Source organism: Arsukibacterium ikkense, assembly GCF_000987775.1.
GTDB classification, from domain to species: Bacteria; Pseudomonadota; Gammaproteobacteria; order Enterobacterales; family Alteromonadaceae; genus Alishewanella; species Alishewanella ikkense.
In genome coordinates, this window is the sequence record NZ_LAHO01000005.1 from 1 (window position 1) to 205127 (window position 205127).

188 protein-coding genes, 2 tRNA genes and 3 riboswitches are annotated in these 205127 nt (G+C 49.4%); of the genes, 84 read left to right on the forward strand and 106 right to left on the reverse strand.

The window, feature by feature from the left end; genetic code table 11:
• Positions 1–118 precede the first annotated feature (118 nt).
• The 10 genes from modC to WG68_RS06595 form a co-directional block, all read right to left on the reverse strand.
• On the reverse strand, positions 119–1312 hold the full coding sequence (modC, locus tag WG68_RS06550; protein ID WP_083981814.1) for a molybdenum ABC transporter ATP-binding protein: 1194 nt from the start codon (positions 1310–1312) through the stop codon (positions 119–121).
• A complete protein-coding gene (modB, locus tag WG68_RS06555) occupies positions 1309–2010 on the reverse strand; it encodes a molybdate ABC transporter permease subunit (protein ID WP_046556883.1) in 702 nt (233 codons plus the stop codon). The genes modC and modB overlap by 4 nt, the downstream gene beginning before the upstream one ends.
• A 4-nt stretch (positions 2011–2014) precedes the next feature.
• On the reverse strand, positions 2015–2785 hold the full coding sequence (gene modA, locus WG68_RS06560) for a molybdate ABC transporter substrate-binding protein (RefSeq protein ID WP_046556884.1): 771 nt from the start codon (positions 2783–2785) through the stop codon (positions 2015–2017).
• Between the two features lie 3 nt (positions 2786–2788).
• Positions 2789–3238 (reverse strand): molybdopterin synthase catalytic subunit MoaE, encoded by a 450-nt coding sequence (gene moaE, locus WG68_RS06565; protein WP_046556885.1) that lies wholly within the window; start codon positions 3236–3238, stop codon positions 2789–2791.
• Between the two features lies 1 nt (position 3239).
• Positions 3240–3491, reverse strand: a complete 252-nt coding sequence (locus WG68_RS06570) for a MoaD/ThiS family protein (RefSeq protein ID WP_046556886.1) — start codon at positions 3489–3491, stop codon at positions 3240–3242.
• Entirely contained in the window at positions 3488–3988 is a 501-nt protein-coding gene (moaC, locus tag WG68_RS06575; protein WP_046556887.1) for a cyclic pyranopterin monophosphate synthase MoaC, read from the reverse strand. Before moaC ends, WG68_RS06570 begins: the two co-directional genes overlap by 4 nt.
• A 1-nt stretch (position 3989) precedes the next feature.
• Positions 3990–4529: a molybdenum cofactor synthesis domain-containing protein gene (locus WG68_RS06580; RefSeq protein WP_046556888.1), complete on the reverse strand. Its 540-nt coding sequence runs from the start codon at positions 4527–4529 to the stop codon at positions 3990–3992.
• On the reverse strand, positions 4516–5097 hold the full coding sequence (gene mobA, locus WG68_RS06585; RefSeq protein WP_046556889.1) for a molybdenum cofactor guanylyltransferase: 582 nt from the start codon (positions 5095–5097) through the stop codon (positions 4516–4518). Before mobA ends, WG68_RS06580 begins: the two co-directional genes overlap by 14 nt.
• A gap of 3 nt (positions 5098–5100) precedes the next feature.
• The gene (gene moaA, locus WG68_RS06590) at positions 5101–6072 is read right to left on the reverse strand and encodes a GTP 3',8-cyclase MoaA (RefSeq protein WP_046556890.1); all 972 of its coding nucleotides are present in this window, start codon (positions 6070–6072) and stop codon (positions 5101–5103) included.
• Positions 6061–6205, reverse strand: a riboswitch (molybdenum cofactor riboswitch). It overlaps the preceding gene by 12 nt.
• Before the next feature lie 81 nt (positions 6206–6286).
• Positions 6287–7513: an Nramp family divalent metal transporter gene (locus WG68_RS06595; protein ID WP_046556891.1), complete on the reverse strand. Its 1227-nt coding sequence runs from the start codon at positions 7511–7513 to the stop codon at positions 6287–6289.
• A 187-nt stretch (positions 7514–7700) separates the two neighbouring features.
• Between WG68_RS06595 and WG68_RS06600 the strand changes: the two genes are divergently transcribed.
• The 5 genes from WG68_RS06600 (at position 7701) to WG68_RS06620 (ending at position 13433) form a co-directional block, all read left to right on the forward strand.
• A complete protein-coding gene (locus WG68_RS06600; RefSeq protein ID WP_046556892.1) occupies positions 7701–8048 on the forward strand; it encodes a hypothetical protein in 348 nt (115 codons plus the stop codon).
• Between the two features lie 78 nt (positions 8049–8126).
• Positions 8127–8717: a hypothetical protein gene (locus WG68_RS06605; RefSeq protein ID WP_235357690.1), complete on the forward strand. Its 591-nt coding sequence runs from the start codon at positions 8127–8129 to the stop codon at positions 8715–8717.
• Positions 8718–8725: 8 nt separating this feature from the next.
• On the forward strand, positions 8726–9868 hold the full coding sequence (locus WG68_RS06610) for an efflux RND transporter periplasmic adaptor subunit (RefSeq protein ID WP_046557045.1): 1143 nt from the start codon (positions 8726–8728) through the stop codon (positions 9866–9868).
• 12 nt (positions 9869–9880) lie between these two features.
• Complete coding sequence (locus WG68_RS06615; protein WP_046556894.1) at positions 9881–12988, forward strand: efflux RND transporter permease subunit; 3108 nt, start codon at positions 9881–9883, stop codon at positions 12986–12988.
• 64 nt (positions 12989–13052) lie between these two features.
• A complete protein-coding gene (locus WG68_RS06620) occupies positions 13053–13433 on the forward strand; it encodes a hypothetical protein (RefSeq protein ID WP_235357691.1) in 381 nt (126 codons plus the stop codon).
• 156 nt (positions 13434–13589) lie between these two features.
• Here WG68_RS06620 and WG68_RS06625 read toward each other — a convergent pair.
• Positions 13590–13666, reverse strand: a tRNA-Val gene (locus WG68_RS06625).
• 252 nt (positions 13667–13918) lie between these two features.
• Between WG68_RS06625 and WG68_RS06630 the strand changes: the two genes are divergently transcribed.
• Positions 13919–16795, forward strand: coding sequence for a S9 family peptidase (locus WG68_RS06630; RefSeq protein WP_046556895.1), 2877 nt, complete (start codon positions 13919–13921; stop codon positions 16793–16795).
• A 45-nt stretch (positions 16796–16840) separates the two neighbouring features.
• Here the strand turns inward: WG68_RS06630 and WG68_RS06635 are convergent, their stop codons facing one another.
• Both WG68_RS06635 and WG68_RS06640 read right to left on the reverse strand, forming a co-directional pair.
• Positions 16841–17866 (reverse strand): DUF3080 family protein, encoded by a 1026-nt coding sequence (locus WG68_RS06635; protein WP_052748991.1) that lies wholly within the window; start codon positions 17864–17866, stop codon positions 16841–16843.
• Positions 17817–19211, reverse strand: a complete 1395-nt coding sequence (locus WG68_RS06640; RefSeq protein ID WP_046556896.1) for an MATE family efflux transporter — start codon at positions 19209–19211, stop codon at positions 17817–17819. The genes WG68_RS06635 and WG68_RS06640 overlap by 50 nt, the downstream gene beginning before the upstream one ends.
• Before the next feature lie 56 nt (positions 19212–19267).
• Between WG68_RS06640 and WG68_RS06645 the strand changes: the two genes are divergently transcribed.
• A complete protein-coding gene (locus tag WG68_RS06645) occupies positions 19268–19891 on the forward strand; it encodes a riboflavin synthase (protein WP_046556897.1) in 624 nt (207 codons plus the stop codon).
• On the opposite strand, the gene WG68_RS06650 is transcribed toward WG68_RS06645, so the two are convergent.
• From WG68_RS06650 to WG68_RS06660, 3 genes are read right to left on the reverse strand one after another with little or no spacing between them, the layout of a single operon-like run.
• Positions 19888–20088 carry a CPXCG motif-containing cysteine-rich protein gene (locus tag WG68_RS06650; protein ID WP_046556898.1) on the reverse strand — a complete coding sequence of 67 codons (201 nt, stop codon included), beginning with the start codon at positions 20086–20088 and terminating at the stop codon, positions 19888–19890. The genes WG68_RS06645 and WG68_RS06650 overlap by 4 nt on opposite strands.
• Positions 20089–20103: 15 nt before the next feature.
• Entirely contained in the window at positions 20104–20856 is a 753-nt protein-coding gene (locus tag WG68_RS06655; RefSeq protein WP_046556899.1) for a pteridine reductase, read from the reverse strand.
• A 9-nt stretch (positions 20857–20865) separates the two neighbouring features.
• Complete coding sequence (locus WG68_RS06660; protein WP_046556900.1) at positions 20866–21726, reverse strand: fructosamine kinase family protein; 861 nt, start codon at positions 21724–21726, stop codon at positions 20866–20868.
• Positions 21727–21873: 147 nt separating this feature from the next.
• Between WG68_RS06660 and WG68_RS06665 the strand changes: the two genes are divergently transcribed.
• From WG68_RS06665 to rplT, 6 genes are all read left to right on the forward strand, one after another.
• The gene (locus WG68_RS06665) at positions 21874–23367 is read left to right on the forward strand and encodes a methyl-accepting chemotaxis protein (RefSeq protein ID WP_046556901.1); all 1494 of its coding nucleotides are present in this window, start codon (positions 21874–21876) and stop codon (positions 23365–23367) included.
• Positions 23368–23369: 2 nt separating this feature from the next.
• Positions 23370–23900, forward strand: a complete 531-nt coding sequence (locus WG68_RS06670) for a DUF6436 domain-containing protein (RefSeq protein ID WP_046556902.1) — start codon at positions 23370–23372, stop codon at positions 23898–23900.
• Between the two features lie 185 nt (positions 23901–24085).
• Positions 24086–25996 carry a threonine--tRNA ligase gene (gene thrS / locus WG68_RS06675; RefSeq protein WP_046556903.1) on the forward strand — a complete coding sequence of 637 codons (1911 nt, stop codon included), beginning with the start codon at positions 24086–24088 and terminating at the stop codon, positions 25994–25996.
• Positions 25997–26036: 40 nt separating this feature from the next.
• Positions 26037–26579, forward strand: coding sequence for a translation initiation factor IF-3 (gene infC / locus WG68_RS06680; RefSeq protein WP_046556904.1), 543 nt, complete (start codon positions 26037–26039; stop codon positions 26577–26579).
• Positions 26580–26670: 91 nt separating this feature from the next.
• A complete protein-coding gene (gene rpmI, locus WG68_RS19350) occupies positions 26671–26868 on the forward strand; it encodes a 50S ribosomal protein L35 (RefSeq protein WP_082122441.1) in 198 nt (65 codons plus the stop codon).
• Between the two features lie 16 nt (positions 26869–26884).
• Positions 26885–27241, forward strand: a complete 357-nt coding sequence (gene rplT / locus WG68_RS06685; RefSeq protein ID WP_019676566.1) for a 50S ribosomal protein L20 — start codon at positions 26885–26887, stop codon at positions 27239–27241.
• A 152-nt stretch (positions 27242–27393) separates the two neighbouring features.
• Here rplT and WG68_RS06690 read toward each other — a convergent pair whose 3' ends face one another.
• The 5 genes from WG68_RS06690 to WG68_RS06710 all read right to left on the reverse strand — a co-directional run bounded on the left by WG68_RS06690 (position 27394) and on the right by WG68_RS06710 (position 34184).
• Positions 27394–28497 carry an META domain-containing protein gene (locus tag WG68_RS06690; protein WP_046556905.1) on the reverse strand — a complete coding sequence of 368 codons (1104 nt, stop codon included), beginning with the start codon at positions 28495–28497 and terminating at the stop codon, positions 27394–27396.
• A gap of 64 nt (positions 28498–28561) precedes the next feature.
• Entirely contained in the window at positions 28562–29443 is an 882-nt protein-coding gene (locus WG68_RS06695; protein ID WP_046556906.1) for an alpha/beta fold hydrolase, read from the reverse strand.
• 63 nt (positions 29444–29506) lie between these two features.
• On the reverse strand, positions 29507–30133 hold the full coding sequence (gene upp, locus WG68_RS06700; protein WP_046556907.1) for a uracil phosphoribosyltransferase: 627 nt from the start codon (positions 30131–30133) through the stop codon (positions 29507–29509).
• A gap of 46 nt (positions 30134–30179) precedes the next feature.
• Positions 30180–31442, reverse strand: coding sequence for an HD-GYP domain-containing protein (locus tag WG68_RS06705; RefSeq protein ID WP_046556908.1), 1263 nt, complete (start codon positions 31440–31442; stop codon positions 30180–30182).
• 138 nt (positions 31443–31580) lie between these two features.
• The gene (locus tag WG68_RS06710; protein WP_052748992.1) at positions 31581–34184 is read right to left on the reverse strand and encodes a TonB-dependent receptor plug domain-containing protein; all 2604 of its coding nucleotides are present in this window, start codon (positions 34182–34184) and stop codon (positions 31581–31583) included.
• A gap of 424 nt (positions 34185–34608) precedes the next feature.
• Between WG68_RS06710 and WG68_RS06715 the strand changes: the two genes are divergently transcribed.
• Positions 34609–35283 (forward strand): TetR/AcrR family transcriptional regulator, encoded by a 675-nt coding sequence (locus WG68_RS06715; protein WP_046556909.1) that lies wholly within the window; start codon positions 34609–34611, stop codon positions 35281–35283.
• A 12-nt stretch (positions 35284–35295) separates the two neighbouring features.
• Complete coding sequence (locus WG68_RS06720; RefSeq protein WP_046556910.1) at positions 35296–37611, forward strand: acyl-CoA dehydrogenase; 2316 nt, start codon at positions 35296–35298, stop codon at positions 37609–37611.
• Positions 37612–37683: 72 nt separating this feature from the next.
• On the opposite strand, the gene WG68_RS06725 is transcribed toward WG68_RS06720, so the two are convergent.
• Entirely contained in the window at positions 37684–38727 is a 1044-nt protein-coding gene (locus tag WG68_RS06725; RefSeq protein ID WP_046556911.1) for a Leu/Phe/Val dehydrogenase, read from the reverse strand.
• A gap of 225 nt (positions 38728–38952) precedes the next feature.
• Here WG68_RS06725 and WG68_RS06730 point away from each other — a divergent pair, with 225 nt between their 5' ends.
• Positions 38953–39387 (forward strand): DUF4826 family protein, encoded by a 435-nt coding sequence (locus WG68_RS06730; protein ID WP_046556912.1) that lies wholly within the window; start codon positions 38953–38955, stop codon positions 39385–39387.
• 92 nt (positions 39388–39479) lie between these two features.
• Here WG68_RS06730 and WG68_RS06735 read toward each other — a convergent pair whose 3' ends face one another.
• The 5 genes from WG68_RS06735 to WG68_RS06755 all read right to left on the reverse strand — a co-directional run bounded on the left by WG68_RS06735 (position 39480) and on the right by WG68_RS06755 (position 44420).
• Positions 39480–40634 (reverse strand): ribosomal protein uL16 3-hydroxylase, encoded by a 1155-nt coding sequence (locus WG68_RS06735; RefSeq protein WP_046556913.1) that lies wholly within the window; start codon positions 40632–40634, stop codon positions 39480–39482.
• A gap of 4 nt (positions 40635–40638) precedes the next feature.
• The gene (gene purB, locus WG68_RS06740) at positions 40639–42012 is read right to left on the reverse strand and encodes an adenylosuccinate lyase (protein WP_046556914.1); all 1374 of its coding nucleotides are present in this window, start codon (positions 42010–42012) and stop codon (positions 40639–40641) included.
• A gap of 15 nt (positions 42013–42027) precedes the next feature.
• Positions 42028–42657 (reverse strand): high frequency lysogenization protein HflD, encoded by a 630-nt coding sequence (gene hflD / locus WG68_RS06745; protein ID WP_046556915.1) that lies wholly within the window; start codon positions 42655–42657, stop codon positions 42028–42030.
• A 2-nt stretch (positions 42658–42659) separates the two neighbouring features.
• Positions 42660–43763, reverse strand: coding sequence for a tRNA 2-thiouridine(34) synthase MnmA (gene mnmA / locus WG68_RS06750; protein WP_046556916.1), 1104 nt, complete (start codon positions 43761–43763; stop codon positions 42660–42662).
• 111 nt (positions 43764–43874) lie between these two features.
• Entirely contained in the window at positions 43875–44420 is a 546-nt protein-coding gene (locus tag WG68_RS06755) for a pseudouridine synthase (RefSeq protein ID WP_046557049.1), read from the reverse strand.
• 280 nt (positions 44421–44700) lie between these two features.
• On the opposite strand from WG68_RS06755, the gene WG68_RS06760 reads away from it, so the two are divergent.
• Positions 44701–46929, forward strand: a complete 2229-nt coding sequence (locus tag WG68_RS06760) for an NADP-dependent isocitrate dehydrogenase (protein ID WP_046556917.1) — start codon at positions 44701–44703, stop codon at positions 46927–46929.
• Between the two features lie 95 nt (positions 46930–47024).
• On the opposite strand, the gene cspD is transcribed toward WG68_RS06760, so the two are convergent.
• Positions 47025–47237 (reverse strand): cold shock domain-containing protein CspD, encoded by a 213-nt coding sequence (cspD, locus tag WG68_RS06765; protein ID WP_019676583.1) that lies wholly within the window; start codon positions 47235–47237, stop codon positions 47025–47027.
• 192 nt (positions 47238–47429) lie between these two features.
• On the opposite strand from cspD, the gene clpS reads away from it, so the two are divergent.
• Positions 47430–47750 carry an ATP-dependent Clp protease adapter ClpS gene (gene clpS, locus WG68_RS06770; protein WP_046556918.1) on the forward strand — a complete coding sequence of 107 codons (321 nt, stop codon included), beginning with the start codon at positions 47430–47432 and terminating at the stop codon, positions 47748–47750.
• Between the two features lie 52 nt (positions 47751–47802).
• Complete coding sequence (gene clpA, locus WG68_RS06775) at positions 47803–50070, forward strand: ATP-dependent Clp protease ATP-binding subunit ClpA (RefSeq protein WP_046556919.1); 2268 nt, start codon at positions 47803–47805, stop codon at positions 50068–50070.
• 70 nt (positions 50071–50140) lie between these two features.
• Here clpA and infA read toward each other — a convergent pair whose 3' ends face one another.
• The 4 genes from infA to trxB form a co-directional block, all read right to left on the reverse strand.
• Entirely contained in the window at positions 50141–50359 is a 219-nt protein-coding gene (infA, locus tag WG68_RS06780) for a translation initiation factor IF-1 (protein ID WP_019676586.1), read from the reverse strand.
• Positions 50360–50455: 96 nt separating this feature from the next.
• Positions 50456–51169 carry an arginyltransferase gene (locus WG68_RS06785; protein WP_046556920.1) on the reverse strand — a complete coding sequence of 238 codons (714 nt, stop codon included), beginning with the start codon at positions 51167–51169 and terminating at the stop codon, positions 50456–50458.
• Entirely contained in the window at positions 51162–51878 is a 717-nt protein-coding gene (aat, locus tag WG68_RS06790) for a leucyl/phenylalanyl-tRNA--protein transferase (protein WP_046556921.1), read from the reverse strand. Before aat ends, WG68_RS06785 begins: the two co-directional genes overlap by 8 nt.
• Positions 51879–51892: 14 nt before the next feature.
• A complete protein-coding gene (trxB, locus tag WG68_RS06795) occupies positions 51893–52849 on the reverse strand; it encodes a thioredoxin-disulfide reductase (protein ID WP_046556922.1) in 957 nt (318 codons plus the stop codon).
• 386 nt (positions 52850–53235) lie between these two features.
• Between trxB and WG68_RS06805 the strand changes: the two genes are divergently transcribed.
• Together WG68_RS06805 and WG68_RS06810 are read left to right on the forward strand one after the other, a co-directional pair.
• Entirely contained in the window at positions 53236–54774 is a 1539-nt protein-coding gene (locus WG68_RS06805; RefSeq protein WP_046556924.1) for a S8 family serine peptidase, read from the forward strand.
• Between the two features lie 277 nt (positions 54775–55051).
• Positions 55052–58339, forward strand: a complete 3288-nt coding sequence (locus WG68_RS06810; protein ID WP_046556925.1) for a sensor histidine kinase — start codon at positions 55052–55054, stop codon at positions 58337–58339.
• Here WG68_RS06810 and trhA read toward each other — a convergent pair.
• Positions 58314–58949 carry a PAQR family membrane homeostasis protein TrhA gene (trhA, locus tag WG68_RS06815; RefSeq protein ID WP_046556926.1) on the reverse strand — a complete coding sequence of 212 codons (636 nt, stop codon included), beginning with the start codon at positions 58947–58949 and terminating at the stop codon, positions 58314–58316. The two genes, WG68_RS06810 and trhA, sit on opposite strands and share 26 nt — an antisense overlap.
• A gap of 171 nt (positions 58950–59120) precedes the next feature.
• Between trhA and WG68_RS06820 the strand changes: the two genes are divergently transcribed.
• A complete protein-coding gene (locus WG68_RS06820) occupies positions 59121–60371 on the forward strand; it encodes a glycosyltransferase (protein ID WP_046556927.1) in 1251 nt (416 codons plus the stop codon).
• 28 nt (positions 60372–60399) lie between these two features.
• Here WG68_RS06820 and WG68_RS06825 read toward each other — a convergent pair whose 3' ends face one another.
• Positions 60400–60783 (reverse strand): hypothetical protein, encoded by a 384-nt coding sequence (locus tag WG68_RS06825; protein ID WP_046556928.1) that lies wholly within the window; start codon positions 60781–60783, stop codon positions 60400–60402.
• A 138-nt stretch (positions 60784–60921) separates the two neighbouring features.
• Here WG68_RS06825 and WG68_RS06830 point away from each other — a divergent pair, with 138 nt between their 5' ends.
• Together WG68_RS06830 and WG68_RS06835 are read left to right on the forward strand one after the other, a co-directional pair.
• Complete coding sequence (locus WG68_RS06830; protein WP_046556929.1) at positions 60922–61683, forward strand: Nif3-like dinuclear metal center hexameric protein; 762 nt, start codon at positions 60922–60924, stop codon at positions 61681–61683.
• Complete coding sequence (locus WG68_RS06835) at positions 61680–62468, forward strand: methyltransferase domain-containing protein (RefSeq protein ID WP_046556930.1); 789 nt, start codon at positions 61680–61682, stop codon at positions 62466–62468. The genes WG68_RS06830 and WG68_RS06835 overlap by 4 nt, the downstream gene beginning before the upstream one ends.
• Here the strand turns inward: WG68_RS06835 and tamB are convergent.
• The gene (gene tamB / locus WG68_RS06840) at positions 62465–66211 is read right to left on the reverse strand and encodes an autotransporter assembly complex protein TamB (RefSeq protein ID WP_046556931.1); all 3747 of its coding nucleotides are present in this window, start codon (positions 66209–66211) and stop codon (positions 62465–62467) included. The genes WG68_RS06835 and tamB overlap by 4 nt on opposite strands.
• Positions 66212–66235: 24 nt before the next feature.
• On the reverse strand, positions 66236–67957 hold the full coding sequence (gene tamA, locus WG68_RS06845) for an autotransporter assembly complex protein TamA (protein ID WP_046556932.1): 1722 nt from the start codon (positions 67955–67957) through the stop codon (positions 66236–66238).
• Positions 67958–68261: 304 nt separating this feature from the next.
• Between tamA and WG68_RS06850 the strand changes: the two genes are divergently transcribed.
• Positions 68262–69380 (forward strand): beta-ketoacyl-ACP synthase III, encoded by a 1119-nt coding sequence (locus WG68_RS06850; RefSeq protein WP_046556933.1) that lies wholly within the window; start codon positions 68262–68264, stop codon positions 69378–69380.
• Positions 69381–69452: 72 nt separating this feature from the next.
• Here WG68_RS06850 and WG68_RS06855 read toward each other — a convergent pair whose 3' ends face one another.
• The gene (locus WG68_RS06855) at positions 69453–69761 is read right to left on the reverse strand and encodes an isoamylase early set domain-containing protein (RefSeq protein WP_046556934.1); all 309 of its coding nucleotides are present in this window, start codon (positions 69759–69761) and stop codon (positions 69453–69455) included.
• 474 nt (positions 69762–70235) lie between these two features.
• Between WG68_RS06855 and WG68_RS06860 the strand changes: the two genes are divergently transcribed.
• From WG68_RS06860 to WG68_RS06875, 4 genes are read left to right on the forward strand one after another with little or no spacing between them, the layout of a single operon-like run.
• Positions 70236–71465 (forward strand): efflux RND transporter periplasmic adaptor subunit, encoded by a 1230-nt coding sequence (locus tag WG68_RS06860; protein WP_046556935.1) that lies wholly within the window; start codon positions 70236–70238, stop codon positions 71463–71465.
• A 1-nt stretch (position 71466) separates the two neighbouring features.
• Complete coding sequence (locus WG68_RS06865) at positions 71467–74949, forward strand: efflux RND transporter permease subunit (RefSeq protein ID WP_046557050.1); 3483 nt, start codon at positions 71467–71469, stop codon at positions 74947–74949.
• Positions 74949–76580: an L-lactate permease gene (locus WG68_RS06870; protein ID WP_046556936.1), complete on the forward strand. Its 1632-nt coding sequence runs from the start codon at positions 74949–74951 to the stop codon at positions 76578–76580. Before WG68_RS06865 ends, WG68_RS06870 begins: the two co-directional genes overlap by 1 nt.
• 52 nt (positions 76581–76632) lie before the next feature.
• Positions 76633–76890: a putative signal transducing protein gene (locus WG68_RS06875; RefSeq protein ID WP_046556937.1), complete on the forward strand. Its 258-nt coding sequence runs from the start codon at positions 76633–76635 to the stop codon at positions 76888–76890.
• On the opposite strand, the gene WG68_RS06880 is transcribed toward WG68_RS06875, so the two are convergent.
• The 3 genes from WG68_RS06880 to pabB all read right to left on the reverse strand — a co-directional run bounded on the left by WG68_RS06880 (position 76887) and on the right by pabB (position 80507).
• Entirely contained in the window at positions 76887–78269 is a 1383-nt protein-coding gene (locus tag WG68_RS06880) for an L-serine ammonia-lyase (protein ID WP_046556938.1), read from the reverse strand. The two genes, WG68_RS06875 and WG68_RS06880, sit on opposite strands and share 4 nt — an antisense overlap.
• 257 nt (positions 78270–78526) lie before the next feature.
• Positions 78527–79129, reverse strand: coding sequence for a CoA pyrophosphatase (locus WG68_RS06885; protein WP_052748994.1), 603 nt, complete (start codon positions 79127–79129; stop codon positions 78527–78529).
• Positions 79119–80507, reverse strand: a complete 1389-nt coding sequence (gene pabB / locus WG68_RS06890; protein ID WP_046556939.1) for an aminodeoxychorismate synthase component I — start codon at positions 80505–80507, stop codon at positions 79119–79121. The genes WG68_RS06885 and pabB overlap by 11 nt, the downstream gene beginning before the upstream one ends.
• Positions 80508–80605: 98 nt before the next feature.
• On the opposite strand from pabB, the gene WG68_RS06895 reads away from it, so the two are divergent.
• The 4 genes from WG68_RS06895 (at position 80606) to bktB (ending at position 86040) form a co-directional block, all read left to right on the forward strand.
• Positions 80606–82138, forward strand: coding sequence for a fumarate hydratase (locus WG68_RS06895; protein ID WP_046556940.1), 1533 nt, complete (start codon positions 80606–80608; stop codon positions 82136–82138).
• 70 nt (positions 82139–82208) lie between these two features.
• The gene (locus tag WG68_RS06900; RefSeq protein WP_046556941.1) at positions 82209–84248 is read left to right on the forward strand and encodes a dipeptidyl-peptidase 5; all 2040 of its coding nucleotides are present in this window, start codon (positions 82209–82211) and stop codon (positions 84246–84248) included.
• A 162-nt stretch (positions 84249–84410) separates the two neighbouring features.
• Complete coding sequence (locus WG68_RS06905) at positions 84411–84866, forward strand: MmcQ/YjbR family DNA-binding protein (RefSeq protein ID WP_083981815.1); 456 nt, start codon at positions 84411–84413, stop codon at positions 84864–84866.
• Positions 84853–86040, forward strand: coding sequence for a beta-ketothiolase BktB (gene bktB, locus WG68_RS06910; RefSeq protein WP_046556942.1), 1188 nt, complete (start codon positions 84853–84855; stop codon positions 86038–86040). Before WG68_RS06905 ends, bktB begins: the two co-directional genes overlap by 14 nt.
• Positions 86041–86059: 19 nt before the next feature.
• Here the strand turns inward: bktB and WG68_RS06915 are convergent, their stop codons facing one another.
• Together WG68_RS06915 and WG68_RS06920 are read right to left on the reverse strand one after the other, a co-directional pair.
• On the reverse strand, positions 86060–86704 hold the full coding sequence (locus WG68_RS06915) for a DsbA family oxidoreductase (RefSeq protein WP_046556943.1): 645 nt from the start codon (positions 86702–86704) through the stop codon (positions 86060–86062).
• Between the two features lie 97 nt (positions 86705–86801).
• A complete protein-coding gene (locus WG68_RS06920; protein WP_046556944.1) occupies positions 86802–87671 on the reverse strand; it encodes a LysR family transcriptional regulator in 870 nt (289 codons plus the stop codon).
• Between the two features lie 286 nt (positions 87672–87957).
• Here WG68_RS06920 and WG68_RS06925 point away from each other — a divergent pair, with 286 nt between their 5' ends.
• Both WG68_RS06925 and fghA read left to right on the forward strand, forming a co-directional pair.
• On the forward strand, positions 87958–89067 hold the full coding sequence (locus WG68_RS06925) for an S-(hydroxymethyl)glutathione dehydrogenase/class III alcohol dehydrogenase (protein WP_456059088.1): 1110 nt from the start codon (positions 87958–87960) through the stop codon (positions 89065–89067).
• A gap of 209 nt (positions 89068–89276) precedes the next feature.
• Entirely contained in the window at positions 89277–90128 is an 852-nt protein-coding gene (fghA, locus tag WG68_RS06935) for an S-formylglutathione hydrolase (protein WP_046556947.1), read from the forward strand.
• Here the strand turns inward: fghA and WG68_RS06940 are convergent.
• Positions 90125–90316 carry a hypothetical protein gene (locus tag WG68_RS06940; RefSeq protein ID WP_046556948.1) on the reverse strand — a complete coding sequence of 64 codons (192 nt, stop codon included), beginning with the start codon at positions 90314–90316 and terminating at the stop codon, positions 90125–90127. The two genes, fghA and WG68_RS06940, sit on opposite strands and share 4 nt — an antisense overlap.
• A 29-nt stretch (positions 90317–90345) precedes the next feature.
• Here WG68_RS06940 and WG68_RS06945 point away from each other — a divergent pair, with 29 nt between their 5' ends.
• Both WG68_RS06945 and WG68_RS06950 read left to right on the forward strand, forming a co-directional pair.
• Positions 90346–90759 (forward strand): HIT family protein, encoded by a 414-nt coding sequence (locus WG68_RS06945; protein WP_046556949.1) that lies wholly within the window; start codon positions 90346–90348, stop codon positions 90757–90759.
• Positions 90756–92753, forward strand: coding sequence for a bifunctional metallophosphatase/5'-nucleotidase (locus WG68_RS06950; protein ID WP_046556950.1), 1998 nt, complete (start codon positions 90756–90758; stop codon positions 92751–92753). Before WG68_RS06945 ends, WG68_RS06950 begins: the two co-directional genes overlap by 4 nt.
• A gap of 28 nt (positions 92754–92781) precedes the next feature.
• On the opposite strand, the gene chrA is transcribed toward WG68_RS06950, so the two are convergent.
• The 3 genes from chrA to WG68_RS06965 all read right to left on the reverse strand — a co-directional run bounded on the left by chrA (position 92782) and on the right by WG68_RS06965 (position 96599).
• Positions 92782–94164 (reverse strand): chromate efflux transporter, encoded by a 1383-nt coding sequence (gene chrA / locus WG68_RS06955; protein WP_046556951.1) that lies wholly within the window; start codon positions 94162–94164, stop codon positions 92782–92784.
• A 62-nt stretch (positions 94165–94226) separates the two neighbouring features.
• Entirely contained in the window at positions 94227–96065 is a 1839-nt protein-coding gene (locus tag WG68_RS06960) for an SLC13 family permease (RefSeq protein ID WP_046556952.1), read from the reverse strand.
• An 81-nt stretch (positions 96066–96146) separates the two neighbouring features.
• Positions 96147–96599 carry an Lrp/AsnC family transcriptional regulator gene (locus WG68_RS06965; protein WP_046557053.1) on the reverse strand — a complete coding sequence of 151 codons (453 nt, stop codon included), beginning with the start codon at positions 96597–96599 and terminating at the stop codon, positions 96147–96149.
• Between the two features lie 169 nt (positions 96600–96768).
• Between WG68_RS06965 and WG68_RS06970 the strand changes: the two genes are divergently transcribed.
• The 4 genes from WG68_RS06970 (at position 96769) to WG68_RS06985 (ending at position 101632) form a co-directional block, all read left to right on the forward strand.
• Positions 96769–97989, forward strand: a complete 1221-nt coding sequence (locus WG68_RS06970) for an aspartate aminotransferase family protein (RefSeq protein ID WP_046556953.1) — start codon at positions 96769–96771, stop codon at positions 97987–97989.
• Between the two features lie 3 nt (positions 97990–97992).
• Positions 97993–99024 carry an arginine N-succinyltransferase gene (gene astA, locus WG68_RS06975; protein WP_046556954.1) on the forward strand — a complete coding sequence of 344 codons (1032 nt, stop codon included), beginning with the start codon at positions 97993–97995 and terminating at the stop codon, positions 99022–99024.
• Positions 99025–99102: 78 nt separating this feature from the next.
• Positions 99103–99906, forward strand: a complete 804-nt coding sequence (locus WG68_RS06980) for a DUF1338 domain-containing protein (RefSeq protein ID WP_046556955.1) — start codon at positions 99103–99105, stop codon at positions 99904–99906.
• Positions 99907–100168: 262 nt separating this feature from the next.
• On the forward strand, positions 100169–101632 hold the full coding sequence (locus tag WG68_RS06985) for an FG-GAP repeat domain-containing protein (protein WP_046556956.1): 1464 nt from the start codon (positions 100169–100171) through the stop codon (positions 101630–101632).
• A gap of 31 nt (positions 101633–101663) precedes the next feature.
• Here the strand turns inward: WG68_RS06985 and WG68_RS06990 are convergent, their stop codons facing one another.
• The 3 genes from WG68_RS06990 to WG68_RS07000 are packed head-to-tail and all read right to left on the reverse strand — an operon-like array spanning position 101664 to position 103891.
• Positions 101664–102059, reverse strand: coding sequence for a CBS domain-containing protein (locus WG68_RS06990; protein ID WP_046556957.1), 396 nt, complete (start codon positions 102057–102059; stop codon positions 101664–101666).
• A gap of 9 nt (positions 102060–102068) precedes the next feature.
• Complete coding sequence (locus tag WG68_RS06995) at positions 102069–102419, reverse strand: P-II family nitrogen regulator (RefSeq protein ID WP_046556958.1); 351 nt, start codon at positions 102417–102419, stop codon at positions 102069–102071.
• Positions 102416–103891, reverse strand: a complete 1476-nt coding sequence (locus tag WG68_RS07000; RefSeq protein ID WP_046557054.1) for a DUF1538 domain-containing protein — start codon at positions 103889–103891, stop codon at positions 102416–102418. The genes WG68_RS06995 and WG68_RS07000 overlap by 4 nt, the downstream gene beginning before the upstream one ends.
• A gap of 197 nt (positions 103892–104088) precedes the next feature.
• Here WG68_RS07000 and crcB point away from each other — a divergent pair, with 197 nt between their 5' ends.
• The 4 genes from crcB to WG68_RS19915 all read left to right on the forward strand — a co-directional run bounded on the left by crcB (position 104089) and on the right by WG68_RS19915 (position 105700).
• Positions 104089–104484, forward strand: a complete 396-nt coding sequence (crcB, locus tag WG68_RS07005) for a fluoride efflux transporter CrcB (RefSeq protein WP_235357692.1) — start codon at positions 104089–104091, stop codon at positions 104482–104484.
• Complete coding sequence (locus WG68_RS07010; RefSeq protein ID WP_046556959.1) at positions 104478–104885, forward strand: CrcB family protein; 408 nt, start codon at positions 104478–104480, stop codon at positions 104883–104885. The genes crcB and WG68_RS07010 overlap by 7 nt, the downstream gene beginning before the upstream one ends.
• Positions 104882–105475 carry a hypothetical protein gene (locus WG68_RS07015; RefSeq protein ID WP_046556960.1) on the forward strand — a complete coding sequence of 198 codons (594 nt, stop codon included), beginning with the start codon at positions 104882–104884 and terminating at the stop codon, positions 105473–105475. Before WG68_RS07010 ends, WG68_RS07015 begins: the two co-directional genes overlap by 4 nt.
• A 102-nt stretch (positions 105476–105577) precedes the next feature.
• The gene (locus WG68_RS19915) at positions 105578–105700 is read left to right on the forward strand and encodes a hypothetical protein (protein ID WP_268753154.1); all 123 of its coding nucleotides are present in this window, start codon (positions 105578–105580) and stop codon (positions 105698–105700) included.
• A gap of 164 nt (positions 105701–105864) precedes the next feature.
• On the opposite strand, the gene WG68_RS07020 is transcribed toward WG68_RS19915, so the two are convergent.
• The 8 genes from WG68_RS07020 to WG68_RS07055 form a co-directional block, all read right to left on the reverse strand.
• The gene (locus WG68_RS07020) at positions 105865–106227 is read right to left on the reverse strand and encodes a hypothetical protein (protein ID WP_046556961.1); all 363 of its coding nucleotides are present in this window, start codon (positions 106225–106227) and stop codon (positions 105865–105867) included.
• 121 nt (positions 106228–106348) lie between these two features.
• Complete coding sequence (locus WG68_RS07025; protein ID WP_046556962.1) at positions 106349–106762, reverse strand: hypothetical protein; 414 nt, start codon at positions 106760–106762, stop codon at positions 106349–106351.
• Between the two features lie 166 nt (positions 106763–106928).
• Positions 106929–107432 carry a hypothetical protein gene (locus tag WG68_RS07030; RefSeq protein ID WP_152663050.1) on the reverse strand — a complete coding sequence of 168 codons (504 nt, stop codon included), beginning with the start codon at positions 107430–107432 and terminating at the stop codon, positions 106929–106931.
• A 182-nt stretch (positions 107433–107614) separates the two neighbouring features.
• Positions 107615–107821 (reverse strand): hypothetical protein, encoded by a 207-nt coding sequence (locus WG68_RS07035; protein ID WP_046556964.1) that lies wholly within the window; start codon positions 107819–107821, stop codon positions 107615–107617.
• 92 nt (positions 107822–107913) lie between these two features.
• Entirely contained in the window at positions 107914–108144 is a 231-nt protein-coding gene (locus WG68_RS07040; protein ID WP_046556965.1) for a hypothetical protein, read from the reverse strand.
• 47 nt (positions 108145–108191) lie between these two features.
• A complete protein-coding gene (locus WG68_RS07045) occupies positions 108192–109070 on the reverse strand; it encodes an alpha/beta hydrolase (protein ID WP_052748995.1) in 879 nt (292 codons plus the stop codon).
• 99 nt (positions 109071–109169) lie between these two features.
• Positions 109170–109613: a hypothetical protein gene (locus WG68_RS07050; protein WP_046556966.1), complete on the reverse strand. Its 444-nt coding sequence runs from the start codon at positions 109611–109613 to the stop codon at positions 109170–109172.
• Between the two features lie 57 nt (positions 109614–109670).
• Entirely contained in the window at positions 109671–110564 is an 894-nt protein-coding gene (locus WG68_RS07055) for an alpha/beta hydrolase (RefSeq protein WP_046556967.1), read from the reverse strand.
• 351 nt (positions 110565–110915) lie between these two features.
• Here WG68_RS07055 and WG68_RS07060 point away from each other — a divergent pair, with 351 nt between their 5' ends.
• Entirely contained in the window at positions 110916–111383 is a 468-nt protein-coding gene (locus WG68_RS07060; RefSeq protein WP_046556968.1) for a SirB2 family protein, read from the forward strand.
• 52 nt (positions 111384–111435) lie between these two features.
• Here the strand turns inward: WG68_RS07060 and WG68_RS07065 are convergent, their stop codons facing one another.
• Positions 111436–114609: an amidohydrolase family protein gene (locus tag WG68_RS07065; protein WP_046557057.1), complete on the reverse strand. Its 3174-nt coding sequence runs from the start codon at positions 114607–114609 to the stop codon at positions 111436–111438.
• Positions 114610–114740: 131 nt separating this feature from the next.
• Between WG68_RS07065 and WG68_RS07070 the strand changes: the two genes are divergently transcribed.
• The 3 genes from WG68_RS07070 to WG68_RS07080 all read left to right on the forward strand — a co-directional run bounded on the left by WG68_RS07070 (position 114741) and on the right by WG68_RS07080 (position 117193).
• Positions 114741–114998, forward strand: a complete 258-nt coding sequence (locus tag WG68_RS07070) for a DUF1289 domain-containing protein (protein ID WP_046556969.1) — start codon at positions 114741–114743, stop codon at positions 114996–114998.
• Positions 114999–115007: 9 nt separating this feature from the next.
• A complete protein-coding gene (locus tag WG68_RS07075; RefSeq protein WP_046556970.1) occupies positions 115008–115562 on the forward strand; it encodes an MgtC/SapB family protein in 555 nt (184 codons plus the stop codon).
• A gap of 80 nt (positions 115563–115642) precedes the next feature.
• Entirely contained in the window at positions 115643–117193 is a 1551-nt protein-coding gene (locus WG68_RS07080; RefSeq protein WP_046556971.1) for a cation:proton antiporter domain-containing protein, read from the forward strand.
• Between the two features lie 62 nt (positions 117194–117255).
• Here the strand turns inward: WG68_RS07080 and WG68_RS07085 are convergent, their stop codons facing one another.
• The 3 genes from WG68_RS07085 to glpK form a co-directional block, all read right to left on the reverse strand.
• Positions 117256–117627, reverse strand: a complete 372-nt coding sequence (locus tag WG68_RS07085) for a DUF3718 domain-containing protein (RefSeq protein WP_046556972.1) — start codon at positions 117625–117627, stop codon at positions 117256–117258.
• A 113-nt stretch (positions 117628–117740) separates the two neighbouring features.
• Positions 117741–117826, reverse strand: a riboswitch (cyclic di-GMP riboswitch).
• Between the two features lie 87 nt (positions 117827–117913).
• A complete protein-coding gene (gene pcp / locus WG68_RS07090) occupies positions 117914–118549 on the reverse strand; it encodes a pyroglutamyl-peptidase I (protein ID WP_046556973.1) in 636 nt (211 codons plus the stop codon).
• Between the two features lie 40 nt (positions 118550–118589).
• The gene (gene glpK / locus WG68_RS07095) at positions 118590–120077 is read right to left on the reverse strand and encodes a glycerol kinase GlpK (RefSeq protein ID WP_046556974.1); all 1488 of its coding nucleotides are present in this window, start codon (positions 120075–120077) and stop codon (positions 118590–118592) included.
• A gap of 62 nt (positions 120078–120139) precedes the next feature.
• On the opposite strand from glpK, the gene WG68_RS07100 reads away from it, so the two are divergent.
• Positions 120140–120469 carry a DUF1840 domain-containing protein gene (locus tag WG68_RS07100; RefSeq protein WP_046556975.1) on the forward strand — a complete coding sequence of 110 codons (330 nt, stop codon included), beginning with the start codon at positions 120140–120142 and terminating at the stop codon, positions 120467–120469.
• On the opposite strand, the gene WG68_RS07105 is transcribed toward WG68_RS07100, so the two are convergent.
• Genes WG68_RS07105 through WG68_RS07130 form a run of 6 tightly spaced genes read right to left on the reverse strand, consistent with a single transcriptional unit; the run spans position 120456 to position 127653 of the window.
• Positions 120456–121826 carry a sensor histidine kinase gene (locus WG68_RS07105; RefSeq protein WP_083981817.1) on the reverse strand — a complete coding sequence of 457 codons (1371 nt, stop codon included), beginning with the start codon at positions 121824–121826 and terminating at the stop codon, positions 120456–120458. The two genes, WG68_RS07100 and WG68_RS07105, sit on opposite strands and share 14 nt — an antisense overlap.
• Positions 121807–123132: a sigma-54-dependent transcriptional regulator gene (locus tag WG68_RS07110; protein WP_046556976.1), complete on the reverse strand. Its 1326-nt coding sequence runs from the start codon at positions 123130–123132 to the stop codon at positions 121807–121809. The genes WG68_RS07105 and WG68_RS07110 overlap by 20 nt, the downstream gene beginning before the upstream one ends.
• A 3-nt stretch (positions 123133–123135) precedes the next feature.
• Positions 123136–124329 carry an FtsX-like permease family protein gene (locus WG68_RS07115; protein WP_046556977.1) on the reverse strand — a complete coding sequence of 398 codons (1194 nt, stop codon included), beginning with the start codon at positions 124327–124329 and terminating at the stop codon, positions 123136–123138.
• 5 nt (positions 124330–124334) lie between these two features.
• Complete coding sequence (locus tag WG68_RS07120; protein ID WP_046556978.1) at positions 124335–125633, reverse strand: ABC transporter permease; 1299 nt, start codon at positions 125631–125633, stop codon at positions 124335–124337.
• 10 nt (positions 125634–125643) lie between these two features.
• The gene (locus WG68_RS07125; protein WP_046556979.1) at positions 125644–126342 is read right to left on the reverse strand and encodes an ABC transporter ATP-binding protein; all 699 of its coding nucleotides are present in this window, start codon (positions 126340–126342) and stop codon (positions 125644–125646) included.
• A 42-nt stretch (positions 126343–126384) separates the two neighbouring features.
• The gene (locus WG68_RS07130) at positions 126385–127653 is read right to left on the reverse strand and encodes an efflux RND transporter periplasmic adaptor subunit (RefSeq protein ID WP_046556980.1); all 1269 of its coding nucleotides are present in this window, start codon (positions 127651–127653) and stop codon (positions 126385–126387) included.
• A 234-nt stretch (positions 127654–127887) separates the two neighbouring features.
• On the opposite strand from WG68_RS07130, the gene WG68_RS07135 reads away from it, so the two are divergent.
• Positions 127888–128871, forward strand: a complete 984-nt coding sequence (locus WG68_RS07135; protein ID WP_152663051.1) for a DUF3667 domain-containing protein — start codon at positions 127888–127890, stop codon at positions 128869–128871.
• Here the strand turns inward: WG68_RS07135 and WG68_RS07140 are convergent.
• Complete coding sequence (locus WG68_RS07140; protein ID WP_046556982.1) at positions 128842–129201, reverse strand: hypothetical protein; 360 nt, start codon at positions 129199–129201, stop codon at positions 128842–128844. The two genes, WG68_RS07135 and WG68_RS07140, sit on opposite strands and share 30 nt — an antisense overlap.
• A gap of 49 nt (positions 129202–129250) precedes the next feature.
• The gene (locus WG68_RS07145; protein ID WP_046556983.1) at positions 129251–131077 is read right to left on the reverse strand and encodes a transcriptional regulator; all 1827 of its coding nucleotides are present in this window, start codon (positions 131075–131077) and stop codon (positions 129251–129253) included.
• A 382-nt stretch (positions 131078–131459) separates the two neighbouring features.
• Here WG68_RS07145 and WG68_RS07150 point away from each other — a divergent pair, with 382 nt between their 5' ends.
• Complete coding sequence (locus tag WG68_RS07150) at positions 131460–132092, forward strand: dioxygenase family protein (RefSeq protein ID WP_052748996.1); 633 nt, start codon at positions 131460–131462, stop codon at positions 132090–132092.
• A 300-nt stretch (positions 132093–132392) separates the two neighbouring features.
• The gene (locus WG68_RS19045) at positions 132393–134057 is read left to right on the forward strand and encodes an SUMF1/EgtB/PvdO family nonheme iron enzyme (RefSeq protein WP_052748997.1); all 1665 of its coding nucleotides are present in this window, start codon (positions 132393–132395) and stop codon (positions 134055–134057) included.
• A 35-nt stretch (positions 134058–134092) separates the two neighbouring features.
• Here the strand turns inward: WG68_RS19045 and WG68_RS07160 are convergent, their stop codons facing one another.
• From WG68_RS07160 to WG68_RS07170, 3 genes are all read right to left on the reverse strand, one after another.
• On the reverse strand, positions 134093–134410 hold the full coding sequence (locus WG68_RS07160) for a type II toxin-antitoxin system RelE/ParE family toxin (RefSeq protein ID WP_046556984.1): 318 nt from the start codon (positions 134408–134410) through the stop codon (positions 134093–134095).
• Positions 134398–134670, reverse strand: coding sequence for a CopG family ribbon-helix-helix protein (locus WG68_RS07165; RefSeq protein ID WP_046556985.1), 273 nt, complete (start codon positions 134668–134670; stop codon positions 134398–134400). The genes WG68_RS07160 and WG68_RS07165 overlap by 13 nt, the downstream gene beginning before the upstream one ends.
• Positions 134671–134861: 191 nt before the next feature.
• Positions 134862–136691: a winged helix-turn-helix domain-containing protein gene (locus tag WG68_RS07170; protein ID WP_046556986.1), complete on the reverse strand. Its 1830-nt coding sequence runs from the start codon at positions 136689–136691 to the stop codon at positions 134862–134864.
• Between the two features lie 293 nt (positions 136692–136984).
• On the opposite strand from WG68_RS07170, the gene WG68_RS19050 reads away from it, so the two are divergent.
• Positions 136985–138631, forward strand: a complete 1647-nt coding sequence (locus tag WG68_RS19050) for an SUMF1/EgtB/PvdO family nonheme iron enzyme (protein WP_052748998.1) — start codon at positions 136985–136987, stop codon at positions 138629–138631.
• Between the two features lie 54 nt (positions 138632–138685).
• On the opposite strand, the gene WG68_RS07180 is transcribed toward WG68_RS19050, so the two are convergent.
• From WG68_RS07180 to WG68_RS07215, 8 genes are all read right to left on the reverse strand, one after another.
• On the reverse strand, positions 138686–139690 hold the full coding sequence (locus WG68_RS07180; RefSeq protein ID WP_046556987.1) for an ArsA family ATPase: 1005 nt from the start codon (positions 139688–139690) through the stop codon (positions 138686–138688).
• Positions 139681–139953 carry a cory-CC-star protein gene (locus tag WG68_RS07185; protein WP_046556988.1) on the reverse strand — a complete coding sequence of 91 codons (273 nt, stop codon included), beginning with the start codon at positions 139951–139953 and terminating at the stop codon, positions 139681–139683. The genes WG68_RS07180 and WG68_RS07185 overlap by 10 nt, the downstream gene beginning before the upstream one ends.
• Positions 139950–141635: a carbon starvation CstA family protein gene (locus tag WG68_RS07190; protein WP_046556989.1), complete on the reverse strand. Its 1686-nt coding sequence runs from the start codon at positions 141633–141635 to the stop codon at positions 139950–139952. The genes WG68_RS07185 and WG68_RS07190 overlap by 4 nt, the downstream gene beginning before the upstream one ends.
• Before the next feature lie 127 nt (positions 141636–141762).
• Complete coding sequence (locus WG68_RS07195) at positions 141763–142119, reverse strand: YdbL family protein (RefSeq protein WP_046556990.1); 357 nt, start codon at positions 142117–142119, stop codon at positions 141763–141765.
• Between the two features lie 10 nt (positions 142120–142129).
• The gene (locus tag WG68_RS07200) at positions 142130–142318 is read right to left on the reverse strand and encodes a YnbE family lipoprotein (protein WP_046556991.1); all 189 of its coding nucleotides are present in this window, start codon (positions 142316–142318) and stop codon (positions 142130–142132) included.
• The gene (locus WG68_RS07205; protein ID WP_046556992.1) at positions 142315–145059 is read right to left on the reverse strand and encodes an intermembrane phospholipid transport protein YdbH family protein; all 2745 of its coding nucleotides are present in this window, start codon (positions 145057–145059) and stop codon (positions 142315–142317) included. Before WG68_RS07205 ends, WG68_RS07200 begins: the two co-directional genes overlap by 4 nt.
• Before the next feature lie 191 nt (positions 145060–145250).
• Positions 145251–146945 (reverse strand): M28 family metallopeptidase, encoded by a 1695-nt coding sequence (locus tag WG68_RS07210; protein WP_046556993.1) that lies wholly within the window; start codon positions 146943–146945, stop codon positions 145251–145253.
• A gap of 74 nt (positions 146946–147019) precedes the next feature.
• Positions 147020–147616 carry a hypothetical protein gene (locus tag WG68_RS07215; protein WP_046556994.1) on the reverse strand — a complete coding sequence of 199 codons (597 nt, stop codon included), beginning with the start codon at positions 147614–147616 and terminating at the stop codon, positions 147020–147022.
• A 112-nt stretch (positions 147617–147728) separates the two neighbouring features.
• On the opposite strand from WG68_RS07215, the gene WG68_RS07220 reads away from it, so the two are divergent.
• Together WG68_RS07220 and lysC are read left to right on the forward strand one after the other, a co-directional pair.
• Entirely contained in the window at positions 147729–148001 is a 273-nt protein-coding gene (locus WG68_RS07220; RefSeq protein WP_046556995.1) for a DUF3081 family protein, read from the forward strand.
• Positions 148002–148169: 168 nt separating this feature from the next.
• Positions 148170–148343: riboswitch (Lysine riboswitch) on the forward strand.
• Positions 148344–148436: 93 nt separating this feature from the next.
• A complete protein-coding gene (lysC, locus tag WG68_RS07225) occupies positions 148437–149786 on the forward strand; it encodes a lysine-sensitive aspartokinase 3 (RefSeq protein ID WP_046556996.1) in 1350 nt (449 codons plus the stop codon).
• A 49-nt stretch (positions 149787–149835) separates the two neighbouring features.
• On the opposite strand, the gene WG68_RS07230 is transcribed toward lysC, so the two are convergent.
• The 3 genes from WG68_RS07230 to queC all read right to left on the reverse strand — a co-directional run bounded on the left by WG68_RS07230 (position 149836) and on the right by queC (position 153788).
• Entirely contained in the window at positions 149836–151686 is a 1851-nt protein-coding gene (locus WG68_RS07230) for a DUF885 domain-containing protein (RefSeq protein WP_046556997.1), read from the reverse strand.
• Between the two features lie 113 nt (positions 151687–151799).
• Positions 151800–153023: a dicarboxylate/amino acid:cation symporter gene (locus WG68_RS07235; RefSeq protein WP_046556998.1), complete on the reverse strand. Its 1224-nt coding sequence runs from the start codon at positions 153021–153023 to the stop codon at positions 151800–151802.
• A gap of 108 nt (positions 153024–153131) precedes the next feature.
• Positions 153132–153788 (reverse strand): 7-cyano-7-deazaguanine synthase QueC, encoded by a 657-nt coding sequence (gene queC / locus WG68_RS07240; protein ID WP_046556999.1) that lies wholly within the window; start codon positions 153786–153788, stop codon positions 153132–153134.
• A gap of 96 nt (positions 153789–153884) precedes the next feature.
• Between queC and queE the strand changes: the two genes are divergently transcribed.
• Both queE and WG68_RS07250 read left to right on the forward strand, forming a co-directional pair.
• Positions 153885–154553 (forward strand): 7-carboxy-7-deazaguanine synthase QueE, encoded by a 669-nt coding sequence (queE, locus tag WG68_RS07245; protein ID WP_200897553.1) that lies wholly within the window; start codon positions 153885–153887, stop codon positions 154551–154553.
• Entirely contained in the window at positions 154553–154975 is a 423-nt protein-coding gene (locus WG68_RS07250) for a nuclear transport factor 2 family protein (RefSeq protein WP_046557000.1), read from the forward strand. The genes queE and WG68_RS07250 overlap by 1 nt, the downstream gene beginning before the upstream one ends.
• On the opposite strand, the gene WG68_RS07255 is transcribed toward WG68_RS07250, so the two are convergent.
• Positions 154946–155527, reverse strand: a complete 582-nt coding sequence (locus WG68_RS07255) for an LON peptidase substrate-binding domain-containing protein (RefSeq protein ID WP_046557001.1) — start codon at positions 155525–155527, stop codon at positions 154946–154948. The two genes, WG68_RS07250 and WG68_RS07255, sit on opposite strands and share 30 nt — an antisense overlap.
• A 183-nt stretch (positions 155528–155710) precedes the next feature.
• On the opposite strand from WG68_RS07255, the gene WG68_RS07260 reads away from it, so the two are divergent.
• Positions 155711–156472: a substrate-binding periplasmic protein gene (locus WG68_RS07260; protein ID WP_046557002.1), complete on the forward strand. Its 762-nt coding sequence runs from the start codon at positions 155711–155713 to the stop codon at positions 156470–156472.
• A 16-nt stretch (positions 156473–156488) separates the two neighbouring features.
• Here the strand turns inward: WG68_RS07260 and WG68_RS07265 are convergent, their stop codons facing one another.
• From WG68_RS07265 to bepA, 4 genes are read right to left on the reverse strand one after another with little or no spacing between them, the layout of a single operon-like run.
• Positions 156489–156929 (reverse strand): DUF2069 domain-containing protein, encoded by a 441-nt coding sequence (locus tag WG68_RS07265; RefSeq protein WP_046557003.1) that lies wholly within the window; start codon positions 156927–156929, stop codon positions 156489–156491.
• Entirely contained in the window at positions 156929–157513 is a 585-nt protein-coding gene (gene wrbA / locus WG68_RS07270; protein ID WP_046557004.1) for an NAD(P)H:quinone oxidoreductase, read from the reverse strand. Before wrbA ends, WG68_RS07265 begins: the two co-directional genes overlap by 1 nt.
• On the reverse strand, positions 157513–157860 hold the full coding sequence (arsC, locus tag WG68_RS07275; RefSeq protein WP_046557005.1) for an arsenate reductase (glutaredoxin): 348 nt from the start codon (positions 157858–157860) through the stop codon (positions 157513–157515). The genes wrbA and arsC overlap by 1 nt, the downstream gene beginning before the upstream one ends.
• A gap of 38 nt (positions 157861–157898) precedes the next feature.
• Positions 157899–159347 carry a beta-barrel assembly-enhancing protease gene (gene bepA / locus WG68_RS07280; RefSeq protein ID WP_046557006.1) on the reverse strand — a complete coding sequence of 483 codons (1449 nt, stop codon included), beginning with the start codon at positions 159345–159347 and terminating at the stop codon, positions 157899–157901.
• Positions 159348–159587: 240 nt separating this feature from the next.
• Between bepA and WG68_RS07285 the strand changes: the two genes are divergently transcribed.
• A complete protein-coding gene (locus WG68_RS07285; RefSeq protein WP_046557007.1) occupies positions 159588–160688 on the forward strand; it encodes an AI-2E family transporter in 1101 nt (366 codons plus the stop codon).
• A gap of 6 nt (positions 160689–160694) precedes the next feature.
• Here the strand turns inward: WG68_RS07285 and WG68_RS07290 are convergent, their stop codons facing one another.
• The 4 genes from WG68_RS07290 to WG68_RS07305 all read right to left on the reverse strand — a co-directional run bounded on the left by WG68_RS07290 (position 160695) and on the right by WG68_RS07305 (position 165000).
• On the reverse strand, positions 160695–162716 hold the full coding sequence (locus tag WG68_RS07290) for a TonB-dependent receptor family protein (RefSeq protein ID WP_235357693.1): 2022 nt from the start codon (positions 162714–162716) through the stop codon (positions 160695–160697).
• 13 nt (positions 162717–162729) lie between these two features.
• Positions 162730–163851: a PQQ-dependent sugar dehydrogenase gene (locus tag WG68_RS07295; protein WP_046557008.1), complete on the reverse strand. Its 1122-nt coding sequence runs from the start codon at positions 163849–163851 to the stop codon at positions 162730–162732.
• A gap of 107 nt (positions 163852–163958) precedes the next feature.
• On the reverse strand, positions 163959–164429 hold the full coding sequence (gene bcp, locus WG68_RS07300; RefSeq protein ID WP_046557009.1) for a thioredoxin-dependent thiol peroxidase: 471 nt from the start codon (positions 164427–164429) through the stop codon (positions 163959–163961).
• A gap of 49 nt (positions 164430–164478) precedes the next feature.
• The gene (locus WG68_RS07305) at positions 164479–165000 is read right to left on the reverse strand and encodes a glycine cleavage system protein R (RefSeq protein ID WP_046557010.1); all 522 of its coding nucleotides are present in this window, start codon (positions 164998–165000) and stop codon (positions 164479–164481) included.
• A 179-nt stretch (positions 165001–165179) separates the two neighbouring features.
• Between WG68_RS07305 and dapA the strand changes: the two genes are divergently transcribed.
• From dapA to WG68_RS07375, 14 genes are all read left to right on the forward strand, one after another.
• Entirely contained in the window at positions 165180–166061 is an 882-nt protein-coding gene (gene dapA / locus WG68_RS07310) for a 4-hydroxy-tetrahydrodipicolinate synthase (RefSeq protein ID WP_046557011.1), read from the forward strand.
• A gap of 58 nt (positions 166062–166119) precedes the next feature.
• Positions 166120–167184: an outer membrane protein assembly factor BamC gene (gene bamC / locus WG68_RS07315; protein WP_152663052.1), complete on the forward strand. Its 1065-nt coding sequence runs from the start codon at positions 166120–166122 to the stop codon at positions 167182–167184.
• 28 nt (positions 167185–167212) lie between these two features.
• The gene (locus WG68_RS07320) at positions 167213–168364 is read left to right on the forward strand and encodes a DUF2066 domain-containing protein (RefSeq protein ID WP_052748999.1); all 1152 of its coding nucleotides are present in this window, start codon (positions 167213–167215) and stop codon (positions 168362–168364) included.
• The gene (hda, locus tag WG68_RS07325; protein WP_046557012.1) at positions 168365–169060 is read left to right on the forward strand and encodes a DnaA regulatory inactivator Hda; all 696 of its coding nucleotides are present in this window, start codon (positions 168365–168367) and stop codon (positions 169058–169060) included. It abuts the gene before it with no gap.
• Positions 169061–169179: 119 nt separating this feature from the next.
• Positions 169180–170160, forward strand: coding sequence for a phenylalanine--tRNA ligase subunit alpha (gene pheS, locus WG68_RS07330; protein WP_046557013.1), 981 nt, complete (start codon positions 169180–169182; stop codon positions 170158–170160).
• A gap of 16 nt (positions 170161–170176) precedes the next feature.
• A complete protein-coding gene (pheT, locus tag WG68_RS07335; protein WP_046557014.1) occupies positions 170177–172564 on the forward strand; it encodes a phenylalanine--tRNA ligase subunit beta in 2388 nt (795 codons plus the stop codon).
• Positions 172565–172566: 2 nt separating this feature from the next.
• Complete coding sequence (gene ihfA / locus WG68_RS07340) at positions 172567–172863, forward strand: integration host factor subunit alpha (RefSeq protein ID WP_046557015.1); 297 nt, start codon at positions 172567–172569, stop codon at positions 172861–172863.
• A gap of 273 nt (positions 172864–173136) precedes the next feature.
• Positions 173137–174078 (forward strand): YbgA family protein, encoded by a 942-nt coding sequence (locus tag WG68_RS07345; RefSeq protein ID WP_046557016.1) that lies wholly within the window; start codon positions 173137–173139, stop codon positions 174076–174078.
• 1 nt (position 174079) lies between these two features.
• Entirely contained in the window at positions 174080–175528 is a 1449-nt protein-coding gene (gene phrB / locus WG68_RS07350) for a deoxyribodipyrimidine photo-lyase (protein ID WP_046557017.1), read from the forward strand.
• A complete protein-coding gene (locus WG68_RS07355; RefSeq protein WP_046557018.1) occupies positions 175521–175961 on the forward strand; it encodes a nuclear transport factor 2 family protein in 441 nt (146 codons plus the stop codon). The genes phrB and WG68_RS07355 overlap by 8 nt, the downstream gene beginning before the upstream one ends.
• 14 nt (positions 175962–175975) lie before the next feature.
• Complete coding sequence (locus WG68_RS07360; protein ID WP_046557019.1) at positions 175976–177232, forward strand: NAD(P)/FAD-dependent oxidoreductase; 1257 nt, start codon at positions 175976–175978, stop codon at positions 177230–177232.
• Positions 177232–177981, forward strand: a complete 750-nt coding sequence (locus WG68_RS07365; RefSeq protein ID WP_046557020.1) for a DUF1365 domain-containing protein — start codon at positions 177232–177234, stop codon at positions 177979–177981. The genes WG68_RS07360 and WG68_RS07365 overlap by 1 nt, the downstream gene beginning before the upstream one ends.
• Entirely contained in the window at positions 177978–179222 is a 1245-nt protein-coding gene (locus WG68_RS07370) for an SAM-dependent methyltransferase (RefSeq protein WP_046557021.1), read from the forward strand. The genes WG68_RS07365 and WG68_RS07370 overlap by 4 nt, the downstream gene beginning before the upstream one ends.
• Before the next feature lie 242 nt (positions 179223–179464).
• A complete protein-coding gene (locus tag WG68_RS07375; RefSeq protein WP_407637669.1) occupies positions 179465–179659 on the forward strand; it encodes a CsbD family protein in 195 nt (64 codons plus the stop codon).
• 70 nt (positions 179660–179729) lie between these two features.
• Here WG68_RS07375 and WG68_RS07380 read toward each other — a convergent pair whose 3' ends face one another.
• The 3 genes from WG68_RS07380 to WG68_RS07390 form a co-directional block, all read right to left on the reverse strand.
• A complete protein-coding gene (locus tag WG68_RS07380) occupies positions 179730–180908 on the reverse strand; it encodes a DUF5924 family protein (RefSeq protein WP_083981818.1) in 1179 nt (392 codons plus the stop codon).
• The gene (locus WG68_RS07385) at positions 180898–181731 is read right to left on the reverse strand and encodes a CvfB family protein (RefSeq protein ID WP_046557023.1); all 834 of its coding nucleotides are present in this window, start codon (positions 181729–181731) and stop codon (positions 180898–180900) included. The genes WG68_RS07380 and WG68_RS07385 overlap by 11 nt, the downstream gene beginning before the upstream one ends.
• Before the next feature lie 97 nt (positions 181732–181828).
• A complete protein-coding gene (locus WG68_RS07390; protein WP_046557024.1) occupies positions 181829–182050 on the reverse strand; it encodes a DUF2061 domain-containing protein in 222 nt (73 codons plus the stop codon).
• A gap of 149 nt (positions 182051–182199) precedes the next feature.
• Between WG68_RS07390 and WG68_RS07395 the strand changes: the two genes are divergently transcribed.
• Positions 182200–182490 (forward strand): hypothetical protein, encoded by a 291-nt coding sequence (locus tag WG68_RS07395; protein WP_046557025.1) that lies wholly within the window; start codon positions 182200–182202, stop codon positions 182488–182490.
• A gap of 10 nt (positions 182491–182500) precedes the next feature.
• On the opposite strand, the gene WG68_RS07400 is transcribed toward WG68_RS07395, so the two are convergent.
• Both WG68_RS07400 and WG68_RS07405 read right to left on the reverse strand, forming a co-directional pair.
• Positions 182501–184015 carry a DUF3413 domain-containing protein gene (locus tag WG68_RS07400; RefSeq protein WP_046557026.1) on the reverse strand — a complete coding sequence of 505 codons (1515 nt, stop codon included), beginning with the start codon at positions 184013–184015 and terminating at the stop codon, positions 182501–182503.
• A gap of 6 nt (positions 184016–184021) precedes the next feature.
• Positions 184022–184246, reverse strand: a complete 225-nt coding sequence (locus WG68_RS07405; RefSeq protein WP_046557027.1) for a YejL family protein — start codon at positions 184244–184246, stop codon at positions 184022–184024.
• Between the two features lie 70 nt (positions 184247–184316).
• On the opposite strand from WG68_RS07405, the gene yejK reads away from it, so the two are divergent.
• Positions 184317–185360 (forward strand): nucleoid-associated protein YejK, encoded by a 1044-nt coding sequence (gene yejK / locus WG68_RS07410; RefSeq protein WP_046557028.1) that lies wholly within the window; start codon positions 184317–184319, stop codon positions 185358–185360.
• On the opposite strand, the gene WG68_RS07415 is transcribed toward yejK, so the two are convergent.
• Genes WG68_RS07415 through WG68_RS07430 form a run of 4 tightly spaced genes read right to left on the reverse strand, consistent with a single transcriptional unit; the run spans position 185314 to position 187736 of the window.
• On the reverse strand, positions 185314–185511 hold the full coding sequence (locus tag WG68_RS07415; protein WP_046557029.1) for a hypothetical protein: 198 nt from the start codon (positions 185509–185511) through the stop codon (positions 185314–185316). The genes yejK and WG68_RS07415 overlap by 47 nt on opposite strands.
• Positions 185508–186230, reverse strand: coding sequence for a M15 family metallopeptidase (locus WG68_RS07420; RefSeq protein ID WP_046557030.1), 723 nt, complete (start codon positions 186228–186230; stop codon positions 185508–185510). The genes WG68_RS07415 and WG68_RS07420 overlap by 4 nt, the downstream gene beginning before the upstream one ends.
• Positions 186227–187387, reverse strand: a complete 1161-nt coding sequence (dapE, locus tag WG68_RS07425) for a succinyl-diaminopimelate desuccinylase (protein WP_046557031.1) — start codon at positions 187385–187387, stop codon at positions 186227–186229. The genes WG68_RS07420 and dapE overlap by 4 nt, the downstream gene beginning before the upstream one ends.
• Before the next feature lies 1 nt (position 187388).
• Entirely contained in the window at positions 187389–187736 is a 348-nt protein-coding gene (locus WG68_RS07430) for an ArsC family reductase (RefSeq protein WP_046557032.1), read from the reverse strand.
• A gap of 535 nt (positions 187737–188271) precedes the next feature.
• Here WG68_RS07430 and yfbV point away from each other — a divergent pair.
• Positions 188272–188712: a terminus macrodomain insulation protein YfbV gene (yfbV, locus tag WG68_RS07435; RefSeq protein WP_046557033.1), complete on the forward strand. Its 441-nt coding sequence runs from the start codon at positions 188272–188274 to the stop codon at positions 188710–188712.
• A gap of 28 nt (positions 188713–188740) precedes the next feature.
• On the opposite strand, the gene xthA is transcribed toward yfbV, so the two are convergent.
• On the reverse strand, positions 188741–189556 hold the full coding sequence (gene xthA, locus WG68_RS07440; protein WP_046557034.1) for an exodeoxyribonuclease III: 816 nt from the start codon (positions 189554–189556) through the stop codon (positions 188741–188743).
• 87 nt (positions 189557–189643) lie between these two features.
• Here xthA and WG68_RS19055 point away from each other — a divergent pair, with 87 nt between their 5' ends.
• Both WG68_RS19055 and deoC read left to right on the forward strand, forming a co-directional pair.
• Positions 189644–190330 carry a M48 family metallopeptidase gene (locus tag WG68_RS19055; RefSeq protein ID WP_052749000.1) on the forward strand — a complete coding sequence of 229 codons (687 nt, stop codon included), beginning with the start codon at positions 189644–189646 and terminating at the stop codon, positions 190328–190330.
• A gap of 268 nt (positions 190331–190598) precedes the next feature.
• Complete coding sequence (gene deoC / locus WG68_RS07450; protein ID WP_046557035.1) at positions 190599–191333, forward strand: deoxyribose-phosphate aldolase; 735 nt, start codon at positions 190599–190601, stop codon at positions 191331–191333.
• Positions 191334–191368: 35 nt separating this feature from the next.
• Here the strand turns inward: deoC and WG68_RS07455 are convergent, their stop codons facing one another.
• Positions 191369–193000 (reverse strand): tetratricopeptide repeat-containing response regulator, encoded by a 1632-nt coding sequence (locus WG68_RS07455; protein ID WP_046557036.1) that lies wholly within the window; start codon positions 192998–193000, stop codon positions 191369–191371.
• Between the two features lie 165 nt (positions 193001–193165).
• Positions 193166–193250 (reverse strand) — tRNA-Tyr (locus tag WG68_RS07460).
• Between the two features lie 105 nt (positions 193251–193355).
• On the opposite strand from WG68_RS07460, the gene WG68_RS07465 reads away from it, so the two are divergent.
• Positions 193356–193832: a VC2046/SO_2500 family protein gene (locus WG68_RS07465; protein WP_046557037.1), complete on the forward strand. Its 477-nt coding sequence runs from the start codon at positions 193356–193358 to the stop codon at positions 193830–193832.
• 15 nt (positions 193833–193847) lie between these two features.
• Here the strand turns inward: WG68_RS07465 and WG68_RS07470 are convergent, their stop codons facing one another.
• Positions 193848–194258 carry a YchJ family protein gene (locus tag WG68_RS07470; protein WP_235357694.1) on the reverse strand — a complete coding sequence of 137 codons (411 nt, stop codon included), beginning with the start codon at positions 194256–194258 and terminating at the stop codon, positions 193848–193850.
• Between the two features lie 166 nt (positions 194259–194424).
• Complete coding sequence (locus tag WG68_RS07475) at positions 194425–194898, reverse strand: hypothetical protein (protein WP_046557039.1); 474 nt, start codon at positions 194896–194898, stop codon at positions 194425–194427.
• Positions 194899–195101: 203 nt separating this feature from the next.
• Here WG68_RS07475 and WG68_RS07480 point away from each other — a divergent pair, with 203 nt between their 5' ends.
• From WG68_RS07480 to recD, 4 genes are all read left to right on the forward strand, one after another.
• Complete coding sequence (locus tag WG68_RS07480) at positions 195102–195812, forward strand: DUF3581 family protein (RefSeq protein WP_046557040.1); 711 nt, start codon at positions 195102–195104, stop codon at positions 195810–195812.
• 63 nt (positions 195813–195875) lie between these two features.
• A complete protein-coding gene (gene recC / locus WG68_RS07485) occupies positions 195876–199376 on the forward strand; it encodes an exodeoxyribonuclease V subunit gamma (protein ID WP_046557041.1) in 3501 nt (1166 codons plus the stop codon).
• Complete coding sequence (gene recB / locus WG68_RS07490; protein WP_046557042.1) at positions 199373–203065, forward strand: exodeoxyribonuclease V subunit beta; 3693 nt, start codon at positions 199373–199375, stop codon at positions 203063–203065. Before recC ends, recB begins: the two co-directional genes overlap by 4 nt.
• Positions 203055–205022, forward strand: a complete 1968-nt coding sequence (gene recD / locus WG68_RS07495; RefSeq protein WP_046557043.1) for an exodeoxyribonuclease V subunit alpha — start codon at positions 203055–203057, stop codon at positions 205020–205022. The genes recB and recD overlap by 11 nt, the downstream gene beginning before the upstream one ends.
• Positions 205023–205127 lie beyond the last annotated feature (105 nt).

A 205127-nucleotide genomic window follows, 5' to 3' on the forward strand; every position in this document is an offset into this window, starting at 1 on the left:
GAAGATTGTCATTAAGGAGTGTTGTTGTGTCTGTCCACGGTTTTCCGGTCCACGGTTTTCAAGAGGCAATAAGCTCGCACTTTTTGGAACACTGTTATTCCAAATAACAGTTAACCCTCTAATCCAACGCCACCGCCTTAACCTGCGCATAAACCAACTGCCCAACCTGCAACCCCAATCGCTCTACCGACTGTTTCGTCAGCAACGCCTGCAGCGGCTGGTCTTCAAGTGTTAGCTGCACCAGAGTTTCGGCCGGGTGTGGCGCGCTATTAAAGCCTGTGATGCAAACATGTAGCTGATTACTGACTGAGCTGTCGGCGAGCGGTTGCAGGCTTAGCGCCACATCGCGTGCCTGAATGCGCAGCCGGTATGCGCTTTGCGTAGCGCCAGTCGCGGGCAAGGGCGCCGGTAGTTGTAAATGTTGCTGGCCGATACTCAGCTGTAGCAAATGCTGTTTACTGCCAGTGCTATCGGCGTACAACAACGACATAGCGCCGCTGGCGGCGAGTTCGGGTAAGAGTAATTGTTGTTGCAGCGGGCCCTGGCTGTGAATTTTGCCATCTTGCAGTAGCACCAGCTGATCGGCCAGTTTGACGACCTCATCCAGTTGATGGCTGACCAATAACATCGGGATACCGGTGTGGCGGGCGATGCGCTGTAAAAAGGGTAAAATTTCAGTGCGGCTTTGCTGATCTAGTGACGCCAACGGCTCATCCAGTAACAACAATTGCGGCTGACTAAGCAGGGCGCGGCCCAGTGCCACCCGCTGGCGCTGGCCGCCGGAGAGCTGCCCGGGGGCTTGTTGCAGCAAGGGGGTAAGCTCCAGTAGCGCGATCACCTGTTGCGGCGGCAGCTGTATCACAGTATTTTTTGCCAGGCGCTTAAAGCCATACAACAGGTTTTGCTTAACCGATAAATGCGGCAGCAGGCTGCTTTCCTGAAATACCATGCCGATGCGGCGCTGATGCACAGGTACAAAGAGCTTGTCACGCTGCCAGGGCGTCTTACCAAAATGGATCTCGGCTTGTTGGTGGCGATCCAGCCCGGCGATGGCGCGCAATAAGCTGGTTTTGCCGCAGCCGGAGCGGCCAAATAACGCGGTAATGCCGTTAAGCGGCAGGGCGTCGTTTAGCTGCAGGCTGAAATTACCACGTTTAAGGGTACCGGCGATGCTGAGCTCTGTTGCTGCTGTGGGCTGTGTCGGCCTGCTTGTGCTGCTGGCTGTTCTGAGCAGATCCAAAGCAGAGCTCAGCTTGTGCCACCAGCGAAGTTTGTCGCATGAGTCTGGCGGGGTAACAGTACTGTCTGTCATGTCAGCTGTCCCCGCTCAAAGCGCTTGTTCAGGCCATAAACAATAAACAGCACCACAAAGGCGGCAATCAGCAAACCGAGCGACAGCTGATGCGCCTGGCTGTAGTTCATCGCTTCAGTATGATCATAAATCAGTACCGACAGCACCTGAGTTTCGCCCGGGATACTGCCGCCGAGCATTAAGATCACGCCAAACTCGCCCAGGGTATGGGCAAAGGTCAGGGTGGCCGCGATAATAAAACCACCCCGGCACAGCGGCAATATCACACTGAATAGCTGATCCAGCTTGCCTGCGCCCAGCGTTTTCGCCACTTCCAGCGGCCTTGGCCCCATACGGCGAAAGCTTTCCAGCAGCGGCTGCACGGTAAAGGGTAGCGAGTAAATCACCGAGCCAATTAAGATGCCTGTAAAACTAAACGCCAGGTGATTAAGCCCCAGCTGCTCTAAGGTACTGCCCACTGCACCATGTGGCCCCAGCAACAGCAGCAAGTAAAACCCCAGTACTGTGGGCGGTAATACCAACGGCAGCGCCACTATCGCCTGAATAGCGGTGCGCAGCTTGCTTTGGCTAAGGGATAACCACCAGGCCAGTGGTGTACCCAGCAGCAATAAAATGAGCGTGGTGTACAAACACAGCTTTAGCGTCAGTTGAATAGCCTGCCAGTCTTGGGGGCTAAGTGTCAGGAAAAGCTCTGGCATGGGGTTAGTCCTGCTCGCCTTGCGGTTGACTGGCTGGCAGTTCAAAACCATAGCCTTGCATAATAGCCAGCACCTGTTTGCTGGTCATAAAGGCAGTAAACTGCTGCGCGCTGTGGTTATGATCGCCATGACGGGTAATGACATAGGCTTGGGTAAGTGGCTGATGCAGCTCTGCCGGAATAAGTTGATAACCCTGTTTTGCTAATTCGGGAAACTTGGCCAGCGATAGCGCAATAATAGCCAGTTCTGCACCACCGCTTTGCGCCATTTGCGCGGTTTGCGCGATATTTTCGCCGTAAACTAACTTGGGTTCTACTGAGACCCAGACACCGGCAGCCTGCAAAGCTTCCTTGGCGCGCTGGCCATAAGGGGCATGGGCAGGCTGAGCGATAGCGAGGCGGCGAAAATTAAGCTTCGCCAGTTGCGACAGCTCAGTACCCGCCATATTCTGCATCGGGCTCCACAGTACTATGCGGCCCAGCGCATACAGTTGTGGTTTGGTTACCGCATGCCCTTCAGCATAAAGCTGCTCGGGAAATTGGATATCCGCTGAAAAAAATACATCAAAGGGCGCGCCATGGCGGATTTGAGTGTTAAGTTTGCCGCTGGAGCCATAAATAACCCGTACCTCGGCCGCTGGCTGCTGTTGCTTGAATAACTCGATAATATCGTCCAGCGCATAACGCAAGTCGGATGCCGCTGCGATAGTCAGCTTTTCGCTGGCATAAACAGGAAAGGCGCAACTTAGGCAAAATAGTAATAAGCCGCGGATCATAGGTTACTCCCAGCGCGCCAGTGCGTGCTGATCACTGGCTTTGGCTGCAACCCAGTAATCACCATTGGCGGTATGTTCTTTTTTCCAGAACGGTGCGCGGTTTTTCAGGTAATCCATAATAAATTCGCAGGCGGCAAAAGCTGCCGCGCGATGGGCGCTGGCAATGCCCACAAACACAATTTGCTCATTCGGTTTAAGCCTGCCCACCCGGTGAATAATGTGCACTGCGCCAAGCTGCCAGCGTTGTTGTGCTTGTTCGGCAATAGCTACAAGGGCTTGCTCAGTCATGCCTGGGTAGTGTTCCAGCGTCATACTGTGCAGGATGTTATCGCTAAGTTCGCGTACCAGGCCACTAAAGGTTACAACAGCGCCACATGTTGAATGGCGGCGTAGCTCGTCATATTCACTGGCCAGGCAAAAGTCATCGCTTTGTACTGCCACAAATACGCTCATATTAACCGCCAGTTACCGGGGGGAAAAATGCCAACTCATCGCCATCTTGCACAGTAGCACTGAGCGGCACCAGTTGCTGGTTTAAGGCACAGAGCAAATCGGCGCGCTCAAGCTCTTGTTGCCACAGGCTGCTGCGGCTTTTGAGTTGCCCTAACACAGCGGCCACATTCAGGGCGTTGCCCTCGCAGCTTAGCAGGTATTGCTCGCAATCCAGCCGCTCACGCAGCGCGGCAAAAAACAGGATGTTAATCATTGGTCCTCCAAAACATAATGTCCCGACTTACCGCCGGTTTTCTCCAGCAGCCGGATATCGCTGATGGTCATAGCCTTATCTACAGCCTTGCACATATCGTAAATGGTCAATGCCGCAACACTGGCGGCGGTTAAGGCTTCCATCTCCACCCCGGTGCTGCCGCTGACTAAACAGCTGGCTTCAATCTGGATCTGACCTTGCGCTGCTAACAGCTGAAAATCGACACTGACTTTGCTCAGCAATAGCGGGTGACACAGCGGAATAAGCTCACTGGTTTTTTTTGCTGCCATAATGCCGGCAATGCGGGCGGTGGCCAGCACATCGCCTTTTTTCAGCAGCGCTTGTTCTATTAAGCGGAGTACCTCAGGGGTGGTGTGCACCAGCGCACCAGCCCGGGCCAGCCGGCTGCTGGCTGGCTTTGCGCTAACATCGACCATAGCCGCTGCGCCGCTATCGTTTAAGTGAGTCAGGTTTAAATGCGTAAGCGTGTTTGTCATTTCAGGCTCCACAGCTGCTGGTTGGGCTGTTTTTCAAATGCGCGACAAAATTGCAGGGACCGGTATGGCCATCGAGCTGCGGTAAAATCAGCTGCTGCATGGCTAAGGTACAGGCGCCGGCGGAGCCGGGCATGGCAAATAGTAAGGTACCATTGGCCAGCCCGGCCAATGCGCCCGATTGCAGCGCCGCTGAGCCTAATTCGTTAAAGGATAACTGGCGGAACAGCTCGCCAAAGCCTGGTACTTCGTTATCGAACAAGGGCGTTAGCGCTTCAACCGTGCAGTTACCGGCGGCGAAGCCGGTGCCGCCATTAAGCAGTACCACCTGAATGTTATCGCTGGCAATCCACTGGCTTAAGGTAGCGCGTAGCTGGTATTTATTATTGGCGAGCAAAGCACGTGCAACGAGCTGATGGCCGGCACTTTGCACCAGCTGACACAGTAAGTCGCCACTGCTGTCATTGGCGCTGCTGCGGCTGTCCGATACCGTTAATACAGCGAGTTGCAGCGGATAAAACCGGCTTAAATCAGGCCTTGGCATAATGCTCTCCGTTATTAAATAAATTCAGGCACAGCTGCCAGTCTTGTGGGGTATTGGTATTTAGTAGCTCGGTCGCCGGCGCGGCCATCGCTATCGCATTAAGCCCGGCCAGCAATGCCTTAACCGAGCGCTGGCCCTGCTGCAGTTGCCGGGTAATTAACGCCTTTAGCTCAGCATTCACCGGCAACACACAAGGTAGCGGGCTCTGCTCAAAATGGGCGGCGTTATTGCAGGCCATCGCTTGCTGCAGCAGCCTTTGCAGGCTGATGCTACTGAGCAAGGGCGTGTCGATGGGCAGCACCAGTAACAATGGCGAGCTGCAATGATCAAGTGCGGCTAAGATGCCGGCTAAAGGCCCGGCCTGCGGAACGGTATCTTCAATATAGCCAGGCTGATTGCGGCTTAGCAGCAATTCACTGGCACCGGCAGCGCTGGCCAGTTGCTGCATATGCTGCAGTAAGCTCTGGCCATTGAGCAACAGCTGTGCTTTATCCTGGCCCATGCGGCTGGATTGGCCACCGGCTAAAATCAGCGCACTAAAGCGCGGCGTGCTGGTTATGTTATCCATCTGTTACCCCCCAATTTGTGCTAAATGGCGGGTGCTGCCGCTGTAGTCGGCTGCCAACTGGTGGCTAAAGGCTTTGCCTTGTACCGCCTGTTGTAAAAAGTGCATCAGCGGCGCGCTGTTATCGCTTTGCAGCAGGCGGCGCAAATCCTGATGGCTGTCGGTAAACAAACACAAATACAGCTGGCCCTTGCTTGATACTCTGAGCCGGTTACAGTCGGCACAAAAGTCTTTGCTGTAGGGCATGATCAGGCCAATCTGGCCCTGATAAGCCGGGTGCGAATACTCCAGCGCCGGGCCGTCGGTGTTGGCTTTAGTGTTAAGCTGCCAGCCCTGAGCCAGTAATTGCTGCTGAATACTGGCGCCGCTTAAATGCTGGCGCTGATAAAAGCCGGCATTATCACCGGTGCGCATCAGTTCAATAAAGCGCAGCGCTATAGCCTGCTGTTGCACAAATTTCAGAAAATCCGGCAGCGCCAGGGCGTTATGCTGCTTTAGCAGTACAGTATTGATTTTGACTTGTTTAATGCCAATGGCTTTGGCGTGGGTTATGCCGTCTAAAATATCGGCCAGTTTGTCCTGACCGGTCACCAGATGAAAAGTATCGGCATCCAGGCTGTCGACACTGACATTCACGGCATCCAGCCCGGCTTGCTGCCAGGCCAGGGCATCACGCTTTAAACGATAGCCGTTGGTGGTCAGCGCCACTTTTTCAATACCAGGTATGGCTTTGCAAGTGGCAATGATCTCGGTTAAATCTTTACGTAGCGAGGGCTCGCCGCCGGTAATGCGTACTTTACGGGTACCTAGTTTGGCAAAGGCAGTTACTAAGCGTTTAATTTCGCTTAGGGTTAATTCTCCGGCACGCGAGTCGCAGTCATTACCATCGGGCAGGCAGTAGCTGCAGCGAAAATTGCAGATTTCAGTGACAGACAGCCGCAAATAGCTAAAGCGGCGCGCATAGGCGTCAGTTAACATTATTCACCTTTCCAAGTGGGGAGGTAAGGCCGTTTCCCGCCGTACCCGGTGGCTTAATTGCCACGGCAAAGGCCTCATTGCAGTACTGTGTTGCAATATTGCTTTAGAGTGCCTTGCTCGGTGTTGTGTTAATGATACTTGTCTGGCAGCGGTTTAGTTATTGCCATGAAGAGAGGGGGGACTTACCTACTAATGGGTAACATTGCCTGTGAAATCAGCTAAAAGCCAGATACAAGCTGCGGCCACTGAGAATCAGGGTGGCGGCCAGTACCGCAGCGCCTAATATGTTCTGCAGTAAATTATTGCGATAGTTGGCCATTTGCGGTGAATTCACGGCAAAAAGCAGAAATAGCGTGATAATAGGTAGCAGGATGCCATTAGCCACCTGGGCAAACCAGATAATAGTTATTGGCCGCATATTAAAAGAAGACACCCCAATCCCAATCAGGATAATCAGCAGCCAGGTTGCCCGAAATTGCCCTGCGCTCAGCTTAAGTAAACCACGCAGGGCATAGGCTGCGGCAAGTGGCGCGGTAATGGCGGATGACAAGCCGGCGGCCAGTAAGCCAAAGGCCATTAAATAGGTGGCGCTGATGCCAAACAGCGGCTCGAGCGACAAAGCCAGATCGCCGGCATTGTTCATCGCCAAACCGCGGCCAAAGTAGGCTGTAGCGGCGGTGGATAGCACCGCCAGCGTGATGATGCCACCCAAGGGAATAGCGGTGCGAATATCGGCAGCGGATTGCTTGAGCGCCAGTGGGATACTGTGCTGGCCAGACCATTTTGTTGCCGCGCCAGCGGCATGTAAAAACAGTGAGTAGGGCACTACTGTGGTGCCAATCAGCGCAATAATGGTCAGGGTGGCGTTATCCGGAATACTGGGCCATAAACCAGCGCCAATGGCGCTGAAATCTGGCCGGGTTAACAACATGGTACTGACAAAAGCCAGGCTCATCAGCAGTACCAGTGCAATCAGCGCGCGTTCAATCAGCCGGTACTGGCCTCGCCATAAAACCAGCACTGCTATGGCGCCCAGCAATACCGCCCAGATATTCAGGCCTGTATGCTGCTTTAACGCTAGCAGCCATTGCTGTTCACCCCACAGCGCATCGGCACCCAGGCTGGCACCGGTCAGGTTGCCGCCCTGATAGGCGCTGTTACCTATCACCACGGCAGCGATCACCAGCGCAAACATCAGGCCTTTTAATAGTGGCTGTGTTACCAATAAACGTAAATTTTCACCCAGCCCCTGACCGGTAACAATACCGAGGCGCGCCGCCATTTCCTGCAACACCATAGTGGCAGTTACCGAAAATACTAAAGCCCAGACCAGTGCATAGCCAAAATTAGCGCCTGCCATCGAGGCGGTGACGATAGTACCCGGGCCAATAAAGGCTGCGGTGACTAAGGTAGCGGGGCCAAATCGTAAGCCAAAGCGCATAGCGGATGCTCATTTTCTTATATAGTGTGTTGATAATTTCAGAAAAACACCGTAATTACTATTGGCATGCAGATAAATTTGCTTGATTTAGCCTATTTTAATGGTAATGAAATGTTGAACAGAAAATATTGAATACCGGCTATTATTTCGTGGTAAGGTATTCGCCTTATCCGGGTAGAAGGTAATAATGGTTCGTAAAGTTTTATTACTTTTCGTTGTTTTTACTCTTAGCTTTCAATCGCTGAGCGTATCTTTATCGCCTGTAGAAACACCCCGCGCCCTCTCATTTGAACATGCGGCATTACATTTTTGGGGGCAGCCGCATACCCACGATGCTGATAACCCGGAACAGATACAACTGGAATTTTCTGCCGAAGCCCGTAACCATGTAGCCCATGATATTCATAGCACAGCGGCTTTAATGCAACACAACTTAATGAAAGACAGCCCGGTACACACCATGGCTGATAGCCGTTTTATGCAAACTTTGCCTGACCCCTTTTTACACCGTGTAACACCTCCCCCCAGAGCCTAATACAATCCGCTTTAACTAGTTAAATTCGCTGCATGCGTAGCGGTTTTTGTTGATTGTGCTTCATATTCTGGACTTTATATGACATTGCTTCCCTGCAAGCCATTTGCCATGGCTGGTTTTTTGCGTACGCTACTGCCGTACCTGATGATGTGTTTTGCGTTAAATACGCCTTTGCTGCATGCGGCACCCGGTGCACATGGCCCTGATGGTGAGCATCTCACCACTGATAGTCAGCAACAGCGGTCATTGCTGCCACGCTTTGAAGCCTTTAGTGAGCTATTTGAAGTGGTCGGTGAGTTACAGCCGCATGCGTTGGTGCTGCATCTGCATGATTATCAGAGCAACCGCCCGCTGGCTAATGCACAGATAGAACTTGAAACAGCTAACCTGAGCAGCAGTGCCCACTATATCGCGGATAAAAATCATTACCTTATTGACGATGTAGCCCTGCTGGACAGGTTGCAGCAACCCGGCACCCATGAAATGATCCTTACCATTATCAGCGACGATAATGCCGATTTACTCACCGCCAGCCTGGACTTTGCTGCAACAGATTATGCCGATACAGCGCACCATCATCATGGCCACTTTCCCTGGTGGAGCTTGCCTTTTGGTCTGCTGATGTTTGTTGCCGGCGTGCTGTTTGGCCGTCGGGGAGCTGCCAAATGATCAACTTTATGATTAGCACTATACGTTGTTTCACCAGCTTGTTAACGCTGGCTGGCTTAGTGTTTGCCAGCAGCTTAGTGGTTATCGCTGCGCCTGGTGCACATGGCCCAGATGGTGAGCATTTAACTGAGGCCAGGCCTACACAAGGCAATGCTATAGGCCGCCAGGCCGATGGCTCAGTACAGATGCCAATGGCAACCCAGCAGCAGCTGGGTATTGTAACGCAGTGGGTGCACAGCAGCATCACCGCAAAGTATGTGCAACTGGACGGCATAGTGCGGCATCATCCTTCTGGCCGGGCCGTGGTGCAACCCAGCAGTAACGGCAGGCTGGATAGCGGGCCCCATGGTTTGCCGGTTTCCGGGCAAGTGGTGCAGGCCGGTGATGTGCTGGGCTATATCCGTTATCAGGATAGCGCTTATGAACTGGCCAATCAAAACAGTGAGCTTATTGCCCTGCGTAGTGATGCTGAGCAGGTGCAAAGGGACATCCGGCGCTTAACCGCATTAGGCGATTTAGCGCCAACCCAACAGCTGGAGCAGTTGCAAACACAGTTGCAACGCTTAACACAGCAAGAACAGCTGTTGCAGCAGGGCTTAGAAAAACCTGAGGTGTTGCTGGCCCCGATGGCTGGCATTGTGCACAGTGACAATATCAGTCGCGGCCAGTGGGTCCAGGCGGGCACGACCTTGTTTGAAATTATTAACCCGGCGCAACTGATGATTGAAGCGGCCACAGTGGACGCCCATTTGCTGTCAGACATTGATATGGCGGTGCTTGAGCATGCACCTGACATTAGCCTGCGCTTTACCGGTTATGGTGCAAGATTAAAACAAGGCCAAATTCCGCTGTATTTTGAGCCGGTTATGCATGCTGGTGCAATCAAGGTACCGCTTATTCTTGAACAGCCGGTAAGGCTTCGCGCCAAACTCAGGCAACAACAGCAGGGCATTGTATTACCCGCGCAAGCGGTAGTGCGCAATAACGCCAATATGCCAGTGGTATGGATAAAGCTGTCAGCAGAGCGATTTTTACCACAGCAAGTACAATACATGGCATTAGATCCTGAGCGAGTTCTCATTTTGCAGGGCTTAGGCGACGATAATCGTGTGGTAATACACGGCGCCTCCTTACTTAATCAAGTGCGCTAAGGAGCCACTATTATGTTTACTGCTTTGGTTCGTGCCAGCCTGCGGCATAGGATATTTGTGATTGTCAGCGCGTTGCTGATGTTGTGCTACGGCCTCTGGCAAGCCCCACGGCTGCCGGTGGATGTGTTCCCTGATTTAAACAAACCCGTTATTACCGTGCTGACCGAAGCGGGCGGTCTGGCGCCGGAGGAGGTGGAGCAACTGGTGACCTTTCCTTTGGAAAACATGTTAAACGGGGTGACTGGGGTAACGCGAATTCGCTCGACCTCGGGCATTGGTTTGTCCATTTTATATGTGGAGTTTGACTGGGACACCGACATTTACCGCAACCGTCAGCTGGTGGCTGAACGGTTAAGTTTGGCCAATGCCCAGCTACCGCCTGGGGTGGTGCCCACCATGGGGCCGGTGTCTTCTATTATGGGCGAAATTATGTTGCTGGCACTGCCCTTGTCTGCCAATGGCGGGGCAACCCCAATGCAGGCCCGCGACTATGCCGATTTTGTATTAAGGCCACGTTTGCTGGCACTGCCCGGCGTGTCTCAGGTTATTGCCATTGGCGGGGAAGTGCGCCAATTGCGGGTAGAGCCAGATACGCTTAAATTACGCCAACTGGGGGTAAGCCTTCAGCAAGTACAGCAGACATTAACCGATTTTGCGGCCAATAAAGGCGGGGGTTTTATTGATCTTGGCAATCGGGAATACTTAATCCGCCACCTTGGCCGCACCCAAAGCCTGGATGATGTGCGTCAGCTGGCCGTGAGTTGGCAGGAGGGCGCACCGGTAAGGTTGGCACAAGTGGCTGAGGTGAGTTACGCCGCTGCAGTAAAGCGTGGCGATGCTGGCTTTAACGCTATGCCCGCGGTAATTCTTAATGTCCAAAAGCAACCCGGTGCCGATACGGTGCAGCTCACTGCAGCTGTAGAGCTAGCCCTTAGTGACATGAGCGCGGCGCTGCCACCGGGCTTAGCGCCACCACAAGTATTATTCCGCCAGGCAGACTTTATTACCGCTTCTGTGGATAACGTAACCGAAGCACTGCGTGATGGCAGCATTATGGTGGTGCTTATTCTGTTTATCTTTTTGTTATCTGTCAGAACAACACTGATTTCATTACTGGCGATACCGCTTTCGTTAGCGGTAACCATGTTAGTGTTTCAGTGGTTGGGGTTATCCATCAACGTGATGACGCTGGGCGGTTTGGCCATTGCTATTGGTGAGCTGGTTGATGATTCGGTGGTCGATGTCGAAAATATTTTGCGCCGCTTAAAGCAAAACCTGCACAGTGGCTTACCGCAACCGGTATTGCAGGTGATATGGCGCGCCAGTGTCGAGGTGCGCTCGGGCATAGTCTATGCCACTGCTATTGTGGTGCTGGTGTTTTTACCGCTGTTTGCCTTGCCGGGCATTGAGGGCAGGTTGTTTTCACCACTGGGCATTGCTTACATAGTGGCGATTCTCGCCTCCTTATTAGTCTCCATGACGCTGACGCCGGTGCTCTGTTACTACTTACTGCCGAAGATGAAACAACTGCAGCGAGGCGACAGTGCGTTACTGACGCAGCTTAAACGAGCGCAGCGGCACTGGCTTGGTTGGGCTTTGCCTAAAACAAAGCTGCTGATTGCTACCGCTTCGGCGTTAATGCTGCTGATAGCCGTAACAGTGGTGGCGTTACCAAGGGCCTTTTTACCGGCATTTAATGAGGGATCTTTGGTATTGGGGGTATTGTTTCAGCCTGGCACTTCCTTAGCGCAAGCTAACCAGATGGGGCAGTTGGCTGAGTCATTATTAATGACAGTACCAGAAGTGCATCAGGTTGGCCGGCGCACCGGCCGGGCAGAGCTGGACGAGCATGCTGAAGGGGTGCACTCCTCTGAACTCGATGTGGATTTACGGGCATCAGCACGTTCGCGCGATGAGGTGCTGGCCGACATCCGGCAGACATTATCGGTGCTACCGGCTCAGGTGGCGATTGGTCAGCCTATTTCTCACCGCTTGGATCATTTGTTGTCTGGCGTGCGGGCACAGTTAGCGGTAAAAGTGTTTGGTGATGATTTGGATAACCTGCGCATGAGTGCAGAGCTGTTGCGACAGCAACTGCTGCAGGTGCCAGGCCTGGTAGACGTTACCGTAGAGCAGCAGGTGCTTATTCCGCAGTTAACGGTGCGCTTAGAGCAGGCAAAATTGGCTCAATACGGTTTGACACCGGGGGAGGCGTTACGGCAACTGGCGATGCTGACCGACGGCGCCCATATCAGCGACATTATTGACGGTGTGAAACGCTATCCGCTGATTTTGCGCTTGCCAGAGCAGCGGCGAACCCCAGACGAACTGGCCAGGGTGTTATTAAACTCGCCAGCTGGCGCCATACCGGTGTCTGCCATTGCCCACATTGACATGCAAGATGGCCCCAATCAGATTATCCGCGAAAACGGGCTGCGGCGTATTGTCATTTACGCTAATAGCGATCATGCAGATGTGAGTGACCTACTGGCGGCAGTGCGGGCTATCGTTAATGACACGCCATTACCTCCAGACAGCTTTGTCAGCATTGAAGGCCAGTTTTTGGCGCAAGAGCAGGCCATGCAATTATTAGTGGTGTTGTCTGTACTGTCCTTCAGTCTGATTTTTCTGGTGTTGTATGTCCGTTACCAGTCGCTGATTTTCGCCGGTATTATTATGTGCAGTTTACCCATGGCATTAACCGGTGCCGTGCTGGCCATGTGGTTAACTAACACGCCACTGTCGGTGGCCTCGGTGGTTGGCTTTATTACCCTTACCGGTATTGCGGCGCGCAATGGTATTTTAAAAATCAGCCATTATCTTAATTTGTGCCGGCATGAAGCAGAAGTTTTTAGCAGCAACTTGGTGATACGAGGTGCACAGGAGCGTTTAGCGCCGGTATTAATGACCTCGATGGTGACTGCTTTTGCGCTGTTGCCACTGTTATGGGCTGCGGATCAGCCGGGTAAAGAAATTTTACACCCGGTAGCGGTGGTGATTTTTGCCGGGCTACTCAGCTCAACGCTACTGGATACCTTATTAACACCTTTGTTGTATTGGTTGTTTGGTAAGAAGCCAACACAACAATGGCTACAACAAGCCTCTGATGAGGTTATCTAACATTTTTCGAGGGGCATGTTGACAACGCCCTTAGCAAGTTTGTCATTTATAAACAGGGTGAGTGATGATGAAAAAACAGTTATTTATGGTATTGGCAATAATGAGCGTTTTGATATTGGTGTCACCGGCAGCATTGAGTCACAGTGATGCTAAGCCGCAACATGGTGGCGTATTGCACAGCAAATATGACCTGAATTTTGAACTGGTGCGTGAAGCTGACAGCATAAGCTTATATGTAGATGATCATGGTGAGCCAGTTGATACAACGGCATTAACCGGCCAGATCATGATACTGGCTGGGGGGACAAGATCAGAAGCCGCCTTAATTGCGGCCGGTGCAGGTAAACTTACCGCAACAGCTGTGCACATTCCGGATGGCGCCAGAGTAGTGGTTAGCTTAACTGACACAGATAAAAAAATGATGACAGTGCGTTATAGCTTTTAAGCGAGTTCAGGCAACAGTGATAAAGACAGTTGCTGTTTACATGTGGCCTGACTCCTAAATCAAAATCAGGGTTATTGTTATTTTTTTAATTCAGCAGCTTATAAACAAAAACGCCGCTCAGCTTTTAAAGCTGAGCGGCGTTTTGTTGGAATATCTTGGTGCGTCCTAGTGGACTCGAACCACCGACCCCTACCATGTCAAGGTAGTGCTCTAACCAGCTGAGCTAAGGACGCACACTTTGGTTGTTAGCGGTAGCTGACAACGGCGGCTATGTTATTGTGCCGCTGGGGCAATGGCAAGTGTTTTTCGTGTTTCGCTTCACGTTTGGCTGATTTTTAGGCGCTAATGGGTATTTAGCCGCAGCTATGCAGGCTTTGGTCGTTTCTATGGCGGCTGTGGTACCTGAACACCCCCCCTTTTATGCTGGCTTATGATAAGTTTGCTTCATATATAAAATTGTTCTTAAAGTAGTTCCTGAGGGTTTTATGTCAAATACCATACGCGGCGTTAGCCGCCTGGCCGGTTGCATGCTATTGGCGTTTGCCAGTGTTGCTTGTAGCCACTATGCCAGCACCACGCCAACTGCTGGTGTGCCAACTTCTGCCGTTATCCAGGCCAGTACTGTTGCTACCGAAGGCTTAAAGCCGCTGGCGCTAACTGACATTATGCAGTTTCGGGAAATTAAACAGCGTTCGCTTAGCGAAAGCCAGCAGGTCATGGTGTATACCGCTGAGCCGGATTGGGGCGATAGCGCCGGTTACGTGGTTAACTTGCTCACCGGCCAGCAATTTAGCGTGCCCCGGGCCGACAACGGCCAGTTAAATGCCGATGGCAGCTATGCCTTGTTTCGCCAGCGGGCAGCCTTGCTGGCGCGCGAACAGGCGCCAGATAAAAAAGCCCGTGATGCACTGGAACAAAATGCAGTGCTGCTAAACAGCCATAGTGGCGAGCAGCGGCTTATTGCTAATATTGACCGTTTTGCTTTTACTGGCGATGGCCACTTTGCGTTATTGCTGGTGCGTAAGGCCGACAGCAAAGACAGCACCCAAACCCTGCAAGCGCTGCATTTAGCCAGCGGCAATTTGCAAACGCTGGCGGAGGTGACCGATTTTGCTGTGGCAGCAAAAGGTGGTTTGGTGGCCTTTATCAGCCAGCAAACAGCAGAGCAAAAGCAAGAACAAGAGCAAAAAGATGCGCCAGTGCAGCAGCAGTTGCAGGTATGGGATAGCACCGCTGCAGCCAGTTATACGGTACTGGAATTTGCTGAGCATAAATTGCAGCAGCTGCAGTTTAATCCCGCTGGTAACCAGTTAGTGGTATTTGCCGGGCCCACTAAAGCGCAGTTAAGCGCAGCAAAGCAAGCCGAAGCCGCGCAGCAACTGTGGTTGTGGTCGGTCGGAGATACTGCCGCGCAGCAGCTGGATACCGCACGTAAAGGCTGGTTGCTGAGCGAGCACACTGCGCCGCGCTGGAGTAAAGATGGTAAGCGGCTGTTTATTGGCCAGCGGCCAGCTGGTGGCGATAAGCCCGTTAAGATTGAACCGCCACAAACTGCAGCGGATTTGTACGATGTAGCGCGGTTGGTGGCCGATAGGCGGTTGCAGGTATGGCATGGCGACGATGCGCGGATTAACAGCCAGCAAAAAGCTGAGTTTAAGCAGGCACAACAGCGCACTGCGCCTGCGGTCATTTGGCTGGACACCCTGAATATGGTGGTGTTAAGTGCCGATATTGAAGATCAGTTGCAATTTACTGAGCATAGCGAGGCGCAGCTGATCAGTAATGGCCGGCCTTATTTAAAGCAACAAAGCTGGGATGGCCGTTTGCATGATATCTGGCATGTTAATTTACGCAGCGGTCAGCGCCAGCAGGTGTTTAGTGCCAATCGCAGCCACGAGAGCGCCCATTTATCGCCTGATGGCCGCTATGTGGTGTATTTACAGGATGAGCAGTATCAGTTATTTGACAGCGTAACCGGCAATACGCTGCTGTTAGCTGCAAAAGCACCGGTATCTTGGGTAGATGAGCTTAACGACAGGCCGATGGCCGCAGCAAGCTATGGCGTAGCCGGCTGGTTGTCTGATAGCTCGGCCGTGTTGGTGTACGACCGGTTTGATATCTGGGCGCTGGGCCTGGATGGTGGCGCGCAAAAACTCAGCAACGGTCGGGCTGCCAGGCAGCAATACCGCTTACAGAAAACCGATGAGGCATTGGCGCTGGACCCGGTTGCGCCGCAACTGCTGCAGATGTATAACGAAGCAAATAAGCAGTATGGCTTTGCCCGGTTGCTGTTAAACAGGGATGTCGCCAGTGATTTTAGTAACAGCGAGCTGACTGTGCTGCTGCAGGGCGAAAAGCGCTATGATTTTGTCGAAGCACTCTCTTCACAACAAACTTCACAACAAAGCTATTTGTTTACAGAACAGAGTTTTCGCCAGTTCCCTGATCTGTGGCTGGCCAGCGAAGATTTCAGCCAGCGGCGTCAGCTTACTGAGCTTAACCCGCAGCAGGCTGAGTTTATCTGGGGTGACAGCCACTTAATTGAGTGGACAAGTAGCACCGGTGAGCCATTACAAGGCGTGTTGTTAACCCCGGATGGCTATGATGCCAGCAAACCATACCCGGTAGTGGTGTATTACTACGAAAAGTTCTCGCAGCGGTTGCACCACTATAACCAGATGAAAGTAAATCACCGGCCCAATTTTCCCTATTATCTGGGCCAGGGTTATCTGGTGTTTCTGCCGGATATTTATTTCAGGCCAGCCGCACCCGGGCCCAGTGCCACTGAGTCGTTAGTGCCTGGCCTGCAAAAGCTGATTGATATGGGGGTAGCGGATCCGCAAGCGATAGGCCTACATGGCCATAGCTGGTCGGGCTATCAGACGGCTTTTGTGGTAACACAAACCGATATGTTTGCTGCTGCAGTGTCGGGTGCGCCGGTCGCCAATATGACCAGTGCCTACAGCGGTATTCGCTGGCAAACCGGCCTGGCACGGCAATTTCAATATGAAACCGGCCAGAGCCGGATTGGCCAGTCGATGTATGAAAATTTGCAGCCCTATATCGATAATTCACCAGTGTTTTTTGCCGACAAAATTAATACGCCGATGTTAATTCAGTTTGGTGATGACGATGGCGCTGTGCCCTGGGAGCAGGGCATTGAGTATTATCTGGCGCTGCGCCGTTTGGGCAAAGAGGTGGTGATGTTGCATTATGAAGGTGAGCCACACCATTTACAGCGCTTTGCTAATAAACTGGATTACAGCATTAAAATGCTGGAATTTTTTGACCACTATTTAAAAGGTGCCCCGGCTCCCGCATGGTGGATTGACGGCGAGCCATATCGCCAATATGAGAAGTAACCAGCCATATCAGCAGGAACAAAATTCATTAGCCTTAGCCCGGCGTCAACTCTGTTGTTGGGTCAGATTAGCCGGGCACTGCTGATTTAATTGCTGCCACCACTGTACCTGCAACATTAACTGTTGTTGCAGTTGCGCTGCCGGTTGCTGATAGCGCTGCTGCAGCGCCGGGTAAAGTGCGGTATCTTGATACAACTGCTGTAGCAGTGGCCAGATTTCGTGCTGATAGCGGCTTAGCTCTGCCAGATGCGCCTGCACCTCGCCAATAAAAAACTTACTGAATACGGTCGTTAGTATTGTAAGTTGTTCCGTGCTGCGCCCGCCCGGGCACAAGCTTTCGGGGTTTAGTGCCAGCAGTTGCGGGTTAAGCTGGCTAAACCAGGCGGCACTGTAACGTAAGCTGCTTTGCAGTTTTGCCAGAAAATCGTGCTGGTACAACATGGCGAGGCTCTGCTCGATATCAACTGCTGCGGCTTGTTGCCACTGCTCTTGGCTGATTTGCTCAGTTAAATTAACCAGGTGATGCAGGGCGCCACGAGTGGCAGTAAAGCCGCTGCTATCCGCAGCAACTAATGGCGGCTTATTGCCCTGCCACTGCGAACGCAAAGTATCATCAGTAAGCAGCATATTACTAAGCGCTGGCGCAATCGCTTGTTGTTTCTGGCTAAGCCAGTTACCAAGTTGCTGCGCTAATGCCGGGCTGATGTCTTGTTGCAGACAGCGTTCGAGCTGAGCCAGTAACCGCAATTCGTAATGCAGTTGCTGGCTTGGCTGAAATACCCGGCCGAGGCTGCTGTTACGCTCGCCAATTAACTGATCCAGGCCGCATGCCCGGCTGGCCCAGGCGTCGGTTAACTCAAGCCGGATATCAGGCAGTGGTTGCCGAAGCTCGCTGGGCCTTGGCAGAGAGGCTAAAGGTTCAACTTGCACCTTAACCCGCTCAAGCTGCAGTACCCGGATCAGCCGCTGTTGATAATCATTTAAGGTGGCTTTGCTATCAGGTTTGCTGCAGCCACTCAGGCTAGCCAGCAGCACTCCCATTAATAGCAGCATCAGCATGCTCAATTTCATTATCTATTCTCTTAATGTGTTTGCGTAATATCAGCGCCAGCATAATGGCTGCGGTACTCAGGCCGATAATAATACCAATCCAGAAGCCGTGCGCACCCATCGGCTCAACCAGCCAGTCGGTTAACCCTAATACGGCGCCGAGGCCAAAACCGATTGGCCAGTAAGCAAACAGGGTAATATAAAACACCGGTTTGGTAATTTTCATGCCGCGCAGCGCACAGGCTGACACCACCTGAATGGCGTCGGATAACTGATAAAAACAGGCCAGAATTAACAGCGAGCTGGCCAGAGCAATCACTGCTGGATCGGTGGAATACAAGGATGCAACATAGCCGCGCATAAAAAAGGTAAAGCAGGCAATAAAGAACGACATAATGATCGCCATACACAGCGCGGTAATAATGGCTTTTTTCAGCTCTTTATTGTTTTGCTGGCCAACCAGATGGCCGACCCGGATGGTGGTGGCCAGACCAAAAGACAATGGCAGCATAAACACCAGCGCACTGTAGTTGTTGGCGACCTGATGGCCGGCCACCACGATTGGCCCTAAGTGGACAATGGCCAGCGGGATACAGGCAAACAGCGTTACCTCGAAGAAAATAGAAAAGGCAATGGGAGTGCCCAGGCAGACGATATACCAGATATCTTTCAGGTTGGCGCTTAACTGCTTCGGCCACTGCCGGTACGGCCGGGTGGTGCGGCTGAACCAGCCGTAAATCAGCATGGCCACAAACATGGCCAGAAACACCAGGCTGGTGGCGATACCACAGCCTGCGCCGCCGAGGGCCGGCATGCCCAATTTACCGTAAATGAAAATATAGTTGGCCGGAATATTTACCAGAATGCCGACAAAACTGATCCACATGCTGGCTTTGGTATTACCTATGCCTTCAAATAAATTACGAATAACAATATAGCCAGCGGCCGGAAATAAACCCCAGCTGACGTAATACAGGTATTGCAGGGTTTTATCGCGCAGCTCGTCTTGCATGTTCAGCATGCCAATTGGAATCTCGGCAAACAGCATTAAGCCAAAAAGGATAGCGGCCAGCAGCATTCCCAGATACAGGCTTTGCAGGGTAAAATGACTAACCGGTTCGGTTTGGCGGCTACCATAATATTGGGCAACAATAGGGGTTAAGGCTAACAGTAAACCTTGCAGGGTCAGCACCACCGGTAACCACAAACCGGAGGCTACCGCCAGGGCGGCCATATCGGTCGCACTAAAGCGGCCAGCCATCACGGTGTCGACAAAGTACATCATGGTCTGGGTTAGTTGCGCCAGCATAATAGGGCCGGTCAGTTTAAGCAGGGTTTTGGCTTCAAAGCGGGAAAAGGGTATCATGCGCCGTCTTTCGGGTTGGCCGTTAATGGCGCGCAATTTAGCACAATTGAGGTTTTATGTTTACCGGAATAGTTCAGACAACCGCGCAAGTGCGGGAAATTCGCGATGAAGGGCAGCTACGCCGCCTGACCTTAGCGGTACCACCAGCCAATTTACAAGCGCTGGAGCGCGGTGCCAGCGTTGCCATCAATGGCGTATGCTTAACGGCAACGGAGTTCGATGCGGCTGCAGGTTGGGTTAGCTTTGATGTGATTGCCGAAACGCTAAGCAAAACCAATTTAGGTAAGCTAACGGTGGGCAGTAAGGTCAACCTGGAGCGTTCGCTAACCTTTGGTAGCGAGCTTGGTGGTCATATTGTATCGGGCCATATTCAAACCACCGCCATATTAAGCAGCTTAGTGCGTGAACAGCACAAAGTCAGTATGCAGCTCAGCCTGGATAAACGCTTTTTGCCTTATATCCTGGATAAAGGTTTTATTGCGGTAGAAGGCTGTAGTTTAACCGTGGGTGAAGTGACGGAGCACGGCTTTAGTTTATATCTTATTCCGGAAACACTGGCGATTACCACCCTGGGTGATAAGCGCGAAGGCGATATTCTCAATATTGAGCTGGATCAGCAAACGCTGACCATAATTAAAACGGTAGAGCGGGTGATGGCCGAGCGCTTTAGCAACACTTAATAGTATTGCTCGTCTTCGGCATCAACAAAAATTTGCACACTATGATGCAAAATATCTTTGTGTACCTTTAAGTGAATAGGATTGCAGCAGTTGCTGCAATCTTCAATATAATCTTGATCTTCATCGGTAACTTCAATGTCCATATGCACCGGGTGGCCGCAAAACGGACAACTGATGGTTTTAGATAACATGCTCATACTGCCTCCTTTTACTCAGGCTTTTTGCGCGGCTCCTAAACTGCGGCCACCGTCAACGGCAATGATCTGGCCGCTAATGTAAGGCGAATGCAGTAAAAACAGCACAGTATTGGCGATATCCTCCGGTGTGCCAGTGCGTTGCAGCGGTATTTGCTGCAAAATAGCGGCCTTGTCGGTTTCCGCTAACTGCTGGCTGGGCCATAAAATAGCACCGGGTGCGATACCATTAACTCTTATTGTAGGCGCTAATTCGCGCGCCAGTGATTTTGTCATCATTAATAACGCCGCTTTTGCCATACAGTAAATACTGTGATCTGCCAGTGGCTGCTGCGCATGAATATCCACCATATTGATAATGCAGCCGTTATTCTCCGATAGTGCGGGTGCCAGTGCCTGGGCTAAAAAATACGGCGCTTTAACATTACTACCAAATAAATCATCCCAATTATCTAAAGTGGCACCGGCAAGTGGTGTAGGATAGAAACTGGAAGCATTGTTAACCAAAACATCCAGCCGCTGAAAGCACGCCAGGGCGTTACTGGCCAGTTGCGCCAATGCTTGACTGTCCAACAGGTTTGCTGGCAGGGTAGCGGCACTATTGGGCCGCTGCTGGTTCAGGCTGCCTGCCAGGCTATTGGCTTCTTTATGTGACTGATGGTAGTGAATAATTACCCGGTAACCGGCCTGGTGCAGGGTGCAAATAATTTGCCTGCCTAAGCGTTTGGCACTGCCGGTAACCAACGCCACCGGGCTGTCTGAACTCGACATAAACCTATCCTAGTAAAATTGCTGTTTAATCATCTCCTGAGCTTGTACCAGAAAAGTGCCACGAAACAAATAAGCATGATTAAGCACATGATATAAATTATAAAGATCTTTACGTTGCTCATAACCGTCGGGCAGTTTATTAAGTTGCTGGTAACTTTGGTAAAAGGTGTCGGGAAAGCGGCCAAACAGGCTGGTAAAGGCAACATCGGTTTCCTGATCGCCGTAATAGCAGGCTGGGTCGAAAATAACCGGTGAGCCAGCCAGAAAGCCAACATTACCCCGCCATAAATCACCGTGTAACAGGCTGGGAGCCGGTTGGTGATGCGCCAGACGCTGACGGCATTGCTCTACCAGGTAGTCGATGTTGCCAAAACCAAAGCCTTGCTCCAGTAACAATTGTAATTGCCAGCCAAGCCGTTGCTCTGAAAAAAAACTGCTCCAGTTGCTTTGCCATTTATTGGGCTGCGGGGTACGACCAATCGCATTATCCCAGTCAAAGCCAAACATTGCCTGTTCATGCTGTTGATGCAGCAGCGCCAGTTGCTGGCCGAGTTGCTGCCAGCCAGCACCGCTTTCTTTCACTAATGGCAGGTATTCCAGCACGAGAAAGGCTTTATCGATGGTTTGGCCATAGCAAATAACCTCTGGCACGCGAATGCAGTGATGTTGGCGCAAGGTTCTGAGGCTGAGTGCTTCCGTCGCAAATTGTTCCAGTTGTTCCCGCTGATTCAGTTTAACGAAAAAATCCCTGCCATTGCCGCTGATTTTAAACGCCAGATTAATATCACCACCGGTAAGCTGGCTTTTATCTGTAACTTTAAAGTCGGTATCCAACTCACTATTGATATGATCTGCAATCGCCTGCCACATCGGGTTTCTCCTTTTTCCGTAGTGGTTTTAGTATGGCTGATAAACCAGAAAGATCACTGATCTTAACCCGGCTTTAATGACGTAAAACAAAATTTATGATTAAGTAACTGCTACAGTTGTTTTGTCTGCCCTCTTCCTGGAGTTTACATGGCCATTATTATCCCCCGTTTTCGTGTGCAAGCTTACAGCATCATGAGTGTTGTCAATATAGGGTTGTTTATATTGGCATTGTTGTTGGCCAGTTGGCACAGTACCTGGCTGCCGGCGCTGTTAATAGGCTTGCCCAGTGCTGTATTGCCAATATTGTTTTATAGGCTACTGGGTGATCACTTACTGGTCAGGCTGAGCTTTGGTGTTAGTTTGATGTTTTTTGCCGCTTTACATATTCATCAGGCTGCCGGCATGCTGGAAATGCACTTTGGCATTTTTGTATTATTAGCGCTATTAATCGCTTTTCGTGATTATCGGGTCATCTTAGCTGCTGCTGTTACCATTGCCGTGCATCATCTGTTATTTATGTGGCTGCAAATGCAGGACGTTGGCGTATTCTTAGTGCCAGTACAAAGCTTATCGCTGGGCATTATTATGGTTCATGCTGCTTTTGTGGTGGTGGAGGCTGCGGTATTGATTGTTATTTCCAGGCACAGTTATCGTGAGGCCGAAGTAGGCCAAAGCTTATTTGATGCGACCGAGAAGTTATTGACCAGTGACGGTAAGGTAGAACTGACTCACCGCTGTGTTGATTTAAACTCCCGGGTGATTAATAATTTTAATGCAGTATTTGATACCTTACAAAAAACCCTGACAACTATTGAACAGCAATCTACGACGTTAAAAAAAGAGTCTGGTATTTTACGCGCTGAGGGCGATGCGCTGGCCGTAAGCATGCGCAATGAAATGACTGAAGTTGAGCGCATCGCTGCGGCCACTGAACAGATGTCACATAGTATTCAGGATGTGTTTAATTTGTCGCAACAGGTACTGCAATTTTCCAAAGCGGCTGAGCGGGCTGCCGATGAGGGTAAAACTTCCGTAAGTAATACCATTAGCTCGGTGCAGCAATTGGCAAACCAGTTAAGTGATACCGGCCGCACGGTAAATGATGTGGCCAATGCTACGGTTGATATTCGCAAGGTGCTGGATGTGATTCAGTCTATTGCTGAGCAAACCAATTTACTGGCACTTAATGCGGCGATAGAGGCGGCCAGAGCGGGTGAGCAAGGCCGTGGCTTTGCGGTGGTTGCTGATGAAGTGCGCACCCTGGCATCACGTACCCGTGGCTCAACCGATGAAATTAAGCAGATGATTGAACGGTTGGTAGACAATAGCGCGCAATCGGTTACGGTAGTGAAACGCAGCATTGAACAGCTGGAAGATACCCGGCAGCATGCCGAGCAAAGCGGTCAGCTATTGCAAACTATTCTGGACCAGGCCAGACAGGTTGCAGATTCCTCCGATACCATGGCAAACGCGTTACAACAACAAAGCGCATCCAGTAATGAAGTGGCGCAAAGCGTGCAACAGCTTAATCAGATGACCTCAGAGCAAAATGCACTGGGTATTAAAGTACTGCAAAGTGCTGATAGCCTCGAGCAAATTACCGTTGCGCTTAGTCAAGAGTCAGCTAAGTTCCGGGTTTAATTATGGCGAGGCAAGCCGAGCTGAAAACTATACTGCTAGGCGTTGTGTTTGGCATCTGGTTAATGCTTAGTAGTATTGGTTTATACTATTTTGGTAATCAGCACTACGGCCAATTTGCAGGCGAGACAAATTGGCAACTGCCGCCAGCGGCGGCGTTTAACCTCAGTGCTCTGGGTATCCTGCCAAAAACGGGTATTCAGGTAATACATGCTCAGCAGGATAACTGCATCTGCAATAACAGGGCAAAACAGCATATTGCATTGTTTACCACTGACTACGGTGTGCCAGCCCAGGCCCAATTGCACGTCAAGCCAGCACAGCTTATGCAAGCGGGTTTTGCTTTGCCAGCCAGCCCGGCAGTATTGATTTTTGACAGTGGTCAACTGATCTATGCCGGCCCTTATGCGACAGGCCCGCTGTGCTCTGTGGCAGATAGCATAATGGCGCCTGTTTTGCTGCAAAAGGTGCAATTGCCCGGGCTTTGGTTGAATGGCGAAGCAAAAGCTTGCCGATGTTTAATTAAACCAGAATAGTTAAGCCTGAGTAGTCAAGCCAGACGGCTGATGTTACTATAGCGCCGCTATTATTATTACCGGACCACAGGCTTTGACAAATGACTTTTGGTGTAAGCCATTAACTGTCGTTGCCGGCTCAGGTAATACCTCAATTATTAAACAAGTGACCCTTGGTGTGGGCCACCACTGTAAAAGGATAAATCATGCCAGTTATTACTCTGCCAGATGGCAGCCAGCGCGCGTTTGACTCTGCAGTTTCTGTGATGGATGTCGCCAAAGACATCGGCCCCGGCTTAGCCAAAGCTACCATCGCCGGTAAGGTGAATGGTCAGTTGGTTGATGCCTGCGACCCTATCACCACTGACGCCAGCTTAAGTATTATTACCAGCAAAGATCAGGACGGCCTGGAAATTATCCGCCATTCTTGTGCTCACTTGTTAGGCCATGCCATTAAGCAAATGTGGCCAAACGTGAAAATGGCCATTGGCCCGGTGATTGAAAACGGCTTCTACTACGACGTGGATTTAGAGCAGCCGATCAGCAGTGATGATTTAGCAGAGCTCGAAGCGCGCATGCTACAGCTTGCCAAAACTGAATACGACGTTGTTAAGCATAAAGTGAGCTGGCAAGAAGCCTTTGATACTTTTAAAGCCCGTGGTGAAAGTTACAAGATGGAAATTCTGGAGCAGAACGTAAGTAAAGACGATCAGCCAGGCTTGTATCATCACGAAGAATATATCGATATGTGTCGTGGCCCGCATGTGCCGAATATGCGCTTTTGCCAGCACTTTAAAATAATGAAAGTGGCCGGCGCTTACTGGCGTGGCGATTCGAAAAACAAAATGTTGCAGCGGGTGTATGGCACCGCCTGGGCCGATAAAAAGCAGTTAGCTTCTTATTTACTGCAGTTAGAAGAAGCCGAAAAGCGCGACCACCGTAAAATTGGTAAAGCACTGGGTTTATTTCACTGGCAGGAAGAAGCACCGGGCATGGTGTTCTGGCATAACGATGGCTGGACCATTTTCCGCGAGCTGGAAAGCTTTGTGCGTGAAAAGCTGGGCGAATACGACTACGACGAAGTAAAAGGTCCATTAATGATGGACCGGGTGTTGTGGGAAAAGTCAGGCCACTGGGAAAAGTATGCCGAAAACATGTTTACCACCCATTCTGAACACCGGGAATACGCCATTAAGCCGATGAACTGCCCGGGGCATGTGCAGATTTTTAACCAGGGTTTAAAATCGTACCGCGATTTACCGCTGAGAATGGCCGAGTTTGGCTGTTGTCATCGCAACGAGCCATCAGGTGGCTTGCATGGCTTAATGCGGGTACGTGGCTTTACCCAGGATGATGCGCATATCTTCTGTACTGAAGATCAGGTGCAGGCCGAAGTGACCAAATGTATTCAGATGGTGTTCGATGTATACAGTACCTTCGGCTTTAAAGAGGTGAAAGTAAAACTGTCTACCCGGCCAGCACAGCGTATTGGTTCTGATGAAAGCTGGGATAAAGCCGAGCAAGGCCTGATTGAAGCGCTGAAAAGTAATAATATTGACTACGATTTGCAGCCAGGTGAGGGCGCCTTTTACGGCCCGAAAATTGAATTCACCCTGCACGACTGTTTAAACCGGGCCTGGCAGTGCGGTACTATCCAACTTGATTTCGCCCTACCGGGCCGTTTAGGTGCCACTTATATTTCTGAAGGCGGCGAAAAACAGGTGCCGGTAATGATTCACCGTGCCATACTCGGCTCACTTGAGCGTTTTATCGGTATTTTAATCGAAGAATATGCGGGCCTGTTTCCAGCCTGGTTAGCCCCAACCCAGGTGGTGGTAATGAATATTACCGATAATCAGGCCGAATATGTGCAAAATTTAGTAAAAACTTTCAAATCTCACGGTATTAGAGCCATTAGTGACTTGAGAAATGAGAAGATAGGCTTTAAAATCCGCGAGCACACGCTTAAGCGTATTCCGTACCTTGTTGTCGTAGGCGACAAAGAGATGGAAGCGGGCGATATCGCCTTAAGAACGCGTAAAGGTGAAGACCTTGGTAAGATGTCAGTAGCAGCTTTTGTAGAGAAGCTTACTACTGAAATTAAAACCCGGGTGTAAAACACTAAGCGTATAAGAATAATTTTCGGAGGAACATACTATTAAAGTAGGAAAGAAAACATTACCTGCAAACCGTCCTAACAGGATCAACGAAGAAATTAATCTGCCAGAAGTGCGGTTAATTGGTGTCGAAGGTGAGCAACTGGGTGTAGTAAGTATTGCTGACGCGATTAAATTAGCCGAAGAAGGTGGCAACGATTTAGTTGAAATCAGCCCGACAGCCGAACCACCAGTTTGTAAGTTGATGGACTACGGTAAGTTCCTGTTCGAAAAGAGTAAAGCTCTTAAAGAGCAGAAGAAGAAGCAAAAACAGATCCAGATTAAGGAAATAAAATTCCGGCCTGGAACTGACGAAGGCGATTACCAGGTAAAACTACGCAACCTGCGTCGCTTCATTGAAGAGGGTGACAAAGCTAAAGTAACGCTACGCTATCGTGGTCGTGAAATGGCGCATCAGGAGATAGGCCTTGAAATGCTAACTCGGATTAAAGACGATTTAGCTGACATCGCGCTGTGCGAATCCTTCCCTTCACGGGTGGAAGGTCGTCAGATGATCATGATGCTGGCCCCAAATAAGAAGTAATAAGTGCCTTCAAGTTTATTAAGCTGCGGCTCGCCGCAGTTTTTTAACGCCTTATTATTCGTTGTAACTTAACAATGCGAGTTTAAATACTATGCCAAAGATGAAAACCAATAAAGGTGCCGCGAAGCGTTTCAAAAAAACCGCTTCTGGTAACTTTAAACGTAAGCAATCACACCTTCGCCACATCCTGACGAAGAAGACTTCTAAGCGTAAGCGTCAGTTAGGTCCAAAAACCTTAGTCGCTAAAGTAGACATTGCCGGCTTAGTCCGCTGCATGCCGTACGCATAAATCATAGGAGTCAGAAATGCCAAGAGTTAAACGTGGTGTAACGGCGCGCGCGCGTCATAAGAAGGTGTTAAACCAGGCCAAAGGTTACTACGGTGCCCGCAGTCGTGTTTATCGTGTTGCTTTCCAGGCCGTTATTAAAGCCGGTCAATATGCTTATCGTGACCGTCGTCAGCGTAAGCGTCAGTTCCGTCAGCTGTGGATCGCGCGTATTAACGCAGCGTCACGGATGAACGGTTTATCTTACAGCCGTTTCATTGCAGGTCTGAAAAAAGCCTCTGTGGAAATCGATCGTAAGATCCTGGCCGACATCGCTGTATACGACAAAGCCGCTTTCACTGCTTTAGTATCTAAAGCAAAAGAAGCCTTAGTCTGATATAAGCCGATAGCATCGGGAGCCACTTAACAGTGGCTTAAATACCCTCATTATCTTTTGATATGAGGGTATTTTTTTGGCTGTAATCTGCCTATCGTCAGTTGCCATAAAAAAACGGCTCAATTTTGAGCCGTTGTTTAAACTGTGTGTTGTTAATTCAGTGCCGGTTTAAATTCTATTAATAAGTTATTGTCTTTGAACAGCTGCAGTTTATCACCGTTAACCTCAGCCCGGTCGGCCGCTTGCAGTGAGCTGGTAAACTGCTGTTCAAGTTGGCTGCTGTCGCTACAGTACTTCTGAGTGCTGGCCAGGCCAGCAACATTTAAACGATTGGCACGTTGCTGATAACTGCCATTAAAACTATTGCAGCCGGAAAAACCGTATAAGCGGTCTTGTCCATCAAAAATCATCCGCACATTCAGCTGTTGTGGCAGATAACGGCCTGCCAGTTTTTCGGCACGCCAGACAATGCCATGAATTTTGCCTGGAGCATAAGGATCAGGGCATGCTGCATTCGGCCAGAACTGTTCAAACTTCTCTATCAACAACTGGCTTTCGCCTCGCTCATTATCACGTTTGCGGCCAACTAAGGTGGCGATAACGGCATTATTACGTAAGCGTTCATCCTGCTGATAATGACGCATCATCGGCAAATGATGCTGGGTATTGGCTACGGCCAGTGTTTCGCCAGACTGACAAAGAGTAAAAGTTGCCTGATTGTCCTGCAGCAGGTACAGCCCAAGCATCGGCTGGCGGCTATCAAGTTTCACAAATTCGTTTTCGCGTTGTAGCTGATAATTTAACGCTGAACTGATGGGTTTACCGGCCAAATCCAGCATAGCGAGACGATTATTACTGGTAAAATAAAACGCTGGCAAGGTTTGCTGCTGATTAACCAGATGCAGGTTACGTTTTTCCAGCAGCCAGATACCTTTAATAATATTGATATCGCCGCGTTCCAGGTATTCCTGCCGTATTTCAAAGCGGCCATCACGATACAGGTTTAAATGATACTGAATACCAGGGCAGTCGGCACAGGGCAGGGTGCCACTGAAGCTGACATCCGTGTCGATAAAAATTTGTTCGAAATTGGTGGCAACAGCTTCAGTAGTTGCACTGTTTGGCACAATGTCGTCAGTCAATGGTTGTGACAACAGCTCTGTGCTGCTGACCTGGGCCGGACTGCTTGTTTCAGGTGCAGGCAGTTGGCTACAGCCTGCCAATACCAATGCCGCTAGTAATAAGGACTTTTTCATCTGCGTACCCTGAACTGAATTTGGCGTATTATAACGCAAAGCCCCGCTATGTATAACGGCAATTTTAACGTGATCCAAGCTGCAGATATTGCAATATTAGCTGCGCGGTATGCGCTGGGTTTTCCTGCATAAAGCAGTGACCGCCGGCAGTGGTCATACTTTGTACTGCAAGGTTGCGGCTTTGCCATTTTTTAACAGCTTTACTAACAAAGGGGTAGCTGTTTGCGCCATAAATAACCAAAATTGGCGGGCACGGCAGGCTCAGTTGCTGCCAGAGTTTGTCGGGATAGGAGCTGAAAATCTCCGCTTCACGTTCAGGTTTACATTTTAAACTGAGGCCATGCTCAGAGGGTGCCAGTGCATGTTCAATGTAAGCGGCTAGCGCTTCGGGCTGCCAGTTTTTAAACATGCCCCTGTTTGTCAGATAATTTATGGCAGCACTCTTATCAGGCCAGTGCTGGCGACGACGCAAGGCCGCTTTGGCCATCGGGTTTTTCCGGTACAGGCCAACGCCGTTTAATGAGCGCATAACTGTCAGCATCGATGGGGTAAACAGCACGGGATCAAGCAAGATCACCTGCCCAAATGGACTGTTAGCATTGCAATGCATTAATGCCGTTAACACCCCTCCAAAACTATGGCCTACGCCGATAATGGGCTGCCCGGCAAACAGCTGACGGTGTGCTTGTAATGCCTGCTTGGCAAGTTCGGCACTGGCATTCCAACCTAAAAAAGGCCCGCCATGGTCACTGTCGCCATGGCCCTGGGCATCAGATAAGAAAAAATCAAAATGTGCTTGTAATTGTTGCAGCAATGGCAGGTAAGTGCGACTGCAAAAACCGTTGCCATGCAGCAAATGCAACACGGGTTTGCCGCTGGGTTGGCTGTGATAGCCGCGTAACGTAAAACCATAGTGAGTAGGGTAGTGCCAGGGGATCAGATCCACAAATTATACTCATTAACTAAAAATGGCACCAAAGTGCCATGTTTTATGCGGACAGGCAAGCGGTTAGCGGGTACCGAATAACTTATCACCGGCATCGCCCAGGCCAGGCAGAATATAGCCGTGCTCATTCAGGCAGCGGTCTATTGCTGCCGTATAGATCTCAACATCGGGATGTGCATCTGACAATGCTTTAATTCCTTCGGGCGCGGCCACCAGCACCAGTGCTTTAATATGCTTACAACCCTGTTTTTTCAATAAATCGATGGTGGCGATCATGGAACCACCGGTCGCCAGCATGGGATCGACTACCAACGCCAACCGCTGGTCTAATTCTGCTGCCAGCTTGTGAAAGTAGGGTACCGGTTGCAAGGTGCTTTCGTCGCGGTAAATCCCCACCACACTAATGCGGGCACTGGGCAATAAATCCAGAACGCCATCGAGCATACCCAGGCCTGCCCGCAGAATGGGCACTATAGTGACTTTTTTGCCCTGAATTTGTTCAATCTGACATTCGCCGTTCCAGGTATTGATCGTGGTGGTTTCAGTGGCTAAATCTTTGGTCGCTTCATAGGTTAGCAAGCTACCAAGCTCACCGGCCAACTGCCGAAACTGTTTGGTACTGATATCGGCATCCCGTAGCAGGCCGATTTTATGTTGTACCAGCGGGTGTTTTACTTCTGTTACCTGCATGCTGGGTTCCTCATGCTTTGCTCCTGTTGCTTTTTTGCTAAGTGGTTTAGCCCGGTTTACCCTGGACATAATAACTTACCTGGGCCCTGGGGTTCAGATATTCCCGCACCCGTTCGGGTAAGCTGGCCACGCTGAGCACTTTACTGATAGCAAGTTCATCGCTATCCAGACTGATGATCGGAGCTTCCAGCCTGGGAACATCCGGCTCGTAAATCATGACGTTAGGTTGCAATAAGCTGTTGCTGTTTACTGACATCACCATCGCTATTCGCTGGTCGCTTAACATTACCACAGTACCAGGTGGATATACGCCCATCATTTTAATCATCACCCGCATGGTAGTGTCATCCAGTTTACCTTTCATGCTTTTATACATATAAGCCAGCGCATGATGAGGCGAGCGGGCTTTGGCCGGATCGGCAGGGTGACAAAGATTGTCAAATTCGTTAACGACTGCGACGACATGGGCTAATTTATTAATTTGTTCATTTTTAAGGGCTTTGGGATAGCCAGTACCATCCAGGTATTCATGGTGCTGTTCAATAATTGGCCAGGCTTCGAGCGGAAAGGTATCAGCCAAGCTCACCAGATCAGTACCGAATTTAGTATGCATCTTTAATAAATTTTGTTCAGGTGCGGTTAGTGGCGTGGTTTTTCGTAAAATCTGGCTGGGTACTTTTAGTTTGCCAATGTCATGAAAAAGGGCGCCAATACCGATAATTTTAATATCAGCAGCCGAAAATCCAAGATTTCGCGCTAACATCATACTAACGATAGAAACGTTAAGCACATGGTAGTACAAGGTTTCTTGATCTTTGTTACCTGAGGATATTAAGTGCAGGATCAGGCTTTCGGCATTAACAATGGTTTCTACCAGCTGGCTTATCAGTTGCGAGGCTTCAGTAATGGCATTTAATGGCCGGCTGCTTACCTGTTTCATCAGGTCGCGCACCTGATTTAAAGAATGGTTAAAAGCTTTCTCAGTTTTCTGAATATCCCGCCGGTGCGCTTTGGCTTGCTCAATGCGGCGCATTTTATCTGCCAGCATTTTAGTCTGTGCTTCAGACATTTTACTGTTAAATTCAATTTCTTCGCCTGCAGAGCGCTCTGCAATATCAAGGGTTATCTGCTTGCTTTTTTCCGGGAAAAAATACACATAATCCAGCTCCAGATTTTTAATAATGTGCAATTGTTGCTCGTTTTCAACCAGCATATTGCTAGATAAAAATGGGTGCTTCATCCAACCACTTGGCAGTTTAATGGCGTAGCCTAATTTAACTTGTTCCGGTTTAATTTTAAGGGCAGACAAACACTACTCCATATAAGAAGCTAACAACATTAGTGTCTAGTGTAAGTAACGCAAAGCGGCTACGCCAGCTTTAACTTTATGAAAAAGGGGCTTTTAGGCCCCTATCTTGTGTTGGATCAGTGTTGTGTCAGATGAGTTTTAAAAGTTGATGGTGTAACGTGCAGTCCATAAGGTACCAATCCAGTCATGTACTGAACTGGCATAGCCGTTCGTTGGCGATGAGGCATAAGGTGGCTTTTTGTCTGTTAAGTTGCGTACTGACAGTAAGATACGTTGATTGTCGGTAAGCTCGTAGCCAATACTGCCACTAAACACCAGCCAGGCATCCAGAGTTTCGTTGCCACCAAACTTAAAGTCACCGTCACCCAGTTTACTGATGTAGTGAGCTGACAGGCTGGCGCTCCAGTTATTCAGGCTCCAGTCGCTACCAAAATCGGCCACAAAATCAGGCCGGGCAATTTCATTGGCACCACTGAGTTTACCCAGCAAGTCTTCTTTGCCGCTTTCAGGGTTAATTTGCCGCTGATATGAAAAAGTCTTGGTGCCGGCAGCATACAGTTTAAAGGTACCGAATCCAGCGGTATGCAGGCTGTAGTTAATGTTAACATCAACGCCATCTGTTTGCTGGCGACCAACGTTGAAGAAGCCAGTTCTTAAAAATACCAGGTCGTCACCCGCATCCAGTACACAACCGAACTCGCCGTTTAGTGCTGCTATGCTGTTAGTCGTAGGCGCGGTGCCGGCAATACAGGCTTTAAGGGTAGTATTGGCATCCACATCAACAATGTCAGTATGCTCATAACGCCAGTAATCAGCGGTAATTTGCAGGTTTTCAGTCAGGTTCCATGAAAAACCAATATTAATGGCTTCTGAGTTTTCAGCGTCTAAGCCACGATTACCGAGTGTTTCCTGATCAAATTCCAGCTCACCAAACGAAGCACCAAAAGTACCACATAGTGCGTTAAAGGGTTGAGCAGCGCCACAGTTGATGTAGGCCGAGCCCAGAGACTCACCGGCGCCCAGTTGTGACAGGGAAGGGGCTCTGAAACCGGTGCTCCATGAGGTCCGTAGAATAAGTTCGTCGGTTGCCCGGTAGCGCAGCGATAATTTAGGGTTGGTATCACCGCCAAAATCACTGTAGTGGTCATAACGCAATGCGGCAATCAGATCAAGGCTGTCGGTGACAGGCACGTTAAACTCTGCATAAGCCGCATATTGGGTACGATCTGCTGCAGCATCACTGGCACCCAGAGCAAAAACGCCACCACTTTGGGCTATTTGCGAAGGGCGATCAAAGATATCTTCACTACGGAACTCGCCACCAAATACCGCGCTGATATTGCCTGCCGGTAATTCCAGCGCTAAATCGCCGGCGATATTAAAGTCCAGTGAGAAAACTTCAGACTCTCCCACACGTGGCGCCAGTTCGCGCACCGCGGCAATAGCAGCACTATTGTTATCACGGCCTAAATTAAAAGGGTTAAAAGTACCATTCGCAATGCCGTTAGTTACTTTATCGCGGCCCATATAGCCCTGGACATGGGTAATTTCATTTTCGGTTTTACCGTAAGTGGCGGCCGTTTCCCAGGACCACAGGCCCAATTCACCCCGTAATCCGGCTAATAACCGGTAGCTGGTAGTGTCATAATCCTGTAGCCGGGTTTCCGGGAAACGGGAGCGAACGCGGATCTGATTCATTTGACCATCGGCGGCATCGATATCGCGGGCCCATTGCGGCACCAGCGGTGAATTACCGGCAATCCTTACATCAAAGGCTGCGGCCGAATCGTATGCCGAACCGCTATTATTCTGAAACATGGCTTCGGCAAAAAATTCATTACCGTTAGCCAGCTGGTAATTGTGGTGCAGGGTAGCGCCAATAGCCGTAGTATCAGGCTGAATAGCGCGTTCGATAACGTAGTCATAGCGACAACGGGTGCCGCCGTTACTGACATCTGTGCCACACCACGGCTCGGCATAATCGCTACCGTCAATGGTTACCCGGGTGCTGGACTTTAATGTCACGTCAATAGGGCGGTCACTGTTAAATAATGCTTTGCGGTCAAAGTAATCAACGACCAGTGTGGTGTTGCTGTTTTCGGTATTGAAGCCGCCAACATAGGTCAGATTGGTGCGGCCAAAATTACTGCTTTTGGTATCGTCGCCATAGGACACTGAAATCTCGTGGCCTTCAACGTCTTTACGCAGGATAAAGTTAATGACCCCGGCTATGGCATCAGAGCCATAAACAGAGGAGGCGCCGTCGGTCAATACTTCCACCCTCTCCAGGGCAGACATCGGAATGGAGTTAACGTTGACAAAGGAATCAAAACCATTGGTAAAGGAGTCAACAGCAACCCGGCGACCATTAACTAACACCAGTGTGGAGCTACTACCTAGTCCCCGTAAACTGACCCCTGACGAACCGGCAGGAGAACCATCAGCGCCACCGACACCGCCATTTTCAGTGAAGGTACCGGCACTCGAGGCCTGGGGCAGATCACGCAGAAAGGAGCCCACGCTGTCATAACCACGCCGGGCCATATCATCGCGGCTGAATATCTGCACCGGGTTGGCGCCTTCCATATCCACGCCTTTTAAGCGTGAACCAGTGATTTGAATTTTTTCAATCTTCTGCTCTTCGGCAGCGTTTTCCTCAGCGGCCAGAACATGTTGGCCGGTAGTGGCCAATATAACTGCTGCGCTTAAGGTCGATAGCTTCATTTTTGCTTTAAAGTACATACACATTCCTCTGGATTACAAACGTTGCCTTTATCGGCAATCTGATTAAAAAAGGGAAAAGTGCGTCAAAGCAGAAACGTAAAGTAACCCCTCTGGCAAGTTAAAGGCAGTAAAATACTGAGATTATTTAATATGCATGTAAGGGGCAGCCTCTGCCTGACGCAGAGGGAGAACTAATTATTGAACCATTCAGATAGGTAGAACGGAGGGCAGTAGTAGCGATGATTGCTTGCGCATTTTTGCATCAGGCTGCTCTCCGGAAGATGTGACATGATTAAGATAACAGCAAAGTTCGCTCAGCGGCGAAATAATGTCAAGCTATTTTTATTATGCTCATCAAGTCTGACCAGTAATGTTTTCTGGCTTGACAACTTCTGGATTCAAACGTACATTTCAAACACTTGTTTAAATTTGTGTGGTGGGCATGGTCGCAAAACAAAATACCCAACAAAAAATTCTTGATGCGGCGCAAAGTCTGTTTGCTGACACCGGCTTTAACGATACGTCTTTGCGTCAGATCACCAGTTTGGCCGAAGTGAATCTGGCCGCTGTCAATTATCATTTTGGTTCGAAAAAAGAGCTGATTCAGGCGGTGTTGCAACGCTATTTACGCGTGTTGATGGCTCGTTTAGATCAGGAGTTTAACCAGTTGCTGGCGGTGCAGCATCCCAATAACCTGACACAGGTGCTGGCTGTTTTTGTTAAACCCTTGCTGGAACTTAATTCGGTGCACACCAATGGCACCCGGATATTTTTACAGTTGCTGGGGCGTGGCTACACCGATGTGCAAGGCCATTTGCGCTGGTTTATTAACCAGCATTATGGCCGGGTACTTGATAAATTTGTGTTACTGGTGCAGCAATCCTGCCCGGAGTTGCCAGCCAGTGAGTTGTTCTGGCGCTTGCATTTTTCGTTGGGCACTATTGTTTTTACCATGGCATCAAATGAAGCGCTTGCCGAGATTGCGCAGGCAGATTTTAACGAAGAAGTTGATATTGAAGGCGTTATTCAACGTTTGCTGCCGTATTTAGCAGCAGGTATTGCCGCGCCGGTTTTTACTCGTTCACAACCTCAGCAGCAGTTACGCTCAGGTACTTAAAGGAAGTCTGTTATGGCGATTATGTTAATTTTAGTGTTGGTCATTGTCGTGGTGTTGGGCGTGACGGATATCCGGCGCAGCCTGATCAGCAAACCGGTGTTTGCGGTATTTAAAAAGATCTTGCCGCCTTTGTCCGACACCGAGCGTGAAGCGATGGAAGCAGGTGATGTCTGGTGGGATGGCGAACTGTTCAAAGGCAAACCGGATTGGCAAAAACTGCACGCTATTCCAAAAGCCGAATTATCGGCCGACGAGCAGGCGTTTATGAGCAATCAGGTTGAAACACTGCTGGCGATGCTGGACGACTATAAAATAGTGCAGGAAGACCGCGATCTGCCCAAAGCCGTGTGGGACTATATAAAAAGCGAAGGTTTTTTCGCGATGATTATCCCCAAAGCCTATGGTGGCCGTGAATTTTCGGCTATTGCCAACTCGACCATCGTCTCTCGCATTGCGACCCGTAGCTTAACCGCAGCGGTTACCGTGATGGTGCCAAACTCGTTAGGTCCCGGTGAGCTGCTAATGCACTATGGTACCCAGGCACAGAAAGATTTCTGGCTGCCAAGTTTAGCCAAGGGTACCGACGTGCCTTGCTTTGCCCTGACAGGCCCGGAGGCCGGCTCCGATGCGGGTGGTATTCCGGATACCGGAATCATTTGTAAAGGTGAATTTGAAGGTAAGGAAGTACTGGGTATTAAGCTGAACTGGGATAAACGCTACATTACTCTGGCACCAGTGGCGACAGTGCTAGGCCTGGCATTTAAGCTGTACGACCCCCAAAAGTTGCTGGGCGACAAACAAGATCTTGGTATTACCTGCGCCTTAATTCCTACCAGCCATCAGGGGGTGGAAATTGGCGACCGTCACTTCCCGATGAATATGGCGTTTATGAACGGCACTACCTACGGTAAAGATGTGTTTATCCCTATTGACTGGATTATTGGTGGCCCGGATTATGCCGGTCGTGGCTGGCGGATGCTGGTAGAGTGTTTATCAGCCGGGCGTGGTATTTCGCTGCCGGCTCTGGCAACCGCTACCGGTCATTTAGCAACCCGGATGACCAGTGCGTACGGCTACGTGCGCCAGCAGTTTGGTATGTCGATTGGCAAGTTTGAAGGGGTGCAGGAAGGGATGGCCCGGATTGGAGGGCTGACTTATACCCTGGAAGCGATGCGGGTGATGACTGCCGGTGCTATTGATTTAAAACTGAGCCCATCGGTGGTAACCGCAATTGCCAAGTATCATATGACTGAAATGTCGCGCACTTTATTAAATGATGCTTTTGATATTCATGCTGGTAAAGCGATTCAGTGTGGGCCTATGAACTATCTGGCGCATGGCTATATGGGTGTGCCCATCTCGATTACGGTTGAAGGCGCTAATATATTAACCCGTAACCTGATGATTTTTGGCCAGGGGGCAACGCGTTGCCACCCTTATGTATTGGCAGAGCTGGCCGCAGCCGCCAACCCTGACGCCGAAGAGGGCTTGAAGCAGTTCGATAAGTTGTTAATTAATCACGTTGGCTTTGCTATTGGCAATACCTTTGCCGCCTTATGGCAGGGTATTACCGCTGGCGCTTTCAATAGTGCGCCGGTGGCGGGCGAAACCGTGCGTTACTACAAACAGCTAAGCAGGATGAGTCGTGCTTTGGCACTCAGCGCTGATATCTCGATGCTGATGCTGGGCGGCGATTTAAAGCGTAAAGAAATGCTGTCAGCACGGTTGGGTGACGTGTTAAGCCAGTTGTATATTGCTTCGGCCGTGCTGAAGTTTTACGAAGACAATGGCCGTCAGCAAGCTGATTTACCCTTTGTGCATTACAGTGTGCAACGAGCACTGTTTGAAATTGGCAAGGCTTTTGATGGCTTCCTGGTTAATTTCCCGAACCGGGTGGTAGCACGAGTTATTCGTACCCTGGTGTTCCCATTTGGCATTGGTTACAAAATGCCGGCCGATGATATTGCCATTGCCATTTGCACTGCGCTGGCGAAACCTGGCGTGATCCGCGATCGCTTAACCCACCTCTGTTATATTGGTCAGGCTGAAGATGATGCAACCGGCCTGATGGAAGCGGCGTTTAGCGCGATGCATAAAGCCCAGCCATTAATGAAGAAAATTTATCAGGCGCAGCGTGAAGGCAAGCTGGCACGTAAACTGCCGCTGCTTGACAGCATTGCCCAGGCGTTGCAGTTGGCAGTAATTAGCGAGGCAGAAGCCGCACAGTTAACTGAAATGAACCGGTTACGCTTTAAATCGATTTCGGTTGATAGTTTTAAACCTGGCGTGTTGTCAGCAATGGCCATTAAAAACCAAGACGCTGCCTGATGTAAAGCGGGTAAGCTAAAACTAAAAACCGGAGCATTGTGCTCCGGTTTTTTATTGCGCTATTAATCGGGTTTATTGTGGGCCGCGGGCAATAATTTCCTGGGCCATGACATCAGCGATATCACTGGTTGATTTGCCTTCGGCATCTGCACGTTGGAAAATATTCAGCAGGGTATGATAAATCTGGTTTACTTTGGCGGTTGAATCGGCGGCATTATAGCCTTCAGGGCGCATTTCACAGGCCACATTGATAATACCACCGGCGTTAATCACATAATCCGGTGCGTACAAAATACCACGCTGGCGTAGCATGTCGCCATGGCGGGCATGCTGTAACTGGTTGTTGGCGCAGCCTGCTACTACCCTGGCTTTTAACAAGCCAATGGTTTCATCGTTCAGGGTGGCACCCAATGCACAAGGGGCATAAACGTCAGCGTCCACTGCATAAATACCATGTAAGCCAACTGCTACAGCACCAAATTGCGCCACTGCGCGTTCAACCGATGCCTGATTGATGTCGGTAACAATCAGTTTGGCACCTTCCTGGTGTAAATATTCACATAAGCCATAACCAACACTGCCCAGGCCTTGTACCGCTACTGTTTTACCTGCTAAATCGGCAGAGCCAAATTGATGCATGGCTGCAGCCTTGACACCCTGATAGGTGCCCAGCGCCGTAAAGGGGCCAGGGTTGCCGCTTTTGCCTTCTAAACCGGCGACAAACGGCGTTTCTTTGTTTACCTGCATTATATCACCAGTGGTAATATTAACGTCTTCCGCACTGTAATAACTGCCACCAAGCCGATGCAGCATACGGCCAAATGCCCTAAACAGCGCCTCAGACTTAATGGTTTTTGCCTCACCAATAATCACCGATTTACCGCCACCCAATGGCAAACCAGCCATTGCATTTTTATATGTCATACCGCGGGACAGGCGCAACACATCAACAATCGCTTCCTCGTCAGAGGCGTAATTCCACAGGCGGCAACCACCAACAGCCGGGCCCAAACGGGTACTGTGTACAGCGATAATGGCCCGCAGACCGGTTTCCTGATCACTGCAGAACACGACTTGCTCATGGTTGTCGAATTCAGGATGATTAAATACTGCCACGTCTGATTCTCCCTCGATAATACGGTTAGTTGTAAGCTGGCGCTAAGCAAGCTTTTTGCGCCGCGGAATGTAACATTTCAACCAGGGTTACGCTATATATCGGCAAAAATAACAGCTGGTCAGATAAGTTAATTGTCGACAATTATCACCGGCGCTTGATTGTGTCGTCTGACTCCCTTAAAGTAACGCCAATGTTGAAGGTAAATTCTTTATTGGAAGTATAAAATGAGTGAGCAGTTAACTCAGCAAGAGCAGCAAGCAGCCGGGGAACAACAGCGGGTAGAGTGGATCCGTAGCCAGTTTCAAAAAGCCAATCAGTATCTCGCCGGCAAAGGGATTATTCCTGATAATGTGGCAGTAACCGAGAGCCGTTACATGCCACCGCTGGTTGCACTTTGGAAGCTGAATACTAAGGATAAACAAGCATTTTGGGTGATCAGCGGTGATTTGCCCACTGATCATATGCCATTTTCTGCAGCGGCAAATGCGCGTGATGCGATGCGCTCATTTTCTTTAAACTGGCAGTTGAAAGCTGAGCATATCGTCAACAGTGAGTCTGTTGATAAAACCCAGCAGGATTTTGCTAATTTGTTGGTAAGCCGCGCGCAGGGCTTATACGAGTTGTTTGAAGATGATGCTTTGTGGCAGAGCCAAGCTTAAGCCACTGTAACGCTCAGTATACAGAATAGAAAAAAAACCGCAGACTCTGCGGTTTTTTTTGATCAAAAGTGAGTGACTTACTGGCGCTGGATTTACCCGGTAAAGTGCCAGTAACCGAGATTAATAAAATGCACCAATAAGCCCAATCGCTCGGGCAGCGCCAGAAAATAGCGGCATTGCTGTTCATCTAACTGGCGTTGTTCAGTCAGTAACCTGGCGGTTATTAGTTCATTACCTGGCAGCAAATATTGCTCGCCATTGATAAATAGTGCGATATCGGCAGTAGCATCTGCCTGATGGTAACAACAACGTAAACCACCGGTAATCGTCAGCACTGAGCCTTCTTCCAGATACTCGGCAATTTCGTCAGCCTGGTACTGTGGATCGGGTTCCTGTAAGTCTAATTCATGCTTGGCTCGGCTAATATACTGGCCGAACCACAAGGGTAAGCTGGTTTCATCACTGACTAATTGCTGAAGTAACTGTTTAACCTGAGTTAAGTCAGCCGCGCCTAACTCGCCAATATTCTGGCAAACTGGCCGCTCTGGATCAGTGAAACGCTTGCCGCTGATATCGTTATCTATCAGGTAGTCGGCCAGCCCGGTCAACAAGTCCTTCTGGGCCGGCGCGCGAAAACCGACCGAGTAGTTTAAACTGTTTTCCTCTGAAATGCCTTCGTGCGGGCAGCCCGGCGGAATATAAAGAATATCACCCGGCTCCATAATGACATCAATACAGGCAGTAAAGGGGCTTACTTGTAGTAGTCTGGGGTGCGGGCAGAATTGCTGTAAACTGCTGTCGGGCATGCCGACCCGCCAGTGCCGTTTGCCCAGGCCCTGAATAATAAACACATCATACTGGTCCAGGTGCGGGCCGACACCACCACCGGGCGTGGAAAAGCTGACCATCAGATCGTCTATCCGCCAGTTGGGAATAAACCGGAACGGCTGTAGCAGCAGTGCCGCATCGGCATGCCAATGGTCAACTGCCTGGACTAAAATGGTCCAGTCGCGTTCGCCAAAACGGCTGAAATCCTCTATTGGGCCTGTTTCCATTTGCCAGTCACCATTAGTACATAACACCACCCGCGACTCAATCTCTTCTTCCAGCGCCAGGCCTGCCAGCTCGTCAGGCGACAGTGGGTCGGTAAAATTTTTAAACCCTTGTTTTAGTAATAGCGGTTTCTTCTGCCAGAACTCGGCTAAAAAGCGCGCTGGGGTTAAGTCGGCAAAATTCAGTGTGTACATAAGGTTATTCACCGAGTTTATCTACCAGCGCGATGGCATCGCCAATATAGTTAGCCGGCGTTAGCTGTTTTAACTCGGTTTTAACCTGCTCAGGCAATGCCAGTGTATCAATAAAGCGCGCTAAATCAGCCTGGTTAATCCGTTTGCCACGGGTCAGCTCTTTCAGTTTCTCATAAGGCTTTTCAATACCGTATTTACGCATTACGGTTTGTACCGGCTCTGCCAGTAACTCCCAGTTAGCGTCTAACTCAGCCAGTAGGGCAGGCGCATTGACTTCCAGCTTGCTAATGCCTTTTAACGTCGCCTGGTAGGCGATCAGGGTATAACCAAACCCCATGCCGAGGTTACGCAATACGGTTGAATCAGTCAGATCACGCTGCCAGCGTGACACGGGCAACTTGGCTGATAAATGGTTAAACAAGGCATTGGCGATGCCCAGGTTACCTTCAGAATTTTCGAAATCGATCGGGTTTACTTTGTGTGGCATGGTAGAGGAGCCAATTTCACCGGCAACCGTTTTTTGTTTAAAATGACCCAGCGCTATATAACCCCAGATATCACGGTCAAAATCAAGCAGGATGGTATTAAAACGGGCTACGGCATCGAACAGCTCGGCAATGTAATCGTGCGGTTCAATCTGGGTGGTGTAGGGGTTAAAGCTTAAACCCAGGCTGGTGACAAACTGCTCCGCAAACTGGTGCCAGTCCAGCTGTGGATAAGCTGATAAATGGGCGTTATAGTTGCCAACGGCACCATTGATTTTACCCATAATATCGACTGAGGCAATCTGATCGCGCTGGCGCTTTAAGCGGGCGTATACGTTGGCCATTTCTTTACCCATGGTGGTAGGTGAAGCGGGTTGACCATGGGTGCGTGCCATCATGGCAACGGTTTTATGTTCGCTGGCCAGATTTTTGATGGCAGCCAGCAAGGCATCACACTGCGGCAATAACACCTCATTACGAGCCTGGCTTAGCATTAAACCATGCGACAGATTATTAATGTCTTCTGAGGTACAGGCAAAGTGAATAAACTCGCTGATAGCATTGAGCTCACTGTTGGCGGCCACTTTTTCTTTCAGCAGGTATTCTACCGCTTTTACATCATGGTTGGTGGTACGCTCAATGTCTTTTACCCGCTGTGCATCTGCCAGACTGAAATTGTCGACAATATCGTTCAGCAACTGATTAGCTGCGGCTGACAGAGCCGGTACTTCAGTAATGGCTTTGGTGGCCGCCAGTTGTTGTAACCAGCGTACTTCAACAGTAACCCGGTATTTAATCAGACCAAACTCACTGAAATACGGGCGTAGCTCAACCGTCTTGCTACCATAGCGGCCGTCAACCGGGGATATGGTGGTAAGGGCATTAAGTTCCATGAAAACTCCTGAAGTTTAAGGTGTGGTCTGTGCCAGCATCTGCCGGGCAACCGCAACCAGTTTGCGACGTTTAAAAATAAAGTTTAGCCGGCTGCCGCCTGCCTGGCGCCACAACACGGCAGCCCGCACCGCGGCCAGTAACAATGCCCGTACTTTTTGCTGCACTGCGGCTTGTTTTAGTAATTCAGGTTGGCCATAAACCTGAATACGGCTGCCCAGGCTGCTGATACATTCGCTGTAAATATCGGCCAGACGGCCAACGATGTTGTCATCCGTCACGCTAAAATGTTGCAACTGCCGCTCTAACTGGCCGAGTTGCTTGCCAAGCTCAGCCATATTGCCGCGGCTTTTGTTCAGCTTGCGTTCCAGCGCCAATACCCCAACTAAATAGCGGGTGAGCTCAACATCTTTTTTCGGTTTATCTCCCAGCTGGTCAATAATCAGCTGCAGGCCTGTCGTTAAGTTTGCCGGGTCATCGCCATATACCGCCAGCGGCGAGTCAGGGCTCAGGTTGGCTATGCTGGCCAGGCTGGTGTTATACAGTCCGGAGTCCAGTTTGTTATGCCGGGCCAGGCTTTGCAGCAGGCTGACAGCCTGACACAGACCTGCCAGGCCAATAATTTGGTTAGCTAAAGAGTGTTGCATAGTTATTTAATGGCCTTGTCGATAATGCCGCCGCCTAAACAGACGTCATCAAGATAAAATACCGCAGACTGGCCTGGGGTAACGGCTTTTTGTGGCTGGTCAAATATCACCTGATACTGATCGTCGGCCAGCGCTGAAAGAGTGCAGCTGATATCGGTCTGGCGATAGCGGGTTTTTACAGTGCAGCGTAAGGTTTGCTGTGGCCCGGTACGGTCGACCCAATGCAACTGGCTGGCAATCAGACCACTGGCCAGCAATGCCGGATGGTCATGACCCTGCGCCACCAATAAACGGTTTTGCGGCAAGTCTTTTGCCACCACATACCAGGGGTTATCACTACCGTCTCGCAGACCACCTATTTTCAGGCCTTTGCGCTGGCCCAGCGTATGGTACATCAAACCGTCGTGGCGGCCCAGCACCTGCTGATCATCAATGCTGACAATGTCGCCTGGCTGTGCAGGCAGATATTGCTGTAAAAAATCCTTAAATTTACGCTCACCGATAAAACAGATACCGGTAGAATCTTTTTTATCATGAGTAATCAGCCCCTGTTGTTCGGCTATTGCCCGCACCGCAGGCTTTTCCAGCTCACCTATTGGAAACAGCGTCTGGCTGACATGCTCTTCGCCCAGGGTATACAAAAAGTAGCTTTGGTCTTTATTGCTATCCAGGCCACGTAACAGTTGCCAGTGGCCGTTTTGCTGGCGGCGGCGCACATAATGGCCGGTCGCAATATAATCGGCCCCCAGTGCTTCGGCGGCAAACTCAAGAAAGGCTTTAAACTTAATCTCTTTGTTGCACATAATGTCAGGGTTCGGGGTACGGCCGGCCCGGTATTCTGCTAAGAAATACTCAAACACGTTGTCCCAGTACTCCGCCGCAAAATTGACTTTATGCAGCGGGATACCAAGCTTGTCGCAGACCTGCTGGGCATCGTGCATGTCTTCGGCGGCAGCACAGTATTCATCATTGTCGTCTTCTTCCCAGTTTTTCATAAACAGGCCTTCGACCTGATAACCCTGCTGGATTAATAAGTAGGCTGAAACTGAGGAATCTACGCCGCCGGACATGCCGACGATGACTTTTTTACTGCTGTTAGCTGACATTACACCACACTGACTCTGACAAAAAAGAAGGCGCGCAGTATAGCACTAATTTGGCGGGTAAAAAATCGTTATCGCCAGCATTGCCGCAGCTTATGTGCCAACCAAGACTATTTATAAATGGACAACCCGATATTCTCCGGGTTGCAGCGGATCCAATTGCCAGGGGCCGATCTGGCAACGGACTAAGCGCAGGGTGGCAAAACCAACAGCAGCAGTCATCCGGCGTACCTGACGGTTGCGGCCCTCGGTAATCGTCAGGCTTAACCAACTGGTCGGGATATTGGCCCGATAACGCACCGGTGGGTTACGTGGCCACAGCGTGGGTGGTGTTATAGGCTCTGCTATTGCCGGTAGCGTAGGACCGTCTTTTAATATCACGCCCTGGCGCAGGTTATTCAGGGCCTCATCGGTGATGTCGCCCTCTACCTGTACCCAGTACGTTTTTGGTGCTTTATGTTTTGGATCGCTTAGCTGGTGCTGAGTGCGACCGCAATTGGTCAGTAACAGCAGGCCTTCACTGTCGCGATCGAGCCGGCCCGCCGGATAGACATCTTTCAGTGCTATATAGTCGGCCAGGGTGGCGCGGGCAGGTGTGCTGTTGTCAGTAAACTGGCTGAGCACATCGTAAGGTTTATTGAACAATACCAATAGTGGAATTTCGACCTTGGTCCTATTGTTTTTTTCGCTATTTGGCTTATGTTGCCTGTGGCGAAAAGGCGCTGAGTGTGTCAAAGCTTCTTCCTGTAAGTCTGTTAACGTTGTTGTCAGTCAGCAACACTGCCGGCAGTGCTGCGCCTGTTTTAATCAGTTTGATGCTGGTATACTAACGGCCGTTGTTTTTGCTGCGTTTTAAACAATAATCACAGTGTTACAGTGTTAGCGCGGCACACCCCGCGGGCTCCCGTGGACATTCCGCGATTACAATACAGGAACTAACATGTCGAAAGAAAGTGCAACAATCATTTATACCATCACTGATGAAGCGCCCGCGTTGGCGACTCATTCTTTGCTACCTGTTATTCAGGCATTTTCTGCAGCTGCAGGTATTGCTGTTGAAACCCGCGATATTTCGTTATCAGGGCGTATCATTGCCAGTTTTCCGGATTTTTTACAGCCAGAGCAGCGGATGAGCGATGCGCTGGCTGAACTGGGCGAAATGGCCAAAACGCCAGCAGCCAATATTATCAAGTTGCCAAACATCAGTGCTTCCGTGCCGCAGTTAAAAGCAGCCATTAAAGAACTGCAAAGCCAGGGTTATGCCCTGCCAGATTATCCGCCAGAGCCAAAAACTGAGCAAGAGCGTGATGTGAAAGCGCGCTATGACAAAATTAAAGGTAGTGCGGTAAATCCGGTACTGCGTGAAGGCAACTCTGATCGTCGCGCCCCGGCGTCTGTTAAGCAATATGCTAAAAAGAACCCGCACAGTATGGGAGCCTGGCAGGCAGACTCTGCCTCGCATGTTGCGCATATGAGCAGCGGCGATTTTTATGGCTCTGAGCAGTCGACCACAATCAGCAGTGCCGATACCTTGCGCATAGAGCTACACCAGACAGACGGTGCGGTTAGCGTATTAAAAGAGAAGGTAGCCGTACTGGCAGATGAAATTATTGATGCGGCCACCATGAGCTGCAGAGCATTACGAGATTTCTATGCGGCTGAAATTGCCGATGCCAAAGCGAAAGGTGTGCTGTTCTCGTTGCATTTAAAAGCCACCATGATGAAAGTATCTGATCCCATCATGTTTGGCCATGCGGTGCAGGTGTTTTATCAGGAAATTTTCAGCAAATATGCTGCCGAATTTGCTGAAGCAGGTGTTGATGTCAGCAATGGTTTAGGTGATGTGTATTCTAAAATCAGCAGCTTGCCAGCAGCCAAACAGCAGGAAATTAAAGACGCTATCGCCGCGCTTTACGCTGCAAAACCTGCCATGGCGATGGTAAATTCAGACAAGGGTATCACTAACTTGCATGTGCCTAGTGATGTGATTATTGATGCTTCTATGCCGGCGATGATCCGCAGCTCAGGCCAGATGTGGGGCCCGGATGGCCAGCTAAAAGACACCAAAGCCGTGATCCCAGACCGCTGTTATGCCGGCGTATATCAGGAAACTATTAATTTCTGTAAAGAAAATGGTGCTTTTGACCCGCGGACTATGGGCTCAGTACCGAACGTTGGCCTGATGGCGCAAAAAGCAGAAGAGTATGGCTCGCATGACAAAACCTTTGAAATTGCGGCCGCAGGTACAGTGAAAGTGTTAAACAGTCAGGGTGATGTGTTGTTCAGCCACCCGGTGGAACAAGGTGATATCTGGCGCATGTGTCAGGTTAAAGATGCAGCAATTCGTGACTGGGTAAAACTGGCGGTGAATCGTTCACGGTTAAGTGGCACCCCGGCCATATTCTGGCTGGACAGTGAGCGGGCGCATGACGCCCAGCTGATTAACAAAGTACAGCGTTACTTACAAGATCATGATATCAATGGTCTGGACATCCAGATTATGGCGCCGGAAACAGCGACTCGTCATACTTTGGCCCGGATTAAGCAGGGTCTGGACACCATTTCGGTAACCGGTAATGTGCTACGTGATTACCTAACAGACTTATTCCCGATTTTAGAGCTTGGCACCAGTGCCAAGATGTTGTCGGTAGTACCACTGATGAATGGTGGTGGCCTGTTTGAAACCGGCGCTGGCGGCTCTGCCCCTAAACATGTTGAGCAGTTTGTAGAAGAAAACCATCTGCGCTGGGATTCGCTGGGCGAGTTTCTGGCGTTAGCGGCGTCGTTGGAGCATTTATCTCAGGTGACCGGTAACAGTGCGGCGAAAGTACTTGCTGACAGTCTGGATAAAGCAACCGCGACCTTCCTGGATAATGATAAATCGCCACGGCGCAAAGCGGGGGAGCTGGATAACCGCGGCAGTCACTACTATTTGGCGCTGTACTGGGCGCAGGAGCTGGCAAAACAGACAACCGATACCTTACTGGCAGCACGGTTTAACACGCTGGCAGACGCCATGCAGGCTAACGAGCAGCAGATACTCTCTGAACTGAACGGTGTGCAGGGTAAACCAGTAGATATTGGCGGCTATTACAAACCTAATGATAAATTAGTGGCTGAGGCAATGCGGCCAAGCGTCACCTTAAACCGCACTTTACAAGCGCTGTAAGCTTACCCTGGCTGTTATGCCATAAAAAAAGCAGGCGTTAAGCCTGCTTTTTTGTTAGTAGATGCCGATGCCAGGTCGGTACAACGATGGAAAAGTTATTCTTCGCCGGGGAGCTTAATATTAACAGCATGCAGCCCTTTTGGGCCTTCAGACAGATCGAACACCACATCCTGGCCTGCTTTTAGCGTGCGGTAGCCATCCATGCTAATGGTAGAATAATGCGCGAAGATATCTTCATCACGGCCATCTTCACGAATAAACCCAAATCCCTTGGCATTATTGAACCATTTTACTTTACCGGTAGCCATACTACTTACTTCCTTCTCTAAGTTAGCTATATTCTGTATTCTAGAGTGAACTTGAAGGGGACTTGTTCAGCCCCAATATCTAATGTAGATAATTTAAGCAAACAGTCAAGCTATTTGCAAAAATAGTGCGAATTTTTTACTAATTTTTAATAAAAGCGCCTTTGCTGGTTGGCGCAGGCATGGCTATAGTTTATGAGCGGCAAGCAAAATTTAGATACGAAACACGATGATCTGGCAGAACTGACCCGACAAAGGGTTGCTCCGCCACCAATGTATAAGGTGATTTTGCACAATGACGACTACACTCCTATGGACTTTGTCATTGATGTGCTCACCCGATTTTTTAATATGCAGTACGAAAAAGCCAGTGAAATAATGTTGAAGGTGCATTACGAGGGCAGTGCAGTGTGCGGTATTTATACTGCTGAAATTGCAGAAACTAAAGTGCAGCAGGTGGTGCAGTATGCAAAAGAGCATCAGCATCCGTTGCTGTGCACAATGGAGCGCGCTTAGGTATGTCTTGGCATGGTCTGGAAGTGGTTCTCAGGGGTATTGGGAGTGAGCTATGTTAAATAAAGATCTGGAACTGACGCTGAACTTAGCGTTCAGATTTGCGCGTGAACGCCGTCATGAATATATGACGGTGGAACATTTATTACTGGCGTTATTGGATAACCCGGCGGCCGGCGATGCGTTAAAATCGTGCGGCGCCAATATTGAAAAACTGCGTCTGGAACTGGCCAGTTTTATAGACTCCACCACCCCAGTATTACCTGATGGCGAGGTCGAGCGTGACACCCAACCTACTCTGGGGTTTCAACGGGTACTGCAACGGGCGGTGTTTCATGTGCAGTCATCAGGTAAATCAGAGGTGACAGGTGCCAATGTGCTGGTTGCCATTTTTAGCGAACAGGAATCGCAAGCAGTTTACCTGTTGAAAAAAATCGATATTTCCCGCTTAGACGTGGTTAATTTTATCTCACATGGTGTTACTAAAACAGAAAAGCTCGAACAGCATGATGACAGTCCGCAGGAAGAACTTAGCGATACAGTATCTGAAGAGAGTAAGTACCTGGAGAATTTTACTACCAATCTGAATATTCAGGCAAAAAATGGCCATATCGACCCCCTTATCGGCCGGGACCGGGAAGTGGAGCGGGCCGTTCAGGTGTTGTGCCGGCGCAAGAAAAACAATCCGTTGCTGGTTGGGGAAGCGGGCGTAGGAAAAACTGCCATTGCTGAAGGTCTGGCTTATCGGATCGTGCAGCAGCAGGTGCCCGAAGTTATTGCTAATGCTACCATTTATGCGCTGGACATGGGTGCGCTACTGGCCGGTACCAAGTATCGTGGTGATTTTGAAAAGCGCTTAAAGTCATTATTAAAAGAGCTGGAAAAAGAAAAAGATTCTATTTTATTTATTGATGAAATTCATACTGTTATTGGTGCAGGTGCCGCTTCAGGTGGCGTAATGGACGCCTCTAACCTGATTAAACCATTACTGTCCAGTGGCCGCTTACGCTGTATGGGTTCAACCACCTATCAGGAATTTAAAAGTATTTTTGAAAAAGACACGGCATTGGTGCGGCGCTTCCAGAAAATTGATGTGACCGAACCCAGCGTTGAGGATACTACGCGTATTTTACTGGGCTTAAAAGAGCGCTACGAGCAGCACCATAATGTGCGTTATACCCAAAAAGCGATCAGGGCAGCGGCTGAGTTGTCAGCTAAGTATATTAATGAGCGGCATTTACCGGATAAGGCCATCGATGTGATTGATGAAGCGGGCGCCAGTCAGCGGCTGCTACCGGCATCGAAACGTAAAAAAGTGATTAATGTTGCTGAGATTGAGCATGTGATTGCCAAAATGGCACGTATCCCGGAAAAATCGGTATCAGCGTCTGATAAAGATGTATTGGCTAATCTCGACCGTAACCTGAAGCTGGTCGTGTTTGGTCAGGACGAGCCAATCGAGGTGCTCACCGCTGCCATTCGTTTGTCACGCTCTGGCCTTGGCAATGAAGAAAAGCCTATAGGTAATTTCCTGTTTGCCGGCCCAACCGGGGTGGGTAAAACCGAAGTGACCAAGCAGCTGGCTAAAGTAATGGGCGTAGAGCTGTTACGTTTTGATATGTCAGAGTACATGGAGCGCCACGCGGTCAGTCGGCTGATAGGTGCGCCGCCAGGCTATGTTGGCTTTGAACAGGGGGGGCTGTTAACGGACGCGGTGTCGAAACACCCTTATTCGGTGGTGTTACTGGATGAGATTGAAAAAGCTCACAGCGATGTTTATAACATTTTGCTACAAGTGATGGATCACGGTACCTTAACCGATAATAACGGCCGCAAAATCGATTTCAGGAATGTGGTACTGGTTATGACCACCAATGCTGGGGTGCAGGAAACCATTCGTAAATCTATCGGCTTTAAACAGCAAGATCACAGCCATGATGCGCTAAGTGAAATTAACCGGACCTTTAGTCCGGAGTTTCGTAACCGGCTCGATGGCATTATCTGGTTTAAACATTTAAATGCTGACATTATTTTGCAGATTGTCGATAAGTTTGTCTGTGACTTACAGGTACAACTCGACAAGAAACAGGTATCGATGGAGTTAACGGCAGATGCCAGACAATGGCTGGCTGATAAAGGCTATGATCCGGCGATGGGAGCGCGGCCGATGGCCCGGGTGATCCAGGAGCATTTGAAAAAGCCGTTAGCCAATGAAATTTTATTCGGTCGCTTGCTGCATGGCGGGGATGTTAAAGTCAGCCTGAAAAATGATCAGTTGTTTTTTGATTATCAGACAGCTCAGGATTTAGCCTTAGTAGACTAGCCCGGCAAATTGGTCGTGATCCAAAACAAAAAACCCGGTAGCCACCGGGTTTTTTGTAACTAAAGCTGATTTAACGCTGACGGAAAACGATACGGCCTTTACTTAAATCATAAGGCGTTAATTCAACGGTAACTTTATCGCCTGTTAAAATGCGGATATAGTTCTTACGCATTTTGCCAGAAATATGTGCGATAACCACATGACCATTTTCCAGTTCAACTTTGAACATGGTATTCGGCAATGTATCCAGGATGGTACCTTGCATTTCAATTACGTCTTCTTTCGCCATTCAGCGTACTCGCCTCTATAAATTGGGGGTGAACCTTTAAAAAACTGCGCAGATTGTGCCGAAATCACAGCAATAAGTAAAGCAGCAAGCGCTTTTTTAGGCAAAAGAGTGCCAATGTCCCTGAATAAAGCGTTGTTGCGGCCTGAATTCGGCCTTATAAGCCATCTTTTGGCAAGTGCCGATCAGGTAGCCCAGATAAACATAGGCTTTATGATCCTGGCGGGCCTGGCTGAGCAAATACATAATGGCCAGTTTACCCGGAGACAAATACTGGTATTGTTCGGCAAAAAATGTGTATACAGCTGAATAGCTATCGGCCAACTCATCAATAATGCTGACACTAAGCAGTTGCCCGGCCTGATAAATCTCCAGAAAGCGAACGGGCAACCAACTGCATTGCAGCATGGCGGTTAATTGCTCTTCGGTTGCAGGATACATAATGCCATCATCGTGCTTAAAGGCGATATAGGCAGCAAACAGCCTGAAATACTGCTGCAGTTCAGGCTGATTCACCAGCCGGTATTCCAGGCCCGCCCGCCGTGCTTTATTTAGCAAGCGGCGCTGGCTCCGTGAGGCTTGCCACTGCTGCGCCACAATACGCACCGACTGACAGGCATTACAGGCCGGGCAATGCGGAGTGTAAGTTTGCTCGCCGCTACGGCGGAAGTTGACAGCGATTAATTGCTGATATAAATCGGCGCTGATCGGCTGCTCTGGCATCAGTACGACCAGCTGCTCCTGTTGTGCTGGTAAATAACTGCAGGCGCTGGGTGCTGTTAAGCCAAAACGTAGCTGGTGCGGGTTAGTCATTGCCTAAACTCAGCTGTTGTGGCTGCCAGTGGCCGGCAGGACTAATTAAGGCTGTTTGTTGATGTAATAACGTCAGATATTGCTGGCGCGGCAACGGCTGTGCTCCTAACTGTTGTAAAAACGGGTTGGGCATTTGGCAGTCTATCCAACCTGCTGTAAATTGGCTTAAATGCTGCTGCAGCGCCAGCAAGGCAAATTTGGCCGCGTTTGGTGTGCGGTTAAACATTGATTCACCGCAAAATAAGCCACCTACCAGGATGCCATACAAGCCACCCACCAGGGTACTGTTGTGCCATACTTCGATGCTGTGGGCATGGCCCTGTTGATGCAGGCGTTGATAAGCTTGCTGCATTGGCGGCAGGATCCAGGTTTCAGGCTGGTTTTTGCGCGGGGCAGCACAGCCTTGCACCACTCTAGCAAATGCCTGATTAAGCGTCAGTGTCAGTGTGGTGCGTTGCCAGGCTTTACGCAGGCTACGGTTAAACTGCAGGCTGGCTGGGGCAAACACCGCGCGGGTAGCGGGACTCCACCATAATAAAGGGTCACCCTGGCTAAACCAGGGAAATATACCGCTGCGGTAAGCCAGTAGCAGCCGCTCAGTCGATAAATCTCCCCCCATCGCCAGTAAGCCATCGGGTTGCTCCAGTGCCTGCTCTACTGGCGGGAACCACAGCTGAGCAGGATTAAGTTCCGGTAAGTAAATAGCCACGATGGCAACGTTAGTTATTTTGCCAGCGCGTCCAGATACCGCTCCGCATCTAAGGCTGCCATGCAGCCAGTGCCGGCAGAAGTAATCGCCTGACGATAGATGTGATCAGAGACATCACCTGCGGCAAATACGCCTTCGATACTGGTTTGGGTAGCATTGCCCTCAGTACCGCTTTGCACTTTTAAATAGCCGCCATTCATTGCCAGCTGGCCTTTAAAAATATCGGTATTAGGTGAGTGACCAATGGCAATAAACACACCTTGTAACGTCAACTCACTGGCAGGCTCGCCTTTGGTTGAGCCTAAACGCACGCCGGTAACGCCCATGTCATTGCCCAGTACTTCTTCCAGCACACAGTGGGTATGCAGCACAATATTGCCTGAGGCCACTTTTGCCATTAAACGGTCTACCAGTATTTTTTCAGCTTTAAAGCTGTCACGACGGTGAATAAGGTGCACTTCGCTGGCAATGTTGGATAAATACAGCGCTTCTTCTACTGCAGTATTACCGCCGCCAACAACCGCCACTTTCTGATTACGATAGAAGAAGCCATCACAGGTTGCACAGGCAGAAACACCGCGGCCACTGAAAGCTTGTTCAGACGGTAAGCCCAGGTATTTAGCGGAAGCACCGGTACAGATAATCAGCGCATCACAGGTATAGCTTCCGTTATCACCGGTTAAGGTAAAAGGCCGTTGTTCCAGGTTAACGGTATGAATATGGTCAAAAATAATTTCGGTATTAAAGGCTTCAGCATGGGCTTGCATCCGCTCCATCAACGCGGGGCCGGTCAGGCCGTGGGCATCGCCCGGCCAGTTTTCAACTTCGGTGGTGGTGGTAAGCTGGCCACCCTGTTGCATGCCGGTTAGCAGCACCGGATTTAAATTAGCTCTGGCAGCATAAACTGCAGCAGTATATCCGGCTGGGCCTGAACCCAGAATAAGTAACCGACAATGCTTGCTGTTTGACATGTAATACTCCAATAAACGACGTAGTGGAAACGCAATGGGGGTGATTCTAAAAGAATGCAATGGTCATAGAAAGTAGTAGCAAGCAATTAGTTTGCCACCGTCTGTAAACCTGACAGTGCTATATCCATATGCTATCTGGCTATAAGTTAGTTATTTTGGTTATATGGTGAACGATTAAATTTCCTGAAATGGTGTATTTGTTTCTGTTCACTGGTTTTTTTTTCTGAAACAGGGCTGACAGTTTTTTTTATAATCACTTTGTAAGAATTTTGTAATTGTTGTTTTATTGAGCAGCTGGTTAGTTAGGTAGCGCAGGATGCAGCCAACAATATGGAAAACTAATAACAGATGTTTGGACAACCAAATAATTAAAAAAAGGTACCACAATGAAAACTACAAAAAAACTCTTAGTGCTTGGCGTAAGCAGTTGCTTTGCGCTCACGTTAACTGCCCAGGCCGTTGCCAACAGTTTGGTTGACGATAGCGATGCGACAAATCGCTACATTATAAAATTTAAACCCACTGCGGCAGTGATGAGCAATAACAACGGCCAGAGTGAGTTTAACATTCAGCAGGCGGAAACCGTACTGCGTTCTCTTCAGGTTAATCCGGTGATGCATTTAGCAATGGCCAACGCCAGTGTTGCTGAGCTAACGCCGCGGCAGATAAAAAGCCTTGAGGCCAATCCGAATATTCAGTACGTGGAAGAAGATCCTAAACGTTACCTGATGGACGTGATCAGCCCGATGGCGCAAACCACCCCTTACGGTATTAGTATGGTGCAGGCTAATCAGGTGAGTGATGCCAGCGCAGGCAATACCAAGGTTTGCGTTATTGATACTGGCTATACGCCAGGCCACGAAGATCTGCAAAGCTCAGGGGTTACCGGTTATGCTTTCTCTGGCCACGGAAACTGGTACTCAGACGGTAATGGTCACGGTACTCATGTTGCCGGTACCATGGTGGCACTGAATAATAACACCGGGGTAGTGGGTGTGATTGGCTCAGGCCAGGCCGGTGTGCATATTGTTAAAATATTTAACGATTCGGGTAACTGGACTTATGCGTCAAATCTGGTACAGGGCATTCAGTCCTGTAAAGATGCCGGTGCCAAAGTGGTTAATATGAGTTTGGGTGGGGGGTCGTCTAACCAGACTGAAAATACCGCCATGACCAATTTCTATAATGGCGGCATGTTGTTAGTGGCGGCTGCAGGAAATGCCGGTAACACCAGTATGTCTTATCCTGCTTCGTACAATGCGGTAGTATCAGTAGCTGCGGTAGATTCCAACCGTAACCTCGCCAGCTTTTCCCAGCGTAACTCACAGGTTGAACTGTCTGGCCCGGGTGTCAGTGTCAGTTCAACCTGGCGTAATGGTGGCTATAACAGCATCAGCGGTACCTCTATGGCATCACCGCATGTAGCTGGTGTTGCTGCCTTAGTATGGAGTAACCACCCGTCTTGTACCGCACCGCAAATTCGTAATGCGTTAAACGTTACCGCGCAAGACCGTGGTGCAGCCGGGCGTGACAACTCTTTTGGCTGGGGCATAGTGCAAGCTAAAGCCGCGCATGACTGGATCACCAACAATGGTTGTGACGGCGGCGGTAATGGCGGCACCCCTCCGGGTAATGGCGCGACCTTCCCGAACCTGTCAGCCTCTACCGGCCAGTGGTTACGTGGCAGCTACCAGATCCCATCAGGCGTATCAACCATCACCTTCCAGATCTCGGGCGGTACCGGCGATGCAGATTTGTATGTACGCTATGGCAGCCAGCCTACCACCACTGCATACACCTGCCGGCCATATTTAACCGGCAACAATGAAGTGTGTACCATCAATAACCCACAAGCCGGTACCTGGCATGTGGGCATCCGTGCCTATACCGCCTTTAGTGGTGTAACCTTTAGTTATCAGTACTAAAACGGCATCAGATAAAACAGCACCATTAGCTGATTAACAGGGCTGCTCTCGCAGCCCTTTTTAATGGTTTTAACCGGCGTTTAAAAACGCGGCGCTTACTCTGCCTTGGTTGCGATTCAGCGCACGCCTGTAACGGCCATGTCATTTTTTAAGCGTTCTTCCGGTACTTTGTGGTTTGTTCTACTATCGAAAGTGTTAGCCAGTTTTTGGTTTTTAGCTTAGTGTAAAGTCTATTAACCGTCGTGTTAAAAACTGACTTTACAAGGAAATTTTGTAGATGCCATGTCAGCTGTTGCAAGTGATGCGTACTTTGGTGTTCTGGCTTTTTTTAGCTAACTTAGCTGCTTTAAATGCTTATGCGCAAAACTTTGGCCAAATCAGCCGTTTAGGCATTGATGAGGGGTTACCCAGTACCACGATATTTAGTTTAATCCAGGATAAAGAAGGCTTTATCTGGCTGGGCGCCGGCGCTTCTGGCTTGCTGCGTTATGACGGTCATGAATTTGAGAGTTTTGCTGTATTAACAGAGCAGGAAATTGCCGCTGGGCTTCAGGCTGACGTCGGCAGTGTGCTGCAAGACAGCAGGGGGAACTTATGGAGTGCGACCTGGGGTTATGGTTTGTCCCGCTTCAATGCTGCAGATGGCCAACTGCAACGTTTTACCGAAAAGCAGGGATTAGCGGGTGATCAGGTACAATTTATGCTGGAAGATCATCAGCAGCGGTTATGGGTAGGAACAACCCGAGGGATAAGTATTATTACACTGGATGATCAGATAACGCTGTTTTCTGTAAAAGACTTATTGTCGTCGTTAGCTGAACCCAGAATATGGAGCATTGCGCAAACAGCCGATGACGCTATATGGCTGGGGTCTTCAGCAGGTTTAATTCGCTGGACTGAATCGAATAATACTCTTGAACGTTGGCTATTACAGCAAGATTCAGCAGCGTTAAGTCGCTCAAATGAAGTCAGAGCCTTGTGGCCAGAAGGTAATAATTTGTGGGTGGGCAGCCGCCAGGGTGTGTATTATTTTGACGTTGCATCATCACAATTTGAAATAATAAACAGCATTGCAGCAGATGGCCAGCAACATATTATTAATCGTTTTATGCCGCTAGGTGACAACAGTTTGTTGGTTGCCAGTTACAATGGTATCCAACATTTGCTTAGGTCTGAACGACGCTATCAAAAGTTTGAACAGCATGACAGTTTGCTGTCTGAGCTGAATGTCCGCAACTTTTTGTTAGACCGCTCAGGTGTATTATGGATGGCGACCACCGAAGCCGGTTTGTTTCGCAGCCGTTATGGCGGCAGTCGTTTTCTGCAATTAACCGATCTGGTGCAATTTAACGAGCGCGACTTATCGTTTTCAGTATCTGTGATCCACCGTCGTCACAATATGCTGTGGCTTGCTTCGGCAGACCGTTTATATCAGGCAGATTTAAATACTAAAGCACTACATGCCATGACGTTGCCCAGCAGAATCAACGCTATGTCAACGTCCAGTGCGGGCATCCTCTATATCGCCACCGACAGTGGTTTAATGCAATTAGAAGAGGATGAGCTAAAAAATGTTGGCCAGCCCTTTGATTTACTTGGATTAGCTAATCAAAATGTCCGCGAATTACTGATTGATGCTTCAGATAATCTGTATCTTGGTTTATGGGGGCGGGGAGTAATACGCTGGGATCCTGCTTCAGATCGGGTGCAACATTGGCTGGCTGAGTTAGGTCAGGTTCAGGCTGGTGACGCTGTCCAGGCAATGGCTTTAGACGCTAAACAGCAACTTTGGGTGGGTAGTCGTTATTCCGGCCTATTTAAAATTGTGCCGGATAGTAGTGTGATTGAGCATTACTCAGTTCAGTCAGGGCAGGGGGATAGCGGCCTGGGGCTTCCGGCGAACAACATTAACTGTCTGCAAAGCTATCAGAATACCCTGGCCATTTGTACAGAGAAGGGATTACTTTTATATCAGCAGGATACACAGCAAAGCAGCTTGCTGGACATCACATCAGGTTTACCCGAATCGCGGATCCTTGGAGTACAACTGGCTGCAGATCAGCTTTTCGTCACAACCCAAAAGGGGCTTAGTGTTAGCTCGCTGGATAATCCGGATTTTGTTACGTTTAACCAGCGTGATGGCATGGTTGCAACCGAGTTAAACAGCAAAGCCATGGCGCTGTATCAAAATCAACTTTATCTTGGCAGTATCCAGGGGTTGATTAATATCGATATCACAGGGCTGCAAAGTAACAAGCACCAGCCGAGTCCTGTGTTAACCAGGCTGGACATTGATTACCACAAACGCCAGTTAAAGCCTTTCGGTGTCAACTGGCCCGCTATTCAATTGCAGCCAAACGAGCGCACGGTTCGTTTTGAGTTTAGTGCCCTGGATTTTCAGGATCCGGTAATGAATCGTTTTCGTTATCAATTAGCCGGCATTGACAGCGACTGGATCGAGGCGGGTCAGCGTAATAGTGCTTTCTATGCAAACCTGGCGCCCGGTAACTACCAACTCTGGTTGCAGGCTTCTAATAATCATGGTCTTTTCAGTGAACCTCAGCTATTAACCAGTCTGGACGTTTTGCCTGATTGGTGGCAAAAACGCTGGGTGCAACTAATGCTGGTTAGCTTGGTGGTATTGATTTTATTCCTGGGGCATCAGTATCGTTTAAATCACGCCCGGCAGGTTAACCGCTTATTACAGGTGGCGGTGGATGAAAAAGCCAGGAATCAATTATTATTAGAATCTAAAGTAGCTGAGCGAACTCAGGCGCTGCAGGAGAGCACAACGGCACTGTCATTACGCAGCCGGCAACTGGAAAAGAGCCTTGAGCAGCTGGCCATAAAAAATAAAGAGCTGACCCGGTTAGATCGCATGAAAGACCAGTTTATCGCTACTGTCAGCCATGAGCTGCGCACGCCTCTGACAGCTATTCGTGGCGCAGTGGCGTTAGTGGCACAAGGCGTGCTGGCGAGCAAACCTGATGTTCAGCAACAGATGCTGGATACGGCATTGAAAAATGCTGAACGCCTATCCAATCTTATTAATGACTTATTAGATTTGCAGAAATTCGCTGCCGGAAAGTTTACCTTGTTGCGTACTGAACTGGATTTACAGCAATTGGTGCTGGAGGCGCTGCAGGATATAGCAGGTTATGCGGAAAAGTTTATGGTGCAGCTGCATTTTCAGCTACAGCAGGAGCACTTTATGGTTGATGCTGATGCCATGCGTATCAGGCAGGTGTTAGATAATTTAATTTCCAATGCTATAAAATTTTCACCCGCCGCAGGTAATGTACAATTGCAGTTATCAGCTGACGCTGATTGGGTAACGCTGACGGTGATTGATCAGGGTAGTGGAATTCCCGAGGTATTTCAGCCGCGTATTTTTAGTAATTTTAGCCAGGCTGACGCCGCAGACAATCGTAACAAAGAGGGAACCGGCCTGGGTTTAGCTATCTGCAAAAATATCATTGATAGCCATCAGGGGCAAATTGGCTTTAGCAGTGTTGAGGGACAAGGTAGTCGCTTTTGGTTTAGTTTAGCACGTAGCAATAAATAGCCAGAAAATGCAGTATGCTGCCGCTCAATACAAACAAATGCCAAATTAAATGGTGTAGGTACAGGCTGCGCCAGATATAAAACAATACCCCGCCGGAATAGGCCAGGCCGCCCGCCAGCAACAACCACATTGCCGGGACAGGCACATTGGCCAGCATGGGTTTAATGGCAACCACCACTATCCAGCCCAGGCCCAGATAAAGCGCTAATGACAGTTTTTTATATTTCAGGCCGGTGGCCAGCTCCAGTACCACGCCAACAATGGCAATCAGCCAGATGATGGTAAATAGGATCAGGCCCCAGTCGTCGCGCAGGCTAATCAGGGTAAAGGGCGTATATGTACCGGCGATCAGGATAAAAATAGCCGCATGGTCAAGCTGGCGCAGCCGGTATTTAAGCAGTGGGTGATGAATACTGTGATACAGCGCCGAGCTGCTGTACAGCAGTATGATGCTGCTGCCGTAAATGACGGCACTGGCCAACTGCCAGTTGTCGCCAGTGCTTAAGCGCAGCATCAGCAACAGGCCAATCACGCCAAGCACTGCACCCAGGGCGTGGCTTAGTGCATGCAGCTGTTCTTCTAACGCGGTATAACGGCTGACAGTGGTCATAGGCTTTGCTGGCTTTCAATAATTACGGATGTTGATTTAGCTGTATATCTTAACAACAACCCGCTTAAGGTAAACAACAACCTCAGGCTTAGCGGCAAAAGCATTGGTATTTGCGGGCAGCAACGGTAAACTGCGCTCTTTTAGCAAAGCCAGTTCAGCAAAGCCAGCCTTATGCCACTACTTATTATTCTGGGTTATGTATGGCCCGAACCGAATTCCTCTGCGGCGGGCAGCAGAATGCTCAGCCTGATCAAGCTGTATCTTAGCCAGGGCTGGCAGGTGCAATTCGCCAGCCCGGCCGAACTGAGCCCGCACCGTTATCCACTGGCAGAGCTTGGGGTAGGCGAGCAGCAAATTAAACTGAATTGCGACAGTTTTGAGCGCTGGCTGGCTGAAGTGAAGCCGCAGGCGGTAATGTTTGACCGCTTTATGCTGGAAGAACAGTTTGGCTGGCGGGTAGAGCAAAGCTGCCCCAACGCCATGCGTATTTTAGATATGGAAGATTGCCATGCCTTGCGCCAGGCCAGGCAAACCTGCCATGCACAGCAACGCCCCGTAGCTGCTGAGGCACTGAACTCTGAGCTGGCGCTGAGGGAAATCGCTGCCATTTACCGTTGTGATCTGACGCTGGTGATCTCTGAGGCGGAAATGCAGTTGCTGCAACAGCATTATGGCGTACCGGCAGCGCTGTTATGTTATTGCCCGTTCTGGCTGCAGGCGCTGCCAGCCACCAACAGCCTGGCATTTGACGAACGTGAGCATTTTATTGCCATTGGTAACTTTCGCCACGCCCCCAACTGGCAGGCGGTATTATGGTTAAAACAACAGATCTGGCCACAAATACGCCAGCAACTGCCGGCTGCTGAGCTGCATATTTACGGCGCCTATCCGCCGCCAAAAGCGACGGCACTGCATAACCCCAAACAGGGGTTTTTAGTAAAAGGGTGGGTAGCAAACAGTAATGAGGTGATGCGTAGCGCACGGCTATGTTTGGCGCCGCTGGCATTTGGTGCCGGCTTAAAAGGCAAATTGCTTGAAGCTATGTGCCAGGGCACGCCGAGCGTTACCACCGACATTGGTGCTGAGGGTATGCTTATTGATTCAGGTTGGAGTGGCAGTATTGCCAACAACAGTGCTGATCTGGCCAACGCGGCTGTGGCGTTATATCAGGATAAGCTGGGTTGGCAGCAGGCACAGCAACAAGGCTATCAGATTATTGCTACGCGCTTTGGCCCGCAGCAGGCATCGCAGGTGTGGCAGCAATTGCAGCAGGGGTTGGCAAATATTGAGAGCCGCCGCCAGGCAAACTTTACCGGGCTGATGCTCAGGCACCATGCGTATCGCAGTACTAAGTTTATGGGGCAGTGGATAGAGGCCAAAAGTAAACTGGCGCAATTTGCGCCAGTTTCGGGTAACGAATAACTAAGCGTTATTACGTAAATAGATACGCTTAACGCGAACCACGAGGTGGCCGCTGTTTACTGTCGTTTACCTTAGCTGCCCAGTAAGCGGCAGCTGCGCCCGGGCTGGTTGGCGCCGGTTTTGCTGCTTTAACTTTGCTTTTGGTCGCAGGTTTCGCGGCAGGCTTAGTTGCTGCTTTCGCTGGTGCTTTTTCAGCTTTAGCCGGTTTCTCTGCTTTAGCGGCAGACGCTTTTGCGCTGCCGGCTTTACCATAGCTTGCGGTTAATTCTGCCAGTTCGGCCAGGCGGATATTTTTACCACCATCGACACTAAACCAGCCTGGTTTTTGCTCAAGCTCTGGCGCTTTACCAAATTTAGCTTTGTAAGCTGCGGTAAAATCAGCGACTACCTGATCTTTATCCAATTTTGTCATGCTTAATACCTGTGCGTGAAAATTAATCGTTGCCCGCTATTTATACATCAAAACATAGGCAATAGACAAATCTGCCTGCTTTTTAACAGTTTTTAAGTACAATAGAGCGATTAATAAACCCTGTATACGGAGTATTTTATGCTGCAACGGCAACAACTGACCAATCTGCTTGCAGCGCTGCTGCAACCTGAGCGGGTGCGTGACTACTGCCCCAATGGCTTGCAGGTAGAAGGTAAGCAGCAGATTAAACGTATTGTCACCGGGGTCACCGCCAGCCAGGCGCTGATCGATGCTGCAATCGCCTGGCAGGCCGATGCCATTTTAGTACATCATGGTTATTTTTGGAAAAACGAGGCACCGGAAATAACCGGTATGAAGAAAAAGCGGCTGCAGGCATTACTGGCCCACGACATTAACTTGTTTGCCTATCATTTACCCTTAGATATTCACCCGCAGCTGGGTAATAATGCCCAGCTTGGTAAAATACTGAACGCCACATCAGTTAACGCGCTGGCAAGCGTTGAGCCTGCAGGTGTGGTGATGCTGGGGGAGCTGAGCGAACCTCAGCCGTTAAGCGAGCTGGCAGCATTGTTGCAACAACAATTGGGGCGCCCGGTGCTAGCGCATGCTGCGGGCAGTGGCAAACGGGTACGCCAGCTTGCCTGGTGCACCGGTGGTGGCCAGGGATATATTGAACAGGCGGCTGCCGCCGGCGCTGATTTGTTTATCAGTGGCGAAGTGTCTGAGCAAACCATCCATGTGTCGCGCGAGCTGGATATTCATTTTATTGCCGCAGGCCACCATGCTACCGAGCGCTATGGTATTAAAGCACTGGGTGAATACCTTAGCGCCAACTACCCACTGCAGGTGCAGTTTATTGATATCGATAACCCGGCATGAATAAAAAAACCGACCGCAGCTTTGATGGTATCGCTGCTAAATTTCAGCGCAATATATATCAAAGCAGTAAAGGCGCTCTTCGCCAGCAGGTATTACTGCGTGATTTAACCGCTTTACCCTTATTGCAGGCACCCTGTCAGGTGCTTGATGTCGGTGCCGGGCAGGGCCAAATTAGTCTGCTGTTGGCCAAAATGGGCCATACTATCCACTTAACCGATGTGTCTGCCGATATGCTGGCAATAGCGGCTGAAACAGCCATGGCAGCAGGTATAGCGATCACAGGGCCGGCTGCACAGCTTAGTTTCAGCCAGCAAAGCCTGGCTGAGCTTAGTCAGACTGCAAAGCGCCAATACCCGTTGCTGCTATGCCATGCCATGCTGGAATGGCTGGCAGAGCCCCAGCTGGCATTACAGCAGCTTAACGCGTTGATTATGCCGGGTGGGATATTATCGTTAATGTATTACAACAAAGATGCCAAACGGCTCAGTAATATTCTGTATGGCAACTTTGATTATGTTGCGGCTGATTTTAAGGTAAAAAAGAAAGTCAGTTTAAGCCCGCAAAATCCATTAGAGCCAGCAGATGTTGCACAATGGTATCAGCAGGCTGGTTTCAGATTAATCAGCAAAACCGGGGTGCGCTGTTTCCACGATTATCTGCGTGATCGCAGCCAGCAGCAAAGTCATTTTCAGCAACTGCTTGAGCTGGAGCTAAAATACAACCAGCAAGAGCCTTATGCCTCGCTGGGGCGTTATACGCACTTGTTGCTCGCTAAAGCTGTTTAGTCAAATTCAAAGCGGTACAGTAAGTCTACTGCGTTATCCAGGCCGGATACCGCCTCCAGATACAAACTTTGCATCAGCCGGTAGCGCAGGGTAAAGACGCCGATAGGTTCAAAGATACCAATACCGTATTTTATTTGCAGGTTACGGTTAATGTAGCCGCTAACGGTCACCTGCGAGCTGTCGCCGGAGCCGGCAGTGTCCAGAGTAAGATCGCTGACCCCAAAGGCTTCACCAATTTCACCCACCAGACTGCCGCTGGATGCGATACTCATGCCGATCAGGCTGGTGGTGACGGCGTTGGCAGCACTGCCTGATTCGCTATCCAGATCCCGGCCTACTAACAAATACGATAAGGCATTGGCCTGCGGCATGGCCGGCTCTGAGAAGATAGTGATCTGCGGCCGGTCGGCCGGGCCTGTTACCCGAATACCTGCAACTACGTTGTCTTCCATATTCATCGGGTTGCGAATGGCTTCAACGTTCAGAAAGGGCTGATCCGGAGGACCGGTGAAATTCATTTTGCCCTGACGGATCAGTAAATCCTGACCGTAAGAGCGGAAGGTACCATCAACCAGCCGCACTTCACCATTAATGGTCTGGCGATTTTGTCGCTGCTGCACTTGTAAGTTACCACGTAACAACGTTCGTAAGCCAAAGGCTTCGAAGTTAACCTTTTCTCCCAGCATAATCCGGATATTGGCTTCTATTGGCATAGCGCCGTTTTGTCGCTCTGTGATCAGCTGACGCTCGGCGTTAAGAATGACCGTATCATCGGAGATGCCCACGGCATTTTGCGGTAGTTCATTGACACTGAGCCGGGCGCTGGGGATCTGGATCTCGCCGGTAACTCTGGTCAACTTCGGGCTGGCTGTGATGGTGATATCAGGCTTGATATTCAAACTACCTTGCGGAATTTGAATTTTCAGTTGATCGCCTGCCACCGCCAGCTGCGCCCGCCAATCAGTAAGCTGTTGCCAGTTGGCGTCGCCTTTAATGCTGAGTTTGCCATCGGGGGTGGTAATATCGCCCTGCAATTCGGCTTGCTCACCTTTAAAGTTCAGGTGCAAACTGCCATCGTTAATATCAGCCGGCGCCAGCTTACCTTTTACCCGCACTTGCTGCAGTGCCAGCTGTCCGGCCAGCATGGGGCTTTCCAGGGTGCCGTCGGCACTGATATCTGCACTTAGTACAGCGGCAAGTTCGCTGTACTCGTCCAGCAACGGTTGTAAAAATGCCAGGGTAAAGTCAGTCAGGCTGATTCTGGCATTCAGTGGCCTGTGCTGTGCGGTAATATCGCTAACTGCCAGTTCTGCATTAAAACTTGCCTGCTCGTTTAGCCGGCTCTGCACGCTGGCTGTCAGTTGATCATCTTGTAATTGGGCACTAAGTTGCAGGCTCTGCCAGGTCAGGGCAATGGGTGGCTCTGTTTGCCGGGTTAAAGCACCACTGGCGCTTTGCGCAGTCAGCTCAAGTTGCGGGCTCTGGCCTTGCTGCCATTGTGCACTGGCATTGGCGTTCAGCTCGCCGGAGATATTAACGGCAAGGGGGGCAAAGTCGTTCAGCGTGCCAAGGTCAAACTGGTTTAATGCAATAGTGGCGCTGAGCTGTACCGGGCTGAGGCTGGCTTGATCGGTTAAACAGAGCGAACCGCTGCCTTGCTGCCAGCAATGGGGGCTTAATGCCAGCTGTTGTTGCTGATGTTGGTAGCTCAGATCCAGCTTTTGTTGCAATTGCCAGCTCCCCACCGGGCTGCCAATGCTGGCCTGGAGCAACTGACCCTGCCACTGCTCGCGGTTAGTCAGTTGCCCGGCTAGTTGCAGCTGAAGGTCAGATACGGACGATTGTAAGTCCAGGTTTAACTGATGTTGCTGTTCATTGCCGTCAATATTCAGCGTCAGCTGCTCAAGTTGGTAATCCTGCCAACGGCCGTCAGTTGCAGTAAGTTGCATGCTGGCCTGATACAGCTCGGTTAATTGTAGTTGAGCTTGCAAGGTTAAGCCGCCCAGGCGACTGTCGGCATAGCTTAGTGTGTTGGCACTAATCGCAGCCGTGATGTCTGGCTGGCGCTGGCTGCCCCTTACGTTTATCTCGGCCGCTATTACGCCAGTGGCCGCAGGCAAGCTGCTGGCTAAATCATTAATGTCTACTTTGGCATCCAGTAGCCACTGCTCCGCCAGTGAGCCGCTTAGCCTGACAATGTTGCTGCCATGTTGCAGCTGCAGTTGGCCGGTGCTAAAGCGATACGCCGCCGTTGCCTCGATATAGCTTGCCGCCAGATCGCCGCTGACCGCAAGTTTTTCATCACGTAACGTACCGGTTATCGCCAGCTGAGGTAAGCTCGTTTGCCAGCTGCCATCGGCACTTAGCTGGCCACGGTTTTGCAAGCTGCCATTCAGTTCGCCCTCAAATTCCGGCCAGAATACTCCTGGTTGAATGCGGCTCAGGCTAAGATCAGTCTGCCAGCTTAGCGGACTGCCAAGATTAAGTTTAGCGTTGCCGGTAATGTTGCCCCCCAATGTAGCCGCTTTAAACTGGCTAAGTGTTAAGGCGGCATCGGCGTGTCGGTACTGGCCGCTGGCAGTAAGGTTAGCCTGGGGTATAGTGCTGTGAGCCACACCAGCCCTAAGGCTGAACTGTAGCTGTTGTAAGTCGCCTTTGGCTTGCAATTCGCCGGCACTGATTTGCCAGGTATCATCGCCGCTTAGTGGCCAGCGCAGCGGCTCATATTGCAGGTTAAGCTGCACTGGTAAGTCGGCGGTCAACAGTGCCAGCTCACCCTCTAAAGAGGCATTGATTATGCCGCTACTGCGGGCGCTTAGCGCCAGTTCGGCCAGTGAGCCCGTGACGCTGACACTAAGCTGCTGTCCGGCCAGCGGTGCTTGCTGTAATACGCTGCTGATTCTGGCACGCAGCGGGTAATTACCCTGAGTGGTCAGTTCAGCGGTTGCGGTAATATGGGCTTGCGGATGGCTGGCCTGAAAATCGAGTAAGCGGATATTCTGACCACGTGCCTGCAGACTAAAGCTGAGATCCGGCAACGGCGTCAGGCTATCTTGCTGTAACAGGCTGGCGTCGGTCAGCGTAAAGCCGTTAATAAAAACCGCCAGCGGCAGGGTAATGTCAGTAAGATCTGGTGCTTGATAACGAAACGGCTCTGCCGCTTCGCTGTCAGTACTTTCGGTAAGTTCAAGTTGCAATTGCTGCCAGTGGCTGTCATTCAGCTGAAGCTGCCGGCCCCAGCCCTCAATACTTGTATTGAAATTTTGCCAGCGTAACGTACTGGTACCGAGTTGTAACTCAACATTGGTCAGTGCCAGCTGCTCAACGCTCACCGGGAAGGGCAGCAGTATAGCTGTTGCTGCTGAGTCTGTTGCTCTGGCGCGGGTCACTTCAGCAGCCGTAGCGTCGTCAGCGGGCAGGTCGAGGGTCAGTGACACACCATCCACCGTTAATGCAGTAACACACAGCTTCAGTTGTAAAAAGCACAGATTATTAATATCCAGCTGCAGCTGCTTTAGCTGTAACTGATTGCTGGCATGCTGCCAGCGAACATCGGTCAGCTGCATGCCGCCCAGCAGGCTGCCCTGATGTTCAGCAATACTGAGCTCCGGCACAAATTTCTGGCCCAGCCAGACGCTAAATTTTAAGCCCGGTGCAGTGTAAAGTAATACCACTAACAACAGCAGTATCAGTAATAGTGGCAGCAGCAGCGTCCAGTTTAACCATTGCAGCAATCTCTTCATAGCTGTTGTCTCATAAGCCTGGCCTCATAATTCAGGCCCTAAGGCAAAATGGATTTGAAATGCTCTGCGTTCGCCGCTATCCAGGCCATAGCCAAAGTCAAGCCGCACCGGGCCTACCGGTGAGCCCCAGCGAATACCCAGACCCACGCCCCGTTTAAAATCGGGGCTGTCAGTCCAGGCGCTGCCGTAATCAACAAAACTGGCCAGCCACCAGTCACCACGTACCCGGTATTGATACTCCAATGAAGCGGTTGCCATATAGCGACCGCCGATAAAGTCAGTGGCATCGCTTGGGATTGGCAGGGACTCATAACCATAGCCTCGCAGGTTATTATCGCCACCGGCAAAAAAACGTAACGAAGGCGGCAAGTCCTCTAGTGCGGCACCGACAACTGCGCCAGCATCAGCACGAGTAACAAAACGATGGTCTCTACCCGCAGAGCCAATCCAACCGGCGCGACCACGTAACCTGATAAAATTAGCATCTGAAGCCCAGCGTTTATCTGATAACTCTATCGCCAGCAATAATCGGTCAGCGGAGCGCGGCATATTGCCCCAGCTTTGCCGGGAGCGGCTATAACTTAACCCTGGCATTACGATATTGCTGGTGTTTTGCTGGTCAAACTCAGTTGTTTCTGTATATAACCAGCGAACTGAAGCAGTACGGTACCACTCGCTTTGCAGCAGCCAGTGTCGCTCTACCGCCAGGTTGGATACTTTGGTGCGAACATCGTTTTGCAGAGTAAAATCTTTCAGGCCAAAACCATATTGAAATTGGTAAAAGTCACTTGCTGCATTTAACAGCGGCATTTTGTAGCTGGCCTCGAGATTTTGCTCGCTGGTTGATAAGGTTGTTTTAGCATTCAGGCTATGGCCGCGGTCATTTAACCAGGGTTTAAACCAACTTAATTTGATGCGGGCGCCAGTGACATCGGAGTAGCCAATCCCCGTTTCTACGCTGTTGCGCAAGCGCGGTTCCAGTTTAACCAGGATGGGCAGGGTGAAGTCTGCCAGCTGTTCGGTATCTCCTTCAATTGAGATCGATGAAAACCAGTTAGTGTTGGCCAGGGTTTGATTAAACTCGCCCAGTTCGCTGGCCAGGTAAGGCTTACCGGGTTCAAAAGGAATTAGCGATTGCATCCACTCATCGCGGATCTGTTGGCCGCTGAATGTGACGTTGCCAAATTTATAGCGGGTACCGCTGTCAAAGTGCAGATGAATATTGGCTTGTTTTAGTTCGGGGATCACTTCCAGCCGGCTAAGGCTGAAGTCTGCATCAAAATAGCCACGGCGCAGGGCAAGGCTGCGCAAGCTGCGTTTTAAATCATCGTATTTACCATGATGCAGAATTTCACCGACTGCTGGCGCTTCCTGGCGTAATACCCGATCGAATTGGCGATCGTCGCTAGCATCTCCGGTAAGTTGTATATCGGCAATGGCAATACGGATGGGGTCGCCCGGCTTAACAGTAACCTGCAACGTATTGCGGCTGCGTCCTTCAATCAAATTGAAGCTAAGTTCACTGTCATAATACCCGAGCGCCTGCAACGCGGTTTCAATATCTTTTTGCAGCCGTGCCTGAAAGCGTAGCGAGCCTGATATGTCAGAGGCCGTGTAGCTGGCGAGAAAAAGGCTGACATTTTGTTCCAACTCACCGCTGAGCCCTTCAATTTTCAGGCTGGTATTAGCCTGAGAACTAAAGCTGGCCAAAAACAAAATGCTAATCAGGTTTCGAAATAACGACATGCGGCTGGTCTGGCTTCCTGTTGGCGATGTTAAAACCCAGCTTGGGCTAATGATATAACAATGACATCCGGTATTATGACGCACAACAAAGGTGAGTGTATACCGTCTTTACTGGATCCAGGCTTAACAGGATGGTTAAATATGCTTTTAGTGGCTGCCTGGCAGATAAGCAGAATCCTTTAAGCGCCTGGTGCATTTTTCGTTATACTATGGCGCAAAGCTATAAAAGCAGGCGCTGGCAAACTGACGATGCCCGACCAAGACCTGACAATAAGATCATCGTAACCGGACAAGGTGTAATGTAATGCAAAATATTGTTATCAGTGGCTCAGGTTTATTTACCCCTGCCGCTATTATCAGCAATGAAGAGCTGGTAGCGAGTTACAACCAATATGTTGACTTGTATAATCAGCAGCATAAGGCTGATATCAGCAGTGGCACTATCGCAGCGCTGGAGTATTCCAGCTGTGAGTTTATTGAAAAAGCGTCGGGTATTAAAGCCCGGCATGTGCTTTACAAAGACGGTATCCTAAACCCGGAAATTATGCATCCGGTGTTTAATAAGCGTGATGAAAATACCCCACCGGAGATGGTGGAAATGGCGGTTGTTGCTGCGCGTGAAGCAATGCAGCAGGCCAATAAAACGCCAGCAGATATTGATCTGATTATTTGTGCTGCGTCAAATATGCAGCGGCCTTATCCGGCACTATCCATTGAACTGCAACACATTTTGGGGGTTAACGGTTATGCCTTTGATATGAATGTTGCCTGCTCGTCGGCTACCTTTGCCATCAGTAATGCGGTAAACGCTATTCGTGGCGGCACCGCTAAAGTAGTGCTGGTAGTTAATCCGGAGTTTGCGTCACCGCAGGTAGACTACAAAAACCGCGACAGCCACTTTATCTTTGGTGATGTCTGTACGGCTACTATTATTGAAGCGCAAACAAGTTGCACTGCTGACAATGCTTTCAGTATTTTAGGTATGCGTTTGCAAACCAGCTTTTCTAACAATATCCGCTGTGACATTGGTTACACCGAACACTGCTTTAGCGAAACCGATGCTAAGGTACCGTTTTTTAAGCAACAGGGCCGCAAGGTATTCAAAGAGCTACTGCCAATTGTCGCCGAGGTGATTCAGGCGGAAATGGCAGCACTTAATATTGAACCGCAGCAATTAAAGCGGCTGTGGCTGCATCAGGCCAACATTAATATGAATATCTTTGCCGCGAAAAAAATACTGGGGCGGGATCCCCTGCCAGAAGAAGCGCCGCTGGTATTAGATACCTATGCTAATACTGCTTCAGCCGGTTCCATTATCGCGTTTCATAAGTATAAAACCGGCTTGCAGTCAGGCGACAAAGCGGTTCTTTGCTCGTTTGGTGCCGGATACTCAGTGGGGTGTCTGCTGCTCGAGCGCTGCTAATATCGCAGGCGACTGGCAGGCGGTTACTGATGCGCCTGCCATGCCGTTAGCCTTTATCTGGCAAGTGCTGAATTATAAACGAATTACCGAATTATGATCATATGATAGCGGTGATGGCAGGTAAGCATCCGCAGCATCGTCATTTAACCAGGTGCCGCCATTTACCAGATAACGGAACTGATATTCGCGATCATTTTCCAGAGTAAGGCTGGCACTAAAGTCACCTTTCTTACTTTTCTTCATCGGTAAGGCCTGCGGATCCCAATCGTTAAACTCACCCAGTAGTGCTACCGATTCAGCATCGGCTAATTGCGCTGCGCTTAACTTAAAGGTTACTTTGCAAGCCGGTTTAGTTTTTAAATACTGTTTGGTAATACTCATATTGCTTCCCTCAATCTGGCCGAGTTGTCAGCCTGCGGCAGCGTATTGCTGCGATGCTGGTGAATGTGGTCTAAATACTACAAGCGATTTATGACTGAAAAATGACCAATCCGATCACTACTGCTACCATAAAGCAGGCTGTCGTCATCGGCAAATAATTTTAAGTTGTAGCGTTATAACCGGCATTCAAACAGCTGTTTAAAATATGGCTGTTTGTAACAAAATATTTTGCTGTTGCACTGAGTGCCAAAACCTTTTGCAAGGCGCCGCTTGTATTATAGATTATTCAGCTGTGTTCAAATGCTTATAAAGTGTGCTCTGTGGCATAGCTGAAAGATAATAAAGGGTTTTAGCAGCCAGGATGCCCGCTGGTGGTATGCTTGAAATCAGATACAAAGATTAACAGTCATAACAATACAATTGCTGCTGCAGCGATTAAGATACAGCAAGTTATAATTGACAGGTGGATAAGTCATGTCGTCCTTTTTCGTGAAAGTCATACTTCCGGTGCTGGTAGTGGTGTTCGCCATTGCTGCTGCAGTAGGTCTAGCCAAGTTACGTCAGCCCCCCGAGAAAACCGAAGAGAGCCGGCCAGCGATCCTGGTTAATGTTAGCGGTATCGAACCCGATAATGTGGTGTATCACATTAGTTCGCAGGGCATGGTCACGCCGAAATTGGAAACCAGTTTGGTTTCTGAAGTAAATGGTCGGGTGGTAATGGTTGCAGAGCAGTTTGTCGCTGGCGGCTTTTTTAATAAAGGTGACTTACTGGTGCGGGTGGAACAAAGCGATTATCTCACCAACGTGAAAGCTGCAGAGGCGGCACTGGCTAACAGCCAGGCGATGTTGGCGGAAGAGAAAGCCCGGGTCAAGGTGGCCGAGGAAGAATGGCGTTCTTTTACCAGCGGCACGGCGCCGGCGTTAGGTTTGCGCCAACCACAACTGGCCAGTGCCCTGGCCAGTGTCCAGTCCGCAGAAGCTGAGCTGGAACGGGTGAGGCGCGATCTTAGCCGCACAGAAATTCGCGCGCCCTATGATGGTATGGTGCGCAGCCGTGCGGCCAATCTTGGCCAGTTTATCAGCCGTGGTACGGTGCTGGGCAGTATCGTCGGTACCGATGTCGCGGAAATCCGCCTGCCATTAACCGATACCGATATGGCATTTTTAACCATGCCAGCTGCCACTGTTACCGAGAGTAACAAAGTGACGCTAACCAGCACCGTCGCGGGCCAGCAATTGAGCTGGCCCGCCACATTAGTAAGATCTGAAGGTATGCTGGACGAGCGCAGCCGGGTGATGTATGTGGTAGCCGAAGTGACCGACCCATACCAGCGGAAAAGTCAGGGCCAGCCAATATTGAACTTCGGCCGCTTTGTCGGAGCGAGTATTGTCGGTTCTCAGGCCGAGCAGGTTGTCAGAGTTGCCCGCCATTTATTGTTACCCGGCAATCAGATACTGGTGGTAGACAAGGATAATACCCTGCAGTTTCGTCAGGTTAGCGTCGATCGCGCAACGGCCCAGTTTGCCTATATTAAAGATGGCTTAGAGGTAACGGATCAATTGGCGCTGTCTGCTATTTCTAACCCGTTAGCTGGCACCGTAGTTCGGGTAGCAGGAGCCAGCCAGTCTATAGACGATACTGAGCAGCCAACCCAACTGGCTGATGCGGCGGCTAAAGCTGCAGCTGCGGTTAAGGGGCAATAATATGGATACCAACAAAGGTATTATTGCCTGGTTTGCCCGCAACAGTGTGGCGGCCAACTTATTAATGGCAATTATTCTGGTGGCCGGTGTTGCCTCGGCCTTAACCATTAAAAAACAGGCCTTTCCGGAGATAGAACTTGAAGTTGTTAACATCCGGGTAGCGTACCTGGGGGCGGCACCACAGGAAGTGGAAAGCGGGGTTATTGATAAAATTGAGCAAAGCCTGCGAGGGGTTAATGGTATTAAGCGTATCCGCTCTACCGCGGTAGAAGGACTGGCGACCATTCGGGCTGAGATTGCTTCCAATTATGATGTGCAGGAAGTGATGGATGAAATTAAGACCCAGGTTGGTTCTATTTCGTCCTTACCAGAACAAACTGAGCGGCCGGTAGTATACCGGGTCAGGTTTCAAAGCAATGTGATGTGGCTGTCGCTATATGGTGATGCGCCCGAGCGCACCTTAAAAGAGCTGGCCAAAGATATCCGCGATGAAATAAAAAAGCAGCCCGGCGTCAGTAAAGTTGATGTAGTGGCGGCCCGCGACTATGAGGTGGCGGTAGAGGTACCGGAGCTTAAATTAAAAGAATACGGCTTAACCCTGGATCAGGTAGTCGCTGCCATCCGGGCCAGCTCTGTTGATTTACCCGGCGGGGCTATTCGCTCAGAGAGCGGCAACATTTTACTACGTACCAAAGGCCAGGCTTATAATCAGGCCGATTTTGACAATATTGTTTTGCTGAAATTTACCGATGGCAGCCGTTTAACCCTGGGCGAAATTGCCACAGTCAATGATGGTTTTATTGAGCGCAGCCGTCTGGCAACCTTTGATGGCAAGAATAGCGTATCTATTCGCATTGATGCGGTCGGTGACGACGACACGCTGCAAATTGCTGATACCGTTAAACAATATGTTAAAGATAAAAAAGCCACTCTTCCGCCCAGTGTACAACTGGACTACTGGGGCGATTCCAGTTATTACCTGCAGGGCCGACTCGATTTAATGACCTATAATTTGCTTTATGGTGTGCTACTGGTGTTGCTGGCGTTAACACTGTTTCTGGAGTTTCGGGTCGCGTTCTGGGTCATGGTGGGTATTCCGGTGTGCTTTTTAGGCGCCCTGGCAATGTTGCCACTACCGATGTTTGGCGTATCGATCAATATGATCAGTTTATTCGGCTTTATTCTGGTACTGGGGATAGTGGTCGATGATGCAATTATTATCGGCGAAAGTGCCTATACCGAAATAGAGAAACGGGGTAAGTCGACTGAAGCTGTTATTGCTGGCGCCAAGAAAGTTGCCATGCCCGCCACCTTTGGCGTATTAACCACTATTGCTGCCTTTGTACCGATGTTAATGGTGGGCGGTGGCCAGTCGGCAATTTGGGAATCGATAGCCTGGGTTGTGGTGCTGTGCCTGGTGTTTTCAATTGTGGAATCTAAACTGATTTTGCCTACGCACATTGCCAATATGGACACCACTCCCTGGAACCCGGACAAAGGTGGCCTCTACGCCGCAGGCCGTTTTGGCAGCAATACCTTAAAACGGCTGCGCGAAGCGGTGTCACGCGGCCTGTTCCGCTTTATTCACAATAAATATAAGCCTTTTATTGAACATTGTATCCGGCTGCGCTACCTGACTATGGCCTGCTTTTTGGCGATGCTGATTTTAATGATTGGCGTGTTACAAGGCGGCTTTGTGCGTTGGGTTTTCTTTCCTGACATCCCAAGTGATTTTATTCAGGCCAATGTGCAAATGGAAGAGGGCGCCTCGAATGAGGCCACCGTGTTAGCGATGCAGGAAATTGAGCGGGCATTACTGCGCGCCAATGCGCAGCTGGGGCGCGAATTTAATGAAGATGTAATTAAACACCGGTTGGTATTTTTAAACAGCGATACCAGCGGCCAGTTGGTGGTTGAGCTGGAAAAGAGTGAAAAGCGCGAAATTGATGGCTTTGAAATTGCCCGGCGCTGGCGCGAGCAGGTGCCGGAAATTCCGGGCCTGAAATCCTTTAAGGTAAACAGCTCTACCATGGGCGGCGGCGGGGCCGATATTGCGCTGCAACTGCGCGGTACTAATCTGCAAAACCTGCAACTGGCCACCGAAGAGCTGAAAGCCCGATTGGCAGAATATGCCGGGGTGTTTGATATTGAAGATAACCTGCTGGGCGGCAATGATGAAATTGTGCTGGCATTAAAACCGGAGGCTGATTTACTGGGTATTAGCCTGGCTGATTTAGCCCGCCAGGTGCGCTATGGCTTTTATGGCGCCGAAGCGCAGCGGCTGCAGCGCAATGGCGAAGAAATAAAAGTGATGGTGCGCTACCCGCGTGAAGAGCGCCGCTCGATTGGTGACTTAGAAAATATGCGGATCCGCACGGCTAATGGCGGCGAAGTGCCGTTTTCCCGGGTGGCCAGCTACACCATGCAGCCAAGCTTCAGTGCCATTAACCGGGTGAATGGCGAGCGGGCGGTGACTATTACTGCTGCGGCTGATAAAACCCTGATTGAACCCGGGGTGGTGGTACGTGAAGTACAACGCAAAGTAATTAAAGAGCTGGAGCAAAAGTACCAGGGGGTAACCGGCTCGTTAGACGGTGCCAGCCAGGATGAAATTGATGCCCGGGTCGATTTAATGAAGGCGGCAGTGCTGGCGCTGTTTGCTATTTATGCACTGATGGCCATTCCGCTGAAATCGTACAGCCAGCCTTTGATTATTATGAGTGTGATCCCCTTTGGCCTAATTGGCGCCGTTATTGGTCATATGTTGCTTGGACTTAGCATGAGTATTATGTCAATTTTCGGCCTGGTGGCACTGGCCGGGGTCGTGGTGAATGACAGCCTGATTATGGTCGACTTTGTCAACCGGGCGCGGGCCCAGGGCATTGCCATACGTCAGGCTGTGGTTGAAGCGGGTACGCAGCGCTTTCGGGCAATCTTGCTGACTTCGCTAACCACCTTTGTTGGCCTGGCGCCAATCGTACTGGAGCGCAGCTTACAGGCGAAAATTGTGGTACCGATGGCAGTATCGCTGGCTTTTGGTATTTTATTTGCCACGGTAATTACCCTGGTGCTGATCCCGGCATTGTATGTGATTCTGGAAGATACCAAAAAGACCGTGCCGCAGGCGTTTGGCAGTTTTGGCAGAGCCATTCGCAGCTATGCGGTGTTTAACCAGCCAGACAGCCGGCGTGAATTCTGGCAGTTTTTCTGGGTGCATATCGTGCTGCTGCTGGTATTGCTGATAGTGGATAGCATAGTTGCCAGTATAGGCTTGCTACCAAACGGTGTGCTCGGTCTGAGCTATTTAATTGCTATGACTCTGCCAATTACTGCTGCAATTTGTCGCCGGTTACAAGGATTGCGCCTGAGCCGTTGGTGGGCATTACTATTACTTATTCCGCTGCTGGGATTGCTGATCCTGTTACTGATGTCGTTGTTTGAACATGACCAAACGGCAACCAATGAGGGTTACCAACTAAGCTGATGACAGTGCTGCAATGGTTAACAGCGGCGATGCCGTTGTTAAGTGTGTTTATGTTGCTGGTGTTGCTGCGAATGCCGGCCCGCCGGGCCATGCCCATCAGTTTGCTTGTTTGTACGTTGCTGGCTTACCTGGTATGGCAAATGCCCGCCGTGCAGCTGGCGGCTGCTGCGGCCGAGGGGCTGGTGATTGCTGCCACTATTTTATGGATAGTGTTTGGCGCTATTTTATTACTGAACGTGTTACAGCAAACCGGCGCTATTGATGTTATTAAAGCCGGTTTTGGCGCCATTTCCCCTGACAAACGGGTGCAACTAATTATCATTGCCTGGTTATTTGGCAGCTTTTTAGAAGGTGCGGCGGGTTTTGGCACGCCTGCGGCTATCGCAGCCCCTTTGCTGGTAGCACTTGGCTTTACGCCATTATCAGCAGTGGTGCTGGCGCTGGTTGCCGATTCCAGTGCGGTGTCTTTTGGTGCAGTGGGTACGCCGGTGCTGGTCGGTATTGCGCAGGGCGTGCCGGGTATTGCTGTTGATGAAGTGTTGCAGGTCGCACTCACCGCCATCAGTATCGATATTGCTGTGGCGTCCTGGTTGCCCTTATTGATGGTCGTAATGTTAACCCGCTTTTTTAGCGCTAAGCGCAGCTGGCGGGATGGCCTGGCGATAGCCCCTTTTGCCTTGTTAAGTGGTTTAGCTTTTACCGTGCCAGCGTACCTGGTGGCGTTGTTGCTGGGGCCTGAATTTCCTTCAGTTCTGGGGGCGCTGATAGGCCTGGCGGTAGTTTGCACCGCGGCCCGCTACAGGGTTTTATTACCCGCCAGGCCCTGGTTATTTGCCAGCTCGCCAGCTGATACTTTGCCACGTGAAAATAGTCCAGCTGAACAACCGGCTCCGTCAGGTTTTGTTAGCACACCAAGCATGCCCTTGTGGCGCGCCTGGCTGCCTTATGTGTTAGTGGCAGCATTATTGGTGTTAAGCCGGATGCCGGGTTTACCGCTGAAACAGAGTTTGCAGCAATTAGCCTGGCAGTGGCCGGCGATTTTTGGCACTGAGCTTAGCGTATCGGTAAGCCCGTTATACCTGCCCGGTACCTTATTTGTGCTGGTGGCCATTGTCAGTTGTTTTTTACTGCGTGGCTCAAGCAGTATGTTATGGGCGTCTTGCCGGCACAGTGGCCGCATGCTGCTACCTTCAGCTATCGCCCTGGCCGGTGCGGTACCGATGGTGCGGATTTTTCTGCAATCTGACGTTAATGGCGCTGGCTTGCCGGCTATGCCATTAGCGCTGGCAGCCGAGGCAGCGCGATATCTGGCCGATAGCTGGCTGTGGTTTGCGCCCTTTGTTGGTGCCTTAGGTTCTTTTATTGCCGGCTCCGCTACGTTCTCCAATTTAATGTTTGGCAGTTTTCAGCAAGCCATGGCCGCTGAAGCGGGCCTGGCGCCAACGCTGGTGCTGGCGCTGCAAATGCTGGGCGCTAATGCCGGTAATATGATTTGTGTGGTGAACGTGGTGGCCGCAGCCAGCGTAGTTAACCTGCAGGGCCGCGAGGGTGATATTATCCGTTATACTTTGTGGCCGATGTTATTTTACTGTGTGGCAGCAAGCAGCGTCGCCTGGCTATTATTTGTTTAAGGCTGGTTTACATGACACTGCTTTTTAGAAGGCGGCTTTATTTAGGGAAAGTATGAAAATAATTTTTAAAGCTAACGATATTATAGAAGCGCATATTGTCGCCGGTATGCTGCAGTCATATGGTATAGAGGCGCACGTGGGTGGCCATTATTTGCAAGGCGCAGTAGGTGACTTGGCGCCGCTGGGCATTGCTAATATTTTGGTATCAGATGCCGACGTTGTCCAGGCTGAGCAGATCATTGCTGAATACCAAGATGGCGCTAGCAGCAGCGAACCGGATGATCCGCTGCTACTGCCTGAGCCGGGTTAGCACTCAATAATATTAACCGCCAGGCCGCCACGCGACGTTTCCTTGTACTTGGTTTGCATATCGCGCCCGGTATCCCACATGGTTTTAATCACTTTATCCAGTGACACTTTCTGATCGCCACTGCCGCGCAGCGCCAGCCGTGAGGCATTAATAGCCTTGATTGAGCCCATGGCATTACGCTCAATGCAAGGCACCTGCACCAAACCGCCAACCGGATCGCAGGTTAAGCCGAGGTTATGCTCCATGCCTATTTCAGCAGCATTTTCAACATGCAGCGGCGTACCACCCTGAATTTCAGTTAATGCAGCTGCAGCCATCGAGCAGGCCACGCCCACTTCGCCCTGACAGCCCACTTCGGCACCTGAGATAGAGGCGTTTTTCTTATATAAAATGCCAATAGCGGCCGCGGTAAGCAGGTAGCGGGTGGCAATTTCCGGGCTAACCGGCTGAATAAACTTATCAACATACATCAGCACCGCCGGAATAATACCAGCCGCGCCGTTGGTTGGCGCAGTAACTACCCGGCCACCGGCTGCATTTTCTTCGTTTACCGCCAATGCAAACAAATTTACCCAGTCCATTACCTGCAACGGGTCGTTACTTTTTTCGGAAATTAACCGCTTATACAACGCCGGTGCCCGCCGTTTCACCTTTAAGCCACCCGGTAAAATGCCTTCGGTTTTAATGCCGCGGTCAATACAGGCGCGCATGGTCAGCCAGATATTATTCAGCTCGCTTTCAATCTGCGCCGGGCTGCGCAGTACTTTTTCGTTTTCCAGCATTAAGCCAGACACCGACAAGCCGTGCTCTTTACACAAGGCCAATAATTCTGCACCAGATTCAAACGGGAAGGGCGGCGGGTTAGCTGCGGCAAACTGGCTGGCAGCTTGTTTTTCTTTGGCAAAATCTTCGGCTTTAACAATAAAGCCGCCGCCTATTGAAAAGTACACTTCGCGCAGTAATTCATGTTTGCTGCTGTCAAAGGCCACCAGCTCCATACCGTTAGAATGTTCTTTTAGCGTTTTGCGCCGGTGAAATACGATGGCGCCGTCGCGGGCAAATTTTACGCTCTGGCGTTGTGCCAGCTGCAGTTGCTGGCTGTCGTGCACCTGTTTTAGTAAGCCGTCGATGGTATCCGGGTCGACGGTTTCTGGTAAATAGCCAGATAAGCCGAGGATCACCGCCTTACCCGTACCGTGACCAATGCCGGTCTGGCCCAACGAGCCATACAGCTCAACTTTAATACTGGCTACCTGTTCCAGCAAGGATGCTTCACAGAGGTTATCGGTAAATTTTTTGGCGGCGCGCATCGGCCCTACAGTGTGCGAACTGGAGGGGCCAATGCCAATACTAAACATGTCAAAAGCACTGATAATCATAGGGGTATCTATTAGTTTATTTTATGAAATTGCGGCTATTGTAACGGAAGCAGGCCACTACTGTAAGCAGGGTGGTAACTGGTCGGGTGTTATTACTAAATGTATCACCGAATGGCCGAACCGGACCCGGTTTGCTCACGCTAACACGCCGTAAACCCATCCCTGGGGGCTCGTTTCCGCCCGTCCAGGGCTTCAACGGTTAGCTTAGAGCAAACCGAGTCCTGTTTACGCAGTAGATTCGTAAAGAAAAGATTACGTTATTTGAGCTGCAAACACAGCTGATGCATAATGGCGGCGGTGGCGCCCCAGATAAACTTATCCTGATACGGCATAAAATGCAGTTGCCGGGTTTTGCCCTGCAGGGTAAGCGCGAGTTGATGACGATTATCTTGTGGCAGAAAATGGCTAAGGGGTACCTCAAATACCGCTGCTACTTCTGATACCTGTAACTGCAAGCCGCGTTGCGGGCTGATTATGCCAACCCAGGGCTCGATAATAAAACCGGTGCTGGTGTCTTGCGCCGGTAAACGCCCAAGCAGAGTGACTTCCGTACTGGCCAGGCCTATTTCCTCTTCGGCTTCACGCAGCGCTGCCTGGCTGCTGCTTTCGCCAGGTTCTATCCGCCCGCCCGGAAAGCTGATTTGCCCCGGGTGATGGCGCAGGTGCAGGGCGCGTTGGGTAAACAACACTTTAAGCTGATGGCCATAGTCGACAATCGGCACCAGCACAGCGGCATGCTGAGACGTTGACCGGGTGCTGTTGGTTAACGGCACCGGGCCTTTTTGCACCGACAGCGGGCTAGCCGCCGTCAGTGTATTGCGGGTTAATACAAAGCGGCTGCAAAACTGCTCAGCCAGCATCGGCAACTTCCTGAGTTCTATTCAGGTTAGCCAGCACTGGTAATATCTTGTTTACCTTATCTAAGGTTTCCTGATATTCGCTCTGTGCTTCCGAATCGGCAACAATGCCGCCACCGGCCCAGCAGTGCATCACTCCGTCGCTGCCAACCAGGGTGCGAATAGCAATGTTGGTATCCATATCGCCATTGTTATTAATATAGCCAATGGCACCGCAATATACTGAGCGCCGGTGCGGCTCGAGTTGTTCAATGATCTGCATTGCTGCCACCTTGGGTGCGCCGGTAATAGAGCCGCCCGGAAAAGCGCCGCGCAATAAATCACAGGCGCTGTAGTGGCTGGCCAGAGTGCCGGTTACGGTACTGACTAAATGATGTACTGCCGGGAAGCTTTCAATGGCAAATAATTGCGGCACCTCAACGCTGCCCACACTGCAGACTTTGCCCAGATCATTACGCAGTAAATCAACAATCATTACATTTTCGGCCCGATCTTTTTCAGCCTGTTGCAGCTGGACGGCGGCTTGTTTATCTAACTCTGGGTTACTGTGGCGGGGACGGGTGCCTTTAATCGGTTTGGTTTCTACCTGGCGGTTTTTCAGTTGTAAAAACCGCTCAGGCGAAATACTGAGTACCGCACCCTGTTCCAAGCGGATAAAGGCCGAAAAAGGGGCGGCGTTAGCGTCACGCAAAGCCAGGTAGGCTTGCCATTCGTCGCCCTGATAGGCTGCACTAAAACGCTGCGCCAGATTAATCTGGTAGCAGTTGCCGCTGAGTAAATGCTGCTGAATTTGGGCAAAGCGCTGGTTATAGTGCTGCTGGCTCAGATTCGCCTGCCATGGCGTAGTCAGGGTAAAGGGGGCCACGTTGCTTAGCTGTTGCAGCTGATATTGCAGTTGCTGCCAGCGCTGAGCGGCATTGGCGCTATAATCGACACACCATAGCTGTTGCTGTTGCTTATCTAACACCAGCGCCCAGCTATAAAGGCCGACTGCCATATCTGGCAGCTGAATATCCTGCTCGCTAAGCGCAGGTAGTTGTTCCAGATAACGGCCTAAATCGTAGCCAAAGTAACCCAGCGCACCACCGGTAAAAGGCAGTTCGCTGACGGCAGCTACCGGGAAATAGCGCTTTAGTGCACAATCTAATACGGTAAAAGGGTCTTCTTGGTAATCGTGGCTGCCGTGCTCGTCACGTAAGGTGGTAATGCCGTTTTTGGCAGTTAAGGTAGCCAAGGGTTGCATTACCATGATCTGGTAGCGACTGTTCGGATGGCCGGTTGCAGCAGAGTCGAGCAACATGGCCCATGGCTGACTGGCAAAACAGGCAAAATAGTCAGCCAAATCCTCTGGCGCGTTCTGTGGAATTAAATACTGCTGCATAGAAGGGCTAGCCGCTGTTTTCGATGCGGGGTATCATACCAGCACAGCTAATAATAGTTAATGGCTAAGCCAGTTTAGACAATAAAGGAAACGTAAGCATGACGGTAATTCGCCAACAAGACTTTATCGAGAGTATTGAAGATGCGTTGCAGTATATCTCGTACTATCATCCGCTGGATTTTATTCAGGCGCTGGAACAGGCTTACCATAAAGAGCAGAACCAGGCAGCGAAAGACGCTATTGCTCAAATTCTGATTAATTCGCGGATGTCGGCCGAAGGCCACCGGCCTATTTGTCAGGATACCGGCATTGTCACCTGTTTTGTTAAAATTGGCATGGATGTCAAATGGGATAAAACCGACCTGACTGTGCAGCAAATGGTCGACGAAGGCACCCGTCGAGCCTACTTAAACCCTGACAACCCGCTGCGCGCCTCTATTGTGGCAGACCCGGCCGGCGCGCGCAAAAACACCAAAGACAATACGCCTGCCGTGGTGCATATCGATTTAGTCGCCGGCCATCATGTGGAAGTGATGATTGCTGCCAAAGGCGGTGGCTCTGAAAATAAAACTAAAATGGCCATGCTTAACCCGTCTGATTCTATTGTTGACTGGGTGCTGGAAACCTTACCGAAAATGGGCGCCGGCTGGTGTCCGCCAGGTATGTTAGGTATCGGCATTGGCGGTACCGCCGAAAAAGCCGCTGTGCTGGCCAAAGAGTCACTGATGGAGCCGGTAGATATTCAGCAGTTAATCGATAAAGGTGCAGAAACTGCTGATGAGAAACTGCGCTTAGAGCTGTATGAAAAAGTAAACAAACTGGGCATTGGCGCTCAGGGCTTAGGTGGTTTAACTACGGTGGTAGATGTAAAAATTAACAGCGTGCCCACCCATGCTGCCAGCTTACCAGTGGTGATGATCCCAAACTGCGCCGCAACCCGTCATTTGCACTTTCATCTGGATGGCAGTGGCCCGGCCGATATTAAGCCGCCAAAACTGGAAGATTGGCCACAGGTGACCTGGGAGCTGGGGGCCAATGTACGCCGGGTGAACCTGGATACCATTACTCCGGCTGATGTACAAAGCTGGCAGGCCGGTGAAACCGTGCTGTTAAGCGGCAAAATGCTGACTGGCCGCGATGCTGCCCATAAACGGATTGCCGATATGCTGAATAAAGGCGAAGGTTTACCAGAAGGGGTAGACCTGCGTAACCGCTTTATTTACTACGTCGGCCCGGTGGATGCGGTACGGGATGAAGTAGTAGGCCCGGCCGGCCCGACGACTGCCACCCGGATGGATAAATTTACCGAAATGATGTTATCGCAAACTGGTTTACTGGGCATGATTGGTAAATCAGAGCGCGGCGATCTGACAGTAGAGAGCATTAAGAAACACAAAGCGGTGTATTTAATGGCAGTGGGCGGCGCAGCCTATCTGGTGTCAAAAGCCATTAAAAAGTCCCGGGTAGTGGCTTTTGCCGACTTAGGTATGGAAGCCATTTACGAGTTTGAAGTAGAGGATATGCCGGTAACTGTAGCGGTAGACTCCAACGGTAATAACGTGCATAAGCAAGGCCCGGCGATCTGGAAAGCCAATATTGCCGATCTGGATGCCAAGCTAAAGGCAAAATAATAACAATATAATCGCGCCGGCTGATCCCGGCGCTTTGCTTTGATTTTGAACATGCCCAAGGGGAGCGAACATGAAATACTCACTGATGCTGCTAAGTGCCTTAGCTGCAGCAACGATGGCGGCGCCACTAGCAGCGAAGGCGCCGTTGACGGTAGAACACCTGAACCAGTTTAATAAAATAAATGCCATTAGCTTATCAAGCGATGGCCGCTACCTGGCCTATGTACAGAGCAATGGCGGCTTTGCCCCGGCAGATCTCAGCACCGATATTTATCTAAAAGATTTGCGTCAGAACGGCCCGGCGCGGCGCTTAACCCAAAGCGCCAGCAGCGAGCGGGCGCTGGCCTTCAGCCAGGATGGCCAGAGCTTATACTTTATCGCGAATCGCAGTGGCAGTAATCAGGTATGGCGTTTGCCGCTAAACGGCGGTGAGGCGCTGCAGCTTACCGATTTACCGCTACCGGTTGAGGGCTTTAAAGTAGCTGCCGACGGTAAAACCCTGGCCTTGGCGCTTTCAGTATTGCCGGGTTGTGACAGCCTTAAGTGTACCGTGGATGCTAAAGCAAGCGACAACGAACGCAAAGACAGTGCCCTGGCGTATGACAGCCTGATGGTCAGACACTGGGATCACTGGCGCACGCCTTATCGCAGCCAGCTGCATGTTGCCGCTATTGGTGAGACGGTTGTTAGTGCCATTACGGATGCTAAAAACCTGATTAGTGATTGGGATACCGATATTGCCGGTATGGCCGAGGTGGCGTTTACCCCGGACAACCAGCATCTGGTATTCAGTGCCAAAGCACCGGGTAAGGATCAGGCCTGGCATACCAATTTTGATATTTTCCAGGTGTCAGTCAACGGCGGCGAGAAAATTAACTTAACTGCTGACAACCAAGCCTGGGATGCCAAGCCTAAATTCTCGTCAGATGGTCGCTTTATGGCGTATATGGCGATGACCAAACCAGGCGCTGAAGCCGATCGCTTTGGCCTGATGTTACTGGATATGGTGACCGGGCAGCGTAAAGAGCTGGCGGCTGATTTTGACCGCTCGGTCAGTGATTTCCAGTTTGGCCCGGATAACCGCACAATTTATGTCACCAGCCAGGATGTAGGCCAGTATAGTATTTTTGCCATAAACACCAGTTTTGGTGATGTGCGTAAAGTCTACGGCAATGGTTATGCGGGCAACTTACAGGTAGCCAGCGACAAACTGGTGTTTACTAATCACCGGCTGGATATGCCGGCTGAAGTGTTTCAGATTAGTACCGATGGTGGCCAGCTAACTCAGCTTACCAATATCAATGCGAAATGGCGTGAACAAGTGCAATTTGGTGATTACGAGCAATTCAGCTTTAAAGGCGCCAATGATGCCACGGTGTACGGTTATCTGGTAAAACCGTGGAATTTTGATGCCAAGAAAAAATACCCGATGGCATTTTTAGTGCACGGCGGCCCGCAGGGTAGTTTTGGTAATATGTTTAATGAGCGCTGGAACGCCCAAATGTATGCGGCCAAAGGTTATGCAGTGGTGATGGTCGATTTTCATGGCTCTACCGGTTATGGCCAGGCCTTTACCGATGCCATCAGCCGCGATTGGGGCGGCAAGCCATTAATTGATCTGCAAAAAGGCTTTGAATATATCGTTAAAGCCCAGCCCTGGATTGACGGCAACCGTGCCTGTGCCTTAGGTGCCTCGTACGGCGGCTATATGATGAACTGGATTGCTGGTAACTGGCCAACGGGCTTTAAATGTCTGGTTAACCACGCCGGTTTATACGATATGCCAAGCTTTTATGGCAGCACTGAAGAGCTGTGGTTTCCGGAATATGATTTAGGCGGTACGGCCTGGGATGCTGAGTCTGACTACCAGAAATTTAACCCAGCGGCTCATGCGGATAAATGGCAAACGCCGATGCTGGTGATCCATGGCTTAAAAGATTACCGGGTGCCTTATGCTCAGGGGTTAGGTGCTTTTACCAACCTGCAACGCAAGGGTATTGATTCACGCTTAGTTATTTTCCCGGATGAAAACCACTGGATCTTAAATAAAGACAACAGAGTGCGCTGGTACGGTGAAGTGTTTGAGTGGCTGGAGAAGTACACTAAATAAGAGAAGTGCAGTAAGCCAAGACTCCGGTGACTGCAGAAGTCGGTTTGCTCACGCTGACACGCCGTAAACCCATCCCTGGGGGCTCGTTTCCGCCCGTCCAGGGCTTCAACGGTCAGCTTAGAGCAATCCGACTCCTGCCTTTCAATTAAAGGTATGCGTCCAATGTTCGACTTTCAGCAATGCCGTGATTACTGCCTGATGCAGCTGCAAAGCGCGGAAGACTTCCCGTTTGGGCCGGATGCTTATGTGTATAAAGTGGCGGGTAAAATTTTCGCTATTTTAGGCGAAGAGCAGGACATCGCCCGGGTAAATTTAAAATGCGACCCGACCGAGGCGTTAATGCTACGCGATATTTTTGCCGCTATTAGCCCTGGTTATCATATGAATAAACAGCACTGGAACACGGTGTTGCTTGATGGCAGCGTGCCAGACAACGAAATTAAACGGCAAATAGACAATTCTTACCGACTGATCGTTAAAAGCCTGCCAAAAGCAAAACGTGGTGATTCGCTGATGGCAGCTTTAGCCGGTTTTGATAAAGATTTTATCACTGAATTAGAAAAAAACAGCCAAACAGATAATTTGCCAATATTCGGAAGTGATAATGCAACTGACTGATATTGTTATTTTAGATGGGGCCCGCACGGCTATTGGTAGCTTTGCTGGCAGTCTTGCCGGTTTAAGTCCGGCAGAGCTTGGCACGGCGGCGGCCAGCGCAGCAATCAGCCGCTCTGCGGTGGCAGCGAAGGATATCGACCATGCCGTGTTTGGCCATATCATTACCACCGGCGCTGCAGATGCATATCTGGCACGGCATATCGCACTGAGTAGCGGTATGTTAGCGTCGTCTGCGGCCTTCAATGTTAATCGCCTATGTGGCTCTGGCGTGCAGGCGGTGATATCGGCCGCACAACTGATCCAACTGGGGCAAAGCAAAATAGCCCTGGCCGGCGGCGCAGAAAGTATGAGCAACGGCGCTTATTTGCTGCCTAACGCCCGGCGCGGCCTGCGCATGGGCCACAGCAGCGTAACCGACCTAACGCTGGGCATTTTAACCGACCCTTTTGGCAGCGGCCATATGGGGGTTACTGCCGAAACCATTGCCGGCCAGTATGGCTTAAGCCGTGCAGATTTAGATGGCTTTGCTGCGCTAAGCCATAGCCGGGCAGCGTATGCGCAGCAGCAGGGCTACTTTACTGAGCAAATAGTGCCCATTACGGTTAAAGTGGGCCGCAGCGACAGCGTGTTTAACCAGGACGAGCATATCCGGCCGGATACCAGCATTCATAGCTTAGCTAAGTTAAAACCGGCCTTTAAAAAAGACGGTATTGTGACTGCCGGCAATGCCTCTGGCTTAAATGATGGTGCCGCCGCCATGCTGTTAACCACTATGGCTGAAGCGAACCAGCGTGGTTTACGCCCACAGGCCCGGCTGCTGGCTTATGCTTTTGCCGGGGTGGAACCCGGCGTAATGGGGTTGGGCCCGATACCGGCAGTGCGACAGGTACTGGCGCAAAGCGGCTTAACGATTGCTGACTTGGATGTGATTGAATCAAATGAAGCTTTTGCTGCGCAGGCCATGGCGGTGAGTCAGACGCTGGGCTTTGACCCGGCGAAGGTAAACCCCAATGGCGGCGCTATTGCGTTGGGCCATCCGGTTGGCGCAACAGGGTCAATTTTAATTATTAAATTGCTGGCTGAACTTAAACGCACCGGCGGCCGCTATGGCTTGGTAACCATGTGTATCGGCGGCGGGCAGGGTATAGCGCTGCTGCTGGAATCGTTGCAATAGCGCTACAGTTTGCCGGTGCTTAAGCACTTTCGCTGGCGATTTGTTGCAGCGATTGAGCCAGTTGCTCTGGCTCCTGGGCGCCGGAAATCAGGTATTTATTGTTAATAATAAAGGCCGGTACAGATGAAATGCCAGCCTGCTGGTATTTGGCAATATCTGTTGTCACAGTATCAGCGTAGTCATTACCTGTCAGGATCCGCTGCGCTTCCGCTTTGTCCAATCCAGCCTGTGCCGCGCAAGCCGCTAACACCTCTTTGTCTGAAACATCTTTTGCTTCACCAAAGTAAGCGTCAAATAAAGCCTGCTTCATCTCTGTTGCTTTATTTTCGGTGGCCGCCCATTTCACCAGGCGGTGGGCATCAAAGGTATTGCAGGTAAAACGTTGCTGCATTTTGTGAAAATTAAGACCAAGCTTGGCAGCAATATTCATCATATTGGCCTGGGCAGCGCGCATTTCATCTTCACTGCGGCCATATTTGCGACTTAGTGCCGGCAATATCGGTTCTTGCGGTGCATTTTTATCCGGGTTCAGTTCAAAGGCATGCCACTCCAGTTCAACGCTAAGATCTGGCAACGAAGCCAGTGCCTGCTGCAGCCGGGCGTAACCTATTGCACACCAGGGGCAGGCAATATCAGATACTAAATCAATTTTCAGGTTGGGCATGCTGGCGATACCTCGCAATTTGCCTGGTTAATGTCATTGGTTCAGACGTTATCATAACAGTGTATAAGCAACCAGCCGGCTTGCTGTAAAGCGGCTATTACGCAAGTTTAGCAGCCAGAAAGTCGACCAGTACCCGTACCTTGGCCGATAAATGGCGGTTTTGCGGATAGATTGCCCAAATGCCATCATCCGGTTGGCGCAGTGCGTTCAGCACCGCCACCAGTTCACCGCTTTGCAGTTTATCTTGCAGGTAGTAGTCGGGTAGTTGCACCAAACCCAAGCCTTTTAATGCGGCATCGAGCAGCGCCACGCCACTATTACAGTTAATCCGGCCCTGTGGTTTAAATTGCAATATTTTACCCTGTTGGCTAAAGCGCCACTGCGCTACGGTGCCGGTTAAACACTGATGCGCTGCCAGATCATCAATCGTCAGCGGTATGCCATGCTCTGCCAGATAAGCCGGTGAGGCCACCACGTATTGGGTGCGGCTGGCCAATTTGCGGGCGATCAGGCTGGAGCTTTCCAAGGTACCCAGCCGGATCGCCAGGTCAAAACCGCCCTGAATTAAATCGAGCTTATTGTTCGATAGTTGTAAATCCAGTTCGGTATCAGGGTAAAGCTTTAAAAAATCATGTAGCAGCGGCGCGATGCGGGTTTCACCATAAAATACCGGCGCGGTGAGTTTAATTAACCCGCGGGGTGTGGCCTTTAAATTTGCCAGGGTACGGTTAGCTTCCTCCAGGCTACTGACCAAATGGCGGCAATGCTGTAAATACAGGCTGCCTTCTTCGGTCAGGTTGACATTGCGGGTGGTGCGATACAACAGCTTAATAGCCAGTTGCTGCTCCAGCTCGGCAATATTGCGGCTGACCTGAGCCACTGAAATACCCAGCTGTTTTGCAGCTTTAGTAAAGCTGTGGTGATCAGCCACGGCGACAAATTCGCTAATTCCGGTCCATTGTTTCATAAGTTTCTCATAGTAGCTGCTTATTTATCCCAGGCTGCTTGCGTTACAACGCCCGTCCTGGCTCACCACAGCAACTCGCTCGCGCTGGCACGCTCACTCAGACACTCTGTGGTGCCCAGATCGGGGTTCTAACCGCAGCCTTCACAACGTTATTGTTGCAAATTCGCAAAACTAATTTGCATTTTATCTGTATTAACCCTGATATGGAAAAGATAAAAAACGCGTTATAGTTATAGCCGTTAAATTTTAAATTGCCGAGTTGTTAAAAGGATACCTTATGAAGATGATTAAAACCCGCGCCGCCGTGGCCTGGGGCCCAGGCCAGCCATTATCGATTGAAGAAGTGGATTTAATGCCACCACAAAAAGGTGAAGTACTGGTAAAAATTATCGCCAGTGGCGTCTGTCATACCGATGCCTTTACCTTGTCAGGCGAGGATCCTGAAGGCATTTTCCCGGCGATTTTAGGCCATGAAGGCGGTGGTATTGTTGAGGCCGTAGGCGAGGGCGTTACTTCAGTGGCGGTGGGCGATCATGTTATTCCGCTCTATACACCGGAGTGTGGTAAATGTAAGTTTTGTTTATCCGGCAAAACTAACCTGTGTCAGGCGATTCGTGCTACCCAGGGCAAAGGTTTAATGCCAGACGGTACTACCCGGTTTTCAAAAGACGGTAAGCCAATTTACCACTATATGGGCACTTCTACCTTCTCGGAGTACACAGTGCTGCCGGAAATCTCCCTGGCAAAAATTAATAAAGAAGCACCGCTGGAAAAAGTTTGCCTGCTTGGCTGTGGCGTTACCACCGGCATGGGCGCAGTAATGAATACGGCAAAAGTGAAAGAGGGCGATACCGTAGCGGTATTTGGCCTGGGCGGTATTGGTTTATCAGCCATTATTGGCGCGGTAATGGCTAAAGCCAGCCGGATTATTGCCATTGATATTAACGAAGATAAGTTTGATATTGCCAAAAAGCTGGGTGCCACTGATGTGATAAACCCGAAAAAATTCGATAAGCCGATTCAGGAGGTGATTGTTGAGATGACCGATGGCGGTGTCGATTTTTCCTTTGAGTGTATCGGCAACGTTAATGTGATGCGCTCGGCGCTGGAATGCTGCCATAAGGGCTGGGGCGAGTCGGTGATTATTGGTGTGGCCGGTGCTGGCCAGGAAATTTCAACCCGGCCGTTTCAGTTGGTGACCGGCCGGGTATGGCGCGGTACCGCTTTTGGCGGCGTAAAAGGGCGCAGCGAACTGCCAGATTATGTCGAGCGCTATTTAAAAGGCGAGTTTGAGCTGGATACCTTTATTACCCACACGATGCCACTGGAGCGGATTAACGAAGCCTTTGATTTAATGCATGAAGGTAAGTCGATCCGTACCGTGATTCATTTTTAAGTTGATCTTAGGTAGGACGTATTACAACGCCCGCCCTGGCTTGCCACAGCAACTATGCCGGGCTATCCTGCCCGACACCGGAGGCCAGCTGAAGCTGTTCAAATTCGTTCCTGACGAATTTGTCGCCTTTGCTGGTTTCTTTCAGACACTCTGTGGCGACCAGAACGGGGTTCTAATCCTCTCTGGTCGTCATCAGTAAGGAAAAGCCTATGACAACTTCAGCATCAACCAAGGTTAGCGAACAACTTTGCTTTGGCGGTAAACAACTCCGCTTTAAACATCAGTCAGCCGTAACCAACTGTGAAATGCAGTTCTCGGTATTTTTGCCCCCCCAGGCGGAGACCCGCAAGGTACCGGCGCTGTACTGGCTATCAGGCCTTACTTGCACTGATGAAAACTTTTCCGGTAAAGCCGGCGCGCAGCGGGTTGCGGCCGAGTTGGGCATAGCACTGATTATTCCTGATACCAGCCCACGTGGCGAAAGTGTGCCGGATGATTCAGACGGCGCTTATGATTTTGGGTTAGGTGCTGGCTTTTACGTAAATGCTACCCGTGAGCCTTTTGTAAAAAACTACCAGATGTATGACTATATTGTCAGTGAGCTGCCGGCGCTGGTTGAAGCTCAGTTGCCAATAACGGCTGTACGCAGTATCAGTGGCCATTCAATGGGCGGCCACGGTGCGCTGGTGATTGGCCTGCGTAACCCTGAGCGTTATCGCTCAATATCAGCCTTTTCCCCGATATGTAACCCGATTAACAGCCCCTGGGGCATTAAAGCTTTTAATGGCTATTTGGGCGATGATCAAAGCCAATGGGTGCATTACGATGCCGCAGAGTTATTAGCGAAAACCCAACAAGCCAAGCCAATCCTGGTCGATCAGGGTACTGCAGATAACTTTTATCCGCAGCAATTGCGCACCGACAGTTTAATTGCCGCGGCAGAGCAAAGCGGTAGTAACGCGCAGATCCGGCTGCAGCCAGGCTATGACCATAGCTACTATTTTATCGCCAGTTTTATCGAGCAGCACTTGCGCTTTCACGCCAATTATTTGAGTTGTTAAAAACGCTTTGCTGCAACACCCGCTTTGGCTCGCCACAGCAACTCGTTCGCGCTGGCGCGCTCGCTCAGACACTCTGTGGCGACCAAAACGGGGTTCCAGCCCGCGTTTTGGTTACCATCAGTTAACGAGGCACTGGTATTTTTGCTGTCAAAACTGGCATAATCAAACCAGTATCCTTTAATCAACACTTGGATCTTCCCGCAACAAGGAGTATTGCATGAGCTACGATACCAATAATATTTTCGCCAAAATTCTGCGAGGCGAAATTCCCTGCTTTAAAATTTATGAAGACGACGACACCCTGGCCTTTATGGACATTATGCCGCAGGCTCATGGCCATGCGCTGGTGATCCCAAAACATCCCGCGGTAACCTTGCTGGATTTACCGGCAGATAAAGCGGCCAAAACCCTGCAAACCGTGCAAAAAGTGATGGCCGCACAAAAATCTGAGTTGGGTGCTAAAGGTATCGTCGTAATGCAGCTAAATGGCGAAGAGGCTGGCCAGACGGTGCCGCATCTGCATTTTCATCTTATTCCGGCCCATTTATCGCAGTTAAAACGCCATGGTGCCGAGCAGGGCGATATGGATGAAATTAAAGTACTGGCAGAAAAACTGCGGGCGGTATTATGACCGCTGTGCCATCGTTCTGCCGTGTTGCGGTGTTAATGCTGCTGGCATCATTGCTGGTAGCAGGATGTAGTAGTCAAACCACGCCAGACGATACGCTACGTCTTAGTATTGTGCATATTAACGACACCCACTCCCAGTTTGATGCCACTCCTGCCAGAGTAATGGGGCCTGCAGGTACGCCTTTATATACTTTTATTGGCGGCCATCCGCGGCTATTAACTAAAGCCCGGCAATTCCAGGCTGAGGCAACAGCCAACGGTATTGCGTCGTTATTTTTACATGGTGGTGATGCCTTTAAAGGCAGCGCCTATTTCGAGCTGTTTGAGCAAAAAATCAATATCGACATTTTAAACCGGATGGGCCTGCATGCGATGGCATTAGGCAACCACGAGTTTGATATAGGCCTGGCTAAGCTGGCTGATTTTGCCAGTAATATTAATTTTCCGTTGCTGGCGGCTAATGTGGACAGCAGTGCTGAGCCAGCGCTGGTTAATGTGACTAACTTAAAAAGCTACCAGCTGTTTGCCATTGACGGCCCCGCGCTGCTTGCGGTCAGTAATATGGCCGAAGCGGCAGGCAAAACCATTGTTGCGGTGTTTGGTTTAGCACTGGAAGATATGCGCAGCATGGTGCCCGCTACCGGTGAGCTGGTATTTGCTGCTGAGGTGGCGGCGGCCCAGGCGACAGTCGACTATCTGCAGGCACAGGGCATTAAGCACATTATTGCGCTAACCCATTTGGGCCATCAACGTGATTTACGTTTAGCACAGCAGGTTAATGGTATTGATCTGATAGTCGGTGGCCATTCGCATAGTTTGCTGGGCGATTTCAGGCACTGGTATCTTGGCCTGCAAGCACCGTACGCCGAGCTGGTGGCTAACCCGGATGGCTTTGGCCAGACCTGTATCGTGCAAGCCGGCCAGTTTGCGCAGGCGGTAGGCGCGGCAGAGCTTAAATTTGATAGCGCCGGGCGCTTAACCCAGTGCTATGGCGAAAACACCTTACTGGCCAGTCGTGATTATTTTACGTTGGCACTGCGCAGTGAAGATAGCCGCCTTGCAGCAAGCGAGCAGGCCACGACAGAAAGCTATATCAACCGGCTTGCACGTACCGCGATAACGGAAGAAGACCCAGAGCTGCGCCAGATATTGAACACGGTTTACTTACCAGCAGTGCAAAAGGCCTATGGCGCGCAAATCAGCGTTAGCGAGCAAAGCATTAACCATGTTCGTTTACCCGGCACTGGCGGCAGCGATCAGCATGGTTCGGTGCTGGCCGGCCATATTACTGATGCTATGTATTATTGGCTAAACCAGCCGGCAGTGCGGGCGAAAACCGGCCGACAGGTTGATTTTACCTTAATTGGCGCCGGCAATATCCGGGCGAGTCTGGAGGCGGGTGCCATATATGAAGGGCATATCCGCTTAGAGGTATTACCCTTTGATGCGCCGCTAAGCATTTTGACGCTAACCGGCGCTGAGCTAACTGAGTTATTGCATGAGGTGATCAGCGCTACCTTGCCCGCAGGCGCCCATGCTGGAAAGTTTCCGTACGCTAGCCATTTACGCTATGTTGCCCGCGAGAATGCGGATGGTCAGGCGGTACTGACGCAACTGCAATGGTGGCAAGCAGAGCGCTGGCAGGATATAGAGCCTGCTGCAACATACAGCCTGGCCACCACCAATTATTTAGCCAACGGCAATGATGGCTGGCAGCGGTTACAGCAGGTGCAGCAGCACAGCACTGATCGCATTGATTTAATCATAGAGCAGCAGCAACTGGCGATATATCCGCTGAGCCGGGTGCAAGCAATAACCGATAGCAGTGGCCAGCAAGCTTTTGTACCGCACTATCAGCAGGTAGTGGGTTTGCCATGTGACATTGCGGGCAATGACTGCAAAGTTGCTGCGCTGGCGGTAATCGATTACTTAAAAGCCACCCCTGCGCTATGGCAGCAGCCAAGGCCGGCCACCGTTACGCTGTTGCGGCCATAAGTAATTACTTGTTTGCGGCAAGTGCTGCTTAGCTCACTACTTGTGATAAAACGCTAAGCAGCATGCCGGCAATAGCTGCGCCTGAGAGTACCCGCATAATGCTTTGTTCAAATTTAAACAATGCCAGGCCGGCAACTAAGCCCAGCAGCAACGCAACCCAATCAACCTGGCTACTTAAGCCCGCTGGCCACAGCACATAGTAGCCAAAAAACAATGCCAGATTAACGATAACTCCCACCACAGCTGCGGTTACCGCAGTTAACGGCCCGGTAAATGTCGCCTGCTGCCGACTGGCCTCCACCAGCGGGGCGCCGGCAATAATAAACAGGAATGAGGGCAAAAACGTAAAAAAAGTGACAATGGCCGCGGCCAGTATGCCGGCCTGTAATAAACTGTCCGGGCCAAATAATTGCTGGCTCCAGCCGGCAATAAAACCAACAAAGGTGACCACCATAATCAATGGCCCCGGTGTGCTTTCACCCAGCGCCAGGCCGTCAATCATTTGCAGCGCGGTTAACCATTGATATTGCTCGATAGCCGCCTGATAAACATAAGGCAATACCGCATAAGCGCCACCAAAGGTCAGTAGCGCCGCCTTGGTAAAAAACCAGGCCAGCTGAGTCTGGGTGCTGTGCCAGCCATAAACAGCCGTCAGCAGGCCAATAGCGGCCAGCCAGATAACAATGCCAATGGTTAACGCCACTATCAGTTTACGCCAGCTAAAGCGTTGCCGGGCAGGTACCGCGCTTTGATCATTTATCACGGCGGCAGTTTGCACCGTGTTGGCGGGCTGAGAGGCTTGCACTGCTTCAGCAGCGTGCGGTGATTGAGGAGCGTGTGCCACTGGCGCCTTAAGTTGCGCTGGAAACCAGGTCATCAGTACCAAACCAATTAGCGCGGCAGCAAATACAATCAGCGGAAAGGGCAGCTTAAAGCCAGCAATACCTATTAACGCCAGCAGCGCCAAAGCAGCCAGCGCCGGAGTATGCAGGGTTTTCTTTGCCAGGCGCCAGGCGGCAAACAGCACTATTGCCGTTACCGCCGGCTTAATGCCGTACAACACACCTTGCAGCAGCGGCACATCACCATGCGCCAGGTACAGCCAGGCCAGAGCAGATAAAATAAAAAACGAGGGCAGAATAAACAGCCCACCGGCGATAAAGGCACCGCGCTTACCGTGCAATAACCAGCCAATATAGGTGGCCAGTTGCTGCGCCTCAGGCCCTGGCAGCAACATAGTGTAGTTTAAGGCGTGTAAAAAGCGCTTTTCCGAAATCCAGCGGCGTTTTTCCACCAGCTCCTGATGCATCATGCCCAGTTGCCCGGCCGGGCCGCCAAAGCTGATAAAACCCAGTTTCAGCCAGTACCAGAAGGCTTCGCGCAGGCTGACATCTGGTTTTTGCTCAGGCATCTTTAGCTCTCAGTAGTCGTTAACAGTGACGGGCATGTTAAAAATGCTACTTTAACATAGGATCAGGCCGGATATAGTGGGAATAGCAGCGGGACTAACAGCACACTCACCAGCAACACCAGTAGCGTAAAGGGGGCGCCGATACGCACAAAATCGAAAAATGTGTATTGGCCCGGCACCAGTACCAGGGTATTGACCGGTGAGGATACTGGTGTCATAAAAGCCGCCGAGGCGGCCAGCGCGACCATCATCGCAAACGGATAGGGTGACGCTCCCAGGGTATTGGCCAGCGACACCGCTACCGGTGCCATTAATACGGCGGTGGCGGTATTCGAAATAAAAGAGCCGGTAATAGCCGTCAGCACAAACAACGCCGCCAGCAGCGCATAGTCACCGCTGTCACCCAGCAGGTAAAGCAAGCTGTGCACCGCCAGATCAATACCGCCGGTTTGCTGCAAGGCTAAGGCAAAGGGCAGCATGCCAACAATCAGGATCAGACTGGGCCAGTGAATGGCTTTATAGGCACTGTTCGGGGTAATACAGCCCAGGGCGCCCATCAGCAGGCAGCTGAGCAGCGCCGCTATCACATTAGGCACCAGACCGCTGACCATCAACAGCACCATCAGTGCCAGACAAAGCAGCGCATGAGGCGCCTTGCGGGCCGCCGGTGTCACTTCATCGACTTCTGCCGGCAGGCTGAGCACCAGAAAATCGCGGCTTTGTTGTTGCAGCCGGTGAATATCCTGCCAGTTACCGGCCACCAGCAGTTTATCGGTGGCCTGCAGCTTTTCATCAACCAGCACGCCGACTAAGGCTTCACCGCCGCGGCGCAGTCCCACCACATTGAGTTTATACTGGCTGCGAAACGCCAGTTGCTGAATGGTTTTGCCTGGCAATGTTGACTCGGGTGGAAAGGCAATCTCGGCCAGCCCCAGTTCATGCGCATGCAGCGAATAATAAGAATTAGCCAGCGGCAGCGGCTGCAGACCCAGTTCGCGGCAGCTGGGTAGCAGATCCTGTGCCGGATAAATCAGGTCGACCAGTAAGATGTCGGCGGGTTCGACCAGCGTATTGCCAGTGGCGTTTAGCAACAGGGTACGGAATTTTTGCTGGCGTTCGATGGCCACTACATTAATGCCGTATTGCTGGCGTAACGCCAGCTCATTCAGTTGCTGTTCCAGTAAAGGCGAGCCGGACAACACTTTAAAGCGCTGCTCCCGCTCCTGCAGACGGTAACTTTGTGCCAGCGCACTGAGGGTGAGCCGTGGTGCGCCGCTTTGTCCCGCAGCCAGCTTGGGCTGCAGCCAGCGTCGTGCCAGCAGCATGTATGCCACGCCCAGTACCAGTACCACCAGGCCAATGGGGGTAAAGCTGAAAAACTGAAACCCCTCCAGACCATTACGTTGCAATTCACTGTGCACCACCATATTAGGGGGCGTCGCCACCAGGGTTTGCATACCGCTGATCAGCGCAGCAAAGGCCAGTGGCATCATCAAGCGGCCCGGGGCAATATTCATTCTGGCGCAAATACTTAATACCACCGGAATAAAAATGGCGACCACGCCGGTAGAACTCATCACTGATCCCATCAGTGCCACCGACAGCATCAGCAAAATTAGCAATTTGACTTCGCTGTTGCCGGATACCCGAACCAGCCAGTCTCCCAGGCGGTAGACAATACCGGTTCTGACCAGGCCGTCACCCATCACAAATAAAGCAGCAATCAGAATCACTGCCGGATCACTAAAGCCTGCCAGCGTTTGTGACAGTGTCAGCACGCCGCTCAGCGGAAACATCACCAGCACCAGCAGGGCGACCACATCGGTACGGGGTTTATTAACAGCAAAGCAGCCCATACATAGCAGCAACATGGCCAATACCCATATTAATTCAGTGTTCATGACGGTGGGGCCTTATTTTCTGAGTGAGTTGTATTTGCTGATACCCTCAAAGCGGTGGCCAGCAGCTATGCTGGTAGCCTGTTAACGCTTAAACTTTGTTTCCAGAATAACCGACGAAGTAGTGCGCTCCACCCCTTCCAGGTTACCAATATCATCCAGAATATGGCTTAGCTGCTCGGTATTTTGTGCCTGCACTATGGCAATTAAATCATACTCGCCGCTAATGGCATACAGCGCAGCAACCTGGGGTATTTGCTTAAGCTCAATATTAGTGCGGGCGGTTAGCTTCTGGCGTACCTTAATACTGACATGTGCTGCCACCAGAGTGGCCAGATATTCATCGCCGTACTCTACGGTATAGCCTTTAATCACGCCGCTTAATTCCAGCTTTTGTAAGCGGGTTTGCACCGTTGAGCGCGACAAATTCAGCTGGCGGGCTAAATCAGAAATACTGGCCCTGGCATTGTGCTGCAGCACAGCTAACAGCTTTTCATCTTCTTTCGTAATGACGCTTTTAAGAGAGCTTACTGACACTTTGCTAAATCCTTCCGTCAAAATGACGTAATTAACTGTTAAATTGTTAATAATGATACTGCACATTGCTAAAGCTAGCCAATATAATAGTGGTATTCATTCAGCCCCCGTCAACACCAACATTAAAATTAACGGCAGCGGGGCCTTGGCAACAGCAGAGGGTTAAAAAATGGTAGTAAGCAGAAGTTTGTTTGATGAGGTAATGGTACCTAACTATGCGCCGGCGCAAATTATTCCGGTAAAAGGCGAAGGCTCTAGATTGTGGGATCAGGCCGGCAAAGAGTATATCGATTTTGCCGGTGGTATTGCGGTTAACTGTCTGGGCCACTGCCACCCGGCATTAGTTGGCGCGTTAAAAACCCAGGCCGACAAGCTGTGGCATTTGTCTAATGTATTAACCAATGAGCCGGCATTATTACTGGCCAAAGCGCTGGTTGATCATACCTTTGCCGAAAAAGTGTATTTTGCCAACTCGGGCGCCGAAGCGAACGAGGCGGCGTTAAAGCTGGCCCGTCGTTATGCCAAAGATAAATATGGCGAGCATAAAGATCAAATCATTGCCTTTAAACAAGGTTTTCATGGCCGTACCTTCTTTACCGTCACCGTTGGCGGCCAGCCAGCCTATTCAGATGGCTTTGGCCCGAAGCCGGAAGGCATCGAGCATGCTGAATTTAATAACCTGGATAGCTTAAGAGCACTGATCAACGCCAATACCTGCGCAGTAATGGTTGAACCAATGCAAGGCGAGGGCGGGGTCATGCCAGCTACCGCGGAGTTTATTAAAGGCGTGCGTGAGCTGTGTGATGCCAACAATGCCTTATTGATTTTTGATGAAGTGCAAACCGGCGTCGGTCGTACGGGTGAGTTGTATGCCTATATGGCCTATGGCGTAACCCCGGACATTTTAACCACGGCCAAAGCGCTGGGCGGCGGGTTTCCGATTGGTGCCATGTTAACCACCACTGAGATTGCCAAGCATTTAGTGGTGGGCACCCATGGCTCTACCTATGGCGGTAATCCGCTGGCTTGTGCGGTGGCGTTGGCCGCGGTCACTACCGTTAACACCCCGGAAGTACTGAACGGCGTTACACATAAAGCAGAGCTGTTTAAGCGTGAATTGCAGCGGATCAATGACAAATATCAGCTGTTCAGTGAAATACGCGGTATGGGCTTGTTAATAGGTGCCGTACTCAATGCTGATTATGCCGGTAAAGCACGTGATATTATGCTGGCTGGCGCTGAGCATGGCGTAATGACGCTGGTTGCCGGCATGAATGTGGTGCGCTTTGCGCCGTCACTGGTTATTCCGGATGCCGACATTGTTGCAGGTATGGCACGGTTGGAGCAGGCCATTGCTCAGATAGCCGCTCCTACAGCAAAGCAGGCGTAATTTATGCTGGTTATCAGGCCTATTACCGCCGCTGATTTTACGGCGTTAAAACAAATAGCCATTGAATCTGGCCATGGCTTTACCTCGTTGCCAGTGCACGATGAGCGCTTAGCCCAGAAAATTAAGCATGCCGAGCAAAGCTTTAAGGCTGATGTTAAGCAACCGGGCGATCAGGGGTATTTGTTTGTGCTGGAAGATACCAGCAGCGGTGAAATAGTCGGTACTACCGGTATTGAAGCGGCAGTAGGCCTGCAAACCCCGTTGTATCATTTTCAGCAAAACACCGTTATTCATCACAGTGCCGAGCTGAATGTGATGAACCAGCTGAAAACCCTGACTCTGTGTAACGACTATACCGGCGCCTCAGAAATTTGTACGCTGTTTCTGCGCGAAAGCTACCGGCGTAACCATGCCGGCCGCTTTTTATCCAAGGTGCGGTTTTTATTTATGGCCGAGCACCCCCAGCGTTTTGCCAGCAAAGTGATTGCCGAAATGCGCGGTGCCGCCGATAAAGACGGCCAGCCGCCATTCTGGCACTGGCTGCAACAGCTGTTTTTAACCATCGATTTTCCGACTGCCGATCAGCTGATAGGCGTGGGTAAAAAGGCCTTTATTGCTGAGCTGATGCCTCGCCACCCTATATATGTTGGCTTGCTGCCAGCAAGCGCCCAGGCGGTGATTGGCCAGGTGCATGAAAACACCAAGCCAGCGCTGCGCATGCTGGAAAAAGAAGGCTTTAGTCATCGAGGCTATATTGATTTGTTCGATGCCGGGCCAACAGTAGAAGCGCCGCTTAGCCAGATTAAATCGGTTGCGGCCAGCAAAAAAGTGCCGGTAAAAATTGTCGCTGATACGCAAGGGGATTATACCCTGGCGGTGGCCAATACTGCCGTACAGGATTTTCGCGCTAGTTTTGGCAAAGCCGCGTGCTTTGATGAGGCAAGTAATACCTTGTTACTTAGTCCACAGCTGGCAGAGGCTCTGCAACTTAGCGATGGCGAGATGGCGCGTTTTATTAATCTGGATCAGGCCTGAACAGCCGCCATTGCCGTATAATGATGTTAGTTAATACCACCCTTTAAAAATTGTGATTAGACCTAAACCGGAGTAGATATGCACACTGATGTAAATGCCCTGTTCGCCAACTTATGGCAAGACTATGTAGCGGTAACGCCGTCGGCCAAAAAAGTGCACCAGTTGCTGGGCTCGTCACAACAGGATGATGTGATAAACGACCATATCGCGCTGCGGACCTTTAACCTGGAAAAAGTAGGCCTGGCTAAACTGGCCGCGCATTTTCTGGCGTTGGGTTATGAAGAGTGCGGTGAGTATCACTTTGCAGCGAAAAAACTGTACGCCAAGCATTTCGAGCACCCGGACCGTAACCAGCCAAAAGTATTTATCTCTGAGCTGTTGCTGGATAAATGCTCAGCGTTCTTACGTGACACTATTACTGAACTGGTTGCGCAAATTCCGGATGAAGCCGTCACAGCCGATAACTTTTTATACAGTGGCACTCACTGGCAGGTAAGCCAGGCCACTTATGAAAAACTGCTGGCAGAAAGTGAATATGCCGCCTGGGTTGCCGCCTGGGGCTATCGCGCCAACCACTTTACCGTTAGCGTCAACGAGCTGGCCAGTTTCGACAGCTTAGAGCAGGTAAATACCGCGCTGAAACATGCCGGCTTTTTACTGAATACCTCAGGTGGCGAAATTAAAGGCACCCCGGATGTTTATCTGGAGCAATCGTCTACCCTGGCTGATTTACACCAAGTGCAATTCAGCGATACGGTAGCCACTATCCCCAGCTGCTTTTACGAATTCGCCCGCCGTTATCCACTGAGCTGCGGCATGCTATACACTGGCTTCGTTGCAGCGTCAGCGGATAAAATTTTTGAAAGTACTAATGCGCGTTAATTCACATTAATACCAAGTAATAAGCGCTTTTATCAAGGCCAGCACCCGGCTGGCCTTGTTTATATTTAATGTGCTGCATTCGTTCTATTCTTAGCTGACATGTTTTAACACTTTGACCTACTTGTAGAGTTACTGATCCCTGCAACTGCTATAACAGTAATAAACTATTGCCGATAAATACTGTCACAATCAGCAGCGCCGGTTAAGTCGGCGGACATTATCAGTGTGTAAACGGTAAAACGCCGGGTGGAAAAGGAGTGTTATGAGAGCAACAGGGGTAGTCAGCGCCATAGCGTTGACAGTAAACTTAGTATTAGCAGCACCATTGCAGGCAAAAGAATTTGATAAAGCCACCATTATGCTTGAGCATCCGGCGAATGGCAGCATAGTGCAGCTGAATAACAGCAACAGTTTACTGGTGTCGGGTTTTAACCAGTTTGAACGCTGGTTAACTAAAATTGATTTAGCCGACTACAGCAGCAGGCTGCTGCCACTACCCGCCGATGTGCAGTATTTTACCACCGCTACCCTGGCACAACATGCCAAGCCGCAACTGGTGTTGCTGGGTGCTGCGGGGGTGTATCGTTTTGACAGCAATACCAATAGCAACGAATTATTGTTTGCCAGCGATTCTATGTTCCGGCTGGTAGATGAGGCACGCCTGCGTAGCCGCGATTTCAGCCTGGATTTAGGCTCTGGTTTATCTGACTTTCTGCTCCCCGATTTTCAGCACTATCATTTATACCGCCAGCAGGCCGATGGCAGTTTCCGCCATTTTGCCCTGCCGGTGACAGCCCGGGTACAAACCTGGAATAACAACAGGGCCGATTACAGTGCCCGGCGTTTTTATAGCTTAGACGTGAATGGTAGCGGCTTAACCGATTTACTGTTTGTCGAAAATGGCCGTTTTAAAGTGTTTTTGCAGCAGGCCGATGGCAATTTCAGCAGCACGCCCTTTTATCCGGACTGGCCGGTAAGTTTATCCACTGAGCGTGAGGCCGATCAGCGTTCTGATGCCGGGCGCAGTTATGGCGGTCAAAGCATTGTAAGTTTAAATGACATTACCGATCTGGACGGGGACGGCATTCCTGATTTGGTGCTTAGCCGGGAAAAAATTGCTGATGCACTGGACAGAAGCAGCAGTTTTGAAGTGCATTTTGGTCAGTTAACCGAGCAGGGCTTGCAGTTTAATGCCCAGCCAGATACCCAGATTAATATCGATTCTGTGCCAACTGATGTAGTGATTGCCGATTTTAATGGCGATGGCCGCAAAGATTTTTATATTCCCACCACCCATATTGGTATCAGTACCATAGTGCGGGTATTGCTACGCGGCAGTGCTAATCTGGATATTGATTTTTATTTGCTGGATGACAATCGGCGTTACCCGGCAAAGGCTGATTTCCGGCAGCAGGCAACCATTGATGTCAGCATTTCTAATTTGCGTTTTGATATGCCGTTATTTGAACTGGCGAACTTATCGGCTGATGGCAAGAAAACCCTGGTAGTGGGTGAGGGTGGGCGTCAGCTGCGGTTTTATGAACCCGACGCCAGCCGGCTGTTCAGCCGGCGTAGTGAACGGTTAAACCTGGATTTACCGCGCGACAGCAGCCGGGTAAGAGTAATGGACTTAAATGGCAATGGTAAAGACGATATCCTGTTGCCATTTGATAGTCTGGACAAAGAGGCTAACCGCAATCAGTTACAGCTGCTGCTTAGCCGCTGATCAGCAAAGCGACTGCGCCAGCGCTGCCGGCTTAGTCAATTAACAGTAAAATATCGCTAATCATATCGTCCATCGTCAGTAAACCTACCAACTGGTTATCACTGGTAACCAGTAAGCGCTTTAAGCGATGCTGGCTCATTAAATCAGCCGCATGCTTCACGGCCATTTCCTGGCTGACGGCGATAGCTGGCTTAATACAGACATCGTACACGTTGATTAAGTCAATATCGCCTTCTTCAGCAATAATGGTTTTTAAAATATTGGTGTAGGTAATCAAACCATAGGCATCATGTGGGGTCTGACGGTCGACCACTAAGCACTTAATATTGTGTTTTTTCATCATACTCAGCGCTTCACGCAGGGTACTGAATGGCGAAATGCATACTACATTTGCCACCATCAGGTGTTTAACCAGTTTAACGGCCATTATTTGCTCCTAGTCGTTTTGCTCGCGCAAGTGTTGTTCAAATTTCATTACCTGGCCCATATCCAGCCCGGTTAAATGATCAATAGGTACGGTAAAGGCAATACCCCGCGATTTGCCCTCATCCAGCAGTAAGCTCTGCATTTTTTTCAGGATAGGTAGCGACAGATGCTTAGCTACCACCATTAGTAATACTGACTGGCTGCCTTCGAAGGTCATGCCGAAGAAGGTTTTGCGGTTTTCAACACCGATGCCACGGCCCGATAAAATGGTAATACCGGTAGCGCCGGCCTCTTTGGCTTTGGCAATGGCGTCTTCTTCCAGATCATCTGGCGCAATTACCACTATTGCAGAAAATTTCATGTTGGATCACTCCTGACTTGGCTAAACCGCTCCACCACTATGGCGTACAGCATAACGGTTATGATCGGAAAAATAGAGGCAAAGGCAATTAAGCCAAAGCCGTCAATTAACACATTACGGCCTTCAATAGAGCTGGCCAGGCCAATTCCCAGTGCCGTCACCAGCGGCACCGTGACCTCAGAGGTGGTGACACCGCCTAAATCAAAGGCCAGCGCCACAATATATTTAGGGGCAAGGGCCGTGAGGATCACCACCAGCAGATAACCGGCCATAATGTAATAATGAATAGAGTCGCCGCTGATGATCCGGTAAACGCCAATCGTAATACCGATGGCCACGCCAAAGGCGACAATTAACCGGATAGCGGAGCCTTTGAGTTTACCGCGGGCCGCTTCTTCTGCCTGGTTACCGATAGCAATCAGCGCTGGTTCGGCCATGGTGGTGGCAAAGCCAATCGTAAAGGCAAACAGTAAAATTAAGCTGTTGTAACCTTTATTAATAAGCTGCTCAGCCATCAGGCTACCAACCGGAAACAGGCCCAGTTTCAGCCCCAGTACAAAGGCATACAGGCCAAGTAGTACCATAGCAAAGCCAATAATGACTTTAGCCGGGTGCGCCAGTGGCCGGCGTAGAATAAGATATTGAAAAATAAGCACTACCAAAATCATTGGCAGAATATCTTTTACCATGGTGGCTAAATCAAGCAGCGCTTGCAGCAACCAGTGCAACTGGCTTGGCACGGCGGCTACCTGGCTGATGGCGGCGGCGCTACTAAAGTTATACACCCAGATGCCATACACCTGCACGCTGATCATCGGCACCATCACCGCCAGTGCCACCAGGCCAAAGCCGTCGGTTAACGGGTTACGGCCTTTAATCGAACTGGCCAGGCCCAGGCCCAGTGCGGCAATCAGCGGCACGGTAACAATATTGGTGGTCACACCGCCGGAATCATAAGCCAGGCCAACTATTTCGGCCGGGGCAAAAAAGGTGACCAGTAGTACGATGATATAGCCGCCAATCATCAGCCAGTGAATGGGCCAGCCTAAGATGATTCTGAGCACCCCCAAGGCCATCACTGCGCCGACCGACAGCGCCACGATTAAGCGCAGGGTCAGGCCGTTTACCCGACCTTGGCTGATTTGCTCGGCCTGCTCGGCCACTGCGATCAGTGCCGGCTCGGCAATCACCGCAGCAAAACCAATCGCAAAACCAAATATCATTAATAGCGGTAACGAACCTTTGCGGGCAAACTGGTTGGCCAGGTTTTTGCCAACCGGAAAGATACTGAGCTCCAGCCCCAGCAAAAACAGGGCAATACCAATGGCGACAATAAATAGCCCTATGGTAATGCTTAAGGGGTCGCTTGGCAGGCTCTGGAAAATAACTAACTGGAAGAACAGCACTACCAATATTATCGGTAGCAAATTTTTTAGCGCATGAAGCAGTTGATGTAAAAATTGCTGCAGCACTGGCTTTCCGTTAGTGATGAGGTTAAGAATAAATTTAGTGTAAAGTAAAGCCGCAATAAACCCAATTAAAAACTGTGCTAAAGAGTTGATACATCGCAAGATGTTGGTCTTAAGCTCTGTGTTACGACGCTTGACAGGGCACAGCCTGCCAGCTAGTGTCAGCAACATTGTCGATATTATGAAGTTAAGCAGGCCTGTTGAGCGTTCAAACTCATCCCGTATTGTTGTTTATGCTGGTAGCCTTGGCTGCCGCTGCAGGCGGCATGCTGCGTTTTGCATTTAGTAATATCATCGCCAAATACTGGGGGGTGCAGTTCCCGCTGGCCACCTTGCTGATAAATAGTAGCGGAGCCTTGGCTATTGGCATGGTGGCTGCCTGGTTGCAGGCAAGCCCTGATTACGCCAGCTGGGGTACAGTACTGATTGTCGGGTTGTTAGGCAGCTACACCACGGTATCATCCTTTAGCCTGCAAACCCTGGCCTTATGGCAAAGCCAGCATTATCAGCAGGCACTGCTGAATATTGGCTTGTCGTTCAGCCTGTGCCTGAGTATGGTGTTTGCCGGTTTTAGGCTGGGGGTCTGGTTATGCTAAGGCCGGGTTTATATCTGGCGGTCGGGCTGGGTAGTGCGCTAGGTGCGTTGCTTCGCTTTGGCTGTTCGTTATGGCTGCAATCAGCTGATAACAGCTTGCCACTGGCAACCTTAGTGGTGAATATTATTGGCTCATTCTGGATTGGTTGTTACGCCAGCCTGACCGGGCCTGACGGCCGCTGGCAGGTAACTGACCGGCAAAAGCAGTTTATGCTGGCAGGGGTATGTGCCGGCTTTACGACCTTTTCGGTGTTCAGCCTGGAATTTATGCAGTTAATCCAGGCCGGGCAGGCGCTGCTGGCGGCGGCTTATTTGCTGTTATCCATGCTGCTTTGGCTGCTAGCTTGCCGGGCCGGCTTAAAACTTGGCTGCTATGCTAATAAGGCCAGTGCAATTAAATGAGCATAAAACCTGTGTTGAAAATCTGGTTAGCATTAGTAACATTTATGCTGGTAACGGCGTGCGATAACATGCAGACGTTAACTGAAGCCGAGCAAATAGCACGCACCATCCGCCAGGAAGTCAGCCGCGATGTAAAGGGTTTGAATGCCTTAACCACTGCAGCTGCGGCTACTGACTATGATGGCTTTGCCTGGCGCCGCGGTGAGAAAATTCAGATCCGGTTGCGCCAGAACGGCGAGCTTACCCTGCTGGCGCAAGCCGAGGCGCCTGAGATCATTGCGACGGCGATTAAGTATAATATTCCAAGTTTTAGTTTGGTGCGGTATCAGCAAGGCTGGCTGGTGGTGTTCCGTACCTATGTCAGCAACCATTGCCAGGTGGTATATGCCTATGCGTATCGCGGCCAGCTGGCTAACACGCCGCAGTGTACCGAGGCATTATTCGCAAGTGAACCGAATGGCCAATGTCAAAGCCCGATAAATGACGACTGGCAAGTATTTAAAGAATGGTTTTTCGCCGAGTCACTGCTTGAGGCCAACCCGGTTTGTCAGACGAAAGCAGAGCAGGGCTGGCAAGCAATAGCCGAATAACTCAGCGCGCGCAGTTGCGCTTTATTAAATTAGGGCCATACTGCTAAGCGCAGGGCGCCGTGGGCACTTGCTGCAGGCGTATATTCAACACAGGTGATTATCATGAGCAAAGGTCAAGACAGTAAAAAAGACGTTAAAAAGAAACCGTTATTAACCGCTAAAGAAAAGAAAGCGGCTAAAACGACCAAGAAAAGCGAAAAAAATGTGTTAGGGCATCAAAACTAGTACGGCAACTGGCTTAGCACGTTGCGCCGTCAAGCCTGGGTTTGCCGGCGATATTTTCGATTAATTAAGTGGCTGGCTATTCTGCCGATACACTCAAATTTAGCGCGGCCGCGCAGCGGGTTGACGTCGCAGCCAGCGCTTTTGCTGCCGATAAAATTTGATCGTTATATTTTTTTGGTTGTTACTTCTACCTTATAAATATTTTTGCCCTCAGTGCCAATCTCTATAACCGCTTGCTTATCAAGCGCTACACGCAACACTGGTTCAGCAAACTTACTAAATGAACCATCTTTGTATTTGTGCATCGATGACGTTAAAGTCACGACGTCATCATTAAGGGTTGGCGTAACATTAAACATAAGCACATCTTTTGCGGTAATTGACTGCAATTGGCCACTTTCAGCCTGAACAACGTCCGCTACAACAAGCTCGTTATTCAGGTAAACATTTACCGTTAACTCTAAAGGCTCATTTGCAAAAGCTGAAAAAGCGGCGACAAGAGATAAAACAGACAGTATTTTTTTCATTAAATAATTTCCTTATAAAACAATTTGGTTGCGTAAAATTTAAAACGCCCGCCAGCAGCGGCCGAAAAACCGCGCAGCGGGTGAGGTCCAGGCCACCAGTGGCCGTTGCTGACTGGCCTTGTTAGGCATTTGCCCGTTTACTGCTGCGAACTAAAAAGTAAAAACACACGGCCAACAACAGATAACGTGGCAGCGTTGTAACGATTGTATTGAACATTTGAGGCTGTGATTGCACAACAAAATACAGTTGTAATAGCACCAGAGGCGCGAGCAGCAACGCGTAAAAAGTGAAATCTGGCTTACTGATTAACAGCTTACTGGCGAAAGCCACCACTAAAAATGCTGCGGCTAGCGGCACTGCGATAGTGAATAAGTCGACCAGCGTAAAGGCAAGCAAGGCAGATACTTGTACAACCGGTTTTAAAATGTCAGCCGGTATTGCTACTGCTGCACCAATGCCTGCAATAGCAATTGACGCATAAGCTAGCGCAACACCTAAAATGAGGGCAATTACTCGATTTTTGATATGATCCATCTACTTACTCCTTGCTTTGCCTAACGCCCGCCACACACGCGAGCAACTTGTTGCAAGTCGAGCGCCGAAGGCGCGCTGTGCTGGCGTTTGTTAGCGACCCACACCGATTCATGAGTATGCCATGTTGAAATTGAGCAAGTGTCAGAAATCAGTAACTTTATAACCATTAAAAAACTCTCGGATCTTGGTCAGAGACATCTATTTCATGAACACGCCATGCGGTAATTTTTGATTTTTCGGAAAGACCTATGCCGAAATACGCAATACCTGTAGCGAGTGGCTTTACATTGGCTGAAGTTTTATAAAATATTGGCTCATTATCATTAATTCGAACTTCAATTGTGATACTAGTTACCCACATTTCGAGGGGATTATGAAATTCAACCTTATGATCAGTATCGCTTCTACCAAAGTAATTGGGGGCACTCGACAATCTCAAGTTATTTAGCGCCTGATTGGCTGCATGTCCCGTAATTTTTTGGGTTTTAGCTTTTGGTTTAGGAGGTGTTGGGAATTTAATTCTACAAGCTTTTTTAATTTCCTGAGCAGCAACGTTACTGGTAGTTCCTTTCATCCCTTGAATGATGCAATCCTCATATGTTTTTGGTCCAAACCAGTTAGCAGAGCACGTCAAAGGAACAAGCAATACAATAAAGAAAATCCATTTCATATAAACCTCACTCTTACGTTTCATCAAAAAAATAATTAACAGAGTCAGCACCGACCATAGACTTCTCTACCAACGATTTTTTTACTTGGTATCAATAATGGCAGCAGATTCTTGCTGTTCACCAAAGAGGCACAAACTCTGCAGCACCATTTTTAAGCGTTCCTCGACTATCGACATGGGCTCTATAGTCCGAATGAAGAGTATATTTTCCCTTTTGATGAAGTCGAAATATTCACTATTGCATTTTCATCATCTAAAACTGTATCCAAATCAAAAGGCAATCTTTTAATATTTTCCTCTTCTTCACTTTTAGACAATCTTGTATGTAAGGGGAGCCCCCTCAACATCTCATCAAAGTCATAAAAAATATGATATGCGACTTGAGTCATGCTTGCTTCCTTTACGCTAACGCATAGCTTTGGGGCGGCTGGAGCGCAGCGCAAGCCGTCCCAGTCGCGTTAGCAATGACAATGGCGCCTTGTTATGTGTTTGATAAAGCATTGAATTTTTTAATTATATAGAACACCATAGCAATATTAATAGTGCCCATGATTGCCAAAAGCTTAACTAAAATACCGACTTCTGGAGCTTGAGCATACATAAAACCTATTGCAAAAAATGACAAAGCAACGAAGCAAAATGTCAAAACAACCAGCATTTTGAAATCCGATTTAGCATTCCGTAACTTAACCACATTTAAGACGTTTGACATTAAACTAGTACCTCTGAAAACACATAACGTCGCCGTGCCTGGCCTTGTTAAATTTTGTTTGCCCAAAATTCATAATACTTAGTCAGCGCTTTAGGTACGGAAACATATGGGTTAGCATTATGCCCAGCCCCCTCGCTATAACTGTATGCCCATTGTAAATTGGCGGGAGCATTGGTTTCCAAAGCACTAAGTAGCCCTTTGAAAGAACCAGTAATAATTTCATTTTCTTCTGCACCCAAGCTAAGGTATAAAAAAATTGGTTTACCATTGGTAACGGGCAAGTTTTTTGCGAACTCTTTTACAACCACCGAATCGTCGTACCAAGCTGCTGGGCTAAAAGCAAAATAACCGCTAAAAAGATCCGGCTTAGTAACAATTGTATAGAGCACCAAACTCCCACCTGCCGAAAAGCCACTTAACAACCTGTTGTCGTTAATAGAGTAATTTTTCTCAAGATATGGGATCAATTCAGTTTCGATAAATGCCAAAAATTTATCAGCTTTACCAAATATATTCCGATGATTATCGTTTTCAGGGCGAGCTTCAATACTTACATCACGTCGAGCGTACGGAGGAACTAAATCCCTGTTTCTCGAATCAACCCAAAATAAATTAGGTATAGCAACGATTATAGAATCTTCTGTAATGTCCTGTGAGCTCAGCTCAGCCAGTGTTTCATCCCAGCGTTTCAGATTAAAATTGCCGTCAGTTTTAATTATTAGCGGGTATTTTTTACTTCGCTCGTAACCACTAGGTAGCCGGACAAAGATTTTCCTGTTTTCGCCTAATACCGAAGAGTAAATCCTTTCATCAACAAAATCAGAAGTGTAATCTTCTTTGTATTGCTGTGCCTTAATAAAGGCAGCAGCCCCCGCGGCTAGCACAGTTGCAATTAATACAACATTTTTAATAACTCTGAAATTCACAAATTCTTCCTTGAAAAATTTAACGCCCGCAGCAGCGGCCTCAAACCCGCGCAGAGGTTGAGGTCCAGGCCACGTAGTGGCCGTTTGTGACTGTGTTTGTTATAACTCACTGTAATCAAGCCTAACCTTTAACAACTCACTGACTTTTTGCAGATCCGTAAGGATTAGAAAAGGTCCTTGTAGATTTCCTTGATGCTGTGATGTCTCTTTGACCATTTCATATGAAATGCCATTTAGTAGACGACAGCTTTCGATTATAGATGTTTCACTTGGTAACCCGAGCACCCTCGCGAAAGCTGAGTAAAATGGGATCGACTGACTCTTCGATAGAATTGTTGAAATTAGTACTTTGAGTTCATTCTGAAGCTCTAGCGATGCATTAGCATTGGTGATTTTGGCCCTGTATCTCAAACAAAATGCCGACAAATTACCCAAGCTTTCCTTAAAAGAAACTATTGGCTCCAAGACCAGTTTCAAAATAAATTGCCCCACAACAAATACTGAAACACCAGCCAGAATTGTGAAAAAAACAGAATCTTTCAATTAACTCTCCTTGAGTTATAACGCCTAGTGAACCGGCCAGTTTTGCATTGCTGCTTTTCAAGTGTTACCGGCAGTGTGAAAATGGTCCGGTAGCACGGTTTGTTGAGTGCCGGGTCTTGAAAGCCAGTATAATCCTTGAATTACTGAGGTTGCAAAAGCAACCTCATGGTTTGCCGCCTCAACTTCACTGAAATGTAATCGCAATGATGGTGAATTCTTCGAGACAAGGACGGCGTGAAAGCGTTGAGCTACGTCGACCATGTCATGAATAGTTTCTCCAGTATCTGGTGTTTCCAAACTGCCTACAGAGATGTAGACGTTGGCATTGATATTTTTTGCATCAAATTTAACGACATCCGTAAGTAATGATTCATCATCGAACCAAAACGAAGGGCTAGAAAGTACATAGTTTTTAAAGATCTCAGGTGCTTGGAGCAGGACATAGCCGCCAAATAGCCCTCCAAGCGAGTTGCCAACATATGTGCGTGAAGATGGGTCTGTTTTGTATTTTTCTTCTATCGTTGGAATTACAACATCACGAATAAATGATAAATGGTGACTTGCCCCGCCAGTCGTATGCTTCCAGCTTTCATCGACAGCATGAGTGTAGTCGCGGATTCGGCTGCTGCGAGCTGAAATATCTCTCTGCCACGATATACCGACTAAAAAACTGTTAGTAATTTTGCCAGCAGACATAGGTATTCCGAGCGAACCTGCGAGTGTCGGAAAAAGATAATCTCCGTCAGTCATATATATCACCGGGTACGAAATGGATGGGTCGTACCTAACTGGAAATTTCACGTAAATTTGGTATGGGCGATTTTCGTGGGAATCGACAATATCGAACGTATCTGTATTAGGGATGACGAACTGTCGCGCTGAGGCGTCTTTTGCAAATACATTGGCCGATAACAAGCAACCAATTAACACTATTAAACGTATTGATTTCATGAAACTCGCTTATAAATTAATGGAAGCACTTAACAGCTTATTCAAAGGATCTTTACCCGCAAGTTGCAGGCAGAATTTCCTCTGAGTTTTTTAATTACCCGAGTCTATTCTTGACCCTGAATGCAAATCAATCATTTTTTTCTTGTGTTACTTTTTGTTACTACAAAGTACGAGAATAAAACCCGCGAGTTGTTGAAAAAAAACTAAGCATTATCGGCTGGGAGTTTATACAGTGCTTGCAGCGTTGTTAGCGGAGTGGGGGCTGCGCAACGTTTATCGCGTTAGCATCGTCAAACCGCTGATAAAACGTTATATTGGCGGGCGAAAATAATAAACTCTGGGAAATACGCCATGTACTTGATAATAAAACATACCCATCTGACCATCATAGCGCTGACACTGCTGTTTTTTCTGGTTAGCTTTGCCTTAACACTGAAGGGCTCGGATAAGGTTAATAACAAACTGCTGAAAATTGGCCCGCATATTTTATATACCCTGTTTATTGTCACTGCGATCTATTTGATGGTGGTGAATCCGCTGCAGTTATATCCGTTTGTGAATGGCTGGGCCTCGTCTAAACTGGCAGGGTTCGTGATTTATGTGCTGTCGATCACCCTGGCGCTAAAGTGGGCAAAAACTACCTTGTGGCGTCTGGTGGGTTTTGTCAGTGCGCTATTCTGGTTTGGCATGACAGCCCGGCTGGCATATGCCCACCGGCTTAAAGTAAAAGGCGCTGGCGACGATGTGAATGCTTATATTGACATTTTGCAGTCGATTGGGCAGTCAATAACACAGTCGATGTTGGTGCTGGTAAGTTAAGGTAAAAAAAGCCCCTGCAGAGCAGGGGCATTTTGTTGTTAATTTACAGCGGTTACTTAGCTTCAAATTCAAATGGCTGGCGCTGACGTTCGCGCAGGCCTATTTCGTTCATACTGGCGGCGTCAAACAAGCGGCCATTCACCATAGTATAAATTACCTTGTCACTTACCCGGATGTCCTGTAATGGATTGCCATCGATCACAATTAAATCGGCCAGTTTACCGGGTTCAATAGTGCCTAACTGCTGATCCATACCAAAGGTTTTAGCCGGGTTAATGGTAGCGGTTTTCAGCGCTTCTAACGGGCTCATGCCGCCCTGGGCAAACATCCAGATTTCCCAGTGCGCCCCTAAACCTTCACGCTGACCATGGGCACCAATATTGGTCGTAACACCCATATCCTGCAGTTGCTTAGCGGTTTTTACCACTTCAAAATGGTTATAGTGATGCTCCGGTGCTGTGGTGCGGCGCATGCTACGCGGCGCTAACACATCCATCGGTACAAACTGGCTTAACCGTGGATGTTTCCACACTTCGGTTTTATCGTACCAGTAATTCTCGCCCCAAATACCGCCATAGGCCACATTCAGGGTAGGGGTGTAGGCGGTGCCGCTGGCTTGCCACAGCTGTTTAATATCGTCATACACCCGGGCAGCCGGTAGCGCGTGCTCAATGGTGGTATGGCCGTCCACTATCATGGTCAGGTTGTGCTGCATTAACGAGCCACCTTCAGGTACCACCATCATTCCCAGCTCTCGTGCCGCCTGAATCACCTGCTGACGCTGATTACGCCGTGGCTGATTGTAGCTTTTTACACTAAAGGCGCCGGCTTTTTGTAAGCGTTCCAGGTGAAATTTGGCGTCGTCCAGGCTGTCGATATGCGAGGTATATCCGGCACCTTCAGCACCGTATAAAATGGTGCCGGTCGAGAAAATACGCGGGCCGACAATTTGGCCGCTTTGCTGCAGTTCGCTGGCGGCGAAAATCTCCCTGGTGTCATTCGATGGGTCGTGAATACTGGTAACACCGAAAGTTAACCCCGCATAGTTTTGCCAGTTTTGCTGTGGGGTAATTTGCTGCGTACCCTGGCTGCCATGGGCATGAGCGTCGAATAAACCGGGCATAATGGTTTTGCCTGTAATATCAAACACCTTAGCATTGGTGGGAACCGCAACGTCATTTCTGCTACCAACGGCCTTAATTTTATTGTTTTCAACAATAACCACGCCGTTTTCGATAACTTCATCGCCCTTCATGCTAAGCACCTGGCCACCAACAAAGGCCACAGTACCACGCGGTATATCGGCCGGTACTTTAAAGCCGAGGTTCAGGCCATTTGCCACTTTGAAATCGTCGCTTTGCGCCGTGTGGTCGAATAGGCCATTAATGCTGGCATGGTACAGCTCAGGGCCCAGGCTCCAGTATAGGTTACGGCTGTCGCCGCTCCAGCTGATATATTCACCGGCCCGCACTGATAACTGTTTTACCGGCAGCTGCTTATCGGTGCCACTGATATCAATGGCCCGGCCCCGTTCAATAAAGGGTGTAACAAATACTTTAAAACGGTCGGCAAAGGCCAGGTATTTACCATCAGGGGACAGTTTAAACTCAGTACCAAACTTGGCGGTATACAGCGTTTGCTGGCTGTGTTTTTGTAAATCGATACTGATCAAGCTGGGCGAGCTGCCAAAATCCATGGCGTACACTTTGTCGTTGCCGGCGCCAAACATCGGTGCGCGGCCGTTGCGGGCAATCAGTTCACTTTCGCCACCGCGGCTGCTGGTTTTGTACAGGCCGGTATTTAATGACCATTGGCGCGGCAGCAGGCTGCCAGCACCCATTTTGCGATACACCACGGTTTTGCCATCCGGGCTTAGCGTTGGCTCAATATATTTGCCAGGTTCGCTGGTTAGTTTGGTAACCCGGCCATTACGCAGGTTTAGCAGGTTTACCGCGCCCTGGGTTTGGTCGTTCCAGCTCACGTACACCAGCTCTTTGCCGTCGCGGGAGAACTCGGGGTAAAACTCAAAGTCGGTAGTTTGTTTAGTGAGCCGGCGCGGCTTCGGGTCGGCTAAATCGGTAATATATAAATGGCCTAAAGCGGTAAATACCGCTTGCTTGCCGTTGGGTGAAACCTTAACAAAGCGCAGCATTTTCACATCAACGTCGGTTTTATCCAAATCCTGGCTAACCCGCAGCGCGGTTTGAATTTGCTTACTGGTGTTAACTTCAAACGGCACTGTCGCCACCTGCTTACTGGCAATGGTCAGCCGTTTAATCTCACCACCAGCCCAGAATAACAGTGCTTTATTGTCTGGCGTCCAGCTCAGCGTGGGATAAACGCCATGAATGGCCCAGGTTTCCTGCATGTCACGGTCCAGGCCGTCATATAACTTAATATGCTGGCCGCTGGTTAAGTCATATAAAAATAAGGTGCTTTGAAAATCAACCCGGCGGATATAGGCCAAATATTTACCATCCGGTGATGGCGTAGGCCGGATAGCGCCACCGGCACCGCTAATTATTTGGTCAATTTTGCCGCTTTCACGCTCGAAGCGTTTAATGACATAGATGCCTGACTCAGAATCTTTACTGTAGTGAAAGGTTTTACCGGGGGTGTCGTCTTGAGAAAAGTAGATATATTTACCGTCGCTGGAAAATGCCGGTTCGCCTAAATCTTTCTGATCATTGGGCCGCTCGGTTAACATTACGCCATTGCCGCCGCTGATATGGTATTGCCATACTTCACCGGCGCCTAACGAGCGGCTGGCAGTAAAGTGCTTGCGGGCGACAATAAACTGGCCATCCGGGCTCCAGGCCGGGCTGTTCAGCAAGCGGAAGCTTTCTTTGGTGATAGCGCGCGGCTCGCTGCCATCGCTGTGCATTACCCAGATATTATCGGCACCGTCGCGGTCACTGGTAAAGGCGATGCTTTTGCCGTCCGGGCTGAACACCGGTTGCATATTCCAGGCTATATCGTTGGTGAGGGCAGTCGCTTTACCGCCGCCAATTGGCAGGGTGTAAATGTCACCGAGTAAATCAAAGGCCAGGGTTTTGCCATCCGGGCTGACGGTGATGTTCATCCAGCTGCCTTGCTGCACATTGATGTCAACGGTTTCAAACTGGCCTTGTGGTGCATTTACATCCCAGGCCGGCGCATTGTCATCAGCCTGTAACATAAAGCTGGCGATGGTCAGCGCAAGTAAGCAGGGTTTAAATCTGGTCATTGGTAGGTTCCCGTGGCGGTTTTCGTTATAGTTAGCTTTTTTAGTATCAGCCAGATTGGCATAAAGTACTGGCAAAGTTAAGCCTTAGCCGTGTCTAATACGACCAATCTGCTGCAGGAGCCGACAAAATTATGGTTGAATCACCTTGTGTTGCTTGTTGCCGTTTAAGCAGCGACAAGTTCTGTGTGGGCTGTTACCGCCACATTACTGAAATTGTTGACTGGAACAAACGAACAGATCTTGAAAATTCCGCTATATTACAAATGGTTGCTCAAAGAAAAATTCAAGCAGAGCAAGCAGGACTATTAAATGCAGATACAGCCGTGCCAACTACTGCCATTACCCAGGCTGAGTGGCAGGCAGCGAAAACCGCAGCACGAATGAAGTAGGAACAAACTATGCTGGATTGGCAACTGATTTTTGCAATAGACCCGTTAGACTGGCAGGAATTGCTAACGGCATTGCTGTGCGGTTTTATTATTGGTCTGGAACGCCAGCTGCGGGGTAAGCCTGCCGGGATCCGCACTTCTATTTTAATTATTATGGGCACCTATGTGTTTATTGCCGCCTCCATGTCGGTTAATTCTGAAATGACCGATCCGTCACGCATTATTGGCCAGGTAATTACCGGTGTTGGCTTTTTGGGCGCTGGGGTTATGTTAAGCCGCGATGGCATGGTATTAGGGGTCACCTCTGCCGCCACTATCTGGGTGCTGGCAGCCATTGGTGTCTGCATTGGTATTGGCCAGGACTTAGTGGCAATAAAACTGTCGTTGCTGGTGGTTACGGTATTAGTGGGTATAGGTATTCTGGAAAGCTCGTCATCTGCCATGCGCCGTGGCGTACACCGCACCTATAATGAGTGGGTGCAGCGGGCAAATGGCAGCCTGTTTAGCCGGCGCAAAGAAGATATAGCACCAGCAGCCAAAGTTGATATTGATGATCCGCATTAATATTGCGTAATTATTTTCATTTTTCATTTTTCATTTTTCATTTTTCATTTTTATGATTTTAATTTATTTAGGAATAACGAATGCTTGAAGCTGTCTGGATTGGGTTTGCTTTTTCACTGGGGTTGTTAGTGCGACTGATTGGTTTGCCACCACTCATTGGTTATTTAGTTGCGGGTTTTGTTATTTCAGCAACGGCCAGTGAGATGAGCTTACCGGCAGAGGGACCATCGATTATTCATCATGTTGCCCATCTGGGTGTGTTGTTGTTGCTATTCACTGTTGGTTTAAAATTAAATGTCCGAAGCCTGGCTAAAGCAGAAGTACTGGGTGGTGGTACTCTGCATTTTGGCTTATCAATAGTGCTTATTTTGCCTGCAGTGTTACTCATTTTTGACGTTAGCTGGTATCAGGCATTGATGCTGGCGATTGCCTTAGCATTCTCCAGTACGGTACTTGCGGCAAAGGTGCTGGAAAGTAAGCGCGAGTTGCGAGCTTTTCATGGCCGGGTGGCTATCGGCATCCTTATTGTGCAGGATTTACTGGCGTTGTTAGTTATGAGTCTGGCAAGCGGTACCATGCCTTCCGCCTGGGCTTTGCTGGTGTTTGGCTTGCCACTATTACGGCCACTGCTTTTTAAGTTATTGGATGCCAGTGGCCATGAAGATTTATTAATTTTGTTTGGCTTATTATTGGCGCTGGTGATTGGCGGCCAGGGCTTTGAGCTGGTAGGGTTAAGCTCAGAACTCGGTGCGCTGGTATTTGGTGCAATGTTGGCAAAACACCCGCGGGCGGGTGAGTTGTCAAAATCGTTATGGGCAATAAAAGAGTTTTTTCTGGTCGGATTTTTTCTGCAAATCGGTATCGATGGCCTACCAGATGCCAATGCCTGGCTATTTGCCGCAGTAATGACGTTAATCCTGCCGCTAAAAGCGGTAATGTTTTTTTTATTATTGGTGTTGTTTAAACTGAGGGCACGCAGTGCGTTTTTAACGAGCTTAAGCCTGACTAACTATAGTGAGTTTGGTTTAATTGTCGCCAGTGTAGTGTTACCCGAATGGCTGGTACCGTTGGCCTTAACTGTGGCTATATCGTTTGTGATTTCTGCTCCCTTGAATCGCCTTGCTCATCCACTGTATGAACGTTTTTGCCATCGTTTACTCAAATTTGAGCGTAATATTCATCACCCGGACGAACAACCCGTGTCGTTGGGTGATGCAGATGTATTAATTATGGGTATGGGGCGAACCGGCACTGCAGCTTACAATTATTTGAAAGCCAGTAAAAAAATTATTGCCATGGACTCTGATCCGGCAAAAGTCAGTGATCATCAACAGCAAGGCATGAATATTTTTTACGCCGATGCTGAAGATCAGGTGTTCTGGCAAGGCTTAGATTACGGTAAGGTTGAAGCTGTTATCCTCAGTATGAATGATGTTGAAGCGAAGGTGATTGCGGCCAAAAAGTTGCGGGCTTCTGGTTTTAAAGGGTTTATTGTGTCGCACAGTATGCACAAAGACGAAGCGCGGGACATTATTGCTGCGGGTGCTGATCAAACTTATTTAACCATGTCGGAAGCCGGTGTTGGTATTGCTGAGCACGTTAAACAACATTGTTTTGAGTTAAAAGCATAGTACAGGAATGCAGAAATAATTAAGGCGCCTTTAGGCGCCTTAAAAAGGTCATTTATTGCTTGTTAGCTGGCGCTACGCTCTTTAATAGCATTGATAACGGGTGATGTGCCAAAGCCATTGCTTTGTGCCCATTCAGCGTCGCCAGACGCGGCAACGACACTGCCTGGTAACTGCTTAATCATAAACTCGGCAGTTTCAGTGGCGTTGTGTTTAATAGCGTGACGTACTAAGGGTAAACCGTCACATACCACACCGCTGTATACCGCAGATAAACGAATACGGTTGTCAGTTAACACTTTACGCAGGTTATTACGACTGTCGGCAGCAACATAAGAACAGATAGACTGCGCTAATTGATCGTTGGCGGCAACAGGAGCGCTTACAAAAGAGGTGGTAGCGATTACAGCAGCTAAAGCGATAATTTTGGTTTTCATATTCAAGCTCCGAATTGAGTCAGTTCACGATCATTGTTAGCAACCGGGGTTGCAGTACACGAAAGGTCATGCGTTTAACTCTGGACGAAACAGAATAAAACATCGCAGTTTGCGACGGCAGCCCAGCTATCGTAGGGTTTCCCCGTTAGACCTGAAGCTTTGCGTGATCACCTTTTCAGATGACTTGCCTTTCGAATTCGCGCATCATAAGGAATGCTCAAAATATATGCAAGCATTAATTTCAAAAATTATTATAGTTAAATCTGAATAAGTTAGCTGCATCTGATCAGACCACTAACTGATCAGGTTGTTGCAGCAGGCTGACTTCAACACATATTTTTATTGCGTCAATCAAGGTTGCCAGTGCCATACTGGCGGTATCGGCTTTATGTAATGCCTGCTCCGGTAAATAGGGCAAATGAATAAACCCCCCTTTAATACTGGCGAACTGATTCTTAATCAGGTGCATTAAGCCATAAAAGCTATGGTTGCACACATAACTGCCGGCCGATAACGACAATTGGGCTGGTATTTGTTGTGAGTGCAGTGCTTGTAACATGGCATTTATTGGCAAATTACTAAAGTAAGCGGCTGGTCCATGTGAGGCTGTCAGGGTGTTGCGAGGTTGTTGACCGGCATTATCAGGGTAAGGGGCGTTAATAAAGTTACTGGCGATTTTTTCCAGCTGCAGTTGAGCACAGCCACCGGCCTGGCCCAACATAATCACCACCACTGGTTTAAATTGACTAATGGCTTGTTCCAGTTGCAACAAACATTGTTTGAAAACACATGGCAGCTTAACGCTAACAATACTGACTTCATCATCCAGCTGCCAACCATGCAGCGCACTGGCAACCTGCCAGGACGGATTAATGGCTTCGCCTGCAAAGGGTTCAAATCCGGTGATCAGTACCTTCATCATTATGCTTACCTGCAACCTTAATATGAGTTAGTTATCACTACTATAGCTGCTGCGCCAGCACGGCAGCAACTGCTGTTTGCCAACGCTGATATAGCTGGCGTTGTTCTGTTACCGCCAGCTGTGGCGTAAATTGCCAGTCGGTTTGCCAAAGCGCAGCAATCGCCGAGATATCAGGGTAATAACCCAGGCTAACGGCGGCTAAAAACGCCACGCCAAAGGCGGTGGCATCAGTGGTATTGCAGCGCTGTACGTGCTGCTGGCATAAATCTGCCAGTGCTTGTAAAAACCAACGGTTGTTGGTCATGCCACCATCTACCCTGAGTTGTGCCACATTGATGCCGTCCTGGTGCATGGCGTTGAGTAAATCGGCGCTTTGGTAGGCAACGGCACACAGTGCGGCTGTGGCTAACTGTGCTTTACCGGTGTCGCGGGTCATGCCAAAAAGCGCGGCTTTGGCCTCGGGCTGCCAATAGGGCGCTCCCAGCCCGGTAAAAGCCGGTATTAACAGTTCGGTTTGCTGATAATGGCTTTGGTTGGCCAGTGCTTCGGTTTCACTGGCCTGGCTGATAATACCGAGCTTATCGCGCAGCCATTGCACGGTGGCTCCGGCCATAAAAATACTGCCTTCCAGCGCATAAGTCGGCTTGCCATTCAGTTGCCAGGCCAGGGTGCTTAATAACTGATGCTTGCTGCGAATAATCTTGTCGCCGGTATTAACCACGGCAAAGCAACCAGTGCCATAGGTGCTTTTTAACATTCCCGGCGAGATACAAGCCTGGCCTAATAATGCAGCCTGTTGATCGCCCAGTATCGCCATAATTGGAATGGCTGCGCCCAGTACATCAGCCGAACTGACACCAAACAGGCCGGCGGAATCTTTTACCACAGGTAGCAGGCTGGGCGGAATATTAAATAATTGCAACAGTTGTGGGTCCCAGCTCTGGCTGCTGAGGTTATACAAGGCCGTGCGGCTGGCATTACTGGCATCGGTGGCGTGTACTTTGCCGGCAGTCAGTTGCCACAGCAGAAAGCAGTCTATGGTACCAAAACACAGCTGGCCCGCGTCTGCTTTGGCCCTGGCGCCTGGGATAGTATCCAGCAGCCAGGCGATTTTACTGGCCGAGAAGTAGGGGTCGGCCCGCAAGCCGGTTTTCTGGCTGATCAGTGCTTCTGCGCCTTGTTGCTGCAGCTGGCGGCAAAAAGCGGCGGTACGCCGGTCCTGCCAGACAATGGCATTGGCAATTGGCTCACCGCTGTGCCTGTCCCACAGCAGGGTGGTTTCACGCTGGTTGCTGATGGCCAGCCCGGCAATATCGCGTGCAGTCAGCCTGGCTTTTGCCAGCGCATCGTTTATACAACCTAATACGCTTTGCCAAATCTCTACTGGATTTTGTTCTACCCAGCCCGGTGCGGGGTAGCTTAACGTTAGCTCTTGCCGGGCGGTTGCCAGTGCCTGTAACTGTTGATTATAAACAATGGCCCGACTGGAAGTGGTGCCCTGGTCAATTGCGAGAATAAACTTTGCCATAAAATAGACTGAAAGTAGGTTATGCTTAGGCTCAGATTAGCAGCAAAGCGCGGAGTAACACCATGATAACCTTTAAAAGCCAGGCGGGCGGCGATGTCAGCTACCATAAAAACGTTGCTTTGGATCTTTTGAGCATGCTGGGGCGGGATCAGAAAGTTCCCAGCGCTATGTATGCCGACGATGTCGCTGCTGCCATTAACCGCTTACAGCAGCAACTGGCCAAACTGGCAGCAGAGCAGGCAGAGGCAGGGCAAGAGCGTGAAGCAGGCGAGCCAGATACCGCTGAAGAGGAAGATGACACAACAAAAGTGAGCCTGAGCCAGCGCGCCCAGCCTTTGCTAAAATTACTGCAACAAGCCCAGGCGGCCAATACCGGCATTATGTGGGAGTAATCTCCGGCAGCGTCACGATAACCCGTAATCCGCTTACTGCGCTGCCGGAACTGTCGCCAGCGGTGTAGTTCGCCAGGCTGATACTGCCACCATGGGCCTCTGCAATATCGCGGCACAGCGTTAAACCAATACCCGAGCCTTGCGGTTTACTGCTGTAAAAGGGCACTAATACTTGCTGCAGCAGCTCGGCGGCAATACCGCCGCCGCCATCCTGCACCTGTATTTGCAGTGCACTGGCAAGCTCGGTACAGCGAAGGCTAATGTGTGCAGCAGCCGAGCCACTCTCATGAGCGTTTTTCAGTAAATTCAGCAACAGCTGCGCCAACTGCTGCGGATCAGCATGCCAGTGGCGTGTTGGCAATTCACCTTGCAGCTCAAAGTCGTAATGATCCTGCAACTGATTAATCAGCCGCGGCCAGTTAATACGATCCGCTTGCGGTGGGGGCAGTTTGGCAAATTCAATATAGGCCTGCACAAACTGATTCAGATGTGCACAGCGTTCACTAAGGGTATCAAATAACCGGCTTAACGCTGCTTGTTGTGCCTGTTCAGCCAGTTGTTTACCCGAGAACGCCAGTGACGATAACGGTGCCAGGGTATTATTCAGCTCATGGCCAATGACCCGCAGCAGTTTTTTCCAGGCGTTCAGTTCTTCACGCTGAATTTCCCGGGTCAGAGGCTTTAGCAAATACAGCCAGTGCTGCTGCTGGTTTAGCTGAAACTGGCTTATTGATAAATGCCACACCGCTTGTTCAGTGTTATCCAGCCGGAGTAAACCTTGCTGTTTAGTCAGCATGGCCTGGTGCAGCAGCGGCATGTGCTGGGTAAGGCTATTTAACTTACTGCCTGCAAATTTTTTACCCTGCGTCAGCAGTTGGCTGGCGGCAGGGTTATTCATCAGTACGGTATCGTGGTAATTGGTCAGGATCAACGCCATTGGGCTGCTTTGCAGCACCGTATCAAGCAGCAGTTCCCGCTGATATAAACTGGCACGCTCAGAACGTAATTGTGCCGACATATTTTCCAAACTGGTTGCCAGCGGGCGCAGCTCATCAATAGCCAGCTGATTAGCGCTGGTATTAAAACTACCGTCCTGTAAGTTCTGCGCGTGCAGGTTAAGTGCCAGAATTTCCCGGCGTAGCGGCTGCAGCGCCCAATGTAGCAAGCCCCACAACAGTATGCCGCCAGCGGCAATGGCCAGGCTTAGCCAGCCATTGCCGGGGCTGAACTGATACTGCAGCGCAAACGCCAGCAGCGTTAGTAGCAGGCATAGCAGGTTTAAACGACTGGCGCTGCGGCTGAACAACGAAAATAGCGGCCGGACGGCGACGGGTGGTTCAGGGGGTGGCGATGCCATAAAACTCCATGCGCCGGTACAGTGCCTGGCGGCTGATGCCCAGTTGTTTGGCGGCCCGTGATACCACGCCCCCCGCTTGCACTAATGCCTGCTCCAGCGCAGCGCGGTCGATATCATCCAGGGCTCTTTTCATGCCGGGGCTGATGTCGGGCAATCCCAGATCACTGCTTTGAATTTCTGTACTGCTGCTTAGCAGCAGGGCACGCTGACAAACATTTTGCAGCTCGCGCACATTACCAGGCCAGGGATAACTCAGCAGTTGCTGCTCGGCGGCATTACTTAAGGCTTTTTTGCCGCTCAGAAAGTAGCGGGCCAGCACCAGAATATCCTCTGGCCGCTGCGCCAGCGCTGGCAATTGCAGCTGCACCACATTTACCCGGTAGTATAAATCCTGGCGAAACTCGCCCAGGCTTATCGCCGTGGTTAAATCGCTGTTGGTGGCACTGATCAGCCTCACATCGGTTTTGCGGGTTTGGCTGGAGCCTAAACGTTCAAATTCGCCGGTTTGCAACACCCGTAACAACTTGGCCTGACCGGCCAGCGACAAATTGCCAATTTCATCCAGAAATAAACTGCCACCGTCTGCCGCTTCAAACCGGCCAATCCGGGTTTTACTGGCACCGCTAAACGCACCGGCTTCTGCGCCAAACAGCTCGGCTTCCATTAAATCGGCGGGCAGCGCCCCCATGTTTACTTTGATAAAAGGCTTATTTTTACGTGGTGAGTTGGCATGTAATACGTTGGCAATGCCTTCTTTGCCCGCACCATTGGGGCCGGTGATCAATATAGCAGCATTGGCTGGCGCCAGTTGCAACGCCATCTGCAGTAATTGCTGCATTTGGCTGCTGGCAAACACCATATTACATAAATCTTTACCGGCAAAAGCCGCCTGGCGCTCGTGCTCGGCCCGTCGTTGCTGGGTGGTCAGCTGCTTTAATTTCAGGGCATTGGCTACCGTTAGCAGCAGGCGCTGATCATCCCACGGCTTGGCAATGTAATCAGTGGCACCGGCTTTAACCAGCTCAACTACCATATCCAGCTGTGTCCAGGCGGTCATTAATACCAGCGGTATATCCGGGTACTGTTGGCGCAGCTGATAAAACAGCGCCTTGCCCTGCTGGCCCTGCATTTGGCCGGCGCTGAAGTTCATATCCTGCAAAATTAAATCAATCGTATTGCTGGCCAACAGCTGCCAGGCCTGAGCCGGTGCAGTGGCGCACAGTACCTGATAACCCTGCAGCGCGAACAGCGTTTGCAGGGCCAGGCAGATGGGCTGATTGTCATCAATAACCAATAATTTCAGCATAGTTTATAAGGCTTTAGTGGCAGTTGCCGGCGACACCCGGGTCGCTATAGCCGCAGGATACCATGTTGCTACAGTGACACAAAGTAGCAAGGTGACTATGGTCGTTAACGGTAGGTACCAGTTTAATGGTGGAATAGTAATAACCTGGGCCAGCGCCTGATTCAGTAGCAACGCTAGCACTACACCAATGCTGGCGCCGATGGCGGTGCATAACCAGTTCTCACTTAGCAGCTCCAGTAAAATCGAGTTTTTACTAGCGCCCAGCGCACGTTTCACCCCAATCTCCTGCTGGCGCTTCAGGGCGTGAAAATGGGTGCTGCTATAGCTTGATACCATGGTAACCAGCAGCATCAAGCCACTAAGTATACCCAGCAACATGGCCAAACCATATTCGGTGCGATACAGCCGTTGATATTGTTCAGCCAGGTTGCGGATGTAGAAGATTTCAATGTTGGGTTCTACCTTACGGATTACCTGATCCAGCTGTTGTCGGACGGCCTCGGTTTGTTCAGGCGCGGTGCGCACCAAAATACTGTAACCCCAATCAACCGTGTAAGGTAATGCCACCTGAATACCGTTGTACATAACATTCTGAGCGCTGCGCTGGCCATAGAAATCGTCGATAACTGCGGCAACCCGACCACGATTAACCTCTTGTCCTACCGCGCTTTTATCTGGAAACAGTTTATCAGCCAGACTTTTAGTCAATACTACGGCAGGCCTGCCCGGATCATCAAGAGAGACAACGTTCTGCGGTAATTCGCCCTGCAAGACGCTGGTATTCAGTACAGTAAAAAAGTCTTTTGACACATAATACATCGGTACTGCAGGCACATTTGTACGATCCTGATGCTCGACATCATAGATATTGCCATTATTACCTCCTTGCAATATTGCCGATTGATTCGTATAAGCGGCAGCCAGTACGCCTGGTATAGATTGCACCGCCTGTAATTGCCGGGTAAATAATTCCTCTAATGCCGGATAGACACGTAAAGATGAAGTGGTAGGCTTTAACTGCACTAGTAAGGTGTTATGCAGATCCAAACCGGTTGGCTGTTTTAACTGCCGATTTGTTTGCTGCATCAATAACACACTGTTTAACAATAGTGCCAATGTCAGGGCTAACTGCAGCAGCAGCAGGCCAGTGACCACTTTCCGGCTGAATAACACTTTACAAAGCAAGTAAAATGACATGGTGATTATTCCTTAAGCTGCTGATTTAACGTGCCAAAAGATGCACGAAGCGATGGGTAAAGCGTTACCAGGTAACTACAGACCAGGGTAATGGTCAGTAAGCTCAGTAGCAGTGGTATATCCCAACTGGAGAACAAGCTGTTGCCCGGTAACAGGTGGTTCATCAGCTTGATACCGACATAGCCAGTTAGCAGCGCGCCAACTATAGTGAAAAGGGCCATCAACAGCACGTCGGCCAGCATTTGCAGCTGCAACTGGGCCCGACTGGCCCCCAGCGCGCGGCGCAGGCTGAATTCATACTGATTACTTAAATAGCGGTTTAATGATAAGTGACTGGCGTTAAATAAACACACCAGCAAAAACAGCAGGGTCACCAGGGCAAACGCCTGTATATCACCTGACTCATCACCAAAATAACTGACAATGTCGCGCATAGCGGTTAACTGGTTATTGATAGGTGCCGGATGACGCCCTGCGGCTTTTTCATCATTAGCCAGGTTCAGCATAAACTGTCGATAGGCTTGCTGCTGCGTTTCAGTATCTAATTGTACCCAATATTGTAATTGATGTAGCGCGCCGGTACGGCCCTCAGTACTTAACTTCCTGTAATCAGTGCTGTCGAACGTTTGTGAGTTAGTTTTTGACAGGTAATGCAGATCGTAGCCGGTTTCCAGCGGCAGAAAAATGTCTTCGGTCGGGCTTAAGTGGTTACGGCCGTTGGCATCGTATAACCGTGGCAGCATTTGCCAGTGATTAAGCACACCGATAACGCTGAAGTGTTTATCATCCAACAGCATCTGCTCGCCGACGACGTCTGTCCGACCAAACAATTTTAGCGCCATAGCGCGGCTTAGCAATATTTCAAAGCGCCCGCCGTCGTCGGCCCAAAAACTGCCATGCAGTAATGGCACGTCAAACATAGCAAAAAAATCGCGTTGGGTAATCCGTATGACGACCGGTGTAGGCGGCTGCGATGAACTTAGTCGGGCGTAACCATCTGCACTGTACATAGCGGCTTTGGCAGATGGAATGTCACTGTTTGCCAGCTTTTGTACATTGGCATAACTCAGCACCCTGGGTGGCCTGCAGTCATTGCAATCGTAAGGGGTTATTAACATCATTGGGAAAAACAGCTTGTTGCTTTTGGCGGGCAGCGGATCGGAGTTGAGCTGGTAATAAAAAGTAGCGTTGGCAAAAAAGACACCTAAGCCTACGCTTAATATAAAAATTGTCAGCGCATAAGGTAGAGGCGCGCGTTTAATACTAACCAGACTGACCTTAATATAATAAAGAAATTGTTCCACAAGCCGCTCCTTATGCGCTTTGCGCTGCGAAGGGTTCATACAGCATAGTGTCGCTAAGCTGACCATCAATAATCTGAATATGCCGCCCAGCCCGGCGCGCCTGATCCGGGTCATGCGTTACCATTAAAATAGTGCAGCCTTGCTGGTTAATCTGCTCCAGCAGCTCCATCACCTGGCGGGCCATTAGCGAATCGAGGTTACCGGTAGGTTCATCAGCCAGTAAAATGCGCGGTGTGCCGGCAATGGCGCGGGCAATGGCCACCCGTTGCTGCTGGCCGCCCGATAGCTGGCCGGGTAGGTAATCACGCCGGGCATGCAGCCCCACTAATTCCAGCGCCTGCTCAATCCGTTGTTTACGCTGTGCTGCTTTTAAACCACGGTAACGCAGGGGCAGCTCGATATTATCAAAAATACTGAAGTCTTTAATCAGGTTAAAACTTTGGAAAATAAAGCCAATTTTCTCATTTCTCAGCCTGGATAGCGCGGCGTCGGATAAGCCTTTAACCGACTTACCATCTAACTGATAATCACCCGCGTCGAAATTTTCCAGAGTACCCAGAATATTCAGCAAAGTTGACTTACCCGAGCCGGATGGGCCGGTTAGTGCAGCAAACTCGCCTTCATTTACCTGCAGGTTAACCTCGCGCAGGGCATGGGTTTCAATCAGTTCGGTGCGGAAAATTTTAGTTAAATTGGTTAGCTTAATCATTGTTATTCCTTGATTTTGTATTTGTTTGCCCGAAGCGCGAGCTTAATTCAGGTTAACCCGGTTCTGGTCTTTGAAATCACTGAGGTTAGAGATAACCCATTGCTCACCGGCGCTGGCGCCACTGAGAATTTCCACCCACTGCACTGATATGGCACCTAACTCGACATTTTTGCGCACTGCCTGGTTGTCCAGTACCTGGTAAGCCTGACGGCCACCACCAGAGCTGATAAAGTCGCCGCGGGCAATTTTCAGTACATCGGCTTTATGTTCCAGAATAACCCGTGCCGTTAAGCGCTGGCTTTGTCGCAGCTGAGTATTGTCAAGCTGGGCAAAGCGCACCCGGGCGCTGACCTGGTTATTGCGTACCTCCGGGGCGATATAGCTGATAACGCCACTGAGTTGCTGGTTGCCAAGAGCAATGTCAACCTGTTGGTTGGGCGCTAAATCGCGGGCATAACTTTCCGGTACTGCTAATTCTGCTTCGTACTGGCTTAAATCTATTACCGTCAGCAAAGCCTGGCCTGGCAGCACATGGCTTTGTTGCTCTACCAGCCAGCTGCCAAGCTGACCGGTGACCGGGGCCGTGATATCCAGTGCTGCCACTTTACGTTGTAGCTCATTAACCACCAATTGCTGGCGGTGAATATCCTGAGCGCGCGAGCCTTGTTCAAACGCCAGTTTATCGCGTGCCAGCTCGACCTTTCGTTTGGCATGATCAAACTCCAGTTCGGCCTTGGTCAGGTTGTCTTTGGCAATATCAAAATCCAGAGCCCGGATAACGCCCATTTCAATAGACTGAGTGGCCCGTTGCAGCTCTCGCCGCGCCGCCAGCAAATTAACCTGGCCATTATTCATTACCTGCTCTATATCCAGTTGTTGCTCCCGCGCGGTCAGCACTGCCCGCTCGGCTTCTGAAGTCATGCTCAGCAATACCGCCTGTTGTTGCTGTAAATCGCTTTGCAATGCCGGGCTGGCGATCGTCGCCAGCAAGTCGCCGGCAACAACGGCTTCGCCGGGCTGTTTAAATAACTGCACCTGACCGGTGTCCTGGCTGTACAGGGTAGGGGCATTTGCTGCGACAATCCGGCCCTGGACCGCAATATCCCGCACCAGATCACCACGTTGTACTGTGGCAAACTGCAGCTGATTACGCGGCAGTACTAAGCTGGCGCTTTGCCCGGCCGATTGAAAAACGACGATTGCACTTACGCTTAACAGCGCAATGACAATGGCCGCCGCCAGATAGCGGCGCAACTTACGTTTGGCTGGTTGGGCAATAATATTGTCTTGTTGCTCGGTACCCTGGATCATCGCTATTGTTCGCTTTGCTGATTAATAACAGAATATTGTCGTTAAAGGCATTTAGCAGCTTTAGTGCCAATATTTAGGTTGTTGATATATAACAATATTAATTGTTGATGACGAGGCGTGCTGCTGTCCGCGGACAGTAAAAGTGTCCGCGATAAAGCCGCGGACATCTGTTGCTAAAACAACTGCTTAACGTAGAATCGACCTTGCGATTAACCAACATAGTATGAGTCGAAGATGGAAATGTCGGCACAGCGGTATTGTGATAACTGTAACAGCGTACTGCATGGTGAGTTTTGTCATCATTGTGGTCAGGAAAAGAAAAGTTATATCCGTAATGTTAGTGGGGTGGTAACTGAGTTCTTCGGTGAGTTCAGCAACTGGGACACCCGGCTTTGGCGTACCTTAATACCGTTATGGTTTCGACCGGGCTTTTTAAGCCGGCGTTATGTCAGTGGTCATCGGGTGCCTTATGTACCGCCACTGCGGTTGTATTTATTTACGTCCATTATCGCTTTTTTAATTTTCGCAAAACTGATGCCGCAACAAGCTATCGAAGTTAGCGCTGTGGCCAGTGATCCAGAGTTAATTGTACTGGAGACGAAGGATGGTGCAGACATCACCCTGGCTGAGCTATTAAAACAAACCCAGACAGAGTTACAACAAGTACCCGGGTTACCCAACAACAGCGCGGTGCCGATATATATTAACGATGAGCACAGTCAGCATACACTGGCGTTGCCGTTTATCTCAGAACAGGCCCAGCAGCGGCTAAATGAGCGGTTTGCTGCCGTGGTTGCCAACCCTAAACTCGCGGTCAATAAATTTTTCAGTTTGGCACCGCAGATGATGTTTTTACTGCTGCCGCTGTTTGCCTTGCTGCTAAAGCTGCTGTATGTCCGCTCTGATCGTTATTACATGGAACATTTGATTGTTGCGCTGCATAGCCACAGTTTTATTTTACAGTTTTCGGTGCTGTATTTAGCGCTGGGGCTACTGCGGCAAAGTATCAGCTGGAGCTGGCTGGCGACTGTAGTGGGGTGGTTAGAAACTGCGGTGCTATGTTGGATCCCGCTTTATTTGCTGCTGTGTCAGAAATTCTACTACCGGCAACGCTGGGGCAAAACGCTGTTAAAGTTCTGGCTAACCAGCTCAGTGTATAACCTGCTATTTATATCTGCGGTAATAGGATTAATTGTACTGAGTATTTTGTGGGCTTAGTGGTGCAGCAACGGTATCGGCTTGTACTTTGCATTGCAGCAGTTGCTGTTTAAAGTGGTTTATTTGCTGCTGGTTGTCGGCGGTGCTGCCCTCCAGCATCTGAGTAAAAAGTGCAAAGTGCTGGTCGATATAATCCAGCTCACAGCTACATTCCGCTTTAATGTCATCCAGGCTATAGCCTTTAGAGTGCAGCACTTGCAAACAACGCTGTAAGTAACTATCCAGTAGCTGGTTTTTCAAGTCGTTGGCACTGGCAATGGCTGAACTACTGTTCAGCCAGACCAGTAGCGCGGTTAGCAGCAGCGCGGGCAGGGCATAAGGTGCTGTCATAGGCGTTTCTACATCCTGTTGTTAAAAGAATACTTCGGCGCTAAAAGGCTTAAAGATTAAGCGCAGCCAACATTAATTCATTGTGGCGTCGCCAGTTGGCTGTGGCATTGTTGTCAATGTACTGCGAATAAAAATCACAGCTAACTCGCGCATCCTGGCTACCGCATAACAGTAACGCGACATCCAGACTAATGTACTTATTGCCAGCGAGATGGGCCTGTTCGAAGGTGCGCCTGCCATAAAGAATCATTGCCTCGGTTTGTTGCATCGCTTGCGCCAGTATGGTTTTAAGATAAGAGTTCTCGGCATTATCTGAAGCGAGGCTATCGACTAAGCTTTGCGCTTCAGTCAACCGATTTTGACTGATGTAATGCTGCAGCAGTTGTTGCCTGCTTGACTGCGCCACCCAATGGTCTGGCGTTAAAGCGGTAAACTCAAGTACCTGTTTTAAATGCGGCTCTTTATCTGAGGGGGTGGCCGCAAAAATCGCGTAATGAAATGGCACCTTGGCAAAATGATAGATAGGGAGCTGGTACTCATTCATCTTAGCTTCTGCCTGATGTAAATAATGATATTTATCCTGTTGCTGGCCAAACTTACTGGCCAAAACTGACAGATAAGTCAGTGCATCTAACTGCCGTGTTTTATCCTTAGCATCATCAGCTAGTTGCGCAGATTTTAACAGACTGGCTTTCACTGCCAGATAATCGTTGTTTATAAAGTCGAGCCATGATTGCGCGTGCCAGGCATCTGCCTGGCGTTTTAAATCGTTGATGGCTTCGAACTGCCCGATAGCTAAGCGCAATTTGCGGGCACTTAATTCAAACAAATCTTTACGGGTTAAAATTCTGCTCTGGTAAAGCAGGGCATTACCGAGTTGTTGCGCGTTGTGTTGGCTTTGGGCGCTGCTTTCTAATTTTTCAGCCATCACCATGGCCCTGTCAAGTTCGCCCTGTTCAATATAAGCGCTAACTAGTTGACCCAGAATAATAAGATCGTCCGGCTGTTGCTGATGGGCTATCGACAAGTTGGCTTGCTTTAGCCCGGATGCTTGCGGTTGGCTTAAAAACTGATAGAGAAAAGGTTGCTTTAAATGTTGCAGCAGCCGCTGGAGCAGCTCGTCTGTTGATGAGGCGGTCAGTTGCCCCTGCCAATCGGCAGCAGGACCTTTCAGTAAGAAATCTAAATACATCTGTTGCTGGTGGCTACGCAGGTGGCCGGTTAACACAAAGGGATGGGCGCTTTGCAAGGCGGGATATTCAAGCTCTGCGGACATCTCAAACTGGTCAGTATTCAGCTGAGTTAAGGGCGTGAAAGCAAAGTCAGCATTATCATGCAGCGTCAGGCCCGGTGCGCCTTGGGGAGCGGTTATTGGAATATAAGCGATGTTTAGCGCCGAATGGGTAGTGCCCTTGTCGGGCGCTGCGGGCATATAGATAACGCTGAGCAAAAGCAAAACCATGCTCGCTAACACTGCGTAGCCCCAATAAGCCGGTTTTTTAACGCGAGCGGCGGCAGTCGAAGGTGGTGGCGATGGTAATGGAAAGTGGCGTGCATCCGCTGTCGGCGGATTGTCCTCGGCAGCGAGTTCAGTTGTCAGTTGCCACTGGTAGCCACGTTTGGACAGGGTTTTGATGGCATCATTACCAAAAAGGTTTCTCAGGTGACTGATGTTTTGAAAAACCGCTTGTTCCGACACCACTTTGTTTTGCCAGATATGGCACAAAATATCGGCTTTGCTTACTACGTTATCTGAGCGCTCAAGCAACAGCGCTAAAACTTTGGCCTCGTTGTGACGAATTGCCAAAGTATTGCCATTTTGCGTCAGCCGCAAACTCGTACTGTCGAATTCAAACTCTTTAAATCGATAACGCATTATTTTTAAGTGAACTTGTCGGGTAAATGATTTGTTTCCAATCTTAACTTACCCGTCTCAATAAAAAAAGCAGAGCCTTGTCTGCATGAACCAGCCTGCACGCGATACGTTGCCCAATATGCCATGACCGACTGCTGGTGTGTTGTCATCAACTCCACTCGTGATCTTTGGTTTTCTAGGATTTTTCTATTTTCTTGCAATTTAGCTAAAAACTAGATTTTTTCTAAGATTTCAGCCGTTGCAACTTCGTACCCTGCCTGAAGTTCAACCGAGGCATTGTTATTAGAAATTAGATGAGGAATAAGATCAAACTCAAACCGCTGGCTTTGATTCAACATCAAATTGTATTGATAATCTCACTGAAAACTAAAGGAATTCTTTAATGACAAAAATCAACCGTCGTAAATTTCTAACCAATATGGCAATTGCATCCGCATCTGCCATAGTTTCTACTGGCCTACACGCGAAAATGGTGACACCTACTGACGCTAAAGGCCCTTTTTATCCGATAACACCGCAAAAAGATAAGGATTTTGATCTCACCCAGATACAAGGTAAATCTGGTGTCGCCAAGGGCGAGATTATCGAGATCAGCGGGCAAGTGTTTGATACTGATCTCAACCCCATCGAAGATGCCACCATCGATCTATGGCAGGCCAATAGCTTTGGTAAATATCATCACCCCCACGATTCTAGCGACGCGCCTGTTGATGAATACTTTCAAGGCTGGGCGATTTTTCAAAGTGGTAAAGACGGACGGTTTAAGTTCAAAACCGTCATGCCGGGTGCTTATCCACTTGGTTCTAGCAATCCAAGAACGCCACATATTCATTTAATGGTGAGTAAGTTGGGATACGTGGAGCTGATAACACAAATGTACTTTCCAGATCAGCCGTTGAATGACCAAGATGGCTTGTTTAAGCGCAAGTCTAAGGCGCAGCAACAGGCGATAACGGCTAAGCGACAAGGAGCAAGCAATCGTTATCAGTATGATATTGTACTGGAGAAAGTGTAGCTCGTTTTCGAAGGGGAATTTAAAGTCATTTAAGCAAGGCATCCTCTTCAATCAATGCCTTGCTTATTGGCCCATTAACTCTCGCTAAATGGGAAATAACTTAATCAACTTGGTATCAATGTGGACAGTATTACGTCTGCAGCGCTAGCGATGATCTGACCAATTCTCTACTGCCAGCTTCGACAATATTTTTTCTAGGATTTTTCTATTTTTTAGCTATTTCGCTAAAAACTAGATTTTTCCTAAGATTTCATCCGTTGAACCTCCGTATCCTGCCTGAAATTCAACCGAGGCACTTTTATGAAAAATAAGATGAGAAAGAAAATCAAACTACAACCGCTGGCTTTTGTTCTAGCTGGTATGGCATTGGTATCGACGACCGCTTTCGCTGGTAAGGGTGGCTTTATAGAACCACCCATGGTGAGTATTCCTGCCGGCGTTTTTTCTATGGGCAGTGAGGATGGTAGCGAGGATGAAAAGCCAGTACGTCAAGTCTCAGTGCCCGCTTTTCAAATGGGTAAATATGAGGTGACAGTCGCTGAGTTTAGAAAGTTTATTGCAGCGACTAACTATGAAATGCCAGACAATTGCTATCAGCATGTATTAACCGGCTTGCAAGAGCGGGGTAGCTGGGATAACAATATTTATAACTTTAGTGATTACCATCCGGTGGTTTGTTTGACCAGACAAGCTGCAGTGGATTACGCAATTTGGCTTTCCGAACAAACTGGCAAAAAATATCGGCTGCCTACAGAGGCGGAATGGGAATATAGCTCACGAGCAGGCACGAGCTCCCGATTTTTTTGGGGTGACGCTAGTCAGGCTTCAAAAGCGTGTAAATACGCCAATATCTCCGACTGGTATGCTGCGGATAAGTCTAAAACACTATTCCCAGGAGCGAACGTTCGGGATATTGAGCAGTGCAGCGATAATGAAGCCACTTTAGCAGTGGTTGGGCTCTACCAACCCAACCAGTTCGGCGTCTACGACTTAACCGGTAACGTAATGGAATACTTGGCCGACTGTTATGTTGATAGCTATGAAAATGCACCTCTGGATGGCAGTATGGTAACCCAAGAAAACTGTGACGCTTTTGTTGTTCGTGGCGGAAGTTGGCACTGGTTTCCTTGGTATTCAAGCCAACGTAGCCGTATACCTAATGATTTCTTGGGTGCGTTAGAAGGTTTCAGGTTAGTTCTTGATACCGGCGGCAAAGAGCTGCCAGCACAGAGCGGTAGTAAAGAATTCGTCAAAAATCTGGCTGTTGCGCAGGCGAAAGTCAAAGCTCAGCATAAAAAAAATCCGGCTTATCCAAACAAACCGCAAGATCTAAAAGTTGTTGCGGCCAACCGAGATAGCGTTAAGTTAAGCTGGCAAGCAAACACTGAGACATTTTTAACCGGCTATCAGGTTTATCGACAAGATCCGCTAACAAACCAAAAAGTACTTATTTCAAAGGTCATTAAGAGCCCTAATTTTATTGATGAGTCACCGTTAGCGCATAATGCACGTTACTCTGTTATTGCATTAAATGGTGAAACAGAAAGTCAAAGCAATGAGATTGTCGATAGTGGTGTAGGGGCCCCGCACGCTTTGCCAGCAAAAATTCAGGGGGAAGCATTTAGTCACGCTGTTGGCGCCGATGTCAGAAACTCAGTGTTGGAGCCGGAAGATGACAGGATCATTGCTTCATTGGGCGATAACAAGGCGGTTTATCACCTTCAGGTGACTACGGCTGGCAAGTTTCAATTGGATGCCCGCGTATTTCACTCCGGGCAAACGCAAAAATTTGAACTTTGGCTGAATGGTAAAAAATTCGCGAACCCCACGCTTGAAGGGGAACGCGGTTGGAAAACTGTCGACAATATCATCGTTGATTTACCGCAGGGCACCCATACCTTGATCGTGAAAGGAGAACAGCCAATGTTTGCGGTTAACTGGATGGATGTGAAAGCTGTTTTGTAACTAACGCTTTGTTTGTAACAAGATAACAGGTTCCTTTAGGGGAACTTGTTTGTTAAGGACGGGTTTATGCCTGCCTCTTTTTGATGCCGCACAGCGAGAAGGGTTGCCGTTTCGCCATCGAAGCGATACAAGGTGATATAGCCGCTACCTCCGAAATCAATCAGCCATTCCCGAAACAATGGATCTATATTTTCAACAGGACGCCCAGCCTCCGGCTGGTGTGCGAGTATTTTCACGCCTGCCCGTATTGTTTTGATGGCGCGTCGGGCCGCGTCTTCATCTTTCATAGCAAGGAATCGATAGAGTCGCTGTACGTCAGCGAGAGCTGGCGGCGACCAAATCAGACGTGGCATTTAGGCAGCTCTGCATCTTCACCCGCTTCAAGCTTCTCCAACCAGGCGTCAGCTTCTTCAAGCGTCAGGTGCAGCCCGTTTTCCTGATACCCCTCCCAGGCGCGTAGCGCATCCTGTTTAAACGATTCTCGCTTTTCTTCACGTTCAACATAGTCACGGATCGCTTCACGCATGATCCAGTGCGATGAACGGTGTCGCACTTCAGCTAGGTGCTGGATACGGCTTTTCAGATCGTCGTCAAGTTTTACTGATGTTGCCATTTTGCCACCCCAGTATTAAAAGGTACTACCTTTTAATACTGTACCACAAATCAATTGCCCTCGCGAATCTGCAATGCTCTTTCTTTCTCAGCCACCACCGCCAACCCGCATTGCCCCTGTATAAACAACAAAGCAAAGGCCGTCACGATAGCAGCTTCCTTTAGGGGAACTTGTTTGTTTAAGATGATTAGTTAAAGATTAAGCGCAACTAACTGCATTTGATTATTTTGACGCCAGCTCGCGGTGGCGTTATCGATAATGTACTGTGCATAGAAATCATGGTTTAGCTGGATATTTGGCGTGTTGCACAGCAGTAGCGCCACATCCAGGCTGAGCCATTGATTACCCGAAAGTTTCGCTTGTTCGAAGGCCCGCGTGCCATAACGAATCATGGCCTCGGTTTGCTGCAATGCTTGCGCCAGTAAGGTTTTAAGATAAGCGTTCTGGGCATTGTCTGAAGCGAGGCTATCGACTAAGGTTTGCGCTTCAGTCAGCCGATTTTGATTGATGTAATGCTTTAGTAGTTGTTGCCGACTTGACTGCGCAGCCCAATGGTCTGGCGTTAAAGTGGTGAACTCGAGCACTTGCTTTAAGTGCGGCTCTTTATCTGAGGGGTTGGCCGCGAAAATCGCGTAATGAAATGGCACCATAGCAAAATGGTAGCTGGGTAGCTGGTACGCCTTCATCTTATTTTCCGCTTGCTGTAAATAGTGATACTTTTCATCTTCTAATTGATGTACCAGAGCCATTTTCGACAGATAAGTAAGGGCATCCAACTCGCGCGGTTTATCGTTAGCGTTATAGGCCAGCAGTGCAGATTTCAATAAACTGCTTTTAACTGCCGGGTAATCATTGTTTTGATCGTCTAGCCAGGATTGGGCATGCCAGACATCTGCCTGGCGTTTCAAGTCATCAATTTTTTCAAACTGCTCAATGGCTAAAGCAAGCTTTTGTGAACTTAAATCGAACAGTTTCATGCCAGTTAAAATTTCACTTTGATAAAGCAACGCATTGCCTAGTTGCTGCGGATTGTGTTGCGATAATGCGATAGAGGCTAATTTATCCGCCAGCACCATGGCTTTTTCGTGCTCACGGGTTTCGCGATAAACACTGATCAAACTGCCAAGCACAATCAAATCTTCGGGTGCCAGTTGATGGGCAATCGACAGTTTGGCTTGTTTAAGTTCTGGTGAGAGTGGCTGGCTTAGCAGATCATAAATAAAAGGCTGCTGTAAGTGAGTGAGTAGTTGATCTATAAGCGCTTTATCTGACTCAGCCGATAGCTGCCCCTGCCAGTCTGCAAAGGGGCCTTTTAACAAAAAATCCAGGTAAAGCTGCTGCTTATAGGCGCGAACTTCACCCGTTAAAATAAAGGGATGCGCTTCTGCTAACAGTGGATATTCCAGCTCGGCTGACATTTGAAATTGCTCGCTAGTCAGATGGGTTAACGCGGTGACATTAAACCGGGCATTGTCATTCAGGGTAATCGCGGTGAAATCTCCAAAGTCGGTATTTTCTTGCGGCATAGCAAAAGGGATATAGGCTAGCTTGATAGCAGGCTCCATGCCTTGCTGATCAGTGTCAATCGGCCAATAAATAACCGTTATCAGGACAAAAACAAAACTCGCTAACACCGCATAAAGCCAGAGCGGTCGCTTAACGGGCGTTGCGGCTTGGGTTGATTCGCTCGATGCCTGAGTCAGTGTTACTTCAGTTTGAGGGGGCGAAATGGCTTCGGTGTTCAATTGCCATTGATAGCCTCGTTTAGGGAAGGTTTTAATCGCATCATCGCCAAAAATACTTCTTAACTGACTGATATTTTGAAAAACAACCTGTTCGGAAACCACTTTATCTTGCCATACATAAGATAAAATATGTTCTTTACTTAGCACCCTGGCTGAGTGTTCCAGCAATAACGCTAATAGCTTGAGTTCATTGTGGCGGACCTCAAGTGGCTCGCCATTTTTGGTTAACAGCAAACTGTCACTGTCAAATTTGAAATCTTTAAAAGCATAAAGCATGGTGTTATTCGCTGAACCCGGGTGATGGTGTGTTTTGCCTGCATTTTAGCTTATTGTTAACCCATTGCGTAAGGATATTGTCATTAGCAGCAAGATAGTGTGCAAGGCCGCGTTGGCCGCAGGCACGACTGCTCATGGTTGTTCGGGCCATTATGAATATTGGCCGGGCTACCCCAGGGTTTTTCTATTATATTTCTATTGCAGTAAACAATAGATTTTTCATAAGACTTCATCCGTTGAAAATCCGTATCGTGCCTGAAATTCAACCGAGGTGTTTTTATGAGAGATGAGAGATGAGAAATAAAATCCAACTACAACCGCTGGCAGTTGTTATTGCAGCTATAACATTGGCATCGTCGAGCGCTTTCGCTGCTGAGACACGTTTTATTAAGCCACCCATGGTGAGTATTCCAGCCGGTGTTTTTGCTATGGGCAGTGAGGATGGTCCGGATAATGAAAAGCCGGTACGTCAAGTCGCTGTACCCGCGTTTCAAATGGGTAAATACAATGTGACAATTGCCGAGTTTAGAAAGTTTATAGACGCAACTGGCTATAACATGCCAAATCAGTGCACCCATCGTCTTAATGAAAGTTTAGGGTTTCTCAATGGTGAGGGCGAGCGAGATGGCAGTTGGGATAACAACAGTCAGGCTTTGAGCGAGTTTCATCCGGTGGTGTGTCTCTCCAGGACAGATGCGATTAATTATACCAAATGGTTATCCGCTGAAACAGGAAAGCATTACCGGCTGCCCACTGAAGCTGAATGGGAATACACGGTAAGAGCAGGAACCACCACCCGTTATTTTTTCGGTGATGAAGAAGATAGCCACCAAGCCTGTGATTATGCCAATGTTATGGATTTATTTGCCAGCAAGCGCTCATCCTCACAGCCTTGCTATGATAAAGAAGTTATTGCCTCTACGGTCGGTATTTATAAGCCAAATCCATTTGGGGTACATGATTTAATTGGTAACGTTGCCGAGTACCTGGCTGATTGTTATCAGGAGTCTTATCAGGGGGCGCCGCGTGATGGCAGTGCGCTGATCCAAAAAGACTGCCAGCGTTATGTGGTGCGCGGCGGCTCCTGGCAGTTTAAAGCCTTTAGCTCTAGCCAGCGCCATGCTGTGCCAGATAATGATTGGGTTGGCGCGCTTGAAGGATTCCGCCTGGCGCTGGATACCAGGGGTAAAGCCTTGCCTTCGCAAACAGGTGACAAAGTCTTTTTGAAAAATCTGGCTATAGCTCAGGCTAACGTGCAGGCGCTGCATAAAAGCATTGCGGATTATCCTCAAGCACCTCGCGGCTTAAAAGTCACTAAAAGCGAAAGTAATCAGCTCACCTTGAGTTGGAATAAGAATGTCGAGGATTTTGTGTCGGGATACCGGGTTTACCGTCAGGAACCATTAACCAATACCGAAGTGGTTTTAGCAAACGATGTGAAAACGCCATTTTTTGTTGATCCCTCGGCGTTAGCTTATAACGCGCGTTATTCTGTCGCTGCGTTAAATGGCAAGTCAGAAAGTGTAGCCAGTGCTAAGGTTGATAGTGGCACTTTCGTCAGCCACCTTGTACCGGTAAAAATTCAGGGGGAAGCATTTAGCCAGGCAGTGGGCGCTGATGTCAGAAACTCAGGGTTGGAGCCGGAAGATGACAGAATTATTGTTTCGTTGGGCGCTAATAAGGCGGTTTATCACCTTCAGGTGACTAAGGCTGGTAAGTTTCAATTTGATGCCCGGGTATTTCACTCTGGAGAAACGCAAAAATTTGAGCTTTGGCTGAATGACAAAAGAATCGCTAACCCGGAACTTGCAGGAGAGCGTGGTTGGCAAACCGTCGACAATATCATCGTTGATGTACCGCAGGGCAGCCATACCTTGATTGTAAAAGGAGAACAGCCGATGTTTGCAGTTAACTGGCTGGATGTGAAAGCTGTTTTGTAATCAACGCTTTGTTTGTATGAAGGTAACAGGTTCCTGTTGGGGAACCTGTTAATATCATAGCCCGGCGTTTTCCAGCAACCAGGCCATATGTTGCAATGCGCTCAGACCCTGAATATCGGTGGCTTGCAGCGGTACTTTGTAGTGGGGCAGGCTGGCAAAATCTTGCTCTATCTGGGCTAAGTGCACTTTTTCCTGGCTACGGCGCGCTGCCAGAAAATCGCCATCGGCGCTGTCGGGTAAAATGCGGTTTATCACTAAACCGGCCAGCGGCAGTTTTTCCTGCTGCAGGCTTTGCACGGCGCGGCCGGTTTCCAGAATCGGCAGTTTTTCCGGCGTTAATACAAACAGCAGGGCACTGCTATCAGCATTGGTTAATACCTCGCGGGTGCGTTGTAATAAACGCTGGCGCGCCATTAAGGTTTCGGTAATGGCTTTGTTGCGCTCGTCCATCCCCGAGGTGGCGTGCTCGCTTGGGTCGGCTAAGGGGTTGTCGACATCTCGGCCGGCTTTCGGGGTTAAGTGGCCCAGTACCTCGCCCAGTTTCTCCGAGCGTTTATTGGCATTCAGCAGGCCCTGAGTCCAGGCTGCCATCGCTTCTGGCAGGCTTAACAGCCGCAAGGTGTGGCCGGTGGGGGCGGTGTCGAAAATCACTAAATCGTAGTCTTTTAAACCCAGCTCGATCACATTGGCAATGCGCTCGAGCATCGCCGCTTCCTGCGCGCCTGGTGATTGGCGGGTTAAGCGCATTTGCCGCTCAATTTCACTGTACATTTCAGGCCGGGTAAAACGTTTTAGCTGGGCGGTAACTTTGGCTAAATGCTGCGCCACTTCGCGATCCGGATCCAGCTCCAGGCCATCTAAGTTGTCTGCCAGGCGGGTAATGGTATCGCCAATCGGCCGGTTAAAGGCATCGCTTAAGCTGTGCGCCGGATCGGTTGACACCAGCAATACCTTTTTACCGCGCATGCTGGCTAACAGCGCCAGCGCTGAACTGGTGGTGGTTTTGCCTACGCCACCTTTGCCACCAACTAACAGCAAGCGCTTATTTGTTAACAGCATTTAATATTATCCAATGGTGAGTGCTCCATACCCATCCGGGTATGCCAGGCATGAAAGCGCTCCATCAGCAGCGGTTGCAACTCCAGCGTGTAGTAGCTGGCCGGGTTGGGCACCCCCATCATTTCTGAGAAGATCAACAGCATAAATAAGTCGTCCTGCTCGCGTTTGGCACGGGCTATCGCACTGCGATAGGGCGAGTTGTAGGCTTCTTCGGCATAAAAACTGGCCTGGCGAAACCAGGCCTTCAGTTTATCCAGCTTCATGGCTGATCAGTAGCCGGGCTGGCTTTATTGGCCTTAATTTGCTTAGTCAGGGTGGCCGTGCATTCCAGCGATACCAGAATGGCTGCCGCCAGCACCACTAAGTCCAGGGTAAATAAGAACCAGTCGCCCTTATCATAAAAGCTTTTTAATTGGGTGAGTAAAGCCAGGGTAGTCATTACCAGCAGGAAAATTAACGGCCCCAGGGTGTACCACATTGGCCGGCGTTTTTTCACCAGCATCACGGTAATAACCAGCAAGGTTAAGCCAGCCAGCAACTGGTTAGTGGTACCGAATAATGGCCAAATCAGCATGCCACCGGCACCATCGCCACCAGCGCCAAAGGCCAGCAACAAACACGAGCCCACGGCTAAAAAGGTAGCCGGCGCCGCTTTTTGCATCCAGCCGACATTGTAAATATGGCCCCATTCCTGAAAGATATAGCGTTGCAGGCGCAGGCCGGTATCCATTGTGGTACCGGCAAACAGCACTACCATGACGGTTAATAAGGTTTGTGCCAGCACGGTATCCAGACCGATACCTTGCTGCAGAATATTGGCGCCGCCATTGATAAAGGCAGAAACACCACCCTGGCCAAAACTGTGATAAATAGCCTGCCAGTCGGCCAGAGAGGCAAAACCGGCGGTAGCGGCAATAATGGCAGCTAATGCCAGCGAACCTTCGCCAACGGCACCAAAGTAACCAACAAAGCGCACGTCAGGCTCTTTATCCAATTGTTTTGAGGTGGTACCACTTGACACCAGACCATGAAAGCCCGAAATGGCGCCACAGGCAATGGTGACAAACAGCAGTGGGATCATCGACGGTGTGCCTTCTGGCAACTCATTGTTAAAGGCCGGTGCGACGATTTCCGGGCCGGAAATAAGTACCGCGCCATACACCAGGATTAAACCGATAAACAGCTGAATACCGTTAATATAATCGCGTGGCTGCAATAGCATCCACACCGGTAACAAGGAAGCAATGGCGGCATAAGCAAATAGAATAACAATCCAGCTCTGGCGGGCACTAAAACCGGCAATACTGTCTGGCAGCGCCAGCGGGATCATCGGCCCGGCATAGATCATTGCGTAAAGCGCCACCACACCAATAATGGTGACCAGTAACAGGCCAATAATTTTGCGGTAAATCAGCTGACCAATAATCAGTGCGACGATAATGGCACCCCACACCGGCAGGGTAGCGCTGGGGAAATTAATCAGCTGGCCGGAAATTACCACCGCAAACACGGCGTTCACCATTAACAGCACCAGAAAAATCACGATCATAAAGATACTGCGGGCGCGGTTGCCAACGATATCGCCGGTTAACGAACCAATAGATTTTGCTTTGTTGCGGGCGCTGGCCCAGATAGCGCCGGCATCGTGCACCCCGGCAAAGAAAATAGTACCGAATACCACCCATAAAAAGGCCGGCACCCAGCCCCAGATCACTGCTATCGCCGGGCCGATTATCGGTGCCGCACCGGCTACCGAGGTAAAATGGTGGCCCCACAGTATATATTTGTTAGTGGGAACATAGTCGATGCCGTCCTGCATCTCATGCGCAGGAGTGCGAAAGTGCGGGTCAACTTTGAAGATTTTTTCGCAGATAAACTTAGAGTAGACAAAGTAGCCCAGCGCCATGGCGCCTAAGCCCATCAACATCAAAAATATCGCATTCATTCAACACCCTCTGGCCAGATACTAAGACTCGATAAGCATAGTACATCAGTCATTAAAGGATAGGGATGCGACTAAAGTCTAACGTCAGTCTGCCTGAAAGGCAGACTGACAGTGAATAAACGTTGTGTTAGCGTTTCTGGATCCATTTACCATCAAGCAAAATAAAGTGGCCGTTGGCAGTGCGTTCTATGGCTTTCTGGCCGGCGATGGCTTCAATTTCGGCTACGCCAATATTGTTTTCCCGGGCCAGACGCGTGTATTCAGCGCGTCGCGCGTCGTTGATCAGTTTAACGATAGCGGCCGCATCTGCCGAATCGGTAACCGGCGCCAGATAACCGTTGGCCTGCTCACCTACCAGCCCTTGTTCTTTAGCCGGTTGCAGTGCCTGCATGGCTTGTTGTAAGGTCATGGCTAAGGCTGGGACACTAACAGCCAGCATTGCCAGGCAACCCAGCATGGTTAGTTTTTGCGTTAATTTGTTCATCACACGCTCCTTAAAATAGGCCACTGGCATCGCTAAACAGCTCATCTAACTGTTTATCAACCCGGATATAAATTTCATGCTGAATTTTGACGTTCAGATTGATGTTAATCGGCTCGTTGGGCAAGGCCACCTCGACCCTGGGGGTACAGGCTGAGACCATCAGCACAGCTGCCAGCGCAGCCAGCGGTATTACCTTCATTTCTTTTCTCCTGCAGCGGGCGCAGCCGCTTGTTTTTGTTGAATATACTGTTGTACCCGTTTTGTTATGGTGTCGTTGAGTTTATTAGTTAATTGCAAGCTGGTGAGCATGGCAGGCAAGTCTTCTTCCAGATTGATATTCAGATTAATGGCACGTCCTTGCTGTAAGGCTGGGTTTAACCCTTGTAAGTTCAATGCCAGCAATAATTTACCGGAAGTATCATAGCTTACTTCGCTGGCCAGCACGGAAAAATGAAAATCTTCCAGTGCGCTGAACACCGTTTGCATACTTTGATTCGCGATACCTATGCCGCTGCTTGGAGCAGAGCGGTACTGAATTTTACCGCCAGGCGCTTCGGCGGCGACCCGTCCTGCTTCAACAGTTATTCCGGCCTGGCCAAGGGTTACAGGAATAGTGCCGGACAGTTTACCCTGGCCTTTGATATCAGTGCTCGGATGCTGCTGCAGTAACTGAGCAATGTCCAAGTGCGTAAGCTGCAGCGTAAGCTGGTTCTGGCTTTGTGCAAAATCCAGTTGCGTTGCTGTGGTACTTAGCGTGCCGCCCATCAGCTGCAATGACAGTTGCTCTAATGTCAGTACACCGCGCTCAGGCAGTTCAAATGTTGACTGATAGCCTGCGGCGATTTGCAGTGGCCCCGCGTCCAGGCCATGGTTAATATGGTTAATAACCAGATTAGCTGTTGTCAGCTGAAACAGCTCGCTTTGCAGCGTCAGCTGCAGATCTGCAGACAGGCCCTGAAATAAGCTGCGATCATAAATGCCGGCCAGATCGCGCAGTTGTAACTGATTGTTACCCGTTAACTGGCCAGCCTGCCAGTTTAGCTGGCCACTGCCACCAAGCCGGCCACGGTTTAATTCCAGCAGGGCTGGCCAGTCGCTAAAGCTACTGGCCAGCGGGTTGCCGGCTAACATAAACAGATCGGCCAGTTGCCAGTTAAGGCTGAGTGTCGCATCCTGCCAGTTTAGCTGATGCACCAGGCGCAAGCCGCTGTCATTATGCAGGTTACCCTGTAATGCCAACGTAATATTGTCGGCCTGCTGCGCCAACTGAGTTGTGGCTTGCCATTGCCAGTGTTGCTGCTTAACCGCTGCCTGCTGTAAACCTGTAATAGTGGCGTCGATAGCGCTACTTAATTGCAAACCTGTTGCTGCGCTCTGTTGTAGCTGCAAATCGCTAACGTTAACGACCAGCTGCTCAATACTGCCGGAGGCATGTTGCATATTTTGGATAGTGGCGCTGATCTGACTGGCTAGCTGTAGTGTGTCACGCTGGTGCAGTTGTGTATCTGCCAGCTTGATAACTGCCGATTTGATAGTAAACTGCGGATGCTGCACGGCCAGACTAAGCTGACTATTATCCAGTAGTTTCAGCTGCCAGTTATCAGCCTGCCAATGGCCGCTGAGCCCGGTGTGCAATTGCAGTTGGTGCAGGTTAATATTGTGCTCAGGTAACGTCAGCCTGGCTAGGGCTGCGGTTAATGTTGCACTGGTGATAGTAAGCCTGGGGCTGGCCGCTAAGTTCAGACTTAGCTCGCTGGTCAGAGTAACGGCATTCGGGCCCTCGCTGCTTAACTGCAATTGTAATGGCAACGCCGCCAGATCCAGAGCTGCTGTGGCTTCTGAACTGATTGTAAGCTGCACCGGGTTCAGCTGAAGGCCATATTCAGCAAAGGTTGCAGCTAATGCCGGTTCAGTCAGTGTCGCATTCGCACTGAGCTGCCAACGCTCGACCACCTGATTTTTCAGGCTTAGCTCAGCGCTAAACTCGCCTTTTAGTAGCCCCAGCTGCGGCAAATAAAATGGATCGGGTGCGCGGGCAATCAGCTTACCAGCAATATCATGGCTGCTTAGCAGCTTGCTAAGATCGCCGTCTGCCGGTAACTGCCAGCTCAGTTTGCTGTAAAGCTGCACTGGTTGTTGAAATTGCGCCAGCCAGGCTTCGGGCAAGTTAAGCCCCCATTGTTGCAACAGGGCCTGGTTGGCAGGCGACGGTGGTGAGATGGCCAGCATCAATTCGGTTTCCGCCAGGTTTTGCCCGGGGTTGAGCTGTTGCTTTAAGCTTAAGCCAAATTGCTGCTCTTGTTGCAGGGTTAACCTTAACATGGGCTGCGGTGTGGCTTGATAATAGGCGTCTAATACTAACGGGGCTGTCTCTGGCAACGCAGCTGCGGCTGTACTGGTCATAACAAGTCTGCTCTGCCAGTAGGGATGGCCGGTATTGGCTGCTGCCGCGTTTACCTCGTCGCTATTACGATAGCTGAGCTGACCAGTTAGCTGCAGCTGGCATTGGCCTGCCGGGCAGGGCAGGTTTAAAACGGTGTCGGTAACGCTGATATAGTGTGGCAGCCAATCGGGCAATTGCCATTGCTTGGGTAAGCTTAAGGCTTTGTTGTCAGTTTGCGGTGTTGTATGGCTAGCACTGGCCAGCGAGATCTGCCCCGGGCCAACCGTCAGCCGGCTTAGTTTGGGTTTAAACGGTTGCGGCCACTGCCAGCTGATATTAACATCTTGCAGATCAATCTGATGCCTGACGCCATTTTGCTGCAGGCTAAATTGTAGCCGCCGCAACTGCACGCTGCTTATGGTTAGCCGGCTAATATCCAGCTGTAAATCACGCACTCCGGCCTGGCTGATTTGCTGTTGTAAATACCAATAGCCAGCTGCAGCTAATACCGGCAAACCGATAACAAAAATGAGCAGTGCTTTTACTAAACGTCGCATAGCGTGTCCTGAGGCACCAACCAGTAAGTCATTAACTGGTAAGAATAAACAGTAATGTAGTTAAACCTACCTGAATAAGTTCTGAATTAGCAAGGTAGCCTGCTAACGCGGTATTCACCAGTAATTTGTAGTAATTAAAAAAGGGCAGCCCTGCGGCCGCCCTTATCAGAATAGCAGTTAATTAAATTAGATTACTGGCGTGCTTCGGCAGACGCATCGCGAATGGCCCGAAATTCGTTGCCATTATACCAGTTTGGCCACTGCCGGCTGTTCGCCAGTTCGTTACCCACCCGGAAGTACAGGAATAAGTCTTGCTGGGCGCCACGCAAGTCGAAATCGTCACGCCATTCATCCTGCACTTTGTGGTAGCAACAGCTATTATATTCAGCGCGCTGCGCGGCGCCCCATTCAGCACCGTGTTGATAGTGGTCATTACCGCCTTTAGCATACAGGATAGGCACACCTTTTTTCGACATATTGAAGTGATCTGACCGATAGGCAATGCCGGCTTCAGGGTTCGGTTCCTGCACCGCATAGCGACCTTGCTGTTCGGTATACTTCACCAGAATTTGTTCTACCTCAGTATTGCCCAGGCCAACAATCACCATATCTTTCATCGGGCCGTACATGTTCATTACGTCCATATTGATTGCCGCTGCGGTTTTTTCAAGCGGGAATACCGGGTTGGCGGCATACCAGGCAGAGCCTAATAAACCACGCTCTTCAGCGGTAACCAGCACAAATACCACCGAGCGCTCTGGCTGCGGTTGTTTGGCAAAATATTCGGCCAGGGCAATAACAGCGCCAGTGCCACTGGCATTGTCCTGGGCACCATTAAACACTTTGTTGCTCGGGTTAGAAAAATCCATGCCAAGATGGTCCCAGTGCGCCATATACAACACGTATTCATCCGGGTATTTGCTGCCTTCAATAAAACCCACTACGTTGCTGGAAGTGAGCTCTCTGAGGTTGTTGTTTACCGATACCGAGGCTTTAGCATTTAATGGCACGGGCGCAAAATCAGCTTGCAGTGCCTGTTTATGCATAGTGGCTAAGTCGGTGCCAATGTTCGCGAACAGCTTTTCTGCAGACTCAGTGGTTAACCAACCCTCAACTTTAGAACGGCTCATGTTTTTATCTTCATTCACCAGATCAAATTTGATAGGCGATCCATGGGCTACCACTCCCCAGCCATAGCTGGCTGGTGCAGTTTCATGAATAATCAGCGCCATGGCAGCACCCTGACGGGCGGCCTCTTCAAATTTATAAGTCCAGCGACCGTAGTAGGTCATGGCATTGCCATTAAATAGCTCAGGGTCCTGTGTGGCATAGCCCGGATCGTTGACAAACATCACCACTGTTTTGCCTTTAACATCCAGCCCTGCATAGTCGTTCCAGTTGTACTCTGGCGCAACAATACCGTAGCCGACAAACACCATCTCGCTTTCTTCCACGCTAACCTGTTCAGTCACCTGCGTCGTCCAGGCAATCATTTCATCACGGTACTTAAAGCTTCCCGGCAGGTTATCGCCGCTTAAGCGCATGTCGGTAACTTGTTTCGGGTCGATTTGTACTAATGATACGGCTTGCTTGTAACTGTCGCCGTCAATCGGCTTTAAGCCAATCCGTCGAAAATTATCTTCCAGATAAGCCACTGTTAGCTCTTCGCCTTTGGTAGCAGGCGCCCGGCCCTGAAATTCATCAGCAGACAGGGTTTTGATATATTCGCCTAAGCGTGGGTTAAATTCCGTGTCGACCAGCGCCAAGCCTGCTTCGGTTGTCTGGCTGGCTTCGGTTGACACTTCAGGCTGTTTTGAGCAAGCGCCCAGTGTCAGCATACTGGCTAACGTCAGGCAGAGAATTGAAAACTTTTGACATGTTTCCATAGTGGCTCCAATGTAAACTTGGTTGTTATTAATTGTTTTGTTATTTTGGTTTTCGCTGTGGCTTAAATGCAGGCTTAGTCAGCGTAGCCCCAGGGAACAGATGGCAGCGCCACTTCTTTGGTCAGGTCGAAATCAACCCGGAACTCACGGCCTTCGCGGATCAACCGGTAGCTGAATTTTTCAGGGTAGATAAACATTTGCCAGATGTTAGTATTGGACTGCGGGATACCGCGGCTGGTAAACAGTTCTTTGGAGTACTGATCCGCATGGAATGACTGCGCGGTTGCCCAGCCTGCGTCCAGCGTCTGACCGCCATACATGGTTTGGTCGTCGTGGCTGCCATCAGCGTTGCGGTGATCATGCTTTAAGGTTAAACCTGAACCTGTTTTGGTGATAATCCAGGTGCGGGAATGATTATCGCCAACATGAAACGGAATTTGTAACTGAGTGTCTGTACATTTGCGCACGTGCATAATTAACGCACCTTCAAAACCTGGCGCAGGTGGGTTATTTACGGCGATTTCACCGGCAAAGGCTTTGCCGCAAAGTGCTTTGAGGTTGTTGAAGTAAGCATCATGGCTGTCGATAGACACTAAAGGGGCGTCCTGAACAATATTGGCGCTGGCGCCTAAGCTGAATATCAGGGCGGTAGCGATAAGAGTCTTTTGCATATTTTTCTCCTTTTAAGACAGCCGTACTATACCTGTATTGCGTAATAGCATCAAACCTGAGGCTTAAACCGCTATGCTATGGGCTAACATTGCCTGCAACTATGGATTGATTATGAAAAACGAACTTGATGGTAAATTATTATTAAATGTCTATGCCAAAGTGGAAAAACATGGCAAGGCAGTAACCACGGATCACGGTGCCGGTTTTAGCCTGGATGGCTTAACGGTAAGTCAGGGCTTTGATGGTTATGAGGTGTATTTTGCCTCAGCCAAAGTGCAACTTAGCATGGGCTTTCATCATAAATGGCACAGTGATGCGCAAAACGAAAAAGACATGGATGCGTTTATTGAGCTGATTAAGCATATTAACAACCATTACAATTAGTTGCACTATTAGCCATATCACTAAGGCGGCATTCAGATATTACTGTTATCATGCGGCGCAATATAACCGATGACAATCGGTAGACGTGCGCCAAGCTGATAGACGGCTAAAAGGCTATTGCTATCTGGCGGCTGCCAAGGTAAAGTGGCCGCCGTCAATCATATCTGATAGACCAGAAGAGGCGCGTTAACCAGGCAACCTGTGACAGAAGGCTATACTTCGCAGCGCAGGTCAGGGGGATTAACGCCGAGAAAGTCCGCTATATAGTAGGCGTACTTTCGGTTGGGCAGGCTGAATCCTGCCGACTGTCACCTGTTTGTTTGGTGGAGAGCTTCTGGCCTTTGTTATCGATAGCAACGGTCTGTTTTCATTCCCGTTTTGCTGCAATTAGCAAAAGCCATGCTCTGCTTATTTTATTCGTAAGGAGAGACACCCTTGTCCAATCTTATTATTGCAAAATTCGGTGGCACCAGTGTCGCTGATTTTGAGGCGATGTCACGTTGTGCCGACATTATTCTGGCCAATGCCGCAATACGCGTAGTGGTGGTCAGTGCCAGTTCTGGCGTCACCAATCTGTTAGTTGAAATTACCAAAACCACTAATGTAACCGAGCGCTACGACGCTTACGCCGGTATTGAAGCAATTACCCTGGCTGTATTAAACCACCTGGCTCAGCCAGAGCAGGTTGCGCAGGCGATTGAATTGTTGCTGGCAGAACTGAAAGCCCTGATTGAAAATGGCGGTGCAGTATACAGCAGCGCTCATAAAGATCTTATTCAGTCATTTGGTGAGCGCTTAAGTTCGGCCTTATTCAGTCAGGTGCTGAGCGAACGTGGTGCTAAGGCGCAGTGTTTTGATATTCGAAGGGTAATGCGCACCGACAGCCGTTTTGGCCGGGCGGAGCCACAGGTTAAGCAAATAGCTGAGCTGGCCGAAGTGCATTTGCAGCCATTAATAGCCGAGCAGCGTATTGTTACTCAGGGCTTTATTGGCCAGGACGAGTTTGAGCAAACTACAACGCTTGGTCGTGGCGGGTCCGATTACAGTGCAGCCTTACTGGCCGAAGCGTTGCAGGCCGACACCGTACAAATCTGGACCGATGTCGTCGGGATATTTACCACTGATCCACGCTTAACCGATCAGGCCCGCTGCATTGCTGAAATCAGTTTTGATGAGGCGGCCGAAATGGCCACCTTCGGAGCCAAGGTGCTACATCCTGCCACCTTAATACCGGCTATGCGGCGCAATATCGCGGTGTTTGTGGGTTCCAGCCGCGAACCACAAGCTGGTGGTACCTGGATAGCCAAGGAAGTACAACAACGGCCACCGTATCGGGCTATTGCGCTGCGTAAGTCGCAAACCCTGATCACCGTAAAAAGCCCCGACATGTTGCATGCTGCCGGCTTTTTAGCCCGGGTGTTCGATATTTTAAGCCGGCACCAGATCTCAGTCGATTTGGTAACCACCTCCGAAATCAGTGTGGCGCTAACCCTGGATGAAGGCGGCATGACCAGTGCCTTTAGCCATGCAGTAGAACCAGCTTTGCTGGAATTGCGGGCTTTTTGTGACGTGGTGGTAGAGCAGGGCTTAAGCCTGGTGGCAGTGATTGGTAATCATTTACACAGCAGCAAAGGCATTACCGGTGAGCTGTTTCAAACTCTGGAGCGGATTAACATGCGGCTGATTTGCCATGGTGCGTCCAAGCATAACCTGTGCTTTTTAGTGCAGGATGCCGATGCACCTGGAGTCGTTAAACAACTGCACTCACGTTTATTTAGCCTCTGATAGCCGCATCAGGGCATTAGTGCCAATTTAGCCTAATGCCCTTTTGCAACTAATCTGCTTGGCGCTGATCAGCTGCTATCCAGCTATCAATGCGTTGCTGCAACAAATGTAGCGGTAACGCGGCGCCACCCAGCACAATGTCATGAAACTTAACGATATCAAATTCGTCTTTAAAATGCGCCTGAGCTTGTGAGCGCATGCTCAGTATTTCATTCATGCCAATTTTAAAGGCAGTAGCCTGCCCTGGAAACATCAGATAGCGCTGCACTTCCGCAATAATGGCATTGTCATTAATCGGGGTGTACTGACGGAAGTAGTCGACTGCTTGTTGCTCTGTCCACTGCTTTTCATGTAAGCCGGTATCGACCACAAGACGCACGGCACGCCATATCTCTGTCATCAAACGGCCAAATTCATTGTAGGGATCCTGGTAGGCGCCCATTTCTTTAGCCAGAAATTCAGCATAGAGTGCCCAGCCTTCGGTGTATACCGTAGAGCGGGCTGACCGTCTGAAAGTGGGTAAGTGCAGCAGCTGCTGGGCTATCGATATTTGCAGGTGATGACCAGGCAGCCCCTCGTGATAGGCAATAGCTTCCATTTCAGGTTTGGGCATCGCAGCCATATCAGCCAGGTGGGCATAATAAACACCAGGTGTTGAGCCATCAGGGCTGCCGGCCATATAGTGCTGCGCGGCACCGGCTTGCTCACGGTAGGCTTCAACCCGCCTTACCTCTAATGGAGCGCTGGGCAGTAAACCAAAATAGTCAGGTAGCTTTTGTTCAATTTTTGCCAGATAAGATCTGGAATCAGCCAGATAGGCTTGTCTGCCTTCGTCGGTATCCGGGTAAAAAAACCGGGGATCCTGGCGAATAAAATTGAAAAAATCAGCTAAAGAGCCGGTAAATTTCAGCTGTTGTTTCAGCTGGTCCATTTCGGCCGTTAAACGTTTTACTTCCGTTAAACCCAGCTGATGGATCGCCTCTGCTGTCATCTTGGTGCTGGTATGAAAGGCTAACTGGTAGGCATAGTAGTCTTTGCCATTCGGCCGTTGCCATATCCCGCTGTTAATTGGTGGAGCCAGAGCAATACTGGCGTTACTCCAGTTAATCAGTTGCTGATAGGCCGGTGCAACCTGCTGTAAAAGCGCCTTTTGCGCGGCTTTTTTTAATGCATCGGCTTGAACGTCGTTAATCAGGGCCTGCTGCTGCAAACCGGTGATCTTGCTCAGCGTGTCCTGCCATAATGGTGCCGCATCACCGTCATTAAAAGGCTGGCCAGTGAGCAATCTTTTACTTTGTTCGGCAATAGCTTGCAGTGCAAAGGCTGGATAAATTACCCCATGTTCGACATTTGCCGCAGCCCGCTCGGTCAACTGGCTAATCGCTCTGCCAAGATGATTAAGCCGGCTGATGTAATCCCACATATCCTGCTCAGTTTCAACCCGATGGCTGTTGATCAGAAACTGCGGTAAAGAGGCATGCAGCGAAAACATTTGGTTGAAAATATAGTCAGCATGCCTGAATTTATGGCCTTGCTCTGCCATTTGCTGCTGATACAGCCATAAATCATAAGAGGTTCGGGTTTCGGTATCGAGTAATTCTGGATTAAACTCCGCGATCATCTGGGCGGTCACTGTGTCGAGCCACATTTGCCGCTGGATCAGCGCCTGTTCACTGAAGTCGTCCAGCTTGTCGTAATCTTGTTTGCTGCCGGCGCGGCTAAGCTGCATCGGGCTTTGCTGTTGTTGTTGGCGGAATGTATCTTCAAACCATTGGTTCAGTCTGGCACTTTCACGTTGCACGGTCTGGACGTTTTGGCGTATCGCAGTATCTGCAGTGCAGGCGGGAAAAGTTACAAAAGCACTGCTACAGACTAAAAAGCCGAGTATGTAGGTTTTCATTATCGTTATTCCTTCATTTTTGTCTGATTAACGCTTGTACGTAATATGCTGTTCGGTTGCAATGGCGTTTAGACAAAATGAAGGCTTTTTCCGATGTAACTGAAAACGTTATTTTAATTAGCCAGAACGGGGTTGTCGCTTACCAGCCCCTCCGACCGACCAACGATTAACGCTACCATGGTATCGCCGGTTACATTGGTGGCGGTGCGCATCATATCGATAATGCGGTCAACCGCAGCAATAAAAGCGATACCTTCCAGCGGTAAGCCCACCACGCTTAAAGTGACAGTTAACATCACCATTGCAGTGCCTGGCACGCCGGCAGTGCCCAGTGATGCCAGGGTAGCCGTGCCAGCAATAAGCACATAATCCAGCGCATCCAGCGGAATACCATAAATATGGGCAATAAAAATAGCGGCGATGGCCGGAAAAATGCCGCCGCAGCCGTCCATATTAATAGTGGCACCGAGCGGCAGCACAAAGCTGGCATAGCTGGGGGACACTTTTAAATCTTCGGTAACCACTTTATGGGTAACGGGTAGGGTGCCATAGCTACTGGCGCTGCTGTAGGCAACCAGTTGTGCGGGTAACACGGCTTTGAAAAACTGCCGCATACCCATGCCGCCAAACAGTTTAACCAGGCCGCCGTACACCACAATGATATGAATAAAGCAGGCAATATAAATAGCAATGATAAATTGGCTAAGTGGCAGCAGGGTGGCTAAACCAAAACTGCCAACCGCCCAGGCCATTAAACCAAATACGCCAAAGGGGGTGAGTTGCATTACCATGCGGGTGATCTGATACATAATTTCGGCACCGGCATGCACCACTTTTTTCATCGGCTCGGCTTTTTCGCCCACCACGTTAATGGCAATACCCACCAGGCTGGCAAACACAATAATCTGCAGCACATTGCCATTTACCAGCGCCGCGACCGGGTTGGTGGGGATTAAACCGGTAATCACATCAGCAACCGGTGGAATAGTGCGCTCGCGCACTTCGCCGGCGGTTAGTTGCAGCGCATCGCCCCAGTTCATTAAGCTACCAACGGTTAAGCCGATTAAGCTGGCGATAAGCGCGGTGAATAAAAACAGCCCTATGGTTTTGCCAGCCAGCCGGCCCATTTTCTGGTTGTCGGCCAGTGAGGTGATACTGGTAATAAGGGCGAAAAAAACCAGTGGCACCACTAGCATGCGGATGGCATTAATAAACAAAGTACCCAGAGGCTTAAACACGGTAGCAGTTTCGCCCAGCGTGACGCCAGCCAGTACCCCAAGAATTAATGCACCCAACACCCGTTGCCAAAAAGGAATCGCAAACCAGAAAGCAAACATAAGCCACCGCTATATCAAAAAGTTACACTATTATAGAGACTACAAAAGCGGCCACAAGGCCGCTTTTTCTATATGTTATAACTACAGGTTCTGGATCTAAGCTGACTGTTATTCGTAGGGAAGCGGATCGGCAGTGTTATTCAGATTAAACGCTTCTAAGCGCTCCTGGCAGGAGCCACATTTGCCGCAGGCTTTGTCGCGGCCGTTGTAGCAGGTCCAGGTTTTGCTGTAATCGAGCCCCATGGCCAGGCCGTCAGCTAAAATTTCAATTTTGGTTTGATACAAATAAGGGCTGACAATATCAACCGGCTGATAGTTGGCTATCTGGCAGACATCATTCATTTTCTGCACGAATTCAGGCCGGCAATCCGGATAGATAAAGTGATCGCCAGAGTGTGCGCCGTAATACACTGCCCGGGCGCCAATAGAATCGGCATAACCTACCGCCAGCGATAATAAAATCATATTGCGATTGGGTACTATGGTCGATTTCATATTGTCGGCTGCGTAGTGGCCTTCGGGTACGTCGATGTCACTGGTGAGTGACGAGCCACTTATCAGCTGGTTTATTGCCGAAATATCGACGATTTTATGCTTGATATTCAGCTCTTTACACACATTTGCTGCACATATCAGTTCTTTAACATGACGCTGACCATAATTAAAAGATAAGGCATAAACGTCGTGGCCGGCAGCTACTGCTTTATGTAGCACGGTAAATGAATCCATACCGCCAGAATAAATAACCACAACTTTTTGGCTCATCTTTGTCTCTCTCTGTATAATAGCGGATAAATAGGTCGCGCATTGTACTTGAACATCGCGGTCAGATCACCTGCTTGTACTTAAGGAACCCGCGGCTTGCTGTATAAGGTTAACGAAATTTTTGAAACTATTCAGGGTGAAGGCAGCTTTACTGGTGTACCTGCCATTTTTATCCGGCTGCAAGGCTGCCCGGTAGGTTGTAGCTGGTGTGATACCAAACATACCTGGGCAGTAAACCCGGATTTACAGGTGAAACTTGATTCGGTCATGGCGAAGTCTGCCGAGACTGAGCAGTGGGCAGCGATAACTGCCGAACAACTACTGGCGCTATTTCAGGAAAAGGGCTATCAGGCACGGCATGTGGTGATTACCGGCGGCGAGCCCTGTATGTACGATTTAAACCCCTTGTGCAATACGCTGCATGCTGCAGGTTATCAAACGCAGATTGAAACCAGCGGGACTTTTGCCGTACAGGTTCCGGCCAAAAGCTGGGTGACAGTGTCACCCAAAGTCAATATGAAAGGTGGCTACAAAGTATTACAGAGTGCGCTGGACCGGGCTGACGAAATAAAACACCCGGTCGCCATGGACAAGCATATTGAGCAATTGTTGCAATTACTGCAACAAACCGATATAAGCAATAAGCTGATTTATTTACAACCGATAAGCCAGCAAGCTAAAGCAACGGCGCTGGCTATTAGCTACTGTAAAAAATATAACTGGCGGTTAAGTGTACAAGTGCATAAATATATAGGAATTGCGTGATGCCGCCGACGATTGAAGCTTTTTTTCAGCAATATGCCGATGCTTACTGCCAATATCAAACCGACCAATTGCTGCAGATGTTTTCATTGCCGTGTATGTTGCTGACCGACAGCAGCAAGCATGTGATATTAGAGCAGCAAATGGGGCGAAGTTTGCTTGAACGCTTGTTTAAGGCTTATCAGCAACTGCAAATGGATCATTTGCGGCATGAAATCACCAGTATGGTTAAACTGTCTGACTCGCTGTATTTTGTCAGTGTACAAGGGCGGTTTTATCTGGCCGATAACCGCCTGTTATTGCAATGCCATACTTCTTACACGCTGCAAAAACAGAGCGATGGCTGGAAGATTGTGGCAGTGGTGATGGATGATGAGGAGCAGGAATTGCAGCGGCTAGGTATTATGCTCGAGCCAGTTTTGTAATGCTTCCAGGCAGGTTAAGGGGTCGTGCTCAGCGGACAATTTCTGTTTTAAACCAGGCTGCATCGGCATTAATTCAAGCCAACGTGACGCCAGCCAACTGGCATTGTCTAATTGGGGCTGTGGATAAAGCTGTTGTAGTTGCGGGTATTCTGCCAACAGATGCGACAGTGATGTTGCCAAGTCGGAATAGCGTGGCCCCAGCGGAATTTCTGGCCAGCTGTCAAGCTCAGTAACCTGAGCAATATTCAGACTATCCTCTTCCTGCCAACGCTGATTAATCTGTACCCGGCCAATACCTTTGACGGTTATTCCTAATAAACCATCGGCTAATTGCTCAAAGTCTGCTATTTCTACTTCGGTAGCCAACGGCAAAATACGATCTTTGTGCTGCTGGGTAACAAAAGGATTTAACAGCGCCATAGCAAAGCCTCGCTTGCCAAGGCCCGCTTCTTTAACCAGCCGGATGTAACGCTTTTCAAATAGCCGTAAGCGCATTTTGCCGCCAGGTAAAATAAAACTGCTTAATGGAAATAGTGCCAGTTGTTTACTCATACTACCGATTATTAACTTTTGGTTGCTGCAGATGCTGTTAATACGGCTGCTCAGCTCTAACAGATCGGCTGCTGTTGCTTATTTCCTTTAAAGCCAGACTGGCTATTTTAGTAAAGCCTGATAGATTTATAAAGTAAGCGATGCTGCTGCGCGCTGTAACTACCGGTAATAAATGAGGTAAATATGCAGTCGTTCCTTCGTTATCTCGTCACTCTGCCGTTGCTGCTTGCCACCAGCCATTTGGTGATGGCTTCGGCTCAGCCAACACAGTTACGTGCGGCGGTCAGTGACTCGAATACTCCGCCTTATGCTATTTTTGATGCTTCTGGCAAGCTAAGCAGCGGCTTAAGTAAAGATATTCTTGATGAGTTGGCGGTGCTGAGCAAACTGGAGATCCTTTATCTGGATTTACCCAGAGCGCGGATTGAAGGCTGGCTGGAAACAGGTCAGGTCGACATTGCCTGTTTTTTAAACCCGGACTGGGTTGCCCAGCCGGGGTTGTATGAATGGAGCCCGCCGCTATTTGCCACCCAGCAACTGTTTATCCGCAGGGCTGACAGTCCAGCCATTACGGCACTGCCTGATTTGGCCGGCAAACGGGTAGGGACTACCCGGGGCTTTACTTACCCTGAACTGGAGCAGGTATTTGCCCTTGGTGATGTGATCCGCGATGATGCGCATACCTTACAGAGTAATTTGCAACGGCTGGAGCAGGGCCGGCTTGATGTGGTAATGAGTGTCGATTTGTCCTATTACTTTTTTATGAGCCAGGGCGGACTGGGACACTTTGGGGCAGACCCTATCTGGTCGGAACCGCCATCAGTATACTGTGCAATAAGCCGCTACAATCCCCAGCTTGCAGCGCAGTTGCGCACCGGACTGGAGCAATTAGTCAGTAGCCAGTTTATTAACCTGCAGTTACGCCGTTATAAAGGCCATCATTAAACCAAACCCTTGGCAGCTATTGCCTGGGGTCATCTTTTAGCCTGGGGATTTTCAAACCGAGTTCCATGCCGCGATAACGGGCATAGTAAGTGCAACCAACAAACATAATAGTGGCCAGCACCAGCTCAATCAGTGCCAGCATTTGATACCAACCGGCGCTTACCCATAAGTTGGTTAAGCTATGCAGGAAATAGATCATCACAATAAAGTTGGCCCAGGCAAAGGTGTAGGCTTTACCTTTGATAATGCCATACATTGGCAACCAAAGTGGTAACCAAAGCAAAGCGGTACTGATTAATCTGTTGCCTGTTAGCTCACTGGTCTCACCATAGCTGGCTGGCGCCAGCCACAGTAACCAGACTGGAATGAGCAGCCACAAGCCCCAATAGCCCAGGCGAGCCAGGATTAAATAAGTTTTAGTGCGTGGCGCCATCACCACTTCAGTTTGTTGATTCATTATTTATCGAAACCTGCAGATTTTAATGCCATGCTCAATTGAGCAAGCCGCTTGCCAAAGGCCACAGCTAAACGTTGTTCATCGACGCTCAGTTTGTTGTTGCCCTGTAAACCACTGACATGGGTAGGACCATAGGGGGTGCCACCTGTTTGGGTATTATGTAATTCAGGTTCAGCATAGGGAATGCCCATTAGTACCATACCATGGTGCAATAATGGCAGCATCATACTTAACAAATTGGCCTCGTTGCCGCCATGCATGCTACCCGAGGAGGTAAACACGCCTGCCGCCTTATTAATAAGTTCGCCTTTTAGCCAGGCGCTGCTGGTGTTGTCCCAAAATGCTTTGGCTTCCGCCGCCATATTGCCAAAGCGGACCGGGCTGCCAAAAGCCAGACCTTGGCACTGTGTTAAATCTGCATCGCTGACCAGCGGATGCCGACATGGCTGGGCGCTGTCGAAACTGGCAATACAGCGGATCACGGCAGTGGCGCCAGCCTGAGCAATACCAATGGCTATTTTCTCAGCCAGTGCTGCCACGCTGCCGTGTTTTGAGTAGTAAAGTACCAGAACCTGAGCCGTCATCAGAGAATGGCACTGATATTACTAAGCGGTCGGCCTATCGCTGCTTGCTCACCGTTCACGACGATGGGGCGTTCAATCAGCTTTGGATGCTCGCTCATCGTATTAATCAATTGCTGTTCAGTCAGGGCCGGATTGTCTAGTTGCAGTTCGCGATATTCGGCTTCCTTGCTACGCAATAAGTTACGGGCCGGCATATTTAACCTTACTAACAGTGCCGTTAATTCCGCCGCAGTCGGTGGCGTTTTCAGATACTCAATAACGTGAAGCGCGGTTGGGGTATGCTGTTGCAAAAAGGCTAATGCCTCGCGGCTTTTTGAACAGCGCGGATTGTGATAAATGGTGATCATATAATTTCCGTCAACTCTCTTTTGATAAGGTAAAGCCGTTACATGCGTTTCAGGCGCTCAAACTCAGCCTGAAGTTGTTGTTTCTTGGCTTCTAGCCGCCGGTTTTCCAGCCTGGCATTGTCACCTAATTGGTTTAAAGCTTCGTTCAGATCATCAATAGCTTTGGGGTAATTTGCCAGTTGATAGAATAAATCGGCCCGGGTTTCATAATATTTCGCGTAATCTTCTAAGCTTTTGTAAGCATCAGATAATAAGTCATATGCCAGAATATTGTCATTTTTAACGTATAACAAATTACGCAGCAAATGTACGGCCAGCCGGTAACTCCCAGCTTTAATCGCCGCGTTAGCATAGTTCAGTGTTACCACCTGATTGTTTGGCCGGAGCAAATATTCCTGTTCCAGCATTTCCAGCGCCTTTTTAAACTGACTTTGTCCCAGTAAGATATCGGTGTATACGTCAACATAGTAAAGGTTATGCGGGTCCTGTTGCAGCAAATCCTCAATAATTTTCTGGGATTCGATATAAAGCTTGTTATCGAGCTTAGCGATAGCCAGACCGTATAAGTTAGCCCGGGTATTACCGCCAGGTTGACTGAGCCGGCGCTGAAATATTTCAACCGTCTCTTTAACAGGGTATTGGTAGCGGGCCAATACCCGGGTTTTGCTAAGTATATAGTCCTGAGTATCAGGAATGTAACGTTGTGGAAATTGTTCGGCTCGCAAGCGGGTGTCACTGACCCGGGCTTGTGATAACGGGTGAGTGTGCAAGAACGCCAGCTGCTGATTGACAAAGCGGCTTTGCTGCGTGAGTTTATTAAAAAACTCCGGCACAGCGTAAGGGTCAAAGCCGGCATCGGCCAGAATTCGCATGCCAATCCGGTCTGCTTCCTGTTCATTGCCCCGGGTAAAGTTGATGGCGCTTTGCTGCGCAGCACCCTGAGTTGCCATCATCGCGGCCATGCCAGCCTCCGGATTGACGGTTGCCAGCACAATAGCACCGAGCATAGCGGCGAGTGACATCGGGGCACGTTGATTTTGTGCTTCGACAAAGCGGGCGATATGGCGTTGGGTCACGTGCGCAATTTCATGAGCGATAACTGAAGCAAATTCACTTTCCGAGTCAGAGATAGCCAGAGTGCCGGTATGCGACGCAATATTCCCCCCCAGGGTAGCGAATGCGTTGATTTGCTTATTGTTTACCCAATAGAATTTAAATGGAAACTTCACGTCATTGGCGCGGGCCACCAGCCGGTTACCCAGGTCATTAATGTATTCATCCAGCAGCGGGTCGTATACCATTGGTAAGCTGCCTCGGGTTTGGCGCATCAGTACATCACCCAGCTGCTTTTCTTTTTCAGGGGTAAGAGTGGAAAAAGCATTGCCACCAATATCGGGTAGCCCTGATTGCGCCAACGCAGGGTTTGCGATTAAACCAATACTTAACAGGCAACTGATTAATAACTGCTGTACTGCTGTGTGTGTCATAGCGCCCCAGGGAGTGAGTTTGCTGCTGTAAACTGCATTATTTGTCTGCGAATGGTCGTTTTAGTTCAGTATTTGCGGTGCGACTGGCGCTTTATTGCGCAAACCGCATAGTTAATGGCTACCACAGGCAATTTAGCATAAAACGTTGCCAGCCTGACAGATAAGCGACAAATTTTTGAGTAACTTGGTTATACTGACGCAATAAGTTGTTATTGCAAGCAAAAGGTTGGAGTAAGGCCCATGCTGGACTGGTTAAAAAAATGGTATACCAATAAGTTTTCTGATCCTCAGGTTGTAACGCTGTTCTTAACCTTACTTATCGGATTTCTGGCAATTTATTGGCTCAGTGGCATGTTGGGCCCGGTGCTGGTTGCCATAGCATTTGCTTATTTGCTGGAATGGCCGGTTGCCCGTTTAACCAAATTGGGCTTAAGCAGGACAATCAGTACCAGTATGGTGGTGATCAGTTTTATTACAATTATCAGCTTGATTATGATGTCAATTTTGCCCGCTGCTTGGGCGCAAGGCCGTAACCTGGCCCGGGACTTACCCAGTATGATTGAATCAGGTAAAAGCTATTTGCTGGAGCTGCCCGACATGCTGCCCGGTGTGATTAGCGCTGAGCAAATCAATCTGATGATCCAAACTGCCGATGAGCGTTTGATGAGCTTTAGTAAGGAAATTTTATCACTGTCGCTGGCGTCAATATTCGATTTGGTTGCCGTGTTAATTTACCTGGTGCTGGTGCCGGTAATGGTATTTTTCCTGCTGAAAGATAAAGACTCATTAAGTGCCAGTTTTGTCGGCTTATTACCCAAAGAGCGCACACTGATTAGCCAGGTATGGAATGAAATGAATGGCCAGATCATGAATTATATCCGGGGTAAAATTCTGGAGATTCTGATCGTTGGCGCGGTAAGTTTTGTCGTCTTTACCCTGTTTGGATTGAATTATGCTTTGTTACTGGCTGTGTGCGTGGGTTTTTCGGTGCTCATTCCCTATATCGGTGCCGCACTGGCAACCTTGCCGATAGCCCTGGTAGCGTTGTTTCAGTGGGGCTTGACTGCAGAATTTGGCTACCTGATGCTGGCGTACGCTATTATTCAGGCGCTAGATGGCAATGTGTTGGTGCCGTTACTGTTTTCAGAAGTGGTAGATCTGAACCCGGTATTTATTATTATTGCAGTGTTATTTTTCGGCGGTTTGTTTGGCTTCTGGGGGATCTTTTTTGCGATACCTCTGGCCTCGCTGGTTAAAGCAACTATTAAAGCCTGGTCAAGCAGGATTTATCCCGACAGCGATTCAGGTACTGGTGACGAGGCAAAACATGCTGTCGAATAACTTCGGCTACCATTGATAGCCCAGAGCGATACCGGCGGCTAACTCGCGACCAGTACCGGGTTCAAAAGCGCGGCCGTTGGCTTGATTAACCACCACCGCGCCAACATAACTTTTGTTGGTGAGGTTATCTACCCTGAGCCACTGGCGAAGCTGCCAGTGTTGATACTGTTGCTGGCTGCTGATGTTAAAATTAAACCGCAGCGCAGCCGGGGCAGAAGCCGTATTATTATCATCGGTATAAACTTTACTGCGATAATGGCTTTGCAACGTGAGCTGCAGAGGAACCGTTATCATCGGTTGATAATGCCATTGCCAGCTGATTTCAGCTGCGGCCACGCCAGGCAGCTGTTTGCCCTGTAACTCATTATCATTAAAGCGGGCTTGCATAATATGGCTGCTTAGCTCAGAGCGCATGGTGGCAGATAGCCGATAGTGCCAAAGTGCCTCAATGCCGCGTCTGAGCGTTTTACTACTGTTACGAAAACTGGTGCGCCCACCGTCACTGCTGGCTGCAATAATGTCGTTGTTAGTGGCGATACTAAAGAGACTGACACTGGCTCGATGCTGGCTGTTTTGCCATTTTAAACCGCTTTCCCATTGTTTATTGGTGCTGGCATCAAGTTGCAGATTAACACCACCACTGTCCGGGCTATAAGCTAATTCAGCCAAAGTAGGGGTTTCAAAGCCTTGACCGGCGCTGGCAAACCAGGCCAGCTGCGAGTTAAATTGCCAGTTCACCGCCAGTGCTAGCGCTTGTTGATAATAATTGCGCTGGCCACTGTCATCCGGATTAGCCCCCATTATAAAGTAATCATTAATCTGATAGGCTAAATCGGTATAACGCCAGCCGCCATGCCAGCTAAGTTGGCTACTGGCCTGATAATTTAGCCGGATAAATCCGTCGAGATTACTGGCCTGATTATTTTCGTCCCGGCGCAGCGCACCGCGCTGGCCAAAGTCGTTTACGTAACCAAAGCGACGGTCATCTGTCTGGCTGGCGCTGGCGCCTAAGACGGCAACAAGCGGCGCAGCCACATTCAGTTGATATTGACCTTTTATGCCCTGGTATTGTCTGTTTAGCTGCACTTCGCCACCGGCTGAGGTTATAGCTGCACCGGTAAATGCCAGGCGTTGGGCGATATCACGTTCACCATGCCATAGCGCTAATTGAAAGGGTGTATTGCTGTCATTGACTAAACTAGCACTGATTTGTTGCTGCTTGACGGTTTTTTCCGTGTCAAATAAGCGGGCGGCGGCGACGGTTTGGCGCGGATTATCCCGCCACTGCTCTGGGCTCAGGCTTAATGGGTCTTGCAGGTAGGGATCGTATGCCCAGTCGTAGCGCAGATTAAAATACAGGGTGTCGCTAATGCTGCGCTGCCAGTTAAGTTGCGCCTGATCTTTCGCTGCGCGGGAGTGTGGCCGGTAACCGGCTGTTTTAAATTGCTTGGCGGCCAGTTGCAGGCTTTGCTGCTTGCCCACCGCAGCCAGTTGCACTTGCTGTTGTTGATGGTGTTCACTAAAGGCAAGGTTGCTGACGATTTTGCTGCTGCCAGGCTTGCGGGTGTTTAAGGAGATTACGGCACCCGCACCATTGCCATAAAGTACCGCTAATGGCCCCCGCAGGACTTCAATGCTCTGCACCGTGTCAAGCAGCACGCTACCCAGCTGGCCCTGACCGTCGGGCGCACTGAGTGGTATGCCATCTTGCTCAAGATAAATGCCGCGGATGCCAAACGCACTGCGACTGCCAAAGCCTCGCACGCTAAGACGGGTATCCTGGGCAAAATTGGCCCGGCTGTCAGCCTGCAGACCAGGGATACCCTGCAGCAACTGAGCACTGTCAAACAATAATCCGGTTTGTTCAACCCAGTTAATATCAACGCTGGCAGGGCTTTGCAGCCAACTTTGTGCACTGTTGGTTGCTGTTACCACAATAATCTCAACAGGCTCATCAGCAGCAAGGGAGACAGTATAAAAAAGTGCCGCCATAGAGCTGGCGGTAACAAGCAGGTTGCAACGGCGCACTAGTGTCTTCCTGTTAGGGTTTGGGTGTTAAACGCAATATCTGACCGTTCTTTTGGTCTGTCAGCAGGTATATGGCGCCATCGGGGCCTTGCCGGACGTCCCTGATCCGCTGGCCGATCATGATCCGTTCTTCATGGGTGACTTTGTCACCGTTTAATTCCAGGCGTACCAGCTGACCAAATTTCAGTGAGCCGACCAACAGGTTTTGCTGCCAGGGTTTGAAGAGCGCTGCGGTATAGAACGTCATGCCACTGGGCGCAATGGATGGCGTCCAGTAATGCAGTGGCTGTGCCATGCCCTCTTTATGCGTGGTACCAATTTTGCCGCCGCCATATTCTTCGCCATAAGTGATAACCGGCCAGCCATAATTTACGTCAGCCCGGCTAATGTTAATTTCATCGCCGCCCTGCGGACCGTGTTCGTGTGTCCACAACTCTCTGGTTTGCGGGTGCAATGCTGCTCCCTGAATATTGCGATGACCATATGACCATACGTCAGCCAGTGCATCCTGGTGCGCTAAATACGGATTAAGATCAGACGGACTGCCGTCAGTTTTAATCCTGACCACTTTGCCGTGGTGAGTATCCAGCGTTTGCGCATCATCACGACGCTGACCACGGTCGCCAAGATTAATAAAAAGATCACCATTATCAGCAAACACCAGACGACCACCAAAGTGATGGCGGCTATTAAACTTTGGCTGCGCACTGAATACAACCTGCAGGTTGCGTAATGCATTGCCGTCTAAAGTAGCGCTGGCAACTGCTGTGCTGCTGCCATCTTCAGCAGGCTCATTGTAACTAAAATAAATTTGTTTATTTTCAACAAAATGGGGGTGAAGTACTACATCGAGTAAACCACCCTGGCCGGCAACGGTAATCTCAGGCAAACCGGTTATAGGGTCGCTCAGGCTGCCATCAGCATGAACATAACGTAGCCGCCCGGCACGCTCCGTTACCAGCATTTTAGCATCGGGTAAAAATGCCAAGCCCCAGGGATGCTCTAAACCTTGACTTACCACCGCTACCTGCAAGGTGGCCTTTTCAGTTTTGATGTCTGTGGTCTGAGCCTGTATCACTGTGCTCAGTGTCAGCAATATCGCACTTGCACTTAGTAACCTGATCATTTTATTCATAACATCTCCTGTCAGCTTTGATAGTTATCCTAACGGCTCTGCCAAAAATTCATAGAAAGATAGGCCAGAACAGCCAGCAAGCGCGATAAATTCCGTTTTATATTACCTTATTGGCTTGTCAGGTAATCGAGTACTACCTGATGATGGTCTTTTGTTTTGAATTTATCAAAAACATGGGCGATAGTGCCGTCCTGGTTAATCAGGAAGCTTAACCGATGCAAACCGTCGTATACTTTTCCCATAAACTTTTTAGTACCCCACACGCCAAAGCTGTCTGCTACCTGATGCGCTTCATCCGCCAGCAAGGTAAAGTTGAGCTGGTCGCGTTCAGCAAACTTAGCTAAGCGGGCAGGGGCATCGGTACTAATGCCAAGTACTGTTACACCCTGTTTGCTGATGTCGACAAGCGCATCGCGTAAGGCACAGGCTTGAACGGTGCAACCAGGTGTCATTGCTTTTGGATAAAAATAAATCAGTACCCGTCCTTTATCTAATAACTGGCTTAAAGTAGTGGCCTGGTTATGCTGATCTGGCAGGGTAAAGTCTGGAGCCTGCTGGCCTGCGGTTAATGTTTGCATATAGGGTCCTTATACTGATCATATTTAACATAGTAAATGGTTGCAGTGTTTACCGGCGGCTGAATGTGCCGTTTAACTGTAGTTCGGCTAATAAGCCCATTACTTCGTTTTCAATTACTGCGGGTATCACACCTTCTGGAATTTCGAGAGTCATTTGGCTGTGCATCTGCACACTGTTATCGTCAGCAACTGATGTGGCTGATTGCAAAGAACCAATATAAATATTGTGGCTGGCCAGTAAACCGGTAATGGCTCCCAGGGTGCCTGTGCGGTCAGGGCCACAATAATCAAGTATATAATGCGCTACTACCTGGCTGCGCGGACGCGCTGTTGTACGTTTGGTCATGGTAGTCAGATCAAGCTCTAAGCCTAAAGCTGGGATCAGATATTCAATTTTACTAATGGCGGCCTGATCTCCACAAATCAACATAATAAACGTAAATTCATTGCCAAAGACCGCCATTCTGCTATCAATAATATTGGCATTATAGTCAGTTACCAGACGTGCCAATTTGCTGACAATTCCCGTACGATCGGTGCCAATAGCAGTTATAACGAGTTGTTGTGACATAACACTCCCAGCAAGGCAAACTGATAATATTAACGATTTCTACAGGTGTTAAAGCTTAACATAAGCCGTCACCGTGAACTATTGGCATTATCGGTTTCCTGTCTTGTGTTTGTCTGCGGCACTCTTTAACATAGGCCGCCTTATTTATCTGTTACTAAGTTGTGGAGCCGGTTACTGTGATGTTCAGAGGAAGTTTAGTTGCCCTAATAACCCCAATGCAGCCCGATGGCGCTATTGATTATAGTGGTCTGGACAAATTGGTCGACTTTCATCTGCAGCAGGGAACAGATGGTCTGGTGATCATGGGAACTACTGGCGAGGCTGCAACCATCAGCTTTGCTGAGCAGTTACAGATTATTGCCAGAGTAGTTGAACGGGTAGCCGGTAAAATACTGGTGTTGGCTGGCAATGGTAGCAATGCAACCAGCGAAGGGGTGGCACGCACCCACCAGTTGGACAAACTGGCCATTGATGGCTTTTTAACAGTAACGCCATTTTATAATAAACCGATGCAAAAAGGCATGCTGGCGCATTTCCGGCATGTTGCGGCAGCGACTGAAAAGCCGATTTTATTATACAATGTGCCTGGCCGCACCGGGGTGGATTTACTACCCGAAACCGTTGCTGAGTTGGCGCAGACTGCCAATATTGTTGGTATTAAAGAAGCCACCGGCTCTTTAACCCGGCTGACAGAGTTACAGCAGCGTTGTCCGGCAGATTTTGCCTTGTTAAGTGGTGACGATGCCAGTAGTCTTAACTTTTTGCTGGCCGGTGGCCATGGGGTTATTTCGGTTACGGCTAACATCGCGCCGGCGCAAATGGCTCATATTTGTAAGCTGGTTGAAAATGACCAGCCACAGCAGGCAAGGGAAGCGGATAACTTACTGCAGGGCTTGCACCATCAGTTGTTTATCGAATCTAATCCGATCCCCACTAAGTGGGCATTACAACGTCTGGGTTTAATTGCTTCTGATTTTATGCGACTACCATTAACCCGGTTGGAACCAATTCATCACCGGGTAATCGAACAGGCATTACAACAGGCGGGTTTACTGACGTAATTGGCCGTGTTGGCCACACTATCGTTTTTCAGGACATATTTTCTCAGGAGTAGTACAGGTGCATTATTGGAAAAAAAGTTGTATCACCGTGTCGGTATCAGCCATGTTATTGAGTGGTTGTTCGTTATTTCAGGCCGCCCCCGACAACCGTGCGCAGCGCCAGCAAGTGACTCTGGATATTCCTGCTGAACTGGCAACGCCACGTCAGCCAGGCAAATATGATATTCCGCAATCTAATGGTGCCAGCGGTACTGTGGCCGATAAATCGCCGGTGTTAGTGCTGGCAACGGCCTCCAGCAGCCGGATAACCGATGAAGCCGAAAAGCAGGCCCGGGTGATGTTTGAGCGTAACGACTTAACCGGTGATTTACTGCCATTTTTAACAACCCAGCTTAACCACTATTTTGCGAAGGAAAATGTCAGTGTTAATGCAACCGACGATACCAACCTGAACTTCGAAACTGACTGGGTAACACGCCATCGCCTTAAAGGGTTTTGGTTCTGGCAGGATGAAGTGCAGTTAGACCAGGCTCGTTATGCTATCAACATTGAGCCGCGACCGCATGGCCGCAGTGCCATTGTTTCAGTAACCTTACTTGAGCACCGTTTTTTTAATGAAAAAGATCAGTTAAGTGTTGCCCAGGCGCGTGATCATGAAGTAAGGCTACTGAACGGCTTTATTAACCAGGTCGCAGTAGCTGAAATAGAGACTGCTATTGCCAACCGGGATCGGGTGCCTGAAGTAGGTCTGGAGCCAGGTTTAAACAGTGCCGGTGAACCGGCTTTTGTCAGTTCACAGCCAATAGATGTGGCCTGGTCGCAACTTGAACCGGTGTTTGAGCAGCTGAATTTTAGCATTAAAGACATCAACCGTTCAGCTTTCACCTATTATCTTAGCTACAGCAAGCCAGGCCGTGGCATATGGTCTACCCTGATGGGCCGGGAAGCTCCGCCAGTATTGCCAATTGCTGATGGTGATTACCAGATTGTGCTGCAACGCAGCGGTACGGGTACGGTAATTAACTTGCTGTCTAAAGATGGCGAGCCGTTAGCCGCAGACACTATTGTTGCTGCTTATCAGCCGTTTGTTACGGCAATTAGAGCGGCAAAAATAGAGCTTTAATGGTGTGGTTTAAGTACTAGGAGTATAAATGCGCCAAGGTTTCCAACCCATGTCAATATTGCTGGCTGGTATGCTGCTGTTGGCCGGCAATCCGCTTGCTGCGGTTGAAGTTGATGCATTATACCTGGCCGATGTCAGCGCCGATCAAACGCAGCGACAATGGCAAAACAATGCCCTGGCACAGGTTATTACCCGGTTAACCGGCATCAATAACTTTTCTGACTACCCTGAAATTACCCGAGAACTGAACAATGCCGGGCGTTATGTGAAGCAATTTGAGTCGCACCGTCACAATGGCGATACGCGTTTAAAAGTATTGCTAGATGCCAGCCTGATTAACCCGCTACTGCAACAACAGGGTATTGCTATCTGGGGCGCTCACCGGCCGGAAATATTAGTCTGGATAGTGCAGCAGCAGGCAGGAGAACGCCGCTTTTTGCGCCAACCTGAACATGAGTTGGTTAAGTTGCTTTTACCACATTTAGCAGAAAACGGCATTCCGGTTACCTTGCCGTTATACGACATTGAGGATTTAAGCCAATTGTCTGAAACGGATGTCTGGGCAGGTTTCTGGCAGTCTATTAATCAGGCCAGCAGCCGTTACCGACCAGACCGGGTGATGACAATAGCGTTTGATGAGGTTAACCGTGATGGTGCAACATTGCAGCGTTTAAGTTGGCAGCGGCAAAGCACAGGCCCCGGCACAGAGCAGAACAGAATTATTCGTAACGAAGTTACTGCTGTTGACCACCTGGCTTTAGTGCAGGCGTTTAGCACCACACTCACTCGTGAGTTGGCAGCTGAACAAGCCGTGCTGTTGCAGCCACAGACACAGACATTCCAGCTTGAAGTGGAAAACCTGAATACCCTGGCTGATGTGGTGGCGGTAGAACGCTTAATTGGCCGGGTATTAGGTGTAGCCTCAGTAACCTTAAGCCAGTTTTCGGCAAATCGCGCCCAATTTGCTGTTGAGTTACAGATTGAACTGGCGCAGTTAAGCCGTATTTTACAGTGGGAACCTTCTTTGCAAATTAGTGAAGTTGCTGCTGGCCGTGAAGGAGGAATTTACCTGGGTGGCATAGCGCCAGGGTTAAGGCCTGTTGGCCCAAGATCAGAAGCGGTTAGCTCGTTAAATATGACTAGGCAAGTTCATGCCAGCTACCGGTTTATCAGGCGTTAAATGCAGCCTCTGCAGTATACCCTGGCGGTAACCCTGCCTGACGATGAAACTCTGGATAGTTTTTATGCCGCAGGCCAAACTGAAGCGGTCAGTCTGCTTAAACATTATTTGCAATTTGCTGCAGGCCAGGCGCCGTTATATTTGTTTGGTGCCAGTGGCAGCGGTAAATCGCACTTACTTTATGCTGCCTGTGTATTTGCGCAGGAGCGCGGTTTAACGTCTCAGCTGTTGGCACTGCAGGATTATCAGCAACTGAGCCCACGTTTGCTCGACAACCTGGAACAGCTAGATGTGGTTTGCCTGGACAATATTCAGGCAATAGCCGGTGATCTCAGTTGGCAAATTGCAGTATTTGATTTATACAATCGGATGCAGGAACAAGGTAAGGCCTTGATCATTGTCGGTAATCAGGCGCCACAGCAGCTGGGTTTTGCGCTGGCGGATTTGGTATCCAGACTGCACGCCTGTCAGAGCCTGCAACTGCGATTGCTGACCGATGATGATAAACAAAAACTGTTACAGCAAAAAGCCCATCAGCGAGGCATGGAACTAGCTGATGAAGTGGCCCGCTTTTTGTTGAACCGTTATAACCGCGATATCCGCTCCCTGGTTGCCATTTTAGATCAGCTCGATAAAGCCTCCATCGTGCATCAACGCAAGTTAACCATTCCTTTTATTAAATCTATTCTACTTTAGCGCCTTAAGCATTATTTTAGCTGAAAAAAGCCTGTCAGAGACTGCGAATTAGCCGGCTTTTTGGTGTATCATTAGCGGTTTTAATCTGACTGACGATCTTGGCTGCTTTGAGGACAAAGATGAATCTGACTGCAATATTAGACAATGCACTGCAAGCTGTTGCTGCGGCGCCCGACATCGCGGCGCTGGATGAAGTGCGGGTGACCTTTATGGGCAAGAAAGGCAGTATTACCGAGCTGCTTAAATCTCTGGGGGCAATGGACCCTGAGCAGCGTAAACTGGCTGGCCAGCACATTAACGAGTTAAAGCAGCAGGTGCAGGATGCGTTAAATCAGAAACGTGACCAGTTGCAACAAGCCCAGCTAGCCAGCAAACTGGCGCAGGAACAAATTGACGTTACGCTGCCGGGACGTAAATTGGATGACGGTGGCTTGCATCCGGTAACCCGAACCATTGCCAGAATTGAAAGCTTTTTTACTGAGTTAGGTTTTGAGGTCAAACATGGCCCGGAAATCGAAGATGATTTTCATAACTTTGATGCGCTGAATATTCCTGAGCATCACCCGGCGCGCGCTGATCACGATACCTTTTATTTTAACCCCAAGTTAATGTTGCGTACTCAAACTTCTGGTGTGCAAATCCGCACCATGGAGCAACAGCAACCGCCGCTGCGTATTATCTCACCGGGGCGGGTTTACCGTAACGATTATGACCAGACGCACACGCCAATGTTTCATCAGGTAGAGGGGCTGATGGTTGATAAAAATGTCAGCTTCACTGAGTTAAAGGGGATCTTGCATGACTTCTTACAGAACTTTTTTGAAGAAGATTTGCAGGTACGGTTCCGGCCTTCTTTCTTTCCTTTTACCGAACCATCTGCAGAGGTAGATGTGATGGGCAAAAATGGTAAATGGCTGGAAGTGCTGGGTTGCGGCATGGTGCACCCCAACGTGTTACGCTCGGTTGGAATTGACCCGGAAGTATACAGCGGTTTTGCGTTTGGGATGGGCGTTGAGCGGCTAACAATGCTGCGGTATGGCGTCACTGATCTCAGATCTTTTTTTGAAAACGATTTACGCTTTTTAAAGCAGTTCAGATAAGCGGAGTATTCCTGGAATGAAATTTAGCGAAATGTGGTTACGGCAGTGGGTTAATCCGGCAATAGATACCGCAGCCTTATCTGAACAATTATCGATGGCCGGTTTAGAAGTCGATGGTATTGAGCCGGTGGCTGGCGTCTTCAGTGGTGTGGTAGTGGGGGAAGTTGTGGCTTGTGGCCCCCATCCGGATGCGGATAAGCTGCAGATTACCCAGGTTAATATTGGCCAGCCTGAACTATTAGATATAGTGTGTGGTGCCAAAAACTGCCGGCTGGGTTTAAAAGTCGCAGTAGCTACAGTGGGCGCCGTGCTACCTGGTGATTTTGTGATTAAAAAGGCCAAGCTTCGCGGCCAGCCTTCAAACGGCATGTTGTGCTCGTTTTCTGAGCTGGGCATGGCGGACGATTCAGAGGGTATTATGGAGCTGCCGGCTGACGCCCCGCTTGGTATTGATATCCGGCAGTATCTGGAGCTGGATGACTATACCATTGAAGTTGACCTGACCCCAAACCGGGCTGATTGCCTGGGGATTAAAGGCCTGGCGCGGGAAGTCGGTGTGTTAAATAAGCTGAGTGTTTGTCAGCCGGAATTTCAAGCGGTTACTCCCACAATTACTGAGCAAAAAAACATTACGCTGTCAGCGGCCGAGGCGTGTCCACGCTACCTTGGCCGTGTTATTAAAGATGTTGATCTTAGCCGTAGCAGCCCGTTGTGGTTAACTGAAAAGCTGCGTCGTTGCGGCGTGCGTAGTATTGACCCTGTGGTAGATGTTACCAACTATGTGCTGCTAGAGTTAGGTCATCCGATGCATGCCTTCGATTTAGACCGGTTAGCTGGTGACATAGAGGTGCGTTTTGCCCGTGACGGCGAGAAATTAGTGCTGCTTGACGAAACTGAAGTGGTATTAAAAGCCAATACCTTGTTAATTGCGGACAGTGAAAATGCACTGGCGATGGCGGGTATTTTTGGTGGCTTGCACAGCGGTGTCACCAGTAAAACCAAAGATATTTTTCTGGAAAGTGCTTTTTTCTCACCATTAGCTATTGCCGGCAAAGCGCGCCAATATGGTTTGCATACGGATGCGTCTCACCGCTATGAACGTGGGGTTGATCCTGAATTGCAACGCACAGCCATGGAGCGTGCTACCGCCTTACTGCTGCAAATTGTCGGTGGTAAAGCTGGGCCGATAGTGGAAGCTGTGGCGCCAGAGCACTTACCTAAGTCTGCAAAGATTGATTTAACTGAAGCAAAATTATTACGCTTGCTGGGGCACCCGATTGCCAAAGCTGAGGTTACCGATATTTTAAGTCGGCTGGGCCTGGCGGTAACGCAAATCGATGGCGGATGGCATGTCTCAGTACCTGGTTACCGGTTTGATATCGGAATTAGTGAAGATCTTATTGAAGAAATTGCCCGGGTATATGGCTATAACAATATTCCGAATGTTGCGCCGCAAGCGGCACTCAGTATGCGTAAATTCAGCGAAGCCGAGCTAAATGTACAACGGATGCGTGAGCTGCTGGTTGACCGCGGTTATCAGGAAGCTATAACTTACAGCTTCGTTGACCCGAAAGTGCAGCACACCTTATTTCCGCAGCAGCAGGCGCTGGTGTTACCTAACCCCATTTCGGCAGATATGTCGGCTATGCGATTGAATTTGTGGCCAGGTCTGCTACAGGCAGTGCAACACAACCAGAACCGCCAGCAAAGTCGCATACGTTTGTTTGAATATGGTTTAAAGTTTATTCCTGATGCGGCGGCGGAAGGAGGGGTGCGGCAGGTTGCGGTAATAGGTGGCGTGGTGGTGGGCTCGTTCAGCAATGAGCATTGGGCCATCGCTGAGCGTGCTGCTGATTTCTTTGACGTTAAAGGTGATGTTGAAGCTTTGCTTAGCGTCACCTCTGCTGGCGCTGAGTTTGCGTTTGAACGTGGCGAGCATTGTGCGCTGCATCCGGGCCAGACAGCCCGGATCAGACGCGCCGGTAACGTTGTGGGTTATGTTGGCGCATTGCATCCGGAAGCGGAGCGAAAACTTGGTATAAAGGGCAAAGCATACTTATTTGAACTGGAACTGGCGGCCGTTGGTCAGCGTGCTATTGTTGAAGCAGAGGAGCTGTCGAAATACCCGGCGAACCGACGTGATTTAGCAATAGTAGTAAAAACGGATGTGCGTTTTGCTGATATTACTGCTAGTATAAAAAAAGTTGGCGTAAATCAATTAGTTGACCTAAAATTGTTTGACGTATATACCGGACAGGGTGTGGCAGACGGATACAAGTCACTTGCCATCGCTCTGACTTTGCAGGATAAAACGCGTACCCTTGAAGATAAAGATATTCAAGTTGTTGTAAATCAAGTGGTTAACGTGCTTAAAGACGAATTCGACGCAACGTTGAGGGATTAGGAATGGCGCTTACCAAAGCTGATTTAGCAGAACGTTTGTTTAGCAAGTTTGGCGTTAGCAAACGTGATGCTAAATTGATCGTTGAAGCTTTTTTTGAAGAAATTCGTACCGCATTAGAAGCGGGGGAGCAAGTAAAGTTATCTGGCTTTGGTAACTTTGACTTACGGGTTAAAAACGAACGGCCAGGGCGCAACCCTAAAACGGGCGAGGATATTCCTATTTCCGCTCGTTGTGTGGTGACATTCCGACCTGGGCAGAAGTTAAAATCACGGGTTGAAACGGGTACCAGTAAATCCTGATGTTGTTTGCTGTGCAGTCATTAAATGGATTACCGGTACAACGTTGTTGTTAAACGTTGAGTGACCGTGTTTATCTGGCTGCTGGTTGCTAAGAACACGGTACCAACTTTGTCGATAAAAATACGATAGTTGCCTTAATGGCAATTATCGTTTTTTTTTGTCTGAATTGTCTTAGAAAACTGATCCAGTGACAAACTTTTATTGTAAAGAAAAGAGTTCACTACCGTACTTGGTACAGGTATTACTGTTTAGACTGCAGGGCTCAAACATAGTATGACAATTAAAATAGGAATTAGTGCTTGCGTGCTGGGTGAACCCGTGCGGTTTGACGGCGGCCACAAAGCATCGGGCTTTTGTCTGCAGCAATTAAAACCATTAGTACAATACATTGCCGTGTGTCCGGAGCAAGCCATTGGCTTAGGGGTGCCAAGGCCAGCCATCCGGCTGCAGCGCGACAGCGCCATGCAGATACGGTTGGTACAAAGCCGTGACCCGGCAATTGATCACACCGCAAAAATGCTCAGTTATACCGAAAAGTTACTGCCTGAACTGGCCGTATTGAGCGGTTATGTGGTCTGCGCCAAATCACCCAGCTGTGGTATGGAGCGGGTCAGGTTGTATGATGATGCCGGCCAGCAACTGGGTAAAATTGGTGTTGGTATTTATACCCGTCAATTAATGCAACACTATCCGTGGTTGCCTGTTGAGGAAGATGGCAGGTTACTGGACCCGACAATAAAAGAGAATTTTATTACCCGCATCTTTGCTTGCCACGACTATCAGCAGCAGATGCAGGGCGGCTTTACCGTAGCAAAACTGGTGCAGTTTCACAGCCGATATAAATTCCTGGTGATGGCACATAGCCCCGTGGCGTACCGTGAGTTGGGCAGGCTGGTGGCCAGCGCAAAATTATTTACGCCAGCAGATTTGTCAGAACGTTATCTGACAGATCTGATGCATGCCTTGAAAAATATCGCCAGCAGACAACAGCATGCTAATGTGTTGCAACATTTACAGGGCTTTTTGAAGAAATCCCTTAATCGCGCTGAAAAGCTTGAACTTACCGATTTAATTCATCGTTACAGGCAGGGGTTCTTGCCACTGATGGCACCGTTAACCCTGCTTAACCATCATTTGCGGCAGTTTCCTAATCAATATGTGGCGGCGCAGCGTTATTTAAATCCTTACCCGGAACAGCTTGGATTGAGAGCCTGATATGTCAAAACCTGTTGCATTGCATGTCGTCTGGCTACGGAACGATTTAAGAGCCTATGATAATGCCGCCTTATTTCATGCGGTAACCGCAGCCAATAATGATGCTGATAGCGCTGTGCTGGCCGTGTTTGTCGCTACTGCTGCTAGCTGGCAGCAGCATCATATGTCTACTATTAAGCAAGACTTTATCCGCCAACGGGTACGTCAGTTAACTGTAGAGTTGGCTGAGCAGGGTGTCGCTATGCTGGCGTTAGAGGCAAATCATTATCAGGATTGTCGTCCAGTTTTTGCCAAATTGAGTGCATTGGGCATGGTGGCGTTGTATAGCCAGCCAGAATACGAATTGCGCGAGCAACAGCGCGACCGGCAGATCACTGCAGATCTGCAAGCCGCCGGGGTTGCGGTTCATTGGTATGACCGGCAATGTGTTATGCCGCCAGGCAGCATTCTGACGCAAAGTGGTGATACCTATAAAGTGTTTACCCCCTTTAAGCGCAATTGGTTGGCCAGACTGCAGCAACTAGGTGTGCGTTGTTATCCCAGAGTCAGGGCTGAAAAATTTTATGATGTCAGTGCTATAGGTGAGCAGTTGGCCCTGCCTGCTATGCAAAACGGTGATAACAGCGCTGCAGCCTGGCCGGTAGCAGAGCAGCAAATTCTTGAGCAGATGCGTCAGTTTTGTCAGCAACAGGTGGCAGATTATCAGCGGACACGAGATTTCCCTGAGCAAGCCGGGACCTCGGGTTTGTCAGCTTATCTGGCAATTGGGGTTATTTCGGCTCAGCAATGTGTTAACCGGCTGCAATTGGAAGCCGCAGTAACACTGGAGCAGGATAAAAGCGGAGCCAGTGTCTGGTTGTCAGAATTAATCTGGCGTGAGTTCTATAAACATATCCTGGTAGCTTATCCTGATTTAATAAAACACAATCCATTTCAGGCAGATACTGCAGCAATTCGCTGGTCTAACAGCAAAACACTTTTTGACGCCTGGTGTCAGGGAAAAACCGGTTACCCAATTGTCGATGCAGCTATGCGGCAGCTTAACCAAACAGGTTGGATGCACAACAGGCTGCGGATGATTACGGCCAGCTTCCTGGTTAAGGATTTACATATTGATTGGCGCTGGGGCGAGCAATATTTTATGTCACGCCTAATAGACGGCGACTTTGCTGCCAATAATGGTGGTTGGCAATGGGCCGCCTCTACCGGCACCGACGCTGCACCTTATTTCAGAATTTTTAATCCAGTAACGCAAAGCGAACGTTTTGATCCTGCTGGTAACTTTATCAGGCGATATTTGCCCGAGTTAGCTAAACAATCTGCCAAAACTATTCATTGGCCACATAACAAAGGTACCCCCGCTGAGTATTGGCCAGCGGTGGTTGATCACAACGACGCCCGTAAAATTACACTGGCACTTTTTGCCGAGGTTAAAAAACCAAATGCCTGAGTTAACTGAAAGCAAATTAACGCGATTTTTAAAGTTCTATAATGCATTGTCGCATGACGGGTTACGTCAACTGGCAGATATCTATACCGCTGATGTGGTATTTATTGATCCGGTACACCAGATCACTGGCCGGGATCAGCTTAGCCGTTACTTTTCTCATGCCTATCAACGGTTGATTTATTGTAAGTTTGAACCTGTATCGCAAAGTGATAATGAGCAACAAAGCTTTATCAGCTGGGTGATGACCTTATCGCATCCGGCGATTGCCAAGGGGAAACCGCTGGTTGTGCACGGTTGCTCCGAGCTACGTTGGCGGCAACAGCATATTTATTATCATCGAGATTTTTATGATTTGACCGAACTGGTTTATCAGCACTTGCCGGTTCTGGGCTGGGCAACATCTAAAGTAAAACAGCGAATGGCGCAAGCCTGAGTAAGGAAATAGAAATGCGTATAGCAGTAATTGGTGGTGGTATTTCCGGGATGCTCAGCTGGTATTTATTGCAGCAACAGCATCAGGTAACGTTGTTTGAAGCAAACGATTATCTGGGCGGGCATACCGCTACTGTTGATGTCGAAGTAGCGGGCAAGCAATACGCTATTGATACCGGTTTTATAGTGTTCAATAACTGGACTTACCCGTTCTTCAATAAGTTTATTGCTGAACTTGCAGTTGAAAAGCTTGATACAGAAATGAGCTTTTCAGTCAAAAACCCCCGGCAAAACCTCGAATATAATGGTAACACCCTGGCGAGTTTATTTGCGCAGAAGCGCAACATTTTCCGGCTGTCGTTTTGGCGGATGCTGGCAGATATTGTTCGCTTTAATAAGTTGGGTAAGCAATTAGTGGCTGATGATCATCCGGATTTAGATTTAAAGCTGGGCGAGTTCTTAAACAAGTATAAGTTTGGCAATGCCATGCGGGATAACTATTTGCTGCCAATGGGGGCGGCTATCTGGTCTGCTGGTTTGACCGAGATGCCGTCATTTCCAGTGCGCTTTTTTCTGCGTTTCTTTAACAACCATGGTTTACTGAATATTAGTGACAGGCCGCAGTGGACTGTTGTTAAGGGGGGTTCTAAGCGCTATGTCGAGGCCTTGTTAGCCAAGCTCGGTACGCAGCAGTTGCGGTTGTCACAGCAGATAAGCCTGGTAGCTCGTGATGAAATGGGCGTTACCTTACATTTTACCGATGGTCGCAGTGAGCAGTTTGATAAAGTGGTCTTTGCCTGCCATAGTGATCAGGCACTAGCGTTGCTGGGGAGTAATGCCACCGCAGATGAAATCGCAGTGCTGGGAGCTATTGCCTATCAGCAAAACGAAGTGGTGTTGCATACAGATACCCGGCTGTTACCCCAGCGGCGCCGTGCCTGGGCGTCCTGGAATTACAATCTGGATGCGACCGAGCGCAGCAGGGCAACCCTGACTTACAATATGAATATTTTGCAGCAACTGGAAGCGCCGGTAACCTTTTGTGTCACTTTAAATAACACTGCTGCAATAGCGAAAGATAAAATTCTCGGCGTCTATCACTATGCCCATCCGGTTTACAATATGATGACAATGGCGGCTCAGTCGCAGCGAAGTACGATTAATGGCCAGTATCACAGTTATTTTTGCGGTGCATACTGGTATAACGGCTTTCACGAAGATGGTGCGAAAAGTGCCGTTGATGTTGCCGCCATGTTTGGGATTGACTATTAATGCAAACAGGACACGCCTTATATTGCGGTGAGGTAGGGCATAAGCGTTTTTTTCCCAAAGCTCATGGCTTCAACTATGCTTATCATCTTTACTGGCTGGATAGCCAGGCTCTTGACCCTGCCAACTTAGCAGAGGTAGGGGTAAAGTATGAAGGTTTTGCTGCGCTGAGTTACCGGCGACGTGATTATTTGCCGGGTGACGATAATCTGCTAACGGCGGTGCAGCATAAAGTCCGTGCTTTGGGTGGGTTACAAGATGTGGCTAAGGTTTATTTGTTAACTCCGCTGGCGAACTGGGGTTATTATTTTAGCCCTATTACGCTTTACTACTGTTATAACAGCAATGCTGAATTTAGCTATTTACTGGCAGAAGTCAGTAATACGCCCTGGAACGAGCGTCATTACTATTTACAGCACATTGACGCTGAGACAGCGTTCTATCAGCATGATAAGGCCTTTCATGTTTCACCTTTTAATCCGATGGATATGCAATACCGCTGGCAAATTGCCGCACCGGCCGAAGCACTTTTTTGCAGTATTACTAATATCAAACAACAGCAGGCGGTGTTCAGTGCCTGGATTAGACTTAAACGCTTTAGTCTTAGCAGGGCGAACCGGCGGCAGATCCTGATCCGCCGCCCGTGGCAAAACGTACAGATAATGTGGCGTATTTACTGGCATGCAGTAAAACTTTATCTAAAAGGTGTGCCAGTGCATCAACATCCAAAATCCAGGGAAAAGAAGTTATGAGTTTATCGCTTACCGAACAGGCGGTGTTTGCTAATTTAGGCTGGTTTGACCGGCTTTGCCGCAAGTTTACTTTATCGTTTTTAGGCCAACTTAAAGAAGGTGACATTACCCTGATTGAAGGGGAAGAACGGTTGCAGCTAGGTGAGGCCGGTAGTGAATTAAAAGTTACCCTGACGGTGCTCGACCCTGCTTTTTATCAGAAGCTGGTATTGGCGGGTTCTGTGGGAGGCGGTGAGGCTTATATACAGGGCTACTGGCGCTGCGATAACTTAACTGCGCTGGTCCGCATTTTTGGCCGCAATTTACCCTTACTGGATAAGATGGATTCAACCTGGGCAAGGCTGAGCCGGCCGTTACTAAAAGCGCTCAACTGGCGCAACAGTAATTCTAAAGATCAGGCCAGAAAAAATATTGCTGCCCACTACGACCTCGGCAATGAAATGTACCAGCTTTTTCTTGATGACAGCATGATGTATTCCAGCGCAGTTTTCCCGAATGACGACACTGATCTGGCCGCGGCTCAGCAATATAAGCTAAAACAAATTTGCGATAAATTACAATTGAAAGCGGGCGATCACCTGATTGAAATTGGTACCGGCTGGGGCGGCATGGCGATTTATGCTGCGCAACACTACGGCTGTAAAGTGACGACAACCACGATTTCAGCAGAACAGTTAGCTTATGCTAAAGCAAAGGTTGAACAACTGGGTCTGCAAGACCAAATCACCCTGCTGTTTGAAGATTATCGGGATCTGACAGGTCAGTACGATAAATTAGTGTCAATTGAAATGATTGAGGCGGTAGGAGATAACTATCTGGATGAATACTTTGCGAAGTGCGCCAGTCTGTTAAAGCCTGATGGTTTAATGGTGTTGCAAGCCATTACTATTGTTGATCAGCGTTATCAGCAGTATGTACGTGAAGTAGACTTTATTAAACGCTATGTTTTTCCTGGTGGTTGCTTACCGTCAATCAGCCGGATGGCTACTGCTGTAAGCCGCAAAACAGACCTGGTGATCCGCCATGTGCATGACATTGGTTTTGATTATGCGAAAACTCTTAAGTTTTGGTGTGATAACTTTATGCACCAACGTGATGCCGTGCATCAACTTGGTTATGATGATAATTTTATCCGGCTATGGCACTTCTATTTATGCTATTGCGAAGGGGGCTTTATGGAGCGGGCGACCAGTGCTGTTCATATGGTGTTATCTAAGCCTGCGAACCGCAGTGTTTGTTAGGTAAGTCGCGGCGCAGCGACAGGCTCGTTTGCAATTTTTTCAAACGAGCCGGTAAATAATTCGGTGTAAATTTATACTTATGTTAAACAAAATTATCTATTGAAATATTAATTCATTAAAATCAATAGCATAAGTTTATCTGTCTATTGGTACATTGTTTGCAATGTTATGTATGTTGCAGCTACAGTTTTTATGATTGCGAAATAACTGTAGTGAAACTATGTCTAACCTGATGGAGAAAGATGATGAATAGTGATATTGCAGAAGGTAAATGGCGTCAACTTAAAGGCTCTGTTAAAGAAAAATGGGGCAAACTAACTGACGATGACATTCAGCAAGTTGACGGTAGCTTTGAAAAGTTCTGCGGCAAAATGCAAGAACGATATGGCATGAGCCGGGAGCAAGCTGAGCAGGAATTTAATCGCTTTAAAGAGTGAACATCGTTAATTCTACATAACAAAAGGGCCATCTGGCCCTTTTTTGCTACTTGCTATTTACTTAGCGTTGTTAGTGTTTGAATGGTGGCAGTACTATTTCAGACTCAGACTCAGACTCAGACTCAGACTCAGACTTGAGTTTGGGCTCAGTTTGTACCGGCTCGATTAGTGTGGCGTCCGATTCATGAGGCGGCATACCATTGGCTATATTAAGGTTAACCTTAAAACGCGTGAGGCCAATTAACCTGCCTGATTCGGTCACTACCTGAACCTGCCAATTACCTGCGGGATAGGGTGGGAAAACCTGTTTATGGCTCCAGGCCCTATAGCCTGCTTCCCGGCCTCCACGGATATCTAATACTATTCGGTCAACTTCCCGGCCGTTCAGGAGCCAGACATGGTGGATTTTCTCCCGTAAACCGCGAGGTGCCCGTACCGCGGTCCAGGCGTAGAGACCTTGCTGCAGATCAGCCACTGAAAGCTCGTTGATCTCAGGTCCTGCTTCACGCTGGGCGGTATCAACCTGATGTGAAATAGTTACAGCAGTCAGCCGCATACCTGCGGGGGGTACCCAACTGCGTAGCTGCCATAACACCAGCGCCATCAGGCACAACATACTTAGCAACATGGGTAAGCGCCACCAGCGTCCCGGCGGTAGGATCCGGTCTAAACTTGGCAAGCTGAAGATTAAAGCGGCACTTATTGCCGCGATCAGACTTTGCTGGGTGGTTAATTGTAGTAACAGCGGTAGCACCACCAGCATGACGACAAACAACGCCAGGGTATGAAAAGCCACGAACAATGCATAGCGGGTGGCCAGATGTTTATAATAGAGTGGGTCGATAATTGACACCAGCGCGCACAGGATCAGCAAACTGGTAAACAGCGCCTGGCCATGACCCCAACTTGTTACTGCCAGAAAAAAAGGCAAGGCAAAAAACAGGCTTTCCTGATGCACCAGCTGAGTTAGAAACCGCACAACAATGGGCGAGAGGTTCCAGCCAAATCGTCGTTCCAAACTGGCTCTTAGCCAGTTATCGGCAATCAACAGTACCCAAATCACCAACATAAATGCGGCTATAAACTGGGCGATAGATTCTTTGCGGTCAATAAGCACATAACTGGCAATGCCAGAAAGAAACGCCAATATGGCCATCAGGCCAGCATGACGTTGAAACAATTCAAGCAACCAACTAATGGCGGGTTTCAACGTATGTATTCTGGCCGCACCGGGAAATTTAGCTGCCAACTAACATGATACCTGCGTCTAAGATTACGATTTTTTTATCTTTATACAGGCTGCCAATAGCTTGCTTGTAGGCTTTCTTACTGACACCAAAAGCGGCATAAATGAGTTCTGGAGAACTTTTGTCTGTTAACGCCAGTTTACCGCCATTCTGCTGCAACTTAGTAAGAATTTGCTCGGTCAGTTCCTGCGCCTGCTTATAAGTGGTAGCCGTTAATCTTAAATCAATTTTGCCATCGTCCCGCACTTTAACAATATAAGCATGGCTTTGGTCACCACGGCGTAAAGGTTTAAATACTTCATTTTTATACAATACGCCCCAGTGTAGCTGGTTAACCACTACCTTATAACCGATGTCGGTTTGTTCACTGATAATAATTTCAACTTTATCGCCGATATTGTAGCGGGGCTCAGTTTTATGCAGATGACGGTCTAGTTTGGTTGAAGCAACAATGCGGTTGCTAAGATCAACATAACAGTACACTAAATACTTCTGGCCTTCTTTCAGGGGGATTTGCTGTTCACTAAATGGCACCAGCAAATCTTTCTTCAAGCCCCAGTTTAAGAAAGCACCCACCTTGGTTACGGCAACAACGGGTAACATGGCAACTTGTCCTACCATAATTGCCGGTTTTTCTGTGGTTGCAATTAACTGGTCTTCAGAGTCCAGATAAAGAAATACAGTTAGCTCTGTACCAACTTCCAAACCAGCTGGTGCCACATTATTAGGTAGTAAAATTTCTCCCCAACTTAAGCCGTCAAGATAAAAGCCAAATTTAACCTGCTTTTTCACGGTTAAGGTATTCAGGGTGCCCAGTGCAATCATTGTTAATCCAGTCATATTTTACTAATAACGTATTGTAACTGCTTTTACCTGACGCTGCAGGGCTTATTTATCGCAGCCTTAACGCCGAACACTGCTATCATTTCGCAAAGTGATTGTTATATATTGAGGTTGATTGTCTGGCTTGTTGTTGGTGTTGCAGACGCTGCCATATTTTTTCATGAAAAAAATAAGCTACGGTATTGGCAGCCGGTTCGATAACCGCAATCAGGCCACCCAGAACTAAATCGCCGGTAATCGCGTAAGTAACACCAAAAGCAATACTAAAGTGCATAATGGCGAAAGTTGTTGTTTTTAACATGAGTTTTGCTCCTATTCGATTAGTGTAAATGTTAGCCTTTTTCACAACCTGATAAAGTGAATTAAAGCGCACAGGCTAATCGAAAATATGAATGCTGGCGTCGGGTAGTACGCTGCAAAAAACGGATGATAACAAACATAGGAAAACAGATGGATTGTCGGCAGTGGTTAGATATTAAACAGTACGAATTTTTGATGAACTGGTTTATGCGACAGCAGCGGCAACTGGGCTTAGCCGATCTCGACGAGCCATATTCTTATGATGGTTACAGCCAGTATGACCAGATTTTTCAGCAGTTGATCAAAGCCGCTGAGATTGCATTTATAGAACGGTTCGGTGAGCCAGTACCGCCAATCGTTTACACCAATTTGTTTCATCTGGCTGAACTGGAACTGGCGGGGAAAAGAGCAAAACTGAAAGCACCTAAAACCTTACAATAAAACGCGAGGGTTAGTCTGCCGGCTCCAGCCGTTTTAATGCATCTGTTAGCATGGGCGTGTCCAGCTTTTCGTTTAGCGGCAGCAAGGTACCGGCTGACCAAACTCCAAAGCTGCCATCCTGGCGCAATACCACCATCTTATCTTTTCGGATACTGACAATATCCTGCAAACTGATACTGAGTTTGGGCAGCGCGGTGCTTTGTAGCAGGTTATCGCCAAGCCAACTGCTTTGGCTATTGCACCCTGCCGAACTGAGTAACGTAGGCAGTAAGTCCAGGTGCTGCGAGCTGTGCTGCCTTAACTGACTGTTTAATACAGGCCAGCGGATCATTGTCGCCACTGGTGCCAGCACAAATTTAGGTTGCTGACTGGTCAGTGGTAACAACACGATATGTTTATAGTGCTGATAGGCTGGCCAGTTACTGGCCGGCTTGTCATCAAATATAATATTGAGTGTGGCAGCCGCGTGAACAGTATCCAGCCAGGGGAGTATGCTGGTAATATCCGTAGACTGACTGCTGATACTCAGAGTGTTGGCCGGTAATTGTTGCAGATATGCCGGTGGCTCACTTAGCTGCTGATGGCTGTTATGATGCAGCAAAAACTGTCCGTACAACAAATTAAGCAATGCTTCATTTCGGTTATTAGGTGCAAAATGTTGCTCATGCCAGCGCAGCCCTTGTTGCCGCATAAAAAGTGTCGTTTCGCTCGTCAACTGACTGGCAATTAATACTAACACCGCATCCGTGCTGGTGGCTGAGCATTGAAATTGGCCCAGGCTAAGTTCGGAGTTAGTAATGCTTAGCCGGTCTGCCTGACGCTGGGCACGCTGGGCTAAGTCAACCAACTGGTATCTGGCGAGAAAGCTTTTGGCAGTAGCAGGGTACGAAAAAGGTAAAACATTATCCAGTTTAGTGACATCCCATTTCAGTCGGGCATCAGCATAAACATGGATAAGGTGACTTAGCATAAAGCTGCCAATAAACAGTACCAGCAGCGGCCGGCTAAGCCCGCTTTGCTTCAGTCTGGCGGTTTTCTTCCAGCAGAAATTGCTGATAGTAAGCTCAATGGTTACCAGTATGGCGGCAACACAACCGGTGATAATAATAAAATTACGCAGGTTGGTGACAACTTGCTGACGTAAAAGTTCAATAGTCTGGTCATAAGACGTGCTGCCAATATGATAGCCGAGGCTGGCATAAACATAGGCATCGAAAATCAATACTACCATTGCCAGAGTTGCCAGTAATGCGGCTAACCCCCGCACATGCTTCTGCGACGGAAAAAGCAGAGACAGTGGGAATACGGTAATAATAAAGAACATAAAACATAAAAATGCAGTATGGCCCAACCAGTAGCAAAGTAAATACAGCCAGCCCAGTACAGTTTCTGGCGATGGCTCTGACAGCCAGTAAACGCTGGTGACGGCCAGTGCCAGTAAAATATTGAAAAAAGTAAACCAATGACCCCAGCTGAGCAGCCGGTTGACTTTTTTTACCAGTGATAAATTTTGTTCGATTACCATACCGGTTTAGTTGCTGCTACTGGTTATGGCGTCGGTGAGTGCCTGACTGAAATGGCTTGCCACCGCGGCGCGTTGTGCTGCTGGTACGCTGGTGTTTATCACATGGCTTACTGCGTTACCTAAGCACATCAGGCTCAGTTCCGTGGTAGCATTATTGGCGTGCAGGGTGTCCAGTAGCTGATTTACCAGATTTTCAATTTGCGCAGTGGAATACTTTGATACAATAGGCATGCGATACTCAGATCCAGATGATATTAAAACTAAAGAATAGTATCAGATTTCAGTTAAAACAGGAAAAATTATGTCCGTCGATGTGCTCCATTTCGCAATAAATTACATTGAACTGTCAGACAGCGGTGAGCACAGGGCGCATTACCGTGAGCAATTAATTGGCACGACAGGGTCGGTTGCAACCTTACTGGAGCAGTTGCATCTTGCTTATAACGGCAAACCCGCTAAGGGTTATGCCAGTTTTTCGGAAGACAAAGATCCTGCAGTAGCGCAAGCTTTAGCCAGTTGGCAGGCAGGAGACACCGACTACCTTGGTTTTGCCAAAGCCACAACTGATGCGCTGGTGACCCAGTTGAGTACTCACCAACTGCCGGAAACAGGCTATTTACTGCTGGGGCACTATCGTTATTTAGCCAGTGAATTTCTGCTGGTGGGGTTGCTCGGTAGTAAAGACCATTTTGCTTTAACTGAGCAGCTGGATTTATCCACTTCCCGCCACCTGGATATTGCCCGGATGCAATTAGCCGCCAGGCTTGATCTGACCGAATATCAGGTTAATGCGCACGCGGGCAATTACATAAGTTTTATTCGCGGCCGAGCCGGGCGCAAAGTTGCTGATTTTTTTCTTGATTTTCTGGGTTGCACTGAGGGTGCCGATGCCAGGCAGAACAGTAAAAAGGTACTTGCTTCGGTGGAAGAATATTTCACCGCTGCTGAGTTTGAGCAGCCTGAAAAGACCTCTGCCCGCCGCCAGATCTTTGATTATTGTGAAGAGCGGGCCAAGGCCGGACAAGATGTGGTGTTAGCAGAACTGTCGGCGGTGGTTGATCCGGAGCAGGAAAATGGCTTTTTGCATTATTGCGCTGAGCAGCAGCTTGAAGTGGCAGAGCAATTTCCGGTTGAGGTAAAAGAGCTGAAAAAGATGGTTAAGTTTAATGGTGCAGGTGGCGGCCTGTCGCTGAGCTTTGATGAAAAGTTACTGGGCGAGCGGGTGCAATATGATGTCGGCACAGATACCCTGATTATTAAAGGAACCCCACCTAATTTGCGCGATCAGTTGCAACGTTTTACTCAGGGGTATTCGGCTTTTCAGCGTCAGGCTGATGACGAGTAATATTGTTGGCAGTGACTGCAGGCTCAGACTTGGTGATTTTGCTGTTTTTCACTGTGCGCATGCTGATTTTAGCCGCGTGCTTCAGCAGCAAAACATTGCCAATAACCAGGCCAAAGGCCAGCAACAATGCCCAAAACAGTGGCCAGTTCATTGCGGTTCCTCAGCATTAGCTTGCACTGACAAAGGCTGCTGACAAATGTTGATAATGTAATCCCGATATAACTGCGGTAAATTCGCCAGTACAGCGTCTTGTTCCGCTATCGGATTTTGCAGCAGGCACTGACGCAGGATAGACAGAGTAAAAGCTTGCTGGTAGGTTGTGGCAACGGGGGCGTAGCTAAGGTGCCATGGCTCGGCCGCGACCCCGCCACGGTAGTGCTGATAGGGTCGGAAAAAGCCAAAGCGGCTGGCCTCCGTACCCAGCCAGTGATTAAGTCTGGCAAAGGGCCCGTCTGCCTGGTACTCGCCTGGTATTAGCTGCGGCTGATAATCATCTGCCACTGTGGCACCATCATAGACATCTACTTCAGTGCCCCAGTGGTGCCGGCTGGCACCTGGCAGGGCCGAGTACAGCATAATTGCCTGTAATTTAGCCAGGCCAGTTAAGTTGGTTACCGCCACCTGTTGCTGCGTCAGATCATACACTGGCCGTAAACCAGAGCATTTTGCTTGCCAGATAGCAGCCTGACGCTGAAAGCCACGAAAAGCAGAAGCAATTTTAATGTCGATACCCTCAGCCGCCGCTGCCTTAAGCAGGGCATGCCAGGCTGTTTGCATCTGGTGATGAATCGCCATACCGTCTGCCAGGGTAACCAGGTGCATGTCGCTGCAGCCTGTGAGTATGTCAGCATCGGGTATTGCGATTTTCATGCTGTCAGCTTGTGTTGCAGCTGTTGCAACAATGCCAGATAGATTTCTGCCAGCACGGTCAGATCATGGATAGAGACACATTCATTCACTTTGTGAATCGTCGCGTTGCAGGGGCCTAACTCGACAACTTGCGCGCCGGTAGGCGCAATAAAGCGACCATCTGAGGTACCGCCAGTGGTTTCTAACCTGGGGCTAAACCCCTGCACTTGCTCAACAGCCGTTACCACAGCTTCAACTAAACTGCCGCTATCCGTTAAAAAGGGCAGGCCGTTTAAAATCCAGTCCAGCTGATAGTTCAGGCCATACTTATCCAGCAAGGCATAAACCCTTTGTTGTAACTGCTCTGCTGTAACTTCAGTGCTGTAGCGAAAATTAAACATGACCTTAAGTTCACCCGGCACAATATTGGATGCGCCGGAGCCGGCGCTGATATTAGCAATTTGAAAACTGGTGGCTGGGAAAAAGTCGTTGCCATTGTCCCACTGCTCAGCGGCCAGCTCTGCCAGTGCCGGTGCTGCTTTATGTACCGGATTATCGGCTAAATGCGGGTAGGCGACATGGCCCTGAATGCCTTTTACTGTTAAATGGCCGGTTAAGGAGCCGCGCCGGCCATTTTTAATTACATCAGCCAGTTTCTGGCCGCTGGAAGGCTCGCCCACCAGACACCAGTTTATTTTTTCTTGTCGGGTTTCCAGCGTCTCAATCACCCGAACTGTGCCATTGATGAAAGGGCCTTCTTCATCACTGGTAATTAAAAAGGCAATATTAAAAGCCGGATTTGGCTGCTCTGCAATAAAACGCTCGGTGGCCACCACCATTGCTGCCAGACTACCTTTCATATCAGCTGCACCGCGGCCAAACAAGTTGTCACCAATAATTGTCGGGGTAAATGGAGGGGTATGCCACTGTGCAACAGGGCCGGTTGGCACCACATCAGTATGGCCGGCAAAACAAAACAGCGGCTTGTCGCTGCCATGGCGAGCCCACATATTCAAGGTGTCTGCAAACTGCAGCATTTCTATGTTAAAGCCAATGGCGGCCAGGCGTTGTGCCATTAGCGGCTGACAGCCTGCATCTTCAGGGGTAACCGATTCCCTGGACATTAGGTCCATAGCCAACGACAGTACCGGGTTTTGCGAGGGGTCAAGCCAGTTCATATTAGTTATCCAATAGCTGTTGATACTGCCCGGCATTGAAGCCCAACATATAGGTACTGTTCTGCACGAGCAACGGTCTTTTAATCATCGCTGGTTGTTGTAGCATCAGTGCCAGTGCGGACTGTTCATTCAGATTTTCTTTGGTTGCAGCGGGTAATGCCCGGTAAGTGGTGCCTCGGGTATTTAATAGGTTTTGCCAGCCAAGTTGTTTGCTGAACTCGGCCAGCTGTGCTGTGCTAAGACCGTCCTGCCGGTAATCAACAAACTGATAATCCAGCTGGTGTTGTTCCAGCCAGTTTCTGGCTTTTTTGATGGTGTCACAATTTTTAATGCCGTACATTTTGATCATAAATAATAGCTTTCCATTATTTGGCGTCGGCTGGCACGGCTGCCTGCAGACGTTTTTGGCAATATTAACGTAAAAAAAAATTGTTTTCTGCTGTTAGTTAGGACTATTTACAGAATTTGACCGGTTGCAACAAGGCTGAACCAGCACAACATAACAAAAAGAAGTCTTAAAGATGAATTTCTAGTGAAACTGTTATTTTAATTGGTAAGAATACTGACAGTAACAGGTAAACAGGCTTCTTAGCACAGAAACTTGTCCACAATTTCTGTGGGTAAGGTTGTTGGTAACAGGCTGACTTCAACATAAAGTATTAATAATATGAGTAAAAATATCTGGCTCAAAATTTGCTTAAAAGTTACTCAAACAATTTAGCCTACATTTAAGTTAAAATGATCACCTGGCGCAGTGTTAATGTCAGTTGCCTGAGTGAGACCAGCCAAATAATCATGGCTGGTGACGCAACTTAGTCTGCGCATCGTATTACATCTATGCTAGAGTAAAGTTTGGCCGTTGTAATGAAAAGGGGCTAACCAACATGAAATTATTTGCATTGCTGCAAGCCGGTAGACAATACAGCCAGGTTTGGCCGCTTAAGTCTGAACTAAATGCCTTGTTCCCAGAAAATAAAATTATTCAGTTAACCGGTCTGGGTTTTCGTTACCTGCCGGTACTTGCTGTATTAACCGCTTTTTTGCAATTAACGTTATTAGGCAGCGGTTTTACCGGACAAATTCTGGCGATGATGCTGTTTATTATATCGCTGCCGTTGCAAGGCTGGTATTGGTTAGGAGTGCGCTCTGCAACCAACTTGCCCCCGGCGTTGGTAACCTGGTGTCGGCAGATCCACCAGCAAATGCTGGAACAGGGAGTTGAAACACAGACGGTAACGGAACCTCGTAGCTATTTAGATCTTGCCAAGATATTGGCGACGGCATATCAGCAACTGGATAAAACCTTTATGCGACCATGGCTATAGGCCACATAAAGGGTTAGCCAGGTTTTGACTAGTCATTCAGTTTAAATACCGACCACACCGGTGCATGGTCAGATGGGCGATCAATACCACGTAGTTCGTAATCTATACCGGCTTCAATACAATGTTTCGCCAGCGGTGCTGTGGCCATTACCACATCGATTCTTAGCCCACGATTATCATCAAAACCCCTTGAGCGATAATCAAACCAACTGAAACGACTGTTATCGTCCGGATAAAGTTGGCGGTACGTATCAATTAATCCCCAGTCTTTCAGCTGTTGTAACCAGAGTCGTTCTTCAGGCAAAAAGGATGTTTTACCTTCCCGTAACCACCGCTTGGCATTGGCTTCGCCGATACCAATATCAACATCAAGCGGCGATATATTAATATCGCCAATGACACTCAGGTAGTCTTCTGGTGTGTGATGTTGCTCAATATAATGCTGCAAATCTGCATAGAATTTGGCTTTTGCCGGGAATTTTGTTGGATGGGCCCGGTTTTCACCCTGTGGAAAGTAACCATTCAGGATGGTCAGTGTTTTGCCGTTAGCTAATAGGTATTGGCCAATTAACATTCTGCGCTGAGCATCGGCCTCATCTCCGGGAAAACCGTATTGCATGTGAGTGGCAGCTTGTTTACTTAAAATGGCTACGCCATAATGGCCCTTCTGGCCAAAGTGGTATACGTGATACCCCATCGCCAGCACCTGGGTTAACGGAAACTCGTCATCGTGAACTTTGATTTCCTGCAAGCCAATAATATCGGGTTGATGTTTGTCAATCAGTGCTTGTAACTGATGCAGCCTTGCCCGAATACCATTAATATTAAAAGAGATTATTTTCATGTTGCTCTATATGCCTCAACCTGGAACAGGCTGGTATCATAACATGCGAATACCACCGGCGCTAAACCTGCCAGGCTCTGGCCACTGATGTCGCTGCTTCCTGATTATCATATTGTCTACAGCCAGCGCCGAACACTGGCTATTGTTGTCAGCAAGGGCAGTGTGACGGTACGAGCACCTGTAGGCTGTCACATTGGCCAGATCCAGCAGCTACTCTCAGCAAAACAAAGCTGGATCAGCCGGCACTTGCTGTGCCAGCAAGCTCAAGCCCCGCTAGTGAGCTGGCAGCAACGAGCTGAAATATTATACAGAGGCCAATTGCTAACCGTCACTTTCAGTCGGGCTAAGAAAAGTGACGTGAGTATTACCACCTCTACATTGTTAATCAAGGTGAGTCAACGGGTCACTGCAGCCAACCTGGCTGACTGGCACAATACCTTGCTTAACCGCTGGTTATACGCCCAGGCGGGCACATGTTTTCCTGATCGTTTAGCTGGCTGGGCCAATGTTTTGGGTGTGAGTTTTCATCGGCTAGAACTGGGGCAATGGCAGCGGCGCTGGGGTTATTGCACTAGTGATGGGGTTATTGGTCTGAATTGGCGACTGATTATGGCGCCAGAGTGGGTATCTGACTATGTAATGGTTCATGAACTGGCGCATCGGCTGGTGATGGACCACTCGCCATTGTTCTGGCGGGTAGTGCACCGCAATCTGCCAGATTACCCGCAGGCACAAGCCTGGCTAAGTTATCATCAGCAACAACTTGTTGCATAAACTCAATGATAAATAACGGTATAAGCCGACAAAAAAACGCCGGTATAAAACCGGCGATAAAATAAGGACAACTTAATTTCAGGGAGAGAAGTAAACACAACATTACAACTATTAACTCTGACTGGCATATTTCAAAAAAATTCCATAAAAATTATTTTTTTTCACTTTTGCATTTTGTTTCAGATCTGGTTTACTCTGCCAGACAAAATTTAGCAGGGTAGTAATATGGTACTTACCCGCTCTGCCTCTTAATAATGGAAGTATCAGTATGACCAACCGACTGCGATTATTACAGCTAAGTAAACTGCTTGATGTTACCCGATTGAACGATGCTGATGACGCCGGGCAAATGGTTGGCTGGCTAAACCAGCAACCGCAGTTACCTGTGGCTGTTGCGGCCTATTGTGTATACCCACACTTTTTACCGCAGTTAAGCCAGTTTGTGGGCCAGCGTGACCAGCCAGTAGCGCTAGCTACGGTGGTTAACTTTCCAGATGGCGAGTTACCAATAAGCGACGTTTGCCAGCAAATAACTGCAGCCTTGGCTGCGGGTGCTACAGAGATTGATTGTGTCATGCCCTATCAGGCGCTGTTGCGTGGTGAGCAACAGTTCGTCAGTGAATTTCTGGCGGACGTTCGCCGCTGTTGTGGTAGCCATTGCCTGAAAATCATTATTGAATCCGGTGAACTGATTACTGCACAGCAAGTGGCTAAAGCAACTGAGCTGGCCATAGCCAGTGGTGCTGACTTTGTAAAGTCATCAACTGGTAAAGTGGCGATAGGCATTACGGAAGAGGCTGCCCGCATTATGCTAACTATTATTGCAGCCGCTGATCGTACTGTTGGTTTTAAAGCGTCAGGCGGGGTGCGCACTGTGGCGCAAGCGCTGCAACTGATCGATTTATATGAACAAATCACGGGCCTAACCGCGACCAGCGCGACCATGCGAGTTGGCGCCAGTGCATTGGTAATGGAACTGGCTGATGCCTTAGATAATAAGTAAGTGACGGGCAGCTAACTGCATGACAGGAAAAATGCTTACCGACGTTTTTCCTGCTGCAATTGTGTGAATTGACTCAACAGTTCCTGATATCGTTTCCGGTGATGTTCAGGTAACGGCATATTATCCACAATCCGGAAGGCTTTTTTACAGCGGTCTAATAAATTACCACCTGGCCCCTGACTACGTGTTTTAAGAAGTTGCAGGCTGGTTTGAATTACATTTAAGGCGCAGCCGGTATTCATTGGGGCTAATTCCAATGCCTGTTCAAATAATGCCAGTGCCGCCAGATGCTGTCCCTCTTTATATTGGCGAATGCCGTCTTTGTTTAACTGACTAAAGTGTTGTTGTTGTGCCTGATTATGGCGCTGTTGCTCTGACAACAGGCGTTGCAGTACAGGATCGGCTTGCAGCGCTGGATCGATTAAGGCAGCCAGTCGGTCAGCTTGCTCAAATTCACCAATTTGATTAAGTAGAAATACGGTATCAGGCAGTACCTGTTGCTGTGTCTCTGCATGCTCAGCCACTGCCGCATAGGTTTTCTTTGCCTGAAATTGCTGACCACTTATTGAATCAAGCCTCGCCTGACATAATATTTCAAACAGGTCAAAGTCAATCTCGCGGATCAGGTTGTCATCTCTTCTGGCCCGTTGCAGGGCTATAGCGACTTCCTGTAAATAGCGATTACGCTGTTGTGGATCGTCAGATAGGGTCGCGGCCGCGATAATACTGCGGATATAATTGAGCAGATGCACCACGTCCTGTCGTATTGAACGTCGGGTAATTTCATAAAGTTGTTTACTGGCCAGCACCTTAGCATTGGTATCCTCTAACGCATGGGCAATGTCCATATACAGATACTGACGTTGCATAGAGAAGGGCGCGATTTCTGTGGCCGCCTGAATACAACTGAACGCCTGCTCAGCGTCGTTTTCAGCCAGAAAACAGCGGGCTTTAATATCATAAGCTTCCGCAAATAAGCGGTTTTCTTCGATGGCTTCATCACACAGTTCCTGACTTTGGCTAAATCGTTGCAGCTCAAAACAGAGCCTTGCCATTAACAGCAAAGCCCAGCCATTACGTCTTTGATCCAGACAACCTAGTAAAACTTGTTCGGCTTCAGTATAACGATGTGAGTTTAGAAAACTTTCTGCCAGAACTCTTTTACAGAATTGTTGGTAACGACCTGCTTCGCTTATCTCCCGCTGGCAAAGTTCTATGACCTGTTCGGTATTGTTGTCATATAACGCCTGAAATAATGCTGCCAGGTGAATTTTTTTCTTTTGGATGCGTAAGATCCTACTGCGCAGCACACTTTGCGAGAAGGGTTTGACCAGATAGTCATCGGGTTCCAGCTCTACTGCGCTTACCACGACCGGCACCGAATTTTCTCCGGTTACCAACATAAAAATACTGTGGGGTTTTAACAGCTTTTTTTCACGTAAATCTTCCAGTAGTTGTTTGCCATTTTTGCCAACTCCCAGATGATAATCAACGAACAAAATATCAAAATCAACATTACTGCTTTTGGCAAGTGCTTGCTCGCCGGTTGGAGCAAACGCCACATTGGTGGCGCCCATAGAATAGAGCACACCTTTAAACATTAACTGGAATGCGCGTTGGTCATCAACGATCAACACCCGCTGATTTTCCAGAGTCTTAGTTTGCATTGGAGCCTTAACCATAGCGTGAATAAGCTAAGTGTCGGAAATATGGTGTGGTTTAGCAAGTAAATTCATGTTAAACGCTGGATTTGTATACGAAGGCAGGAAACAGCTGACAAGGGATGTCTTAGTAAAATTTTACAGCAGGATAGACGTTAAGCAGAAATTAAATGGTGGAGGGGGAAGGATTCGAACCTTCGAAGGCAGTGCCGGCAGATTTACAGTCTGATCCCTTTGGCCACTCGGGAACCCCTCCACGAGTGCGCGCATCTTATCAAACTGTCTTTTGATGTAAAGCATTTTACTTAACTTTTTTGGCTAACTGCCGATAATCCAAACAACTACTGTTAATTAAGTTGTTATGACGAGCATTATCAACGAATGGCAACTTGATTGCCGGCTGAACAAGGCGATAAATCAACATCACAGAGCAGACTTTGCCCTGTGGTTAGCTTTTCTGTCCCCCGCGATTGACGAAATGGCGGAATTTCAAACGCCACAACTGCAGCCTGCAGTTGAAAAAGCAGATTTATATACCAGGTTTTCTTTGATGCAGGCCCGAGGTTTTGGTTGGCATGAGCAAGATCTTAATACATTAAGCTGTCACAGCAGAGCATTACATACTGGCGGTTTACACCAGCTTAAATTGCAACAGTATTTAGCCGCAGGACCGCTGGTTCTGCAGGATGATAAGGCTAAATTAGCGACCGAGGTGGTTCAGAATCTGGATGCGCACAGTCTGCGGCGGCGCGAAGGCAATACCGTCAGGCGTGATGAAGCCGACCCCACTGCTTTGTACGATATTTTGCAGCAATTGCATCAGGATGATGCCGCCTGATAGCACATTAAATAACTATGTTAAGTGAGCCGCCGGTGTGCCAGACATCAGATGGGGGGCGCAGCGTTTAAATTTTTTGCCACTACCGCATGGGCAGTTATCATTTCGGCCTATTGTTGTTGCAGTAATGCGAGTAGCGCCGTCGTAATAATACCAGCGTTGATTAAACTCAAAACGGGAAGTCTCTGTCAGGGTTTCCAGCTTGTTATCATTTATGTAGCTGGCAACAAAACTGACCACACCATTGTTGCTGCCAGCGATAGCCATATTTTCTGGGCAGTCAGTAATAGATAGTCCGACAAAATGCACGGTATTAGCAAATTCCGCTATCTGAGCTGTTGCATTCGCAGCGCGTTGCTCAGGATGGTAGGTTTGAAAAATATACTCAATATTTTTACAACAATAAGCACTGTAACGCGAGCGCATCAGTTGCAGACAGCTCTGTGCAGCTGCCTCACCAGCAAGCAACGGCTGACAACATTTACTGAACAGCAGACCAGAACAACAGTAACAGTACAATACGACCTCGGCTACCTGATGCGGTGGTTAAGGCTGGCAGTATATCTTAAATGCCGGCTCTGGTGCAGCCCTACTAATGGGTTGGCGTTGTCAGCTGATTAAACTGGTAAAACCAACGCTGCTGGCTGGCCGCGTACTGGCTTAGCTGCGCGCTGAGCCCGTCTGATACCAGCTGACTAAAATTAATAATGACCCGGCAACTGTTGCTATGTAGTAACTGCTGCAGGGTTTTAGCAGGATCTTTAATCGCATCAGCATGAATAACCAGTATTTTATCTACCGGCAGATTTAAATAGTTGGCTAGCGCCTTTGATGGGAGTTGTTGTGGTGCTACTAATACAATCCAACCCTGTTCACTGCTATGGCGTTGCAACACTTTAACCAGTAACTGCTCGGCACTGGTTGCGGAGCAAGTGGCAAGTTCCTGATAAAATGGTTTGGCTGACGCCACGGCTGCGGTTAATCGTTGTAAGCGCCCGGTGCTGCGTTTAGCCGGCAAGCCAGTGGTGTCTGCAATTGGGTTAGTTGATTGTGCGGTTGCTAACATAGTGTACTCCAGCTGTGTATTTATACAGTGTATGGATATACAGTAGTTGCTGTGCAAAATAAAGGCAAGTATTTTTATTAATTAATTCGCGTGCTGGTATGAACTTAACTGCGGCCTTTATCTATTTATGACTGGCTAGACCATTTATTAGCTAAATTAGGTTAGAATTGCCGGCTGATGTTTAAATAGTGAGTGCCTGATTGATGTTGTTAGACGATTTTGTCACCCGTTCTGCCGAAGGTTTTAGTTTTAGCCGCTTACAGTCTTGCAGTTTTGCCAAACAAATAGCGACCGATTTTAATCCTATTCATGATGTTGACGCGAAACGGTTTTGTGTGCCTGGCGATTTACTGTTTGCTTATTTGCTGAGCCATTACGGTTTGACGAAAGAACTTAGCTGTACCTTTGCCGGCATGGTTAGTGCTGATGTGCTGTTGCGCTGCGACAGGCAAGGCGATGAGTTACGAATTTGCGATCAGCAGGGCAAAGTGTATCTGGCGTTGCAGCAACAAGGTGAAGCCAGCCACGATTTGAGCGTCATCGAGCCGCTGATCCGCGATTATGTGCGCTTTTCCGGACAAAACTTCCCCCATATTTTACAACCCTTAATGCAGCAACATAATGTGATGATCCATCCTGGCCGACCTTTAGTTATTTACGAAAGTATGGCGTTGTCTTTTGACACCTTACCCACTGCTGCGGTTGAACTTAGCCTGGCAGCATCGTCTTTGCAGGTTGAAGGGAAGCGCGGCAACGTGTTGCTACAGTTTGTACTTACTGCAAATGGCCAGCAAATTGGTCGTGGTGAAAAGCGGATGATCTTAAGTAATTTGCAAGCTTATGATGAAATGCAAATGCAGCAAATGATTGCTGAGTATGATCGGCGGAAAAACCTGATCAGAGCACAGTGTTAAGCGGCTTTTAATCAGCCGCTAAGATAAGCTATAGTGGCAGCCTGTTGTCACTTAAGGCTTTTTATGTCGCAGGCTAGCTTGTTACAACCCGGTTTTCTGGTGGTTCATGCCAATGCACCCGAGCAATTGCGCGCTTTGGTGGTTAATTGGTTGCAGCGCTACCCGCTGGCGCCATTGGAGTCAGAGCAGATCCTGGTGCAAAGTAACGGTATCGCCCAGTGGCTGAAACTGGCATTGGCCAGCGAACCCGATGCGCCCGAGCCAGGCTGTGGTATTGCTGCTGCGATCGACGTGCAATTACCAGGGCGTTTTATCTGGCAACTATACCGCCAGGTGTTGGGGCGTGAGCAGATAACAGAGCGCTCCGCCTACAGCAGGGAGTTGTTGCGCTGGCATTTACTGAGTTTGCTGCCACAATTGCCGGACAAGCCGTGCTTTGCGCCATTAAAACATTTTTATGCCGATGATCCGTCGTTAATCAGAACCTATCAACTGGCTGAGCAACTGGCCGCACTCTTCGATCAATACCAGGTATACCGTGCCGACTGGCTGAATTTATGGCAACAGCAACAGGATCAGCTGCTCAATGCCAGGGGGCAGCGCACGGCGCTAAAGCCCGAGCAACAGTGGCAAAGTGAGCTATGGCGCTTGCTGCATGCCAGGATCAGTGAGCAACAGCTTGGTGACAGCCGCGCCGAAATTCATCAGCGATTTATCGATAAATTAGCGACTTTATCAGCGACTGAAGCAATCAAGCTGTTACCCCGGCGCTTAATTATTTTTGGCATTTCGGCAATGCCGCAGCAAAGCCTGCAGGTGTTATCGGCAATTGCGCCTTTTTGTCAGGTGTTGCTGGCAGTGCATAATCCCTGTCAGCACTACTGGGCCGATATTATCAGTGAAAAAGAACTGTTGCGCGCTGAGCGGCATCGCCAGCCTTATAAAGCTGGTATGCCACCGAACATTAGGGAGGAGCAGCTACATGGCCATGCCCAGCCTTTGTTAGCGTCCTGGGGGCGGCAGGGCCGTGATTACATCAGGTTGCTGGACGAGTTTGACGAAACCGCGCAATTCAAAAACTTGTTTGTGAATCAGCGGATAGACTTATTTCAACCACCTGAGGCAAACCATTTGCTGGGTATGCTGCAACACGATATTTATGATTTAAGAGCTGTGCAGGATAGCCAACAGCACTGGCCACCGATAGCTGCCACAGATCAATCCATTCAGTTTCATCTGGCACATAGCGCTATGCGCGAGGTTGAGATATTACATGATCAGCTGTTGGCGGCGTTCGAGCAGGATCATAGCCTGACGCCACGCGATATTATGGTCATGGTGCCCGACATCAGCGGTTATGCACCGCTGATCCAGGCCGTATTTGCCGCATTAAAACCAGAAGATCCGCGTTATATTCCCTTTACCATAGCAGACTTACCACCAGGCACCGAGCAGCCGCTGTTTAAGGCTGTGGAACAATTAATGGCTCTGGCACAAAGCCGCTTTCAATTAAGTGATATTCTGGACCTGCTGGAGGTACCGGCAGTGCGGCAGCGTTTTGCAATAGAAGAGACAGCAGTCCCTTTATTGCATCAGTGGCTGCAAGCGGCAGGTGCACGTTGGGGGCTGGATGCCACGCAGCGGCAAAGCCTTGATTTACCGGCCGGCCTGCATCAGTTTAGCTGGCAGTTTGCACTGGATCGGATGTTGCTGGGGTTTGCCACCGGGCCTGTTAGCGAGGCAGAGCAGCACAGCGACGGCTGGCACGGCATTGAGCCTTTTACCGATATCAGCGGTTTAGAAGCCAGTATAATCGGCCCCTTATACCAGCTACTGGCCAGACTGAAACACTACTGGCAGTTGTTGCAACAACCTCATAGTGCAGCACAGTGGCAGCTATTACTAAGCAGCATGTTGCAAGATTTTATACAGCCAGAACTTACCGATGAACAGGCGTTGCTGGCGCTGTTAAATGAAGCCTTAGATGAATGGTACAGCCACTGCCAGCAAGCCGGGCTTAACACCTTGCTGCCGGCGCAAATTGTGGCAGAAAGCTGGCTGAAATTAGTGGCCCAACCCGGAGTGCAGCAAAAGTTTTTGTCTGGCGGGGTGACCTTTGCCACCTTGCTGCCGATGCGGGCCATTCCTTTTCGGCAAATTTGCTTACTCGGCATGAATGATGGCGCATTTCCACGCCAGCAACCACGGCAAGATTTTGATTTAATGCAGGCTGATCTCAGGCCCGGTGACCGCTCCCGGCGGGAGGATGATCGTTACTTGCTGCTGGAAGCACTGCTGTCAGCCCGTGACCGGCTATATATCAGCTGGGTTGGCCGTAGTGTTCATGATAACAGTGAGCGGGCGCCATCGATGTTAATTGGCCAGTTGCGGGACCATCTGGCGCTGTGCTGGCGTGCTGCCAGTGAGCCTGTTGATATCAGCATTAAGCAACAGGATTTATTGGCACAACTTACCACCGAGCACCCGTTACAACCTTTCAGCCCGCGTTATTTTAGCCAGACCGAGCCAGCGCTCTTTAGTTATCAGCATGAATGGCTGGCTGAAACTGCACCCGCGACACTAACCGAGCCGCTCAGTGTCTGGCAGCCTACAGAGCCAATCAGCTTGCGCCAGCTAAGTGACTTTGTGCGTGACCCGGTAAAAAGTTTCTTCACACAACGTTTAACCATCTGGCTTGGCCAAGCGGAGCTATCTGGTGACAATGATGAAGCCTTTGCCCTTGATGGTTTGGCCCGCTGGCAATTGCAACAACAGCTAATGACCAGGGTACAACAAGCGCTGGCTGACGAGCAGCCATTGGTAAGCGCGGTAAACCAGGCTTTAGCACAAATGCAGCGCCGCGGTGCGCTTGGGGTAGGGGCCGCAGCCAGTTTGCATGCACAGCAGCTGGCAGAGCCGGTACTGGCGTTAGCCGGTCGGCTTAAACAACTGCAGCATGCTTATCCTATCAGCCAAAAAGCCCAGGCCGTGCACTGGCAATATCAGACACTTGAACTGCAGGACTGGCTAAGCCAGTTGAGACTTAATAGCAGTGGACAGCAATGTCAGCTGCTGTTAAGTGCCAGTGCGCTGGTCCGTGACCGCAAATATCAGTGGCGACATCTGGTGCTGCCCTGGCTCAGCCATTTGCTGGCTAACACCCTTCAGCCTTGCCAGTCCATAGTATTAAGCCAGGCCGGCGAGTTACACTTTGCTGAACTGACGGCAACCGCAGCGGCTGCAAAACTGGACCAATTACTGGGTTACTATTTGCAGGCGCATCAGGCGCCCTGGCCGCTGGAGTTAGAGTGCGCCATGTTGTATTTACAGCAGACTGATAGTGGCAAACTCAGCAGCGAACAGATTTTGCAGCAGTGCGAAAAGCGTTATCAGGGAGACAGTTACAACCCGGGCATTGTGCAGCATAACCCTTATTTACAACGCTTGTTTCCTGATTTTAAGCAACTTGCCCGACATGGCGATTTTATGCGCCTGGCAGAGCAGTTGTACCGCCCCTTATTACATGCGGTGACGCAGGCCGATGCGGTTGGAGCAGCAGAATGAAGCAGCCTGAAGCGCTTAACCTGTTAACCTTGCCATTGCAAGGCAACTGCTTAATTGAAGCCAGTGCCGGTACTGGTAAAACCTTTACTATTGCAGCGTTGTATTTACGGCTGGTGCTGGGGCATGGCAAGACGCATGCATACCCAAGAGCACTGACACCACCGGAAATTCTGGTTGTCACCTTTACGGAGGCCGCAACGCAGGAGTTGCGTGACCGCATCCGGTTACGCCTAACCGAGGCTGCGCAGGCGTTTCGCCAGGGGCAAAGCAGCGATAGCGTGCTCTCAGCACTGTTAACTGACTATGCTGAAGCAGAATTTGCATACTGTGCCAGACGCCTGGAACTGGCTGCACAATGGATGGATGAAGCCGCCATTTCTACTATTCATGGCTGGTGTAACCGGATGTTGGCAGAGCATGCTTTTGCCAGTGGCAGCTTGTTCAGCCAGCAGCTGAGTACCGATCTAAGCGCTCTGAAATTGCAGGCGGCGCGTGATTACTGGCGCAGTTTTTATTACGAGCTGCCAGCAAGCGGCTTGACTGAATGCCTGGCTTACTGGCAAACGCCAGAGCAGTTATGGCACAGCGTGAGTAAGCTCACCAGTCATTATCTGGGGCAAACCAATGCTGGCAGTGCTGGTTACGCGGCACCGGTGGAGGCCATTGCCGCAAGCCAGGCGCAACGCCAGGAACAATTGCAACAGCTTACGGGGCAATGGCAACAGTGGTTACCTGAGTTAGCCGAGCTACTGCAGCAAGCCATTAATGCCAAAGCGGTAAATGGCCGGCAATTACAGCAGCGTTATCTGGATAACTGGCTGCAAAAATTGCAGGCCTGGCTGGCATCTCCGGATGCTAAACTTGATTTAGGTACTGGCTGGCATCGGTTATCACCCGATGGCATAGCAGAGTGCTGGAAACAGGGACCGCCACCGGACCATCCGGCCTTTGCGGGGATAGTGCAGTTGCAGCATGCCTTGCAACATTTAGCCGAGCCACGGCAATTACTGATGCAGCACGCAGCGAGCTGGCTGGCGCGGCGCATTCAGGCTGAGTTAGCGCAACAGGCACTGATGGGCTTTGATGATATGCTATTGCGGCTGCACAGGGCGTTGCATAGTGAGCGGGGCGCAGAGCTGGCCGCACTTATCCGCAGGCAGTATCCGGTTGCGCTGATAGATGAGTTTCAGGATACCGATCCCGTCCAGTATCAGATATTCTCCGCCATCTATCTGGATAAACCCACATCAACGGCTGCCAGTGCTGAACCGGACAACCCACATGCATTGCTGCTAATTGGCGATCCTAAACAAGCGATCTACGCCTTTCGTGGTGCCGATATTTATACCTACCTGAAAGCTAAGCGGGTCACCGCGGGCCACCACTATACCCTGAATACTAACTTTCGCTCTGATGCCAGGCTGGTCAGCGCCGTAAATTACATTTTTGCTCAGGCCGAACAGCGCACTGCCGGGGCATTTCTGTTTCGGCAAAGCCTTGATATTGAGCATGGCGATCCACTGCCCTTTCATCCGGTTAAAGCGAAGGGGGCGAACTGGCAATTGCATATTGCCCAGCAAGCTGCGCCTGCACTGACGGCCTGGCTACCTGACTCAGCCCCTGATAAAGCGCTCAGCCGCCAGGCATATCTGGAGCAATACGCGCTGGGCTGTGCCAGTTATATTACTGACATCCTGCAACAGGCCGCGGCAGGAACTGCCTGTTTCGTGAATGAGGCGGGCGAGCAGCGGCCGCTTAATCCTTCTGATATTGCGATTTTAGTTAACAATCAGAACGAAGCGCTGGCTATTCGGCGTCAGTTGGCCTTGCGCAAAGTTCGCAGCGTTTATTTATCTGACCGTGAATCCGTATTCAGCTCCGCTACCGCCGCAGATTTACAACTGATTCTAAGTGCCTGCGCTGAACCCGAACAAGATAGCTTATTGCGCTCGGCGATAGGTTGCCGCACTATTGGCCTTAGCCTGCATCAACTTGATCAGTTGCAACAACAGGAGCTGAAATGGGAGCAGTTGTGTCTGCAGTTTAAAACCTACCAGCAACAATGGCGCCGCTTTGGGGTGCTGCCTATGTTGCGCAGCCTGTTGTTTGATTTTGCAATACCAGCACGCTTGCGCCTGAGTTCAGATGGTGAGCGGGCCCTGACTGATTTATTGCATCTGGCCGAGCTGTTACAACAAGCCGCTCAGCAACTGGATGGCGAGCAGGCCTTGTTGCGTTTTTTAGCAGAGCATATCCAGCAACAAGCCGGTGGCGACAGCGAGCAGCAGAAAGTGCGGCTGGAAAGCGATGCCGAGCTGGTGCAGGTTGTTACTATTCATAAATCCAAAGGGCTGGAATATCCATTGGTGTTTCTGCCTTTTATCTGCGCAGCGAGGGCGGTGAATGCCGGGCAATTGCCGGTCAGTTACCGGGGTGAACAAGGTGAGCAATGTTTTAGTTATCTGCCAGACCAATCCATTTTGGCTGCAGCTGAGCAAGAGCGGTTGGCCGAAGATATTCGTAAATGTTATGTGGCGTTAACACGGGCTAAATATGCCTGTTGGTTGGGCTTAGCGCCTTTGGCTGAGCAAAGTGCTATCGGTTATTTACTGGCAACCTCATCGTCTGAGCCCGCCACTTTTACGGCGCAGGTGCAAGTTGCCTGGGCTGGTTGTCCGGCCATTAAACTACAAAGTCTGCCAGCGACCAGCCAGCGTCTGTACCAGATAGCAGGTCAGGGGGGAATAGCGGCTTCTGCCCGCCAAATTTGCCATAAGTTTCGCCAACTGTGGTGGATTGCCAGTTATAGTGCGTTAACCCGTGAGCTAGGAGAGCACAGCAATCTTGAGCAAAGTACGCCACAGCGCGCCCGCGACAAAGTATTACCGGAACTTAATTACGAGCTGATAACACAGCCAGCTGCAGAGCAGCAGGATCCTGCTATCCAGTACCAGTTTGTCGCCGGGCCGCAAGCCGGTATTTTCTTGCATGGTATGTTGGAGTGGATGGGGCAACAGGGCTTTGCTTATATCAGCCAACAGCCGGAGTTATTGGCGGCAGAATTAGCGAAACGCTGTCAGTTACGTGGCTGGCATGCAGACAGCAATGCTGCACAGCAGTGGTTAATCCAGCTGTTGCAAAGTGCTATCTGCCTGCCAGATCTCGCAACCCCTGCAGCATTAACCCTGGCCGGGCTTAGCAATTATCAGGTAGAGCTGGAATTTTGGTTGCCCTGTCAGCAGATTGATATCAGGCAACTGGATCAGTTGTTACAGCAACATATCTGGCCGGGTAAATCACGACCAGCTCTGTTGGCAGGGCAGCTTAACGGTATGCTGAAGGGTTTTATTGATTTGGTTTTTTGCCAACAGCAGCGTTATGTGGTGTGTGACTACAAATCTAACCGGGCCGGGCAGTGCGCGGTGGCTTATAACACTGAAGCATTGCAGCAGATTATGCTGCAAAAGCGTTACGACTTGCAGGCTGTATTATATTGTCTGGCGCTGCATCGGTTATTACGCAGCCGGCTTGCCGATTATGATTACCAGCGACATATAGGGGGGGCTATGCACTGGTTTATCCGGGGGGTGGCGGCACCAGAGCAGGGGATGGTGTGGTTACAACCCTCTTTGGAGTTGATCAATGCTTTGGATCAGCTGTTTCGCGGGGAGGCGGTAAATGCAAGCTGAACTATTGTTGGAGCAATGGCAAACCCAGGGCTGGTTGCGCCCGCTGGATCAGGCCTTCGCCAGCTTTATTGCCCGGTATCAGCCTGCAGAGCCTTTAGTTTGGCTGGCCGCAGCGCTGTGCAGTTATCAGTTAAAACAGGGCCATGTGTGTCTGGATTTAGCAAAATTACAAGCTGAGCCTTTGTTAACCCTGGGGCTGGCGGCAGAGCTGGCACCCAGTGAACAAGCGGAGTTACAACAACAATTTACTGCGATAAATCTGGCGCAGTGGCATGCGGCCCTCAGCCAGTCGGCTGTGGTAGATAGTGGCACGGGTACTAATCCACTGGTGTTAGCGGGTAACCGCCTATATTTACGCCGTTACTGGCAATATGAGCAAGACATAGCTTTGCAAGTTAATCAGCGCTTAGCACAACACGAAGTACTTACGGCCCAGTTATCTGCAAGCATGCTATTACCTTTGCTAGGCCAGCTATTTAAAACAGGGGGGGCGCAACCCGACTGGCAGCAGCTGGCTTGTGCTTTGGCATGTCGCAGTGCTTTTACCGTTATTACCGGTGGCCCGGGTACCGGTAAAACCACTACAGTGGTGCGATTGCTGGCCTTGCTGCAGCTATTGCAGCTTAGCCGTGGGGAACCCTTGCTGGATATTCGGCTGGCCGCGCCTACCGGTAAAGCCGCTGCCCGTTTGAAAGACAGTATCAGTGGTGCTATCAGCCGCCTGGCAGCGCTTAATATCGTGGGATTTAGCCAGATTGAACAGGCTATTCCTTCTAACGTCAGTACACTTCATCGTTTGCTGGGCGTGCGTCCTGGCAGCAAAAGTCTGCGGTTTAATCGCTACCAACCCTTGCCATTGGATATTCTGGTGCTGGATGAAGCGTCGATGGTAGATGTCGAAATGATGGCGGCACTGCTGCAGGCGTTACCCGTGACTGCCCGCATTATTTTGCTGGGGGATAAAGATCAGCTTTCCTCGGTAGAGGCGGGGGCGCTATTAGCGGAACTTTGCAACAAGGCCAGTACAGGAGATTACCTCCCGGCAACAGCCGCCTGGTTAGCAGAGCAAACCGGCCAGCACATTCCCGCTGAGCTGGTAAATACCGAGGGCAGTTTGTTATCGCAGCATATTGTCATGTTGCGTCACAGCCATCGTTTTGGCCAGGACAGCGGCATTGGTCAATTGGCTGCGATGGTTAACAAGGGGCAACTTAATCCTACTATTTGGCAGGACTACCCAACAGAGCTGCTGTTACTGAAAGAAGCTGCTACTCTCAGCGCTGCCTTTGCGCAGTTAATTCTGGCGGGCAGTAACGTGGTAAATGGCTTTGGCTATCAGCACTATTTATCTGTGGTCACTGCTGCACCTGTCGAGCCTGAGTTGCAGGATCGCTGGGCCCAAGATGTGTTGCGCGCTTATAGCTGTTTTCAGGTATTGGCTACAACCCGCAAAGGTGAATGGGGGGTTGAGCAGTTAAACCTGCAAATTCAGCATATTCTGGCAAAAGCTGGTTTAATTGCTCCCGTGCATCAATGGTTTTCCGGCAGGCCGGTAATGGTCAGCCGTAATGACTATCAATTGGGGTTGATGAATGGCGATATCGGCATTTGTCTGCCAAAATTATTACCTCAGGCAGATGGCAGTCTGGTCAGCACCTTAAGAGTGGCGTTCGCAGTCGCCGATGGTATTAAGTGGGTAATCCCGGCCCGCTTAAATGCCGTGGAAACGGTTTTTGCGATGACGGTACATAAATCACAAGGCTCAGAGTTCAGCCATACTGTGCTGGCGGTTGCAGCGCAAGATAATGGTTTGTTAAACCGTGAACTACTCTATACTGCTATTACCCGGGCGTCGGCGCGGTTTAGCCTGATTTGTGCTGAACCGAGACAATTAGTTAAGGTAGTACAGCGTCAGACAATAAGAGCAGGCGGTTTGTTATTAGCGCTGGCAGATTAGTTTCAGCCTGCCTGGTTGTTTTTTAGGCAAACGATTTGTTTTTTTAAAATAGCGCTTGCAGAGTATTTTAAACTCCCTATAATGCGCATCCACAGACGGGGCAGC

Bases quoted from the DNA above. Each gene is read 5' to 3' on its own strand.
- WG68_RS06960 (WP_046556952.1), bottom strand. From the start codon at position 96,065: ATGAACACTGAATTAATATGGGTATTGGCCATGTTGCTGCTATGTATG.
- WG68_RS06645 (WP_046556897.1), top strand. From the start codon at position 19,268: ATGTTTACCGGAATAGTTCAGACAACCGCGCAAGTGCGGGAAATTCGC.
- WG68_RS06600 (WP_046556892.1), top strand. From the start codon at position 7,701: ATGGTTCGTAAAGTTTTATTACTTTTCGTTGTTTTTACTCTTAGCTTT.
- WG68_RS07420 (WP_046557030.1), bottom strand. From the start codon at position 186,230: ATGAAAATCGCAATACCCGATGCTGACATACTCACAGGCTGCAGCGAC.
- WG68_RS07080 (WP_046556971.1), top strand. From the start codon at position 115,643: ATGCTTGAAGCTGTCTGGATTGGGTTTGCTTTTTCACTGGGGTTGTTA.
- WG68_RS07060 (WP_046556968.1), top strand. From the start codon at position 110,916: ATGTACTTGATAATAAAACATACCCATCTGACCATCATAGCGCTGACA.
- WG68_RS07165 (WP_046556985.1), bottom strand. From the start codon at position 134,670: ATGGCAACATCAGTAAAACTTGACGACGATCTGAAAAGCCGTATCCAG.
- WG68_RS06735 (WP_046556913.1), bottom strand. From the start codon at position 40,634: ATGTACACACTGAATTTTGCCGACTTAACCCCAGCGCGCTTTTTAGCC.
- WG68_RS06730 (WP_046556912.1), top strand. From the start codon at position 38,953: ATGAGTGAGCAGTTAACTCAGCAAGAGCAGCAAGCAGCCGGGGAACAA.
- trhA (WP_046556926.1), bottom strand. From the start codon at position 58,949: ATGACCACTGTCAGCCGTTATACCGCGTTAGAAGAACAGCTGCATGCA.
- rplT (WP_019676566.1), top strand. From the start codon at position 26,885: ATGCCAAGAGTTAAACGTGGTGTAACGGCGCGCGCGCGTCATAAGAAG.
- WG68_RS06870 (WP_046556936.1), top strand. From the start codon at position 74,949: ATGACAGTGCTGCAATGGTTAACAGCGGCGATGCCGTTGTTAAGTGTG.
- WG68_RS07170 (WP_046556986.1), bottom strand. From the start codon at position 136,691: ATGCTTTATGCTTTTAAAGATTTCAAATTTGACAGTGACAGTTTGCTG.
- WG68_RS07055 (WP_046556967.1), bottom strand. From the start codon at position 110,564: ATGAAATCAATACGTTTAATAGTGTTAATTGGTTGCTTGTTATCGGCC.
- clpS (WP_046556918.1), top strand. From the start codon at position 47,430: ATGAGCGGCAAGCAAAATTTAGATACGAAACACGATGATCTGGCAGAA.
- WG68_RS07135 (WP_152663051.1), top strand. From the start codon at position 127,888: ATGGAAATGTCGGCACAGCGGTATTGTGATAACTGTAACAGCGTACTG.
- WG68_RS07480 (WP_046557040.1), top strand. From the start codon at position 195,102: ATGTTGTTAGACGATTTTGTCACCCGTTCTGCCGAAGGTTTTAGTTTT.
- WG68_RS07015 (WP_046556960.1), top strand. From the start codon at position 104,882: ATGAGCATAAAACCTGTGTTGAAAATCTGGTTAGCATTAGTAACATTT.
- WG68_RS07285 (WP_046557007.1), top strand. From the start codon at position 159,588: ATGCTGGACTGGTTAAAAAAATGGTATACCAATAAGTTTTCTGATCCT.
- WG68_RS06715 (WP_046556909.1), top strand. From the start codon at position 34,609: ATGGTCGCAAAACAAAATACCCAACAAAAAATTCTTGATGCGGCGCAA.
- pheT (WP_046557014.1), top strand. From the start codon at position 170,177: ATGAAATTTAGCGAAATGTGGTTACGGCAGTGGGTTAATCCGGCAATA.
- bepA (WP_046557006.1), bottom strand. From the start codon at position 159,347: ATGACACACACAGCAGTACAGCAGTTATTAATCAGTTGCCTGTTAAGT.
- WG68_RS06895 (WP_046556940.1), top strand. From the start codon at position 80,606: ATGACGGTAATTCGCCAACAAGACTTTATCGAGAGTATTGAAGATGCG.
- WG68_RS07070 (WP_046556969.1), top strand. From the start codon at position 114,741: ATGGTTGAATCACCTTGTGTTGCTTGTTGCCGTTTAAGCAGCGACAAG.
- WG68_RS07405 (WP_046557027.1), bottom strand. From the start codon at position 184,246: ATGCCTATTGTATCAAAGTATTCCACTGCGCAAATTGAAAATCTGGTA.
- infA (WP_019676586.1), bottom strand. From the start codon at position 50,359: ATGGCGAAAGAAGACGTAATTGAAATGCAAGGTACCATCCTGGATACA.
- WG68_RS07400 (WP_046557026.1), bottom strand. From the start codon at position 184,015: ATGGTAATCGAACAAAATTTATCACTGGTAAAAAAAGTCAACCGGCTG.
- WG68_RS07320 (WP_052748999.1), top strand. From the start codon at position 167,213: ATGCGCCAAGGTTTCCAACCCATGTCAATATTGCTGGCTGGTATGCTG.
- WG68_RS06670 (WP_046556902.1), top strand. From the start codon at position 23,370: ATGGCGAGGCAAGCCGAGCTGAAAACTATACTGCTAGGCGTTGTGTTT.
- WG68_RS06620 (WP_235357691.1), top strand. From the start codon at position 13,053: ATGATGAAAAAACAGTTATTTATGGTATTGGCAATAATGAGCGTTTTG.
- deoC (WP_046557035.1), top strand. From the start codon at position 190,599: ATGACCAACCGACTGCGATTATTACAGCTAAGTAAACTGCTTGATGTT.
- WG68_RS07375 (WP_407637669.1), top strand. From the start codon at position 179,465: ATGATGAATAGTGATATTGCAGAAGGTAAATGGCGTCAACTTAAAGGC.
- WG68_RS06850 (WP_046556933.1), top strand. From the start codon at position 68,262: ATGCAAAATATTGTTATCAGTGGCTCAGGTTTATTTACCCCTGCCGCT.
- WG68_RS07295 (WP_046557008.1), bottom strand. From the start codon at position 163,851: ATGAATAAAATGATCAGGTTACTAAGTGCAAGTGCGATATTGCTGACA.
- dapE (WP_046557031.1), bottom strand. From the start codon at position 187,387: ATGAACTGGCTTGACCCCTCGCAAAACCCGGTACTGTCGTTGGCTATG.
- WG68_RS07190 (WP_046556989.1), bottom strand. From the start codon at position 141,635: ATGAATGCGATATTTTTGATGTTGATGGGCTTAGGCGCCATGGCGCTG.
- WG68_RS07040 (WP_046556965.1), bottom strand. From the start codon at position 108,144: ATGTCAAACGTCTTAAATGTGGTTAAGTTACGGAATGCTAAATCGGAT.
- WG68_RS07115 (WP_046556977.1), bottom strand. From the start codon at position 124,329: ATGTCATTTTACTTGCTTTGTAAAGTGTTATTCAGCCGGAAAGTGGTC.
- WG68_RS07430 (WP_046557032.1), bottom strand. From the start codon at position 187,736: ATGATCAAAATGTACGGCATTAAAAATTGTGACACCATCAAAAAAGCC.
- WG68_RS07215 (WP_046556994.1), bottom strand. From the start codon at position 147,616: ATGCAAAAGACTCTTATCGCTACCGCCCTGATATTCAGCTTAGGCGCC.
- WG68_RS07075 (WP_046556970.1), top strand. From the start codon at position 115,008: ATGCTGGATTGGCAACTGATTTTTGCAATAGACCCGTTAGACTGGCAG.
- clpA (WP_046556919.1), top strand. From the start codon at position 47,803: ATGTTAAATAAAGATCTGGAACTGACGCTGAACTTAGCGTTCAGATTT.
- trxB (WP_046556922.1), bottom strand. From the start codon at position 52,849: ATGTCAAACAGCAAGCATTGTCGGTTACTTATTCTGGGTTCAGGCCCA.
- WG68_RS07415 (WP_046557029.1), bottom strand. From the start codon at position 185,511: ATGAACTGGCCACTGTTTTGGGCATTGTTGCTGGCCTTTGGCCTGGTT.
- WG68_RS07465 (WP_046557037.1), top strand. From the start codon at position 193,356: ATGACGAGCATTATCAACGAATGGCAACTTGATTGCCGGCTGAACAAG.
- phrB (WP_046557017.1), top strand. From the start codon at position 174,080: ATGTCAAAACCTGTTGCATTGCATGTCGTCTGGCTACGGAACGATTTA.
- wrbA (WP_046557004.1), bottom strand. From the start codon at position 157,513: ATGACGGCTCAGGTTCTGGTACTTTACTACTCAAAACACGGCAGCGTG.
- yfbV (WP_046557033.1), top strand. From the start codon at position 188,272: ATGAAATTATTTGCATTGCTGCAAGCCGGTAGACAATACAGCCAGGTT.
- WG68_RS07210 (WP_046556993.1), bottom strand. From the start codon at position 146,945: ATGGAAACATGTCAAAAGTTTTCAATTCTCTGCCTGACGTTAGCCAGT.
- hda (WP_046557012.1), top strand. From the start codon at position 168,365: ATGCAGCCTCTGCAGTATACCCTGGCGGTAACCCTGCCTGACGATGAA.
- moaE (WP_046556885.1), bottom strand. From the start codon at position 3,238: ATGAGCGTATTTGTGGCAGTACAAAGCGATGACTTTTGCCTGGCCAGT.
- chrA (WP_046556951.1), bottom strand. From the start codon at position 94,164: ATGCCTGAGCAAAAACCAGATGTCAGCCTGCGCGAAGCCTTCTGGTAC.
- WG68_RS07230 (WP_046556997.1), bottom strand. From the start codon at position 151,686: ATGAAAACCTACATACTCGGCTTTTTAGTCTGTAGCAGTGCTTTTGTA.
- WG68_RS07250 (WP_046557000.1), top strand. From the start codon at position 154,553: ATGCCGCCGACGATTGAAGCTTTTTTTCAGCAATATGCCGATGCTTAC.
- WG68_RS07010 (WP_046556959.1), top strand. From the start codon at position 104,478: ATGCTAAGGCCGGGTTTATATCTGGCGGTCGGGCTGGGTAGTGCGCTA.
- queC (WP_046556999.1), bottom strand. From the start codon at position 153,788: ATGAGCCAAAAAGTTGTGGTTATTTATTCTGGCGGTATGGATTCATTT.
- WG68_RS07130 (WP_046556980.1), bottom strand. From the start codon at position 127,653: ATGATCCAGGGTACCGAGCAACAAGACAATATTATTGCCCAACCAGCC.
- WG68_RS19045 (WP_052748997.1), top strand. From the start codon at position 132,393: ATGAAAAATAAGATGAGAAAGAAAATCAAACTACAACCGCTGGCTTTT.
- WG68_RS06820 (WP_046556927.1), top strand. From the start codon at position 59,121: ATGCCACTACTTATTATTCTGGGTTATGTATGGCCCGAACCGAATTCC.
- WG68_RS06865 (WP_046557050.1), top strand. From the start codon at position 71,467: ATGGATACCAACAAAGGTATTATTGCCTGGTTTGCCCGCAACAGTGTG.
- WG68_RS06970 (WP_046556953.1), top strand. From the start codon at position 96,769: ATGGTAGTAAGCAGAAGTTTGTTTGATGAGGTAATGGTACCTAACTAT.
- purB (WP_046556914.1), bottom strand. From the start codon at position 42,012: ATGGAACTTAATGCCCTTACCACCATATCCCCGGTTGACGGCCGCTAT.
- WG68_RS07305 (WP_046557010.1), bottom strand. From the start codon at position 165,000: ATGTCACAACAACTCGTTATAACTGCTATTGGCACCGATCGTACGGGA.
- WG68_RS07220 (WP_046556995.1), top strand. From the start codon at position 147,729: ATGAAAAACGAACTTGATGGTAAATTATTATTAAATGTCTATGCCAAA.
- mobA (WP_046556889.1), bottom strand. From the start codon at position 5,097: ATGGATAACATAACCAGCACGCCGCGCTTTAGTGCGCTGATTTTAGCC.
- WG68_RS06720 (WP_046556910.1), top strand. From the start codon at position 35,296: ATGGCGATTATGTTAATTTTAGTGTTGGTCATTGTCGTGGTGTTGGGC.
- WG68_RS07030 (WP_152663050.1), bottom strand. From the start codon at position 107,432: ATGAAATGGATTTTCTTTATTGTATTGCTTGTTCCTTTGACGTGCTCT.
- WG68_RS06580 (WP_046556888.1), bottom strand. From the start codon at position 4,529: ATGCCAAGGCCTGATTTAAGCCGGTTTTATCCGCTGCAACTCGCTGTA.
- WG68_RS07255 (WP_046557001.1), bottom strand. From the start codon at position 155,527: ATGAGTAAACAACTGGCACTATTTCCATTAAGCAGTTTTATTTTACCT.
- upp (WP_046556907.1), bottom strand. From the start codon at position 30,133: ATGCAGGTAACAGAAGTAAAACACCCGCTGGTACAACATAAAATCGGC.
- recD (WP_046557043.1), top strand. From the start codon at position 203,055: ATGCAAGCTGAACTATTGTTGGAGCAATGGCAAACCCAGGGCTGGTTG.
- WG68_RS07395 (WP_046557025.1), top strand. From the start codon at position 182,200: ATGGATTGTCGGCAGTGGTTAGATATTAAACAGTACGAATTTTTGATG.
- WG68_RS07185 (WP_046556988.1), bottom strand. From the start codon at position 139,953: ATGAAGCTGGATAAACTGAAGGCCTGGTTTCGCCAGGCCAGTTTTTAT.
- arsC (WP_046557005.1), bottom strand. From the start codon at position 157,860: ATGATCACCATTTATCACAATCCGCGCTGTTCAAAAAGCCGCGAGGCA.
- modB (WP_046556883.1), bottom strand. From the start codon at position 2,010: ATGCCAGAGCTTTTCCTGACACTTAGCCCCCAAGACTGGCAGGCTATT.
- WG68_RS06885 (WP_052748994.1), bottom strand. From the start codon at position 79,129: ATGCTGGCTGAGCAGTTTTGCAGCCGCTTTGTATTAACCCGCAATACA.
- WG68_RS06875 (WP_046556937.1), top strand. From the start codon at position 76,633: ATGAAAATAATTTTTAAAGCTAACGATATTATAGAAGCGCATATTGTC.
- WG68_RS06880 (WP_046556938.1), bottom strand. From the start codon at position 78,269: ATGATTATCAGTGCTTTTGACATGTTTAGTATTGGCATTGGCCCCTCC.
- WG68_RS06905 (WP_083981815.1), top strand. From the start codon at position 84,411: ATGTTCGACTTTCAGCAATGCCGTGATTACTGCCTGATGCAGCTGCAA.
- thrS (WP_046556903.1), top strand. From the start codon at position 24,086: ATGCCAGTTATTACTCTGCCAGATGGCAGCCAGCGCGCGTTTGACTCT.
- WG68_RS06990 (WP_046556957.1), bottom strand. From the start codon at position 102,059: ATGGCCGTTAAACTGGTTAAACACCTGATGGTGGCAAATGTAGTATGC.
- WG68_RS07205 (WP_046556992.1), bottom strand. From the start codon at position 145,059: ATGCGACGTTTAGTAAAAGCACTGCTCATTTTTGTTATCGGTTTGCCG.
- WG68_RS06830 (WP_046556929.1), top strand. From the start codon at position 60,922: ATGCTGCAACGGCAACAACTGACCAATCTGCTTGCAGCGCTGCTGCAA.
- WG68_RS06660 (WP_046556900.1), bottom strand. From the start codon at position 21,726: ATGTGGCAGGCGATTGCAGATCATATCAATAGTGAGTTGGATACCGAC.
- WG68_RS06690 (WP_046556905.1), bottom strand. From the start codon at position 28,497: ATGAAAAAGTCCTTATTACTAGCGGCATTGGTATTGGCAGGCTGTAGC.
- WG68_RS06630 (WP_046556895.1), top strand. From the start codon at position 13,919: ATGTCAAATACCATACGCGGCGTTAGCCGCCTGGCCGGTTGCATGCTA.
- glpK (WP_046556974.1), bottom strand. From the start codon at position 120,077: ATGGCAAAGTTTATTCTCGCAATTGACCAGGGCACCACTTCCAGTCGG.
- hflD (WP_046556915.1), bottom strand. From the start codon at position 42,657: ATGCAACACTCTTTAGCTAACCAAATTATTGGCCTGGCAGGTCTGTGT.
- WG68_RS07035 (WP_046556964.1), bottom strand. From the start codon at position 107,821: ATGACTCAAGTCGCATATCATATTTTTTATGACTTTGATGAGATGTTG.
- WG68_RS19055 (WP_052749000.1), top strand. From the start codon at position 189,644: ATGTCGCTGCTTCCTGATTATCATATTGTCTACAGCCAGCGCCGAACA.
- WG68_RS07025 (WP_046556962.1), bottom strand. From the start codon at position 106,762: ATGGATCATATCAAAAATCGAGTAATTGCCCTCATTTTAGGTGTTGCG.
- WG68_RS06945 (WP_046556949.1), top strand. From the start codon at position 90,346: ATGAGCTACGATACCAATAATATTTTCGCCAAAATTCTGCGAGGCGAA.
- WG68_RS06835 (WP_046556930.1), top strand. From the start codon at position 61,680: ATGAATAAAAAAACCGACCGCAGCTTTGATGGTATCGCTGCTAAATTT.
- WG68_RS07125 (WP_046556979.1), bottom strand. From the start codon at position 126,342: ATGATTAAGCTAACCAATTTAACTAAAATTTTCCGCACCGAACTGATT.
- WG68_RS07160 (WP_046556984.1), bottom strand. From the start codon at position 134,410: ATGCCACGTCTGATTTGGTCGCCGCCAGCTCTCGCTGACGTACAGCGA.
- dapA (WP_046557011.1), top strand. From the start codon at position 165,180: ATGTTCAGAGGAAGTTTAGTTGCCCTAATAACCCCAATGCAGCCCGAT.
- WG68_RS07365 (WP_046557020.1), top strand. From the start codon at position 177,232: ATGCAAACAGGACACGCCTTATATTGCGGTGAGGTAGGGCATAAGCGT.
- WG68_RS06915 (WP_046556943.1), bottom strand. From the start codon at position 86,704: ATGCCCAACCTGAAAATTGATTTAGTATCTGATATTGCCTGCCCCTGG.
- WG68_RS07260 (WP_046557002.1), top strand. From the start codon at position 155,711: ATGCAGTCGTTCCTTCGTTATCTCGTCACTCTGCCGTTGCTGCTTGCC.
- cspD (WP_019676583.1), bottom strand. From the start codon at position 47,237: ATGGCTACCGGTAAAGTAAAATGGTTCAATAATGCCAAGGGATTTGGG.
- WG68_RS07110 (WP_046556976.1), bottom strand. From the start codon at position 123,132: ATGCTGAAATTATTGGTTATTGATGACAATCAGCCCATCTGCCTGGCC.
- WG68_RS06570 (WP_046556886.1), bottom strand. From the start codon at position 3,491: ATGATTAACATCCTGTTTTTTGCCGCGCTGCGTGAGCGGCTGGATTGC.
- WG68_RS07150 (WP_052748996.1), top strand. From the start codon at position 131,460: ATGACAAAAATCAACCGTCGTAAATTTCTAACCAATATGGCAATTGCA.
- WG68_RS07370 (WP_046557021.1), top strand. From the start codon at position 177,978: ATGAGTTTATCGCTTACCGAACAGGCGGTGTTTGCTAATTTAGGCTGG.
- WG68_RS06825 (WP_046556928.1), bottom strand. From the start codon at position 60,783: ATGACAAAATTGGATAAAGATCAGGTAGTCGCTGATTTTACCGCAGCT.
- WG68_RS07065 (WP_046557057.1), bottom strand. From the start codon at position 114,609: ATGACCAGATTTAAACCCTGCTTACTTGCGCTGACCATCGCCAGCTTT.
- WG68_RS07360 (WP_046557019.1), top strand. From the start codon at position 175,976: ATGCGTATAGCAGTAATTGGTGGTGGTATTTCCGGGATGCTCAGCTGG.
- WG68_RS06805 (WP_046556924.1), top strand. From the start codon at position 53,236: ATGAAAACTACAAAAAAACTCTTAGTGCTTGGCGTAAGCAGTTGCTTT.
- WG68_RS06710 (WP_052748992.1), bottom strand. From the start codon at position 34,184: ATGTACTTTAAAGCAAAAATGAAGCTATCGACCTTAAGCGCAGCAGTT.
- WG68_RS06920 (WP_046556944.1), bottom strand. From the start codon at position 87,671: ATGAAACAATGGACCGGAATTAGCGAATTTGTCGCCGTGGCTGATCAC.
- WG68_RS06950 (WP_046556950.1), top strand. From the start codon at position 90,756: ATGACCGCTGTGCCATCGTTCTGCCGTGTTGCGGTGTTAATGCTGCTG.
- pabB (WP_046556939.1), bottom strand. From the start codon at position 80,507: ATGCAGCAGTATTTAATTCCACAGAACGCGCCAGAGGATTTGGCTGAC.
- WG68_RS06650 (WP_046556898.1), bottom strand. From the start codon at position 20,088: ATGAGCATGTTATCTAAAACCATCAGTTGTCCGTTTTGCGGCCACCCG.
- WG68_RS19915 (WP_268753154.1), top strand. From the start codon at position 105,578: ATGAGCAAAGGTCAAGACAGTAAAAAAGACGTTAAAAAGAAACCGTTA.
- WG68_RS07145 (WP_046556983.1), bottom strand. From the start codon at position 131,077: ATGCGTTATCGATTTAAAGAGTTTGAATTCGACAGTACGAGTTTGCGG.
- WG68_RS07105 (WP_083981817.1), bottom strand. From the start codon at position 121,826: ATGGCATCGCCACCCCCTGAACCACCCGTCGCCGTCCGGCCGCTATTT.
- moaC (WP_046556887.1), bottom strand. From the start codon at position 3,988: ATGACAAACACGCTTACGCATTTAAACCTGACTCACTTAAACGATAGC.
- WG68_RS06655 (WP_046556899.1), bottom strand. From the start codon at position 20,856: ATGTCGAGTTCAGACAGCCCGGTGGCGTTGGTTACCGGCAGTGCCAAA.
- bcp (WP_046557009.1), bottom strand. From the start codon at position 164,429: ATGCAAACATTAACCGCAGGCCAGCAGGCTCCAGACTTTACCCTGCCA.
- mnmA (WP_046556916.1), bottom strand. From the start codon at position 43,763: ATGTCAGCTAACAGCAGTAAAAAAGTCATCGTCGGCATGTCCGGCGGC.
- pcp (WP_046556973.1), bottom strand. From the start codon at position 118,549: ATGATGAAGGTACTGATCACCGGATTTGAACCCTTTGCAGGCGAAGCC.
- WG68_RS07475 (WP_046557039.1), bottom strand. From the start codon at position 194,898: ATGTTAGCAACCGCACAATCAACTAACCCAATTGCAGACACCACTGGC.
- WG68_RS19050 (WP_052748998.1), top strand. From the start codon at position 136,985: ATGAGAAATAAAATCCAACTACAACCGCTGGCAGTTGTTATTGCAGCT.
- WG68_RS06995 (WP_046556958.1), bottom strand. From the start codon at position 102,419: ATGAAATTTTCTGCAATAGTGGTAATTGCGCCAGATGATCTGGAAGAA.
- astA (WP_046556954.1), top strand. From the start codon at position 97,993: ATGCTGGTTATCAGGCCTATTACCGCCGCTGATTTTACGGCGTTAAAA.
- WG68_RS07355 (WP_046557018.1), top strand. From the start codon at position 175,521: ATGCCTGAGTTAACTGAAAGCAAATTAACGCGATTTTTAAAGTTCTAT.
- fghA (WP_046556947.1), top strand. From the start codon at position 89,277: ATGACAACTTCAGCATCAACCAAGGTTAGCGAACAACTTTGCTTTGGC.
- WG68_RS06980 (WP_046556955.1), top strand. From the start codon at position 99,103: ATGCACACTGATGTAAATGCCCTGTTCGCCAACTTATGGCAAGACTAT.
- tamA (WP_046556932.1), bottom strand. From the start codon at position 67,957: ATGTCGTTATTTCGAAACCTGATTAGCATTTTGTTTTTGGCCAGCTTT.
- bktB (WP_046556942.1), top strand. From the start codon at position 84,853: ATGCAACTGACTGATATTGTTATTTTAGATGGGGCCCGCACGGCTATT.
- tamB (WP_046556931.1), bottom strand. From the start codon at position 66,211: ATGAAGAGATTGCTGCAATGGTTAAACTGGACGCTGCTGCTGCCACTA.
- WG68_RS07195 (WP_046556990.1), bottom strand. From the start codon at position 142,119: ATGAACAAATTAACGCAAAAACTAACCATGCTGGGTTGCCTGGCAATG.
- WG68_RS07345 (WP_046557016.1), top strand. From the start codon at position 173,137: ATGACAATTAAAATAGGAATTAGTGCTTGCGTGCTGGGTGAACCCGTG.
- WG68_RS07265 (WP_046557003.1), bottom strand. From the start codon at position 156,929: ATGAATCAACAAACTGAAGTGGTGATGGCGCCACGCACTAAAACTTAT.
- WG68_RS06605 (WP_235357690.1), top strand. From the start codon at position 8,127: ATGACATTGCTTCCCTGCAAGCCATTTGCCATGGCTGGTTTTTTGCGT.
- WG68_RS06760 (WP_046556917.1), top strand. From the start codon at position 44,701: ATGTCGAAAGAAAGTGCAACAATCATTTATACCATCACTGATGAAGCG.
- WG68_RS06665 (WP_046556901.1), top strand. From the start codon at position 21,874: ATGGCCATTATTATCCCCCGTTTTCGTGTGCAAGCTTACAGCATCATG.
- WG68_RS07470 (WP_235357694.1), bottom strand. From the start codon at position 194,258: ATGCGCTCGCGTTACAGTGCTTATTGTTGTAAAAATATTGAGTATATT.
- WG68_RS06635 (WP_052748991.1), bottom strand. From the start codon at position 17,866: ATGAAATTGAGCATGCTGATGCTGCTATTAATGGGAGTGCTGCTGGCT.
- WG68_RS06640 (WP_046556896.1), bottom strand. From the start codon at position 19,211: ATGATACCCTTTTCCCGCTTTGAAGCCAAAACCCTGCTTAAACTGACC.
- WG68_RS06785 (WP_046556920.1), bottom strand. From the start codon at position 51,169: ATGACTAACCCGCACCAGCTACGTTTTGGCTTAACAGCACCCAGCGCC.
- modA (WP_046556884.1), bottom strand. From the start codon at position 2,785: ATGATCCGCGGCTTATTACTATTTTGCCTAAGTTGCGCCTTTCCTGTT.
- WG68_RS06595 (WP_046556891.1), bottom strand. From the start codon at position 7,513: ATGCGCTTTGGCTTACGATTTGGCCCCGCTACCTTAGTCACCGCAGCC.
- WG68_RS07140 (WP_046556982.1), bottom strand. From the start codon at position 129,201: ATGACAGCACCTTATGCCCTGCCCGCGCTGCTGCTAACCGCGCTACTG.
- WG68_RS07085 (WP_046556972.1), bottom strand. From the start codon at position 117,627: ATGAAAACCAAAATTATCGCTTTAGCTGCTGTAATCGCTACCACCTCT.
- WG68_RS07020 (WP_046556961.1), bottom strand. From the start codon at position 106,227: ATGAAAAAAATACTGTCTGTTTTATCTCTTGTCGCCGCTTTTTCAGCT.
- ihfA (WP_046557015.1), top strand. From the start codon at position 172,567: ATGGCGCTTACCAAAGCTGATTTAGCAGAACGTTTGTTTAGCAAGTTT.
- rpmI (WP_082122441.1), top strand. From the start codon at position 26,671: ATGCCAAAGATGAAAACCAATAAAGGTGCCGCGAAGCGTTTCAAAAAA.
- WG68_RS06610 (WP_046557045.1), top strand. From the start codon at position 8,726: ATGATTAGCACTATACGTTGTTTCACCAGCTTGTTAACGCTGGCTGGC.
- WG68_RS07100 (WP_046556975.1), top strand. From the start codon at position 120,140: ATGATAACCTTTAAAAGCCAGGCGGGCGGCGATGTCAGCTACCATAAA.
- WG68_RS07385 (WP_046557023.1), bottom strand. From the start codon at position 181,731: ATGATTGCACTGGGCACCCTGAATACCTTAACCGTGAAAAAGCAGGTT.
- recC (WP_046557041.1), top strand. From the start codon at position 195,876: ATGTCGCAGGCTAGCTTGTTACAACCCGGTTTTCTGGTGGTTCATGCC.
- moaA (WP_046556890.1), bottom strand. From the start codon at position 6,072: ATGTTAACTGACGCCTATGCGCGCCGCTTTAGCTATTTGCGGCTGTCT.
- WG68_RS06900 (WP_046556941.1), top strand. From the start codon at position 82,209: ATGAAATACTCACTGATGCTGCTAAGTGCCTTAGCTGCAGCAACGATG.
- xthA (WP_046557034.1), bottom strand. From the start codon at position 189,556: ATGAAAATAATCTCTTTTAATATTAATGGTATTCGGGCAAGGCTGCAT.
- WG68_RS06615 (WP_046556894.1), top strand. From the start codon at position 9,881: ATGTTTACTGCTTTGGTTCGTGCCAGCCTGCGGCATAGGATATTTGTG.
- modC (WP_083981814.1), bottom strand. From the start codon at position 1,312: ATGACAGACAGTACTGTTACCCCGCCAGACTCATGCGACAAACTTCGC.
- yejK (WP_046557028.1), top strand. From the start codon at position 184,317: ATGTCCGTCGATGTGCTCCATTTCGCAATAAATTACATTGAACTGTCA.
- WG68_RS07200 (WP_046556991.1), bottom strand. From the start codon at position 142,318: ATGAAGGTAATACCGCTGGCTGCGCTGGCAGCTGTGCTGATGGTCTCA.
- WG68_RS06810 (WP_046556925.1), top strand. From the start codon at position 55,052: ATGCCATGTCAGCTGTTGCAAGTGATGCGTACTTTGGTGTTCTGGCTT.
- pheS (WP_046557013.1), top strand. From the start codon at position 169,180: ATGAATCTGACTGCAATATTAGACAATGCACTGCAAGCTGTTGCTGCG.
- WG68_RS07455 (WP_046557036.1), bottom strand. From the start codon at position 193,000: ATGCAAACTAAGACTCTGGAAAATCAGCGGGTGTTGATCGTTGATGAC.
- WG68_RS06855 (WP_046556934.1), bottom strand. From the start codon at position 69,761: ATGAGTATTACCAAACAGTATTTAAAAACTAAACCGGCTTGCAAAGTA.
- WG68_RS06860 (WP_046556935.1), top strand. From the start codon at position 70,236: ATGTCGTCCTTTTTCGTGAAAGTCATACTTCCGGTGCTGGTAGTGGTG.
- WG68_RS07235 (WP_046556998.1), bottom strand. From the start codon at position 153,023: ATGTTTGCTTTCTGGTTTGCGATTCCTTTTTGGCAACGGGTGTTGGGT.
- WG68_RS06985 (WP_046556956.1), top strand. From the start codon at position 100,169: ATGAGAGCAACAGGGGTAGTCAGCGCCATAGCGTTGACAGTAAACTTA.
- WG68_RS07390 (WP_046557024.1), bottom strand. From the start codon at position 182,050: ATGTTAAAAACAACAACTTTCGCCATTATGCACTTTAGTATTGCTTTT.
- recB (WP_046557042.1), top strand. From the start codon at position 199,373: ATGAAGCAGCCTGAAGCGCTTAACCTGTTAACCTTGCCATTGCAAGGC.
- WG68_RS07180 (WP_046556987.1), bottom strand. From the start codon at position 139,690: ATGCTGTTAACAAATAAGCGCTTGCTGTTAGTTGGTGGCAAAGGTGGC.